Annotated in this window: 193 protein-coding genes, 7 tRNA genes, 1 other RNA gene and 3 pseudogenes (2 of these 204 running past the window's edge); 88 read left to right on the top strand and 116 right to left on the bottom strand. The window is 38.4% G+C overall.

Annotated features, from left to right (window positions below; genetic code table 11):
- Positions 1-1248 carry the 3' portion of an acyl-CoA dehydrogenase FadE gene (fadE, locus tag D172_RS06190; RefSeq protein ID WP_007378005.1) on the top strand. 1209 nt of this gene lie to the left of the window's left edge, so only the last 1248 of its 2457 coding nucleotides appear in the window; the start codon falls outside the window, past its left edge; its stop codon occupies positions 1246-1248.
- A gap of 121 nt (positions 1249-1369) precedes the next feature.
- Here the strand turns inward: fadE and D172_RS06185 are convergent, their stop codons facing one another.
- From D172_RS06185 to dnaQ, 13 genes are all read right to left on the bottom strand, one after another.
- On the bottom strand, positions 1370-2491 hold the full coding sequence (locus D172_RS06185) for a PepSY-associated TM helix domain-containing protein (protein WP_007378006.1): 1122 nt from the start codon (positions 2489-2491) through the stop codon (positions 1370-1372).
- 18 nt (positions 2492-2509) lie between these two features.
- The gene (locus D172_RS06180; protein ID WP_007378007.1) at positions 2510-4546 is read right to left on the bottom strand and encodes a TonB-dependent receptor; all 2037 of its coding nucleotides are present in this window, start codon (positions 4544-4546) and stop codon (positions 2510-2512) included.
- Positions 4547-4738: 192 nt separating this feature from the next.
- The gene (locus D172_RS06175; RefSeq protein ID WP_007378008.1) at positions 4739-6097 is read right to left on the bottom strand and encodes a histidine kinase sensor domain-containing protein; all 1359 of its coding nucleotides are present in this window, start codon (positions 6095-6097) and stop codon (positions 4739-4741) included.
- Positions 6094-6807: a response regulator transcription factor gene (locus tag D172_RS06170; RefSeq protein WP_007378009.1), complete on the bottom strand. Its 714-nt coding sequence runs from the start codon at positions 6805-6807 to the stop codon at positions 6094-6096. The genes D172_RS06175 and D172_RS06170 overlap by 4 nt, the downstream gene beginning before the upstream one ends.
- Positions 6808-7026: 219 nt before the next feature.
- Positions 7027-7102 (bottom strand) — tRNA-Asp (locus tag D172_RS06165).
- A gap of 54 nt (positions 7103-7156) precedes the next feature.
- Positions 7157-7233, bottom strand: a tRNA-Asp gene (locus D172_RS06160).
- A gap of 37 nt (positions 7234-7270) precedes the next feature.
- Positions 7271-7347, bottom strand: a tRNA-Asp gene (locus D172_RS06155).
- A gap of 38 nt (positions 7348-7385) precedes the next feature.
- A tRNA-Asp gene (locus D172_RS06150) sits at positions 7386-7462 on the bottom strand.
- A 31-nt stretch (positions 7463-7493) separates the two neighbouring features.
- A tRNA-Asp gene (locus D172_RS06145) sits at positions 7494-7570 on the bottom strand.
- A 41-nt stretch (positions 7571-7611) separates the two neighbouring features.
- Positions 7612-7688, bottom strand: a tRNA-Asp gene (locus D172_RS06140).
- Positions 7689-7714: 26 nt separating this feature from the next.
- A tRNA-Asp gene (locus tag D172_RS06135) sits at positions 7715-7791 on the bottom strand.
- Positions 7792-7888: 97 nt separating this feature from the next.
- Positions 7889-9259, bottom strand: coding sequence for a TIGR03503 family protein (locus D172_RS06130; RefSeq protein WP_007378212.1), 1371 nt, complete (start codon positions 9257-9259; stop codon positions 7889-7891).
- Positions 9260-9268: 9 nt separating this feature from the next.
- Positions 9269-9982: a DNA polymerase III subunit epsilon gene (gene dnaQ / locus D172_RS06125; protein WP_007378211.1), complete on the bottom strand. Its 714-nt coding sequence runs from the start codon at positions 9980-9982 to the stop codon at positions 9269-9271.
- Between the two features lie 68 nt (positions 9983-10050).
- Between dnaQ and rnhA the strand changes: the two genes are divergently transcribed.
- Positions 10051-10515 (top strand): ribonuclease HI, encoded by a 465-nt coding sequence (gene rnhA, locus D172_RS06120; RefSeq protein ID WP_007378210.1) that lies wholly within the window; start codon positions 10051-10053, stop codon positions 10513-10515.
- A gap of 164 nt (positions 10516-10679) precedes the next feature.
- On the opposite strand, the gene D172_RS06115 is transcribed toward rnhA, so the two are convergent.
- Entirely contained in the window at positions 10680-11465 is a 786-nt protein-coding gene (locus D172_RS06115) for a class I SAM-dependent methyltransferase (protein WP_007378209.1), read from the bottom strand.
- Between the two features lie 53 nt (positions 11466-11518).
- Between D172_RS06115 and gloB the strand changes: the two genes are divergently transcribed.
- Positions 11519-12292, top strand: a complete 774-nt coding sequence (gene gloB / locus D172_RS06110; protein ID WP_007378208.1) for a hydroxyacylglutathione hydrolase — start codon at positions 11519-11521, stop codon at positions 12290-12292.
- Between the two features lie 155 nt (positions 12293-12447).
- Positions 12448-14028 carry a LysM peptidoglycan-binding domain-containing protein gene (locus tag D172_RS06105; RefSeq protein WP_007378207.1) on the top strand — a complete coding sequence of 527 codons (1581 nt, stop codon included), beginning with the start codon at positions 12448-12450 and terminating at the stop codon, positions 14026-14028.
- A 77-nt stretch (positions 14029-14105) separates the two neighbouring features.
- Here the strand turns inward: D172_RS06105 and D172_RS06100 are convergent, their stop codons facing one another.
- From D172_RS06100 to D172_RS06090, 3 genes are read right to left on the bottom strand one after another with little or no spacing between them, the layout of a single operon-like run.
- Complete coding sequence (locus tag D172_RS06100) at positions 14106-14555, bottom strand: flavodoxin (protein WP_007378206.1); 450 nt, start codon at positions 14553-14555, stop codon at positions 14106-14108.
- The gene (truC, locus tag D172_RS06095) at positions 14555-15319 is read right to left on the bottom strand and encodes a tRNA pseudouridine(65) synthase TruC (RefSeq protein ID WP_007378205.1); all 765 of its coding nucleotides are present in this window, start codon (positions 15317-15319) and stop codon (positions 14555-14557) included. Before truC ends, D172_RS06100 begins: the two co-directional genes overlap by 1 nt.
- On the bottom strand, positions 15312-15632 hold the full coding sequence (locus tag D172_RS06090) for a YqcC family protein (protein ID WP_007378204.1): 321 nt from the start codon (positions 15630-15632) through the stop codon (positions 15312-15314). The genes truC and D172_RS06090 overlap by 8 nt, the downstream gene beginning before the upstream one ends.
- A gap of 104 nt (positions 15633-15736) precedes the next feature.
- Here D172_RS06090 and D172_RS06085 point away from each other — a divergent pair, with 104 nt between their 5' ends.
- Both D172_RS06085 and D172_RS06080 read left to right on the top strand, forming a co-directional pair.
- Positions 15737-16765: a DUF3549 family protein gene (locus D172_RS06085; protein ID WP_007378203.1), complete on the top strand. Its 1029-nt coding sequence runs from the start codon at positions 15737-15739 to the stop codon at positions 16763-16765.
- The gene (locus tag D172_RS06080; RefSeq protein WP_007378202.1) at positions 16766-17065 is read left to right on the top strand and encodes a DUF3301 domain-containing protein; all 300 of its coding nucleotides are present in this window, start codon (positions 16766-16768) and stop codon (positions 17063-17065) included. It begins immediately after the preceding gene.
- 726 nt (positions 17066-17791) lie between these two features.
- Here D172_RS06080 and D172_RS06075 read toward each other — a convergent pair.
- The gene (locus tag D172_RS06075; protein ID WP_007378201.1) at positions 17792-18445 is read right to left on the bottom strand and encodes a GNAT family N-acetyltransferase; all 654 of its coding nucleotides are present in this window, start codon (positions 18443-18445) and stop codon (positions 17792-17794) included.
- Positions 18446-18598: 153 nt separating this feature from the next.
- On the opposite strand from D172_RS06075, the gene D172_RS06070 reads away from it, so the two are divergent.
- From D172_RS06070 to D172_RS06060, 3 genes are all read left to right on the top strand, one after another.
- Positions 18599-18835, top strand: a complete 237-nt coding sequence (locus tag D172_RS06070; RefSeq protein WP_007378200.1) for a DUF2789 domain-containing protein — start codon at positions 18599-18601, stop codon at positions 18833-18835.
- A 92-nt stretch (positions 18836-18927) separates the two neighbouring features.
- Positions 18928-19194: a hypothetical protein gene (locus D172_RS06065; RefSeq protein ID WP_007378199.1), complete on the top strand. Its 267-nt coding sequence runs from the start codon at positions 18928-18930 to the stop codon at positions 19192-19194.
- 13 nt (positions 19195-19207) lie between these two features.
- Entirely contained in the window at positions 19208-19981 is a 774-nt protein-coding gene (locus D172_RS06060; RefSeq protein ID WP_007378198.1) for a Zn-ribbon-containing protein, read from the top strand.
- 63 nt (positions 19982-20044) lie between these two features.
- On the opposite strand, the gene syd is transcribed toward D172_RS06060, so the two are convergent.
- Positions 20045-20584, bottom strand: a complete 540-nt coding sequence (syd, locus tag D172_RS06055; protein WP_007378197.1) for a SecY-interacting protein — start codon at positions 20582-20584, stop codon at positions 20045-20047.
- A 59-nt stretch (positions 20585-20643) separates the two neighbouring features.
- On the opposite strand from syd, the gene queF reads away from it, so the two are divergent.
- Positions 20644-21489 carry an NADPH-dependent 7-cyano-7-deazaguanine reductase QueF gene (gene queF / locus D172_RS06050; RefSeq protein WP_007378196.1) on the top strand — a complete coding sequence of 282 codons (846 nt, stop codon included), beginning with the start codon at positions 20644-20646 and terminating at the stop codon, positions 21487-21489.
- A gap of 204 nt (positions 21490-21693) precedes the next feature.
- Here queF and D172_RS06045 read toward each other — a convergent pair whose 3' ends face one another.
- From D172_RS06045 to D172_RS06035, 3 genes are read right to left on the bottom strand one after another with little or no spacing between them, the layout of a single operon-like run.
- A complete protein-coding gene (locus D172_RS06045; protein ID WP_007378195.1) occupies positions 21694-22599 on the bottom strand; it encodes a peptidylprolyl isomerase in 906 nt (301 codons plus the stop codon).
- Positions 22600-22631: 32 nt separating this feature from the next.
- On the bottom strand, positions 22632-26321 hold the full coding sequence (locus tag D172_RS06040) for a translocation/assembly module TamB domain-containing protein (protein WP_007378194.1): 3690 nt from the start codon (positions 26319-26321) through the stop codon (positions 22632-22634).
- Positions 26321-28048: an autotransporter assembly complex protein TamA gene (locus D172_RS06035; protein ID WP_007378193.1), complete on the bottom strand. Its 1728-nt coding sequence runs from the start codon at positions 28046-28048 to the stop codon at positions 26321-26323. Before D172_RS06035 ends, D172_RS06040 begins: the two co-directional genes overlap by 1 nt.
- A 214-nt stretch (positions 28049-28262) precedes the next feature.
- On the opposite strand from D172_RS06035, the gene D172_RS06030 reads away from it, so the two are divergent.
- Positions 28263-28598, top strand: coding sequence for a ribonuclease E inhibitor RraB (locus D172_RS06030; protein ID WP_007378192.1), 336 nt, complete (start codon positions 28263-28265; stop codon positions 28596-28598).
- Between the two features lie 35 nt (positions 28599-28633).
- Here the strand turns inward: D172_RS06030 and D172_RS06025 are convergent, their stop codons facing one another.
- The 6 genes and pseudogenes from D172_RS06025 to D172_RS06000 form a co-directional block, all read right to left on the bottom strand.
- Positions 28634-30385, bottom strand: a complete 1752-nt coding sequence (locus tag D172_RS06025; RefSeq protein ID WP_007378191.1) for a DEAD/DEAH box helicase — start codon at positions 30383-30385, stop codon at positions 28634-28636.
- Positions 30386-30509: 124 nt separating this feature from the next.
- Positions 30510-30812, bottom strand: coding sequence for an H-NS family nucleoid-associated regulatory protein (locus D172_RS06020; protein ID WP_007378190.1), 303 nt, complete (start codon positions 30810-30812; stop codon positions 30510-30512).
- 193 nt (positions 30813-31005) lie between these two features.
- Positions 31006-32265, bottom strand: a pseudogene (locus D172_RS21890) (IS4 family transposase).
- 109 nt (positions 32266-32374) lie between these two features.
- Positions 32375-33070, bottom strand: coding sequence for a 2OG-Fe(II) oxygenase (locus D172_RS06010; RefSeq protein ID WP_033023796.1), 696 nt, complete (start codon positions 33068-33070; stop codon positions 32375-32377).
- A 66-nt stretch (positions 33071-33136) separates the two neighbouring features.
- On the bottom strand, positions 33137-35908 hold the full coding sequence (locus tag D172_RS06005) for a TonB-dependent receptor plug domain-containing protein (protein WP_007378186.1): 2772 nt from the start codon (positions 35906-35908) through the stop codon (positions 33137-33139).
- A gap of 405 nt (positions 35909-36313) precedes the next feature.
- Positions 36314-38668: a DNA polymerase II gene (locus D172_RS06000; protein ID WP_007378185.1), complete on the bottom strand. Its 2355-nt coding sequence runs from the start codon at positions 38666-38668 to the stop codon at positions 36314-36316.
- Between the two features lie 60 nt (positions 38669-38728).
- Between D172_RS06000 and dinG the strand changes: the two genes are divergently transcribed.
- From dinG to D172_RS05970, 7 genes are all read left to right on the top strand, one after another.
- Positions 38729-40804 (top strand): ATP-dependent DNA helicase DinG, encoded by a 2076-nt coding sequence (gene dinG / locus D172_RS05995; protein ID WP_007378184.1) that lies wholly within the window; start codon positions 38729-38731, stop codon positions 40802-40804.
- Entirely contained in the window at positions 40804-41580 is a 777-nt protein-coding gene (locus D172_RS05990; RefSeq protein ID WP_007378183.1) for a sulfite exporter TauE/SafE family protein, read from the top strand. Before dinG ends, D172_RS05990 begins: the two co-directional genes overlap by 1 nt.
- Position 41581: 1 nt before the next feature.
- Positions 41582-42190: a primosomal replication protein gene (locus D172_RS05985; protein ID WP_007378182.1), complete on the top strand. Its 609-nt coding sequence runs from the start codon at positions 41582-41584 to the stop codon at positions 42188-42190.
- Complete coding sequence (locus D172_RS05980) at positions 42190-43083, top strand: histone deacetylase (protein ID WP_007378181.1); 894 nt, start codon at positions 42190-42192, stop codon at positions 43081-43083. The genes D172_RS05985 and D172_RS05980 overlap by 1 nt, the downstream gene beginning before the upstream one ends.
- Positions 43084-43134: 51 nt before the next feature.
- Entirely contained in the window at positions 43135-43416 is a 282-nt protein-coding gene (locus D172_RS05975) for a late competence development ComFB family protein (protein WP_007378180.1), read from the top strand.
- Complete coding sequence (locus D172_RS21225; RefSeq protein ID WP_007378179.1) at positions 43400-43552, top strand: DUF2496 domain-containing protein; 153 nt, start codon at positions 43400-43402, stop codon at positions 43550-43552. The genes D172_RS05975 and D172_RS21225 overlap by 17 nt, the downstream gene beginning before the upstream one ends.
- 174 nt (positions 43553-43726) lie before the next feature.
- Positions 43727-44602: a DMT family transporter gene (locus tag D172_RS05970; protein WP_007378178.1), complete on the top strand. Its 876-nt coding sequence runs from the start codon at positions 43727-43729 to the stop codon at positions 44600-44602.
- Between the two features lie 53 nt (positions 44603-44655).
- Here D172_RS05970 and D172_RS05965 read toward each other — a convergent pair whose 3' ends face one another.
- Positions 44656-46854 (bottom strand): exonuclease domain-containing protein, encoded by a 2199-nt coding sequence (locus tag D172_RS05965; RefSeq protein ID WP_007378177.1) that lies wholly within the window; start codon positions 46852-46854, stop codon positions 44656-44658.
- A gap of 89 nt (positions 46855-46943) precedes the next feature.
- Here D172_RS05965 and D172_RS05960 point away from each other — a divergent pair, with 89 nt between their 5' ends.
- Positions 46944-47438 (top strand): dual specificity protein phosphatase family protein, encoded by a 495-nt coding sequence (locus tag D172_RS05960; RefSeq protein ID WP_007378176.1) that lies wholly within the window; start codon positions 46944-46946, stop codon positions 47436-47438.
- 106 nt (positions 47439-47544) lie between these two features.
- Here the strand turns inward: D172_RS05960 and D172_RS05955 are convergent, their stop codons facing one another.
- A complete protein-coding gene (locus D172_RS05955; RefSeq protein WP_058230542.1) occupies positions 47545-47946 on the bottom strand; it encodes a hypothetical protein in 402 nt (133 codons plus the stop codon).
- Positions 47947-48293: 347 nt separating this feature from the next.
- Between D172_RS05955 and D172_RS21680 the strand changes: the two genes are divergently transcribed.
- Both D172_RS21680 and D172_RS21675 read left to right on the top strand, forming a co-directional pair.
- Entirely contained in the window at positions 48294-48554 is a 261-nt protein-coding gene (locus D172_RS21680; RefSeq protein WP_058230541.1) for a hypothetical protein, read from the top strand.
- Complete coding sequence (locus tag D172_RS21675; protein WP_058230540.1) at positions 48551-48943, top strand: IS110 family transposase; 393 nt, start codon at positions 48551-48553, stop codon at positions 48941-48943. Before D172_RS21680 ends, D172_RS21675 begins: the two co-directional genes overlap by 4 nt.
- Here the strand turns inward: D172_RS21675 and D172_RS05940 are convergent.
- A protein-coding gene (locus tag D172_RS05940; RefSeq protein ID WP_150115556.1) for an IS3 family transposase occupies positions 48924-50038 on the bottom strand; the annotation gives its coding sequence in 2 pieces (ribosomal slippage) (positions 48924-49786 and positions 49786-50038; 1116 coding nt in all). The genes D172_RS21675 and D172_RS05940 overlap by 20 nt on opposite strands.
- An 11-nt stretch (positions 50039-50049) precedes the next feature.
- On the opposite strand from D172_RS05940, the gene D172_RS05930 reads away from it, so the two are divergent.
- The gene (locus tag D172_RS05930; RefSeq protein WP_007378963.1) at positions 50050-50766 is read left to right on the top strand and encodes an IS110 family transposase; all 717 of its coding nucleotides are present in this window, start codon (positions 50050-50052) and stop codon (positions 50764-50766) included.
- Between the two features lie 27 nt (positions 50767-50793).
- Here D172_RS05930 and D172_RS05925 read toward each other — a convergent pair whose 3' ends face one another.
- Positions 50794-51348, bottom strand: a complete 555-nt coding sequence (locus tag D172_RS05925) for a DUF2971 domain-containing protein (protein WP_150115555.1) — start codon at positions 51346-51348, stop codon at positions 50794-50796.
- Between the two features lie 662 nt (positions 51349-52010).
- On the opposite strand from D172_RS05925, the gene D172_RS05920 reads away from it, so the two are divergent.
- Positions 52011-53435 (top strand): sugar porter family MFS transporter, encoded by a 1425-nt coding sequence (locus tag D172_RS05920; RefSeq protein ID WP_007378965.1) that lies wholly within the window; start codon positions 52011-52013, stop codon positions 53433-53435.
- 54 nt (positions 53436-53489) lie between these two features.
- Here D172_RS05920 and D172_RS05915 read toward each other — a convergent pair whose 3' ends face one another.
- The gene (locus D172_RS05915) at positions 53490-54050 is read right to left on the bottom strand and encodes an outer membrane beta-barrel protein (RefSeq protein ID WP_237113693.1); all 561 of its coding nucleotides are present in this window, start codon (positions 54048-54050) and stop codon (positions 53490-53492) included.
- 199 nt (positions 54051-54249) lie between these two features.
- On the opposite strand from D172_RS05915, the gene D172_RS05910 reads away from it, so the two are divergent.
- Complete coding sequence (locus D172_RS05910) at positions 54250-55485, top strand: helix-turn-helix domain-containing protein (protein ID WP_007378967.1); 1236 nt, start codon at positions 54250-54252, stop codon at positions 55483-55485.
- Positions 55486-55581: 96 nt separating this feature from the next.
- Here D172_RS05910 and D172_RS05905 read toward each other — a convergent pair whose 3' ends face one another.
- The gene (locus tag D172_RS05905; protein ID WP_007378968.1) at positions 55582-56616 is read right to left on the bottom strand and encodes a response regulator; all 1035 of its coding nucleotides are present in this window, start codon (positions 56614-56616) and stop codon (positions 55582-55584) included.
- A gap of 264 nt (positions 56617-56880) precedes the next feature.
- Here D172_RS05905 and D172_RS05900 point away from each other — a divergent pair, with 264 nt between their 5' ends.
- The 3 genes from D172_RS05900 to D172_RS21670 all read left to right on the top strand — a co-directional run bounded on the left by D172_RS05900 (position 56881) and on the right by D172_RS21670 (position 59972).
- Entirely contained in the window at positions 56881-57144 is a 264-nt protein-coding gene (locus D172_RS05900) for a GrxA family glutaredoxin (RefSeq protein ID WP_007378969.1), read from the top strand.
- Between the two features lie 160 nt (positions 57145-57304).
- Complete coding sequence (locus tag D172_RS05895) at positions 57305-59149, top strand: DEAD/DEAH box helicase (RefSeq protein WP_007378970.1); 1845 nt, start codon at positions 57305-57307, stop codon at positions 59147-59149.
- A gap of 508 nt (positions 59150-59657) precedes the next feature.
- Positions 59658-59972, top strand: a complete 315-nt coding sequence (locus tag D172_RS21670) for a hypothetical protein (RefSeq protein WP_237113692.1) — start codon at positions 59658-59660, stop codon at positions 59970-59972.
- Between the two features lie 76 nt (positions 59973-60048).
- On the opposite strand, the gene D172_RS05885 is transcribed toward D172_RS21670, so the two are convergent.
- The 7 genes from D172_RS05885 to D172_RS05855 all read right to left on the bottom strand — a co-directional run bounded on the left by D172_RS05885 (position 60049) and on the right by D172_RS05855 (position 65499).
- The gene (locus D172_RS05885; RefSeq protein WP_007377755.1) at positions 60049-61602 is read right to left on the bottom strand and encodes an AbgT family transporter; all 1554 of its coding nucleotides are present in this window, start codon (positions 61600-61602) and stop codon (positions 60049-60051) included.
- A gap of 141 nt (positions 61603-61743) precedes the next feature.
- Entirely contained in the window at positions 61744-62019 is a 276-nt protein-coding gene (locus D172_RS05880; protein WP_007377754.1) for a YfcL family protein, read from the bottom strand.
- 11 nt (positions 62020-62030) lie between these two features.
- Positions 62031-63179 (bottom strand): ATP-NAD kinase family protein, encoded by a 1149-nt coding sequence (locus D172_RS05875; RefSeq protein WP_033028256.1) that lies wholly within the window; start codon positions 63177-63179, stop codon positions 62031-62033.
- Complete coding sequence (locus D172_RS05870; RefSeq protein ID WP_007377751.1) at positions 63169-63723, bottom strand: elongation factor P hydroxylase; 555 nt, start codon at positions 63721-63723, stop codon at positions 63169-63171. The genes D172_RS05875 and D172_RS05870 overlap by 11 nt, the downstream gene beginning before the upstream one ends.
- A 118-nt stretch (positions 63724-63841) precedes the next feature.
- The gene (locus tag D172_RS05865) at positions 63842-64303 is read right to left on the bottom strand and encodes a zinc-ribbon domain containing protein (RefSeq protein ID WP_033023758.1); all 462 of its coding nucleotides are present in this window, start codon (positions 64301-64303) and stop codon (positions 63842-63844) included.
- Between the two features lie 61 nt (positions 64304-64364).
- Complete coding sequence (locus D172_RS05860; RefSeq protein ID WP_007377749.1) at positions 64365-65012, bottom strand: glutathione S-transferase family protein; 648 nt, start codon at positions 65010-65012, stop codon at positions 64365-64367.
- Between the two features lie 106 nt (positions 65013-65118).
- Positions 65119-65499, bottom strand: coding sequence for a DUF4112 domain-containing protein (locus D172_RS05855; protein WP_007377748.1), 381 nt, complete (start codon positions 65497-65499; stop codon positions 65119-65121).
- Positions 65500-65827: 328 nt separating this feature from the next.
- Between D172_RS05855 and D172_RS05850 the strand changes: the two genes are divergently transcribed.
- Positions 65828-66472 (top strand): DUF6795 domain-containing protein, encoded by a 645-nt coding sequence (locus D172_RS05850; RefSeq protein ID WP_007377746.1) that lies wholly within the window; start codon positions 65828-65830, stop codon positions 66470-66472.
- Positions 66469-67614 (top strand): lipase family protein, encoded by a 1146-nt coding sequence (locus D172_RS05845; RefSeq protein ID WP_007377745.1) that lies wholly within the window; start codon positions 66469-66471, stop codon positions 67612-67614. The genes D172_RS05850 and D172_RS05845 overlap by 4 nt, the downstream gene beginning before the upstream one ends.
- A gap of 53 nt (positions 67615-67667) precedes the next feature.
- Here D172_RS05845 and aroC read toward each other — a convergent pair whose 3' ends face one another.
- Both aroC and prmB read right to left on the bottom strand, forming a co-directional pair.
- Positions 67668-68765, bottom strand: coding sequence for a chorismate synthase (gene aroC, locus D172_RS05840; protein WP_007377744.1), 1098 nt, complete (start codon positions 68763-68765; stop codon positions 67668-67670).
- Between the two features lie 64 nt (positions 68766-68829).
- The gene (prmB, locus tag D172_RS05835) at positions 68830-69765 is read right to left on the bottom strand and encodes a 50S ribosomal protein L3 N(5)-glutamine methyltransferase (RefSeq protein ID WP_007377743.1); all 936 of its coding nucleotides are present in this window, start codon (positions 69763-69765) and stop codon (positions 68830-68832) included.
- Positions 69766-69917: 152 nt separating this feature from the next.
- Between prmB and smrB the strand changes: the two genes are divergently transcribed.
- On the top strand, positions 69918-70475 hold the full coding sequence (gene smrB, locus D172_RS05830) for an endonuclease SmrB (RefSeq protein WP_007377742.1): 558 nt from the start codon (positions 69918-69920) through the stop codon (positions 70473-70475).
- Positions 70476-70502: 27 nt separating this feature from the next.
- Positions 70503-71432, top strand: coding sequence for an AEC family transporter (locus D172_RS05825; protein ID WP_007377741.1), 930 nt, complete (start codon positions 70503-70505; stop codon positions 71430-71432).
- Between the two features lies 1 nt (position 71433).
- Here the strand turns inward: D172_RS05825 and D172_RS05820 are convergent, their stop codons facing one another.
- The 3 genes from D172_RS05820 to sixA are packed head-to-tail and all read right to left on the bottom strand — an operon-like array spanning position 71434 to position 73030.
- The gene (locus D172_RS05820) at positions 71434-72171 is read right to left on the bottom strand and encodes an SDR family oxidoreductase (protein ID WP_007377740.1); all 738 of its coding nucleotides are present in this window, start codon (positions 72169-72171) and stop codon (positions 71434-71436) included.
- Positions 72172-72179: 8 nt separating this feature from the next.
- Positions 72180-72533 (bottom strand): RidA family protein, encoded by a 354-nt coding sequence (locus D172_RS05815; protein WP_024591642.1) that lies wholly within the window; start codon positions 72531-72533, stop codon positions 72180-72182.
- 26 nt (positions 72534-72559) lie between these two features.
- Positions 72560-73030, bottom strand: a complete 471-nt coding sequence (sixA, locus tag D172_RS05810; protein ID WP_007377738.1) for a phosphohistidine phosphatase SixA — start codon at positions 73028-73030, stop codon at positions 72560-72562.
- Between the two features lie 192 nt (positions 73031-73222).
- Between sixA and D172_RS05805 the strand changes: the two genes are divergently transcribed.
- Both D172_RS05805 and D172_RS05800 read left to right on the top strand, forming a co-directional pair.
- Positions 73223-75946: an insulinase family protein gene (locus D172_RS05805; RefSeq protein WP_033023757.1), complete on the top strand. Its 2724-nt coding sequence runs from the start codon at positions 73223-73225 to the stop codon at positions 75944-75946.
- 54 nt (positions 75947-76000) lie between these two features.
- Entirely contained in the window at positions 76001-78262 is a 2262-nt protein-coding gene (locus D172_RS05800; protein WP_007377736.1) for a sensor domain-containing protein, read from the top strand.
- A gap of 87 nt (positions 78263-78349) precedes the next feature.
- Here the strand turns inward: D172_RS05800 and D172_RS21665 are convergent, their stop codons facing one another.
- The 12 genes from D172_RS21665 to D172_RS05740 form a co-directional block, all read right to left on the bottom strand.
- Positions 78350-78544, bottom strand: coding sequence for a hypothetical protein (locus tag D172_RS21665; protein ID WP_033016303.1), 195 nt, complete (start codon positions 78542-78544; stop codon positions 78350-78352).
- Positions 78545-78865: 321 nt separating this feature from the next.
- Positions 78866-79438: an elongation factor P-like protein YeiP gene (yeiP, locus tag D172_RS05790; protein WP_007377734.1), complete on the bottom strand. Its 573-nt coding sequence runs from the start codon at positions 79436-79438 to the stop codon at positions 78866-78868.
- A 147-nt stretch (positions 79439-79585) separates the two neighbouring features.
- Entirely contained in the window at positions 79586-90793 is an 11208-nt protein-coding gene (locus D172_RS05785) for a tandem-95 repeat protein (RefSeq protein WP_007377733.1), read from the bottom strand.
- Between the two features lie 5 nt (positions 90794-90798).
- Positions 90799-91947 carry a TIGR03032 family protein gene (locus D172_RS05780; RefSeq protein WP_081824529.1) on the bottom strand — a complete coding sequence of 383 codons (1149 nt, stop codon included), beginning with the start codon at positions 91945-91947 and terminating at the stop codon, positions 90799-90801.
- A gap of 44 nt (positions 91948-91991) precedes the next feature.
- A complete protein-coding gene (locus D172_RS05775) occupies positions 91992-93185 on the bottom strand; it encodes a S8 family peptidase (protein ID WP_007377731.1) in 1194 nt (397 codons plus the stop codon).
- A gap of 122 nt (positions 93186-93307) precedes the next feature.
- Positions 93308-93844 carry a phage tail protein gene (locus D172_RS05770; RefSeq protein WP_007377730.1) on the bottom strand — a complete coding sequence of 179 codons (537 nt, stop codon included), beginning with the start codon at positions 93842-93844 and terminating at the stop codon, positions 93308-93310.
- 13 nt (positions 93845-93857) lie between these two features.
- A complete protein-coding gene (locus D172_RS05765; RefSeq protein ID WP_007377729.1) occupies positions 93858-94388 on the bottom strand; it encodes a phage tail protein in 531 nt (176 codons plus the stop codon).
- Positions 94389-94400: 12 nt separating this feature from the next.
- Positions 94401-94949: a phage tail protein gene (locus D172_RS05760; RefSeq protein ID WP_007377728.1), complete on the bottom strand. Its 549-nt coding sequence runs from the start codon at positions 94947-94949 to the stop codon at positions 94401-94403.
- Positions 94950-95013: 64 nt separating this feature from the next.
- Entirely contained in the window at positions 95014-95295 is a 282-nt protein-coding gene (locus D172_RS05755) for a DUF6916 family protein (protein ID WP_007377727.1), read from the bottom strand.
- Between the two features lie 29 nt (positions 95296-95324).
- Positions 95325-95837 (bottom strand): GNAT family N-acetyltransferase, encoded by a 513-nt coding sequence (locus D172_RS05750; RefSeq protein ID WP_007377726.1) that lies wholly within the window; start codon positions 95835-95837, stop codon positions 95325-95327.
- On the bottom strand, positions 95834-96514 hold the full coding sequence (locus D172_RS05745; RefSeq protein WP_007377725.1) for an aspartyl/asparaginyl beta-hydroxylase domain-containing protein: 681 nt from the start codon (positions 96512-96514) through the stop codon (positions 95834-95836). The genes D172_RS05750 and D172_RS05745 overlap by 4 nt, the downstream gene beginning before the upstream one ends.
- A gap of 497 nt (positions 96515-97011) precedes the next feature.
- The gene (locus D172_RS05740) at positions 97012-98079 is read right to left on the bottom strand and encodes a phytanoyl-CoA dioxygenase family protein (protein WP_007377724.1); all 1068 of its coding nucleotides are present in this window, start codon (positions 98077-98079) and stop codon (positions 97012-97014) included.
- 137 nt (positions 98080-98216) lie between these two features.
- Here D172_RS05740 and D172_RS05735 point away from each other — a divergent pair, with 137 nt between their 5' ends.
- The 4 genes from D172_RS05735 (at position 98217) to D172_RS05720 (ending at position 101559) form a co-directional block, all read left to right on the top strand.
- Positions 98217-99488 (top strand): class I SAM-dependent methyltransferase, encoded by a 1272-nt coding sequence (locus tag D172_RS05735; protein WP_007377723.1) that lies wholly within the window; start codon positions 98217-98219, stop codon positions 99486-99488.
- Complete coding sequence (locus D172_RS05730) at positions 99485-100021, top strand: hypothetical protein (protein WP_007377722.1); 537 nt, start codon at positions 99485-99487, stop codon at positions 100019-100021. Before D172_RS05735 ends, D172_RS05730 begins: the two co-directional genes overlap by 4 nt.
- Positions 100022-100048: 27 nt before the next feature.
- The gene (locus D172_RS05725; protein ID WP_007377721.1) at positions 100049-100846 is read left to right on the top strand and encodes a hypothetical protein; all 798 of its coding nucleotides are present in this window, start codon (positions 100049-100051) and stop codon (positions 100844-100846) included.
- Positions 100847-101172: 326 nt separating this feature from the next.
- Positions 101173-101559, top strand: coding sequence for an MmcQ/YjbR family DNA-binding protein (locus D172_RS05720; protein ID WP_007377720.1), 387 nt, complete (start codon positions 101173-101175; stop codon positions 101557-101559).
- Between the two features lie 189 nt (positions 101560-101748).
- Here the strand turns inward: D172_RS05720 and D172_RS05715 are convergent, their stop codons facing one another.
- Complete coding sequence (locus tag D172_RS05715; protein ID WP_008136347.1) at positions 101749-102258, bottom strand: GNAT family N-acetyltransferase; 510 nt, start codon at positions 102256-102258, stop codon at positions 101749-101751.
- Positions 102259-102388: 130 nt separating this feature from the next.
- The gene (fabB, locus tag D172_RS05710; protein ID WP_007377718.1) at positions 102389-103600 is read right to left on the bottom strand and encodes a beta-ketoacyl-ACP synthase I; all 1212 of its coding nucleotides are present in this window, start codon (positions 103598-103600) and stop codon (positions 102389-102391) included.
- 180 nt (positions 103601-103780) lie between these two features.
- Between fabB and mnmC the strand changes: the two genes are divergently transcribed.
- Both mnmC and D172_RS05700 read left to right on the top strand, forming a co-directional pair.
- Entirely contained in the window at positions 103781-105790 is a 2010-nt protein-coding gene (gene mnmC / locus D172_RS05705; protein ID WP_007377717.1) for a bifunctional tRNA (5-methylaminomethyl-2-thiouridine)(34)-methyltransferase MnmD/FAD-dependent 5-carboxymethylaminomethyl-2-thiouridine(34) oxidoreductase MnmC, read from the top strand.
- 533 nt (positions 105791-106323) lie between these two features.
- On the top strand, positions 106324-106959 hold the full coding sequence (locus D172_RS05700; protein ID WP_007377715.1) for an SDR family oxidoreductase: 636 nt from the start codon (positions 106324-106326) through the stop codon (positions 106957-106959).
- A gap of 205 nt (positions 106960-107164) precedes the next feature.
- On the opposite strand, the gene D172_RS05695 is transcribed toward D172_RS05700, so the two are convergent.
- Entirely contained in the window at positions 107165-107926 is a 762-nt protein-coding gene (locus D172_RS05695; protein ID WP_007377714.1) for a sulfite exporter TauE/SafE family protein, read from the bottom strand.
- 218 nt (positions 107927-108144) lie between these two features.
- On the opposite strand from D172_RS05695, the gene D172_RS05690 reads away from it, so the two are divergent.
- Together D172_RS05690 and D172_RS05685 are read left to right on the top strand one after the other, a co-directional pair.
- Entirely contained in the window at positions 108145-109110 is a 966-nt protein-coding gene (locus D172_RS05690; protein ID WP_007377713.1) for a YHYH protein, read from the top strand.
- 13 nt (positions 109111-109123) lie between these two features.
- Positions 109124-109438: a hypothetical protein gene (locus tag D172_RS05685; protein WP_007377712.1), complete on the top strand. Its 315-nt coding sequence runs from the start codon at positions 109124-109126 to the stop codon at positions 109436-109438.
- Between the two features lie 11 nt (positions 109439-109449).
- On the opposite strand, the gene D172_RS05680 is transcribed toward D172_RS05685, so the two are convergent.
- Positions 109450-110988 (bottom strand): DUF2235 domain-containing protein, encoded by a 1539-nt coding sequence (locus D172_RS05680; protein WP_007377711.1) that lies wholly within the window; start codon positions 110986-110988, stop codon positions 109450-109452.
- A gap of 665 nt (positions 110989-111653) precedes the next feature.
- Between D172_RS05680 and D172_RS05675 the strand changes: the two genes are divergently transcribed.
- Positions 111654-112631 (top strand): DUF6731 family protein, encoded by a 978-nt coding sequence (locus tag D172_RS05675; protein WP_007377710.1) that lies wholly within the window; start codon positions 111654-111656, stop codon positions 112629-112631.
- Positions 112632-112648: 17 nt separating this feature from the next.
- Positions 112649-113089: a hypothetical protein gene (locus D172_RS05670; protein WP_033023756.1), complete on the top strand. Its 441-nt coding sequence runs from the start codon at positions 112649-112651 to the stop codon at positions 113087-113089.
- 2 nt (positions 113090-113091) lie between these two features.
- Here the strand turns inward: D172_RS05670 and D172_RS21660 are convergent.
- Positions 113092-113282: pseudogene (locus D172_RS21660) on the bottom strand (tyrosine-type recombinase/integrase); the annotation flags it as partial.
- A gap of 622 nt (positions 113283-113904) precedes the next feature.
- Between D172_RS21660 and D172_RS05665 the strand changes: the two are divergent.
- Positions 113905-115044, top strand: a complete 1140-nt coding sequence (locus D172_RS05665) for an AAA family ATPase (RefSeq protein WP_007379099.1) — start codon at positions 113905-113907, stop codon at positions 115042-115044.
- Positions 115041-115526 carry a hypothetical protein gene (locus D172_RS05660; protein WP_033023932.1) on the top strand — a complete coding sequence of 162 codons (486 nt, stop codon included), beginning with the start codon at positions 115041-115043 and terminating at the stop codon, positions 115524-115526. Before D172_RS05665 ends, D172_RS05660 begins: the two co-directional genes overlap by 4 nt.
- A gap of 3 nt (positions 115527-115529) precedes the next feature.
- Here D172_RS05660 and D172_RS21210 read toward each other — a convergent pair.
- A pseudogene (locus tag D172_RS21210) lies at positions 115530-115730 on the bottom strand (tyrosine-type recombinase/integrase); the annotation flags it as partial.
- 337 nt (positions 115731-116067) lie between these two features.
- Positions 116068-116424, bottom strand: a transfer-messenger RNA (tmRNA) gene (gene ssrA, locus D172_RS21205).
- Positions 116425-116979: 555 nt separating this feature from the next.
- On the opposite strand from ssrA, the gene D172_RS05655 reads away from it, so the two are divergent.
- Complete coding sequence (locus tag D172_RS05655; RefSeq protein WP_007379024.1) at positions 116980-118605, top strand: DUF342 domain-containing protein; 1626 nt, start codon at positions 116980-116982, stop codon at positions 118603-118605.
- Here the strand turns inward: D172_RS05655 and rnt are convergent.
- Entirely contained in the window at positions 118589-119281 is a 693-nt protein-coding gene (rnt, locus tag D172_RS05650; protein WP_007379023.1) for a ribonuclease T, read from the bottom strand. The two genes, D172_RS05655 and rnt, sit on opposite strands and share 17 nt — an antisense overlap.
- Before the next feature lie 207 nt (positions 119282-119488).
- Between rnt and D172_RS05645 the strand changes: the two genes are divergently transcribed.
- Positions 119489-120367 carry a flagellar protein MotY gene (locus D172_RS05645; RefSeq protein WP_007379022.1) on the top strand — a complete coding sequence of 293 codons (879 nt, stop codon included), beginning with the start codon at positions 119489-119491 and terminating at the stop codon, positions 120365-120367.
- Positions 120368-120384: 17 nt separating this feature from the next.
- Here D172_RS05645 and D172_RS05640 read toward each other — a convergent pair whose 3' ends face one another.
- Positions 120385-121281, bottom strand: a complete 897-nt coding sequence (locus tag D172_RS05640) for a DMT family transporter (protein WP_033023894.1) — start codon at positions 121279-121281, stop codon at positions 120385-120387.
- Between the two features lie 215 nt (positions 121282-121496).
- Between D172_RS05640 and D172_RS05635 the strand changes: the two genes are divergently transcribed.
- Positions 121497-122726: an aromatic amino acid transport family protein gene (locus D172_RS05635; protein ID WP_007379019.1), complete on the top strand. Its 1230-nt coding sequence runs from the start codon at positions 121497-121499 to the stop codon at positions 122724-122726.
- A 49-nt stretch (positions 122727-122775) separates the two neighbouring features.
- On the opposite strand, the gene D172_RS05630 is transcribed toward D172_RS05635, so the two are convergent.
- From D172_RS05630 to D172_RS05615, 4 genes are all read right to left on the bottom strand, one after another.
- Complete coding sequence (locus D172_RS05630; RefSeq protein WP_007378347.1) at positions 122776-123966, bottom strand: amino acid aminotransferase; 1191 nt, start codon at positions 123964-123966, stop codon at positions 122776-122778.
- A gap of 80 nt (positions 123967-124046) precedes the next feature.
- Entirely contained in the window at positions 124047-124706 is a 660-nt protein-coding gene (locus D172_RS05625) for a GAF domain-containing protein (RefSeq protein WP_007378348.1), read from the bottom strand.
- 56 nt (positions 124707-124762) lie between these two features.
- Positions 124763-126412 carry a fused response regulator/phosphatase gene (locus D172_RS05620; RefSeq protein ID WP_007378349.1) on the bottom strand — a complete coding sequence of 550 codons (1650 nt, stop codon included), beginning with the start codon at positions 126410-126412 and terminating at the stop codon, positions 124763-124765.
- On the bottom strand, positions 126412-126717 hold the full coding sequence (locus tag D172_RS05615; RefSeq protein ID WP_007378350.1) for an STAS domain-containing protein: 306 nt from the start codon (positions 126715-126717) through the stop codon (positions 126412-126414). The genes D172_RS05620 and D172_RS05615 overlap by 1 nt, the downstream gene beginning before the upstream one ends.
- A 135-nt stretch (positions 126718-126852) precedes the next feature.
- On the opposite strand from D172_RS05615, the gene D172_RS05610 reads away from it, so the two are divergent.
- The gene (locus D172_RS05610; protein ID WP_007378351.1) at positions 126853-127182 is read left to right on the top strand and encodes a translation initiation factor; all 330 of its coding nucleotides are present in this window, start codon (positions 126853-126855) and stop codon (positions 127180-127182) included.
- Positions 127183-127194: 12 nt separating this feature from the next.
- On the opposite strand, the gene D172_RS05605 is transcribed toward D172_RS05610, so the two are convergent.
- Positions 127195-130215 (bottom strand): bifunctional diguanylate cyclase/phosphodiesterase, encoded by a 3021-nt coding sequence (locus D172_RS05605; protein ID WP_007378352.1) that lies wholly within the window; start codon positions 130213-130215, stop codon positions 127195-127197.
- Between the two features lie 361 nt (positions 130216-130576).
- Between D172_RS05605 and D172_RS05600 the strand changes: the two genes are divergently transcribed.
- A complete protein-coding gene (locus tag D172_RS05600) occupies positions 130577-131737 on the top strand; it encodes a chorismate mutase (protein WP_007378353.1) in 1161 nt (386 codons plus the stop codon).
- A gap of 139 nt (positions 131738-131876) precedes the next feature.
- Here D172_RS05600 and tyrA read toward each other — a convergent pair whose 3' ends face one another.
- The 6 genes from tyrA to ffh all read right to left on the bottom strand — a co-directional run bounded on the left by tyrA (position 131877) and on the right by ffh (position 136851).
- Positions 131877-133010 (bottom strand): bifunctional chorismate mutase/prephenate dehydrogenase, encoded by a 1134-nt coding sequence (tyrA, locus tag D172_RS05595; protein ID WP_007378354.1) that lies wholly within the window; start codon positions 133008-133010, stop codon positions 131877-131879.
- A gap of 242 nt (positions 133011-133252) precedes the next feature.
- Positions 133253-133612: a 50S ribosomal protein L19 gene (gene rplS / locus D172_RS05590; protein WP_007378355.1), complete on the bottom strand. Its 360-nt coding sequence runs from the start codon at positions 133610-133612 to the stop codon at positions 133253-133255.
- A 33-nt stretch (positions 133613-133645) separates the two neighbouring features.
- Positions 133646-134413, bottom strand: a complete 768-nt coding sequence (gene trmD, locus D172_RS05585; protein WP_007378356.1) for a tRNA (guanosine(37)-N1)-methyltransferase TrmD — start codon at positions 134411-134413, stop codon at positions 133646-133648.
- Complete coding sequence (gene rimM / locus D172_RS05580) at positions 134413-134949, bottom strand: ribosome maturation factor RimM (protein WP_007378357.1); 537 nt, start codon at positions 134947-134949, stop codon at positions 134413-134415. Before rimM ends, trmD begins: the two co-directional genes overlap by 1 nt.
- Positions 134950-134966: 17 nt before the next feature.
- A complete protein-coding gene (rpsP, locus tag D172_RS05575; RefSeq protein ID WP_002962192.1) occupies positions 134967-135215 on the bottom strand; it encodes a 30S ribosomal protein S16 in 249 nt (82 codons plus the stop codon).
- Between the two features lie 259 nt (positions 135216-135474).
- The gene (gene ffh, locus D172_RS05570) at positions 135475-136851 is read right to left on the bottom strand and encodes a signal recognition particle protein (protein ID WP_007378358.1); all 1377 of its coding nucleotides are present in this window, start codon (positions 136849-136851) and stop codon (positions 135475-135477) included.
- Positions 136852-137101: 250 nt separating this feature from the next.
- Between ffh and D172_RS05565 the strand changes: the two genes are divergently transcribed.
- Positions 137102-137908, top strand: coding sequence for a cytochrome C assembly family protein (locus D172_RS05565; protein WP_007378359.1), 807 nt, complete (start codon positions 137102-137104; stop codon positions 137906-137908).
- Between the two features lie 61 nt (positions 137909-137969).
- On the top strand, positions 137970-139238 hold the full coding sequence (locus D172_RS05560) for an HlyC/CorC family transporter (RefSeq protein WP_150115554.1): 1269 nt from the start codon (positions 137970-137972) through the stop codon (positions 139236-139238).
- A 147-nt stretch (positions 139239-139385) separates the two neighbouring features.
- Here the strand turns inward: D172_RS05560 and D172_RS05555 are convergent, their stop codons facing one another.
- Together D172_RS05555 and gshA are read right to left on the bottom strand one after the other, a co-directional pair.
- Positions 139386-139994, bottom strand: coding sequence for a transglycosylase SLT domain-containing protein (locus D172_RS05555; protein ID WP_007378361.1), 609 nt, complete (start codon positions 139992-139994; stop codon positions 139386-139388).
- Between the two features lie 143 nt (positions 139995-140137).
- The gene (gshA, locus tag D172_RS05550) at positions 140138-141715 is read right to left on the bottom strand and encodes a glutamate--cysteine ligase (protein WP_007378362.1); all 1578 of its coding nucleotides are present in this window, start codon (positions 141713-141715) and stop codon (positions 140138-140140) included.
- 523 nt (positions 141716-142238) lie between these two features.
- On the opposite strand from gshA, the gene D172_RS05545 reads away from it, so the two are divergent.
- Complete coding sequence (locus D172_RS05545) at positions 142239-143786, top strand: methyl-accepting chemotaxis protein (RefSeq protein ID WP_033023818.1); 1548 nt, start codon at positions 142239-142241, stop codon at positions 143784-143786.
- Positions 143787-143894: 108 nt separating this feature from the next.
- On the opposite strand, the gene clpB is transcribed toward D172_RS05545, so the two are convergent.
- The 3 genes from clpB to rluD form a co-directional block, all read right to left on the bottom strand.
- A complete protein-coding gene (gene clpB / locus D172_RS05540; RefSeq protein ID WP_007378364.1) occupies positions 143895-146471 on the bottom strand; it encodes an ATP-dependent chaperone ClpB in 2577 nt (858 codons plus the stop codon).
- Between the two features lie 98 nt (positions 146472-146569).
- Positions 146570-147301 (bottom strand): peptidoglycan editing factor PgeF, encoded by a 732-nt coding sequence (pgeF, locus tag D172_RS05535; RefSeq protein WP_007378365.1) that lies wholly within the window; start codon positions 147299-147301, stop codon positions 146570-146572.
- Positions 147301-148278 carry a 23S rRNA pseudouridine(1911/1915/1917) synthase RluD gene (rluD, locus tag D172_RS05530; RefSeq protein WP_007378366.1) on the bottom strand — a complete coding sequence of 326 codons (978 nt, stop codon included), beginning with the start codon at positions 148276-148278 and terminating at the stop codon, positions 147301-147303. The genes pgeF and rluD overlap by 1 nt, the downstream gene beginning before the upstream one ends.
- 141 nt (positions 148279-148419) lie before the next feature.
- On the opposite strand from rluD, the gene D172_RS05525 reads away from it, so the two are divergent.
- Positions 148420-149184, top strand: coding sequence for an outer membrane protein assembly factor BamD (locus tag D172_RS05525; protein WP_007378367.1), 765 nt, complete (start codon positions 148420-148422; stop codon positions 149182-149184).
- 49 nt (positions 149185-149233) lie between these two features.
- Here the strand turns inward: D172_RS05525 and glnB are convergent, their stop codons facing one another.
- Positions 149234-149572, bottom strand: coding sequence for a nitrogen regulatory protein P-II (glnB, locus tag D172_RS05520; protein WP_007378368.1), 339 nt, complete (start codon positions 149570-149572; stop codon positions 149234-149236).
- 160 nt (positions 149573-149732) lie between these two features.
- Here glnB and D172_RS05515 point away from each other — a divergent pair, with 160 nt between their 5' ends.
- Complete coding sequence (locus D172_RS05515; protein ID WP_007378369.1) at positions 149733-150281, top strand: GspH/FimT family pseudopilin; 549 nt, start codon at positions 149733-149735, stop codon at positions 150279-150281.
- Positions 150282-150362: 81 nt separating this feature from the next.
- Entirely contained in the window at positions 150363-150902 is a 540-nt protein-coding gene (locus D172_RS05510; RefSeq protein ID WP_007378370.1) for a GspH/FimT family pseudopilin, read from the top strand.
- A 201-nt stretch (positions 150903-151103) separates the two neighbouring features.
- On the opposite strand, the gene D172_RS05505 is transcribed toward D172_RS05510, so the two are convergent.
- From D172_RS05505 to murJ, 13 genes are all read right to left on the bottom strand, one after another.
- Positions 151104-151523 (bottom strand): type IV pilin protein, encoded by a 420-nt coding sequence (locus tag D172_RS05505; protein WP_007378371.1) that lies wholly within the window; start codon positions 151521-151523, stop codon positions 151104-151106.
- 10 nt (positions 151524-151533) lie between these two features.
- On the bottom strand, positions 151534-154800 hold the full coding sequence (locus D172_RS05500) for a pilus assembly protein (RefSeq protein ID WP_007378372.1): 3267 nt from the start codon (positions 154798-154800) through the stop codon (positions 151534-151536).
- Position 154801: 1 nt separating this feature from the next.
- On the bottom strand, positions 154802-155305 hold the full coding sequence (locus D172_RS05495) for a hypothetical protein (RefSeq protein ID WP_007378373.1): 504 nt from the start codon (positions 155303-155305) through the stop codon (positions 154802-154804).
- The gene (locus tag D172_RS05490) at positions 155293-156294 is read right to left on the bottom strand and encodes a PilW family protein (protein WP_007378374.1); all 1002 of its coding nucleotides are present in this window, start codon (positions 156292-156294) and stop codon (positions 155293-155295) included. Before D172_RS05490 ends, D172_RS05495 begins: the two co-directional genes overlap by 13 nt.
- 2 nt (positions 156295-156296) lie before the next feature.
- Entirely contained in the window at positions 156297-156857 is a 561-nt protein-coding gene (gene pilV, locus D172_RS05485) for a type IV pilus modification protein PilV (protein ID WP_007378375.1), read from the bottom strand.
- Between the two features lie 127 nt (positions 156858-156984).
- Positions 156985-157686 carry a LytR/AlgR family response regulator transcription factor gene (locus D172_RS05480; protein WP_033032062.1) on the bottom strand — a complete coding sequence of 234 codons (702 nt, stop codon included), beginning with the start codon at positions 157684-157686 and terminating at the stop codon, positions 156985-156987.
- Positions 157683-158717, bottom strand: coding sequence for a sensor histidine kinase (locus tag D172_RS05475; RefSeq protein ID WP_007376922.1), 1035 nt, complete (start codon positions 158715-158717; stop codon positions 157683-157685). Before D172_RS05475 ends, D172_RS05480 begins: the two co-directional genes overlap by 4 nt.
- A gap of 29 nt (positions 158718-158746) precedes the next feature.
- Positions 158747-159676, bottom strand: a complete 930-nt coding sequence (ispH, locus tag D172_RS05470; protein ID WP_007376921.1) for a 4-hydroxy-3-methylbut-2-enyl diphosphate reductase — start codon at positions 159674-159676, stop codon at positions 158747-158749.
- Positions 159676-160116, bottom strand: coding sequence for an FKBP-type peptidyl-prolyl cis-trans isomerase (gene fkpB / locus D172_RS05465; RefSeq protein ID WP_002958231.1), 441 nt, complete (start codon positions 160114-160116; stop codon positions 159676-159678). Before fkpB ends, ispH begins: the two co-directional genes overlap by 1 nt.
- On the bottom strand, positions 160113-160613 hold the full coding sequence (lspA, locus tag D172_RS05460; RefSeq protein ID WP_007376920.1) for a signal peptidase II: 501 nt from the start codon (positions 160611-160613) through the stop codon (positions 160113-160115). Before lspA ends, fkpB begins: the two co-directional genes overlap by 4 nt.
- Positions 160614-160625: 12 nt before the next feature.
- Complete coding sequence (gene ileS, locus D172_RS05455; RefSeq protein ID WP_007376919.1) at positions 160626-163454, bottom strand: isoleucine--tRNA ligase; 2829 nt, start codon at positions 163452-163454, stop codon at positions 160626-160628.
- Between the two features lie 5 nt (positions 163455-163459).
- A complete protein-coding gene (gene ribF / locus D172_RS05450; protein WP_007376918.1) occupies positions 163460-164410 on the bottom strand; it encodes a bifunctional riboflavin kinase/FAD synthetase in 951 nt (316 codons plus the stop codon).
- An 84-nt stretch (positions 164411-164494) separates the two neighbouring features.
- Positions 164495-166033 (bottom strand): murein biosynthesis integral membrane protein MurJ, encoded by a 1539-nt coding sequence (gene murJ / locus D172_RS05445; protein ID WP_033023584.1) that lies wholly within the window; start codon positions 166031-166033, stop codon positions 164495-164497.
- A gap of 295 nt (positions 166034-166328) precedes the next feature.
- On the opposite strand from murJ, the gene rpsT reads away from it, so the two are divergent.
- On the top strand, positions 166329-166589 hold the full coding sequence (rpsT, locus tag D172_RS05440) for a 30S ribosomal protein S20 (protein ID WP_002958225.1): 261 nt from the start codon (positions 166329-166331) through the stop codon (positions 166587-166589).
- 69 nt (positions 166590-166658) lie between these two features.
- Here the strand turns inward: rpsT and D172_RS05435 are convergent, their stop codons facing one another.
- Positions 166659-167042 (bottom strand): response regulator, encoded by a 384-nt coding sequence (locus D172_RS05435; protein ID WP_007376916.1) that lies wholly within the window; start codon positions 167040-167042, stop codon positions 166659-166661.
- Positions 167043-167146: 104 nt separating this feature from the next.
- Between D172_RS05435 and D172_RS05430 the strand changes: the two genes are divergently transcribed.
- Together D172_RS05430 and D172_RS05425 are read left to right on the top strand one after the other, a co-directional pair.
- Positions 167147-167596, top strand: a complete 450-nt coding sequence (locus D172_RS05430) for a hypothetical protein (protein WP_007376915.1) — start codon at positions 167147-167149, stop codon at positions 167594-167596.
- Positions 167597-167696: 100 nt separating this feature from the next.
- Complete coding sequence (locus tag D172_RS05425) at positions 167697-167942, top strand: hypothetical protein (protein WP_007376914.1); 246 nt, start codon at positions 167697-167699, stop codon at positions 167940-167942.
- A gap of 872 nt (positions 167943-168814) precedes the next feature.
- Here the strand turns inward: D172_RS05425 and D172_RS05420 are convergent.
- Positions 168815-169735 carry a 2-hydroxyacid dehydrogenase gene (locus D172_RS05420; protein WP_007376912.1) on the bottom strand — a complete coding sequence of 307 codons (921 nt, stop codon included), beginning with the start codon at positions 169733-169735 and terminating at the stop codon, positions 168815-168817.
- A 545-nt stretch (positions 169736-170280) separates the two neighbouring features.
- Between D172_RS05420 and D172_RS05415 the strand changes: the two genes are divergently transcribed.
- Positions 170281-171990: a GNAT family N-acyltransferase gene (locus tag D172_RS05415; protein WP_007376911.1), complete on the top strand. Its 1710-nt coding sequence runs from the start codon at positions 170281-170283 to the stop codon at positions 171988-171990.
- A gap of 196 nt (positions 171991-172186) precedes the next feature.
- Here the strand turns inward: D172_RS05415 and dapE are convergent, their stop codons facing one another.
- The gene (gene dapE, locus D172_RS05410; protein ID WP_007376910.1) at positions 172187-173371 is read right to left on the bottom strand and encodes a succinyl-diaminopimelate desuccinylase; all 1185 of its coding nucleotides are present in this window, start codon (positions 173369-173371) and stop codon (positions 172187-172189) included.
- A gap of 499 nt (positions 173372-173870) precedes the next feature.
- Here dapE and D172_RS05405 point away from each other — a divergent pair, with 499 nt between their 5' ends.
- Positions 173871-174524, top strand: coding sequence for an OmpW/AlkL family protein (locus D172_RS05405; protein WP_007376909.1), 654 nt, complete (start codon positions 173871-173873; stop codon positions 174522-174524).
- A 61-nt stretch (positions 174525-174585) separates the two neighbouring features.
- On the opposite strand, the gene D172_RS05400 is transcribed toward D172_RS05405, so the two are convergent.
- Entirely contained in the window at positions 174586-175122 is a 537-nt protein-coding gene (locus D172_RS05400) for a thioesterase family protein (RefSeq protein WP_007376908.1), read from the bottom strand.
- Positions 175123-175227: 105 nt separating this feature from the next.
- Between D172_RS05400 and D172_RS05395 the strand changes: the two genes are divergently transcribed.
- Entirely contained in the window at positions 175228-175722 is a 495-nt protein-coding gene (locus tag D172_RS05395) for a hypothetical protein (protein WP_033023580.1), read from the top strand.
- Between the two features lie 30 nt (positions 175723-175752).
- Here D172_RS05395 and tyrR read toward each other — a convergent pair whose 3' ends face one another.
- From tyrR to bcsE, 3 genes are all read right to left on the bottom strand, one after another.
- Positions 175753-177309: a transcriptional regulator TyrR gene (gene tyrR, locus D172_RS05390; RefSeq protein WP_007376906.1), complete on the bottom strand. Its 1557-nt coding sequence runs from the start codon at positions 177307-177309 to the stop codon at positions 175753-175755.
- Between the two features lie 201 nt (positions 177310-177510).
- The gene (gene bcsG, locus D172_RS05385) at positions 177511-179091 is read right to left on the bottom strand and encodes a cellulose biosynthesis protein BcsG (protein ID WP_007376905.1); all 1581 of its coding nucleotides are present in this window, start codon (positions 179089-179091) and stop codon (positions 177511-177513) included.
- Positions 179092-179259: 168 nt separating this feature from the next.
- The gene (gene bcsE / locus D172_RS05380; protein ID WP_007376903.1) at positions 179260-180879 is read right to left on the bottom strand and encodes a cellulose biosynthesis protein BcsE; all 1620 of its coding nucleotides are present in this window, start codon (positions 180877-180879) and stop codon (positions 179260-179262) included.
- Between the two features lie 112 nt (positions 180880-180991).
- Here bcsE and bcsR point away from each other — a divergent pair, with 112 nt between their 5' ends.
- From bcsR to D172_RS05320, 12 genes are all read left to right on the top strand, one after another.
- Positions 180992-181183: a BcsR/BcsP family cellulose biosynthesis protein gene (gene bcsR / locus D172_RS05375; protein ID WP_007376902.1), complete on the top strand. Its 192-nt coding sequence runs from the start codon at positions 180992-180994 to the stop codon at positions 181181-181183.
- A 21-nt stretch (positions 181184-181204) separates the two neighbouring features.
- Entirely contained in the window at positions 181205-181918 is a 714-nt protein-coding gene (gene bcsQ, locus D172_RS05370; protein ID WP_007376901.1) for a cellulose biosynthesis protein BcsQ, read from the top strand.
- Positions 181915-184587 carry a UDP-forming cellulose synthase catalytic subunit gene (bcsA, locus tag D172_RS05365; protein WP_033023578.1) on the top strand — a complete coding sequence of 891 codons (2673 nt, stop codon included), beginning with the start codon at positions 181915-181917 and terminating at the stop codon, positions 184585-184587. Before bcsQ ends, bcsA begins: the two co-directional genes overlap by 4 nt.
- Entirely contained in the window at positions 184580-186826 is a 2247-nt protein-coding gene (bcsB, locus tag D172_RS05360; protein WP_007376899.1) for a cellulose biosynthesis cyclic di-GMP-binding regulatory protein BcsB, read from the top strand. Before bcsA ends, bcsB begins: the two co-directional genes overlap by 8 nt.
- Positions 186826-187956 carry a cellulose synthase complex periplasmic endoglucanase BcsZ gene (gene bcsZ / locus D172_RS05355; protein ID WP_007376898.1) on the top strand — a complete coding sequence of 377 codons (1131 nt, stop codon included), beginning with the start codon at positions 186826-186828 and terminating at the stop codon, positions 187954-187956. The genes bcsB and bcsZ overlap by 1 nt, the downstream gene beginning before the upstream one ends.
- Positions 187947-191765, top strand: coding sequence for a cellulose synthase subunit BcsC-related outer membrane protein (locus tag D172_RS05350; RefSeq protein ID WP_007376897.1), 3819 nt, complete (start codon positions 187947-187949; stop codon positions 191763-191765). The genes bcsZ and D172_RS05350 overlap by 10 nt, the downstream gene beginning before the upstream one ends.
- Before the next feature lie 247 nt (positions 191766-192012).
- The gene (locus tag D172_RS05345) at positions 192013-193506 is read left to right on the top strand and encodes a peptide MFS transporter (protein ID WP_007376896.1); all 1494 of its coding nucleotides are present in this window, start codon (positions 192013-192015) and stop codon (positions 193504-193506) included.
- Between the two features lie 138 nt (positions 193507-193644).
- Entirely contained in the window at positions 193645-196392 is a 2748-nt protein-coding gene (locus tag D172_RS05340) for a metallophosphoesterase (protein WP_007376895.1), read from the top strand.
- Between the two features lie 303 nt (positions 196393-196695).
- Positions 196696-197742 carry a 4-hydroxyphenylpyruvate dioxygenase gene (hppD, locus tag D172_RS05335; protein WP_002958202.1) on the top strand — a complete coding sequence of 349 codons (1047 nt, stop codon included), beginning with the start codon at positions 196696-196698 and terminating at the stop codon, positions 197740-197742.
- Positions 197743-197878: 136 nt separating this feature from the next.
- Positions 197879-199192 (top strand): fumarylacetoacetase, encoded by a 1314-nt coding sequence (gene fahA / locus D172_RS05330; RefSeq protein ID WP_007376894.1) that lies wholly within the window; start codon positions 197879-197881, stop codon positions 199190-199192.
- Between the two features lie 135 nt (positions 199193-199327).
- Positions 199328-200491, top strand: a complete 1164-nt coding sequence (locus tag D172_RS05325; RefSeq protein ID WP_007376893.1) for a M23 family metallopeptidase — start codon at positions 199328-199330, stop codon at positions 200489-200491.
- Positions 200481-200963, top strand: a complete 483-nt coding sequence (locus D172_RS05320) for a bactofilin family protein (protein WP_007376892.1) — start codon at positions 200481-200483, stop codon at positions 200961-200963. The genes D172_RS05325 and D172_RS05320 overlap by 11 nt, the downstream gene beginning before the upstream one ends.
- 21 nt (positions 200964-200984) lie before the next feature.
- On the opposite strand, the gene D172_RS05315 is transcribed toward D172_RS05320, so the two are convergent.
- Entirely contained in the window at positions 200985-201458 is a 474-nt protein-coding gene (locus D172_RS05315) for a hotdog fold domain-containing protein (RefSeq protein ID WP_007376891.1), read from the bottom strand.
- A gap of 183 nt (positions 201459-201641) precedes the next feature.
- On the opposite strand from D172_RS05315, the gene D172_RS05310 reads away from it, so the two are divergent.
- The 3 genes from D172_RS05310 (at position 201642) to D172_RS05300 (ending at position 204013) form a co-directional block, all read left to right on the top strand.
- The gene (locus D172_RS05310) at positions 201642-202841 is read left to right on the top strand and encodes a multidrug effflux MFS transporter (RefSeq protein ID WP_007376890.1); all 1200 of its coding nucleotides are present in this window, start codon (positions 201642-201644) and stop codon (positions 202839-202841) included.
- Positions 202838-203482: a LysE family translocator gene (locus tag D172_RS05305; RefSeq protein ID WP_007376889.1), complete on the top strand. Its 645-nt coding sequence runs from the start codon at positions 202838-202840 to the stop codon at positions 203480-203482. The genes D172_RS05310 and D172_RS05305 overlap by 4 nt, the downstream gene beginning before the upstream one ends.
- 66 nt (positions 203483-203548) lie before the next feature.
- Complete coding sequence (locus D172_RS05300) at positions 203549-204013, top strand: methylglyoxal synthase (RefSeq protein ID WP_002958191.1); 465 nt, start codon at positions 203549-203551, stop codon at positions 204011-204013.
- A 19-nt stretch (positions 204014-204032) separates the two neighbouring features.
- Here the strand turns inward: D172_RS05300 and yegD are convergent, their stop codons facing one another.
- The 6 genes from yegD to D172_RS05270 form a co-directional block, all read right to left on the bottom strand.
- Positions 204033-205397 carry a molecular chaperone gene (gene yegD / locus D172_RS05295; protein WP_007376888.1) on the bottom strand — a complete coding sequence of 455 codons (1365 nt, stop codon included), beginning with the start codon at positions 205395-205397 and terminating at the stop codon, positions 204033-204035.
- A 62-nt stretch (positions 205398-205459) separates the two neighbouring features.
- A complete protein-coding gene (locus D172_RS05290) occupies positions 205460-206302 on the bottom strand; it encodes a DNA ligase (RefSeq protein ID WP_007376887.1) in 843 nt (280 codons plus the stop codon).
- Positions 206303-206335: 33 nt separating this feature from the next.
- Positions 206336-206992: an HAD family hydrolase gene (locus tag D172_RS05285; RefSeq protein WP_007376886.1), complete on the bottom strand. Its 657-nt coding sequence runs from the start codon at positions 206990-206992 to the stop codon at positions 206336-206338.
- A 238-nt stretch (positions 206993-207230) separates the two neighbouring features.
- Positions 207231-207530: a hypothetical protein gene (locus tag D172_RS05280; protein WP_007376885.1), complete on the bottom strand. Its 300-nt coding sequence runs from the start codon at positions 207528-207530 to the stop codon at positions 207231-207233.
- 105 nt (positions 207531-207635) lie between these two features.
- The gene (locus D172_RS05275; RefSeq protein WP_007376884.1) at positions 207636-209918 is read right to left on the bottom strand and encodes a TonB-dependent receptor; all 2283 of its coding nucleotides are present in this window, start codon (positions 209916-209918) and stop codon (positions 207636-207638) included.
- Between the two features lie 440 nt (positions 209919-210358).
- On the bottom strand, positions 210359-211222 hold the full coding sequence (locus tag D172_RS05270) for a mechanosensitive ion channel family protein (protein ID WP_007376883.1): 864 nt from the start codon (positions 211220-211222) through the stop codon (positions 210359-210361).
- 697 nt (positions 211223-211919) lie between these two features.
- On the opposite strand from D172_RS05270, the gene D172_RS05265 reads away from it, so the two are divergent.
- The 4 genes from D172_RS05265 (at position 211920) to D172_RS05250 (ending at position 217657) form a co-directional block, all read left to right on the top strand.
- On the top strand, positions 211920-214055 hold the full coding sequence (locus D172_RS05265) for a M3 family metallopeptidase (RefSeq protein ID WP_007376882.1): 2136 nt from the start codon (positions 211920-211922) through the stop codon (positions 214053-214055).
- Between the two features lie 115 nt (positions 214056-214170).
- Entirely contained in the window at positions 214171-215016 is an 846-nt protein-coding gene (locus tag D172_RS05260; protein ID WP_007376881.1) for a carboxylate/amino acid/amine transporter, read from the top strand.
- Positions 215017-215090: 74 nt separating this feature from the next.
- Positions 215091-216416 (top strand): glycerophosphodiester phosphodiesterase family protein, encoded by a 1326-nt coding sequence (locus D172_RS05255; RefSeq protein ID WP_007376880.1) that lies wholly within the window; start codon positions 215091-215093, stop codon positions 216414-216416.
- Between the two features lie 506 nt (positions 216417-216922).
- Complete coding sequence (locus D172_RS05250) at positions 216923-217657, top strand: dienelactone hydrolase family protein (RefSeq protein ID WP_007376879.1); 735 nt, start codon at positions 216923-216925, stop codon at positions 217655-217657.
- 32 nt (positions 217658-217689) lie between these two features.
- On the opposite strand, the gene D172_RS05245 is transcribed toward D172_RS05250, so the two are convergent.
- A complete protein-coding gene (locus tag D172_RS05245) occupies positions 217690-218613 on the bottom strand; it encodes a LysR family transcriptional regulator (RefSeq protein ID WP_007376878.1) in 924 nt (307 codons plus the stop codon).
- A 156-nt stretch (positions 218614-218769) separates the two neighbouring features.
- Between D172_RS05245 and D172_RS05240 the strand changes: the two genes are divergently transcribed.
- The 6 genes from D172_RS05240 to D172_RS05215 all read left to right on the top strand — a co-directional run bounded on the left by D172_RS05240 (position 218770) and on the right by D172_RS05215 (position 227317).
- Positions 218770-219453 carry a type 1 glutamine amidotransferase domain-containing protein gene (locus tag D172_RS05240; RefSeq protein ID WP_007376877.1) on the top strand — a complete coding sequence of 228 codons (684 nt, stop codon included), beginning with the start codon at positions 218770-218772 and terminating at the stop codon, positions 219451-219453.
- 116 nt (positions 219454-219569) lie between these two features.
- Entirely contained in the window at positions 219570-220151 is a 582-nt protein-coding gene (locus D172_RS05235) for a rhomboid family intramembrane serine protease (protein ID WP_007376876.1), read from the top strand.
- A gap of 90 nt (positions 220152-220241) precedes the next feature.
- Complete coding sequence (gene yghU, locus D172_RS05230; RefSeq protein WP_007376875.1) at positions 220242-221084, top strand: glutathione-dependent disulfide-bond oxidoreductase; 843 nt, start codon at positions 220242-220244, stop codon at positions 221082-221084.
- Between the two features lie 213 nt (positions 221085-221297).
- Positions 221298-222536, top strand: a complete 1239-nt coding sequence (locus tag D172_RS05225) for an ABC transporter substrate-binding protein (RefSeq protein ID WP_007376874.1) — start codon at positions 221298-221300, stop codon at positions 222534-222536.
- On the top strand, positions 222536-225832 hold the full coding sequence (locus tag D172_RS05220) for a PAS domain S-box protein (protein WP_007376873.1): 3297 nt from the start codon (positions 222536-222538) through the stop codon (positions 225830-225832). The genes D172_RS05225 and D172_RS05220 overlap by 1 nt, the downstream gene beginning before the upstream one ends.
- Before the next feature lie 111 nt (positions 225833-225943).
- Positions 225944-227317, top strand: coding sequence for an FG-GAP repeat domain-containing protein (locus D172_RS05215; RefSeq protein WP_007376872.1), 1374 nt, complete (start codon positions 225944-225946; stop codon positions 227315-227317).
- An 88-nt stretch (positions 227318-227405) separates the two neighbouring features.
- Here the strand turns inward: D172_RS05215 and D172_RS05210 are convergent, their stop codons facing one another.
- The gene (locus D172_RS05210; RefSeq protein WP_007376871.1) at positions 227406-227849 is read right to left on the bottom strand and encodes a hypothetical protein; all 444 of its coding nucleotides are present in this window, start codon (positions 227847-227849) and stop codon (positions 227406-227408) included.
- 12 nt (positions 227850-227861) lie between these two features.
- A complete protein-coding gene (locus tag D172_RS05205) occupies positions 227862-228137 on the bottom strand; it encodes an EF-hand domain-containing protein (RefSeq protein WP_007376870.1) in 276 nt (91 codons plus the stop codon).
- A gap of 298 nt (positions 228138-228435) precedes the next feature.
- Here D172_RS05205 and D172_RS05200 point away from each other — a divergent pair, with 298 nt between their 5' ends.
- The gene (locus D172_RS05200; RefSeq protein ID WP_007376869.1) at positions 228436-229293 is read left to right on the top strand and encodes a PA4780 family RIO1-like protein kinase; all 858 of its coding nucleotides are present in this window, start codon (positions 228436-228438) and stop codon (positions 229291-229293) included.
- Between the two features lie 28 nt (positions 229294-229321).
- On the opposite strand, the gene D172_RS05195 is transcribed toward D172_RS05200, so the two are convergent.
- Both D172_RS05195 and D172_RS05190 read right to left on the bottom strand, forming a co-directional pair.
- Positions 229322-229996 (bottom strand): response regulator, encoded by a 675-nt coding sequence (locus D172_RS05195; protein WP_033023590.1) that lies wholly within the window; start codon positions 229994-229996, stop codon positions 229322-229324.
- 39 nt (positions 229997-230035) lie between these two features.
- On the bottom strand, positions 230036-230686 hold the 3' end of the coding sequence (locus tag D172_RS05190; RefSeq protein WP_007376867.1) for an ATP-binding protein. The gene runs 795 nt beyond the window's last position; the window shows 651 of its 1446 coding nt (coding positions 796-1446); its start codon lies off the right edge, out of view; its stop codon occupies positions 230036-230038.

Here is a 230686-nt window from a genome sequence, read left to right as displayed (position 1 = left end):
CGTTTACCTATTGGTAAAATGGAAGGTGTTGAAGAGTCACTAGCAAAACTTGCTGGTTACGCTTACAGCTCTGATGCTGCGGTTAGTATGTCTACGGGGGCAGTTGATTTAGGCGAAAAGCCATCGGTTGTTTCTGCCATTATTAAATACCACCTGACAGAGCAAATGCGTGATGCAACTATTCATGCAATGGATGTACTTGGCGGTAAGGGCATTATGCTTGGGCCAAATAACTATTTAGGTCGTGGCTACCAAGGTGCACCTATTGCCATAACCGTTGAAGGTGCAAACATCTTGACCCGTAATATGATTATTTATGGTCAAGGTGCAATTCGCTGTCATCCATTTGTACTTACCGAGCTTGGTGCGTGCGAAATTGAAGACCGCGAAGAAGCGCTTAACGTATTTGATAAAGCGCTAATGGGTCACATTGGTTTTACTATGTCGAACCTTGTACGTACTAAGTGGCTTGCTCTTACCGGCGCTCGTTTTACAAGTGTGCCGTACAACGACGAAACTGCTGAATTTTACCGTATAGCATCACGCTTTAGTGCATCACTTGCTCTTATGTCAGACATTAGCATGGCAGTATTTGGTGGTTCACTAAAACGTAAAGAACGTATTTCAGCACGTTTAGGTGACTTACTTAGTTACTTATATTTAGTGTCTGCAACGCTTAAGCGTTACAACGACGAAGGCCGTAAAAAAGAAGATTTTGCTCTAGTAAAATGGAGTTGCCAAGATCACCTTTACCATTGCCAACGTGCACTTGCTGATTTAATTAATAACATGCCTTCGGCTCCACTGCGTGGTGTTTTAAAAGTATTGTTATTCCCGTTTGGTCGCCCGGTTCGTAAACCAACTGACCAACTTGAGCATAAACTTGCGCAACTACTACAAGTACCTAGTGAAACGCGTAACCGTTTAGCAAGCTACGTATACTTAAAAAATGAGCCGCTAAACCTTGTGGGTCGTCAAGAGCAAACGCTTAAAGACATCCTAGACGTTGAGCCATTATTTGAAAGAGTATGTAAAGAGAAAGGCCTTAAACTGCCATTCTTCCAGCTTGATAAAGTAGCGCAAATGGGACTTGAAGCAGGCATTTTAAGCCAAGCAGAGGCTGATAAACTAGCTGCCGTTGAGCAATCTCGTTTAGATGTTATTAACGTTGATGACTTTGACCCTGCTGATTTACTTGCAGGCAAAGCAGCACGAAATAGCGTTAAAAAAGAAGCTGATGCGGCTTAACTAAGTAAGCATTTGAATACTAAAAGCCAGCGCCTAATGCGCTGGCTTTTTTGTGTAAAATCAATTCTTATATATCAAATCGCACATTTCAAGCAATCAAATACTCGACGAAAAGTGTAAATTAGCGCTTAGTTATCAATCGCTTCCATGCTAAAACTATGCCTGTATACACTAAAAAACATGCGAGCAATGATGCCAAACCAGCTAATGTTTGCCCTAAAAAACCAAAGTATTCACCGGTATGTAAAAATCGAGATGTTCCCCATGCTTGATCGCCTCGCGTCCAATCCGATTTTTTTAGCGTTTTAGTTACATTCCCCGTGCGAGTATCTAAAAATAATGAATACGCATATTCTTGACGATTCCCGATACTGGTATCAATATAAAAACGTGCTTCGTGTTTTTTGTCACCTAATTCTAACCACATTGAATACCAATCAGCGGCTCCATTATTAATTGCATGTGTTTGAGCTTGTTGGAATAAAGCATCATAAGGTACTTTATCTGCCGATAAATCTAATACTGGTAGATGCTTTTCCCGCTCCGGTACACTTTGCCCAAATGCGCCGTACAGTGCCTTATTTGCCCAATCAAAATGAAACAAAGTAGCCGTTAATGACAAAACGAGTAAAACCGGTAAACACCAAATTCCAAAAACTAAATGCCACTGCCTATTTCGATGATGTGATGATTTGTAACTCTTTGCTAGTAATAAATATCCTTTCAACGCAGAGCGGTTAAATCGCTTTGGTAACCACAAATAAGCACCCGATAGTAATAAAAAGATAAAAAATAGATTAGCGTAACCATTTATATTTTTACCAATCACTTGCGAAGTGCCATGCAGTAATAAATAACGATGTATATCAGTTACAACATGAAAAAAATCAGCCGCTAGCCCCTCTCCTTCACGAATCACATCTCCCGTATAAGGGTGTAATAAGTAGCTATGCTTTCCCGCCCAAGCAGGAATAGCAGCCCCTTCTCGATTTACCCAACGAATATAAATATGTGATTGACTCGGATGCGATTTTTGCAAAATATCTACAACAGCATCAGTCGATAGCCGCTGTTGAGCATAGGTGCTTTTTACAGTAAATCGCATTTCATCTAGCTCAACAATCTGTCGCTCATAGGTTAATAAAAAACCCGTGAACGACATGCTGAAAATAAATAAACCGGCGATTAAACCTATAATTAAGTGAGCCCAAAAGACCCACTTTTTAAACAATTTTAAGAACATAAAATAAGTTACTTATTCTTAAAACTGATAAGAAATCGATAAGCGAATATCGCGCCCAGATTCGTATGGACCAACAACAGTGTCAAATACTTTACTGTAATCACCCACACTTGAATGATCGATATATAACTCATTAAATAAGTTAGTAACAGAAACATTAAATAATAATGCATTCGTCATATTCCACTGCCCATATAAATCAACAGTGGTATAGCTTGGTTTATTTAGGGTATATAAAGAATCAGTCCAACCAAGGTCAACAGCTTGATGAAGAGTATCAATATCGAGTGAATCGACTTTAGTTACACTAAAACCAACCTTTGCATCAGTGTTAATGTCGTAATCAACGCCAGCAACCCATGTATTGCCCCTGCTATTACCTAAACCGACAAACTCATAGCCATTAATATCAATTGCATCATAACTTACACTGTACAACCCATCACGTGGGTCAAGCTCTGTATCAGTAGCTGAAAATCCAATGAAGAAATCAAATGAATTTAAGCGATATGCTAGGTCAAACTCAAACCCTTTAGTCTCTAACGTGCCTATATTGTTATAAACCGAGTTACCTGCATACCCTTCAAATATCACATCATCTAAAGACGAATTATAAATACTGGCTTTAGCGGATAAATTTTCATTAATGTACGTTATAGATGCTTCAATATTAGCTACGGTCTCAGGTACTAAACTTTCATCCGCCACAGGAATATCTGAGCCATCATATAAATATCCATCAATGGTAAAGCCATCCCCTATTTGTTTACCACGCGCGGCTTCAGCATACCCAAGCCCTACTGTCCAAGCATCATTAATATCATATGCTAAACCTATATTAAAACTTACTTCACTATCGTCTAAACTCGATGCGCTTTCTGTAATTGCAGTGCCATAATATTCATCTAATAAGATGTCTTGTTTAAACTTATAACTATCAAAACGCACCCCATAGCTCAGTAAAAGTTGTGGGGTAATATCACTATAACCTTGCGCATAAATCCCAAGTACACTGCCTTGTTCTGCATTTTCTTTCGTACCTGCTGCAGATCCGCTCGACACTTCATCGTTTCTATAATCAACACCATAAATAAATTTATGCTCATCAATAATACTTGTATTGCGAATATCTAAGCCATATGTATCAATGTCAGCAAGCCAAGCAAAACGACCACCATTAAAAGATGATTCGGTTTTGTATGCTGTTGCCTCTAAGTACAATAAGTTATTGTGAGAAAATATATAATTAGCAACGTAAGTCTCTCGATCTGCTTCACTTGGGTACAGAGCATCACCTTCTTGTACCGCCCAGTTAGGGCGTGCTGAAAAATCCCCTTCTTCGTCACGTTTTTCAATACTTAACGATAAATGATGATTATCTGCTAACTCACCACTGGCTTTAATAAACATCATATCTTGATCAGCAGCTGTACCATAAATAGTATCGCCATCACCATCTTCCATGTTGTCGCGATCCACAGTACTGAAATATCCTAATAACCCCCATGTATCACTTAATTTACCGTATACACTGGTACTGAAACGCGTGCCGTCATTTGAAAAATAACTTGCTTTAACACGCCCACCAAATTGTTCACCTTGGTTAAGTAGGTCTTGTGCGTCTTTAGTTTTAAAGCGTATAGAGCCACCAATCGCACCAGGACCACTTGTTGCTTCACCGGCCCCCGCTTGTACATCTATTTGTTGCAGTAGGTCTGGATCTATTGTTACACGGCCAATATGATGAAATAACGTTGATGTTTGTTGTGCACCATCAACCGTTATATTTAATAAAGAATCTTCAACACCACGAATATAGATCTTTTGCGCAACGCCTACCGAGCCACCCACGCTAACAGAAGGTGAATGTCGAAAAATATCAGCCAGATCACTTGCTTGATATTGTTCTATTTCTTCAGCTGTAATACTCAAATTAGTTGCAGAGCCAACTACAGATATTTTTTCAACAGATGCTTTACTTTTAGCAAGTTCTTGCGCGGATATAGGTGAACTGAATGATGTACAAATGGCACTCACTAAGGCTAACTTTTTCAAGGGGAACGTTCCTTCTTAATGGCAAATAAGAAGGATTATCATTTTCTTTTAAATAAAAGCATAGCAACTTTACATTTGTTACATTTAGCGTGAATAAAACACAGAAATGAAACCTACTTAAGCTATAGGATTAATTAAGATGCTGATTTAATTATTCATTAATTGGATGTATTAACAATAATAAATATAATTTTATACACCTTTAGGTACTGTTACCGTCATGATTAAGCCACCGGCAATGCTATTTGTAGCAAATACTGTTGCTGCGATCGCGTTTAATTGTCGCTGTGCTAAAGCAAGCCCTAAACCAAAACTATCACTGTTGCACGAACGGGCTGAATCAATCCGAAAGAAAGGTCTAAAAATAGTATTTAAATGCTCTTTAGGCACTCCAGGGCCTTGATCTGAAATAATAATTTGATATTCATATTCATGATCAATGAGACTAACGCGCACTTGTTTATTAATGGGTGTGTAACGTAGTGCATTTCTAAGTATATTCTCAAGTGCTTGACCTAATGCCCTATGATTACTGTTTTCAATATGTGCTTGATTAGGTAAGTCAGCAGAAATCAGTTTATCAGGGTACTCAAAACGTCCATCTTCAATGAGGATTTCGAGTAAATCGACTAAGTCCAAAGATTCAATACGTAACTGAGGTGATTCATTATCTAACCAAGACAAAGTTAGCGTGTCATCGACTAACTTACGAATGTGCTGTGACTCTTTATGAATACGTTCTAATTTAATTTGTGTGTCCTCTACACCTCCCTCCCTGTGAGAGAGTAAGTTATCAGTTGCGATATCTAAGCGTGTTAAAGGTGTTCTCAACTCGTGGGAAAGATCCGTTAATAATACACGTTGGTGCATAATTTGCTCACTGATCCGCTCAGCCATTAAATCAAATGTTTCAGCTAATTGAGACAGTTCGTCGTTACGTGAGCCCAACTGCTCCCGAACCCTGACGCTAAAGTCTCCTTTACTAAATGCCCTACTTGCTAAGTCGAGCTCTTTAATTGGATGCATGATATGACGATATAACACAATAGATAAACATACCAATATAGACATTGGTAATAAAACTTGTAACGACAAGCGTGTTAAATTCCAAAGCGACCCCGGACGCATTCTTTGCGGCAACTGCACAACAAGGCTAGTTGTACCATCTTTAAAAGGTAACTGCATAGCCGGTGCACGGTCGAAGTACAGATGGATTTTCCAATCAATGCTACGCCCTAAATTATACCCGGTATACTCATAACGATGAGAGCGATTACCAGCTAACTCAACCACATTCGCTTTGGCAATTACAGCCCAAATATTTTCTTGTTGCTGCAAGTTATCGACCCAACGCTCAAGCTCGCTCATATCGCCTTGATCAAATATAATCTCAGCCTTTGTTTGCCAATCAGTTAATTCTGTTCGGCTTGAATCACTTAACATACTCATATCATTTTCAAAGTGATTAACCGCGACATTAATTAAATAGAACATCGCAACAACACCGGTACCAATAATTAAGCACAGCTTCCAAAATAGACGTCGTGTCATTTAATACAGTATCCTTGGCCATGCACTGTGTGTAAACGACTGCCATCCCAGCCAGCATTATTTAACTTTTTTCGAATACGACTCATATGCATATCTAAACTACGATCGTACTGGCTAAAACGTTTGTTTAGCACCACTTGATATAAGAAAGGTTTTAACAGTATTTGTGCTTGGTTTTTCATTAAAATTTGCAGTAAGCCAAACTCAATAGGCGTAAAAGTTAATAGCTCACAATGTAGAAAAACCTGTTGATGTAAGCTATCTATCTCAAGTCCATCAATATTAGCAATATAAGGAGTATTTGTGTCTTGTTTAAAAACACGTCTTAGTACTGAATCTACGCGTAATAATAATTCTTGGCTATTAAAGGGTTTCGCTAAATAATCATCCGCACCGGCTGATAGACCTAGAATGCGCTCTTCTTCAGCATGTTTTGCCGATACAATTATGACAGGGGTGCTATTACAACTACGTAAAATATTGAGCACTGCCAAGCCGTCTTTTCCCGGCAACATAACATCTAATAAAATAAGGCTAAAGCGCTGAGCAACTGCTAAATCAAGTGCATGATTACCATCAAAACACTGTGTAACAGAGTACCCTTGGTTAGCTAGTAATTCAGTAATTTGATCATTAAGTAATGTATCGTCTTCAACAACTAAAATATCAAAATCAAATTTGTTGCGTTGATAGGCCTGTGGTGCAGACATAGAAAGCCATAATTTTTATAGTATTAAAACAAATTAAAGCAAATGGTAATACAAATCAATATCAAAAATGGTGCATAGGAAAAAAGTAACTATTTGAGTGTTTTGAGTGTTTTGAGTGTTTTGAGTGTTTTGAGTGTTTTGAGTGTTTTGAGTGTTTTGAGTGTTTTGAGTGTTTTGAGTGTTTTTCAAACATAAACTTGTTATTGAGGAAATAACAAGTGGCGGAGTGGACGGGACTCGAACCCGCGACCCCGGCGTGACAGGCCGGTATTCTAACCAACTGAACTACCACTCCGCAGTGGTATGTGCATGGGGTAATGCACTTACTAATTTTAATCATGATATCAAATGGCGGAGTGGACGGGACTCGAACCCGCGACCCCCGGCGTGACAGGCCGGTATTCTAACCAACTGAACTACCACTCCGCAGAGATATCATTATACTTGTTATTACTTAATTTGTTGGCGGAGTGGACGGGACTCGAACCCGCGACCCCCGGCGTGACAGGCCGGTATTCTAACCAACTGAACTACCACTCCAGCATACAAACTTTGTAATATAACATTGTTTAAATAGTTGGCGGAGTGGACGGGACTCGAACCCGCGACCCCCGGCGTGACAGGCCGGTATTCTAACCAACTGAACTACCACTCCAGCGCATATTTAAACTGTTATTTTTTCTTATTGGCGGAGTGGACGGGACTCGAACCCGCGACCCCCGGCGTGACAGGCCGGTATTCTAACCAACTGAACTACCACTCCATAATAAGAATATGTTTTACAACCATACGTTGTGTAAGTGTTGGCGGAGTGGACGGGACTCGAACCCGCGACCCCCGGCGTGACAGGCCGGTATTCTAACCAACTGAACTACCACTCCAGCTTTTACTTACAATTTTTCGAAAATGGCGGAGTGGACGGGACTCGAACCCGCGACCCCCGGCGTGACAGGCCGGTATTCTAACCAACTGAACTACCACTCCATATTTTCGTTGCTGTTTAGGTCTCCCTGACAGCGGCGTGAATAATACGAACCAACCCCTATTTCGTCAAGGGCTTTTTTGTTTTTTTATAGGTTTTTTAGTCATCTGTCATCGAAAGGTTTAAAATTTCACCTGATTTGTCACTTTTTGAGCCATTTTTACCGACTTGATTTTTTTCTGAGTCAGTAACGTCATCTTCACTTGCTTTCTTTTTCTTTAAGAAAGGCAGCCTGACGTTAAATTTAATCGACTTTTTCTGAACAAATATACGAATTAACAGCCAACCAACCAATAATATGAATATATTACAGCCGACAATCAAACTAATTATTGTTGATGTGGTCATTTTTCCTTCATCAGGATCGCTTTTAATCATTTCATCAGGCGTAATAATCGTTGCAGGGTCAATTTCGGGCACCGCTTCTATGGGTCGTTCTATCTCAAATTTGTATGTGGGTAGCGTTGCCATAAATTCACGATCATTTATATTAGTGCCAAAAACAGACAGTTCAACACTATACCGACCCCAGTCATAATTTTTTATCGTAAGCTGGCGTGATACATTTGCCATTGCATCAATCGTAAACATTTGTTCTTCATTATTGGGATAATATATTTTGCCCTGAATTATCACGGTTTCAGGTTTAACAATGTTTGCATCAATAGTTATAGCTAAAATATGATCATCAAAATCCTCTTTAGCTAAAGCTATATCAAACTCAAAAGGCGGCTCATGAATAATAAGTGCTTTTTGGGTTATACGCCTTTGTAGCAAAGGAGTCGCAATGTAAAGTTCTGGTGTCCACTCTCCTGCAGGGAAATCTAATTTAAATTCACCGGTAAATACACCATCTTTTGGTCGTTCATCAAACCCACGACCATCATCTTTAAACTCAGCAACTTCTTGTATACCAGCACCGAAATTCGCAAAACTCTCGTTGTTAGTACTGACAAAATCGACATGTAAACTAACCACATCTTTAAATAAGTTAGCATTAATTGGTTCGCCATCATTTAATACTCTACCCGTAACCTTTACAGATTCGCCTCTAAATAACACCGATGGTAACGACTCTGCCTGCAACGACACCTCACCTAATACCACGATTCGACTATCTGGTAATATGCTGCCTATCACTTGCCAAGGCCCAGGCGTTGGCTTTTTAATTGTAACGAGATCGTAGTTAAGTTCATCAAACCATTCAATGTTAGGATCTTTAACTGAGTCGGGAGCAAAGTATTTACTGCCATCTGGCCTTACTAAAATAACAGCAGGTGTACCTGCCTTTCTAAAAAAAAGTAACGTTATTTCATCAATTTGACTATCTATACGAAAACGATTTTCTAATAAAGGTATTTCATTTTGTTGGCCATCGCGTTTAAGTACTTCCACTTGCTTAGCGCTATAAGCATTATTTGTAAAACAGCTAACCGCTATTAGCACAGTTACAAAACACATCGTTTTCATATTATGGCCTTATTCAGCGCGCCATAAACATTGGCCGCCTTCTTTATTTACAAGATCTAATCGGGCTTCGTGTGCGCTTTGCTCAGCATCGCTTGCTCGCAATACAACTAGTGGGGCTCTGTCACTATTTAAACGCTTTATACCCCCCTTTCGCTGCTCGCTGCCGTCATCTTTGTTTTGATTCAAATTTAGTTTTGTTTGACCGCCCGTCATGGCAAGGTAAACATCAGCTAAAATCTCAGAATCCAGTAACGCACCGTGAAGCGTTCGCTTGGCGTTATCTACATCGTAACGACGACATAAAGCATCAAGATTGTTCTTTTGACCTGGATGCAAGTCACGCGCCATTTTAAGCGTGTCAAGAACTTCACAAAACGTACTCGTTTTAGGATAACCTTGATTAAGCAACGCAAATTCGTTATCCATATGACCAACATCGAACGGCGCATTATGAATAACTAGTTCAGCCCCTTCAATATAGTCGAAAAACTCTTGCGCGATTTGATGAAACAGTGGTTTATCACGTAAAAATTCGTTAGTGATACCGTGAACGTCGATTGCTTCTTCTTCGCTTGGGCGTTGTGGGTTTATATAAACGTGAAAGTTATTGCCTGTTAAACGGCGATTTACTAACTCCACACACCCAATTTCTATAATACGGTGCCCTTGTTTAGGGTCGATGCCGGTGGTTTCTGTATCTAAAACTATTTGTCTACGTGCCATATCGAATTTAGCCTGATTCTGGTATCTTTCTATAATCACTTTATTGTACATAAGATCAAGGTAAAACAGTGCAAAAAACCGTAGAGATTTACACCGATGGCTCATGTTTAGGTAATCCAGGCCCCGGCGGTTATGGTATTTTTATGATTTATAACGGTCACGAAAAAGAAATGAGCCAAGGTTATAAACTCACAACGAATAACCGAATGGAAATGCTCGCGGCTATTGTAGCCCTAGAATCACTCACTCGAGAATGCGAAGTAAATCTAACAACCGATAGCCAATATGTTAAGCAAGGTATTGAATCGTGGATCACTAACTGGAAAAAACGTGGCTGGTTAACATCAGCTAAAAAGCCGGTTAAAAACGTCGATTTATGGAAACGCCTAGATAAAGCCTGTAGCGAGCACAATGTAACCTGGAAATGGGTTAAAGGGCATAGCGGCCATAAGTACAACGAAATAGTTGACGATTTAGCGCGCGATGCCGCAGGCAGTAAAGATTTACTAGAAGATGTAGGCTACCAGCCTTAAATTTATTCTAAGCTAGTTGTTATACCAATTTTATTAAAAACATGTTCATTCTATCGCATTAAATAACTCACTAACTGCGTTAAAAATTATTCATATAGAACAACTATATGTCACAATTTTCGCCTTGTTAATGTGCTATTTTTCTTAGCGCTATAATAGATCACTTATTTAATGCAATTGGTATTATTTTTTTGGTCGCACGATTTAAAGTGTTGCTTTGACGTTTGTCTAAGCCCTGCCCCTTTTACAGGTGCAAACTGCGGCCTTGCATGCCACTTAGGTTTTATCGGCGTAAGTGGCGCAACTCTTTTTCGTGCCACCAGCATATAAACACTGCCCATTGGTTTTAAATACTGTTTTGCAAAAGTCCGCCAAAACTCAAATCTTGATAACCTGTTACCTCTTGCCAGTGATGAATAAATAAAACGTTCGTCACTTACAATTTCAAAACCCAATAAATTTAGCCAATCTTTAACCCTCGCAGGGGTAAAAAAGCGCCCTGTCCATGGTAATTTCTGACCACTAAAAGGCAGCATTTGTGCAAGCCCGCACAAACTAAACGGATTAAAACCAGTCACGAGTATATAACCGCCTGGAATAAGCGTGCGATGTGCTTCTCGTAAAATATGATGCGGGTCTGAATGATACTCTAAGCAATGGCTTAGTATGCAAGCATCAATACTGTGCTCGTAAAATGGCAGTTCATCTATGTCAGCAACTACCCCGGTGTAAGGTCCTGGCTCTGCAACACACACTTGATGTTTAATCGTACTTATACTTGTGTTTAATTCGCCACTTAAATTACCCAACTTAAGCATATGATAGCCAAACATACGCGGCAGCCATTGCTCCATTTTGCGTTCAATATCTGCACGCAAATAATCCCCATGAGGAAACTGCTGCCACGACAGTGGTTTGGGTCCTTCTTGAAAACTAAGGGCTGGTTTCATTTTTTGAGCTCGTTATACTATGCGATAAGTGTCACTTTATAGAGCAATTTACCATGGTGCAAGTCAAAGCAATTAAAGCCTTTTCTGATAATTACATTTGGTGTTTAACTACCGATAACAGTAACCAAGCATGGGTCGTCGATCCAGGCCAAGCGCATCCCGTATTAACGTACTTAGCTGAGCATAAACTAACGCTTGGTGGCATTTTAATTACGCATCATCACTACGACCACACCGATGGCGTAGCTGAATTAGTTGACGCCTATCCAGATATATCGGTTTATGGCCCTGTAAATAGTCCATTTAAAGGCGTCACTCACGCACTCACTGATGGACAAAGCATCAGTGTGCTTAATATTAACTTTACTATTTTAGCAACTCCTGGGCACACGCTTGATCATATTTGTTACACAAATGATGAACTTGCTTTTACCGGCGATACATTGTTTAGCGGTGGATGTGGGCGCTTATTTGAAGGCACGCCAGAGCAAATGTGGGAGTCTTTTAATAAACTAAGAGAGCTGCCTGCAAGCTGCAGTGTGTATTGCACGCACGAATACACGCAAGCTAACCTTGCCTTTGCCAAAGCCGTTGAACCACGTAACCCAGAACTCCTTGCGTACAGTAAAAAAGTAGATGAATTACGCAGTAATAACCAAATCTCCCTACCCACTTCTATTGGACAGGAGCTAAAAATAAATCCATTTATGCGTAGCGATTTGCCAACCATTACAGAGTTAGTGCCAGAAGAGTTTACCTCGGTTACAAAAAACAATGAACCTTGGGGAAACTTTGCTAGTCTGAGGCAGTTCAAAGACAATTTTTAATGCACAGACTAATACTTTAACATTTATTTTATTAGAATCATTAACTTAAGATATAGTGATGATTCTATTTCTGCGTTTTAAAAAGTCATTCAGTGGCAATGTTAACTCATAACAGGTAGTATTCGCCGAGTTTTTTACCCGATGTATTGGTATTTATGAATAAATCTCCCCTATTAATAGCCTTGGCGTTAGCGCTAAGTGGTTGTCAAACTGTGACAACTTTAGACTCAGACTCTCAAGTCGCCACGCAAACAAACCAACAACTCGAAGGCGCAAGTCCTAACGACATTAACAATGCATTGATGGTAAACGCACAATATCAGCAAGTCGACCCTGATGAGCAAGAAGCTCCCGTGTTTGATGATGTGTGGGAGCGAATTCGCTACCAACTTTCTATCGAAATACCGCAAAACCGCCCTGTTGTTACTGAACGTAATTATTATGCTCGCCACCAAGCCTATTTAGATCGTATTTCTAAACGTGCAGAGCCTTACTTACACTTTATTGTTGAAGAAGTAGAAAAGCGCGAAATGCCAATCGAAATTGCACTACTGCCTATTGTAGAAAGTGCATTTGACCCGTTTGGTTATTCTAATCGCAGCGCATCGGGCATTTGGCAGTTTATGCCTGCAACCGGTGAGCGATTCGATTTAAAACAAAACTGGTGGTACGACGGTCGTCGCGACATAGTGCAGTCGACTCGCGCAGCACTTGATTACTTATCGTATTTACATAAAACACTTGAAGGCGATTGGCTAAATGCGATTGCTGCTTATAATTCAGGTGAAGGGCGTTTAATGCGCGCGATTAAAAAGAATCGTAAAAAGCATTTACCTACCGATTTTTGGTCTCTTGATTTACCAAGCGAAACAACAGCCTACGTACCAAAGTTATTAGCACTTGCCGATTTATTAAAACGCTCAGATGATTTTAACGTTACATGGCAACCAGTAATTAATGCACAAGTGGTTGAAGTGGTTGATGTTGGCTCGCAAATAGATTTAGCACTTGCTGCTGATATGGCTGATATGACGCTTACTGAGCTATACAGATTAAACCCCGGTTTTAATCGCTGGGCAACTGATCCCAATGGCCCACATTCTTTATTATTGCCTGTTGATAAAGCAGAGGAATTTAGCCAAAAACTAGCAAACACTGATGTTAAAAACAGATTACGCTGGCAGCGTTATATTGTGGCTCGAGGCGACAGCTTATCGGTAATTGCCAAAAAGTTTACAACAAGCTCAAGCGCAATCCGATCGCTTAATAAACTCAAATCAAATACGATTAAAGTAGGCCAAGAATTATTAGTCCCGCTTACTGATGGCGCTATAAATAGTGAGCATTTACCAAAGCAGATGCGTTTAGCTGCTAATAAAGCAACTCGCACAAAACTTTCGCACACAGTTAAAAGTGGCGACACGTTATGGGATATTAGCCGCGAATATGACGTAACTATGGATGAGTTGGCTAAATGGAATAAACTAAAGAAAAACTCTGTATTGCGCCTAAATCAAAAACTAACTGTGTATAAGTCAGCTAATAAACCACAAGCAACGGCAAGCACCAACCGTACTATTACATACAAAGTACGCCGAGGTGATTCACTTGCACGTATTGCGTCTAAGTTTAATCTAAGCGTTAACGAAATTATTAAGTGGAATAATTTAGCCGGTCAAAAATACCTACAACCTGGCCAAAAGCTAAAACTTAAAGTAGATGTCAGAAGTAGTTAATTTATAAATCTATATTAAAAGTAAAAAAGTAAAAAGGAGCGCATACGCTCCTTTTTTAATACTTTAAGGTTAAAGTATTAAACAGGTAGTTTTTCTAGCCATACTTTTAACCAAGGCTCGGTTACTGGCCATGGTTCAAAATCTTCACATGCATCTATTTCTAGGCGGTTGCCCACAGGCTTTGCTTGTAAATCGCGTAGTAACTCGTCAAAGCTACGCCCTGCGCCACAAAATGTATCGCCGTAGCATCTGTCACCCATTGCAATTACACCAAACGGTTTATCGGTAAGCATTGGGAAAGTGCTATTCATTGCAAAGTACAATCCTGCCAAATTACTCGGTACATCACCTTGGCCTGTTGTGGAGGTAACAATTAAAATATGCGATGCATTTTTTATATCATCAAGTGATGCTTCAGTAATTAGCGTTGCAGTATGACCCGCTTGCTCTATTGTGGTTGCAACTTCATCGCTTAAACGCTCTGCACCGCCATTAACGCTGCCTACAAAAATACTAATATGTGCCATTAATAATCCTTTTCTTGCTCTGGCCAACCTAGCTGCTTACATATTTCAAGCATGTCTTCACCTAGTGGCGCTTTAATTTTTATTGATTCATTACTATAAGGGTGCACAAAACTAAGCTCTGTTGCAAATAACATTAAGCGTCTTAGTTCAAAATGCTCTCTAAAAAATTGATTATGCTGATTATCACCGTGATTTACATCACCAATAATAGGCAGTGATAAGTGCTTTAAGTGTCTGCGAATTTGATGCTTGCGCCCGGTTTTTGGAAAACACTCAACTAACGAGTAACGCACTGTTGGATACTTACCTATAGGAATAGGCAATGCAGCTTGGTGCAAGCAATTAAACTGGGTTTGCGCTTCTTGCGGTGCTTTATCTTGATCTGCAAACTTATCGGCTATTTTATCAAGTTCTTCTTTAAGCGGTTTATCTAAAAATACTGACTCTGGCGCAAAACCGCGCACTAAGGCTAAATAGCGCTTAGCAATAGTACCTTCAATAAATAGCTGGTTCATATCGCGAGCTGCTTCCGAGCTCAATGCAAACAGTAATACGCCCGACGTAGGTCTATCGAGCCTATGTACTGGAAATACATGTTGCCCTAGCTGGTCGCGCAACATTTGCATAGCAAACTGGGTTTCGTGTTTATCTAAAAACGAGCGATGCACTAATAAACCTGAAGGCTTATTTATAGCCACATAGTTTTCATCTTGATACAAAATAGTCAGCTCGCCATATTCAATAGGCGCTGGACGCTCACTCATTTGGTTCTCCTAAAAAGGTATCAAGGGCTGTTAGTAATTCAATTATTTCATCGCTTCCGGCTTTATTCACAAGTGTCATTTGCGCCATAGGGGCAATAGCAAAGTTACGCGGCAGTGGTTGCCTATGTGTTATTAATTGCTGTATTTTTTCAATAAATACAAACTGTAACCACTGCTCAAATGCCATTGTATCGTGACAAAAAGGAGTCTTTGAAAGCAGTGCCTCAGCGTCTATTGGCCCACTTTGCCAAAGCGCGTGTTTTTGTAAAAGTGCCGTTAGCTGCACTAAATAAGTTTGGGTTTGCTGGTACATAACCACCCTCTTTTATATATGTAATGCAATTATACCCTGTTCCCTCATAGGCGGCTATGACGTATAATTAATGTAATTTTGCAGTAAAAACAGTTGAGAAAACAATGAGTGATCAAATAGCTACATTAGGTCAGCTTTTAGATGGTGCGGGTACTCAGTGGCGTGCTTTTGATATTGGCAGGCACATTACTAAGCTTGATAAAAAACAATTTTTAGCTATTGAACAAGCTCAAGTGCCTTACCCTTACCCACTTGCTGGTCATGCATGGCTCGCTATTCAATTTTGGGATACTAAAGCCAGTAAAGAACCTTATGTATGGTTTTTAAAGTTTCCACTTGATGAGCAAAGTATGCTGGTAAGTGCTAGTCGCGATCACTTTGCTGATATGGTTATTCAAGCGCTAGGCACTGAAATTACAGGCGAACAAGCCGATGGAAAACTTGATAATAATCCTTATGTTTTTACGCCAAACGCAAATAAATTAGCGGCATTTAACGCCCAAGTAAAAGTACTATTAAAACAGCCTGCGTCACAGTATTACGAGCATGCACAGCTGTACTTTAGCGGTAAAATTGGTTTTGATAATTGGCAAAGTGTTGCACTGCAGGGTATTGCCGATTTTGCACTACGCTTGGGCAGCGATACAAACTTAAGTAATCTGCAAAAAGCATGGGCGCATTTACCTATTGAAGTACTACAACCACTCAGTGCCATGCTTGAACACGTTGAAATACCAACATCAATGAGTGAGTTGCTTGTTGATTACACGCAGGCCGCAATTAGTAATAACGATACATTAGCTATAACCGCAGCACTAAGAGCTGTTTCAAAAGGTCAAGCTCAAGGGTTATGCGCTCAATTAGTTGATACTGTACTAAGCTCACCTGCAGGGCAGGATTCAGATGTGTTATTAACGATAGCTGGGCGTTGTTTTAAGCAATTAGAAAACCCTGAACGCTTGCATGTATTTATGGATAATTGCGCGCATCATCAAAAAATTGAGGAATTGTTTCCAAGTATTTTTGCTGATTTAGTTGCAATACCGACTATTCGCCCGCATTTATTAGGCTTATTACGTAAAGAAAATCGCAGCGAAACCCTCGCGCGTGCAATTGGAAGGTTATTCTCTTAAATGGCAAGTTTATGGACGTTCATACTTATTGGTAGTGTAATTTACTTATTTTGGCTTAACCGAAAGGTGGCAGAAGCTGCGAACGTTCATGCTAAACGCCAAAGTGAGCAACTGCAGGTGCAGTTGATGAGTGTTGCTTGCACAAAACGCCGCTTTGGTTTTTTAAAGAGCGGCAAGCCTGGCATCAAAAGTGAATTTATATTTGAATTTTCAAGCGATGGTGAAAATGCTTATCAAGGTGTGTTAATTATGGAAAATGAGTTTTTGAAAAGTGTGGTTGTTCCACCACATAAAATATAAATGGATTAAATTTAGGGCTAAATTAAATTTACTCAAACACAAAAAACTAAGGCGTAACTAAAGTTACGCCCCAATTGGACTGCATCCTGCTAGATATCCGTTATCTATTAATCCGTATTATCATCCCCTGAACGAGTAAACAGCCTTATTTACCCTCACATTGCATCCTGCAATATCCATAACCATCTTGGCAAATCCACGCAAACTAACGCTTAGCTACATCCTGTAGCATCATCCCTGGTAATCCTTTGAAGTAGCTCCTGCCACTTTTGCATCCTGCCATGTCCTCTCGCCACCTTGGCCTATGCGTAATCTAACGCTTGGCTATATCCTTTAGCATCATCCGTGGTAATCCTTTAAGTAGCTCCTGCTACTTTAGCGCACCTTGCACTTCCTATTCGTCCTTGCTTTCCTTGTTAACTTGTCCTTTTTGCTTCCTGCTAGCGTCCGCTACGTTGCCTATTCCATATCCTTGGCAGTAACTCAATCATTGAGCTATGTCTTCTTGACAAAGTAAAGTTTAAAGCAAACGAGTGTGAGTAATAGGACTTAACATTAAATAAATAAGCGTCACAAAAATGAAAAAACAAAATAAACATTTAATAACAGCAACTTAAATTTAAAAAAGCCACTTAATAGTAGCCTTAAACTGATTATGCTCACAACAATGTAAGAGATGTCTCACGGCCTTATGTCCGTTTGGGCGCATTGGCTTACATTATAATTTTAAATAGCTGGCTCAATTATTGATTTAAACAGTAATTCGCCCTCTACTTGGTTAAAAGTAAGGTGTTTAAATGCTTCAAACTTTTCAGTTTTAAAAAACTCAATGTGTTCTTTACGCGTTACAAATACAGCCATCCCTGTTGACTCAGCGTTACATTTAACTAAGTCATCCAGCCCACGTAGTAAGTAACGGCCAAATCCTTGCCCATGAAAATGCGGATCTACGGCAATAAAAGCTAAAAAATAGTAATTACCTTTCTGTTTAAGGGCGTCTCTAATTGTTTGTTCTTTATCTATTAATTGATTTGTTTGCAAGTAGCCCGCACTCAGCATTAATTTTAAACGCCAGTGCCAATAACGCTGCGCTTGTAATTGGCTATTAGATTCAAATACACACGCTATTGCTTTTAATTTATCGTTGCGGTATAGGCCTATTAGTGGCTGTTTTTCTTGCCAAAAACTACTGAGCTCTTCGCGAATTAATGATCGTAGTTTTTTTTCGTAAACTGATTTATTTTCGTCATTGTAGCTAAGCATGTTTAGTAATACAGGATCGTCATGATAAGCCTGATAAATTAGGCTCGCTGCAGTACTAATATCTTCTGCAGCTAAATACTGTACGCTGAACGTATCAGCTGGTGTGGTTACACTCATTGTATTTCCTTTATTATTTTAGCTATAGGCTGTTTAACTTTAAACCTAACTATATACCTAAAATTATTAACCGTAAATTCAGCGAGAGTTTAACTAGCAAGAGGTACAGTTAGGCACTAGTATGAGTTTTCATTCATTTAAAGGAGCAATATCATGGATACGACAAAACACGACATTAACACACTTTTTGCACAGCTTGGATTACCAAATAGTGATGAGCAAATAGATGCGTTTATTGCCTCACATGAATTAGAAGACACAACACTACTCCAAGAAGCTTATTTTTGGGATGAAGCACAACAACACTTTTTAGCTGAATCCCTTGCAGAAGATGGAGATTGGAGTGAAGTAATTGACGAGTTAGATGTACGCATTCGTCAAAGTAAGTAATTTTATTTAATGTACCCTTATTTATTGCTAACATAGCATTTGCGCAGCATTTATATGCTGCGTATTTATTTTATTAAAGAGTTATATATCTAATGAATTCAGTTGTATTTGATGCAATCAAAGCCCTTCTCGATGAAGGCAAAACCCCTACTGTAGCACTAACTAAAAGCCGTTTGGCGCAACCGGTTCCAATGCCGATGATTATTGCAGCAGTAAGCCAATATAAAAACAATCCTGATTCAATTAATAACTTCATGAGAAACCCACAGCAGTCAGATAATACTGAGCTTAAAACAAGTCAATTAGATAGAATTGAGCAAAAACTCGATAAACTTCTTGCGCTGCTAGAACAAAAATAATTTGAGACTATAAATGTTCGTTGTTGATTTAACTTTTGATTGCTACCAAGACACCACCCTAGAACAAGCCGAACACGCAATAAATCGCTTAGTAAATGCACTGCGTTTTAATGGTCAAATAATGGGGGAAGAATTTCCAACCGTTTTAAAAGATGGATTTTTTATTACCCGCGTAATGTGCCCTACTGAAGATGCAATGCACCCGCTAAATAACAGCCCGTTTGTTAAGCACAGTATCGAAAAGTTACATAGTGCTGGGCTACTTGCGCCAAAAGTAAAAGTAATTGGACAAGATATTCACTCCAACGGCGCTGATTGCTGCAAAGAACCATCAAGTTATATTTTATATACAACCTATGTGCATACGTGCAGCCCGCTTTATTGTGGTGATGACTTTTTGCCTGTGCCGCTATTTCGTATTCCGGCAATTGCTAATGGTGACTATAAAACGCTTATAAAATGGCAAGAAGATTGGCAAGCCTGCGATCAAATTCAAATTAATGGCGCAACCCGTTGTGAGTTTCCGGCACTTGAAGAAATATCGAGTGTCCAAAGCGACCTATATAGACGCGGAAAAGACATAACAAAGCGAATTAGTTTTTTAACTAAAAAGCCAACCTATTATTATTTATACCGTGTAGGCGGCGTAGATAAAGCGTCTGAACTTGAACGAAAATGCCCTAGTTGTAATGGCGACTGGAAATTACCTGAATCGTGGTTTGGGTTATTCGACTTTAGGTGTGAGCCATGTGGCTTAGTGTCTAATATATCGTGGGATTTTCAGTAACCACTTTAATGAGTGCTTAAAATCAGCTTAGTGATGACGCTAAGCTGATTTATTAAACACGTTTTAAACCTCTAATGCCTTTAAAAAAGCATTAATGTTAGGTGCAAGTACATGGTGTGTTTTTTTGCCTACGTGCTCTAAACATACTTCACCAGTGTGCACCAATACACTTACTAGTAAATCATCTTGATCAGTTAAACCAATAAATACTGTTTCTGGTTGCTTGAGCTTGCGTTTCATTAAAACATGGCCCGTTATATTTTGCTGTAGCAAATGAAAGTCTTCTTCGTTCCATGCTTGTAGTAATTCAACCTGATGCCCATCAATACTTGCTAAAATACTTCCACCGTACATATGCCCGTATAGCTCGCTAAGCGCTTTTGGAAACTCAAGTTCTAGTGCACTGGCTAAATCATTAAGCGAACCTGCAGGTTGCTGACGCGCGCCCTGCCATTGAATGTTTCCTTGCTCGTCAACCTCACCAACTTCACATGGGCTTGGCCATTGCTCGTCGTGCGCAATAAGTGGGTACTTTGTAGTGTTTTTAAGGGTATTTTCGCTAAATGTTTGATGAAGTTGTTCTATAAGCAATGCAACAGACATACTGTGAAACTCATTTAAATTAGATATAATGTCCCTATTGTAACTATTTAAGAGCAAACATGACAGATTACAGCAATTCTCCAGACCTTAAAGGTAGCGTATTAGGCCAATCTACTGAGTATGTAGATGTGTACACGCCAAGCTTGCTTTTCCCTATTGCGCGCAAACTAAATCGTGATGCTTTAAATATTGACGAAGCAGAGCTTCCATTTAAAGGCCAAGACATTTGGACAGGTTACGAGCTTTCATGGCTAAACAATAAAGGTAAACCGCAAGTTGCCGTGGCCTTATTTACCTTTGAATGCCAAAGCAGCCATATTATTGAGTCAAAGTCGTTTAAACTTTATTTAAATAGCTTTAACCAAACCCGATTTGAAAGCATTGATATAGTAAAACAGCATTTAATTGATGATTTATCAAACGCAGTTAACAGCCCTGTCAAAGTGACTTTATATAATCCTGATGATTACAATTGCTTACCGTGTACAGCGCTGCCAGGTGAATGTATTGATGATTTAGATATTGAGATTAATAATTACGATATTGATGCTAATTCACTTAAAGCAAAGAATGATAACGTAGTAACAGAAACGCTCTACAGCCATTTACTTAAATCAAACTGTTTAATTACCTCCCAGCCTGACTGGGCAAGTGTAATTATACGATACACAGGCGAGCAAATATGCCGCGAATCGTTACTGCGTTATTTAATTTCGTTCAGAACGCATAACGAATTTCATGAGCAGTGTGTTGAACGTATTTATAGCGATTTAACAACACAACTTAATATTAAAGAGTTAGAGGTTTACGCGCGTTACACTCGTCGCGGTGGGCTTGATATAAACCCGTATCGCTCTACGCATTATAACGATACGCCATTTGCAGTTAAAATTAATCGTCAGTAGGTTATTTTAAACTGGAATATGAGTATTAAAAAGGAGCCTAGGCTCCTTTTTTACATTCTTTAATTAATACCAATTCCATTAAGTATGTGATCTAAATTTTACGCCGAAAAAATAATTCAGTTCTAGGCGTAAATTGATGTAAATGGTTGTTCCCTTTGCGAAATTTACAACAAAGAAATGGGTTGTTTTAGCAAGTAAAATAGATCAGCTATTTATTGGAATTGGTATAACTTCGCGCTTAGTGGGTATGGCCATACCACACACATCAACGTAGTTATGTGCTTTAACAAACCATGGTTCAACACGGTTTTTACGAGCATTGATTAAGTTTTTAAACACCGATGAGTTTGTTTTCATCACTTTAAATATACTTTTATCGCTTTGTACATCGCCAAGCACTTGTATATTTGTAATTGGGTTAAATGCTTTCCCTTCAGTTGGTGTGCGCGCTAAACGGTTAAAATGCTCTATACCTTCAAGCACTCGACCAAACACCGTAATGTTTTTATCAAGGTAGCGCGGGCCTTGCCCTATCGTTACAAAAAACTCCGTGCTCGCACTATTTATATCGTTGTCGCGCGCCATTGCAAACACGCCACTACAATGCACTTGCCATGTTTGCGTATGTGCTGAGTTTTGAGCTACTGCAAAGCCGTTTAAAAAGCCGGTAACTGGTGCATACCCGTCGCCATTTAGCTCAGTAATTAAAAGTGGTTTGTTTGTTGTTAAATAAAACTCAGCAGGGACTGTTTTATCCGCAGTTTTAATTAACTTTTTACCCGAGCTGTCGCCACCTTGCGCTACAAAACCCTCAACAAACCGATAAACGCTGGTATTTTCATAAAACCCTTCTCGCGCTAACTTTTTAATGTTTTGAGCGTGCTTTGGGGCAAGCAGTTCATTAAGCTCAATATACGCATCGCCCGTTGGCAGTGTTATCTTTAAAACATTTTGAGCGTCCACTACTCGCCAGTCATTATCTGTTGCACTAGCAATTACCTCACTCGCGCTCAATAAAGGTAGCTCTTGATTAGCAACATCATCACCGAGTTGTTGAGCGCAACCGCTTAATAAAACACTAAGCAGAGCCGGCAATATAATTTTTTTCATCGCTCATATCCTTATAATTATTATAGTTTTGGTTATTCCCAATCAAACTTATATAGCACATCAACATTTTGATATAGGCCGCTTGTTATTTCTATGTATAACTGTGAAAGTAACTGATATCGCACAGCCACTTCACTGAGCGAATCAAATACACCCACGCTATATTTAACTTGTAAGCTGGGTGCTACATAACCTGATATTTCTACTTTGGTGCTATCACCACTACCTGATGAGCTTAAACTTACATCTGACAACCCAAAGGTTTCACCTACCTTAGAAACAACCCCTTCGCTGCGGCTAACCCCTTGAGAAAGTAATAACTGTGTGAGCATAGCATCGCTTGACGAACTTTCTCCATCGCCTAAAGGTTGGCCATTAAGTAAATATGCGAGTGCTTGAGCTTGATCCATCGCAGGCTCAGAAAATATTTTAAGCGTTGGTTGTTCAACATTCCCCGTGAGCGTAACCCCTGCAATGACACCATTTGCAGTCGTATCGGGGTTACGTATTGCTTTAATATTTAAAAATGGTTGTTCAATTGAACCGCTAAAACCGACTTGCCCGGTGCTGATTATTAAATCTTGCCCAAAGGCTAAGTAAGTACCTTCAATCAAGTTAAGCTCACCTGTGGCTATAATTGGTGCACCTTGACTCATTTTTATCGCTAAATCACCCGCAACTTTTGATTCCAAGCCAAACGACTCTACTTTTACATCGTTTTTAACAATCACTTTTAAATCTATGTCGAAATCAAACGGGACTGTTTCGGTGGCCTCAGTTTTTTGATCAACAATAATTTCATCATCGCTAACTTGCACCGCACCCTCAGGAAGCTCTTCAATCATTATACGACCGTAAGGCACAATTACCTCACCAGCAAGCTTGAGTGCATTATTAGCCAAGCCTATTTTTAAATCCGGCGATACTTTAAAAGTAACCCCTTGCTGCGCGCGTACATAAAACTGCTCGCCAACTACCGCAACATTTACAGCAGGTTGCGCACCTTGCCAATCAACGTCACCGGTGAGATTTATTTTACCGCCCTGATTGTCGTTTAAGTTGCCTTTTATTGTGGCTGTTGTTTTATCAAACAATACGTTTATATTTGATTTTTGCAGCGCTATAGGTAATTGCTCGCCCTCTAAACTAATATCGCTCACATTAAGCTCGCCATTTAATAAAGGATCTTTTAACGTACCAGCTAACGCCACTTTCCCGCTAATATCACCTTTTAACTGCTCAAGGGTTTCAAGAAAAGGTTGTAAGTCTGAAAGGAGTATTTTATCAATATTAATGGTGCCATTAAGCGCTTGCGTATTTTGTATATCATCGATATTAATGTGTGTATTAATTTTGCCTAATACACTTGATTCTAAATTAGCTTCAAGCTTGCCAATTTGAGAATCCGAAAACGCACTAATAGTTAGAATTTCGATTGGTAACTTAAAACGATCTTCTTCCGAGGTTAGCACTGCTTCTAAGTCGCTAGAATCGATATTTGCGCGTAATGTTTTAAGCGCACCGCTTTGCCAATTAAGTGCTACATCGCCAGCTATATTACCGCGAGTACGAATGCTATTAGGTAAAAAATGCTTAAGCTCCTCAAGTGCTAAGTTGCTTAGTTTAGCATTTAACTGACCGAGATTTTTTGACTGCGCTAAGGTGTCTATACATAATTCACTTTGATCAGATGCCCAACAATGTGCACTCACATCAAAGTCGCCACTTTGCGTATTAACCATAATGGCAATATTTTTAGTATTACTAAAACTAAGCTTTTTATCGCTGAGCGTTACATTACTAAGCTCGCCATTCCAAGTGGTATTATTAATTTTGCCATTAACTTCAAGCTCTACACTGCCTTGCTCGGCATCTACAGATGCCGTAAATTGATGATCTGTTTTGTCGCCGCTAATATCAATTTTAACGCTATTAATTTGCTGTTCGGCCACCAGCGCCGAACCAACACTTACCGAAACATCGGTTTGCCAATCGGCTGCGGTATCTAACTGCCCTTTTACTGATAATTTATTAATGTTTATTTCATCAAAAATAAAGCGATCGAGTATTAGTGCTAAATCAACAGAGGGCGTTAATCTTTCCCCTCTCACTTTTAAATTTGCGTTGCCGTCGGCAGTAAATGGAATATTAGCTTTTTCATCACTTTTTAGCGTTACTTTGCCATCAACTTGCCAAGTATCATCAACTTGCCCGCTTAGTGCTAATTTATTGGTGCCGCTACTTAAATAAAAGCTATCAATATTAGCTTTTAACGTGTTGTCTAGCTTAAAGTTTGAGGCAAATTCTAGTGGCACATCGTTAAGTAACCCGTTTAGCTTTGTATTATTCATTTGTAGCTGCCACTTGTCGTCAGCTGCATTAAACGAGCCTTTAAACTGTCCTGAAATATCACTGGTAGCGGCATCAGTTAAATACTGCGCTTTTAAGTTAGCAAGCGTGCCATTAAAGTTAGCCTGTATGCCCTTTTGCCAATCAACATTGGCTTTTATAGTTGCACTGCTTTCGTTCGCTTTAATGCTTAGCGCTTGTAAAGTTGCTTTGGTGAGACTGCCTTTTAATTGGGTATTTAAGTCAACAGCTGGGTACGCGCCTAATTGGCTATTCGCCTGCAGGCTAAGCTGATAATCGTCGGCATTACCTTGTGCGTTAAGGCTAACATTTCGCAATTTAAGCTCATTACTTTGTGCATCAATAAGCCACTTTTTAATTTTGCCATTTAACTCAAACGGATAGTTTTTCTGCTTTAAATTTGCCGTTGCCATTAAACTAAGTGGATATTGCCCCTGTGTTTCTAAATTTAAGTTTAGATTTGATAAGTCGCCATTCAACTGCAAATTGGCTTGGTGCTCGTCACTTTGTAAAACAACATCCCCTTTCACGGGCAAATTCCCTGCAAGCTCAGCGTTAAGATGCGTATTAAGCTGCCACTGTTCATACTTTGCTGAGAATGACTCTAAATTAATAACCGCATCTTCCACACTTAATTGCAGCGAGATGTTTTCAATAACATGTTGGGCTTCGTTTTGCTCAATCGTGATGTTAGCTATTTCAAAGTCTTCAACAACTAAATCAAGTGGTGAAGTAAATTCTATATTAGGCAATGCGGGTAGGTGCGTTAAAGGCGCTTGAGTATTTTGCGCCGTTTGTGTTTTCGCATCTTGTTCTTGCTCTTTTAAGGCAACAAGTATGGTGGGAATATTCAGGCTTTTAACCGTCAGCTTTGAACCCTCTGCTTTTGCTGAGAGTTTAAAGTTATTAACGCTTACGTTTGCACTTGGATGCTCTAGAGTAAATTTATTGATCGCAATGTTTTTTACAGCAATATTAAAAGGTAAGCTGATTTTTTCAAGCGGCTCTGCCGCGGCTGCTTCTTGTGACTCTGCAGTTTTTGGTAATGTTAAATTTATAGATTTAGCACTTAAGTTATCTATACAAATTCCATCGCACTGCCACCAAAACAAATCAATTTTCAATTGTTGTGCATTAAAGTCCAATCCGTTGCTAGCAAAGCGTACATTAAAGGCATCATTATAAATAAAACGGCCATCTTTAATTTCAATATGTAGTCCATCTACCGCTTTGTTTGCACTATAAGCAATAAATTGATTACCGGGTGCGGTAAATAACAAACAAAATAGTGCAACAACTAACGTGACAAAAATAGCACTTACGGCGGCTGTTATCTTTTTTAATACTGACATTAAATTTCTGGCCCTATGGTAATACTTAAACGTGTGCTTTTACTTTCTTTTGTTAATCCCCAAGCGTGGTCTATACGCACTGGGCCAACGGGTGTTAAATAGCGAAAACCAAAACCAGCACCTACTTCAAAATCATCAGAAAAATCATTAGTCGCAGTACCACCATCAACAAATAAAGCTGCTCGCCAATTTTTAGCAAACTGGTAGTTATATTCCATCGTGCCCGATAGTAAATACTTACCACCTATTAGCTCGCCGTCATCGTTCTCAGGCGAAATTGATTGGTACGCAAAACCACGAACGCTTTGATCGCCACCTGCGTAAAACCGAAGTGAAAATGGCACGTTGTTAATATCATCAACAAGCATTGCTCCCACATTCGCTTTTAAAAACACCAAGTGGCGGTCAAAATAAGTGCGTAGCCATGCATGTTGCATTTGCACCCTAATCAGATTCGTACTCGAAAGCACATCATCTAAGCCAAACTCAGCAGATATAAGCCACTGCTCTCCCCAATAAGGAGTCGTGCCGCCTTTTGATTTTTTGCGCGCGTAGCTAATGCCCGGCATTAACATTTCGGTACTTTCTTCGTCTTCATCACCAATACGGTAGGTTTCTTGGTCGCGGCGTAAAAATGCAGTACGCACCCATTTATTTTCGGTTAACCATTGGCGCTGAACTTGCCCTGTTAATATTTCACTGTAAGTGTCGTTTGTGAGTTCATCTTCTAATTTATAACCGACAGAGAATCGCCATAAATCATCATTAGGATCATCAACCGGTATTGTATAAGCCATGGAAATATCTTGCTGCTTTTGTGCCACATTTAAATTAGTTTCGAGGTAATGGCCGTCTTCTGTGATCCACGGTTTACTCCATTTAAAACGCACCTTGGGCCCTAGGTCAGTACTAAAACCACCGCCAATTTCATAGCTGTTAGCTGGCTTGGGTAATACTTCAACTTTAATCGGTACTTGGCTGTTTTTGCGCGCTGCAATGTCAGCATAAACACGTACACTGGCAAAATAAGGGGTACTTGATAAATCCAAGTTATAGTCAGCAATATGTGTTGATTTATAAGGTTGGCCCTGCGAGAAAGGCGCTATAGAGCGTATGTATTTTTCAGCGGGTGTACTACTGGCAATTTGTATATCGCCAAACTGATACCTAACTCCGGTATCAATTATGAAAGTAATAACAGCACTATTTTTTTTAAGCGATACTTCTAATTTGCGCGCTGGCCACTTAGCATCAAAATAACCTAGCTCTAGTAGCATAGATTCTATTTTTTTATGAGCAGAGTCATATTTACCATGATTTAAAACATCACCTTGCTTTAAGTGATTGCTTTTAATCAATGCCTGTAATTGGGTATCGCTTTGACCATCACCGTTTAGCGTAATATTAATTGCTTCTATGCGAGTTGCAGGCCCCCGTTCAACTTTAACAATTAGTTCGCTGTCGTCTTTATCATAAATAACCTCGACGGTCGGGCTATAATAGCCAAGTGCTTTGATGCTATTTTGTACTTGTTTTTGAGCATAACGGCGAAGTGTACGGGTTGGCTTCTCGCCAATTAACTGCTTGAGGTAAAGAGCTACGTTATTTTCTAAATCGCCACTTAACCCTTCAATTTCGTAATCTTCTATGACTTTTTCTGCCGCATAGCTATTTGTCGCAATTAAAGCGCTCACAACACACATGCAACGTAAAAACTTAATAAACAAGTAAATATCCTTACTTTTAATATCTTACAAAAAACTGGTTAATTACCCGCATATTAGCATAGCCATAATGAGCAACACATTAACTTAATAACAATCTAACGCGTAAATTTAACTTTGAATAAATATCAGCATAATTAAAATTAGTACGCGTTAAGACAATATTTTAGTTACAATAGTGCCTACGAATAAAAAATTAATTTTAAATGAGTTTTTAATGCAATTCCCTGATGATGATAACGGCCAACTTTTAGCCGAAATAGCCGCTGCTGGCATTGATTTAAATAAAATGCACCAAGTCGATTTTTTTATTTTATTTGAACAAGAAGCCGATGCTGAAAAATTTGCTAAAGAAATAGTCTCTGATGCATTAGTTCAAAATGCTGAGCTTGAAAAATGTAAAGACACTGGCGTTTGGGAAGTAATCACTCAAGTACAAATGGTGCCAGAGCACACCCTTCTAGGACAAGCAGAGCAATACATTGAAAGTATTGCTAATAGCTTTAATGGATACGGTGATGGCTGGGGATTAATGGACGGTGACGAGGCTTAATCGCCTTTTAGTTCAATGTACTCTATCAGTTAAGCTTAGCGGCTTAACTGATTTGCCTTTCTAAAACCCCCTTTATAGTCAAATAGCTTATCAGCCACTTTCCAACCATACTTTTTGCTTTTTCGTGCAATAACAAAATCCGGTGGTACTAATTCAAATTGTGCGTTTACTACTTGCTCTGCAGTTTTAAAATTAATAGGTGTTTGCCCAAGCCCTACTCGTAGACCAAATTGCTTATTAAATATAAATTGCCCGCCTTTATTTGCGAGGTTATATACTTCATCGCAACTTGCACCATCTTCATCAAAATACGTTATTTTAATAAGTTCATCTTTAATTTGAGTTACCGATAACCCACTACATCGAAGCACAAGTGCGTCTTTCAAGTTTAATGCATTACGTAACTTATCATCAGGGTCGGCCATTACCGCGCCGCAATCATGGCATTTACGTGCAGCAATATCATTTTGGGCACCGCACTGCTCACACTCTTTAAACCTAAAACGATAATCGCACTGCTCTTTATGCCCATCATCGTCTTCTAACAGCCCTTTACAGCGCCTGCCAAAGTGCTCTATTACTTTTCCTGCAGAATCAGTTTTACCCCAAAATATATTCGCAAAACCACAGCCAGGACAAAGTACCTGCACAGGTTCATTATCACTATCGCCTTTTTTATCGCCTACTTCTGGGTGAAATAAATTAAAACCATTGCCAGCATAATCTATTACTAAGCAATCCGTTTTTGATTCAGATAACCTGAGACCTCGCCCCACAATTTGTTGATATAAACTAACTGATTCTGTAGGTCTTAAAATAGCTATAAAGTCGACGTGTGGCGCATCAAAGCCGGTTGTTAGTACCGATATATTAACTAGATACTTTAATTGCTTAGCTTTAAATTGCTTAATGATTTTATCGCGCTCAGTGTTTGGCGTATCACCTGTTATAAGTGCACTTTGATGAGCTGGTAGGTAGCTTAATATTTCCTGAGCATGCATTACCGTGGCTGCAAAAACCATAACACCTTCACGCTCTTCACTGTATTGAATTACTTGCTGTAATATCGCTTTCGTTGCGCGCTCACTGTTTTTTAAAAGCGCATTCATATCATCAGTCGTATATTGCCCAAATGCATTGCTATCTAAAGACGAAAAATCATAATGGCTAATCGCTGCATCAACTTCGTTTGGCGGCGTTAAATAATTATGTTTGATCATATACCTGAGTGGTAATTCAAAAATACAACTTTTAAACGGGCTTTCATTAGTCCCTTTAACAAAGCCATGATAATGATGATGGTATATCCACCCCGTTCCTAGCCGATAAGGTGTTGCTGTTAAACCCAATACTTTTAACTGAGGGTTATATTCTTTTAAACTACTTATTACTTTTCCGTACTGGCTTTTTTTATCCCCATTTACCCTGTGGCATTCATCAATAATAAGTAACGAATAATGCTCATTTAATTTATTTAAATTACGAGAAAGTGATTGCACACTGGCAAAGGTTACTTGATGGTTTAATGACTTTTCTTTTAAACCTGCTGAAAATATACTCGCCTCTAAACCAAAACTTTTATATTTTTGCGAATTTTGCTCTACCAACTCTTTGACATGAGCAAGTACTAATATTTTTTGCTTAGCAATACGGGCAAGTTCAGCAATAACAAGGCTTTTACCTGCACCGGTCGGTAGCACAATAACGGCAGGATCATTACTCTTTCTAAAGTGTAAAACGGTGCGTTCTACGGCTTCTTGCTGGTAAGGTCTTAGTTTATAGCTCATGGGAAAACAAATAGGTTTGAGTGAAGAGATTTTAGCAAATAATAGCTGGGAGTTTTAAACTTTAATCATATTTTATTGAGGGGTAAACAAAAAAGAGAAGCCGGAGCTTCTCTTATATTTAGCTTTAGGCTAAAAACTTTTCAAGCTCAACACCTTCAAACGCTTTAGGACGACGGCCACGGCCAGTCCATTCAACAGTCTCACCATTAAGTTCCATGCGGTACTTAGGCTTAACTTTGGTGCGTTTGTCAGATGCTCCATCTTGTAAATCTTCTAGCGTAAGTCCTTTTTCTTTTAAAAGATCCAAAACTTCCTGTTTCGCTTTTTGCTGCTGGGTATATTTTGAAATTGCATCATTGATAAGCTGTTGAGCTTTTTCAAGATCCGTTAATGATGCTGTTTTAATAAAAGATCGGACTTCTTTCATTTATATCTCGCTAAATTTATTTGGTTAGATTTACTTAAATATTCCTACCTAGTATAAACCCAAGTATTTATTTTTACCATTACCTAATTAGAACCATTATTTAATAAAAACAATAATCTAAGCATTATATATGCATCCTTGAAAATTAACCTTCAGTTCAAAGCATTCCCAGCTTCCACTCATAGCTTAATTCTTAAGGAACACAGACCGTGTGACTTCCTATCTTAAAACGGCAAATATCATTGTTTTTCTCAATGCTTTGCCGCTTACAATTTACCGCTAGTAGCTCAAATACACGATGTATCTTATGGCTGCACCGTGTTTGTTCTATGCAATCCAGAATATCATCCAACCAAAGATAACTGCACTTACTCGCTCTAAATGTCGAGATCGCACACTTAAACATACCCGCTGCACTATGGCAGATAAAACGCTTGATAAGTGTTTGCAGTATGCTCAGCCAAACCAATGATTCGGCAATATGAGGATCTCGTGTGATGAACCCTTTAAGGTTATTCCATGACTTTAGTTCTTTGAAAAACAACTCAATTTGCCAACGAGTTGCATATATATCGAGTAGCTCGTCAAAGCTAAACTGTGCCTCTTTTAAATTAGTAACAAGGAGAACGGGGCGCTTTTCATTCGGTAAATAGATAAGCCTGTACTCGGGCCCATTTTTCTTCCAACGTACTGTTAACTCAAGTGGTTGGCTTGCGAATTTATCGAGTAACGTTTTGATTTTAATGTTCTTTTATTTAAGTTCTATACCCGCGCAATAAGCTGATGTAACGATTGGGTTAATGTTTTTATTTGCTCTGATCAAAAAACATCCGCCATCTTGAGCTACTTGCTCAAAGTAATCTAAGTCAAAATACCCAGCATCAGCAAGTAATAACGTACCTTCAAGTGTGTGGCTACCTGGTAAAAAGGCGCGCTCAGTTTCAACATCAGGACGAATATCTATTTCGCAGGGTTGTTCATTAAATAGGTCATAGGTAACGTGCAACTCAATTGCGGCAGGACTTACAGCAGTAAAACGACCAGCAAAAACCTGCGCTAATTCATCATGTAGAGCAAATGAAGAACCATTTTGCAATAACACTCGCTGTATTCCTCGCTGGGTAAAAAAGGTTTTATCCAGCGTGTTTACAGTCAATTTAGACATCGCTTGAATAACGAGCTCACGGACAAGCTCAGTCAAGGCTGGTTTTCGAATTTGATTATGAAAGGGTTTATAACTTATCGTGCAATCAGCCTGCGTTCGCAAGTTTTGATGGATATCTGACAAGTTAGCGTCTTGCAGGCAAGATAAGCTTTTAAATACGGCTTTGAGCAGAGAAACGATCGACAGGCAACGGTGTCGAACTTGAAATCCAGAGGTTTTTGCAAGCTCAATGAGGTGTTTTTCTGAGATAAGGGCTTTTAATTGGTTTGAAACTTGGTTAATCTGCATGTGAACTCTGTTTTTAGCCATGTTTTTATTGGCGTAACTATTTGATCATTAACAGAGTTCAACTTCAAGTTTTCTTAAGATCCAACCTATGAGCATCGCTTAAATAATATTATTTTAAGTTAAACCAGCCAGTAATTGAGTATCTTGCAGCACGAGCAAATGGAGTTACATAAGAAACAGAATGTGGTAATTGCACATCAAAAAGGGATAAAACATTACTTTTAGGCATAAACGTCTCTGTCAGCTTCCCATCCATTTCATAAAAATGTAACAGACCACCCCAGTCTGGGTGCCACTGTGGTGTAAAACCAAATACAAAAGCGATTGCTCTTTGCTTTGCAGGAAGTACATCATTATGTCGTGTCAAAAAATTTCCTGGCACATAACGTGTTAATTGCACACTTGCACTTTTTAAACCCTTTACACCTGTAACATCACTAATCAATTTTAAAACTTCTTGGCCATTAAGATAATTAAATAGCTCCTTTAGTAACTCATCTTTTTCATTCTGAGTTATTTCATATCGCCCATAAAAAAAGCCAACCCCTTTACTCGCATTTTCATAAATAGTCTGCTGAAGCGCTCTCATTTTATCGGGAGACATATTTTTTAATTCATCATCTGATGATTGAATGTATTGGCCATTTAAAGAATATGCATTCAAATAAGGGATATTGTGTTTTAATTTTTCTGTAATTTGAGATAACCCATCAAACTCTAAAACACTATCAACCATAATTCTCTTATTTTTAGAGTATTCCCTATTTAAATTAACTACATCAATATTTTTATTTAGTTGAATCATAAATATTCCAGAAATAAAAAAGCCACTAAAAAGTGGCTTTTAAATAAAGTTTAAGTTTCTAAGTTATTAGAACTTAATTGTAGCTCGTACATATACAAAGCGATCCATATTAACGTCATACTCTGTTACAGAGAAGTTGTTAGTTGAGATTGCAAAGTCATTGTTAGTGTATTCACGAGAAGGTTCTTTCGCGAATAAGTTCTCAATACCTACACTAAGTTTAGTGTTGTAAGCGTCTAGCGCATAACCTACAGATACGTCATGTACAAAGTAAGAACCAATGTAATCAGCCATACCTGGGTAGTTTTCTGCGCCATACAATACATCATAGTTGTTTTGCATACGGTCAACATAACGTGTTTGCCAATGCGCGTCAAAGTCGCCTTGAGACCAATCTAAAGCAAATGTACCTTTGTATTCTGGGTAACCTGCGTCACCGAATTGAATACCAACTTGGTCATCACCGTCAAACTCGTTTGTCATAACATAAGACAAATCAAAAGATGTTCTGAAGCTACCGTACTGAGTATCAAACTTGTATGCAGTATAGAAATCTATACCTTCTACGTTGTAAGTACCCGCATTTTGCAAAAAGTTACGTAAGTCGACGATATTACCGTTAGCATCACGGTCAATGTAATCACAAGAAGATGCATTACTTCCTGAAGTACACTCGTTCAATATACGGTTAGAACCGTAACGGCCAATTGAATTTTCAACTTCGATATCGTAGTAATCGATTGTGAATTCTAAACCATCAACATAGCTTGGGTTATAAACAATACCAAACGTTTTAGATTCAGACTCTTCTGGTAGTAAATCTGGAGAAGAAACACGAGTTTCACGGATCTGCGTATTAGCTTGCGTGTAACCATTTGGTACGCCAGCACAGCCAGGTAGGCTTGGAACAACACCTTCTACAGAGTTACACGGATCTGTTAATGTAGGGTATGCATCTGCATTACCTGCGTATAAGTCAGAAATTGAAGGAGCTCGGTAACCTTCAGCCCAAGTACCACGAAGAAGTAAATCATCCATTGGGCGGTATTCAACACCTACTTTAGCAGTAGAGTTGCTACCATATGCGCTGTGGTCAGAGAATCTAATTGCTGGTGCAATAGTTAAACCATCAAATACTGGAATTGAAAGCTCTATATATGCTTCATCTAAACGGAAACCACCTGAAGTTGCATCACGTTGGTTACCTGAAGTCTCACCACTTTGAGTTAGTGGATCAGGCGTATCGTAACCTGACTCTTCACGACGTTCAAAGCCAACAGCCATGCCTACAACACCTGCAGGTAACTCAAATGCATCACCAGAAAAGTTTACTGTGTAATCTTTAAGTTCTAAACCTTCACGAGAAACACTGTCAAACGTTACAAAATCAACCATATCTTGTGTAATTGAGCCAGCACCACCAAATAGGTTAAGAGGCACACAAGAAGTAGATGCATTACAGTTGTCACCTAATGCTTGGTTTATACGAGTAAGGTTAAGTAGACCTGTTGTTAAAACGTCTTGGCTATTCTTACCATAAATGTAAGAAGCATCCCAAACCCAAGATGTATCACCGATACCGCCTTCTAAACCAACCATTGCACGGTAAGTTGTATCATTTTGTTTGTAAATACGGTTACCCGCTTCTACAAAACGACGTTGACCAGCAAATGGGATATAACCTTCTACACCTGAGCGAGAAGCATCACCATAAAGTGTTTCACCAAATGGGTTGTAGATATTATTTTCGTGTATGTCTACTCGGCTAGCTGCTGAACCAAAAGATGCACCAATTGTTAATGGCATCGCGGCAAGTAACTGAGACGATTTACGGTTTGTCATCATGAAATCTGATACAAAACGAACGTCATCACTTAAGTCATAAAAAGCTTGAACATAAAAACTGTTACGCTCTTGTGGCGTTGCAAGGTAGTTTTCAGGCGCGTAGTTATAAACATCACCAGCTCGGTCACGGAATGAATCTAAACCTACAGCTGAACCTGCACCGTTAGGGACTAAATCAAAACCAGCGTTTGACTTACCAGCGTTGTTTTCAGTATAACCTTGAGCAAGTAAGCTATCACGAAGATCAGTGCTGATTGCACTTGAAGTAAGACGTAAACGGCCTTTTTCAGTTGTAGAACTGTTACCCATCGAAGAAATGTCGCGATCACCTGCCCAAATTTCTTGTTGAGTTACATGGCTAGCATTGAACATTAATCCACCGCGGTCTGAAGTAGTACCAACAGTGATGTCTGCAGAATACTGACGACCATCGTTATACTTTAAGTTTTCACCACCGTATACCGAAACCTCAACACCTTCAAAATCTTTACGAGTGATGATATTTACAACACCAGCAATAGCATCAGAACCGTATATAGCAGAAGCGCCGTCTTTAACAACTTCAACACGTTCAATCGCTGACGATGGAATTGTATTTAAATCAACTGTAGAACCTAAAGATGAAACCCAACGCTTACCATTTACTAATACAAGAAGACGTTGTGCGCCTAAGTTACGTAAATCCATGTTTGTTGCGCCAGTACCACCATTATTAAAGGCAGTATTAAGAGCGGCACCCGCAGCTGGAATTTGTTGAAGAATGTCACCGATGCTTAATTGACCACTAACATTTAAATCATCACGGCTAAGAACCAAAACCGGGCTAGCACTTTCTAAATCAGTACGTTTAATACGTGAGCCTGTAACTTGAATACGTTCTACTTTTTCTACGCCTTCTTCAGCAGCGATTGTACTTGCTGAAAATGCAGCTGTTGATGCTGCACCAAAAGCAATCGCTAAGCGAACAGCTTTTGTTACTTGATTATTTAACATTTGATTCTCCCAAGAATACATTTTATTAATTATAATTTTCAATCTAACGTGATGGCAAAGTGTTACCAAACGCTACAATTGTGTGATGAATGATAATACCAGTGAAACAACAACGTCAACAATCAATTAACCTTAAACCCTTTTAAATTACAAAAAAAACTTAGACACACAATTAAATATCAATCACTTAGAAAAACAAAAAGACATAACCAACTGTTTTAAAAGCAGAAAAAAATAAGTAAAAAGGTTCAATTTAAATTACATAAAATAGGGAATTATTAACAAAACAACATGAGGGAATCATAAATTTTAACAAAAAAAGAGAAAAACACTTCATCCCACATCAAAGTAGGTTAAATTTCATACAAAAAATATGACTATTTAAATACGAAAACTGTAAAGTAATTATAAAAATGAAAGTTGAGCCCCTTGACATTCAATTTCTTTTAAATTCAAGGCATCAAGTACCATTTGAGCGATAGGTGTTAGCTGTTTTTGTATGTAAACCGAATAATTTAAATTATTTGAACCATTGTATAATTGCGCCCCATCATCAGAATAAACATATTCAATAATTTGACCTCGTTTAATTTCAAAATCAGGATTACTAGCTTTATACTTTTTAATCGCTTGCACTTGGGGAGGAACATTTTTTACGTAATCATTTAGATTTTGTCCTAACTTTTTACGGTATATTAACTTTTCATCGAATTCACCTGCGAACAATCTTTTGGTGTAGTCACTTATAATCTCGTGAAGTTGTTTTATTTCAAATTTTTCATTAAATAAAGTTTTGAATAACTCTTTTTGAAACTCTTGTGCAAATTCGGTCCAATCGCTGCGTACGGTTTCCATTCCTTTAAATATAAGTTCAGGCATCCCATTTTTTATAATTTGTCCTACGTAACGTTTTTTTGAACCCGTTTTTTTACCTCTTATTGTTGGCATAAAAAATGGGCTATAGTGGGTTTCAAACTCTATTTCTAAATAACTAGTAAGCCCAAAACGGTCCTTAATATCGCAGCTCCATTTATTATTAATATAGAGCGTTAAATCCTTGCCTATTTGATTGCAACTCAGCGCACTTAGCTGATCGTCAGCTTTTACAAAAATAGAGTCTGTATCGCCATAAATTACTTCATAACCTAACGTTTCAATCCATTTACGGGTTGTTTGCATAATTTCATGCCCACGTAATGTTATTGAACTCGATAATCTTGGATCATAAAATCGACACCCCTTAGAGCCAAGCACGCCGTATAAGCTGTTCATTATTATTTTTATAGCTTGCGATAACATTGGCTGATTTGTGTCTTTTGCCCTTTGCCGTGTATGTGTTAAATGCTTAATTAACGACGGTAAATGGTGTTCATTTCGTGAAAAAACGGCTTCATTAAACCCTTCAATTGCATTTTCAGGTGAGTCTAACCCTTTAATAAGCCCAAGAGGGTCAATACAAAAAGTTCGCATAATTGAGGGATATAGGCTTTTAAAATCTAAAACAAGTATATTCTTATAAAGCCCAGGCATTGACTCCATTACATACCCACCGGGGCTTTCAAACGACAAACCGTGATCGCCTAAATTTGGCGCAACATACCCGCTGCGATGTAGTAATGGCAAATATAAGTTAGTAAATGCAGCAACCGAGCCGCCCATTCGCTCAAGCTCAAGACCGGTTAACTGAGTCCTCACTATAGCAAATTCAAAGAGTTGTAACTCTGCAAAAATCCTATTAACGAGTATACAATCTTGTCGGTTATAAGCTGCTAAGTTGAGCTTATCTTCATTAAATTGACGAACAATTTCACTTAAACGATTATCTGCCTGAATTAGTTTAGATTCACCAAGGACTTTATAAGAAATGTTCGCAAGCGAATAGTTATCAAAGTGATAAGTGGCATTTTTTAAGGTATCAATGCCATCTATAACGCTTCGCCCAGGTAAGGTGAGGCGAGTGTAATGCCCTGTTTTTATATTTAAAGGCTGCTGATCCCGGCCAAAATTAAGCGTTATCCCTAGCGCCTCTGCCCGAGAGTTTAACACTGTAAAATCAAATTCAATGACATTCCAACCCACAATAATGTCAGGATCATTATTATTGATATACTGCTGTAGCTTTTGTAGTAGATTAATCTCGTCAAAGCACCAATCAATATTAAATGGCTGATTATGCTGTTGAGGCTCACCAATCATTAATACAGTATCAAGGCCATTTCCTACCAGCCCAACCGAAAACAATACGCCCTCACCATTACACTCAATATCTAATGAAAGCGATTTCAGCGTGGGTGTATATTCAGGGCTCGCTTTTAATTTAGCATTGCTAATTAAAATAAAGCCATTTTTTTGAGATACTTCACCCGTAACCCATACCCCACCTTTAATAAAACGTTCCATTAAAAAACGATCGCTGTGGCGTATATCCGCTTCGTATATACTTATGTGCTTTTCAAGTAATGTGCGTGCTTTGTAAAGGTTACTTACATCATTAAAATAACAGCCTATGCACACAACACCACTAAAATGGCGCATTTCTACCGTTTTAAAATTAACACTTATATTTTCTTTATTTAATATGCTTTGTGCAAAATTGTGTTCATCTTGTGGGATAAAAAAAACAGCTTGCTGGTTTTCAATTAGTACTTTAATTGGGCCATTGTCAGATACGAGCCAGTAGCAAAGCGTGATCCCACGCTTACTCTTAGGCGAGTATTGTTGCCTTGATAAAATAAAGCCCTGATAGATTGCTTGTGTCAACGTACGATCCCACTTAATATATACACTGTAATTATATACATACTTTAGGTAAATCATCCCATGCTTTCTGACTCACTAAAAAAAACAATTAGGCAAGTACACCAGCATGTGGCTAATAACCTAACTGATTACCGCCCGCGAAGTAGCCAAAACTACCTTGTTGCCGAAATAGCAAAAACACTCGCAGGCGACTATCACAAAAAACAACGCATATGTGTTATTGAAGCAGGCACCGGTACAGGTAAGTCTCTTGCCTATTGTTTAGGTGCATTACCACTGGCCTTGGCACAAAAAAAGAAACTGGTTATTTCGACTGCTACCGTTGCACTGCAAGAACAATTAATAGCAAAAGAGCTCCCGTTTTTTAAAAAGCATTCAGGCCTCGACTTTAAATTTGATTTGGTAAAAGGTCGTCATCGTTATATTTGCGCTCACAAACTACACAATGCTGTTAATGGCGATAGCCAAACACAAATGGATTTTATGCCATCGCTTACTTCACCATTGAGCGCAATGGAAACCAAGTGTTTAAATGAGCTATATAACGCCTATGTGAATAAAAAGTGGCAAGGCGATAGAGACAGCTGGGCCGATACTGTACCCGATAGAGTGTGGAACTTAATAGCGTGCGATAAACATTCGTGTCAGCGCCAAATGAAGGCCCATCAAACGTGTCCGTTTCAGCTTGCTCGTAATCAATTGATGCAAATGGACGTACTGGTAATTAATCACTCATTACTACTTGCCGATTTAGACTTAGGCGGCGGTAAAATTTTACCAGAGCCCGACAACACCATTTACGTTATTGATGAAGCGCACCATTTAGCACATATAACACGCGATTTTTCATCTGCTGCTGCCACAATAAAAGGCACAATAGAATGGCTTGATAAGCTCACTAAGTTTAGCGGAAAAATGGCGAAGGTTTTAGTGGGGCAAAGAGCCATTGGGCAAAACTTTAAACTTTGCGACAGTATTAATGACGCAAATAAAGATTTAAAAGTAGTTCGCGATATTCTTGATAATGCCGACTTTGAATACTCAAAAGACGATACTTATCGCTTTGAACACGGTGAGATCCCAGAATCGCTGCACAGTAAAGCTAAAGACATAAGCGAAGCCACGCAAGATGCACTGCGCTGTTTAAACAAAATGCACGACACCCTTACCCAAGATGTAAGCGACGGCGATATAAAACCGTACGTTGCGGACCCAATACTAGGCGAAAGTGGCCAATACATAAACCGGTTAGAACAACTAAACAAACTTTGGTTTAGTTACGCAAAAAAGGGTGAAGGTACACCTCATGCACGGTGGATAAAACGCCTTGAATATAAAAGCCATCACGACCACTTATTAAGCGACTGCCCTATCGAGGTCGGTTACTACTTAAAAGATAAATTGTGGCGAGAATGCGCGGGCGCTGTTTTGTGCTCAGCTACATTAAGTGCACTGGGCTCGTTTGATCACTTTGCTTACGAAACAGGGCTTGCTAAAGAAGAAGGCGTTAAATTTATTAAAGTACCTTCTCCTTTTGATTACCCAAAACAAGCCACTTTACGTATTCCTGTATCTAAAGTAGAGCCAACCGATAAAGACTTTAGTGACCACTTAGCTAAAACATTGCCAGAGTACCTAAATGATAAAAAAGCGAACCTTGTATTATTCGCTTCTTACTGGCAAATGGACCACGTAACAAAGTTTCTTAGAACAAAAGGTTTTAACTTATTAGTACAAGGTGAAATGTCGCGAGAAGCGTTACTTAAATTACACACCAAAAATGTAGACGAAGGCAAAGGCAGTATTTTATTTGGAACACAAAGCCTTTCAGAAGGTCTTGATTTACCAGGTAAATATTTAGAGAACTTAATAATTACTAAAATTCCGTTTGCTGTACCTACTTCGCCGATAGAAGAAGCGCAAGCAGAATTTGTACAAAGCAAAGGTGGTAACCCGTTTTTAACGATTACCGTGCCAGACGCCGCAAAGAAATTGGTACAAAGCTGTGGTAGACTGCTGCGAAAAGAGAGTGATGAAGGCTGTATTACTATTCTCGATAGGCGCTTAGTTACTAAGCGATACGGTAAAGCCATGCTCGACACCCTACCACCTTTTAAAAGACAAATAGATTATTAATGTTTGAACTCGCACTCGATCCAACAACCTGGGCTGTTTTATGTGCTGTTGCACTTGCCGCAGGTTTTATAGACGCTATCGCCGGTGGCGGTGGCATGTTAACTGTACCCGCTTTATTAACTGCTGGTTTGCCTCCACATTTAACATTAGGCACCAATAAACTAGCAGCAAGTTTTGGCTCGTTAACGGCAAGCTATACATACTATAAAAAGAACTTATTTAGTCCTAAGTTTTGGGCTGCCTCTATTATTGCTACCGCAATAGGTGCATTGATAGGTACTGTTATTGTTGATCATTTAAGTATCGACTTTTTAAACAAACTACTTCCAATTATTATTATTTTAGTTGCTGGCTATAGTTTATTTGGTAATTTAAGTACCACCGAAGGTAATAAACTTCCTAAACTAAACAAAGCGATGAAAATAAAACAATGGCTACAAGGTTTAGCATTAGGCTTTTTTGATGGTTTAGCAGGCCCAGGTACGGGTACTTTTTGGACTGCTTCTAATGGCATGCTTTACAAAATGAACCTGCTACTCAATTGTGGCTTAGCGCGTTCAATGAACTTTGTGTCTAACTTTATATCGTTGATAACCTTTGTTGCACTCGGCCATGTAAACTTTTTACTTGGCATAACAATGGGCTTTTTTATTATGCTAGGCGCATGGTTTGGGGCGCATTCAGCAATACGTTTTGGTAGCAAATTTATTCGTCCAGTCTTTAATACTATGGTTATACTTTTAGCATTAAAACTAATTTACGAGGCTTACTTTTAATATGCATTCAATGGCTTTAGATAAACTACGCCAACAAGTTGCAACGCTAAAACAACAAGCTGAGCAATTTGATAAAGCTAAACTTTTTTCTAAAAATCGTTACATGCAAGCGCAACCTAGCTTGTTTGACCGCGCAGTTTTTAGCACAAAGAGCATGAACCTAGTCGATTACGTAATAGAAATAGAAGACGAAGTGTCAAGGTTACCGCCAAGCGAACATCGTCATGCATACACCTACGCACTTGAACGTATTGCAGCTCAAGTACAAGCCGTATTCAACGTTATTAAATCAACGCCTATTTGGGTTAAAGAAAATAAAAGCCATTATAAACCTCGCCCTAAGCAAACCGTTTACAAGCAAGCTGTGCAAAAAATAATGCAATCGTCGCATGAGCTTTACGACGAATTAAAACAAAACCATGAGTTTGAACGCCGTTTAGTGCTCATGATTGAAGAGCGAAAAATGCAAATGGATAAAGCCTCGCCTGCTAAAGCACAAAAGCTTAACCTTGAAATATTAAGCACACACGCTCGATTAGGCCGCTGCAGAAAAGCAATTTCTGCCACCGAAGATAAAATTCAACAAGTCGAAAAACAACAATTACGCTAATGCAGCTTTTTTACCACCCGCTATATTCTGCTTTAACGCTTCCTGAGCGCCATCGTTTTCCAATACAAAAATACCAAAAGCTTAAAGCAGAAATTGAAGGACTAGGCTTAACTCCCAATAATTTTACTTCACCTATAAAAGCAACGCCTGCTCAGCTTTCGCTTTGCCATAATCAAACTTATATAAATAACTTTTTAAACGGCACGCTTAGCAATAAAGCCATAAAAAAAATGGGCTTTCCTTATTCAAATGAATTGGTAGAGCGCACATTACTATCAGTTGGGGCAAGCATCCAAAGTAGTGAACACGCGCTAAAACATGGTTTTTCGGCTAATTTAAGTGGTGGCTATCATCATGCATACAGTGATTACGGTAGCGGTTTTTGTATTTTTAACGATCTAGCTATTGCAGCAGCACATTTAATAAATACAGAGCAAGCCGACACTGTTTTAATTTTTGATTGCGACGTACACCAAGGCGATGGCACAGCACAAATCACTCAAAATCATGACCAAATTATTACCTGCTCAATTCATTGTGAGCAAAATTTCCCTCGTAATAAACAGCAATCCACTTACGATTTTGCATTACCCGCTAAAACAACCGACGCTGAGTACCTCACTACATTAAAACAAGCACTCGATTTTTGCGTGCGTATTCATAACCCCGATATTATTTTATATAATGCTGGCGCAGATATTTACGAAAAAGATGAGTTAGGGTTATTAAATGTATCGCTCAATGGCGTATATAAACGTGACTTTTTTGTTCTCAATTTTTGTAAACAACAGAAAATACCACTCATGTGCAGCCTTGGCGGTGGTTATCAACGTAATTTAACCTCATTAGTTAATGTACATAAACAACTATTTAAAGCCGCTATCGATTTATAGTAAGCCTTGGTATAAACTCAATTAAATGGATTAACAAAGAGTGATAGGAATATGCGATTACATGACGATATACACAACTTTTACGAAAAAATTGTTCTAGAAGAAATAATTAAAAGAAAACTTGATAGACAATACAACGAAGATGTAATGGCTGACTTTTGCTGTACTGTACTAAACCAACTGCCACCAAGATATATTCGCTATGACGTAGACATGGCATTTTACTTACCACAAGCCGAACGTACACATATGGAAGAACGCGTACAAACTGCGATTGATGTGGCTATTAGTCAAATTTCTAAAAAGAAAAAGCACCATGACCAACCCACTTGATCAAGCTCCAACATACATTAAACTTGCAGTAGATTTAATTATGATATTAGAGCAACACGATGTTGCTCCAGAAGAAGTACTAAAAGCACTTGAAATAGTTAAAAGCGACTTTGAAAAGAAGCGAACCGAAAGTTAACTTTATTTAGCCTGCTCAATTGGATAGGTAGTTACAGTCTCTTCGTATTTCTCACAATTAACTTTTCTTTATTAACCTTGGTTTATTATTTTTATGTGTCAGTTCCGAATATGGCTTACACCATTTATAAACCCTGTTACTCTACAAGCTAACCAGTATAATTAAAGTACTATCATGACCTTAGCAAGCTTACTACGATTGTTTTTTTTGGCCGCTATTTGGGGCGCTTCTTTTTTATTTATGCGAATGGCAGCTAACAGCTTGGGGCCTGCAGTATTAATTGAGTTTAGAGTAGGCTTTGCTGCAGTTACTTTATTTATTGTTGCTTTATATTTAAAACGCCGTTTAGCGTTTATCCAGCATAAAAAACACTTTTTTATTATAGGCGCGTTTAATTCTGCTCTGCCGTTTTTATTTTTTGCTTACGCAGCCCAAACTATTAGTGCATCCACACTCTCTATTTTAAATTCTACAACACCAATATGGGGTGTTGTAGTTGGAATTTTATGGACAAAAACAAAGCCCACAAAAAGTATGGTGCTTGGTTTACTGCTTGGTTTGATAGGTGTTGCAATACTTGTTGGGCAAAATCATTTTGTATTAAATAGCCAATCAATTTTAGCCATAGTAGCAGCATTAAGCGCATCACTTTGCTATGCCATTGCATCGCATTACACTAAAAACGCGCCTAAATTGGCCCCATTCGATAACGCTCATGGCTCAATGTGGGCTTCAAGCTTTATGGTATTACCGCTTATCTTATTTATGCCAATACGAGAAATACCAAGCACCAACGTTATGCTAGGTGTACTCGTATTAGGAGTAGTGTGTACCGCACTTGCTTATATTTTATTTTTTAAATTAATCGACGATATAGGCCCTACATCGGCGTTAACAGTCACGTTTTTAATTCCACTATTTGGCATTTTTTGGGGACATTTAATTTTAGATGAGCAAATTGGGCCAAATACTTTACTCGGCGCATTATTTGTAATTATAGGTACGATGCTTGTAACTGGATTTTTACCACGAAAAAAAGCACTTAGCTAAAGTAAGCTAAGTGCTTAAAATTGCATACTACTTCTTGCGTCAAGATTTACTGCTTATTCACTAATTTGGGATTGCTGAATAAGTAACAACAACTCAGCAGTAGCGGTTGCATCGGCCAATGCGCGGTGATGGCTCGTTAAATTTAAATTAAAATGCGATGAGAGATTGCCAAGCGAATACGACTTTAAGCCTTTAAACGCTTTGCGCGATTCAACCACGGTGCACATTTTTGGCATTTTAAAAAAGTGCCCTGCAACCTCGCATTCTTTTTTAATAAAGCCGTAGTCAAAGTTCACGTTATGGGCTACAAAAATACTGCCTGCGAGTTTATCTAATAGCGGCTTAACTATATCGGCAAATACAGGCGCGTTGTAAACCATACTGTCGCTAATACCGGTTAATGACGTAATAAAGCCAGGTATATGGCGCTCGGGGTTAACTAAGCTCGTCCAATTATCAATTACTTTACCGTATTGCACTTTTACAAGGCCTATTTCGGTAATACGGTTACCGCCTTTTAAGCCGCCTGTGGTTTCTATATCAACGATGCTGTAAACACGGTTTGGATCTACAAACCATTTAACCGCAGCAATATGTACTGTAAAGCCCACATTTTTTAAATTATCAATAGTTGTAAGTTGGTTGCGCCTAAGCTTATCGCCAGGGGCTTTTACCTCTTCAAAATGTACTTGGCCATTATTAATGACCATTAAGTCGGGATAGCCGTCTTTCAGCTGTAAATAATGTTTGCTCATGGCTGTTAAGTGCGCAATTAGCGCCTTAATAGGGCTGTTTAAAATAAGCGCCTCTAGTGGCTCTAATAAATTGCTGCGCCATCTGAACAAACCGTTAGGTTGCTCAAAGTATTGCGCTGCATGTTTGCATACTAGATTAAGTAATGCTTGCGACGTTTGGCACTGCGCTAAGCGCTCATTTATCTGTGTTTGCTGCGCTTCATAAAAATTACCAAGCCTTAATACTTGCGGATAAATATCAAACTCATTACATGGCGGATAAGGCGACTCCACAAATAACTCGTGCCAAAATACTAAACCAAACAAACTTTGCCAAAGCGTGTTTTCGGTATTAAATACAGCCATACCTTGGCGAGTATAATAATCGTTTACGCCCTGCTCTACTTCACCTCGGTACAGTTCATCAATTTCTAGCACGCACTGAGTGTCGGCAAGCATGGCACTTAAACGCGAACGTGTTTTTTTATTAAACTTACGCATTAAAAAATCGTCAGCAAAATACAGTAAATCATCAGTAAGTGGGTTTTCGATAATGGCTTCTAATCGAGCTTTTACCCACTCTTTATTGCCAAGCCTGTATTGCTCTCTTATTTGAATTTCTTGTGCTTCGCTATCATCCACACACCCTTCAAGTAAACTAAAAGCAAGTTCGCTATCAACTGTTTTTAGCTGCCTATAAAGCCTAACTAATAATCTATTTTTTAATACAACGGCAATTGCACCATGTGCAGCTTGCACTAAAACCTGCGACGCTAAATCGACGTAATCGCTCTCATCTGTAATATTTTTAAATGCTAACCGGTAACGGTTTAATAAATAGTTTGATTGCGATTCGTCAAGTGTTTCAAAACGTGACAAACTCTCGCTGTGTCCTTCGCGCGTAGCGGTTAAGCCTAAGTCTCGCATTACAAAACGGTTTTGATGATTCACATCACCACTGCTTAGTTTGCCTGCAAATAAAAACTCAAAATACTCGTAGTAATCACTGCGGTTGTTAATTACATACTGGCTATAAAGTGGCGCGAGCTCTTTTGGGCATGCTTTAAAAAATTCACGCGCAATATCCACCAGCGCGCCTTTAGCGGCGCTTTTTTTAAAGCTTATTTGCTCACTATAACTACTTAGCAACTCAACCAAAGAAGGCTTAGTTAAGTGCGCTAAAAGCTGCTGGTAATGCTGCTCGTTTGGCTCAAATAAAATGCCGGCTTTTTTTAGCGTATAAATAGCCTGATGCGGCGAGGTTATTTCTTCATAATTAAGCGATTGCGCCTGCACCAAATAAGGCTTTCGCGAGTACACACGCGCCAACATGCATTGGCTTTGCTCATCTAGCTGGTTAATTTTACTAATAAATTCGCGGTGCTTGGGCTCAAGTAAATGCATACATTTACTTGTTACAAACTCAATAAGCTCTCTAAAATGCGCTAAATAGTATTTTGCTGGTAATTCTTTTTTCATAATATCGCCATAACTGTATATAAAAACAGTATCTAGCATTTGTGCTTATTATTCAATCTTAAACTTGTAACTAAAACACGCTATAGTGAGCGTATAAAAGCAAATTCATTAAAAATAAAGGACTTACCATGAGCGCGCACCCATACGATATTTTATCACTCAACAACGGCGCAAATATTATTTTTACGCCTTGCCCAGGCACAAAAACACAAAACCTAGCTGATTCAATCGCTACATTAAAAGCTGCTAAAACTCACATGCTGCTTTCACTTATGCCGCAAAAGGAGCTTGAAAAAAACAACGTAGAAACAATTAATAATGAGTGCAAAAAACACGATATAACCTGGTTTCATTTACCTATAAATGACGACGAAGCACCAAAACAGCCTTTTATATCAAGATGGAACACCCACAAAACCGACATATTACAGGCCATACAACACAAACAAACCATTGCCATACATTGCAAAGGCGGTACAGGCCGCACAGGGTTGGTCGCTGCGCTTATTTTAAATTCGGCAGGTTACACAAAAGAAGAAGTATACAGCCTAGTACAAGGCATTCGCCCTAAAGCGCTTACTATAGAATTGCAAAAAGAGTACTTTAATAACTCTGAAGCGTGAAGCAGGAACTGGGCAAGATTTAGCACTATAAATAGTGCTAAAAACACTTTAATGCTAGTAATGATTTAGTGTTGATAACGCTTAACCATTTGTTATGTTACCAACACTACAGGCACACCGTCGCTTCACCCATATGAATACAACGATATAGACTTTTTGTAGTATTATTTTTAAAGCTAGGGCTTTGGCAGACTTTATGTGGCTTACCTATTTTTGCCTTAATTTCATCTAAATGTTGCCATGTTTCCATCGCAACTCTGTCATGCACAGCTAAGAAGTAGTCTAGTTTTTCTTTCGTGTAATACTTAGCTAGCTCCTGCTTTGAAATATACATTTCCAGTGCTTTTGACGAGTTGATAATTTGCAAATTGTCCTCGCAGGCCAAGGCTGTTCCTATTAATGAGCCTGCATTTTTATACCTACGCTCAACTTCAGTTTCATTTGTTACATAAGAACATGCGGATAAAAGTAGTAATGTTAAAAGAAAAAAATTCTTAACCTTTGCCATCGTCTCTCCTTTTAATGCCCACTTAAGCGGACAAAAATTGTTGACTATAATGTGTAGCGGAGCGAAACGTAGCCAACTATTTTTATTCCGTTTAAAGTGCTTATAGTTACTCCGTTCCATTAATTAATGTATTTACCTATCTCATTAATACATGGAATATGCTTCTGTTGATCACGAATATTTGAGCGGAAACAATCAATGTTTGTAACAAGACTTTCGGATCAACAGGAGTTATTTGTTTCAATACGCATACTCAGGGATTGTCGTAATGCCGACTATCTATAAGACCTGCGAGAAACACTATTAGCCTCTATTTATTCTTTCACTTTACCTCTAGGAGGCCCAAAATGGAAGCCTTTAACGTCTCAGATTTTGCTGCCCTTATCGGGATCGATTGGGCTGACCGTAAACACGATATTTGTGAAATAAATCGTGACACAAATACACAACATTTAAGTGTGATTTCCTCTGAGCCTAAGTCAATTAATGCATGGGCGCTTGAGTTAAAACAACGCTACAACGGCAGATCTGTTGCTGTCGCGTGTGAGCTAAAAAAGGCCCACTTATATATGCACTCAGTAAATTTAAGCACATTGTATTATTTGTGATTAACCCATCAAGTGTTGCTAAATACCGTGCCGCATTTACGCACAGCGGGGCTAAAGATGATCCTACTGATGCAATTATTCAAGTTGAAATCTTACAACTTCATATGGATAAATTAACGGTTATTAGGTCGGATTCAGAGGACGTTAGGTGTCTTGCGCAGCTTGTCGAATACAGACGTAAACTAGTACAAGATCGTGTTAATTTAACCAATAAAATAGCCACAACGCTAAAAAATTATTATCCCCACGTGATTGATTGGTTTAAAGAAAAAGACACTCAAATATTCTGTGACTTCTTACTGCGCTGGCCCTCTCTTGCTCACGCTAAAAAAGCGAGGAAACAAACACTACTCGGTAATCCCCCCATTTTTAATGGAGGCTATCTGTAGAATTTTCGTTGTTTAACTTTTCCAGTTTTTGTATGGGTGTTATTCCACCTATGCCCATGTTAGGGCGTTCATTATTATAAGTCCATAACCAATCGGTTGCTTTATCTTGTAACTCACTAATATCACTGTAAATATAATGACTTAGCCAGTCATACCTAACCGTGCGATTAAACCGCTCTACATAAGCATTTTGTTGCGGGTTACCTGGTTGAATAAATCGTAATTCAATATTATTATTTAACGCCCACTCTGCTAATTTATGGCTAATATATTCAGGCCCATTGTCACACCTGATAGCTTTTGGCTTACCACGCCATTCTATAATTTGATTGAGTGAGCGGATAACACGCTCAGCGGGGAGTGATAAGTCAGCATCTATTGTGAGTCCTTCGCGATTGAAATCATCAATCACATTGAACAAGCGACACGCTCTGCCATCCGATAATTGGTCGTGCATAAAATCCATTGACCAACATTCGTTAATGGCCTCAGGGACAGCCAATGGTTCAGGCTTCTTCCTTGTTAGACGTTTTCTAGGCTTTATTCGCAGATTCAACTCAAGCTCACGGTAAATACGATAAACGCGCTTATGATTCCATGTGTAGCCTTTAACATTGCGTAAATATAAAAAACATAAACCGAATCCCCAATTACGCTGACATTGGCTTAAATCCAATAGCAACGCTGCAATTTTCTCATTTTCATCAGACAGTTTTGGCGTATAGCGATAGCATGTTTCACTTATCATGAAAGTACGACAGGCTAAGGCAATACTCATTTTATTTGTGCTAACGACTTCATGAGCCAAGACTTTGCGCTCAGAAGCCTTTACCACTTTTTTGCCATTGCCTCCTGAATGACCTCAGATTTTAGCCGCTCTTCAGCATACATTTTCTTTAAACGGCGATTTTCATCTTCAAGCTCTTTCATTCGTGTCATTAAAGACGCATCCATGCCGCCGTATTTAGCGCGCCATTTATAAAAGGTTGAGTTGCCCATACCATGTTCACGGCATAGCTCAGGAATAGGCACGCCGCTTTCTGCTTGTTTTAAAATGGCAAGGATCTGACTGTCTGTAAAATGTGCTTTTTTCATAATTTTCTCCTGTGTTTACAATAAGAGAAAATTCTACGTTTGGCATCTATTATTTTTCGGGGGGATTACCACTCGACTTCTTTAATCAACATAATTCCCGCTACCCACTCGTTAATGAAAAGCGGATAAAAGAAATAAAAGATGCAGAAATTCTCACCGAAGATATGGCGGTGATCACGCCAAACTTATTACTTATTGAATGCCTCATTCCGCAACTTAAACAGCTAATGTTGGCAATAACACGATTTGATGACGAAATTAAAACACTTTATAAGCAACATACAGATCGCGCTATTTTTGATAGTTTACCTGGGGCGGGGCCACAATTAGCACCTCGATTATTAGCCGCTATGGGGTCAAATCGTGACCGCTATAAGTGCGCCGCTGACATACAAAAATACGCAGGCATTGCTCCAGTAACCGAACGCAGTGGCAAAAAGGAATGGATACACTGGCGATACTCATGCACTAAATTTTTAAGGCAAACATTTGTGGAATGGGCTGGATTATCTGTGCGTTATTCATTTTGGGCTAAAGCATATTATCGGCAGCAAGAAGCCAAAGGAAAACCTCATAATACCATCATCAGATCATTGGCATTTAAGTGGATACGAATCCTATTTAGGTGCTGGAAAACACATACGCCCTACGATGAATCAACTTACTTAACCGCATTGAAAAGTAAGGGATCACCGCTGTTAAAATTTGCGGTGGAAAGTGAGCTTTAGCGCTTGCTGCCACCTCAGGGCGTGTTGTTATCCTAATGTTCGAAGATTAAGACTACATTTATCTGATGCAATAACTATCTCTTTGAATACCATATTTTTATTAACATTATCACGAATATATTCTCTTGTTTTCATAGGCATCCTATACCCAAATATAATAGATTTAATCCACTCAGGTTGGGATTTAACTAACGCAAAGTCCTTAAAGTCTTGCTTAATAAGGTGCTTAGAATCATTACTTAACTTTAAACGAAATTCGTTTTCATATTCCCATTCATTTAATTTCACCTTTAGAGCATCCCACGCTTGAATACCTAATTCATCTTTTGATCTCAAATCTAGTGTTGATTCTATTAATTCTAAAATATCAATATTTGCTAATGCTTTTTTGTATGTAACCTTATCTGGGGTTACATAACTCTTATCCCATTCAATACAAAAACCATTATGCGAATTAGCATAATGAGACCACATTAAATTATTAGTGGGATTATCCGTAATGCAGTAAAAAAGGTAACTATCCAATATTTCATTCATTTTTGTATGAAGTAATTCAAAATTGTGCTTTGATTCTTTACCCATGTAAAGTTGTTTGAATGTTAGCTTTGAACTCCCAGAGAGCTTTTTATAAGTATTCCTTACGCGCGTTCGAGACGGTGTTCTAAACTCGACTCTCGAATCAAAAAGATCATTAAAGTTATTTCTCCTTGAAAATGTTACTTGATTATTAAACAAGTTTGTCAGGGAGTATTCTTTATCTAATTCTTCATGAGAATTGATTGGGCAATACTTAAAATAATTGTTCAAATTCCACACACTCTGAATAGAATTGGCATAGCAACTTAATCGACGACATTTGTCGTTTTATAAACCGACAATGTTCCTATATTCAATGCATTTACCTTAACCACCAAATAATCACTTGTAAACAATTACCTAACTTCCAATCAATTTATGTAATTGCAAAAGCACACTTAAAGGTACAGATCAGTAATATTGTTCCAACAGGCACTTCCTATACAAAGCATATTATTTATTAAAATTCAGTCTGTGTTATTTAAAAGGCGCTACTTAATTTCAAAGTATTGAATCTAACGCCTTTAAGCTAATACCTTTAAATTAAAACCTTTAAAAATGGCTCAATTTATACTCGCCAAACCCTTTATACCCGCACAAGCATATTCAACCATAACGCTTTACGATATTATGCTCCTTTGAATTTAAATTAACTTTCAGGGCTTATAATGACAACGCACACACCGCCTTCCCACTCAGCCAACACAGCTGAAAACACTTCTCTTTTTTACGTAATATTTATATCGGCCGTGGCTGCTATTGGTGGCTTTTTATTTGGTTTTGACTCGGGCGTTATTAACGGCACGGTGTCGGCGCTAGGTAATGCATTTAATTCAAGCAGTGTGGCTACGGGCTTTAATGTAGCGTCTGTGTTATTAGGGTGCGCCCTAGGTGCACTTGCTGCGGGGCCGCTGGCTGATAAGTTTGGTCGCCGTGCAATTATGATCATCACTGCGATTATTTTTGCCATTAGTGCTTTTGGTTCGGGCATTAGCGAAAGCTCTGTGGAGTTTATTTTTTACCGTTTATTTGGTGGTTTAGGTATTGGTGCTGCATCGGTATTGGCGCCAGCTTACATTGCTGAAGTTGCGCCACCAGCACTACGTGGTCGTTTAGCTACATTACAACAACTCGCTATTGTATTGGGTTTATTTGCTGCTTTTTTAAGTAACTACTTAATTGCTGATGCAGCAGGCAGCGCGCAAAATATTTTAATGCTTGATATAGCCGCTTGGCGCTGGATGTTTTGGGCTGAGCTTGTGCCTGCTGTGTTGTTTTTAATCGGTGTTTTGTTTATTCCGGAGTCGCCTCGTTATTTAGTGGCGCAAGGTAAAGTGGATGATGCAAAAGCGGTATTTAGTAAAATTTCGAACGACAACCTTGATGCGCAAATAAGCGATGTTAAAGGCTCTTTGCATAGCGATACAAAGCCAAGCATTCGCGATTTATTTATTGATAACAGTAAAAAAGTACACCCAATTGTTTGGGTGGGTGTTGCGCTGAGTGTATTTCAGCAATTTGTGGGTATTAACGTGGTATTTTATTATGGCTCTGAGCTTTGGCAAGCCGCTGGGTTTGACGAGTCGCAATCGTTATTTATAAATGTACTCGCAGGCACTACTAATATTGTATCAACCTTTATTGCCATTGCCCTAGTTGACAAGATTGGCCGTAAACCACTGCTATTAGTAGGCAGTATTGGTATGTTTATCAGCTTAAGCGCGCTTACTTATATATTTGGCAGTGCAGGCCTTGATGAAGCAGGCAAACTTGCACTTAGCGATAACATGGGTACGTTTGCGCTTATTATGGCTAACTTATTTGTGGTATTTTTTGGCTTAAGTTGGGGCCCAATTGTGTGGGTATTATTAGGCGAAATGTTTAATAACCGTATTCGTGGGGCAGCGCTTGCTGTTGCGGCTAGTGCGCAGTGGATTGCTAACTTTGCCATTACCATGACCTTCCCTATTATGCTGGCCAATATTGGCCTTGCTGGCGCTTATGGCTTTTATGCGTTATCGGCATTTATAAGTATATTTTTTGTTGTTAAATACATAAAAGAAACACGCGGTAAAACGCTCGAATCTATGTAATATCAATCTACATAGTCAGTAATGGCGAGGCTACTCGCCATTTAGCTACGAGCTTTAAAACTCAAATAATACACCCAATTGAGTTGTTTCATTGCGGCCGAACTCAACTTCAGTACTCGCATACGAAAGTGAAAGTAAAACCAGATCACCCAGCGGTACTTCAAATCTTACTTTATAAGTAAAATCAGTTCCTGAAAATTCCTCTTTTGCCTCAGGACCTGGGTTTAAAAAAAACCCTTGTTTAGTGTCTAATTCCCAGCGCGATAACCCAACCATCGGCACAACCCTAAAGTGTGTTGCTAAATCAAATGAATACCCTATCATTGCCTTAAATTCATACGTTTCGTAACTATCAAAAGTACCAAATAATACATCACTTGATGTATAGGCTAAATTAGCCTCTGTGACTACATTGTTTTCAAACTTATAACCGAGTATATAACCAAGCGAAAACCCGTCGGTGTCAAAATCTTCTTTTAAAATTGCAAAATCTTTATCTACTTTTATTTTTCCTGTACCAAGCTCAACGCCCATTCTTACTTGAGCCTCATTGGCATGTGTAGTAAAACTACTCATTAACAATGTAAATGCACTAAGTGTGATTATTTTTTTCATTTTATTATCCAATATTGAGTTGACCTTAAAACGACACTTTGTTGCTCCAAGGGTGTGTTCAATATATGATATTAAGCGTACCCAAATTAATCCACGGACATAACCGGACATTTTATGTATTGCGTTAGGAAACCTTTTGTCAAAATTGAAATCCCTCCTAAGCCGTAAAATATTTAATACCGACTTACAAGAGTGAAAATTGAACAATTCAAAAACTGCCCTTCTAAATCGAGGGCAATTACAGCAATATATAATAGAGCAATCGATAAAACATTTATGGCTTGCCAATCAAATAGGTGTAAGCGAAAAAACCCTTACCCGATGGCTTAATGGCTCAGTTACAAGAATACGTCTGAGTAATTTAAATAAGCTTGCGAGTGCTTTAAATTGTGAAAAAGGAAGCTTGATTGCCCGTTCAGAAGTGGATATTTACCCGAGTGAAGAGAACCGAGATATTTTAGTAAATGAATTGCATAACGATGGGCTTTTGTATGAACTAATGATGAGCAGTAAAATTAAGCTCGCTATTTCTTTAATTAAATCAACATTTCACTCCGCATTACCAAGCGCTATTGTGGCCAACTTCTATATTAAACTTGGTTATGCCGCGCTTATTCATCGTCAATATGAAAAAGCACTACAATATTTTGATAAAGGCCTTAATAAAGCAATTAAAGTGAATGATCTTCCGTTAGTGTTTTCTGCTAATTTAGGCACTGCAATTACTTTACTATTCTCTTGTGAGTTTAAAAGATCACACCATTATTTAGTAATATGTAATGCCACATTACAACACGCGAACCAAGAAAAGGCTCACTATTACAGCACAAATGCACTTTTCTATTTATATTCTGGTGATATAAACGCTGCAATCCAATCAGCTAATTTATGCTTAAACGAATGTGATATAACAACCGATTCAATAGAAAAGAATCTATTTAAGAGTACCGCTTTACAGCTGCTCGGCGCGTGTTATTTGTTACAAGGCGATATTGAATTAGCGTATACACTTTGCGCTGAATCACTAAACGTAGCCAATCTATCTGGGTATAATCGCTGTGTTGCGGTATCAAAAGGATACTTAGCCGCTATTCATTGCACAAACGCAAACTATGTACTTGCAGAGCAACTTATAGCCCAGAGTATTGCCTTAGTAAGTGACGAAGATATTGCACTACCGAGCTTGTTGTGTATCTCATTATTTATTTACCGAAACACTGGGAACAGTTCAAAATTCGCGGTTTCTTTAAACGCACTAAACAAAATTTGTAACACCGCTACAGTCCCTAACACCTTTGCTATATATCAACTTTATTTAATAAATATAGAGCAAGGTGAGATGCACAAGGCATCTGAAAAATTAACTCATATCGAAAACACACTAACTCAGCTCTCACTCCCGCTTTGGCAGCCATGGTTAACTAAGCTAAGCTAGTATATTTTCAATATGATAGTAAATCTCTTAACCAGAGTTCAGGTTATGTAGTTTTATTGCACTCATTTGTAAAAACTCACTTATTAGCTAGCTAATTTAATTAAGCTGCCAAGGCTTAATAAATTTTTCCAGATCCGCTTTTGTGACTGGTTTTTGTAAATAATGCGTAATGCCTTTTTTAAATAATTTTGCTATTTGAACATCATCTGTGAGACCCGACAAGATAGCTTTTGGTGTATCAGTATTTAAAGTACTTTTGCTTACTAACTGCTGCGCTACATCACTACCAAATATTTCTGGCATACATTCATCTAAAAGCAGTAAATCAAATTGATTATTTAAAGCTAGCGTTAATGCACTAGCACCGTTATCTGCACATGTTACCGAACAACCGAGCATTTCAAGCATCACTTTAGTCGCTACTTGACTTGGTAAGCTATCGTCAGCAACTAATACAGACAAGCGTTTTTGGGCAAACAATGAAGTTCGAATAGCGACCAAGTCTGTATCAAAAAAGGGCCATCCAAGCACATTGCCTGATAATTCTATGTCTTTATTTAGTTCATCAACTTTACCAATAGCATAAAGTTTTATACTGTTTTTTAAAAAGTTAGTATCCAGCTTTCGCATTAGAGAATGACTATTTAAGTGTCGTAAGTCCTCGAGTTGTAGAAATTCATTACAAGTATTTTCGTATAATCTAAAATTAAAAGCATACAGCTCATGAGTGTGCGCTGACATTATTGAACAGCTTTTAAATAATGTTTCGCAATCAGTTAAAACACCAACATTTTGATTAAGCTTAAGTGCTAAATCAATAGGTTGTTTGGTAACTAACAGACCATGCACATCAAATGTATTTTCTTGGTTAGCATCATCTATCCAATAGCAAACATTAACTCCTAAGGTATTCGCTCTAACTTTTAGCACAAAATTATCATTTACTGACTTCAAAGCAGGAATAATAAATTTTTCGCATTGCGCTAAAACGTGTTCATAAGGCGCATGTAAACATACGTAATTGCATTGCAGCTCATTGATTAAAGTAATTGACATATACCGCTCTTGTGTTTCGCAGTATTTACCAATTACCCCTTGGATAATCTTTAAAATATGGCTTTGAGTATTCATATGTATCTTATGTAACTTTGTATACTCAGCTTAAGTCAAGTTACATGCCACATTTGCAAGCATTCTTTATTGTATATATTCAATAACTTAAAAATTAATATTAAAAACACTTTAGCCGCATTCGCATTTTAAAAATCATAATGCGAAGCATATTGGGGTGACTTCCTGTATTTATGCTTTATTAGAACAGTCCAATCGATTTTTTGCGCTTTAAAATATTTTTTAATCATTTAAACTGATATCAATCAAATAAAGGAGAGCATTATGCTAACAGTAATTTTTGGCCGTGAAGGCTGCCCATTTTGTGTACGCGCCAAAGACGTAGCAGAGCAATTAACAAATGAACGTGATGACTTTAAATTTCGTTACATCGATATAATTAAAGAAGGCATTAGTAAGGCCGATCTTGAAAAGTCAGCAGGCAAACCTTGCCCAACAGTGCCGCAAATTTTTGTGGATCAAAATCACATTGGTGGATTTACCGAATTTGAAGCTTACGCAAAAGAAAACCTAGGCTTGTATAAATAAGCTTTGTATTAAATATGTTAACCAGATCAATAAACCCAATATTGAGCTGGTTAAATTTCGACCAACATCAAACACATAGAAATTAGTTTCAATTTATACAAGCATTTGCCTCGCGAATCCTATATAATGCGCGCCTCTTTAAATTCGTTGAGGCGTATTAATGTCAGAACCAGTCACGTTTGAATCTCTAAATCTTTCTCCTGCAATTTTGAAGGCAGTTGAAGAGTTGGGTTACAAGACACCATCTGAAATCCAAGCTCAATGTATACCGTTATTGCTAGAAAGAAAGGACGTACTGGGACTAGCTCAAACGGGTACAGGTAAAACCGCAGCATTTGCACTGCCATTACTAAATAATATTGACCCGTCTGTGAAACAGCCACAGATCCTTGTACTCACACCAACACGTGAGCTTGCGATCCAAGTTGCTGAGGCATTCGAACAATATGCTAAACATGTTCGTGGTATTGAAGTATTGGCACTCTATGGTGGCCAAAGCTACAGTATCCAATTAAGCGCACTTCGTCGTGGCGCTCAGGTTATTGTTGCAACTCCAGGTCGTTTAATCGATCACATTAACCGTGGCACTATCAAGTTTGATGCTCTACAAGCACTTGTACTTGATGAAGCCGATGAAATGTTACGTATGGGCTTTATCGATGATGTAGAAAACATCATGGAAAAAACACCGCGCGAAAAGCAAACATGTCTTTTCTCTGCGACTATGCCTAAGCAAATTCAAAACATCAGCAGCAAATATATGAACAATCCTGAACAGGTTCATATTTCTGCGCGTAACTCGACAGTATCATCTGTTGAGCAAGTGTTTTGGAATGCAAGCGTACATAAAAATAAAGCAATTGTTCGCTTCTTAGAAGCTGAACAATATGAAGGTGCTATTGTTTTCGTTCGTACACGTAACGATACAGTACAACTTGCTGAGTTATTAGAGCGCGAAGGTTTCTCTGCTGCTCCACTTAACGGTGACATGAACCAGCAAGCACGTGAACGCACTGTAGATCGCTTAAAAAGTGGCATGCTAAACATTGTTATTGCAACAGATGTAGCAGCTCGTGGTCTAGATGTTGACCGTTTAAGCTTAGTTATCAACTACGATATCCCACAAGATTCTGAAGCCTACGTTCACCGTATCGGCCGTACAGGTCGTGCTGGTCGTACTGGTAAAGCAATCTTATTCGTGAAACATAACGAACGTTATTTACTTAAAAATATCATTCGTCATACGAAGTCTGAAATTGCTCAAGTTGAATTACCAACAGCAAAAATTGTTGAAGAAAAACGTATTGAAGCGTTACAAGCAAAATTAACTATTGCGCTTGAAAACAAAGACATCACGTTCTTCAATGAAGTAGCTACTAACATGGCTGAAAAACTTGACCTTCCTCTTGAAAGCTTAGCGGGTGCGTTACTGTGTTTAGCACAGCAACAGTCGCCAATTAAAGTTGAAGAAGTTAAGATTCAACCTCGTGAACGTAACGAGCGTAACGACCGTAATTCACGCAACGACCGTGGTGACCGTGGACGTCGTAACGAACGTGGCGGCGAACGTGGTGGTGAACGCGCTGAGCGTAAACCTCGCGAACGTAACAGCCGTGATGCAGGTCCTATGGATACTTACCGTATCGAAGTAGGTCGTGAACATGGTGTTCAGGTTAAAAACATTGTTGGCGCTATCGCTAACGAAGCTGACATCTCAAGCAAGTTTATTGGTGATATTCGTCTACACGACAATCACAGCACGGTTCAATTACCGCAAAACATGCCTAAAGATGTACTTGATCACTTCCAAAAAGTGTTTATTTGTAAACGCCCTATGGGCTTAACAATTACCACTGATCAAGGCCCTGCTGAACCACGTGGCGAACGCTCTGAGCGTCCAGCTGGTGATAAGAAACGCAGCTTTAATAAAGATGACGGCGCACGCGGTGATAAGCGCAGCGGTCCTCGTAAAGAACGTCGCCCAGTAAGCTTCACAGCTAAATAAGCAACGACTCTTTAATAAAAAAACCTTGCCACGAAAGTGACAAGGTTTTTTTGTTTTTAAGCTGCTACAGTGAAAAAAAGTAAACTTCCGCGTCAATCCAATAGCGGCTTGAGATAGTTTTTTTAGCCTGAGTTCGGGTTGCTTAATGCCTATAAATACATTTCTCTGATTTTTAAAATAACAAAAATTCTGTAAACTAGACAAAGGCTATAGTTCACGGACGAATTAAAAATTGAAAAAGATTTACGACAACTTGCTCCTTGTAGCAATAATACTCCCCATTTTATTATGCATCACTCTTCCTATTTTAATGGACTTTACAGATCCACCATTCATCTCAAATGAACTATACAACGTTGTTTTCTTTATAACCCTCCCTATTATCTGTTGTGCACTATTTATCTATTTAAATATACTTATATTCAATAAATATAAACGCTGCAGTAAATATAGAGAATCACTTAAATACAATTTCTCAGATACTAAAATAAAATTAGCATTCATTTTCATGTACCCATTATCCCCTTTATTAATCTATGGAATACTCTATGTTTTTATCTCTGATCCTATTAAATTATGGGCTTACTACACGCAAGGCGACTATTGGTATAAAGAATACATCCTGACCGATGTACAAGAGTGTGGCACTGAGTATGAAAATAGCTGTACTCGTTTATACTTCAAAGACCCTAAAACGAATAAGATTCATGATTTTAGGTGGTATGACGATAAGTCTACAATAATGAACAACAAAAATGATTATGTGTATATTGTTGGAGAGGCCAGCTTATTTGGCTATATAGTGAGAGATTTAGAAAGGTAACTTAGACTCATTTTTACATTACAGGACTTTTATTTAAAAACCTCACTCAAGTGAGTGAGGTTTTTAAAGGTTTAGGTTAAGGCAATGCTGGATAAATGTAGCTTGCATCTAAACCTAATGGAATACCAAGTGCCCAATAACCTAATAAAAAGATACTCCAGCCAATCATAAAGGCGATTGAGTACGGCAGCATAATAGCAATTAAAGTGCCTATACCGGTGCCTTTGACATACTTTTGACAGTACACAACCACCAATGGGAAGTATGGCATTAACGGTGTAATAATATTAGAGCTTGAGTCACCTACACGATAAGCGGCTTGAGTTAAGTCTGGCGAAATGCCAAGTTGCATTAACATTGGTACAAAAATGGGGCCAAGTAACGCCCATTTTGCTGAACTTGAACCAACAAACAAATTAACAAAGCCAGTTAAAAAGATAATGCCTACAACCGTTACTGCACTTGGCAATTCCATCGCCTTCAATAACTGCGCACCTTCGATTGCGAGTAATGCACCTAAATTTGATTTACTAAATGCAGCAATAAATAGCGAACAAAAAAACGCCATAACGATATAATACGCCATGCCGCTCATCGCTTTACTCATTGCATCAATCATATCTTTTGAAGTTTTAAAGGTACCTACCGTAAAACCATATACAGTGCCTGGAATCCAAAAAAGTAAAAATATTAATGGTACAATTGATTGCATTAAAGGAGAGCTAAAATTAGTAAGGGATCCGTCACTACTGCGCATTGCAGAATCGTCTGGAGCAGAAACAAATGCTAATAACGCAAGTCCTGCTATCATTACTGAACTGGCTATATAAAAGGCCCGTTTTTCATCACTACGTGCATCTTCAAATACAGGTAAATCCTCTTTAGCACCATCAACCGCTGTTTTTTGTAAACGTGGTTCAATAATTTTATCGGTAATGTACCAGCCTAATGCCACAATAAATAAGCTAGATGCTGAAGCAAATGCCCAGTTATTTAACGGGTTAATTGTCATTGCAGGATTAATTATTTGCGCCGCACTTTGGGTAAAGCTTTGTAGTAATGGGTCGATACCTGATGGAATAAAGTTAGCCCCAAAACCACCACTGACTCCTGCAAATGCAGCTGCAATACCCGCAAGCGGATGACGTCCTGCAGCATAAAATATAACACCTGCAAGTGGAATAACTAATACATAACCTGCGTCAGTAGCGGTATGGCTCATAATGGCCACTAAAATGATTGAAGGCGTTAATAGCTTTTTAGGAGTAACTTTAAGCATTAACTTAAGACCAGTATTAATAAAGCCCGAATGCTCTGCAACACCGACACCTAACATAGCTACTAAAACGACACCTAAGGGAGCGAAGCCAGTAAAGGTTTTTACCATAGAGGATAAAAAGGTAGCAAGCGAATCACTTGCCAGCATATTATTAATAATAATCGCTTCACCGGTACGTGGATCTATTGCATCAAAACTTACGCTTGAAAACCACCACGACAAAAACCAAATTAATAACATTGCAAATAGAAATATTACTGCTGGATCTGGAAGCTTATTTCCTACTCGCTCAACAAAATTTAAAAAACGCGCTACAACCCCTGAAGGTAAAGCATCTTGATTATTATTCATTTTTACCGCTCCTAAAATTTATTTCAGTAACAATACCCCACAAAAATGAAACAGTAAATTAACATTGGAATTTACTTTAAAAGTTTTGGGCACAAAAAAACACGATAGTGATAAACAAATCGTGTTTTTTGCCACTTAGGGTTAAGCGAGGGCTTTAACTTCATCCCACAAGCGTGCAACTAATGTTTTGTCTTCTTCGTTAAGCTCGCCGTTGCGATATGCTTTTACTAAGCTTTGCTCTACTGTTTCGTTTAGCTCATCGATACTAATTGTTAGCTTTTCTACTTCGGCATAGCCTACTGCAAGATCATAGTGGCCTCGTAAATAGCCGCCTGCAAATAACTCATCGTCAGTTGCTTTTATTACTAAATCATCGAAGTACTGCTGGGCTGCATCGATATAGTTCACTAAACTCATTTATTAATCTCCTAGTTTTGCAAAGCACCTGTATTTTCAATGTTGTGGTGCCCTACTGCATACATAATATGGTCGTTAAATCCGGTGGTTACTTTAATATAACCCGTTAATTCATCATCTAATTCGCCATCGCCTGTATCACAAATAAGGGGGCGGCCATTAAGCGCTTGTAGTTTTGTTTTTGTTGCTACTACAATAATATTTTCTTTGCCAATTGCGCGTATAAGCACAGGACTCAATTGCTGGTTACCACGGCCAAATATATGCCCTTGCCCGCCAATGAGCGTAATGACTAACTTAGTACTTTGATCATGTGTAAGCTCAAGCAATTGCTTAGCCGTTAAATCTTGGGCAACTAAGGTTTGATCTTTTATTAAATCAACGCCAAGTAACGTATTTTCAAGACCCATTTCTTCCATTATGGCTTCAACCGTTGAGCCGCTACCCATAATATAAAATGTGTCTTCATCCATTTGCGATACAACATGCGCTGCAATGTCGGCAAGTACGAGTTCGTCGGTTTCTTTACCGCCATTTTTAACCGCTTGCATATAGCGTACTTCGCTAGGTGTTTGCATTTCGCCGTAGCGTTTGGCTTTTACTGTGCCTTGCCTGAAAGCATCTTCATCTATATCCATTACATCTGCATCGGCTAAGGTAACTAACTCACCCTTAACCAACATTTCGACTACGCGCCCTGCAGCCTTTGGCGTAATAGCGTAAACACCAGAATGAATTTTACAACCTGCGGGGATACCAAGTACAGGAATGGTATCCTCTATTGCATGGCAAATGTTACGTGCTGTACCGTCGCCTCCGGCAAATAAGACTAAATCAACACCAGAGTTTTTAAGTATTTTTGCTGCTTGTTCTGTGTCATTTGCGGTTGTTATTGCTGCAGTGTTATATACAACCTCTACATTAAAGCCCAAAGCTTTTGCTGTTTGCTCACCCATGTCACCGTTAACAGTGTAAATAGTTAAGCGTTCTTTATAAGGTAATAGCACCTCAAGCGCTGCTTTTGTACGGCTATTTGCTTTTGGCTCTGCACCTAATTCAATTGCTTTAGCGGCTGTGTGCGCGCCATCACTGCCTTTTAAGGCAACTGTGCCGCCTAAACCTGCTACAGGGTTTACAATTAAGCCTAATTTAAACGCCATTACAAAGCTCCTTTGGATGTTGCCAATTAAATTGCTGCGCTGTTAAGGGCCACGTTGTATTGTAAAAATCACACAGTGCTTTTAAAAGTGACTCTGTACGAGAGTTAAAGCCATTTTCGATTAGCGATAATACCCGTGCATGTACTCGCTGCTGAAAATCAAACCGACACGTTTGCTCGCCGTTTAAGTTATCCACCGACACATTAAAATTAAACCCTGCTGCGGTGCTTAATAACCACTCTATAGCTTGAGGCTTTACTTCTACCTTTTCAAACTCAGCTTGTTTTTGTTTATCGCGCCCGTCTGGGCAGTACCAATAGCCGTAATCTTCTAATAACCGACGTGTATCACCGGCCACCAGCCAGTGTGCTATTTCATGTAATGCACTGGCGTAAAAACCATGCGCAAATACAACTTGGTGATATGGCACCTGCTCTGTTGCTGGTAAATACACAGGCTCACAATCGCCTTTTATCAATCGTGTATTGTGACTTTGATAAAAAGTGCGCTCAAAAATTGAAATTAGATCAGCTATTTGATGCATAAAAATTGATTAATTCGTCTCGGTTACAGCGCCATATTAGCGCACTAAAAACGAGACGAATTGTACGGGCTTTTACAACTAAAGTAAAAATAAGGCGTGATAGTAAAATATAAGCGGATTAATCTTTCACTTTATTGATATTTTTAATAATACCTAAACAGTAAAGCGTATTGGCAAGTTCTTTACGCTCTGTTTTTTCACTTGAGGTTTTATTGGCTAAGCTAGTTAACATATCGTACCGTTTACGTAGAGTTAGTATATATCTGGCATGCTTACGGCATTCAAAACAACGTGTACAGTGTGAATCGACCCAAAAATCAAGTACCTCAAACCAATATTGCTGCTCTTGAGCAAAAAAAATAAATGCCTTAGAGCAACTTTCGCACTTCTCTTCAATATCAACATAAAGTGCCCGAGGGTCAATGGCATAGTTTTGCTTTTTTATATCAGCCAATATTACCGTATTAGGGAAGTATTTAAGCCTCGAGTAACGCCAGTGCGCATTCTCTATCGCCTCTATTGTCACTGAGGTATTGGTAGTTATCGGTTTATTGCCATACCTTGGGTGATTTAGATACATGAGCTGCCTAGTTTAAACTTATGATTTTAAGGCACAGAACATGCCATATGAAAAATAATAATTATACAGGCGTTCCTGCTTCATCACACTCTACAATATCGGTTTCGGTTAATGCCTGAGTGATCCATACTTGCAATACTGGGCAGCGCATAACAAAGTCACAATATTGTTGCGCCTCTGGCGATAACGTAATTTGATACGTTTTTAAACGCAATACAATAGGGACGTACATGGCATCAGCAATACTAAAGTCACCAAAAAACCACTCATTTGGAAACACATCTTGTTGCTGTACAAATATCTCGTCTATACGGGCTATGTCTTTTAATGCTTCGCTCGATAGGTCTACTTTACGGGTAGCTCTTATATTCATTGGCATTTCGCTGCGCAGCGCCATAAAGCCTGAATGCATTTCAGCGCTTAGCGCACGCGCTTTAGCTCTTTGGGTAATATATTTTGGCCATGCAGCGCCCGATAAGTAAGCATCGTTAATATATTCACAAATTGCTAGTGAATCCCATACCTGTAAATCGCCATCGATTAACGCTGGAACTTTTTGCACAGCAAAGGTCTTTTTTAGCTCATTGTAAAAACCAGGAGTGTCGAGTACCAGCTGAGTTTCACTAAACTCAACATCAAATTTACTCATTAAATACCATGCGCGTAATGACCAGCTGGAGTAGTTTTTATTACCGATGAATAATTGCATATTGTAAATACCAAAGTGAATAGACGCTCCTACCTTACTAGGTGATTAAACAACCAACAACATTTTGTTTAAAGTCTCTTTGCTAACAGTTAATTAAAGCTATTAATTACTCACTTAACTGCTTGTTTAAATGCTTTTTTAATAGTTGTGTATTACGCGTGTTAGCTTTAAAAAACGCATCAAATATATCGCCAAAAAATGGTACTAAACCGCCCACAAAGTCAATGAGCATATTAATGATCATCTTAGTCTTTATACGTTTACTCACACCTAAACGCTGCGCTTCTATAAGCACATAGCTTGATAAAATTAGCCCTGCGGCATCACCTATAATAGGGACTAAGCCAATCACCGCCTCCAAACCTATATTAAATTTAGTAAAAGGAATACCAATGCTGCTATCTGTAAAATGACTAAACCTTTCCAAACGTTTCAGTGTTGATTCATATTCAGCGGATGTGAGCGTAGGTTGAATATTTTTACTCATAATAGCTACTTTTTATTTAATGTTGTTATATATAAACACTAGGGAGTATTAATACTAAATGAATTACAAAACTAATAAATTGGTACTTAAAGTTGGCTTTAAGATCAAAATCGTTAGCAAGCCCGCATGATAAGTACATGAAAATCGATCCAACAAATAAAACAACCTCGGGATCAATAATCAATACAAACTATGCATATAAATGGAAACTTTGAGAGAGATTACTTATTTGCAATAGCTATCAAAGCACTTTATAAAAACAAGTCCCCCTCGCTTTACATACATTTTTTCCTTAGTTAAAATCTAGGAAATTATGCAAGGATTGCCTATGAATAAATCTATTTATTTACCTCGATTCGCCATCTTGTTAATTCTTATTTGTGCTATTGTTTTTCCAGCCCTTAGTCAAGGAGAAGATATGTTTAGCTGGTTCAGAAAAAAGAAAGAAGTATTTTTAAGCCCTGATGTCAACGGCATCGTTACAGAAAATGGCATGCCAATTGCTGACTTAGAAATAATACGCTCATTAACATACATTGATGGCGTTGAACGACTTGATTCCGTAATAACAAGTGATGACGGACGCTTTCATTTACCACGAAAAACTATACTTTCTTCTATCCCTAATAAATTAATTTCCGAAGATCGCGTCCACCAGAAGATTTTTATTAGGAAAGGTAACAACTTAATTATTGGTTTGTGGGGGGCTACACAACCAGGCATTTCAGAGCTACCTGAATTCACCGAAAAGCTTAAGTTTTTAAAGTGTGAAATAACTAATCAATTAGTCAGATTTGAATTTAAAAATAATACCAACAAATTTCTCAATAGAACCGCGACAAGTATTTGCAGATGGGATGAAGATTACAACCCAACGTGGGTTATGGAAAACGGTGAAGAAAAGTACGAAGTCCATGATGGCGATTTGAATGATTTAACAGAACGTTTCACAGGGAAGAAGGTTGAGCTATGAATAAAACAATATCACCAAGTACGGCAGCTTCTGTCGCAAATAGAGTTTATGACATAAGAAAAAGCTATGACTTCAGCGGGGAGTTTCATAATGACTTTGTCAGAAACTTTAAAGTGACTAACAATCAAATTCAGGGCGTTAGTGGTGGGTTAATAAACCAACTTCTAAACCGTACGACAGGCTTCGCTCTGACTGCTGAAGGTGCTTCACAACAATTCAAAAATCACCATATTATTGCTATTCGTGGTACTGTTTTCTCATCTTGTGCAGATTGGCTAACCAACTTAAATGTTGCAACAACCCTTGGCCCTAAAAACTTGGAGGTACATTCAGGTTTTGAGAAAGCTTTCACTAGTATGGAGCCTATGTTTAATTCTTATATAAAAAAACATAAACCAAAATTTTTGCATATTGTGGGGCACAGTTTAGGTGGTGCTATTGCTCAGCTTACGGCTATCTGGGCTAGTAAAAAAGGTATACCTACGAATTTGTATACTTTTGGTGCGCCTAGAGTAGTATTAAATAATTCAATACACTCAGCAGCAACTAATATCGGTCAATATCGAGTTACTCATGGCGCAGATCCTGTACCTTGTGTACCAGCCTGGCCATTCAGCCATACCTCTAATGAATATCAAACAGCTATGAATGAAGGATCCTTTTTCAGTCTTGCCGCACACTCTATGGAAAAAAGTCAACCTGGTTACGTTAATACAGTTGCTGCATACAGTGATTATGCAAGTATGGAAAATTCTTTGAAGACCCTACATCATAATCATACTGTTTTAAAGTATTCATCTCGTTACAACGTAACCTTTTCACTCAAATGGCAACGAATAATTACAGACGGCCTAATAACTTTTTTAAAGAAAACAGGACAGTACGCTTTTATTTCAGTCCAAGCAGGATTAGGTCTCGGACTAACTTTCTATGACACCCTTGCCCGATGTTTATTTGATTCTGTAGTCAAATTTGTAGAATTAACTGAAGAATTAAAAGGCTTAATTGGTCATATGCTTGCGTTTGTGGGGAAAAAAACTTACGAAGTTAAGGAGCTAAGTAAGCAATTCATCAGATGGGTGCTCGGTTTGATGATCAAAAAGCTTTACATGGTTGCAAAACAAGCTATTGATCTTATTTAAATTAAAAGGAGCGCGGCCGCCTCATAAGGTTTAACCGCGCTCATAATAAACACTTACACTGAGCCGTTAATTGGCCCGTGTTCGTGGTTTACATGTGGATTTTGTCCGCGTTGACGCAGTAAATGATCCATTAAGGTAATAGCCATCATTGCCTCAGCAATCGGGATTGCACGAATACCCACACACGGATCGTGACGACCTTTAGTGATCATCTCTACCGCTTCGTTGCTTGTATTAATACTCTTACCAGGAATAGTAATGCTCGACGTTGGTTTTAGCGCAATAGAAGCAATAATATCTTGCCCTGTCGAAATACCCGCAAGTACGCCACCTGCATGATTTGATGTAAAACCTTCAGGGGTTAGCTCGTCGCGATGCTCAGAGCCTTTTTGCTCAACTACGTCAAAGCCATCACCAATCTCAACGCCTTTAACCGCGTTAATACTCATTAATGAATGTGCAAGTTCGGCGTCAAGACGGTCAAATACTGGCTCTCCAAGACCAACAGGTACATTGCTTGCCACTACTTTTACTTTAGCGCCAACTGAGTCACCTTGCTTTTTAAGGTCACGCATATATTCGTCAAGTGCTTCAAGCTTACTTGCATCAGGGAAGAAGAATAAGTTATTTTCCACTTCATCCCAGTCAAACGTTTCCGCCTTAATAGGGCCAAGCTGACTTAAACATGCTTTAACTTCAATCCCATGAAATTGCTTTAAGTATTTTTTAGCAATAGCACCTGCCGCTACACGTATCGCGGTTTCGCGTGCAGATGAACGACCGCCACCGCGATAATCGCGCAAGCCGTACTTATGCCAATACGTGTAATCGCCATGACCTGGGCGAAATACATCTTTAATTTTGCCGTAATCTTGCGAGCGTTGATCGGTATTTTCAATCAATAAACCAATGCTGGTACCTGTGGTTTTACCTTCAAAAACGCCTGCTAATATTTTTATTTGATCGCTTTCACGGCGCTGCGTTGTGTAACGGCTTTGGCCTGGTTTTCGGCGATCTAAATCAATTTGTAAGTCAGCCTCTGTGATTTCAAGACCTGCGGGAGTACCATCAACAACGCCGCCTAATGCAACGCCGTGGCTCTCACCAAAGGTGGACACTTTAAATAACTGCCCAATGCTATTACCTGCCATTAACTTTCCTCATTCCTAATGACTACCAATAGCCAAGCACAGGGCTTGGCTATTCATTTTTTACTTATTTTGCAAAATACTCGTCTAGCTGCTTTTTGCTAATTACAAATACACCTAAGCCGCCTTGTTCAAATTCAATCCATTCAAACGGCGCGCCCGGATACAGTGCATCCATATGTACCATAGAGTTACCAACTTCTACAAATAACAAACCGTTATCAGTTAGATGTTCACTCGCTTCGCTTAATATAGTACGGGTTACATCTAAACCATCGTGGCCTGATGCAAGCCCAAGCTCTGGCTCATGATGAAATTCGCGTGGTAAGTCAGCCATATCTTCTGCATCAACATACGGTGGGTTTGCTACTATTAGGTCGTATTTTTGACCTGGTACACCGCTAAATACATCAGACTGAATAGGTAACACACGATCACTCAACATGTAATCGTTAATGTTAATGTCTGTCACTTCAAGCGCTTCATACGATATATCTACCGCATCAACTTGTGCCTGCTCAAAAGCTTGCGCAAGTGCAATTGCGATACAACCCGAACCCGTACATAAATCTAATATACGGTTTACCGATTGTGGCTCTTCAAGCCACGGCGTAAAGCGGTTACTAATAAGCTCGGCAAATGGTGAGCGAGGTATAAGTACACGTTCATCCACATAAAACGGCATACCCGCAAACCATGCAATGTTTGTTAAGTAAGGTACTGGTGTGCAGTCGTTAATACGTTCTGCAATAAGACCCGCAAGTCGGTTTTTTTCTGTGCTTGTTAAACGCGCGTGCATTAATTCTTTTGGCGCATCAACAGGCAAGCTAAGCGCAGGCAGTAATAAGCTTACAGCTTCATCCCATGCGTTATCTGTACCGTGTCCAAAAAATATACTACTACTTGCAAATTGGCTTGTAGTCCAACGTAACCAGTCATGTAAAGTTGACAGTTCTGCAACGGCTTCTTCGAGTGTTGCTTCTTCTATTTGTAAATCGCTCATATATTTTTACCTGTATTAGCTTACTGACTGTTTTGAGTCTTTAAGACGATTGCATTGCCTATCTGCGCTGGGCAAATTACAATTGCCCCTCATTTAAGTATTGTACCGCCTTTTGCGCTGCGTTTTTACGTTTTTTTGTTTAGGTAATAGTTATGAAAAAAGACACTCCATCACATTCGTCCCTAAGCAATGACGACATAAGCTTATTTCGTCAAACGATCACAGGCGCCAAAGTATTTAAACAAGATACCCATCGTTTTGATACAAAGCCTAAGGTGTCACAAGCTAAGCAATTTGCCCAGCAAAAAAAGCAGGCTCAATCTGAATTTTTCTTCTCAGACGTTTATATTCCCGATATAGACACCCACGGTACGGTTAAATATGTAAAACCTGGCCAAGATACTTTCCTAGCTAAACAGCTTCGCCGTGGTGACTTTGCACCCGATTTGACGCTAGATTTACACGGCTTAAATAAAGAACTTGCTAAAGACGAACTCGCTGGGCTCATTCACGAATGTAAAAAGCAGCATTATTATTGTGCATGTGTAGTGCATGGTATTGGTGGCGGCGTACTAAAGCACAAAGTGCCTCAGTACTTAGTACAACACCCTGACGTAATAGCGATGCACCAAGCGCCTCTCGAATATGGTGGAAGAGGCGCTGTACTCATACTAATTAATTTACCGCAAAGTGATGAATTTAGACGCTAACTTTAGCTATTACCAGGATGTAACTACGTGCATATTTTTTCAATTATTTTTCCGCTCATTTTTATTGTTGCGCTTGGTTATAGCTGTTGCCGATTAAAATTTTTCGAAAAGCAGCATATCGCAGGCCTGAGTAAGTTTACTTTTTATATTAGTTTGCCTGCTTTTTTATTATTAAATATGTCGCAAATTAACTTACAGCAAAGCATTAGCCTTTTTGCATTTTTGAGCTTTTACATACCTGTTCTGAGTGTATTTGGGGTGGGTATTTTAATTGACCGCTTTTATTTAAGTAAAAAACATTTAAAAAATTACCAACAACACGGTGTCTTTGGACTTGCTTCTAGCTATTCAAATATGGTGTTAGTGGGTATTCCTATTGTTATTGCCTCGCTTGGCAAAGAGATGATAGCCATTGCATTTATGATCATTACTTTTCATAGCACATTGTTATTTGCACTTACTTTTTTAATAGGCGCTAAAGGTAGTAGCGATAAATTTTCGTGGTCGCACTTTGGAAAAAGTATGGTGTTAAACCCAATAGTACTAAGTATTGGGTGCGGGCTTATATTAAACATATTAGGAGTTACACTGTTTACCGACTTAGCAAATAGTTTGGAGCTATTAGCTAAACCAGCAATTGCCTGTGCGCTATTTGTACTTGGTGCTAATTTAGCTTTTTATAAAATAGCTGCAAATTGGCAACCGGCGTTAATAGCATCAGTTTTAAAAATATTTTTATTGCCTGCGCTAGTTTTATTGGTAGGCACCTATGTATTTAAGCTAGACACGCAAATACTTAATGTATTGGTACTTTTAAGCGCATCCCCTGTTGGCGTAAATGCTTATCTTATTGCGACTCAAATAAAGCAGCATGAAGCCACGCTTGCTGGGGCTGTCGTACTTTCTACTATCTTAAGTGTTATTAGCTTTACGTTTTGGCTAGCTTTATTACTTTAGCTTACAAACCGCCGGCTACATCAACAAAGCTACCCGTTGTAAAAGAAGCGTGCTCTGAAGCTAAAAAGTAAATTGCTGCAGCAACCTCTTCGGGTGTACCACCTCTGCCAAGGGGTAGTTTACTTTTAAGACGATCGACTCGATTTTCTTCACCGCCATCGCTATGCATATCAGTGTAAATAAGCCCAGGTCTAACCGAGTTAACTCGAATACCTTTACCTGCCACCTCTTTTGCCAAGCCAATAGTAAATGTGTCCATTGCACCTTTAGATGCTGCATAATCAATGTACTCATTAGGAGAGCCCGTTTTAGCAGCCCTCGATGAAACATTAACAATACTACCGCCATTTCTCATTCGCTTTATTGCCTCTCGGCTACATAAAAAAGCACTGGTAATATTTGTAGTCAAAACTACGTTTATGCGCTCAGCACTCATTTCTAACAAAGGCATTTGTGGTTTTAAAATACCAGCGTTATTTATTAGTACATCAAGCCGACCAAAGACTTTATCTATATGCATAAATAAAGCTAAAACGTCAGCCTCTAGTGATACGTCACCTTGAATTACTTCAGCCTCAACGCCTAATCGCTTTACTTTTTCTGCCACCAACATTGCACTAGCTAAATCAGCTTTATAATTAATGCAAACATTATAACCGTGCTTTGCAAAATATAGTGCGGTAGCTGCGCCAATACCTCGGCTAGAGCCTGTAATAAGTACAACGGGGGAGCGATTCATTAAAGCTACTATTCTTTTAAAGCTGCAACTACTGAAATTTCAACAAGCAGTGCATCACGTGCCATTTTAGCTTCAACGCAGGCACGTGCTGGTGCATAACCCTCGGTTACCCATGCATCCCATACTGCATTCATATCAGCAAAGTATTCCATGCTCTTTACATAAATAGTCGCGCTAAGCATATGTTCTTTTGAACTTCCCGCTTCATCAAGCAGCGCCTCTACTTTATCAAGCATAGTTTGAGTTTGTTCTTTGATATCTTTTTGCGCGTCAGCGCATACCTGCCCACATAAATACACAGTGCCGTTATGTTTTACAATACGGCTCATGCGCGCACCGGTTTGAAGGCGTTCAATAGTCATTTCTTCACTCATATTATTAATTAAATTTATACATTATCGGGAGCATTGATACTCATATACTGGCTGCGTTGAGTTCTTTCATCGTAACTTATTACAGCAATGGCACCCGTATTAAAAATAGGCATGTTACCAGGGCATAATTGATCAACTAAATAACTCACAATTGGCATATGTGCTACCACAAGCCAAGTGTTGCATTGGGGGTGTGCTGCTATAAGCGTTTCGAGATAATCCGCTGCTATTTGCGGTTTTCCTTCAGGCACAATATCACTGCATGTTTCGCTAAATTTAAACTCTGCATTTTTAGCAACGTTTTCTGCAGTTTGCTGAGCACGAATGTAAGGGCTAACTAACAAGGCATCAGGTGGGTAGTGTTTAGCAAGCCATAGGCCCATTTTCTCGGCTTCAGTATGACCCGTTTGAGTCAAATTTCTAGCAGCATCATCAGCCTGCATCGGTGTTGCTTCGCCGTGGCGCATTATTAGGATTGTTTTCATAAAAAATCAACCGATTAAAGAGTATAAAACAGTAGCCAATTTGCCCATTTGTCCGCTATATTAAAAACATAAACCTATTTTTTTCTAAAATAGTTCTTTCGTGATATTCAGGTAAACCTTTTAGTCGTATTCCACTTTCCTGAAGTTATCATCTGTTGTTAACAAGTAAACGTTTAATTTCAGGAGCATCATTTGAATATCAGTCGCAATGATAACAGAGCATATAAAGCTCTTACACTGGACAATGGTCTAAAAGTACTACTTGTGCAAGATAAAGATTCAACAAAAGCGGCTGCATCTATGGCAGTAAATGCTGGTCATTTTGACGATCCTCTTGATAGACAAGGCCTCGCACACTTTTTAGAACATATGCTTTTTTTAGGTACTGACCAATTTCCAGACTCTGGTAGTTTTAATAATTATGTATCTCAAGCCGGTGGAAACACTAATGCGTGGACTGGCACAGAGCATACCTGCTATTTTTTTGATATTAATAATCAAGAATTTAAAAATGCATTAGAGCAATTTAGCCGCTTTTTTATTGCGCCACTTTTAAACTCAGCCGAAACCGAAAAAGAACGCAACGCAATTGAAGCCGAATTTAAACTAAAAATTAAAGACGATGGCCGCCGTATTTATCAAGCACATAAAGAAACGGTAAATCCAGCCCACCCTTTTGCCAAGTTTTCAGTTGGTAATCTACAAACGTTGGCAGACAGGGAGCGCTGTATAAGTGACGAACTTCGGGATTTTTTTAATGCTTTTTATCAAGCCCAGTGGATGACGTTAGTTATTTGCGCCAATGAAGAGCTCGACACCTTACAAAGCTGGACTAATACATATTTTAACGAAATTAACGGTAATAAAAACCTTAAAAAACCAGAGATCAGTGAGCCACTTTACCGTAAACAAGATATAGGGAAAGTGCTGCATATTGAGCCGCACAAACATATGCAAAAACTGATTGTCAGTTTTGCGATGCCAAATATTGATGATTTTTATCGCCATAAAACGGTGAGTTTTATTGCTCATTTATTAGGTTATGAAGGTGCAGGTTCTCTTTACTCTATTTTAAAAGAACAAGGTTGGATAAATGCGCTCTCAGCTGGCGGCGGTATTAACGGCAGTAACTTTAAAGATTTTAATATAAGCATGGCGCTCACTGACGAAGGTATTGAATATTTTGAAGACATTATTGAAATGGTGTTTGAATATATTTGCTTAATTAATGCCAATACAGAGAAGTTACCTCGTCTTTATCAAGATAAAAAAAACCTATTACAAATTGCTTTCGATAATCAAGAAAAGTCACGTCTAATCGATTGGGTCAGTAATTTAAGTATAAATATGCAACATTACGATGAAGTCAATTATGTACAAGGCGACTACTTGATGGAGGGCTTTAAAAAAGCCACCCACGAAATCGCAATGCAATGGTTAACGCCGCATAATATGCGTATTGTTCTTATCCACCCTGATGTAGAAGCAGAACACAAAACTGCATGGTATAACACCCCTTATAAAGTTGAAAAAATATCACCCAGCTGGCTCGATGCTTTAAGTGATATAAATAAACCACTGAAAGATATGCTACTGCCAACGGCAAACCCTTACTTAACAAAAAATGTAGTGCTATATGATGTAGAAAAACCACAAATAAAACCTGAACTTTTAGTAAAAGAGCCCGGTTTTGACTTTTGGTTTAAGCAAGACAATACTTTTAGAGTAGCAAAAGGCCATTTTTATTTAGCCTTGGACTCTGACTTTGCAGTAAAAGACGTAAAACACATGGCACTGACTCGCTTATTTACTGATTTATTTATGGATAGCGTAGGTGAACAATTTTACCCAGCGGAGCTGGCAGGGCTAAGTTACCATTTAACATCTCACCAAGGCGGTTTAACACTGCATACAGCCGGATTATCGTCTAGCCAATTAGAATTAGTTGATGAGCTTCTTGACGCCCTCTTTAATGTCGACATTTGTGCAAAACGTTTTGCTGAATACAAAAAACAACTTGTCAGGCACTGGCGAAATAGCAACCAAAACAAACCAGTTAGTGAACTGTTTAGTATTTTAGGTGCTAAAGTAATGCCTTGGAATCCACAACCAGACCAACTTGCATCAGCATTAAAAAACACAAGTTTTCAGCAATTTAATGAATTCAGACAAGACTTTTTTAAAGCACTACATGTTGAATCATTTTTACATGGTAACTGGCAGCAAAGTGATGCAATAGCCTTTCAAAAAAAGGTCGCCGAACACTTAAAAAACGCAGCCATAATTGATGATTTAAGACGCCCGCTATTTGAAATTGAAAAAGTAACACGCTACGAACTAGAGCTGCCTTGCAGTGACCATGCAATGGTTGTGTATTATCAAGCAAAAACTGATTGTGTAATCGAAAAAGTTAAATTAATGGCACTTAATCACTTAATGAACCAAGACTACTTTAACGAGTTACGAACCACACAACAGCTAGGTTATTTAGTTGGGGCTGGTTATGCTCCTTTTAACACTCGTGCGGGTATTGCTTTTTATATACAATCGCCAAAGTTTATCGCAAAAACATTAATGCATAGACATAACAGCTTTGTTAATAAATATTTAACCAACATCGATGAGCTTAATGAAGAAAATTGGCAGCAACAGAAACATGGCTTAACGACCCATATTGCTGAAAAAGATAAAAACCTACGGTTACGCTCGCAACGTTTTTGGCTTTCAATAGGCAACAGAGATCATGAATTTAATATGCAGCAAAAGTTACTTAATGCATTAAACGCATTAACACTCAAAGATATAAAAGAGTATGCCGTCATCCTATTTGATGAAAATCGACCAAGATATGAGCTTTTAAGCTCAGCTAAAGACAATAAACCTCAAAATATGCCTGTTTATTCGCATTCTCTTTGACTCTTGGTTTAGCTTGTTTTAGATTATCATTTGTAAATTTGAAGTAATAAAAAAATGATAATCAAAATAATAACAAAATTAAGCTTGTCAGTTGTATTACTTGCTTACTCATTTAAGCTTTATGCTTTTGAGTCATCATTTAATTACAATTCAGATACCATCCTTATTTTAGCAAGCGCCATTATAGCGCTTGCTTTGCCTTATCTGTTGTTTGTAATCCACAAACTTAAGCGCTCACGTCGACAACTTCGTTTATCCGAAAGGCGCCTTAAAAGTACTGTTGAAGGCAGTGGTGATACTTTATGGGATTGGAACATAAAAACGGGGGAAGTTATTCGAATAAACGACAAATATATGATGAACTCAACTACGTTAATAGGTTTCCCTCCAAATAAAAGTCTCATTCACCCACTCGATATTACAAACGTTGAACACTTACTTAAAAAACACTTTGCAGAAAAAACCGTTTTTTTCGAAGCGACTTATCGTATTAAAGATACCTTTGGCCGTTGGCATTGGGTCCTTGATCGCGGCAAAATTATAGAAAAAGATACCAACCTATCACCACTAAGAATGACGGGTACTGTACGAGATATATCACAGTTAAAATCAACCGAAGAGCGTTTGAATCTCTTTGCAAAATGTGTTGAGTCGCTAACTGATGCGCTGGCTATTTACGACAAAAACTTTAAGTTAGTTGATATAAACCCTAGTTTTTTAACCCTCTTTGGCGGTGTGCGAGAACAATACCTTAAAAAAGACTTTACCTTACCGGGTTATGAACAAGGCTTCATTGATACAATTATCGAAATTGTACGTGAGAATGAACATATCCAACGAGAGGTAAAGCTACGTAATAGCGAACGCGTTTTACTACCATTTGAAATTTCAATTGATGAAATTAAAAATGATCAAAACCAAATTACAAATTACGTGATTGTTTACTCTGACTTAACTGAACGTAAAAAAGCAGAATCACAACTGCATAATTTATCAAATCGCGACCGTACAACAAGCCTGCCTAACCGAAATTTATTTTTTACCGATTTACATAAGTTAGTTAAACAAAATTCACACCATGCGCTGCTTGTATTCGATTTAGATAACTTTAAAAAGATAAACGACTCATTAGGACACCAGTTAGGCGATAGCCTGCTTGCAAAGCTCGCTATGCGCTTAAATAAACTAACCCGAGAGAACGATGTATTTTACCGTTTAGGGGGCGATGAGTTTGCTCTAGTAATGTCTGATACTAATGATATTCATGTGATCACCCGCACGGCTAAACAGTTTTTAGCCGCTATTGCTACACCTTTTAAAATGGCTGGTCATGAGCTCGCGATTACTTCAAGCGTTGGCATTGTACTCTTTCCTGAAGATGGTAATACACCAGAACTACTTTTGAAAAATGCAGATACGGCCATGTATCACGCTAAAAAGAAAGGTAATAGTTATCTGTTTTTTAACGACACGATGAACCGCCAAGCAGTTAAACGCCTGCAAATAGAAAACCTTATGCGTTTTGGCCTAAAAGAAGATCATTTTGAGGTTTACTATCAACCAAAAATGAATATTCGCACCGGAAAGTTAACAGGGATGGAGGCGTTGGTTCGCTTTATAACCCCTAAAAAAGGCATTATTAGCCCTGGTGTATTTATACCTATAGCTGAAGAAACAGGTCAAATAATTGAAATTGGTGAAGTGGTATTAAACAAAGCTTGCAGAGATGTTAAACAATGGCTTGATAGCGGTCTATTTAGTGGTCGAGTCGCCGTTAATTTATCAGCTAAACAATTCAGCCTACCCGATTTAACATCTCGCATTGACGTTATTTTACAAAAAAATGAACTACCTTCATATTTCTTAGAGCTTGAAATTACCGAAGGTACTGTAATGGATGATCCCAAAGAAGCCATTGCGATTATGCGCTCATTAAGTGCCCGAGGGATTCACTTAGCAATGGATGACTTTGGCACCGGTTACTCTTCCTTGGCGTACTTAAAACAATTTCCGCTTAACACGTTAAAAGTAGACAAGGCATTTATAGATGATATGAAAAATGAACGTGGTCGTAATATGGTCGACTCAATTGTGACGATTGCACATAACCTTGATTTACATGTCGTTGCCGAAGGGGTTGAACAGGCTGAACAAATTGAAATACTAAAAAAATTGAATTGTGAAACAGTACAAGGTTACTTTTATTCTAAGCCACTCTCTAAAGACGAGTTTACTGATTTTTTGAAACAACAACAAACTAAAGCTGCGCCTAGTCTAATTAGAACGGATACTGAAAATATGGCATCAATAAGCTAACCAGACTTCCAGTTAATACCAATCTGCTTAGGTATGGGGTGATTTAATTCATTAAATTGTCCCAACACTTATTCAGAACGGTATAAATTAAGGGCGCCATATACATGCTTTAATCCCTACATTTCGTACCAATGCGCGGCGATAATGTAAGTTAAACAAGCACCATGCTACCGGCCCAAGTAAACCAGCCAAAATAAGCCATCGCTTAATTGGCATGCCTTTTTTAATCGTTTCCAAATACATCACGGCTATAAACACACAACTTAGTAAAACAATAAACAAATCTACACCCTATACCAATTCGCTTAATTAAGTGATCTATTTTGAAGTAAGAAAATCGTGTCGATAACAAGGCAAAAATTTCGTTATTTAACTCCTGCATTACCCCGCATCCATGCAGTCATGTATCAGAATTTTTAACGCTGTTAACGTCAGATTTAATCACTCAAATTGATTAAGTATTATTACGGATTGGTATTAAATAGCCTAAAAATAAGGCGTGTATTCTAGCGTTATTTTGGTTGAATTTACAGCAATAAACCTCTTACATACAAAAAAGCCGAGCCATCTAAATTAAGGCTCGGCTTTTTTAAAGTTTATAACTTACTTTTCAGCACGGCCCATGAATTTATGTTCAACAGTATTTATACGAATACGGTCACCTGTTGAAATATGCTCAGGCACAGAAATATTTAAGCCTGTAGACATACGTGCAGGTTTTGAACGAGCGCTTGCAGAAGCCCCTTTAATTGAAGGATCGGTTTCTTCAACAACAAGCTCAACACTTGATGGTAAATCAAGGCCTACTGGTGCACCGTCAATGACAATAACGTGCACACCTTGGGTTTCTTCATTTACAAATTGAATCTCTTCGCTAATAGCATCTTTATTTAAGTTATATGGCGTGTAATCTTCGTTATCCATGAAAACATACTCGTCGCCATCAATATACGACAACATTGCTTCGCGACGTGTTAAATCAGCAAGCGTTAGCATATCGCTGTCTTTAAATGTTTCATCCACTTTGCTGCCAGTTACTACATCGTATAAACGCATTCGATATAAACTGCCACCAGCACGGCCTTGCGGCACAGAGCGCACAATATCTTTTACAACTAACACTCGGCCATTAAAATCAATAGCAGTACCTTTTTTAACATCACTCGCCTTTGGCATGTGTGAATTCCTATTATTTTTTTGATTGCGAGAAACATACCACGAACTCAGGATTCTTCAATAGAAACAAAACAACTTAGTGATACTTTTTGAATAATACTTAAAATCAGCGCCCCTTAATGGCGCGCTGATTTATTAAGAGTGACTTTAAAAGCGGACTTTAACGCCAGCAGATAGCTCACTTACATCGTTTTTTGACACTTTATAGTAGCTATACTTGAGTAGTAACTCGGTATTTTTATAAATCGAATACCCAACTGAACCACCCGCATAAAGCTTGGTCGTATGCTTTTTAGACTCTAGCGTTGCACCATTGGTTATATCACTTTGTATTTTATATTGATGGCGATAAGCCCCCAAAAACAACTTAGTACTAAATGATTCAGCAGGCATAAATAAATAACCGACTTCCGTGGCAACACCTTTTGGTAAGATTGGAGCATAACGCGCGTAGTCATTATGAAGGTCATTTGGTGTTGTTGTATCCGCTGTTAATTCAACACGTCCTTGCCCTAAATCAATATACCGTATTGCAACTTCCCAATTAGGAGCTAGCTCATAGTAAGCGCCCACAGACCAACTAGTATCTTTATCATCAACTGAAATGGTCTTAACATCACTGCCCGTTATTGCCAAAGAATGCTTAGCTTTAGCTTGACCTACAGTTCCCTCAAAAGACCATGCTTCAGCGAGTGCACTGCCACTTATTAAGCAACTTGTAGTAATTATCGCAAAACTTGGAAACAATGACTTTCGACGGCTAAATACCAACATTGAAATCAGCAACAACCCAACGCCTCCCATACTTCCTCCCGATGACTTATTACTAATAGAAACTGATTTTACTGCACTAACGGTAATTTCAACTTGTGCCGAAGATTTAGCTCCTTTACTGTCTTTAATAGTATAGTCGACAGTATCAACACCTTCAAAACCTACCTTTGGCATGTATTGTAAAGTGCCATTAATATTAATTGATACAGTGCCATAAGTTGCCGCTGCACTAATAATAAATAATTCATCCATATCAATATCAGTATCATTACCAAGTACATCAATTTCTATTGATACGCGATCGGTGGTACTAGCTGTATCAAATATTGCTGTTGGTGCATTATTTTCCACTAAGTTAACCTTAGCATTATTGTTAGATGTTCCTCCTTGTCCATCAGTAATGCTGTATTCAATGGTCGCAATACCGATAAATGATGTAGGCGGAGTATAAAGTATCTGATTATCAATAATACTCACTTGCCCAAAATCAACCGTCGCACCCGTCAGTGTTAATGCATCTCCATCTATGTCTGTGTCATTTTCTAGCACATCAATAGTAATAGATTCACCTGCACCTATCGTTACTTCATCTTGATTTGCTTGTGGTAATTGATTCGTTGTACGCACAACAGCAACACCGCCAGGATCTACAATAGAGCCATTTGCTTTTCCATCATCATCATTTGGACCACCGTCAACAATTTGTAGTTGCACACACCATGCGCCTTCCGCTAGGCCTTGCGTCCATTCACTACTTCTTGGTGGTGGGCAATAACCTGGTTCACCCGCAGCAGATAATATTTGGTCATGTGCTGTAGATACAAAATCAACCCATTGGCCTTCTTTAAACTTCCTATAAGTGGAATTTTGTGAGATTGGCTTTCTTTGTGGAAATACAATACTGTAGGTATCTCCAGGGTTTGGAAGCCCTGTCGCAATAAAGTCAAATACTCCACCAATATTTAATGCGTTAGCGTCGGCTGGTAATTCACTCTCTAATAATTGAACTCCTCCTGTCACATTTTGTACAACAGTCACGCCCTTTCTAACACAGACACCTGGCTCGCCTTCAACTAAAAACTTGTCACTGTCTTTGACTTGACCTTGTACCACATTACATTGACTAATAGCATCTAGGTAATCTGGTATGCCGTCATTATCAGTATCAGTAAAGCCTTCTTGATCATCCGGTATTAGATCGCCATCAGAATCACCCGAATCGAGGGTATCAAGAGACTGTACTACTTCAACATAGATTTCTTTTGTTGTTGATAAGTTTGGTTCACCGTCATCTTCAGCCGTCACTGACACTTTATAAATACCCGGAGCAAGTGATTGCGTTGAAAAAACAAATTCCCCCTCATTTGTACTGGTATTAGTTAACTGATCATCTTGTGATAGCCAATTTAGTGTTACGTTATCACTTGGGTTTATATCCTCTGCGACCCCAGTAATAGTGACTAACTCCTCGCCTATCGCGACAAGCGATCTAGCTTCCTCATTTTGCTTAATCGATGTAGAGATTGTAGGTGCTACATTATCTTCAACAATCGTAATATTAACCGTTGATCTCGCACCCAGATTTAACGTATTCGCTAATGAAACAATAATTGTTTCGTTGCCTTCAATTTCTGAGTCAGCAAAAACAGTAAAGCTTACTTGCCCCTGGACGCCGCTTTCAATAACTAATTCACTTGATGTTAAATCGTGATCAGCACTGTTGGCTGTACCTGAAACAGTATAAGGGATTGTTACAGGATAGGTCGGTGACTCACCATTTAAAAATACATTAAAGTGATATGTTTGATCCTCTGCTACTTGGCTATCTTTACTTAAAGAAATAAGCGGATTAACATTAATGCTCTGTGTAGCAATTGCTTCAAGCCCATTACTGTCAAAAGCCTGCCAATACACCAAATGACTTCCAGGAGTAAACAGTGACGTTGAATCAACGAGTGATACTGCTAATCGGTTACCTTGATTGTCAGTAGCAAGCGGTACACCTAAATCCACCTTAGTGAACAATCCTTTAGCATTAATATCCAAATCAACCGGTGTTTCAATCGTTGGCACATCATCTGTTTGTTTATTCAACGTTAATTTAGCAGTCGTTCTACTTCTTGCTTTATCTGGATCTTCAATCAGGTAACTAATCTGAATAATCCCTTGTGTACTCGCTTGCGATTTATATGCAATCACACCATTTTCAATTGTTACACTCCCCACGCTCGCGCTTGCACCGATAATACTCAATGGTTGTTCATCAGCATCGGTATCATTGGCTAATACATCCAATAAATACGTGTTTTCCTCATTTATATCTAATGAGAATACATCAGGATTTGCAACCGGTCTGTCATTCACTGAAATAACATTCAAGCTTACAGTAGCGATTGCAGATTGTTCTGTACCATCGCTTACAATGTACGTAAAACTGTCAATACCAAAGTAATTCGCATTTGGTGAGTACGTAAACACATTGCCTTGCTTACTTAAAGTACCAAATTGAGGCTGCGATATGGCTGTTAGCGTAAGTATATCGTCATCAAGATCTGAGACATCTGGAGCAAAAGTAATGGAAGCGTCTTCAAGAACATCTAACATCATACTTTGCGACACTGGGGCTTTATTTGTGTTATTTACTGTTACTGTAAATGCAGGTAAGCGTGCTTCAAGTTGTCCGTCAGTTACTGCAATAACAATATTAGTAAATTGACCTGCATTTTCTCTTACTGGTGTGCCACTAAGTTGCCCTGTTGCGCTATTAAAGCTAGCCCAACTTGGCTTATTACTGATACTGAAGGTTAATGCATCCCCATCCATATCTTGTGCACTTGGTGTAAAGCTGTACGACTCTTCTTCATTAACCTGTGCTGTCGGCGTACCCGTGATTGTTGGTGCGTCATTAGTATTAATAACCGTAATATTAAATGGCGCTAAACTTTGAGTCACTGTTGCATCATTAACACTTATAACGATGTTACTGTAGCTACCTACCTGCGCATTTAGTGGCGTACCACTTAATTTTCCGGTTTCGCTATTAAAGCTCGCCCAACTAGGTTTATTACTAATACTAAATGTCAGCGTATCATTATCCGTATCGCTTGCTATCGGGATAAATAAATACTCACTGTCTTCGTTCACTGATGCCGCAGGTATCCCACTTATCAACGGTGCATCATTAACATTGTCGACCGTAATCGAAATACGTGCAAACTCTGAATCAAGCTCACCATCATTAGCCACAATGCTCACAGAGTCACTGCCATTAAAGTTACTGTTTGGTGTATAAATAAGTATGTTACCGGTTAAGGTCGTACTGCCATTAGCAGGCTCAGTTACCACTCGATAGCTTAGAGACTGCTCTTCAATATCATTACCCGATAGAGTAACCGTTAGCGCTGTATCTTCATTTGTTGAAAGTACTTGCCCAGCGACCGTAGGTGCATCATTAATTGCATTGATAATTAACGATACAGTGACTTCATCAGAATCAATTTCACCATCGTTGGCCACAAACGTAAAGCTGTCTGTACCATTAATGTTTTCATTCGTCGTATAAAGCCAACTATCGTTACTTTGCTGTACCAAAGTTCCTTTGCTTGGCGCATTGACTATCCGGTAACTTAACGTGTCTTGATCTATATCTGTTGCAACTAACGTCAGTAGTATTGAGCCATCTTCATCCAGTGATTGCGATTGCGCAACGGCAATTGGTTTATCATTCACGGGAGCGACACTCATAGTCACTGTCGCTATATTTGATACAGCTGCGTTGCTATCTTCAACCGTATAGGTAAAGCTATCATCGCCAAAAAAGTTCGCTTGAGGCGTGTAAACAATTGCACCAGTTACTGATACGCTCACGGATCCATTTGCAGGGTTAGTAACAATCGTTACAGAGCTCGCGTTAAGGCTATCACCAATATCAACATCACTATCATTACCCAGAACATTGACCTCAAACTGCCCTTCTTCTTGTAACTGTGCAGTGTTATCAACGGCAACTGGGGCATCATTTATCGCCGTAATACTCAGTGTAACTGTGGCTGGTAGCGAAGTAAGTCCTTCACTGTCAGTAACGGTGTAAGTAAAACTGTGAACCCCATTTATATTTGCTTTAGGGGTAATTGCTAAACTACCATCAAGGTTCACGCTTACGCTGGCAAAATCATATTCACCTGCACCATCGCCTTTATTTTCTAACAGCACATTTGCGCCATTAAAACCTTGGTCTTCTACATCTGAATCATTCGCTAAAATAGCCACACTGGTTGCAGTATCTTCATCGGTCGTCACTGCATCATTAACGACAACCGGACGGTCATTCACCGCACCTATATTTACCGTGACAGAGGCTGTATTTGATGCCAAACCATTGCTGTCGGCTATCGTATAAGTAAATGTATCGCTTCCGTTTTCATTGCCTGTAGGTGTATAAATTAAAGTACCGTCATTTTGATCAACACTCACTGACCCTTTGGATGGTTGTGCTACAACACTAATATCACCCGTTGGAATAGTATCTTCTATATCGGTAGCGTTGCTTCTAATTGAAAGTGCAGAAGTTGGTGTATCTTCATCGACCATCTCATTAAAGTTAATAGCAATCGGCGCATCATTCACTGGGGTTATAGTAATCGATGCAGTCGCTTTTTCAGATATTAAACCCGTGCTGTCTTTTACTGTATATGTAAATGAATCTGTACCAGATACATTACTCAATGGTGTATAAGTTACGATTCCATTTGCAATACTAGCTTGCCCTTTAGTCGGTGCGTCCACTATCGCAGCAGAAGATACAACCATATTATCTTCAGCGTCACTGTCATTACTAACAACACTAAAAGTAACAGGAGTATCTTCATCAGTTGTTATAGAGTCGGCAACCACAATAGGCGCATCTTCTACTGGCGTAACGGTAAAGCTTACCGTTTGAACGGCTGACTTGTCTCCTGCGGCATCTTCTACCTGGTAGGTGAAACTATCAGACGTGCTTTCACTGCCATCATGTTGATAACTAAAGCTACCGTCGCTATTAAGCGTAACCGTACCCGATGACGGGTTTGTCACTTTCACTGCAGTGAAAGTATCACCGCTATCAAGGTCATCATCAGTGGCATTGCTTAATACACCATTAACAGGGATGGCTGCAAATAATGCCCCTTCATCTAAACTAAATGCAAAGTTTTGACCTACAGGCGCATCATTGGTATTTTTTACTTCAATATCAAATATCATCGCTGCGCTATCTTCAGTACCATCGGATACCTTTATATTGACATTCGCTGAGGTACCTACATCTTGATCGGTGGGTGTTCCTGACAGTAAACCTGTGGCCGTATCAAATGTTGCCCAACTTGGCTTATTAGTAATACTAAACGTATGTATGTCGCTTGTATCCGGATCCGTGAGCGTTGCGGTAAAGCTGTATTGAGAATCTTCATCTATTGTCGCCAATGGCGTACCTGATAGTACCGGTTTAATGTTGTAGCTTTTAACAATTGTTGCCGTTACATCGCTGGCTTCATTCCCAGCGGTATCTGATACTGTCACCGAAAGTGTAAGTGTACCTTCATTTAAAGTGGTTACATTAACACCCGTAACCTGAGCTGAAGCTCCCGTTATTGCTCTAGAATTACCTATAATTTCATTAGAGCCATCAGTCACTTTGTAAGTAAATGAACCGCTGCTTTCAAGCCCATTTAGAGTAAAACCTAACGCGGCTTCATTATCTCGAGTAATCGTATCTTGAGTTATTAAAACGCTGTGCCCTGTCGGTGCAATATTATCAGTCACCGTTACTGTGAATGATTTTTTAAACGATGACGAAGCATCATCCGCTTGCACACATACTATGTAGGTGCCTGCTGAAATGGCGGCTTGAGTTTCTAGCACGCTCCCATTAATTTGAAAGCTACTGTTACCACTATTTGATGAACACGAACCACTGGCTGATGAACTAGGAGCTACCAATGTATAAGTATGCGTACTATCATCAAGATCCGTTGTACTTAAAGTCCCAACATCAGCGCCCAAAGACACTAAAGATTGATTAATGTTTGTTGCCGATAAAGTAATGTCTGTTGGATCATCATTTACACCCACTACTTTAACCGTAGAAGAACCAAAACTACCTGTAGATCTATCAACACCACCATTAGATGTACCACCGCTATCTTTTATAGACGTTAGCGTTACAACTCTATCTCCTTCTGTCGGTGATTCACTCGTATTTTTATAAGCTAAGAAAGGAACATAGTTCTGCCATACGGCCGCAGTGTCTGAGGCGACAATCGTTACCGTTGCCTTTGAACCGCTAAGAGTGACAACATAACTAAAATTAACTGACCCCGAATATGTACCGGATGCATTATTTTCTAGCCTAATAACATCAGTGCCAAATTGAAGGAACTCATTGCCAATATCTTTTACATTACTTACCGTCAGTAATATTTGCTCAATATTTTGTCCGCTTTCAATAGCATTAATAGAGGCTGAAGAGAAAATACCAACTTGTGAGCCATTTTCTGTAAATGTTGGATTAGCCCCGACTGCTGATACAGTAGGCGCATCGTTAACCGAGGTAATTGTAACTGATGCCTGATTAGTACCTGTACTATCTACGACACCATCATTAAAGGTATAGTCAAGCACAGTTGCATTTAGAGGAATATCTGAGTTATTGGCGTAGGTAATTGCTTGCGCAACAGAGTCTACAATTGCAGAAGTAGCATTGCTATTAAATGTTAGCGTTAAAGTACCTGCCGAGTTTGTGGTAACAGTCCCTACATTATTACCGTTATAACTAAATGTATTACCTTCAGTTAACGTCCCTAATAGCCCCGAATGACCAAATCGATCTTCGGCACTCGCACCGCCACGTCGGCGAATAGTTAAGCTAGCATTGTTGTAATCCCCTGCGTTGCTGTTAAGTGCATCAAGTTCAGCATCTGCAATTGTCATATCGCTATCAATGCTCACAGCACTTAAACCTTCGATAAACGTAGCACCGCCATTAAGCGAGCTAAATGTAGGCGCAGAATTTGCTGAAACAAATGTAATAACGGAATCTGATCCGCTATCAGCAACCGTAAAAGCTAAATCATTGCCTGGCGCATTAGTAAGAGAAAGAGTAAGTTCAGAAATATTAAAATCAGTGGCGTTGGTATCTACTTCTAATGTACTTGTGCCATTAAAACGCACGTTACTGGCTGAAAGCCCTGTGATACCAGTAATTGTAATGCGATCACCTACGGCTAAATCGGTAATTGTGTCCCCTGATAATTGTGATGAGCTACCTACAAAATTATCATTACCTGCATTGCCTGTTAGCGTATCTATACCAGCACCTGGGCGCAAAGTATCGGCGCCAGAGCCACCTTTAAGTACATCATCACCATTAAAATCTGATGAGGTCATGGTTAAAATGTCGGCGCTAAATGCACTTGCATCCAGGGTCACTGCGGCTGTAATTGCACTGCCACTAACATTAGAAAAAGACACAACGCCAGCATCAGTATTAAAATTATCGGTTAAGGTGATAGTCGTGTTGTTATTAGTGCCGATTGCCAGGTTTTCAATACCCGATACCGTGGTGCTGGAAAAATTAAAAATACCACCATCCATCAGTTTTAGTGTATCAGCGCCAGCAGAGCCTGTAATTGCAGTATTAAAATCATTAATATTATTAACATCAATTGCTACTGTTGCTGCAGAGGCTAAGCTTAATGTACCAATATTAAAGAATGAGCCAGAAGTCACGTCAGCACCGTCAGTAACACTCACCTTATCTGCAGCATTTAGCTCTGAGGTTAATGAGCCACTAAACCCAGCGCCACCAAGTGCAAAGGTCATTGCTGTATTACTAGATCTATCTATTATACTTTGAGTCGCTGAGACTATCGTAATTGTTCTACTGTTTGAAGAATCATCAAATACGTTGTAAGTTTCAACATCACTGAAAGTAGAAAAATCACCATCGCCATAAACATCAATTGTTTCAGAACCTATTGCAGATATAGTGCCTGTAAAACCGGCGTGTTGCGAACGCGTCATTGAAACCCGTGCACCACTGCTAAGTGTTAGGTTTTCAATATTGGAAACTGTTGCTCCAGTAATATCCCCCGTATTACTGATAGATAGCGTATCATTAACGCTTGCTTCACCTGTTATTGTTCCAGTAAACGTTAATCCACTGACATCAAACGTATTTGCATCGGTTGTTGATGCGCTTGTCACATTGACAGACGAAGAACCTAACGTAATTGTTCGTGTATTTGTTGAATCATCACCAACGTTAAACGTTTCAATATTGCTAAGTGTTGTAAAGTTACCATCACCCGAAACCGTAATCGTCTCAGCGCCAGACGCTGTAATAGTGCCTGTAAATGTACTCACTTGCGCTGCAGATAAAGCCACCGATGAGTTTGTTGCAAGGGTTAAGTTTTCAAAACTAGACACTGTAGCACTTGTGGTGTCGGCACCTGTTGCCATGCTTAATGTATCGGTACCACCATTTGCATTGAGTGTACCTGTAACCGTTAAACCTGCAATATTTACCGTATCATTGCCCGTGCTGCCTGTTATATTTTGTGAGCCATTTGATAAGGTAATTGTGTTTGCACTACCGAGCACATACGTTTCAATATCATTCGCAGCAATTAAACCATTAGTTGCGTCTGAAATGGTAATTTGATCTGTACCTGCGCCTGAAATTGTAGAAAACGCATCATGCTGCGCTTCTTTCATCGTGACAGATACGCCGCCGCTCAAATTAAGTGTTTCAAAGTTCGAAATCGTTGCCGCCGCTAAACTCGCGCCATTAGCTAGCGTAAGTGTATCTGTGCCATCCCCACCATCGAGAGTTCCTCGGTACGAAAAGTTGGAAATATCGACTGAATCAGCTAAATTACTGCCTGTAACAGACTGGTCTCTGTCTACAAGCGTTAATGAAACTGGTGTATTTAAAACGTATGTTGCGATGGTGCTATTTGCCGTTAAATTTGCATCGCCCCCACTGCCTGCTGTAATCGTAAAGACAGGAGCCCCGCTCCCCGAAATCGTTGTAAATTGCTCATGCTGCGCTTCACTTAACGTTAAAGTGACGCTGCTAGGCACTGATAATGTTTCAAAGCCTGTTAATGTAGTAAAAGCCGTTAAATCGGATCCAGTCGGAACGTGAATGGTATCTGTACCAGTACCACCGTCAGCCACTGAACCTGTAATATGTGATGGATTACTTATCGTTAATGTTTCGTTATCACTACTAAACGTAATTGCCGGATTTAAATTTGTACCATCTAAGGTACTAAAACCCGCCGCTGTAGAACTAGCCGCTGTAAGGTTAGCCACTGAAGTTGTCGCTGTACGGCTAATACTGTTTTCAGTGCCATCATTGATAACAACTGACACTGTACGCGAAGTTGTGTTGGGTGTTGCACTGGTATTATTATACGTTATTGCTTGTAAAAAGGTCGTCACTTCAGCAACGGTTGCAGATGCACCCGTTATCGAAATTGTATCTTGCAGAGTAATGTCTGAGGCACCTGATATACCACCAAGTGCATTTTGCGCAGCCGCTGAAGCATTAAGCCCTTCTGAGGTGCCATCTTGATCGTTTGTTAATGCAACGGTTATTGTTGTTATTGTATCGCCATCACTATCAGCGGCACTAGCATCGGGCGCAATATTTACAGCACCACTGCCTTCAGAAAACGCCGAAAAACTCCCTGTACCTGGAGTCATTGTGCCATTTAAATCAACAACAGGCGCTGAGTTTGTAGAAGTACCTGTGGCACTCAAAGACACATTATACATACTCTCATTTGCATCAGTGTTGCTAATTCTTAAATTACCTGATATCCCACCAACCGTTGTCGTTTGTACAGTAACAAGTATCGTACATTGCATACCTGAGCTTAATGTTTGACCATTCGTAGCACATGTACCGCCTGTAATTGAAAAGTCGCTACTACCACTTGTTATAGAAACAGCCGTAGTCGTTAAATTACCAGTGCCTTCATTTTTTACCGTAAAGGTTTTTGTTGTAGTTGCTACTCCATCTGCTGCTACACTGCCAAAATCTTCACTTACAGTTGTCGCTCCACTTTCTTCAACATCTATTTCTGGAGATGACCCACAAGCACCAACACTGCCACCTCTCAAGGTACAGCTAGAAGAACTTACAGTGGTACATGCTCCGCCAGGTAGTGTACAGTTTGCACTTGCAAACACCTTTCTTATTAGTAAGTCACTTTTTACCTGTGTATTATCGCCCGTAACAATACTTACTTTTTGTTCATTAGTTTCGAGTAACCCCTGCTCTTTTAAAAAGTTTAATGTATTATTTATATCTGAGTTTACTAAGTGTGATTGTGCTTTTTCCCCTCGACTAAATGCCGAAAAGGGATTTTTTGACTCTACATCAACAACTATTTCACCCTCTGTTTCTAATGCTGATTTTTTTGAAAATTGTTTTAAATCTACAGCTTCAGTTACTGTTTCTGCATAAGCTCCGCTAGCAATTACGGCAGAGATTGCAACGCCTAAAAAAGTTTTATTTAAGCTCAAATGTTTCATAATACTTACCCTCGACAAAATTCAAAAATATGGCTAGACAACGCGTCTGAGCTTTGAAATAGCTCTGGCTTTATGCTATTCGGTACAACCGCAATATCGTAAATTTGCTTTACTTCACCCGAAAAAGTTAAATTACCAATCACCTCACCTGTATTTACATTCACTAACCATATTGCGCACACACTTTTCCCATCCAATAATCTTGGGTTTGCTTTAAAGCGAATATGCTCTTCTGACTTACGTAATGTACTCGTACCGACAAGCATCAAGTCACCAAAAAACGTCATCCCTCTTGTAAAGCCTTGCAACTCACATAAAACTCGACTAGTACCTAATTTTGGATCGTAGACATGAATATCGCCATCTCCAGATGCACAATAATACACTTTACCTGCGTGGCACCTTGGCGAATGCGGCATTGAGATACCTGATTTGATGACCTTATTTTCAACGACATCAATAAGTACCCCTTTCTCTCCTAGTTCTTCACGCCAGCCCTCCGCTGTATCGGATTCACTAAAGGCCGTAGCATAACGAGGCACACCATCTAACAACGCCATACCATTTAAATGGCATCTATTTTCTGGTTTCAGATCTGAAATAAACGACGGCACCCAAGCAGCGATAAAACTATGGTCAGGGCTTAACTTACTTAAACAAGAGAACATCGAGTTAACTACCCACAAGCCATCATTACCCCAACAAATATCATGGATGTTAATCATACCGGTTGATAACGTCGCTCTTTCAATAAACAAACTGTCGGCTGCCTTTACACTTTGGACTTGTTCATCCCACTCTTCACGAAATTTGGCTATATCTCGCAGTTCATTATCTTGTAATTTTTTTGGTAACTCTTCATAACTATCAAGGTCGCCATTAATGACATCTGCATAACCATTTGGTGTTCTTTGAAAGTCGATTACTTGATTTAGTGTTCCAAGCGTGATCCTATTTTCGTCAGCATAAAGCCCCATAGGTCTTGGAAATGCTTTTAATTTTGTTTCTAGATTGCCATTATTAGAGCGCACTAAAATGACACGTTGTGATTGATAACTTGTCACAATCAACGATATCCCCAACTGAGCCAATATTTTGGGGAAATTGTCACTATGCGTGCTGCTAAAATCTAACTGTTCCGTTTCAGAACTCATTAATCTCACTACCTTCTAATCTAGCCAAAATTACACTCTTTATATTATTTTTTCTTAATTTTATGAGCTGCATAAATATTTTCAACCATTGTTAATTTTGTTAACGGGTGTTCAACTCCGCATGCTTTTAGCTGTGCCACGATACCTGAAACAATAGCGGCAGATGACGAGGTCCCGCCGAAATTTGCATACCCGTTCCGTGACGTTGATGCAACTGAAGAAGGAGCATAATAATCAACACATTGTCCATAATTAGAAAACGGTGCAATCCCTCCATTTTTATTTATTGACCCTACCACAACCACTGAACCTAATGCAGACAACTGATTAATTTCACAGGCTTCTTTACCAGAATTTCCCGCAGAAACAACAATAATAGGTACATTTGATGCTGAAGCTACATCCTCAATAACCAGTGACGTAATACTAGATAAAAACGGTAAAACCCAACTACAATTGATAACATCCGCTTTCATCAACTTAGCGACCTGAAATGCCAATATTAAAGAAGATGACCATGTCGAAACCTGCCTTATAGCAATTATTTCACTGGTCGGTGCAAAGCCGTCAACCCCTACATTATCTTGCTTTGCCGCGATAACTCCAACAACGCGTGTACCATGGTAATCAATTGGATTTTTAGCACTGGCTGCTAATGTTTGTTTATCAGGGTCATATTCGAACAATACTGTTAAATCATCAAACTCTGGGTGAGTAAAGTCAAAGCCATCATCAATAATTGCAACCCGAACGGTATTCTTTGGTTTATCGCACAAAGGGGCATTTTGTGGTGTAAGTGTATTGCTAGTCGGTACTCTTGTACCTGAAGTGATTAACTTTGTAACAGGTGCGATATCAGGTTCGATTTCTAACACATCTTGATGTTTGCTTAACGCTAAATAAACATCAAAAAAATATTCGGTTCTAGGTGTTACCCAATAAACCAATCTATTTCCTATACTAGCGATTACTTGAACTTGTTTTATTTCATCATGTAGCTGTGAAATTTCATCTACTGATAGCAAAGAGAGTATTATTATTTTTTTGTTAAATGCGTACTTTATACCTCTATCATCAATCAAAAAATCACTGTCATACTTGGCAAATACAACACTACCTTTAGAGCTTTTAAATTGCAGCTTGTCTAAATTCGCCTGAGCAGATACATCTTTTGCAAATAAGCACACAGCTATAATTAAACAACTGAAAACAATATGCCAATTAAGGTATTTCAACATAAGTAAATTACAACCAACAGAGCTCTTTCAAACAACATATAACTTATTCCCTGCACAAACATAATCGTTTTTTCATCATATGTAGAATACAGATTGCAAACTAAAACCTGTATTCTCATACATCAATTTCTTGGTGGATAAATCCCGTCCAGCGCAATACAAAAGTTTAGCGCTAAGCTAGGTTGCATATTCTCATGTGGCTGCCCAGCACCAGCGGTAGCAAAACTTGAGTCATCCATTAAGCCTATATCACTATCAAGGGGTGCGGTATATCTCAGTGTGCCGCCTGTTGCCCCAGTGTCAATTGACAGCTTATTGTTAGTTGGCTCTGCGGTGTCACCTGACTGACGTACTCCTGAAATACTGTGTGTGTGCTCAGGTAGCTGAGATGCGACCAATGTCTCTTGAGTTGACCCGCCAAAATAAGAGAATGGACGCAAAGATAGGCCAGGGGCTTGCCCTGCATGCATAGGTGCACGGCCTGCTAAATCGGGAAGGCCAAATGTTGCTCTACCATCACCTCCAAAATTAGTCCCTAATAAACTAAAGACTGCTGACATCTGTCCAATGCTTACAATTTGGCCATTACAAATTGACCAATATCGAGGACTGAACGTTGTGCCAAAAATACGAATTTCTCCAATAAATGAGTCTGCCATCTCTTATTCTCCTCTAGTTTCTTGATGGAAAAATGCCTTGGAGGCAAATAACAAAGTGAATGGCCAGATAAGGCATCATATTATTATGCGACGCATTACCTCCGGCAGTTCTAACAGCTGACTCGCTCATTTTTTGTACTTCACCTGTTACTGCTCCATTTAAGTACGCCAATTCACTTTGAGGGCTTTTTGCAAGCACATTACTAATCGCAGTAGATGCGTTTGCACTGTTCTTGCTTGCCTGTAAGCTATGAGTATGCGAAGGGATTTGACTCGTTTGTAAGGTAACGTCCTCTACACCCACTTTAGCTGTGAGTGGATAGTTTTGTAAGCCCGGCCCTTGACCAAAATGAACGGGGATACGCCCTCTCATATCAGGTAGCGCAAACGATGAGCGTCCATCTCCCCCGTATTGCGCACCTATAAGCGCAAACAAAGGCTGGTTTTGATTTACCGCCATAATGGTGCCATTACACATTGCCCATTTCCGCGGTGCAAAGGTCGTGGCCATCATTTTTATTTCACCAATAAATGATTCAGACATGCTTTCTCCTTATTAATTTCTTGCTGGGAAAATACCGTCAAGCGCAATACAAAAATTCAGTGCTAACAAAGGCTGAATATTAGTGTGCGACTGACCACCACCCGCGCTAGAAACAACGTCTTGCGCCAGCCCAGTCAGATTTACCGCTGAGTTATACGTAAATGGTTCAGTAGCAGTACCTTTGAGATCTTTAGAACTTGCAAACACTCTATCTGTAAAAGCTGGGATACTTACTGCCTCGGTACTGGTCGCTTGCACACTGTGAGAATGGCCAGCCATTTCAGCGACACTGATCGTGACATTTTCCACGCCATACTGATCACCTGCCGTGAATAGTCTACTTGGCTCACTTTTCATAATTCCTTGCCCGATTGGCGTTCGCCCTCGTAGGTCCGGTAATTTAAAATTACTCACCCCATTACCACCAAACTGGGTGCCTAGTAATGCAAATAAAGCGGCATTTTGGGTAGCCTGTATCTCTTGCCCATTGCAAAATGCCCAATTTTCAGGCGCAAAATTAAACGCAAAAGGCCGTATTTCTGACGTAAACGGATCAGCCATATAAATCTCCTTACTCACTTTTTTAAACGGATAATTTACTTAATTAATTGACTTAACACGCCAACTATCTCTTTTGAGCAATGTGTATCTCATACTCAGTTTCACTATTTGGCGATAAAAACAATTCAGCTTCACCAAAGGCCTCATTCTCGAGCTTATAGGTACCTTGGCTTAGAGGCTCATTGGCCTTGCCGTTTAACAACACACTAAATGCATTCCATTCGTCACCATCAAGTTTTGATTTTGTAACCGATGAAACTTCTAACTCTACTTCACCATTTTGGCCTACAACTTTGACAACTGACCCTTGTGCACTTTCAACATTTTCAAACGTAAATTTTTCCATATTAAACCCCTATGCTTACTTTTACTTAGTTACACACCGCTCATTAATTTCACTGGGTGCGGGTACCACGCCATAAACTCATATGGCGGGCTAATTGATTCAACTTGAAACCCTAAACGCGCATACAACTGCTTAGCAGCAAAATTACGCTGCTCAACGGTCAATGTTAAAGGTGCACCAGATTGAAGTGCAGCACTTTGAAACGATTGGATTATCGCTGAGCCAAAACCATGCCCTCTCGCACTTGGTAAAAAGCCAATATCGACGATTCGAATTTCATTTGGGCCAAAATCAATTGTTGCTTTACCTATCGCCTCATGATGCTTTTCTATAATGAAGTACATTGCATTGGGGAACTTATCTCCATACCCTTGGGTTTGTGCTTTAAACTGCATTTCTACAATTGACTCTACAAAATCTTTCTCACCGTCAATTAACTGTAAATCTTGTCGCATTGAACTATGCAGTTTTTCTAAAAATGGTTTATCTGCTGCATTTGACGGTCTTATGTTTAGGCCTTTTGGGATATTAAGCTTCATCATCTATTTATCTCCTTAGCTTGATTTGTACAGCAATATTCTTTGTTTTTAGATTCTATGATTAAACTCAATAGCCACTCATTGACATTGCAATCTATTACAAGGTTGATTCTTGGTGTATCGCCGTTATTTACTACAGAATGTTCTGCATCGGCATTTATATACCAACAGCTGTTCTGACTCATTGGAACTTCTAAACAATCTACTAAAAACTCAACATGTTCGGATGCCTCTAGAGAAATGTGAATACGTGCTTGAGCAGATAGGTCAATACTCAATCCAAGGTCTCGATGGGGTTTAATCAAAGAGTTAGGGGAAAGACGCATAAGCCGTGCAGATAAAATATCACATTTAAATTGTGACAATAATTCACGAACATAAGGTAAATATTGAAGGTGGTCGCCATCGATAAAATCTGAGCTAGGTTCAATTGCGAAAGATTGCAGAATCACATGTTTATCAGCGTGCTCTACAGGGACTCTTAAAGGCAATACATCCCAACTGCCCTGATAACATTGAGTGTTAACATGTTCAACCCATTCCAATTTTTTTGCTACAACTAAATCGTCTGCCATATTTTTTATATTATAAAATATATCAAGCTGGGCAAACAAAATGACTGGAGAGGTTATATTTTCATCGGCATTAACAACTTCAGAAATAAATATGTCATCATTCATTATTTATTTCTTCCCAAACAAAGAGAATGAACAAGTATTTAATCTTAAAAAAAGTGTGTACAGGGTGGGTATGAAATCGATTTCTGTATTTATATTGTTGCCGTATGTTGATCTATTTTCACTTGCTATAACGGCTCTAGCACATGACTCTAATTGCATTTTAAATAAAGGCTTTAAATGATTGATTTTTGGTTTTGTACGCCGTGAGCACGGCGTAAGCTGTAGACTATGTTTTTTCATACTTAAACATTCCTTTGAGCTTTTATTACAATATAAAATTATGTCATTAATTAACACTAGATTCAGACAACATAATAGTCCATAAGGTATAGAACGCAACTTTTATGGCTATATTTCTTTAAAAATCAATGTCTTGTGGTAAAAGCCTAAAGCCAATCAATTTATTTTTAACAAACTACCTATAAGTTTGGCACAAGTTAAAGATAAAAAATATTACACTCTATTACACTGCATTATTTATTACTCATAGCGAGTCTTTAGCTACTTATTTTTAATGGCGTCATGTTTATATATTGTACAATACGAGGCCTACTTCCCTTATTTGGACAGCTACCGTGAGGTAATGTATTTCGCCAAACAATTAAGCTACCTGCTTTTGCCGCTAATGGAGTGCTGTTGCATTTATCGAAATTAAAAGAGTGTGGATTAGTATTTTTAGGTAGGTTAGCTAGCCAGTCATCTATTTTTTTATGAAAGCCAGGTACACAACTAAACGCACCTTGCTCAGCGGCAACGTCAGTAAGGTACAGTAACCCTTGCGTTGCAAAGGTGAGTGGTTTATTAAAGTCTATATCCCAGTGAAGATTTGGCCCAGGAAACTGCCAACTTTCTGTCTGCGGTGGATTAAAACTAACCCTATCAGTGCTTACTATTAAGTTTTTTCTCCCCCAAAGTTGCTCAAAAACATCTCGAACTTGAGGAAGAGAACGTATAACTTGCATGGTTATATCATTAAATATTTGTACCATAACCCCCTGTTTAAGCGCATGACAGCTATACCATGAAGCGGGGTTGTTTTTATCCATTTTCAAACGTTCATAAAGCATATTACAAACGTCTTCACATAATTTTTTTGACACCAACTCTGGAATAATAACATAACCATTATCATCCCAGCTTTGCCAATGCACTGGCGTTAAAATATAGTGACGAGGCGTCTCTACTAATACTGTTTCATTTTTTATGTCTGTTTTCTCAAAAAATGAAACAATGTTTTTATTAAGCTGATTTATTTTTGCGTTTGAAATAGCTCTACCATGCGTTTTTTTTACCCAACTTTCAAATTCGAAAAAACTATCACTCGCAAAAATAGACTCTATAGTCGGTGTGAGCCCTAAGCCTAAAGTGTCCATAATCATGACATCAAGCGACCATTCATCTTCTATTATTTTTTTATCCGCACAGCCTTTTTTTTGTAACTGTACTTTGTGCCACATTCGCTTTAATTGAAATAGACCTAAGCGCCCAGTTTCTTTATAACAAGGAAGTGTACTCTGCGTTATTGTGTGCGGAGGTGGCACTTTTACTATCAACTCATTTTGCATAATAACTCCTTTTCCTTACCTGATTTTAGGCAAGTAAAACTCCTTAAATTGATTTATTAACACAATCTAAACTTTATTAGAATAGAGTGCTATATTATTGCGAGCAACGATTTTTTTAGCTAAATACAGGGAGCGATATGGATACTGAGTTACTGAACAGATACCGTAATGCGGTTACACATTTGCTAAATGAGCCAGCCGATGCGGGGTTGATGAAGCCTTTTATCAACGATTTAAAAAATTACTTAGGGAATATTACGTCTATTTCAACTGACTTAGATATGAATGACTGGAATGATGAAAATACGTCCCAAGGCGTTGCAATTTCTCCTGTACAAGCAGCTAAATGCACTGAAGAGACTCTTCGCACACAAATATTTATGCAAGGTATTAAGCTCGCCATTGAAGAACGTTTAAAGGCAAAGACTGATGATATTCATATTCTTTATGCTGGTACGGGGCCTTATGGCACGTTACTTATTCCTTACTTAAGTCTTGCCACAAACTCACGTATAAAAGTCACACTCATTGACATTCACCCAGAAAACATCAGTGCAATTAAAAAGCTAGTAAAGCACTTTTCAATCACCCAAAACATTGTTGCAATTACATGTGATGACGCAACTTGTTGGCAAGCGCCCCCCTCTCAGCAATTTGACATCATTATTTCAGAAACTATGACAGCGCTATTAAAGCGAGAGCCTCAAGTGTTCATTTTCTCTCATTTATGCCAATACTTGCATAATACTGGCACCTTAATCCCACAAAATGTTTCTTTAAAGGCATGGCTAACACCTTTTAAATCTTTAATGTCTATAGAAGGGAGTATTACCACTAACATACTCCTAAAAGAGTTTTATTGCTTAAACATCGACGAAGCAAGGCGTTTAAATGCAGGGGATACATCCACCTTTAAAGGCAGTATGCTGATCCCAAATGGCGTTGATACTAATTACAGACTCAAGCTAACAACCGACATTCAAGTATACAAACACCATAAACTAACGGAAAATCAATGTAGTTTAAATATACCGCTTATTTTTTTACCTCATGATGCGCAGCTTCGTGGTGGTGAAGCTATTCATTATGAATACATAACACCTAACAGTGCAGACTTTATATTTACATTCCCAATAAAAAGTATCATTAAGACGGTAACTGAATTGGCAAGATTTACAGATCTCAATAACTTGGGATTGCCTGGTGTAAAGCGTATGTTTGAGCGTGCACAAGCAACTAAATCCGGTCACTCATTTAGTATTACCGACGATGAATGGGCATTATGGACAGAGCTATTAGATTCATTAACGCTGCCATACCATGAAACAACTGCAGCACTTTATCAAAGCCAAAGTATTGAAGAATTTGAACATTGGCTAGTCACTAACAGTAATCTCAAATCATTATGACTATTAGCACTGAACACAATACAGATAAGCAGTTAACTGAGGTTGAAAATATTTTAGCCTTTCTTACTGATATAGGTATAAACCACCGGTATGAAACGTTACACGAAAAGACTTTTTTACCCGGCCTTAAAATAGAACAAGGCACTTTATTACTTGATTTAGAAAAACTGTTATACCCAGGTGATATTCTTCATGAAGCAGGTCATATTGCAGTTACTTCAGAAGCGACAAGAACTTGTTTAACAGGGGATATGAAAAACCATGATCATCAAGCGGCCGAAGAAATGACTGCAATAGCTTGGTCGTGGGCAGCAGCTTGCTATTTAAATATCGCCCCGGATATTTTATTTCATGAACAGGGTTATAAAGGGGCATCTGATAACTTAATCGAGGCCTTTACCAACAGCACTGGTTTTGGTTACCCTCTTTTATATTCATGGTTTATGTGTGAACAGCCCAATCACCCAAACGGTTATCCAAACATGTTAAGGTGGCTAAGAAATGACGCTTATACACAAGCTCAGCTAAAATAGTCGCAGTAGATTTTATAAGGAATATGAGTGCTTAATAACAGCCTTACGCCAAAGCAGCTAACTATGTTGTGCAACGATTTAGCACAACTTAGATTAATTGCCGATTTAACACTTGCGCCTAAAATGCCTTATTTTGCCAATAAACCCTACCCAATAGGGCGTTGTAGAGAAATTCGCGATGAAGTGTTTTCATTATTGCAAACACAACTACCACAAACAGATAAACCGGGTCTGTGCTTATTAAAAAAGCGTATTAACCAAGGTACCGATTTAAAAAAAGCATGGGGGTCATTACGAGATGAATACTTTCAAAACGCACTCATATTCGGGCCATGGTATATCGATGTTGCCAATGACACCGTTAATGCAAATAAGCCAAGAGTCGAAATTTTACCTTTGGCAACATCCAAATTTACAACAATTGAAAGTTTTACTCAGTTTATAAAAATAGCCCGTCCATACTGGCAAGTCGAAATATACAAAAATGATGTGTGCCCAGCTCTAGCACCTTATATGCCATTGCTTTGCGTAGGTAATAATGGATCTAGTTGGTTGGCGGCTGCTAACGATGACATGCTGAATGTTGCAATTAATAGTAATTTTGAAGAATCGAAACTCATTTTAAATTCTTTACCAAGCGCCCCCGATTCAATTACAAAGCGTTGGAAAGAAGTTCTATTACAATTCACTCATGAATATTACTTAACAGCCAAAGGGGATCCCACAGAGTTTTGCCTTCTTTATAGTAAAAATACAACTAAACCAGATCTCGCTCAACGTGATGCCGCTGTCATTGCCTATTCGTCTTTACCAAAGTCAGTTTAGCCTATTAACTGGTTTACTTTAGGTAAGCAAGCCTTGTTGGTAACAAGGTAAAAATTCATTATTTAGTTGCTCTTTGTCAGAAGTTTTTAACGCCGTTAACGCCAGATTTAATACCACACATTGATTAAGTATTATTGCGGGTTGGTATAATATCTCATAGGCTGATTTTTGTATTTAGAAGGTTTATCTCTGTATCAATATAAATAACTTCCAATACTTCAGTGTATTAATGCTAAAAAAAATGAAGACAATCGATATTTCGTATCACAAAACTAATAAAATAATGCTATGGTATGTGTACCGAGTATGACTTCAAGGAATGGATCATGGACCAAATAAGAGTGCATGAGTATTTAATTAAAAAGCCACTTGTTCAAGTTACAAAACCGTTTGCTCAAGAGGTTGATGTTTATAAAGTGAATCATAAAATGTTTGCTACTCTTGCCGTTGGCAATGATGGTGAAACAAATGACGATGGAGAAATTATTTGGTGGCTTAATTTAAAGTGCGATCCCGATGAAGCACTTTCGTTACGCGACATTTTCCCTGCAGTGATCCCAGGCTATCATATGAATAAACGGTTATGGAATACTGTTATTTTAGATGGTTCGATTCCACAAGGCGAAATAGAACGAATGATCGATAATTCATTTAATTTAGTCGTGGAAAACATGCCAGAAAAAGATCGCAAAACAATAGAGCAGCATTTGTAAACGTCTACTTCTATTAGGGGCTAGCTTTCTAGCCCAATAAACCCACCTAACGTTGTTAACCTTTCAAGATTAGAATCTTCCAGTCTTGGGCTGTTTAATAGCCTTGATAAATTTATAACTTAGAATGTTTAACGCTGTTAGCGCCAGATTTAATCCCTCAAATTGATTATGTATTATTGCGCATTGGTATTAGACTTTGAGTGTGTAAATTAAATCATCATAACGCGTACCAGCAATAATATGTGATTGAGGTATAGCATCTGTCTGTGTTAATCCGCATTTGCTCAATACATTTTCTGAGCTTGTATTACCCCGTGTCACCACAGCTTTAAACTGTTTGATACCACATTCTTGCCACGCCCATTCGATTACGGTTCTTAACGACTCAGTTGCGTACCCTTTAGAGAAGTGTTTTGGTAAAAATAAATACCCTAGTTCGGCAGTTATTCCATCATAAGTAAAACCAGTAACACCTATAACCTCCTGTGTTTCATTGTTTATAACAGCAAAGCATAATGGATGGCGAGAGTCCGGATCCCAAATAGGTAAGCGCTGCTCAAACCGCTGTCTCACAAATACTTCTTTTGGCATGTCAAAGCAATATTCAAGCACGTCGGGTTCACGATGGAGCTGCAAAAAAACAGACCAATCAGCATCACTCAACTGCCGCATTTTTAATCGTTCTGTAAATAACTGCATAGGCCCTCTACAAATGATTATTAATAAAAAGCACGAAAAACAATCGCAATAACTTATAAATTCTTAAGTAAAAAGCCGCTCACTTATAAAGTGAGCGGCTATAAATTATATAAAAACTAAGTAGAACCAATTAGCCTTTATATTTGCTCATTACTAAAGTCGCGTTTGTGCCACCAAAGCCAAAGCTATTTGACATAACCGTATTGAGTTCAACATCACGACGTTCAGTAATAATATCTAAACCAGCCGCTTGCTCATCTAGGTCATCAATATTAATTGAAGGCGCTACAAAGCTGTGCTCTAGCATTAATAATGAAAAGATTGCTTCGTGAACACCCGCAGCACCTAGAGCATGGCCTGTCATAGCTTTAGTGGCACTGATCATTGGTGACTTACCGCCAAACACTTCTTGAATTGCACCAAGCTCTTTAACGTCGCCTACAGGTGTAGATGTACCGTGAGTATTTAAGTAATCAATACTGTCTACATCTTGCATAGCTTGGCGCATACAACGTGCCGCACCTTCGCCAGATGGCGCAACCATGTCGTAGCCATCTGATGTTGCACCGTAGCCAACAATTTCAGCGTAAATGTGTGCGCCACGCGCAAGGGCATGTTCAAGTTCTTCAACTACAACAATACCGCCACCGCCAGAAATAACAAAACCATCACGGTTTGCATCATATGTACGAGATGCTTTTTCAGGTGTTTCGTTGTATTTAGTAGAAAGTGCGCCCATAGCGTCAAATTCCATTGCTAATGTCCAGTGTAATTCTTCACCGCCACCAGCAAATACAACGTCTTGTTTACCAAGTTGAATTTGTTCTACCGCGTTGCCAATACAGTGCGCAGATGTTGCACATGCTGAGCTAATTGAATAGTTAACACCTTTAATTTTAAAAGGGGTTGCTAAACAAGCAGAAGTTGTACTTGCCATAGTACGTGGCACCATATAAGGCCCCACACGTTTTACGCCTTTTTCACGTAAAATATCAGCGGCTTCTACTTGCCATTTAGACGAACCGCCACCAGAGCCAACAATAATACCCGTGCGCTCATTAGATACTTGTTCGTCAGACAAACCTGAGTCTTCGATTGCTTGTGTCATCGAAATATAAGAATAAGCAGCAGCATCACCCATAAAGCGCATTGCTTTGCGATCAACATGGGCTTTAACATCAATATCAATTTTACCCGATACATTACTACGTAACTTATAATCAGCAAATTCTTGGTTAAAAGCGATACCGCTCTTACCTGTTTTTAGCGATTCTAATACTTCTTCTTTGTTGTTACCGATACTTGATACAACACCGATACCTGTAATTACAGCTCTTCTCATGGGTAATTCCCTTAGCTTAATACTCAATTGTGTTCTATTTTACGCGAATTTAATCACCTAAGTGGTCAGCTTTCTAGCGTACACTTGTACTCTGAACTGCTAGCTTATAAATAACGCCAGACTATTACAAAGAAAACACGTAAAATAATTAAAAATATTATTTGTAAACCTTAATAAGTCATGATCAAAAACGCGCAAATACACTTTAATCACTCAGGTACTCCTGTTGCCAGCGACTTCGATGATATTTATTTTTCTGATGGCAATGGCTTGGCCGAATCCCATTATGTGTTTTATGATCAAAACAATATAGATACACGATTACAAAATCATGACCAGCCACATTTTGTTATTGCCGAAACCGCTTTTGGTACCGGCCTTAACTTTTTAAATGCATGGCAGTGCTTTAATGACCACATTGCACGCCAACAAGTTCAAAATCAATTAGATATAGGTGTTAAACGGCTGCATTTTATTTCCTTTGAAAAGCACCCATTAAAATTAGCTAACTTAAGCCAACTTTTACAAGCATGGCCTTCTTTTCAGCCATTAAGTGAAGAGTTACTAGCCCAGTACCCTATAAATTTAGAAGGATGTCATCGACTCGAATTTAATAATGGCCGTGTTATCCTCGATTTGTACTTAGGTGATGTACTCAATTCAATAAGTACAATGAGCTACCCACAATCTGGAATTGTTGATGCTTGGTTTTTAGATGGTTTTGATCCAAATAAAAACCCTGATATATACCAAACAAGCCTATTTAATGCATTGGTCGACATCTCAAAAACTAACGCGACGCTTACCACTCATACCGATGCAGAATCAGTACGTAAAGGCTTAATTGACGCAGGCTTTAGCATGCAAAAAACAAAAGGCTTTAGCAAAAAACAAAACATACTGTTCGCAAAGCTCAAACAAGCTAATAGTTCACAATCGGCTCCAGCTTATTTTAACCAAGATAAAAGCACACTTAAAAATGTGGCTGTAATTGGCGGCGGTATAGCCAGTAGCTGCATTTTATATAGTTTGGCTAAACGAGGCATAGCAAGCCAATTATTCTGCCAAGATGAAAAGCCCGCAATGGGCGCTTCGCATAATGTACAAGGTGCTATTTACCCTCACCTACAAGCAAAAAATTCACCGCACAGTGAATTGTTCGCACATAGCTTTTTATACGCTAAACGCCTATATAACAACTTACTTAGCAGTGGTTTTAATTTTGATTACGATTGGTGCGGCGTATTACAACACGCAGTAAAAAAACCTCTGGCCGATAAACATGAAAACTTAGCACAAAAACAACTGTGGCCAACCCAGCTAATGCACAACGTAACCGCAGAGCAAGGCGACGAAATAGCCGGCGTAAAAACAGGTTATTCGGGCGTATTTTTTGAACAAGGCGGCTGGGTTAACCCTCCGCAATTAGTAAACGCCATGTTAAGCGCTGCAAATAGCATAAATCCATTTAAAAGCGTATTTAACTGCAATATAAAACAGCTTAAAAAAACTGATAGCGGTTGGTTTTTATTAACGAATGATGAACAGTTAGGTCCTTTTAGTGATGTAATTATATGTGCGGGTGAACACAGTGATTCATTTGAGCAAACAAAAGCGCTACCAATAGTAGGCGTACGCGGGCAAGTTTCGCATGTTCAGGCAAGTGAGCAATCACGCAAACTTAAAACAGTGCTATGCCATAAAGGGTATTTTACCCCAGCCTATTTAGATCATCACTGTATGGGTGCAACGTTTGAAAAAAATACTAAAAGCCGTCAAGTTACCGCGCTCGACAACCAATTAAACCAAGAGCAACTACTTAGCTTTTATCAGCAAAGTGAATTTGCCTCAACCCTTGGCAATATTACCTCGGCAAAAGCGGCTGTTCGCTGCACATTTATAGATCACCTACCAATGGCAGGGCAATGGTGTGAACAAAGTGATTACATTACAGCCTTTGCTAACTTGCGCCTAGGTAAGCGCTATCAGTACCAGCAACTAACTAAATCACAGCAAGGTCTGCATATTTTTACCGGTTTTGGCGCACGTGCTTTGTGTAGTGCCCCACTCAGTGCAGAGCACCTTATTAGCTGTTTAAACAATGAGCCTCGCCCGTTAAGCGAGCGTGTTAGCCAAGCTATTCATCCTGCCCGCTTTATAGTTCGTGATTTAATACGTAATAAAATATAAAGGCATTTATGAAAGTATTATCACTGAGTATATTATTTTTAATTTTTGCAATATTTAGCAGCCCTAGCCAAAGCGCCATTACATAATAAAGGAAACAATACCCATCGAACCCTTTTCTATAACTACCAAAAACACAGTGTAAGAATAAGTTTGTACCAACGTGATTATGTGACAAAAATCAGTATTATTATTGAAAAATAAACGTAAAATAGTCATTTTTATCATGCTCTGTTAAGTATCCAATTTAAACCACGTTATTTTATTTAATATTACTAATTAAACTCAAATTTACCCTTTAAAAATAAACGCCTACCCCAAGGTCTGTTTACACAGCACATTACTTTTCAATTTATTTATACCAACAGCATTAAATTAGTGATTTATTATAACGATGAAAAATAGCTTAATAACAAAGTAAAAATTATGACATAGAGTGATCTGTATAAATAATTTTAACAACGTTAGTAAGTTACTATCTTCGCCAGAATATTCACTTTTTAATAAAATTGGTACTAGTTAAGAAGGAATTAATTATGAGCAAGACCTTAATTATTGGCGCAAGCGGTAAAATTGGTAAAATGACCACTGAGTTATTATTAAAAAATGAACAAAATGTGGTTGCCCTAGTGCGTGATAAAAACAAGCTAAGTGATTTAAAAAGCCCTTTTTTAAGTATTGTAGAGCAAGATCTCGAAGGCGACTTTTGCAACGCGCTAAAAGGCTGCGATCAAGTTATATTTGCTGCAGGTTCGGGCGGTAGTACTGGCGACGACAAAACCGTTTTAATTGATTTATGGGCAGCAACTAAAGCTGCAAACTACGCCCGTGAACATTCAACAAAACACTTCATCATGGTTAGCTCTATTGGTGCAGACGATCCCGACTCAATAGATGGCGACTTAAAACCATACCTTGTAGCTAAGCATATGGCTGATGAGCATTTAATTAACAGTGGCTTAAATTACACAATTATTCGCCCTGCTACATTAACCGACGAAAAAGCATCGTTAGCAGTAACAACCGAACGCCCTAAAGATAGTGACAAAGCTAAAATCAGCCGAGAAAATGTTGCTAATGCATTACTTCATATTGCAACTAACAGCCCAAATAGCAACCGTATTTTTGAACTGTTCGATGGTGACAAACCTATCAAATCCGCTGTTAAATAAACGCCAACAAAACCACAAAATTAGTACAATGTAATACCAATCCCTTAACCAGAACTCTGGTTAAGGGATTTACTAACATATTGAACCATAATAATATTTAAATTTATTTATCTCTAACCAGAGCTTTCAGTGAGAACAAAGTAAATTCAACGCAGTTAGCGCTTAAAATAACTACTTGAGATAGATTTATTGCCCAGAGTTCAAGTTAATTAAATATTACCTCAAGGCCCTGCCAAGCTAGCTGTAATGCCAGTAATGTTAATATGCATTTAAAAATACACTTAAATTTTTCTGTCGGTATACGATGCAGTAATCGAACACCCAACCATGTACCTAATGCACCACTTAAAATCATTGCTCCAACCAAAGGCAGCCATTGCCAAAAGCTAAAAGCAACCGCTGCATATACACCCGCTTTAAATAAATGTTGAACCGACATAATGCCAGAAAACGTCGCCGTAAATCGCAGCTTGCTGTAATTGCTCATGTGCAAGCAACTTCCAACGAGTGGCCCACTTGCCCCAACAAACATAGAAATAAACGTGGTAACAAAGCCGGAAAAAAAACGCCACACGACCGAACTGCTTTGTAACGCAGTGGGGATTTTTCCCCACAATAAATAAATTACAAAAAGCCCCGCTATTAATTTCATAGCATCAAGTTGAATATCGACAATAACAAAACTCGATAATATAGCCCCTGCACTCCCTCCAAGCGTAAAATAAATAAACATTTTTTTGTCTATATGCTTAAAAGTGAGTAATAACCGATTTGTGTTCGAACCTAATTGCACAAGCCCATGTACAGGCACAACCAACGTCATTGGCATAAATGATGCCATTACAACAAGCAACATCAACCCGCCGCCAGCACCGAATGCTGCTGAAAAAAATGAAGTGAAGCCCGCTAACACAATAAAAACGCTCGCCAACAGAGGCGAAATAAGATCGGTGGTAAATAAATCCATCTGTAAACCATGCTTTTAATAGAGCCATAATAATGGCGATTAAATATACCAAGGTCTACTGCTATTTTTCATCAGCCTGAACAGCCATTTTACCTGCGTGTAATGTTACTTAATTTTTGCGCTTTATTTGCACATTTAACAAATACCCTATACCCCACTTCATTATTTGGATTAATCACGTGATAAAACTAAAATCAGAGTTTTTAAAGCTTGTTTTCATGAGTGTAACAGCCATTGGGTTATCAGCATGTGGTAGCAATAACGACAAAGACACAACTGAAACAGAAGCGATTATTATTGATAATACTTCACCCAACACAACAACGACTACAGTAATAGAAGTAGACCCTTTTAATTTCGAAGGTGGTGCATTGGTATCAGCTATAACAACTCAATTGTGTACATTAAGTAATGGCGATGAAACGTCATGCTATAAAATTGAGATTGCAGGTGCACCTGCAAATCATGAAATAGGTATTTTTTGCCCAAACACGATTACCTCAAATGCTGATGAAGCGGGTATTTGGTTTGATGGTAATGGCAAGGTATATGACATTACCGGTGATTTTATTTTAAATTTACCCGCATTATATAATGATAGCCACTGGCAACTTTATGACGAAAGCACAGGACAAGTAAATATCACAAATACGTATGCATCATGCGATGGTGCAGCAAGGCCCAATGTAGAAGAACAATACCAAAACCACTGCGTAGAATGTTCAATAGAGTATGTAAATGGTGGTATCTCGCAATCATTTTTAATACCTATAACCCCCGTAACCGCAAACCAAGCAAATAGTGTTGGTAGATCAAATATAGGCATCGCGCTTAATGGAGTTGTGTTAGCTGCTCCAGCCCCTGTAGATGCCATTTTAAGTGCCTATACCATAGCCGCATTTGATGATTGTGCAGGCCACATAAACCTTAATGAAGGCTACCACTATCATGGCGAAGCAGGTTGTAGCCAAACGCAAGCTCAATCAGACGGACATGCTGCAATGGTAGGTTATGCATTTGATGGTTTTGGGATCTTTGCCATGCTAGGGAGCAATAATACAGAACCAACTGATTTAGATGAATGCAGAGGACATTACGACGACACACGCGGCTATCATTACCATGCAGCAAGCGTCTCAGAAAATATGTTTATTGGTTGTTACAAAGGCGAAACCGCACAATAAAAAGGACAACAAAATGAAAATGTTAACTATATCAAAAATGGTTATTGTGACTTTTACATTAGGCAACTCATTTTATGCGTTTAGCCACGCAGGCCATGGTAATACCGCACCTTGGCATGCATGTGAAAACAAAAACCTTAACCAAACGTGCACCTATACAACACATAATCAAAAAGCAACCGGTACTTGCCAAGCAATGAATAATGTACTTGTGTGTGTACGTACTCAACCTCTCGAAAACATAATAGAAAAAGCCACTAAAAGGACGAAAAATGAAGTGACTCCTCAAAGCTCTGCTTATAAGTTAAGTAAACAGGCTACACATTAATATTTTAGCCACTATGACTTTCGAGTTACCCTGAGTTGAATGCAGCCTTGATTATTATGGTACAAAGACCACACATCATTTGGGAAAGCATAAAAATAGCCCGAGGAGCTAATCTGTAACGTCTTCGAGTTTTTTTGATAATGTGAGAGAGCTTCATATTGATGAGGGTGCGGACTACCATCGTTTGTAACCGCCTGCGCTTTACCAGAATCGTTTGCGATACACCCAACAGCAATAAACCATCGCATATGCTCTACCCGTTTAGTTCCCCAAAAATCGGTAGAGCGATTCTGCGTTGCTTGTTTAAATTTACGTTCAGTCATTCCCAAAATAGATGATGCAAATCGAATAATGTCGCCCGCCGTTAATTTTCCATCCTCTGTACCAAGCCAATCACATTCATCTTTACTATCTTGCCACTCGCCTTCAGAGTCAAAAATATACCGTTCACCCTTATTCATGTAAATATACGTTGGAGTCCAATGTTGCTTAGCAAATACATTAACAACCGTCGATTCCCCAACCTCTAATTTTATTGTTGGCCAATATTCAGGATGTTCAATAGGCGATATTTCTTGACGCTTAAATACACTCTCGTGGAAATTTTCATTATTTGCTGTAATCACACAATCCACATTGCGCGGACGAGATCTAAACTTAGCAAATATTCCTTTAAATGAATTATGAAGTACGCCACAAGGATTTGGATTAAGCTGATTTAAAATGTTATCCCGAAAAAATAAACCGCTCTCCTGCGCTTCCTTTATCATCCACTCAAGTGCAATATCTGATAAATCTGTATCATAATACCCGCCACCGACATCGGAATGTACGCCCGGAAACCACATTTCTTTAACGTCTCGATCAACTAAATTCTCACTCCAGCGAGTAACACAAAAACTACTTCGCTTCTCATCCATTGCCATTGCGTGCCTAGCAATACTTATATGTTTTCCCAAACTAGTATCGTGAAAACGCCATGACGCAGGGTTATCCAACAAGTTAAATAGCTCCATGTCATTTGGTATACCCAATGCCCCCACCGTTTCCCATACGCCTATAAAATGAATAGGTAAGCTTTTTTTATTGTTAATATATAAACTCTTAGGGATCCTCTCTAGTTTTGACTTATAGTTTTCAAAATGTCCGTGGGTCTTTTCCCACCGCGCTTTGTTATTTTCAAGCTTATTAAAATCAAGTAGCCCTAGCCCTAACAGCCCACCTAAACTCCTCGCCGTAAATGCTCCTCGGCTAAACCCAAAAATAAATACTTTGTCGCCTTCGTTGTAGTTACTCGCTAACCAATGATAAGCACTACAAATATGCCTTTTTATACTTTTACCTAAAGCTCCATCAATTATAGAATCTTTTAGCCCCGTTTCTTCGCCCCCAAGACCTGGGTGGTAGTACAACTTTTGTATGACCTCTGAATTATCTTTTTTCGCTAGCGCGTGGTAGAGCTTGACGACATTGGTTGGTGCGGGAGCACCATTGTCTTCTTGTTGAGGATTATTCCATGTGCCGTCACAGCAAATTACTAAGTTAGCCATAATTAACTTCCTTGCATCAATTAATGTTTATTATATCAATTCGCTTAATTAAGAGATTATTTTGAGCTAAGAAAATCGTATCGATAATAAGGCAAAAATTTCGTTATTTAGTTGTTATCACTCATTGCTCTGCATCCAGCATTCAGATGTAGTCGTATATCAGAAATTTTTAACGCAGTTAACGTCAGATTTAATCCCTCAAATTGATTAAGTATTATTGCGGATTGGTATTACTTATTGTTACTTGAGTTCAAGTATTAAGTGACAAACGTTAATTAGTCAAAAATAAAATCCTAAAAACGAAGATCTGTAGTTCAAAAACACATTGTTAATGATGCTCTAAAATTGGCAGGTATTTTGAAATATTACAGACAATAAAAAGCAGCTGATTTTTATAATTTGCGGGTTTCTTATGGTTTTCGAATAACGAGTTCAAAAACCTTTGTTGGCTGGGGGGATTTGACCCAGTCCGAAAGCCTCAATTGTTATAGCTAACCAACAAAAACAACAATTTATTTCAAAATCAGAGTGTTACTATCTTATATTAGTCTATCTGGCTCTTATGTTATTTTTTGATTATGGACAGTAGATGGACATATTTATTTGACCGGAAGTAAAATTCTTGAAACTATAAGCATGGGATAAATACACTCTAGGGAATTAAATTGACAAAATCCGCCATTACCGCCATACAAAAAAAGAAAAATTTAACTGCTTCTTTTTATATTTCAGGTCAAGATAATAAATCACAATCCATAACCACAGCGGAGCATTTCAAAGAAGCTTATTCCCGTCATTGCAAACTTGATTGTATAACTAAGCGAGAACCCATCAGTAGACCAATATTAGGCAATACCAATCGAGACATGAACTTTAGAATCGATAGTTATGATTCGACAACAAAAAGTTATTTTGGTTATATTGCTGTAGCAAGGGATACTTTCTTACCATCAATGTACAATAAGACATTACAAACCGAAACTGACTTTGTACTTGAGGACGATCAGTTTGTATATGAAAGAAGCTATTTCCTATATTATGAAGATGCTGACATATTAGTTTTTAATAATAACCGTCTTGGGCCAAGGCCAGACGACTTATCATATGCATTAACACACGATGTTGCAGGCACGACTATTGATTTCGAATCCATTTGGAACCAAAAAGAGCTTCAAGATGTCTTAAGAAAAGGTCAAAGTGTAAAAAAATGTTCTGTAACCGTAGCACTACCTCGTAATTTTAAAGAATCTCAACTAGATTTACAGAAGTCTTTCAGTAAAACTATTGTACAAATGATGTCAGCTAATGGCATGAGCCGTCTTAAATTGGATTTTTGGGGCAGAGCTAGCAATAACAAAAGTACACTTGGTTATCTTTCTCATGATGTTGCAGAAGGGTTAATGGAGTTTATAGATAAATTTGGCAACAAGCAGAAAGCAACTGATCCGGAAATTAAAAAAGCCGAATTGCAACCTGTAGGTGAAGGTCAAAAATCAGAAAATCTGTTATCTCAAGAATTGAAATATAAAACAACAGTCGATGTAGAAAAAGGTTATCCAAAGTTTCATGATGTGAAATGGGCTTTAATGAAAGCGTATAATTCAAATATAGATACTTTGAAACAATATTCAGCTGATATTTAACTTAATAGAGTAGCCAAATGAAATTTATAATCATATATATCATTGGTTTTGCACTAGCTTGTGTTAGTTACTCTTTTTATATACCTAAAGATCACAACACCATCTTAGCTATTGCTAGTCCTTTGTCTACTGTTGCTGCGATGCTATTTGGCTTTATCATCGCTGCTCAGACTTTCTATTCTGGAGCTGCGTCCAACACTCTAATTGCAAACTTGAAAACACAAAAAGCAATGTTTAACCATATCTTAGATGAAATAAAGTTTACTGGTTTTTCTTTAATCTCAAGTTGTCTTAGCTTAATTTTGAGTATGTTTTTACCTCATAAAGATATGTTTGAAGGTTTTGACTTAAAATTAGATGTTTTCTTCTTGAATACTGGTTTTGGCTTTTTAGTCTCTGCTCTGATCCTATTCTCATTTTCATGGAAGAAATTCACTCTTATTATAAAAGAGTCATGAGATTATTGTTTTGGTCCAAATTTAATCGCATCCTCTAAATGACTTGGTGCAAAGTGCGCGTAAACCATTGTTTGCTCAATCTTTGCATGACACCAAGTATTTGCTGCAATACTAAAATATTACCTCCGTTCATCATAAAATGACTTGCGAAAGTATGCCTTAAAACATGGCTACATTGCCCCTTTGGCAAGTTAATATTGGTTTTACTTACTGCACTGTACAACGCTGAAATAGCAGCTAAGGCTTATACCAACCTACATAAATCTTTGTTCAATTTAACGAATTAAATTGCACTATAACGTCGTTAAAATTTTTTATTTAGAACAACTAGATACAAAAATCTTTGTCTAGTTCTAGCGTAATTTTCTTAATGTTAAATAGACCCCATATATAAGCAGATTGGTCTTAGTTATTACAAACTACAAACGTTAAACAATCATTAAATTATAAGCATAAAAAACCCGCAAATTTGGATTAACAAATTTGCGGGTTTTTTATGGTTTTCGAATAACGAGTTCAAAAACCTTTATTGGTGGAGCTGGGGGGATTTGAACCCCCGTCCGAAAAGCCTCAATTTTTATAGGTAACTAATAGAAACAATGAGTTACCTTAGTATCAAGCAGTTAACCTCTAATGTTATCTTATATAATCTAATGCAAACTATTATTTGTGGTCACTGACTGGTCAATAAAACTTACAGCCTAAACACGTGAATTTGACGTTTTTCGTCAAAAAAACCTATTTAGCTTGTTAATTTAGGTAAACCTCTCTATCATCCATATTGTTTCAATTCGTAGATATGAGGTTATCACCAAATGATTTTAGAATATGGCTTAAAGAACTTTTTTGGGTTCAAGGAAGGTTGTATTGTTAACTTTAGAGTTCCAAAAAAAGTATCTAAAAAAGGTGTCGCTGATTTTCTGTGCGTAAAAGGCAAAAATGCCTCCGGTAAGACAAATTTGTTGAAGGCTTTATCATTCATCAGTGACTTTTGTACTGACTCTTTTCAAGATTACAAACCTAAAGATTATATAAGAGTAGAGCCTTTTTTTAGAAATCAAAATCCTATTGAGTTCTACATTGAATTTATATGGAACAATTGTGAATACAGCTACGAACTATCTTTAACTGATACCGAAGTTTTCAGTGAAGTTCTTTATAGGAAAAATAATAGAAAAGTAAAAATAATAGAACGACAAAAAAATGAATTTACTCATCTTATTTCGGAGTTTTCTGAACTCGCGTCAATGAAATTACGAACTAACGCTTCTTTTATCAGTTCTTTTAAACAATATGATTTAGATTTGATGGACTCGTTATCAGATGTTTACTGTTTTTTTGACTCTATCACCTATAACGTTAGTTACGGTGGCCTAGTAGAGCATCTCCCTGATATAAACCAAATATCTAAAGTTTTGTATCACAATGAAGAAATGTTTAATTTTACAAAAGATATCATTGTTGCAAGTGATACCGGTGTTAGTGATATTGTAATACGACAAAAAGATGATCAAGAAACTGGGAGAGTTATTTATACCCCTCTTTTCATACATGAAGTGAGTGGTGAATTACATCCATTACCAATATTTGCAGTATCAAGTGGTACAAAATCGCTATTCACTCAATTAGGTAAGTATCAAAATGCTTTGAAATTTGGTGGGGTTTTATGTATCGATGAATTTGATATTAATCTTCATCCTCATATTTTACCTAAATTAATAGGTCTTTTTGATTGCCCAGAAAATAATCCAAAGAATGCCCAACTAATTTTCACAACTCACAATTCTGAAATTATGGAATATATGGGGAAATATAGAACTTACCTTGTTGAAAAAGAAAACAATGAATGTTTTGCATACCGATTAGATGAAATACCGAGTGATATATTACGAAATGATCGCGCAATTTTACCAGCATATAATAGCGGTAAATTGGGTGGAGTTCCTGTTCTATGAACTTCAAAAATCACAGAAAACAAAGTTTCCTAGATCGATTCCCTACAGCTAGCCTTGATAGCCCTGAAGATAAAATAGCTAGTTTGTGCAAATTTAACTTTTCATATTTTACTCACGACCAACCTGCTGGCCAAAACTTTTCCGATTGGACTGAAGTACAGTTACAAAAGCTACTTGATAAGTTAGTTAATTATTCAAAAAAGCCCTTAGTACAATGGGAGAAAGAAAAAATAGGACAAGGAAAAAACCACGTCTTAGAGGTTTATGGTTCTTTTCCAAAAAAATCTGACTTTACTCAACCCAAGCATATTCCTCACCAAGCTAAGTGGGCTAGATTTAGGTTAGAAGGTTCTGTTAGGTTAATAGGATTTGTTATTCCAGATGATTTTAACAAAAAGGAGCAAAACAAATCCTCCTATAATTTCTGTTCGAACACTTTTTATATTGTTTTTCTAGATAAGGACCATAATTTTTACAAATAATCGCTAGTTTATTTTTGGACCTAATCTAATAGCATCTTCTAAATGACTTGGTGCAAAGTGCGCGTAAACCATGGTTTGCTCAATCTTTGCATAACCAAGTATTTGTTGTAACAGTAAAATATTCCCTCCGTTCATCATAAAATGACTTGCGAAAGTATGCCTTAAAACATGGCTACATTGCCCCTTTGGCAAGTTAATATTGGTTTTACTTACTGCGCTGTACAACGCTGAAACAGCAGCTAAGGCTTATACCAACCTACATAAATCTTTGATCAATTTAACGAATTAAATTGCACTATAACGTCGTTAAAAAATTTTTATTTAGAACAACTAGATACAAAAATTTTTGTCTGGTTCTAGCGTAATTTTCTTAATGTTAAATAGACCCCATATATAAGCAGATTGGTCTTAGTTATTACAAACTACAAACGTTAAACAATCATTAATAATTAAATTATAAGCATAAAAAAACCCGCAAATTTGGATTAACAAATTTGCGGGTTTTTTATGGTTTTTGAATAACGAGTTCAAAAACCTTTATTGGTGGAGCTGGGGGGATTTGAACCCCCGTCCGAAAAGCCTCAACCGTCGGTACTACATGTTTAGTATCGTCATTTAATTAACCTTTAAATCTCGGACGAACACGATAGATAAAGGCGAGGCCGCTTAGTTTTAACGCTTCAACCCCGGCCAGGGTTTCCGTCGCGATCAGGTGTTAGGGTGACACTCCAAAATCCAGTCCACAAGAATACATGGAAGGAGCGCTAGCTAGCCTAAGCTGCTAGAGAGTAGTTATCGTCGTTTGCGATTACTTTAGGTTGCGGCTGTTTAACGAGGCAAACCGCACCTCGACATGCACCTTGGGCGTCTTGAATTCCGTCGAATCCTAATCAGCCCCTGAATCAGTAAACTCATTCAGAGCGTGCGAGCAGTATAACTGAGTAAGGCGCTGATACTCAAGAACTAACTCGCTTTTATTTTATCTGTTAGGACTCGCTGACCTTTTAGGTTAAAATTTATTCTATATAGAGGTGATTTAATTGCGGCGCGAAGTTTGTAGCCTAGTAGTAGGTAGTAGGCTAAGTAAAAATCGAGCAACAATGAGTGAATAGCCCTTGGAACGAACCCAAAGGGCAGCGTGTGTTTGGCATTTATGCTACGTTATCGCCTATCTATGGGGAACAACCGCACAGCATAGGCTTTGCCTTGCATAAAAACCAAATACACTTCGGCAAATTTAACTTCAAAAAATAAGCAGGCCCTCATACTAACTGCCTATTAAATAATCATATTTTTATAAATAGCTGCATAGTTAAACAACATTTACTTAACACGAGACTCTAGTTGTGCTCCAATAGAGTGCTGGCTTTTTTGATCGGATTAAAAATGCACCTTAAAGCAATAAAAAATATAACAATTATAATAACAGGCACATTAAGTAGGGAATAAATAAATGTCGGTTTTTTCATTTAATGAAGAAACGGGGTACTTATCTTTAATAGCACACCCTGTTGATAGTGGTTTTCCAATAACTGCAACGCAGTTAATTGAACTGCTAGAACAATCTGACTACTGTGATTTTGACGTTATTTCGGCCAACATTGGTAAACTTTTTTCTCAAAGCAAAGATTATAAAGAAGAGTCGTTAATTATTGCTCAGGCTGTAAATGCAACTGTTGTTATTAATATCGATGAAAAAGGCATGGTAGCAGAAGCAACCATTACCACTACAAAAGGTGGTTTATTATTATCGATGGAAGGTGCGCAAAAAGCACTGGCTGATGCCGGTGTTAAAAAAGGAATAAGCCCTCGCGCGCTTGATTCCTTTTTAGGTCAACAGTTTGAACAACCAGCAGGAAGCTCTTACAGTGCAATAATTGCTCACGGGCGTAACCCTAAAGATGGCAAAGATGCTAGATTTGTTCGTTTATGCTCAACAGCCCAAGATCGTGTGCTTAGCCCTCAAGCAACTCAAGGCGGTAAGGTTGATATGAAAAACCTTGGCGCAATCATCACGGTAAAACCAGGTACACCTCTTATGCAGCGCATACCCGCCACTCGCGGTGAAGATGGCTACACTATATTTGGTGAAATTATTCCTGCAACACCAGGAAAAGAGCACCAATTACAACCTTTCGAAGGGACTAAAATAGACCCCAACAACCCAGATATACTTATTGCAGATTGTAAAGGTGTACCCGTTGCTTTGCCTCGCGGTATGCGTGTAGATGATGTTTTATGCTTTGATAACATTGATGTAAGTACTGGCCATGTCGATTTTGACGGTAGCGTAATAATCAGCGGTGATATAAAAGACGGTATGCATGTTAAAGCAAACGGCGATATTACCGTTATAGGGTTTGTAGAATCAGGTATTGTTGAGAGCAAAAGTGCAGTAACAATTATGCAGGGGGCTATTGGTCGAAAACGCGAAAACAATGAAGCATTTACATGTCATATTACAGCTTTGCGTACTATTTCAATTGGCTACGCTCAATATTGTAATATAAAAACAGAACAAGATTTATTTATTGAACGCCAAGCACTGCATTGTGATATGAGTGCAAGGCGGTTAATACGCGTTGGTAAAGCAGATAAACCTCGCGGTAAAATTATTGGTGGCAATATTTTAGACGCTATGCGTATTGAAACCGGCGAACTCGGTGCACCAGCGGGAACAAAAACTCGTGTGCTTTTAGCACAAAACTGGTTTGAACTTCGTGACAAGCAGATCCAGATTGCTGATTTTGAAAAAGTGCTTGCAACTAAAGTAACTGCTTTAAAACAAGCTCGTAAAAAAGCGGGACAAGTTGCAGAGCCCACTCAGCGTCAGCAGTTATTGAATAAAATAACCGAAAATGAACAACATATAAAAGCACGTACAGAGCATGTTAATCGTCAAAAATTGTTGATTAAGCGAAAAATCACGCAATTGCTTTCAAGTTGCCGCTTAAAAGTGAATGAGTTAATGCACCCAGGGGTAGAACTTAAAATAGCAAAAGATTCAAAACAGTTTTCGCGTATTTATCCACCCCATTTATTAAAACTAAATGAAGGAAAAATTACTCAGTCCTTTTAGTTTCTGTGCCATCTTGTGTATCCACTTCGGCGTCACTATCATCTAGTGGCGCTAACGGCCAACCACCTAGTTGCTGCCAACGGTTTACAATTAAACAATACAGCTCAGCGGTACGCTCGGTATCATAAAGTGCTGAATGTGCTTGGCTGTTATCAAATTCAATACCGGCAGCGCGGCATGCTTTAGCCAATACAGTTTGCCCTAACGCAAGTCCTGCAAGAGTGGTTGTATCAAAACTTACAAAGGGATGAAATGGTGTTCGTTTTATATTATTACGCTCTATAGCTGCATTTAAAAAGCCATGATCAAACGCTGCGTTGTGCGCCACAATAACAGAGCGTTGACACCCTGCTGCTTTTTGAGCTTTGCGTACCACTTTGCAAACTTCTTTAATAACGTCTTCTTCTGGCACTGCGCCGCGTAATGGCGAAAAGGGATCGATACCATTAAACTCAATTGCAGCTTGCTCTATGTTTGCGCCTTCAAATGGCTCTACATGAAAGTGCACGGTATGATCTATGCTGAGCAACCCTTCGTCATCCATTTTTAAAACTGAAACGGCAATTTCTAGTAAAGCGTCTGTATTTTTATTGAAGCCCGCTGTTTCAACATCAATTACAACCGGAAAAAAGCCACGAAAGCGTTTTGCGAAAAGTGTTTGCTCAGTATTTGCCATAGTATTCTTGGTTTATAGGTATAAGCCCACTATTATGTCAAAAGTGAGTACCTTTCGGCTAGTGCATTGCTAGATTAATTGCGCCTTAAATTGTAGGCATGTAATTTGCTTTAAAGTTTAAGCTAGCTAGGTGTTATTGACCTTGAAATATAATTACTCTGTATTTTGCCAAATTATTGGCATGAAAGATGTGTTGGAGCATGCCCCATGAAGTTTAAGTTGCTATTAATTAGCCTGAGTATCACCAGCGCACTATGCCACAGTAGTGCCTATGCTGCTATGCGCCAATATACAGCTAATCAAGATAACTCTAACTGGGAAGTGGTTAAAACAACAAGGCTACAATGCCAATTAAATCATGAAGTTCCTTACTATGGAGAGGCTATTTTTAAAGCTTCAGCAAGTAAAAACAAAAATCTCAGCTTTCATTTAGATATGGTTGTCAGGCCTGAAAATTATGACATAGCGGGTTTAAAAGCAGTCCCCCCTACTTGGCGTGCGGGCTTACCTACGCGCGATATTGCCAATATGAAGCTACTCAAAAAGTTTGACGGTGAGCTAGACAATAAAACATCATGGGAGATGCTAACCGAACTTGAAAAGGGCTTTTACCCTACCTTTTACTATCAAGACTGGCAAAACAGTGCCGATAAAATTGCCGTTGGTATTTCAAGTGTTAATTTTAAACAGGCGTATTGGGCATTTTTACAGTGTCGAGATGAATTACTCCCTTATAGCTTTGAAGACATTTCATTTACCATTATGAATTATCAATCAAATAGCAGTAAGTTAACTAAATCTTCGCAGCAGCGTTTAGATAAGATTGCCGAGTATTTAAAAAACGATCCGAGTATTGAATCCATTAGCATTGATTCGTATACCGATAGCTATGGTGGACGTTGGAATAACCTTGACCTTTCACGCAAACGTGCAAAATCAATTAAAGATTACATGGTTAGTTTAGGTGTTGATGAAGCCAAAGTGCAAACAACTGGTTTAGGTGAAAAACGCTTTGTGGATACAAACGAAAATATTTTAGGGCGTAATAAAAACCGTCGTTTAGTTATCCAAATAGCTAAAATGTGATCACACTGAGGACGCTTTTAGTCTTGGGTTTTTAATTTGGTCGATTTCAAAAATTTGTCTCCAAATTGAAAAAAACCTAAACTAATCAAAATAATAACAGCGCCTATCAGCAACTCTCGACTAAGCATTTCATTATTTAGCCATGCACCTAACCCTAAAGCAAAACTGGGGGTAATTAAGGTAGTAAGTGCTACTGTACTTGCATTTAAGTTTTGTAAAACATGAAAGTAGGCAAGCGCACCGATCAGTGATCCAAACACGCCTAAATACCCAATAGCCCAAAGTGATTTTGCGCTCCAATTTGCAGTATTCAACTCTCCATCGAGTAACCACCACGCTATAAAAAATAGTGGCGTTACAAAAACTAAAGCACCAAAGGTGGTCGCCATTGGGTGAATTGCTATTTGTACTCGCTTTATCATTACCCCACTTAAGCTAAAAAAACACACAGCCATAAACACATAAAGTAGGCCTATACCTTGGGTTTGTGAGTGCTGCACTTGATTGTAACTAACAAAATATAAACCGATTAATGCACATGCCAGTGCCGTTAACTTAATTGGGCTAAATTTGGGTTCGTTTAGTAGTTGCTGAGCGAGTAATCCCGACAAAATCGGCGCTAGACCAAACATGAGTGAGATAATTCCTGAGGGAACCGTTTTAGCTGCCATATAGCTAAGTAACATGCCACCAAAAATACCAATGCTCGAATAAAAATAAAGTAAGCACGCATTTTTACTCCAAGGTACTCTAATATTCGTAATAGCAACTATTAAGCCGCCTATAAACAATCCCACAAGCATACGCATGAGGACTGCAAGTGTTGGCGATACGCTTTCGCTGCTCCACACTATCCCTAGCGGCGTTGTAGACCATATGAGAACCATTAAAAAATACGAAGCTTTAACAGGCACGTGCCATCCCTATGCTTTTTATAAATGAATATATTAAAGAATAAATTATACGCTCACTACTGTATTTTAGTACTTTTTAAACACTAAATGCCTTAATAAATACAGCTGTAAATTGTAAGTTACATTTTAATTGCAGCGTTTTATTATAAAACTATTTAAGTTTTAGGTAACTAGTTATATCGTGCATGTATATTAATAATAATTAAGGTAATTAAGTGCTTAAAAATAAAACAATAGGGAGCATGTTAATTGTTGCAGGAACCACTATTGGTGCCGGAATGCTAGCATTACCGATTGCTTCTGCCGGTCTTGGTTTTAATACCGCATTAGTGCTAATAGTCGCGAGCTGGATGTTAATGACTTACACAGCGTTGCTTATGTTAGAGCTTCATCAGTACGCACCACGTGATGCTACCTTAAATACTTTAGCTAAACTTTGGCTTGGAAAACGCGGGCAGTATGTGGCTAATTTTTCAATGGTTTTCTTATTTTATGCACTTTGTGCCGCTTATATTGCAGGTGGCGGAGCACAGCTCCAAGAGCGTATAAATATAGGTTTAAGTGTGAATATAGCACCACAACTTGGTTCAATTGTATTGGCGGTCATAATTGCGAGCGTTGTAACACTAGGCACCAGTAAAGTAGATAAATTAAACAGGGTGTTATTTACAATAAAAATTATTGTACTTGCTAGCTTGTTCTATATGTTAACGCCCTACGTTCAAGGTAAGCACTTATTAGAGATGCCAGTAGAGCAAGGCTTAATATTGTCAGCGATCCCCGTTATATTTACCTCATTTGGCTTTCATGGCTCTATTCCTTCTATTGTTAAATACGTAGGCCTTGAAATAAAAGTACTGCGCAAAGTAATGATCGCGGGTGCTGCTCTGCCCTTAGTGATTTATATTTTTTGGCAATTACTGAGCCAAGGTATTATGAGCCAAACTGATTTACTCAACAGCCAAGGCCTTAATGGGTTTGTATCTAGCGTGGCAGGTATTGCGCATAATCCAAGCGTAGCGACCGCCGTTAAGTTATTTGCTGATTTAGCCCTTGCAACATCATTTTTAGGGGTGAGTTTAGGTTTATTCGACTTTTTTGCCGATGCATTTAAAAAAGGTGACAATAAAACAGACCGAATTAAAACAGCCTTAATTACGTTTATGCCGCCACTTGGCTTTGCATTATTCTATCCTCAAGGCTTTATTATGGCTTTAGGTTATGCGGCAATTGCACTTGTTGTTCTTGCTGTATTTTTACCCGTGGCAATGGTTTATAAACAACGCCGCTCTTCTTCAGTCAAAGCGGGTTATAAAGTCCGTAGCGGAAATGTAGGACTTGGAATTGCAGCAGTGTGCGGAGTTACTATTATTACTGCGCAGTTTATGCAAATGGCGGGGCTTATTCCTGCTATCGGTTACTGCTTTTTGTTTAAATTTAGATAATAAAAAACCGCACATCATTATGATGTGCGGTTTTTTATATTAACTGCGTTTATTTACAAACGTCAGCTACAGCATTTGAAAAGTATTCAATATTTGAATGACTAATACCCGCAACATTTACGCGGCTTGAACCAACAATGTAAATACCGTATTCTTTTTGTAGGCGAGCAATTTGCTCTTTATTAATACCTAAGAAAGAAAACATACCGTTTTGACGTTCAATAAATGAGAAGTCTTGCGCAATATCTTTAGTTGCTAAGCTTTGTTTAATTAAGCTACGTAAACCGTTTATGCGGCTACGCATTTCATCAAGCTCAGAGTGCCATAATTGTGTAAGCTCTGTACTGCTTAAAATAGTATTAACAATATCAGCACCATGCGCTGGCGGCATTGAGTAAATACTACGTACAACGCTTAGCATTACAGAGTTTGAAATATCTGCTGTTGCGCTGTCTTTTGCAATTAGTGAACATGCACCAATACGCTCGCGGTATAAGCCAAAGTTTTTAGAACATGAAGAACAAATAATTAGCTCTTCTACTGCATCAGCTAAAATACGTAAGCCACGTGCATCTTCTTCAAGTGAAGCACCAAAGCCTTGGTATGCAATATCAACAAGTGGTGTAAAGCCAACTTCTTTTGCAAGTTCAGCAACTGTGTTCCACTGTGTTTCGTTTAAGTCCATACCGCTTGGGTTATGACAACATGCATGCACTAAAACCACATCACCTTTAGGCACTTGTTTAAGTGTGTTGATCATTTCATCAAACAGTAAGTCTTTGTTTTCGTAATCGTAATACGGGTATTCTTTTACTGTTAAGCCTGCCGCTTCAAACAAGCTAATATGGTTAGCCCATGTTGGATTAGTTACCCAAACAGTCGCGTTAGTATTACAACGCTTAATAAATTCAGCTGCAACGCGAAGTGCACCTGTACCACCAGGAGCTTGCGCGGTACGCACGCGATTTGCTAGCAATGCTTGATGTTCGCCTAGTAGTAACTGCTCCATCTTTTGGCAGTAATCTAAGTTACCCGCTAAACCAATGTAAGATTTGCTCATTTCGTTTTCAAGACGAAACGCTTCAGCTTTTTTAACCGCTTTGAGTACCGGTGTATTGCCTTGCTCATCTTTGTAGACACCTACCCCTAAATCAATTTTATTAGGGTTTGTATCTTGTTTATAGGCCGCCATAAGGCCAAGAATAGGATCTGTTGGTAATGGTTTTAATACTGAGAACATTGGCTATCTCTTATCGTTATTTAGGGGTTAGCTGTTAGCCTAAGCTTAACATAAAAGCACATCACATTGACTAGTGTTATTTACACTAGAAAGTGAGGAATTTTAATACAACACGCAATTAAAACGGCAAGTGTCTTGTCATCAAAAAAGTCATTTTTAAAGGCTTCTGCATCTATAATACCAACGCATTCATTTTGCGCGTTAAATAGAGGTAAGCAGGTTTCTGATTTAACTTTAGGATCGCATGTGTAGTATTCACCACCTTGTGATAAATACGCCTCGACGTTATTGATAATACGACCATGGTGAGATAACGCTACCTGTACATTGTTGCTACCAGCAGCAAAAGCTTCTGTTAATGGGAACAACGGACGACTTGGCCCCCCATGATAAGCCAATTTGAGTAATTGCTTACCTTCACTGGTATTGGTTGATTGATAAATACCATACCAGTCGACACCTGTTTGCTGCTCAATATAGCTTACAATACTTTGTAGACTAGCTAGCTTAAACTGTGTTTGCTCATCACTTTTAAGGTAGTCAGTTAATTTGAATGGCTCATCTTGTAGGTAACCAAATAAACTACACGCACCGCCCTCGCCAAGCTCAGGTATTTGATACTCCCAACGCACATCAGGCAAAATTGTGTTTGTAAGATGCAACTCAAGCTTTTCAAGCTCTGTTGAAATCAAAGTAGGATTTGCACTTAGTTGTGCTTGTTTTAGGTAAGAAGAAATCATTTAGCCATCCATACATCTAAAGTTTTCAGAATAATAGCATGGATATTTTTACAGAGCTAGCTCAACTTGTAACACATTTCTACCTGATTACCACTGGCATTGTAAGTTACTTTCTCGGCTATCTCTTTAAGTAATGACAAACCTCGGCCAAATTCACTATTCGTCGCAGAAAGTGCACTTTCACCACGATTAAAACCTCGACCCGAGTCGCAAATAATAAAATATAAACTTAATGTATCTGGGCAATAACGCATATCTATAATAATCATCGCATCTGACAACGCTGCGAGGGCTTTTTCTCTCATCTCATAGTATTTAAAAAAACCATCTTCTTGTAGTTTAATGTTTGAGTCTAAACCCAATACGCCATGGTCAAGTGAATTATTATAAGCTTCAGAAAGTAATAAAAATATATTTGAACGATGATCTTTTAATCCGCCTACCCCGCTTAAAATATTAACTAAATCGTATACGGGATCGGTTTGCTTTATTTGCTTAGCATTTAAACTTAGCGACAAATTAAATGCTAACGTTGAAAACGTCTCTCTAACCTGCTCTTGCGAAGCAAGAGGCAAACAATTAAGTAAAACAATACTGACATCATCTTGTTGCTCGCTCCCATCCGCAAACTCACTCACATATCCAACTATGTTTTCACAGCTAACCATGGGTTTGCTTTTTAACGTTTCTAAAAAGCGTTCTTCACCAAAAAAAACATCATTTTTATTAGTTGTTTCTATAATCCCATCTGTTGCAAATGCTAAACGAGTTTCATGATCTGTTTCAAAATGAATAACTTCGTGCTCAAACTCATCTTCATCTAAAATACCTAATGCCATATGTTGAGATTCAAGAACTTGCTTAACATCACCATTTTGATCAATTAAATACGCATCTGGTAATCCGCCTAACCATGCCGATATGCTTTTCCCAGAAGAACTAAGCTCTATAATTGTTGCCGCACAAAACATATGACCAGGTAGTAAGTTATAAAGTAACGTATTAATTTCAGAGGCGACGTCGTTCACAGCCATACCTTTACTTACCATTCTATAAAAGGCACGCGAGGCAGGTAATGCACCAATAGCAGCAGCTAAACCATGCCCCGTAAAATCGCCAAGCATACAGTAAAGGTTACCAATGGGGCTTTGTGCAACTAAAAACATGTCTCCATTAAACATAGATGCAGGTGATAGGTTGAAATCGAGGTGGTCTTTAAATTTATCTTGATTTTCGAGTGAGTTATTAAAAATATGTTCAATAATCTCATGCTCTCTTTCGTTTTGGTTGTGATGATATTGAAGAAGTTCTTTTTGTTGATTGGCTTTTTTACTCAGTTGGCGAGTGCGGCTGTGCGCTTTAATTTTTGCATGCAAAATAACTTTTTCAAAAGGCTTTTGAATAAAGTCATCTCCGCCAACTTCTAAACAGCGCTCAAAACTACCTTGATCATCCAAAGAAGTAATAAAAATAATCGGTAGGTAAACTTCATCAAAGCGTTGTTTTATTTTTTGAGCTGCTTCAAAGCCATCCATTACAGGCATTATTACATCAAGTAAAATAATATCTATATCTTGTGTTTCAAGCACTTTTAATGCTTCAAGACCGTTATACGCCATCGATATTTTGTAGCCGTCCTCCTCAAGCATCTTACTTAATAAGATTCGGTTAAGCGCCTGATCATCAACAATAAGCACATGGATCATCAGCAAATATCAAACTTTTTATCAAAGCGCGAAATTTGTAATATTTTTCGTAACTGTGGCTGACAATTACTTATCTCAATTGTACCTACTTGGCTTTCTATTGTTTTTTTCATATTAAGTAACATGCCTAATGCCGAGCTATCCATGTACTCTGTTTCTCTTAAATCAACAATTACTTTTACTATATTTGCATTTATTTGAGCGTAAGCTTGTCGAAAAGATTGCACTAAATTAAAGTCAAACTTACCCTTAATTTGTATTGTTAAGGTCGTTCCATCTGCTGATGTGCTCTTAGTTAAGTTCATATATGGGTTCCAATAATATTTCCTTTAAACTAAATATAACCTGTTAAAACTAATTAGCAAAAAGAAAAACACACTAGCGCAAATTTGTTATCATTTGAGCCATTGTTTAATTCATTTTATCTATGTAGGTTAGGTATGAGTGATAATCACTTAGTATATTCGACGGATTCTGGGCGCATTAGTCAGCCTAAACCAGAAAAAGAAAGTACCGGAAAAATTTTTAAAGATGGTTTTTTGCGTATTGAACGTCAAACAAAAGGACGTAAAGGCAAAGGAGTTATGCTGGTTGTTGGAATAGATGCAAAAGATCATGATTTAAAAAAGCTGGCCAAAACAATTAAAAGCAAAATGGGCCAAGGTGGGGCAGTTAAAGATGGCACTATTGAAGTTCAAGGTGATGATCGAGACAAGCTAAAAGCGATTCTCGAAGGCTTAAAATTTAAAGTGAAAATTGCGGGTGGCTAAACCCGCATTTTACTACTCACTTTGTAACGCTTCAAAGTCAGGTATATCCTTTAACCTATCAAACAATTTTGGTAACTCAGCCTCAGTAATTGGTGGGCTAAAATAATACCCTTGCACTATAAAACAATTATTATTTTGCAAAAATTGTATTTGTTCTATCGTCTCGACACCTTCAGCAACCACATTAAGTTTTAACTTTTGCGCCATTGCAATAATTGCAGCCGTGATTTCCATATCATTGCTATCCTCTGGAATGTCTTTTACGAATGAACGATCAATTTTTAATATGTCGACCGGGAATCGTTTTAAATAACTTAAAGACGAGTAACCTGTACCAAAATCATCTATAGAAATCGAAACACCTAATGCCTTAAGCTCATGCAACTGCGTTATTGCTGCTTCGACATTTCCCATTAGCATGCTTTCGGTTAATTCTAAATGCAGATGCTTAGCAGACACCCCTGATTTAATAATCATTTTACTAAGCATTGGTACTAAGCTAGCATCTTTAAATTGACGAGCAGATAAGTTAATCGAAATATTATTACTTCGGCCTTTCTCTTGTAATCTAACTGCAAAATCGCATGCTTCTTGAAGTACCCAAGCACCCAACTCAACAATTAAACCTGTTGCCTCGGCAATTGGTATAAACTTGGTAGGAGGAATAAGCCCCTCTGTTGGGTGAAACCACCTAAGCAAAGCTTCATAGCCAACAACATGCTGATTTCGGCTATCGACTTGTGGTTGATAGTAAACAGCAAATTGTTTTTCTTTCAATGCTTGTCGTAGTTCGTTTTCTATAAATAATCGCTCATTTGCCGCAGAGTCCAATTCTTGGCTATAAAAGTGAAATGTATTACGCCCTTTTGCTTTGGCTTCATACATGGCCAAGTCGGCATGTTTTAACAACTGATCTTCTTCAAGGCTGTCGTAAGGGGCCATTGTAATACCTATACTGGCACTAATAATAACTTCATTACTGCCAAGTTTTATAGGCACATTTAACGTTTTTTGAATCGTATTCGCAACATCGGTAGCATGCTCTTGATGCTCAATACCACTGAGTAAAACCGCAAACTCATCTCCGCCTAATCGAGCAATGGTATCTTCTGCTCTTAAACGTTTTTTGAGCCTATTTGCCACCTCTATTAACAACTGATCCCCAGCATCGTGCCCTAGTGTGTCGTTAATACGTTTAAACTCATCTAAATCGAAGTAAAATAGTGCAAAGGCATAATGCCCTCTTTCTGCAAGTGCCATCGATTTGCGTAACTGCATTCTAAAAAACGTTCTATTTGCTAAGCCAGTCAACGTGTCAAAATAAGCTAACTGCTCCATTTTACGCTGACTTTCTTTTACAAATGAAATATCTTGCGCAGACGCAACATAACTTGTTATTTTTCCACCGTCCTCGCGAATTGGAGAAACACTTAGCGAAACCCAAATGGGTTGTTTATCTAAAGCTTGAATAAGTGTATCACCACGCCAATAGTTACGACTTCTCAGATCAATGTCTATGTCTTCAACCAAAATGGCCATTTCGGAGGCAATAATACTTAACAATGGCGCTCTACTAAAGTGGCTTTCTTGATACCCTGTCATCTCAAGCATTTTAGGGTTTACATATTCTATAAAGAAGTTTTCATCGGTGATCACAACACCAGTCCCAGAAAATGCAACCGCTTTGGATAAACGATTAGCTGCTTTTTCTGCTATTTCTTTTTCTGTAATACGCATATTGAGGCCATCAATGAGTTTGCGTATTTCTACTGCCATATCTCTAAATGAGCCGTTCAATGTGCCAATTTCATCTTTATTTTCTTCAGGAAATTCAGTTGTTAACTTCCCTTGGCCAAAGTTTGTCACTGCATAAACTAAAGTATGAAGGCGACGAAGAACAAGCTGATAAAGTGCTTGATGTAGCAATAAAGCAACTAAAATCGCATATAGAATGAATAACCCAAAAAACTTAAGCTTCAGTTCTTGAAGAGCTGAGAGCGTCGATGAACGTTTTTTATAGACACCAATATACCAATCTAAACCTTCTACTTTACGGATATTAATAATATGCGCTTCACCATTTTGCTTAAATGAATTCGCGTATTCAGGTAACTTCCTTTTAGTTGCATCACTAATAATCGATTGTAGTTCTTGGTTAACAAAGTCGTAGGTTTTAAGTACTTTACCTTTACTCCCGTAACTGGCTAATAAGCTCGAACTTACTTCTGGGTGCGCTAACAACTGCCCTTTGCTATCAAATACTAATAAATGTTTTTCTTTGTCGCCCACAGGCAACTGAAATATAAGCGTATCAAGCGCAATATCATTGCCTGTTACACCTAAAAACTCATTATCGACATAAATCGGAACTAATAAACTAATAACCCATTTATGCCAAACTTTATCGTAGTAAACATTTGACCACGTTGGTTCACGGCTTGGGTTAGTTTTTCCTTGAACATAATTAAATGTAGGCCCTTTAGTGAACTTAAATCCGGCGGGTGCATTTAGTGCCCAATTAGGCGGAGATATCCGTATAAAGTTATCTTTAGTAATTAAGTAAAAATTAAAAAAATCATTAATAATTGTTGGGGAGATAATTCGCCATAATGATTCTGAGTCGTTAATTAATTGCTTATAAAAAGGTGAGTAACTCTCTTGCGGTAAATAAGCTGCTGATAAACCATCAGCAGACGCACTTCGGATTGTACCATCACTGTTAAACTGTAACTGAGACCTGTTTTTAAGATCAATTGAAACTTGTGTAGAGAACAGCTGCTCTGCAACAACTTTATTGGCCTGCTCTGCGGTATTAACTTTGCTTTTAATCAATCCATCAAATTGCTTAACAAGTAACTCTGTTGAACCTTTAAGTACTTCGTGCTCTTCAAAAACAAGTTGCTTTTCTTCTGACTTGAGCATTAAGGCAGCCGCACACACGCCCGCAATTAAACAAATTGCAGATATTAGCAATGATAATTTTACACTTAGTGAGTTAACACCAAAACGCGATGGAGGGCGTCGATACACCACAGGTCAACCTTATTAGTAATTGTTATTATTTTTAACCAGTAGCCGAAATATACCAGATCCGCTTCGTAATTATAAATTTTTTATAGTTTATCTCTAAAAAAATAGAACGATAAATATTAAATTTATAGTTAACTCATTATTTCGCATAACTGTCTGTTGACATTAATGGTAACTCTCCATACATTGTAATGATGAATATTATTTGTTCTCACACTACCTTTTCGTTTTTTAGCTTCTTTATATAAAAGAGGCTGACCTGTTTGTGAGATAAAATCAATCGAATAGTAAAGCCTCCCAACCGGGAGGCTTTTTTATTTCTGCTGCATAATAACAGCTTGTTTTTTGGAATGAGGAAACCAAAATGACCAATGATGTATTAAATACATTAAGACACGACATAAATGAAATAGATTCAGATTTACTTGTGTTGCTCGCCAAGCGCCGCCGCATTAGCCATGGTGTGGTTGAATACAAAATTGCTAATAATAAACCAATTCGCGATGAAGCACGTGAACTCGCACTTTTAGAGAAACTGATTGGTTATGGTAAATCACTAGGTTTAGATGCTTATTACGTAAATAATGTTTTTCAAACTATTTTGGAAGATTCTGTTTTACACCAACAAGCTATGCTACAAAAAAACCTTAATCCAGATGCCCTTAGTGAAACACATCGTGTAACTTACTTAGGTGGTCAGGGTTCTTATAGCCAGCTAGCATGTCATAAATACTTTAGCCGCCGCCCTGGTAAATTAGTTGAAATTGGTTGTACATCGTTTGACGAAATAACAGGTAAAGTAGAAAACGGCCAAGCTGATTTTGGTTTATTACCTATTGAAAATACCAGTTCGGGTAGTATAAATGAGGTGTTTGATTTACTCCAACACGCACAAGTATCTATTGTTGGTGAAGTAACACACAGCGTTGAACATTGTTTATTAGCGACACCTAATACAGAACTAAGCCAATTAACAAAAATATTCGCCCACCCTCAACCATTTGCGCAGTGCAGTCGTTTTTTACAGGGCTTAGGTGAGTTACAACACGAAACCTGTGACTCAACGTCAAGCGCGCTGCAGTCGGCACTAAATACGCCAATGAGTGCTGCAATTGGTTCAGCGCAAGCAGGGAAAAACGTAGGGTTAGAAGTTATTAAAACTAATCTTGCTAATCAAAGTGAAAACCATAGCCGCTTTATTGTCGTTGCTCGCAAACCACTGCAAGTTTCAAATCAAATTCCAACTAAGACCAGTTTGATCATGTCTACAAAACAACAAGCGGGGTCGCTTGCTGACGCGTTAATGATTTTTAAACAGCATAAGATTAATTTAGTTAAACTGGAGTCTCGCCCAATGCCTGGTAACCCATGGGAAGAGGTGTTTTATGTCGATTTAGAAGCAAATTTAGCGGATAGCCAAGTAAAAGAAGCGCTAGAAGAACTTAAAGAGCACACCCAATATGTACGTATTTTAGGATGCTACCAAAGCGAGTCATTGCAGGCAGTAAGCGTGAATACTCAATAAGCAATTTTATAAATCAAAAAGGGCCGATATAGGCCCTTTTAGTTAACCAGTGCTAATCTGTATAATACCAACCCGTAATAATACTTAATCAATTTGAGGGATTCCCCCCCCCATATCTAAGCAAACGGTATAACAAATATTAATCTAGCACTTTTGAATCATTCGCTTTATTTAATAAGCTTCTGCTTTGCGTTAAAAAGTGTTCTGTCGAGTCAGAAAAGTAAACTTTAGCCTGCGCAAAAGAATCAATAAGTGCTGCTTTATCTCCCGCCTTTAATTTTGCTAATGTGTTAGCAAAGGTATCTTGATACTGCGCGAGTAAAGTCTCTACATCATCAAACTGCGCTAACATAATATCAGAGTAAAGCTCAGGTGATTGAGCAAATAAACGCCCTACCATCATTAATTCAAGTTGATAAATAGGTGATGAACAACTACGTAGTTCCTCAAGTGTATGGCTTTGTTTTGCTAAAAACTGTCCGTAGACAAAGGTTGTTAAATGACGCATTACTTGAATAATTTGCATTGCTTCATCGTGTTTTTTTGCGTCAAGCTCAACAAGCTGACAACCCCAAACCTGTAATTGCTCTAATAATCCTTTTGCGGCTTGGTGATCTCGCCCTTCACATACAACGACTGTTTGTTTTACCCAGTGTGATATGTCAGGGCCAAACATAGGATGCAAACCAACTACAGGGCCACTGTGCGCGGCTTTTAGTGCTTTAATAGGTGATTGCTTTACCGATGTAATATCAACGAGTAAGCAATCATCATCTAGTTTAGGTAACTTAGCAACTACTGCGTCCAATGCGTTAATTGGCACACTGATCATTACTAGCTTGGCACCCTTTAAAATATCTTGCGCTTCGTTTTGCTGATCTTTATCTAAAATTTTAACGTTGTAACCTGAGCGAATAAACTGCTGAGCAAATAACTGACCCATGGCACCTTGGCCGCCCACAATAACAATAGGTGAAAGCTCTGGCGCAGCACATGCAAGTTTTGCTTGTTGGTTTTGATAGGCTTCTCGCATCATGCGTCTTAGTATATCTTCAACGAGATCTGGGCTTACATTTTGATTGATTGCTTCTTGTCGTCTTGCTGCTAATAGCTCTGCTTCACGTTCAGGTGCATGTAAAGGCGCGCCTGTTTGTTGTTTTATCTCACCAATCTTTTGCGTAATACCGTTACGTTTAGCAAGTAAGGCAACAAGTTGTGCATCGCATTCATCTATACCTTCTCTTAGCTGTGCTAAATCATTTATGTCAGCCACGTCCATACCACCTTAAAAAACAAATAACGTAAATATAAATTTACATAAAAGTAAACTAATCAATACGATAAATACTAACAGGATCGATGAACTGAGAAAAGATTAATCCCAAAATTTTACGGATAATGAAAGCTAGGTGAAGAGTTGAGAGTTGAGAGTTGAGGAAATAATATCACAAAAACCAAAACGGGTTGCAACCCGAAGGATGCAACCCGTTTTTTTGCGTTGATAAACAGCGCGTATTAGTTAAGTTTTTCTCTAATACGTGCAGATTTACCAGAACGCTCACGTAGATAGTAAAGCTTAGCACGGCGAACTGCACCGCGACGCTTAACTGTTACGCTATCAATAAGAGGGCTGTGCGTTTGGAATACACGCTCAACACCTTCACCGTTCGAAATCTTACGAACTGTAAATGCTGAGTGAAGACCACGATTACGCTTAGCGATTACAACACCTTCAAAGGCCTGTAGACGCTCTTTAGCACCTTCTTTTACTTTTACCTGTACAACCACTGTATCACCAGGGCCGAATGTAGGTACGTCTGTTTTAAGCTGCTCATCTTCAAGCGCTTTAATAATATTTTGGTTTACTTTTGCCATTATGTTTCTCACTTTCCTAGGTGTAACTGTCTTCTAGCCACAAGCTTTTTGGTACTCTTGCTGAAATTTCGCGAGTAATACCGCTTGCTCCTCAGTCAGAGCTAGGTTATGCAACAAGTCAGGACGTCGTAACCAAGTTCTGCCTAATGACTGCATAAGCCGCCATTTTGCTATCTCTTGGTGGTTGCCACTGAGTAATACAGTAGGAACCTGTTTGTCGTCCAATGTTTCTGGTCGTGTATAGTGTGGACAATCTAACAAGCCATCCGAAAATGAATCTTGTTCCGCTGACTGGTTATGACCTAACACGCCTGGCACTAATCGCGCTACTGCGTCAATTAATGTCATGGCAGGTAGTTCACCACCACTCAAAATAAAATCACCAATTGACCATTCTTCGTCAACATATGATTCTATTATTCTCTCATCTATACCTTCATAGCGACCGGCAATCAAAATCAGTTTTTTAGAGCTTGCGAGTTCGCTTGCTCCTTGCTGATCAAGTTTGCGCCCTTGTGGGGACATATAAATTACTTTAGCACCATCACCTGCCGCTTTTTTAGCGTCAAGAATGGCTTTCTTTAATGGTTCAACCATCATTAACATGCCAGGTCCGCCCCCGTAAGGGCGATCATCCACTGTTCTATGCTTATCTAAAGCGTAGTCCCGTGGATTCCAACAATTAAAATCAATTAAACCACTTTTTACTGCGCGACCGGTAACCCCTTGCTGGGTAATTGCATCAAACATGTCTGGAAAAAGGCTTATCACCCCTACCCATAATGAACTAGTTTGCGTCATTAAAACCCAGGATCCCAGTCTACGGTAATTTCTCTTGCATCGTATTTAACGTCTTTAATAACTGAATCAGTTAAAAAAGGAATTAAACGCTCAGCTTGACCAAATGCGTCTTTACTGTTTGCTTTCACAACTAGTACGTCATTTGATCCTGTCTCCATTAGGTCATCAACAATGCCTAAGTCATAACCTTTATCGGTTACAACGGACATGCCAATGAGATCTCGCCAATAAAACTCACCTTGCGGGAGTTCTGGTAATTGCGCTGAATCCATTGAGATTTCGGCATGGGTATAAGCCATTGCTTCGTCTCGGTCGTTTACCTGCGCAAATTTAGCGATAAAGCCTTTGTTGTGGCGACGCCAGTCGACCACTTCTAAGGACTGCCATTTACCTTGCTGCCCTATCAACCACGGGCTGAAATCGAAGATCCCTATGGGATCATCAGTAAATGAATGTACCTTAAGCCAGCCCTTTATACCATATGGGGCACCGAGCTTTCCTACGACAATTATTGATGAGGTGTTCTCTTGACTCATGGTTACACTTACGCCTATTAAGCCGCTTTACGAGCGTCTTTTACTAACTTAGCTACGCGATCTGAAAGAGATGCGCCCTGACCTACCCAGTGTTCAACACGTGGTAAATCTAAACGAATTTTTTCTTCTTGACCTGAAGCAATTGGGTTAAAAAAGCCTACTTTCTCGATGAAGCGACCGTCACGCGAGAAACGGCTATCCGCAACCACAATTTGATAGAAAGGGCGTTTTTTAGCGCCACCACGTTGCAAACGAATAGTTACCATACCGTCCTCTATAAAGATTGACTGTTTTCATTAATAAGATTTACTCCCCAGAATGGGGAGCTGGGGAATTGTACGAGTTTTTGGCAATAACGCAAGTAAGAAGTGCAGCAAAAAGGCAGTTTAGTAGGTTAAACCGTGATCTCAACTGAAAATTAGAGCTTATGAGGTATCACGCGCATAATTTATTCAATAAAAAAGGAGCTATTTGCTCCTTTTTTGTCGTTTATTTATTCTTTCAAAAATAGTTAAAGGCTAATATTTAAAATTTAGGGCCGCCGCCCATCATTCCGGGAGGTAACATGCCTTTCATACCGCGCATCATTTTGGTCATGCCGCCTTTGCCTTTCATTTTTTTCATCATTTTTTGCATTTGCGTAAATTGCTTAAGCAACTTATTAATTTCTTGTACCTGTGTACCTGAGCCAGCTGCAATACGTTTTTTACGCGAACCTTTAATAATTTCTGGGCGTGCACGCTCTTTTTTAGTCATCGAGCTAATAATAGCTTCCATTTGGATAAATGTTTTATCACCCATTTGACCTTTAACTGCATCTGGTAAGTTAGACATACCAGGGAGCTTATCGAGCATCGACATCATGCCCCCCATATTTTTCATTTGCTTTAGTTGATCCGCAAAATCATCAAGGGTAAAGCCTGCGCCTTTAAATACTTTTTCAGCAACTCTGGCAGCTTGCTCTTTATCTACTTTCATCTCGACTTCTTCGATTAATGAAAGTACATCACCCATGCCTAAAATACGTGACGCTATACGGTCAGGATGAAAAGGTTCAAGTGCGTCAGTGCGCTCACCAACACCCATAAACTTAATAGGCTTACCTGTGATATGACGAATAGATAAAGCCGCACCACCACGTGCATCACCATCAGTCTTTGTTAATATAACACCGGTAAGTGGTAATGCCTCGTCAAATGCTTTAGCTGTATTTGCCGCATCTTGACCTGTCATTGCATCAACAACAAATAATGTTTCAATTGGGTTGATTGCTTTATGAAGGTCTTTAATTTCGTCCATCATGTCACTATCGACATGTAAACGCCCTGCGGTATCAACAAGTACTACATCGATGAATTTCTTTTTTGCATGAGAAATAGCTGCTGTTGCAATATCTACAGGTTTTTGCGAGATATCACTTGGGAAAAAATCAACATCAACTTCAGCAGCAAGCGTTTCTAACTGCTTAATTGCCGCAGGACGGTATACGTCGGCACTCACTACTAGTACAGATTTTTTCTTACGCTCTTTTAAAAATTTTGCAAGCTTTGCGACACTGGTTGTTTTACCTGCACCTTGAAGACCAGCCATCATTACAACCGCAGGCGGTTGCGCGTTTAAGCTTAGCTCTTCGTTTGCTTCACCCATCGCTTTTTCAAGCTCTTCGCGTACTATTTTTACAAATACTTGGCCTGGGCTTAAGCTTTTTGTAACTTCAACACCGACTGCACGTTCCTTTACTTGCTTTACAAAGTCACGAACAACTGGCAACGCCACATCGGCTTCTAAAAAAGCCATACGCACTTCACGAAGAGTGTCTTTAATGTTGTCTTCAGTTAGGCGGCCACGACCACTGATATTTTTTAAGGTTTTACCTAATCGTTCTTGGAGGTTCTCAAACATGTATCGGTTCCGATAAGACGTTATATCAATCTAATTACACAGCTTTTTTATTTAGCCATCCAATTAAGGATATTGATATTATTAAATTTGAATTAAAAACAGTATACCGTAAATGGTGCCGGACAATACAGTGTTCAAGTGCCGCTAGTTGAGTTTCTTTTTTTAAGGTCTATCCATTTGCTTTGCTATAAAATACAATGCCAATATAACAACAAGGATTTTTTGACTCAAATTAAGTGGCCCAAGCACAATGCTGATTATTAGTTTAACTATTATTGCCAGTTTATTTTATGTGTTAGCAACGTCTCACGTGCTATCACGACTGTTTCATCAACAAGGCCCTAGCCAGAAAGTAACTGTAATATTAAGTACGGTTGCTATATTGGCGCACATGCTGCTGTTAGTGAATTCAGTGTTTCGATCCGATGGTCAAGATTTAAGTATCGTTAATGTCTCTTTACTTACCTGTTGGGTTATTGTTGTATCTGTCACAGCCGTGTCATTAAAGTTTCCGGCGACCCTATTACTTCCGGTTGTTTACGGTTTCGCAGCACTTCTAACTATCGCTAGTTTATTTATACCGCACCATCTTTTGTTGCAAAGTATAAATGTTGAAATAGGTTTAGTGACACATATCTCTATTTCTTTACTCGCATACTGTATTTTGATTATTGCTACCCTATATGGCGTACAGTTTTACTTTATCGATAAGCGATTAAAACGAAAAGATTTAGCAATTGTACACAGTCATTTACCCCCTCTGATGGTTGTTGAGCGCCAGCTCTACCAACTTTTAAACTTAGGGACAATCCTTCTTACTTTTGCATTGCTGTCAGGGTTTTTATTTCTTGATGGGATGTTTGCTAAAGAGTTTATCCATAAAACGATACTGTCGTTAATCGCGTGGGTAATTTTTGCTGTTGTTGCATTAGGTCATATGAAAAAAGGTTGGCGAGGAAAACCGGTCGTTATTACAATTATGATTGCTGCATTTATCCTCACACTTGCTTATTTTGGCAGCCGTTTCATACAAGAAGTAATACTAAATAAGTTTTAACTTGACTCTGCTTGCTCACTCTAGCTTAATACGCATTGATTTATAAGAAAAGGATCCATCGTTGGACGACATATCGACAAGTACCCTATTTATCATTTTAGGTTTTTTGGTGCTTTTTTCTGCTTACTTTTCCGGCTCAGAAACCGGAATTATGTCAATCAATCGTATACGCTTGCGACACCTCGCTAAAGAGGATCATCGTGCAGCTAAACGAGTCAGTAAATTACTTAGCCGTCCAGATAGGCTCATCGGTTTAATCTTAATCGGTAACAATCTTGTTAATATAGCAGCAGCCCAAGTGGCTACGATTATAGGCATTCGCCTTTACGGTGACCTTGGTATTGCTATAGCAACGGGTGTGTTAACTTTAGTCGTGCTTATATTTGCCGAAGTAACTCCGAAAACCCTTGCTGCCCTCTATCCTGAAAAAGTGGCCTTTCCAAGCTCAATAATACTTAAAGGGTTACTAAAAATTCTATTCCCTTTTGTCGTTGTTATTAACTGGATGACCAACGGAATACTGCGATTATTTGGTATTAGCGCCGCTCAAATAGACGAACACAGTATGAGTAAAGAAGAATTAAAAACCGTACTCAATGAGTCAGGCGCACTTATTCCTGCACGCCACCAAAGCATGCTCACCTCAATTTTAGACTTAGAACAAGTAACCGTTGAAGATATCATGATCCCACGTAACGAAATTGTGGCGATAGATATAAATGATGATTGGAAACTAATTAGCCGCCAGTTAACTCATGCACAACATACCCGTGTGTTGTTATACAGAGATAACATAGATGATGCCGTCGGTTTTATTCACTCACGCGATGCGCTTAGGCTTCTTACAAAAGAGCAGTTTGATAAACCTTCGCTGCTACGTGCTGTACGTGAAATTTACTTTATTCCTGAAGGTACGTCCCTTAATACTCAACTTTTAAAATTCCAATTATCTAAAGAACGTATTGGCCTCGTCGTTGATGAGTACGGTGATATTCAAGGCCTAGTAACCCTTGAAGATATTTTAGAAGAAGTGGTTGGCGATTTTACAACAACACAAACACGCACTCCGAGCGAAGAAGTAACAACCCAAACTGATGGTTCTTGTATTGTGGATGGCGGTGCTAACGTACGCGATTTAAATAAAGAAATGGGTTGGGATTTCCCACTTGACGGTCCTAAAACATTGAGTGGTTTAATTGTTGAATATTTAGAAGATATTCCTGATGCAAATATTAGTTTACGTATTGCGGGATACCCTGTTGAAGTACTTGAAGTAAAAGAGAACATGATTAAACAGGTAAAAATACATCCCAATAAACGAACTAGTTAAAGTAAAAAGGAGCCAAATTGGCTCCTTTTTTAGTAATGAAAATAATTAACCTAAACTCTGGTTAAGGGATTTTCAGTAAATTCAATGCAGTTAGCGCAGAAAGTAGTAGCTACTCGAGATAGATTTATTATCCAGAATTCAGGTTAATTAGCTAAATAATCGCTCTAACCACCCTTTATCAAGCTCTTCTTCACAACGCTTTAATTGTGCGCCATAGCGACTAGCTCGGTGTTTAACTTTATTTGCGACGCCCATTAGCCATTTTTTCTTTTTATAAGTACCACGCTTATATCCGCCCCAGCCTTCGTGATAATTAAGATATTGCGCATAAGCATCCCATTTAGAAATACCATTCACTTTATGCGTTTTATAAACAAACCATGCCATAAAATCTATTGCATCATCAAAGTCATCTCTATCAGCACCATTATTACCTGTTTCGCGAATATAATCTGCCCATGTAGGAGTCTTAGCTTGCGAGTAACCATAAGCGTCACTGGCACGCCCAGTTGGAATTATCCACAAAAAGTATTCCATTGGTGGCGCTGCATCGTGTTTAAATGAGCTTTCTTGATACATCATGCTCATTAATACATGCTTAGGTGAACCCCACTTTTCTTGAGCGTCTCTTGCATCGAAATACCAATCGGATTTTTCCTTAAAAATTTTACAAATATCATTCGGTTGCTTTGGTGGGGCTGTAGCGCACCCCGCAAGAGTAATAGCTAGAGATAACATTAGTGCATTTTTTTTCATGTTTTTAGATCTCACTGAACTTTTATAAAAAGTGTGGGTCTGATTTTATAATGCAGCAGTACAGCATTGTTTCATCCCTGAAAAGTATTTACGCAGCCAACTTGGGCTGCGTTTTTTTTGTTTAAAAATAGTGGGCATTAAACTTACTTACTGGCAAAATATGCATCTAAGAATGCTTTGAACGATTGCGTATCCGCTTGCTCAATTGCCACTTGTGCCTCATTAGACTCTATAACTTGTTGTTCCAGCCAAGGCTTTAAAAACTCACTGTAGTCAGTTTCAGCATGACTTTTTTTATACTTATTAGCTAATGCTAATGCGAAGTGCCCGTTATCTAAACCAGATTCTTTTAGTTGTGAAACGTAACGTCCCGAGTAAGTCAGTGCGGGGTTATCAATCCACGTTGCCATACGCTTTATAGTATCTGAGTAATAATTAACACCGTAAGCATTATCCATCCATCTAGCAACATCCGTTAGCTGGGTAAATATTTCGCCCCCCCACGACTGCAGGCTTCGTTCTTCGTTATTAAAGTTAAGCATTAGTCCTTCTTCTCGACCTTGATTGACTACTGTGTCGAGGTTTTCTGTACTACGTGCTTGTTCTTTCCAATCCATTGGAGCTGAATCTTTTAATAAACAATATGTTAAAAATACATCTAAAAAGTGAATTTGCTCTATATCAATACCCACTTCGCTAAAAGGGTTGACGTCTAATGCGCGAATTTCTACATACTCAATGCCAGCTCTAAGCAGCGAGTCTGTCGGCGTTTCACCATTTTTAGCATTTCGTTTAGGGCGAATTGGTGAGTAAAATTCATTTTCTATTTGCAAAATATTTTTATTAAGCTGCTTAGGAGCTTCACTCGTATAATCGTCAATATCGCTATAGATTTCAGATGGGGTATTGATCGCTTTTTTCAAACCCGCTACATATTCATCTAGTGAATTATACATTACGCGCAATGATGACTGTGCGCTATTTGTATACCCCAGATTACCTAAACGAAGTGCAGTACCGACTTCTAAATAAAGTGTACCTTTCCCTAATTTTTTAAATGGCAAGTCGGTTTTGCGACCTTGTAAAAATGAATTACATAGCGCCGGAGATGCACCGAACATATAACTTATCAACCACAGCTCGCGTTTAAAATTACGGATCAGTGCTAAATAACCATCAGAGATAAAATCTTGTAAACTGGCGTTACTTTGTTTTAGTGAATGAAGTGATTGCCAAAGTGTGTCAGGAAAAGAAATATTAAAATGTACGCCTGCAATTGCTTGCATCATACTACCGTAACGATTTTTTAACCCTTCACGGTATAATGTTTTCATTTGACCAGTATTTGAGCTGCCAAATTGTGCTAATACAATATCATCTTGATGTTCAATAAAGCACGGCATGCTAATAGGCCACAGCAATTCATCGCCCATTTTTTCTAAAGTGAATTTTTGCAAATCTTTTAATTGCTTAAGTGTCTGTATAGACGATTCGCTAACAGGGGTAATGAACTCAAGCAAAGACTCAGAAAAATCAGTGGTGATATGCCCATTAGTTAATGCACTTCCAACCCCTTTAGGATGCCCTTGAGCTGATATAACACCATCGTTTTTTATTCTTAACGACTCTCGCTCAATACCACGCTTAATGCCTTTAACTGCGTGTTTATGCTCATTTACTGATAACGCGTTTAGCGTATTTGTTAAATCATGTGTTGTCAAAAATGCTTCCTCGGGCCACGTGGCTTAATCATAGGGTTATGGGGGCTAATTACCTAGACTCAAGATTAAATTGCTAAGAACAAAACAATTTCTCAAAATTAATTATCATTTATCCAATTTGGATATGCGTTTGATATGGCAGGCATCATACAGTAAACCCTAATATTGCCACCGCTCTTAGTATTATACAATTTTTTTGCATGGGTATTTAACCTAAAAAACGTGAAGACTCACGCGACTCAAAATCTCTCATTGCAGTACTTACGGTGTTGAATCCACTTGCAGTCGATTCATTTTATTCTGAGTTCAAAGTAAAGATTAAATTTCATCAATAAATAGACCGGCACTTACACGACATTGGCTCACCTAACTTTCAATAATCAGCTTAACAATTCAATTACTTGATGTAGATCATAAAAATATGAAATTTAAATTATAAGTACTAAAGAAATACTTTGTTTTTTTGCTTTGTAGTTAACAAGCAATATAATGACGCCAACGATAAAGGATGATAAAAAATACAATGCGCAATAATAAAAGCTTAAAAAATGAAGAAGTCCATTTTGATGAGTCACAAGAACTTGTTTCTACGACTGACCTAAGGGGAGTAATAACTTATGCTAATCAAGAATTTTGTATCATCGCTGGATACACCTCAGAAGAACTCATAGGAAAAAATCATAATATAGTCCGTCATCCTGATATGCCTAAAGCAGCATTTAAAGAAATGTGGGAGATCTTAAAACAAGGCCATTCTTGGCGAGGTATGGTAAAAAATCGCTGTAAAGATGGCCGCTACTATTGGGTTGATGCATTTGTAACGCCTATTTTTGAACATGGTCAGCTTATAGGCTATCAATCTGTAAGAACAAAACCAAGCCAACAACTAAAACAACAAGCACAAGACTTATATAATAAAATAAATGCGGGTAAGTCACTATTTAGCCTCAAAGAACAAACAACAATAAGACAAAGCATCAGCTTTGTATGCGTATTACTATGGCTAATTTATGTTGCTCTATTTGGTTCGCTAAGCATTGCCTTAATAAACTTATTTATTTGCTGTTTAGTTATTGCTCTTAATTATGAAGAGCTAATTGTGACACCTAAAATATTACGTGATCAAAAAGCTAAGTCTGATTCGGTATCTCGTTATATTTATAGCGGATATAACCCGCATGGTATAAGTGATTACAGAGAACAAATGATCAGTGCAAAATTACGTACTGTATTGGGTCGTATGAAAGATTCAACATTAAGCTTTAATAACATTGCGACCGACTTAGATAAACAATCCGCGATGACTGAAAAAGGTATTGCGGCACAAGGCGAGCGTTTAGAACAAATAGCATCAGCTATGGCACAAATGAGCTCAACAATTGGTGAAATATCAAATAGCACCACAGAAACAGCAGATAAAGTAAACCTCACTCACCAAAGCTGCTCTGATATTAAAAATCATATTGCCGAAAACAGTATCATGGTGTCTGATTTAGCAACACAGGTGGAACAAGCCGCGACAACCGCAAGCAGCTTAGCTTCTGAGGCTGATAAAATAGGTCAAGTGATGAGTGAAATTGAAGGGATTGCGGATCAAACAAACTTGCTGGCATTAAATGCAGCAATAGAAGCAGCAAGAGCAGGCGAACATGGTCGAGGCTTTGCCGTTGTAGCAGATGAAGTAAGAACTCTGTCGTCAAGGACTCAAAATGCAACAACACAAATCCATAGCTCAATTAAAGAAATACAAGATACCTTATTTAGCTGGTCTAAAGTAATGCAGAGCACTAAAACTCAAGCCGATACTTGCGTAGATACAACCGCTAAAACTCAGATCGAACTTGATGGTATTTTTGTTCAAATAAGTGAGATTTCTCAACTAGCAATTCAAATATCGACTGCAGCAGAAGAGCAACAGGTAGTTAGTAATGATATTGGTAATAATGTATCGCAGATTAAGGGGTTTGGTGACGAAAATCTCAATTTAAGTTTTAATGTCGCAAAAGGTGCAGCAGAGCTGGTTGAAGGTTCTCGTAAAGTAAATGACCTTTTACTGACGTTTAAAGTTTAAATTAGCACCTATAAAAAAGCCGCTGATTGAAGTGGCCCACAATAATTGGAATGTCCAACTATTGGGTGTCACTTTAGGTAGCGGCTTTATATATTTAACTTCTATTGATTAGCGATTTGTAAATACTAGACCTTCATCGGTTGCATCAATAATGATAACACTGCCAGGTAGATAATCACCACTGAGTAACTTTTGCGCGAGTGGATTTTCAATGGTTTGTTGAATCGCACGTTTAAGTGGACGCGCGCCATAAACGGGATCAAAGCCACTTGCTGCAATGCGTTCAAGCGCAGTGTCCGTTATTTCCAGTAAGTAACCCATTTCAGTTAAACGCTCACGTAATTTCATTAACTGAATATCAGCAATCTCTTTGATATGTTCGTTAGCTAATGGATGAAATACCACCGTCTCGTCTATACGGTTTATAAATTCAGGTCTAAATTCATTTATTAATACATCCATCACTTTAGCTTTAAGTGTTGTGTAATCATTATTTCCAGCCTGCTCTTGAATAATATCTGAGCCTAGGTTTGAAGTCATAATAATAACGGTATTTTTAAAATCAACGGTTCTACCTTGTCCGTCGGTTAGACGACCATCATCTAATACTTGCAGTAAGATATTAAATACATCAGGGTGTGCTTTTTCGATTTCATCAAGCAGTATTACCGAATAAGGTTTACGGCGTACAGCCTCGGTTAAATAACCGCCCTCTTCGTAACCCACGTAACCAGGAGGTGCTCCAACTAAACGCGCAACTGAATGTTTTTCCATAAATTCAGACATATCGATACGCACCATGGCATCTTCGGTATCAAACATAAAACCAGCCAGTGCTTTAGTTAGCTCTGTTTTACCCACACCTGTTGGGCCTAAAAATAAAAATGAGCCAATCGGACGGTTAGGATCAGCAAGTCCGGCACGTGAGCGTCGTATTGCGTTAGAAACAGCAACAACAGCCTCATCTTGGCCTATTACCTTACTGTGTAACTTATCTTCCATTTGCAGTAGCTTTTCACGCTCACCTTGTAGCATTCTCGATACCGGTATACCGGTCCAGCGAGAGAGTATTTCTGCTATTTCATCCTCACCGACTTGGTTTTTAAGCAGAGTCATTTCTTGCATTTCGGCTTGTGAGGCTAAATCAAGTTTTCGTTCAAGTTCAGGGATACGCCCGTATTGCAGCTCTGACATACGCTGTAAGTCACTTGCCCTTCGCGCTACATCTAAATCTAATCTTGCTTGTTCAAGCTCAGCTTTAATTACTTGCGTGCCTTGAAGTGATGCTTTTTCAGCATTCCATATCTCGTCTAGCTCACGATATTGCCCATCAAGGTCGGTGATCAACTCTTGCATTTCAGCTCGGCGTTTTTGGCTTGCTTCGTCTTTTTCTTTCGCTAGTGCATTATCTTCTAACTTTAGTTGGATAATACGACGTTCGAGTTTATCTAATGACTCTGGTTTTGAATCAATTTGCAAACGAATTGAAGAACCCGCTTCATCAATCAAGTCAATCGCTTTATCCGGTAGCTGGCGATCACTAATATAGCGGTGAGATAACTGCGCCGCAGCAACAATAGCGGGATCTGTAATTTCTACTGAATGATGTAACTCATATCGCTCTTTCAAGCCGCGTAATATAGCAATGGTATCCTCGACTGAAGGCTCTTCAATGAGTACTTTTTGGAAGCGACGTTCAAGCGCTGCGTCTTTCTCTATGTATTTACGGTATTCATCAAGCGTGGTTGCGCCAACACAGTGTAATTCACCGCGCGCTAATGCTGGTTTTAGCATATTGCCCGCATCCATTGCGCCGTCACTTTTACCTGCCCCCACAATGGTGTGTATTTCATCAATAAATAAAATGACTTGGCCTTCTTCTTTAGCCAATTCGTTTAATACTGATTTTAAACGTTCTTCAAATTCGCCACGGTATTTAGCACCCGCAACTAACGCGCCTAAATCAAGTGATAGTACGCGTTTATTTTTTAATCCTTCTGGTACTTCACCATTAATAATACGCTGCGCTAAGCCCTCAGCGATTGCTGTTTTACCAACGCCAGGCTCACCTATTAGTACAGGGTTGTTTTTAGTCCTGCGCTGCAGAACCTGAATCGTACGGCGAATCTCATCATCACGGCCTATAACAGGGTCAAGCTTACCCTGCTCAGCGCGTTCAGTTAAATCAATGGTGAACTTTTCTAATGCTTGGCGTGTTTCTTCTGCATTTGGATCATCAACTTTTTGACCTCCACGAATCGCCTTAATCGCACTCTCAACTTTGGTGGCAGTTATATTTAACGCTTTAAAAATAGTCCCAAGCGGGCCTTTATCATCACATGCAACAAGTACAAATAATTCACTAGAGATGTATTTATCTTTACGCTTTTGCGCATATTTATCGCATAAGTTGATAAGCGACACCATGTTATTGGACAGTTGAACATCACCGCCGACCCCTTCTACTTTAAATAGCTTTTCTATTTCTTGGGAGAGCTTGGTATTGAGTTCGTCTGCACTTATGCCTATTTGGGCAAATAGCGCTCGAACACTTGACCCGCTTTGCTGAAGCAATGAGTACATTAAGTGTACAGGTTCAATAAATTGATGATCGCGGCCAAGTGCCAGCGATTGCGCATCAGAAAGCGCAGATTGAAATTTACTTGTAAATCGATCTAAACGCATAAGGGTTTACCTATCAAATAATCTAATTGCTTAATTAATGGGTATGTTTAGGCGTTTGTTCAAGGTGTAGCAGAAAATATAATCACAACAATGATAAATTACTTGCGCCAGATCAAACTTGCCATGCGTCCAGTTTGGCCATCACGACGATAAGAAAAAAACAGGTCTTTGCGAGAAACAGTGCAGTACTCTCCCCCTGTAATTTTTTTTATACCTGATTGATTTAGTAATATACGAGCAATATTATAAATATCGGCAAGGTATTTGTGGTTAGTTTGTAGTTTAAACGCTTCAACAAAAAGAGATGATTGTGCTTGAAATAGCTCAAAAACGTCTGAGCCAACTTCGAATTTATTTGGACCAATAGCAGGACCTAACCATGCATTGATATCCTCATGCTTTGCATCAAAACAATCAAGAGTACTTTTAATTATACCCTGCTCTAACCCTCGCCACCCTCCGTGAATGGCCGCAACTTCATTGCCATCATTACTACTTAATAATATGGGAAGGCAATCAGCGGTCATAATAGCAAGTGGTTGATCAATTAGTTGTGTATAAAGAGCATCAGCATTATGTAACTCAGTGAAGTCAAAATGCTCATCAACAATAACAACATTGTTACTGTGAACTTGATTTAGCCATACCGCTGGTTTTGGAATATGCGTATTTAACAATGCGCGATTTTTTAATACGTACTCTTTATTATCACCAACATGAAGTCCAAGGTTTAAACTTTTAAATGGGACTTGAGAAACACCACCTTCACATGTAGTACTTAACGTACCTACATTATGAAGGTTTTGCCATGTCGCTGATAATAAATGCACTATCTATCTATATCAGGATTAGCTTTGGTGTCTTCGCGTAGTGCTAGCGTCATAGCAACCATATCATCAGGTATAGGCGCTTGCCATGTCATCATTTCACCCGTAATAGGATGAGCAATGCTTAATTTAACCGCGTGGAGAGCTTGGCGTCTAAAACTACGAAGTAGCTCAAATAACTCAGGAGTTGCACCTTTTGGTGGACGCGGACGGCCGCCATAAGACTGATCACCAATTAATGGGTGATTTAAGTAAGCCATATGAACACGAATTTGGTGTGTACGACCGGTTTCTAAGCGCAAACGCAAGCGAGTATGTGCGCGAAACTTTTCAGCCACACGGTAATGCGTAATAGCAGGTTTGCCCATTTCATGAACAGCCATGTGTGTACGCTGTGTCGCATGGCGACCAATAGGCTTTTCAATCATGCCACCAGCGGTCATCGTTCCATTACAAAGCGCTTCATATTCACGGGTGAAGTTTTCACGTTTTTGTAGTGCTGTCACTAAATGCGTTTGTGCAGGGATCGTCTTAGCTACAACCATTAATCCTGTCGTATCCTTATCTAACCTGTGCACAATACCAGCTCGCGGAACATTGATAATTTCCGGGTAGTGATGTAATAGCGCATTTAATACTGTGCCATCTGGATTACCTGCCCCAGGGTGGACCACAAGTCCCATTGGTTTATTGATGACCAAAATATGATCGTCTTCATAAACTATGTTCAAATCGATGTTTTGTGCAAGGTATTCTCGCGGTGCTTCAATAGTTGTTTCAACATTAAGAAGTTCACCACCTAATAACTTAGTACGTGGTGTGTTTAATATTTCGCCATCAACAGTAATTTTATCATCCAAAATCCATGTTTTTATACGTGAACGTGAATAATCAGGGAACAATTGCGCTAATACTTGGTCTAGACGTTTACCACCTAAGTCGGTTGGAACCTCGGCTTGAAGAGAAATTTGCTCTGTCATTAGTAACTTTACCCAATTTACCAGTGCAAGCTTTGCTCGACTGGGTTAGAATCGCTTTTAATAAAAGCATAATATAATACGTATAGTTTACTCGGTTTTACCGACTTGGCCTAGCCGAAGACATCGAAGGTAACAAATAAAATGATAAATAAAATAGGGAAACGTGCATTTGCCATTGTTTTTTCAGTTTCTGTACTTAGTTTAGGCGCTTGTTCGTCTGCGCCTGACCAAGAAGATATTCAACGTGTACCAAACAGATCAGCACAAGCTTTGTATGAAGATGCAAAAGAAACACTAGATTCTGGTTTATATGCACGTGCAATTGAACTTCTAAGTGCAATAGATTCTCGTTATCCATTTGGCCCGTTTTCTAAGCAAGTACAAATGGATTTAGTGTATGCGCATTATCAATCGGGTAATACAGAGCAAGCATTAGCAACAGTCGATCGCTTTATACGCCTCAACCCAAATCATAAAGATTTAGATTACATGTATTACATGCGTGGTTTGGTAAACATCAAAGCAGACAAAAATGCATTTCAAGAATACTTTGGTGTAGATAGAGCTGACCGTGATGCAAACCGAACACGTGTTGCATTTACCGATTTATCAACATTGGTTAAACGTTTTCCAGATAGTGATTATGCACCAGAAGCTAAACGTCGTTTGGTGTGGCTGTTAAACCGCATGGCACGTTACGAATTAAAAGTAGCGACTTACTATTACGAACGTGAAGCTTATTTAGCAGCAGCTAATCGTGGTAAATTTGTTGTTGAGCATTATTCACAAAGCAGCTATTTAGACCCTGCACTTGAAATGATGGAAAAAAGTTACGACAAACTAGGGTTAACTGAACTTAGCAAACATGCAAAGCAAACGCGAAAACTGAATAATAGAACTAAATAAATAAAAAAGGCGCTTACTAAGCGCCTTTTTACTACATAGAAAAACAAGCTTAAATCGCTTCTTCATCTTCCTCTGCAGTACGAATACGTATTACACGCTCAACATCTGTGACAAATATTTTACCATCACCGATTTTTCCTGTTTGTGCCGTTTTTACAATAACTTCAATTGCACGGTCTACATCTTCATCAGTCAATACAATATCAAGTTTTACTTTAGGTAAAAAATCAACCATGTACTCTGCGCCACGATATAACTCAGTGTGACCTTTTTGACGTCCAAAGCCTTTAACTTCACTTACGGTCATTCCATTGATACCTACTTCAGACAATGCTTCACGTACATCATCGAGTTTAAAAGGCTTAATAATTGCTTCTATTTTTTTCATGTTAACTACTTTTTTAAAGCTTCAGATGCTTCGATTTTAGACAATCATAGAGTTCATAGCAAACAAAGCAATTGAATGACGGTGATAAAACAATCAACCATGGTATAATTTACCAAATAAAAATAGCTATACTTAAACAACTCGCAGTAATGAGATTAATATGAACAATAAACAAAACGGATTCACCCTTCTAGAATTAATGGTCACTGTTTCTATTGTGGGTATTATTGCTTCTATTGCCTTTTGGAACAGTAGCGACATGCTTGAAGAAAATAGGGCTGAAAATTTTTTGTTAGAGTTGAAAAGAAATATTAGCTATGCACGTTCTCAAGCAGCAAGTACTGATGAAATAATGGTGCTATGCCCTGGACCATTAAATAAGATAAGCGAAAATAAATTCTTTAATTGTCAAAACACATGGCAAGGCGATTCGGTAATAGCATTATTTGTTGATAAAAATAACAATGGTAAATTTAATAGAAAAACAGACACTATTTTTAGAGCAATGGAAAAAATTAGTTCTACAGATAAATTAAAATACACTGGAAATGAAAAAATGCTGCGCTTTAATACCAGCGGTCGTATCACGACTAATCCAGGCGACTTTATCTTTTGTCCCAATAACGGTACTGAAAACAATAAAGCGCTCAGAGTTTCTCAATCAGGAACAGCCTTTTATCTAGGAGATACCACAGAAAAATGTGATTAAAAAACACACTAATTAAATTTGTCATATTCTGATTATTTACTAGACTAAATTAATCATTTAGATTGATTTAAGGCTTCAGGGATGAGGTTTAAAACACGTTCAAACAAAATATTAGGGATAATTCTCATAGAGTTAATGGTGGCTTTATCAATCATTGCTATCATCAGTCAGCTTTCAATATGGTTCTTTTCAGATTTTTTAGCCTTAAATCGTGCCGACAATCAAGTTAACCTATTACATCGTAATATTAACTACGCACGGCTGTATGCAATCGAAAATAGCACCTACGTTACGCTATGTACGTTAAAAGAAAAGGAATGTGTGAAAGATGATTGGGACGGTCGAATCTCCTTATTTATCGATAATGATAAATCCACTACACTAAATAACGATGAACTACTTTTGAGTACATTTGAACATACTCATGATGCAGATAGCTTAAAATACCCTCGTGATGCAATAACTTTTAGGCCTGACGGTTCACTAAATGGCTTTCAAAATGGCACTTTTATCTATTGTCCAAATAGCGACAAGGCAAATCTTGAAGGGCTTGCCTTGTCAGTAAGTCAAACGGGTCGAATACGAATTAAATCAACCGATATATGTCAAAAAAGTAACTAACCTGAACTCTGGTTAAGAGATTTACTAACATATTTAATCATGGTGACGTTTAAATTTATTTTCTCTAGCCAGAGATTTTCAGTGAAAACAAGGCTAATTTACTTGCAATAGCTGGCCTATTGCAAGTAAATTCAACGCAGTCAATACTGAAAATAGCTGCTTGAGATAGATTTATTATCCAAAGTTCAGGTTAACTAATAATTACCGACCCCAACAATAGTCAACGTCAGTAGCTCCTTTAGTACCTTTTGCACCCTTTAAGCCAATATCAGTAATAGATAGTTCAGTACAATCACCATCACCTTTCACTGCGCCACCTATGGGCTTTGCTTTAATGGTAAACGTATTCGTTTGTTTCACTTCGATACTGAGTTCAAAATGTTTACTTTCTGTTTTATTATTAATACCAAGGTTATCAAACGATTCTGTGTATTCCCTATTATCAACAAAAAACTGCTCTTCTTTATTTGCCGCATCCAATAATGCCGCAGCGGCTTCAGCACGCGAAGTGCGCTTAACATACTCAGTGTAATTAGGTAATGCTATTGAAGCTAATATACCAACGATAGCAACAGCTATCATTAGCTCAATTAACGTAAATCCACCTTGTTTATTGCTCATCTATTTTTCCTTAATTTTTGATTTCGTCATTTTCTTCACGCTTATAAATATAAGTTTGCTGCGTTTTGAAGCCAAAGCCGATAGGTTGAACATCATTAACTAACTTAATCTTACCATCAACAACATTTAACCCAGGCCCTACAATCTCGACTGGTTTCATTGGATTTTCAGCATTTTCGCCTTTGATGCCAGGGCCAATTAAATAGAACTGACTTTCCATTTTAACATCTATGTCTGTATCAATGATATCTGGTGGTGTAGGGTCATTTTCATCCAGAATAGGCTCTGCATCACATTTACCATTGTTATTTGCATCCACACAAGATTCTCCTTCGCCAAAATAAAGCTGTGCTGTATCGGGTACATCATAACTCGTGGAAAATTTTAATTCGTCATACACTTTCGTCCCGTAGTGTAAATGGAATGCATATAAAGAACCTCCTCCCCCACTAAGCGAGCATTGGTTTTCAGTTGACGTATCTGAAGCTGGCTTAAATGATGAAAAATAAGCAACACCACCTACAACGGCAGCTGCAGCTAATGACTTTTCACCTGTGCCTAATTCATAGTGCCAGCCCTTGAATCCAGCTAAATCTACTTCTAAGTCGACAAATTTATCAACATCATTTAATGCATTACCAAAAGGGTCTAAATTCATCGGCATTAAATCAGCTAGTTTAATCGCATCTGGTGTATTTGTTGTAAACGTTCGTGTTACCGTATTTTCATCTCGAATCATTAACAATTGATCTTTTTCATTGGTATCATTCGGTTTCGAACGATTACCGCTCCCCAATACCACAGCATCAAAGGGTGTATCTAGCCGAGTTATAACTTTTTTACCATTTACAGTCACTTCAGAAACTTTGCTAAACATCGTTCTTACTATTAATGGGTTATAAAAAAAGCGTCTATCTTCTGTTGCTTGACTACTCCCCAATTCAGCAAACTTAAAGTGACTAAATTTATTTACATCGTCTCCTGGCATATCAATACGCCATATATCTCCTCCAGTATCAGATGCGTAAATTCTATCAATGTATCCATCGTAATCAGAATCAAGTAAAGAAACATTAGCAGCAATACTGTGTTCGCCCTCAAATCCATTAATATCAGGGGTGAGCGCCCATACTCTTTTTCCTGTTTCAGCTTCAACAATATAAATACCTCTACCTATATTATCTTTACTTCGAATAGCCGCATCCTTATTCGTATCATACCCTGCACCAAACACAAGTAACGGCTTATCACCAAATGCTTTTATGTAAGCAATCTGTGGCTTTGACCACGTTTGAGCTAATTCTTTAAAATCACCTTTACCACCTTCGATCGGCTGTGCCCACAACTTTTTTGGCTCACTGGGGTCTGAAATATCAAGTGCATAATAGTTTTTACCACCACGTCGCATACCTGCTACAGCCCAGACTTGATCACCTTGACTTGCATCAATAACACCATCATTTAAGCCATTATCATTTAGGTTTTTATTATTAAAATAAACACTAATCGGCCCATCCATACCATACAGTTTACCGGTTTCATTATTGCGAAGAGGTTTAATAATGTCATATAGATCAGAAGGTATAAATGCCCAACTTTCGCTCACTTCATTATTAACATCATCATCTTTGAACATATGCAGAAATCCAGCATTAGTGCCTATTAGAATACGAATATCATCATTGCCGTAATCTATCGCTATCGGTTTAGAATGCAGGGGGTCACCAAAAATATTACCTCTTTGATCTGTTCTATCGCCATCACCGTTTTCATCATCAACATCAATGCCCATAGACCATTTAATATCAGAGCTACTTAAAGTAATCGGATTGTCATCTAATGAATCAAGTATCTCGCTTACAATCGTGGTGTTAAATTCAACAATACTTCCTTGCTTATTTGTATAAAGATTCCGCCTTTTTAAAGCATCACTGCCAGTGAGTGAACTTAAGTGATAATTTACACCACCTTCTGCAACCAAACTTCCATCAGCTGACTGATCACTTGGTAACCAATAGGTTTTTGCATCATCATCAATCAAACCATCCGAATCAAGCGCCGCTTTATTCGTTGAATCAATAATACGGCTACCAGAAACTTTTAATTTTTTTAAGTTTCCTTTCCACCTAGTACCTATTTCAGGATAAAACATAGCGAAATAAATAGCATTTCGACTACGAGTTTGATCGACGTTATTACTCGCTACAGATGGCGATGAAAAGCTATCATTTACTTCTCGAATTTTAGAAATTGCTTTATTTAGTGACTTAGATAATTCATCTGGGGTACTGGCTGGAAAGTTTTCGCCACCACCTAATGACGAAGCTTTAACTAAAAGCTCTTGCCCCTTAGCACTCATTCCAGAACCAAAACCTATTGTGTATAGACGCCCTGTCTCGTGAATATCAGGAGTCGCTGGATACAAATCTACTTTTACATTACTCGTACCATGAATAACTTTAGCCAACTGATGTAAATAGCTACTGTAATAACTATCAGTACTCCAATTTAGGCCTTGCCCAAAGTACTTCTTATGCTCATCACTAATTACGCTATCACTATCATTATCTCCTGACGGATCACCATCAGTCATATAAATAATATTTACTGAGTTATCACAACGCTTCGCTTCCTCTACGCTGTCATTAAATGGAGAAACATACGTATAAGTAGTTTGTGTATCATAATAGTTATAACAAACCTCTCTGCGATTTCGCCCCCAACCAGTCCAATAGCAATGCTCTTTTTCTATCTGAGTCGTTACAATATCTTCAACACTGGTATCTCTTTCAACTTCGCTTGCTCCCAAACCATAGCTCACACTTTGCCCTGTAATATATAAATAGGCTTCCCAGAGTGTCTCTGTTAGCGGCGTTCCACCATCCGCTGGTAAATTTGCGATTGACGATTTAACCACAGAGGGGTCTTTCCCCAAGCCATTTATAATATAACCGCCATCAGTCTCTTTAAAACGCATTAAACCAAAGTCAATATTATCGTTATCTTCTATAACTTTATTCATCGCATATTGTGCCGCACCTAGGCGACTATCCGAGCATAATATATAGCGTCTTAGATTATTACTGTACCCACAATCATTACCCGAACTTGATGAAAACGCCATACTTCCCGATGTATCAAATATAAGCAGCACACGTGGTTTTTCATCCACGTTAATATTATGATTCACGTAGAGCTCTATATCCTCAGCGGTAGCCGGTACACTCATTGTTAACCCTAGAGATGCAGCAAATAATTTATTTAATTTAAGTCTCATTTTAAATTCCTTTGCCTGTACTAGCCATTTGTTGAGCAATACCGGTAACAATGGTTAACTGATGTTTGCTTTTAGAGCCATACTCTATTGTTGTTGATACTTGCATCATATTGCAAGCAACCCCTTTTGTGCAGCTATAGCACCTGGGACACTCCAGATTAAGTGCGCCTTTATTTAAGTTAATCATTTTACTTGGCATACCATTATGTTCAGCAATAAGCATTCCATCGGTGCTTTCGTCAGCTATTTTAGTGACTTCCTCGGGTGACAAGAAGAACTGATTAGCCGCACCTTTATTTGCTTCCTCAGCAATCACGCGAAGTACTTCGCCTATCAATTCATTTTCAGCTACTTCGCGCTCTTGTGCTGCATTCGTAATTTTAATATCAATACTGCTACTGCTCATTAATGTTACCGCAATACCCGTGACAGCAATTACCATTATCAAAGCAGTAATCAGTACAACACCTTGTTGCTTGATTTGTGATTTCATTAAATGCGCCATAAATTTTCCCCAACGTTATTTAATCGAATAGTCGTTGTAAAAACAGTTCGCCTAAAATTATCTGTAAATTGTAATTCTCTATTATCTGCATCTTCGCCTAACGTGTATGTTTGATTTTTAATGCTAAGGTCTGCATCAGGTTGCAGGGCCCGTATCAATAAAAATACTTGCACAGTTAAAATTCCTTTGCGATTTTCCCAATCGGCTGGAGCCATATTATCAATGCTCTTATACATATCTATTCGACTATCATTTGTTGTGTCTAAGCCAAAAACAAAACGCATGTTTTCGACCCCTTCCATTATTGTTTCGGTTTTCATAGCATCGTCAACCAAACGTTTACGCATTAATGCAGGAACCGTTAACTTATTATTATTTACCGTATAGGTTTGATTAGAAATATAATAAACATGGTGACTATACGGCCACACTGTCGCATTAACATTTAGCGTCGCTGGATCAACAATATTTCGCACAAATTGTGCACGCTCTTGCTCTGCTATAAAGTAATTTTCTTTATTTTGTGTTTCATTACTGCCCGCTTTAACTGTAATTGGATCACCCTGTAAAAACTTAAGCTGCAGGATATCCGTTCCACCTATTGGATTAGTTACGCAATTAAGCTCTTTTACGGCTCCCGCTGTTTTGGCATAAATAGTGCGAAAGTTAGTGGTACTGGAAAGATCTGGGAAACTGCCGTTATTTAAGCCTTCAAGGCAATCGTTTGCTGCATTAGGTGTTGCTAATGTCGTCGTGTTCGCTGACGAAAATGAATCATCATAAAATGTTCCCCAAAACCCAATTTGCTCAATATCTCGTTGCATTATATTTATAGCTAAGCGACCTGACTCTTGCAGCTCGCCTATTGTCATAGTATCTCGAGTTGTTACTTTCATACCTATGTAGGTAAACATGACACCACCAAGTACAAGACCACCAATAAAAAGAGAGATCATGACTTCTATAAGTGTAAACCCTTTTTGTTTCATGCTTAGCTCCTAAGATAAATATAGCTGGTCAAAACAACTAGACGGCGTCGTTTATCTGCTGTCCCGCATTTAATATCGCCCGTCGCTTTATTAGCGGTAAATTCTTGCCTGCCTTGCCACGAGACAACAACCTCTAAGTTAAATGCTTTACCGCCTGAGCCACCAATAGCTGAAGGGTTTATACATACTGTGGCCCCATCCAGCGTTCCTGTATTTTCGCGAGCGCGTATAGCTCGTTTCCACTGTTCAATATCCAACAGCGCAATTTGTGCTGAACTGCATGAATTACTAAAACAAGTAGTTGTCGATTTCATAGCGGTTTGGCTATTAAACGTTTGTTTATAGAGTGTGCCTAATTGAGATGTATCATTAGCACGAATACGTTGAATAATATCGTTGCCAAGCGCTACAGCCGCAGCGCGCTGCATTGAATCAAAACTTGCTTGCTTTGCTTTAGCTTGTAGTGCGATAGCACCTAACAAACCAAAGCTGAGAATAATAAATGCAATAAGCACTTCTATCAGTGTGAAACCTTTTTTGGAAGAAGGAGAGTAAGATTGCATAAAAAAACCAAATGAAAATTATCTAATTATTAGTTTATCTGCTAAATGGTAATGTTCAATCAATACTACGATAGGCGGTTAAATTTGTTGATAAGCGGTTAACAGAATATATTTAAGAGGTATAAAATCAAAGCGCGCTTTTGACAGCCTTGAGCTCACGACGACTAACAGGCAGTAACTCGCGACTCCCTTTAAGTTCAATCATGTGATGACTACTCCCTTGAGAATGCAAAGCAATAACCCTTTTTTTATTAACTAATGTATTACGATGAATTCGTAAAACATACGCTGGATAGAGTAATTCTAACTGCTTTAAACTTTGTTCTAGTAAAGCTTCTCCAGTTAAAAATACCATTTTGGTGTATTTTTCTTCTGCACTAAAGTACAAAACATCTTTTATATCAACGCTACGTAGAGTACCAGCTAGCTGATAAGAAATTTTTACATTTTGCTGTTTTTGAATATGCACTTTGTTTAAACGCCCGACTTGCTTAAGCACCTTTTGCAATGATTGCTCTGAAATAGGTTTAACTAAATAACCCGCTGCGCTTAATTGTAAAGCATCGAAGGCATGCTCAGGGTGAGCAGTTATAAAAACAATTGCTGGAGGTAGAATTAAACTATTGAGCTCATTAGCAACTTGTAAACCATTCATTCCAGGCATATCAACATCTAAAAAAATTAAATCTGGCGTTTGCTTTTTAGCAAGTATTAGGGCTTCATTACCATTACTTGCCTCACCTTGTACAACTATACTTTTGTCGTGTGCTAACAAACGAATTAAGCGCGATCTCGCAAGAGGTTCATCATCAACAATGAGTACATTCATACACTGCCCTCAATTAGCTTAGGGATCACAACCTTGACCCTAAACACATCATTTTTACTAGTAATTGTTAGCTGCGCTTTATTTTTATAATAAATATTTAATCGCTGGCGAATATTTTCAAGCGCCATGCCGTTATTAGGCCTAGTTTGAGCATTAGAAATTATTATGGGGTTAGATACAATCATGGTTATATAGCCGGTAGTAATATGCAGCTCTACTTTTATTTCTGCACCATGCTCACTTGTTTCAACGCCGTGGCATACCGCATTTTCAATTAATGGCTGCAGGGTTAAACAAGGAATACTCAATGCAGGTAGTTCATTGGGTATTTGCCAATCAACTCTTAAGCGGTTACCAAAACGCCATGTTTCAAGTGCTATATATTGCTTACTCAGTGTTATTTCATCGTCAAGAGATACATTTTTTCCTGAGTGCATTGCAGCCTGCGATAAGGCGGCTAATGCTAAAATGGCTTGCTCTGCCGCATCGGCATCATGATGGGTAAGCTCTGCAGCAGTGTTTAAACTATTATATAAAAAATGAGGACGTATTCTAGCTTGTAAGGCATCAAGCTCAGCACGAGAGAGCGCCTTAGTTTGTTGCGCTTTTTCAAAATGAATTAATAAAAATTGGACGAATAAAGCCGCCAGCAAAGCCACTATAATGCAATTGCGAAGTGTAAAATAAATTAGGTTCTTTGTATCATCTATATCAAAAGCAAAATGGGAAAATAAAATACTAAAAATGCATGTAGATAATAAAAAAGAGGCAAAAAATAGACTTAACTGAAAAGCTTGAGTACGGTTCTGTAAAAAAAAACGACAAAAATATAAAGAAGAAGTGCCGACTAAAACAATTAAATGTAAAAATAAACTAATGATCCCAAGTCGAAGCCAAATATCACCTTCTACATTGGGTGCAAAGGCTAAAACAATTGCAATAACTTGAGAAACAATAAGCGAAGCTAATACGCCTCGCTCATTAAAAAGAGCCGAAAAAAGCAAACCATCATTTTGAAGTGACTTGCTCATAACGACTCTCCTTTAATCTAAATTTTAAATTAACGTAGCTCTACAGGAACAGCAAATACTATATTCTCTTCTTCGCCTGGGTTTTCAACAACCTGTGTGCCACCTAGCTCTTTTAATCGGCTTATAACTTGTTGTACAAGTACTTCTGGCGCAGAGGCTCCCGCAGTAACACCCACTGATTTAGAACCCGAAACCCACTGTTCTTGCACATCAGTTGCATCATCAATTAAATAAGCAACCGTGCCCATTTTATCTGCCAGCTCACGCAAGCGATTAGAATTAGAGCTATTTTTAGCGCCAACGACTAATAGCACGTCAACTTTGTCAGCTAAGTCACGCACAGCGTCTTGACGATTTTGCGTTGCATAACAAATGTCATCTTTACGCGGTCCGTCAATTGATGGAAACTTATTGCGAAGTGCATCAATAACATCAGCGGTATCATCAACAGAAAGCGTCGTTTGGCTGCAATAAAAAAGGTTTTCAGCATTTTTTACATCAAGCGCAATTACATCGTCAACAGTTTCAACAAGGTAAATGCCACCGGCTGAGTTATCATATTGTCCCATTGTTCCCTCTACTTCAGGGTGACCATGGTGTCCAATTAAAATACACTCAATACCTTTTCGACTCGCACGTGTAACTTCCATATGTACTTTAGTTACAAGCGGACACGTTGCATCAAATACTTTTAAGTCACGGCGTTTAGCCTCGCTGCGAACAGCTTGCGATACGCCATGTGCGCTAAAAATAACAATGCTGTCGTCAGGTACTTGATCAAGCTCTTCAACAAAAACCGCACCACGGCTTTTTAATCCATCAACTACATAGCGGTTATGAACTACTTCGTGGCGAACATAAATTGGCTTTTCAAAAATATCCAAAGCGCGCTCAACAATACTAATAGCACGGTCAACACCAGCGCAAAAGCCGCGTGGATTAGCTAATAATATTTCCATTAACCTTCTACCTCAATAATATCAACTTCAAACGTTAAACGCTGACCAGATAAAGGGTGATTAAAATCAATCGTTACCGACTCGCCTTGCACTTCACGTACTAAACCTGGAAGTTCAGTCCCATCAGGTTGAGTAAACGCAATAATTGCACCTACCTTAGCTGGTGTTTCTGGACCAAACTTACTGCGATCAACGTAGTAAATATTATCTGGGTTTGGCTGGCCAAACGCATCTTCAGGTTCTAATTCAAACGTTTTACTTTCGCCTGCAGTTAGGCCTAATAAACACTTTTCGAAGTTTGCCGTTAAGCTGCCATCGCCCATTGTTAATTTAGCAGGTTTATTGTGCACCTTGGTAGAGTCGGCGGCAGAACCATCTTCTAATTTAATAGAAAAATGGAAAATAACTTGTGAGTTTTCACCAATTACAGCTTGGCTCATGCTTTATGCTCCTTCGGACTCTCACCGGTAAAGGCGTCAAATAACAATAGTGCTGCGCCAATACAAATAGCGCAATCAGCAATATTGAATACAGGAAAATGTGAGTCTTTATAAAATACGTGAATAAAGTCGATTACATAACCATACGCAATACGATCGTATAAATTACCAATAGCGCCTGCAAGTACCAACGCATAGGCACCGCATAGTACTTTGTTTGTTGCAGGTAAACGTTTTAGCCACCACACAAGCAAAGCACTAATAGCAATGGCAATTGCACTTAAAAACCAACGCTGCCAACCACCCGCTTCACTTAAAAAGCTATAAGCCGCACCATAATTATGCACATAAGTAATACTAAAAACAGGGAGTAAATTTATCGACTCTTGATAAGCCATTGTCCCTACAACAAGTGTTTTACTGGCAAAGTCTATTACTAAAAGTAATAGACTCAACCAAAGCCACACTAAACCACTTTTTTGGGCTAGTTTGCTCACTAAGAATAACTCCTAAGCGAATTGACGCTTTTCACCTTCGCCATCAACATTACTTACACAGCGACCACAAATTTCAGGATGAGCAGGCTCAACACCTACATCTTCACTGTAATGCCAACAACGCTCACATTTAGCAGCATCTGTTGCAGCAACACTAATGAACAAACCTTCAATTTCGGTAGCTTGTGTATCAGCAGGCTGGCTATCAACTTCAGTAACATTTACCGCTGATGTTAACAATACAAAACGCAGTTCATCACCAAGCGCATTTAACTTAGCGGCAAGCTCTTTACTCGTAAATAAATTAACCGTTGCTTGAAGTGTTGCACCAATGACTTCTTCTTTACGTGCAGCTTCTAATAAGCGGTTTACTTCGTCACGTACAGTTAAAATCTCTAACCAATCATCGTTACTAAATTGGCTATTTGTTGGCGCTTGTAAGCCATCGTACCAAACTGATGTAAATACGTAGTCACTACGCTCACCCGGTAACGCTTCCCAAATTTCTTGTGCGGTAAAGCTCATAATAGGTGCCATCCAACGCGTCATTGCTTCTGCAATATGATAAAGCGCTGTTTGACAAGAGCGACGTGCATGGCTGTCGCTCTTAGCTGTGTATTGACGATCTTTAATAACATCTAAATAGAACGAACCAAGTTCACCCGTACAGAAGTTCATTAGCTTTTGCGTTACTAATAGCATTTGGTAGCTGTCGTACGCGGCTAAAATCTCGTCTTGTAACTGAGCAGCACGGCCAACAATCCACTTATCAAGCTCAACCATATCATCAACAGCTACTTGATCAGTTTTTGGATCAAAACCATTTAGGTTAGCAAGCAAGTAACGGCTGGTGTTACGAATACGACGGTAACGATCGGCTGAACGTTTAAATATTTCATCCGACACAGTCATTTCTGCCGTGTAATCGGTAGAGGCAACCCATAAACGTAGAATGTCGGCACCTAGTTTATTCATCACATTTTGTGGTGAAATAACATTACCTAGTGACTTAGACATTTTTCGGCCGTTTTCATCAACCGTAAAACCATGAGTCAATACTTGGCGGTATGGCGCATGACCATTAATAGCCACTGATGTCATCATCGATGACATAAACCAACCACGGTGTTGATCAGACCCTTCAAGGTATAAATCAGCTGGCCCCACTAAGTCTTCACGGGCGTCTACAACACAAGCGTGCGATACACCTGAGTCAAACCATACATCTAGCGTATCTTGTACTTTCATGTATTGCTTGGCGTCTTCTTCACCAAGTAAAGTAGCTGGTTCTAAATCGTACCATGCTTGTATACCAGACTTTTCAACAAGCGCTGCTGCTTGAGCAATTAGCTCTTGTGTATTTGGGTGAAGTGCACCGGTGTCTTTGTCAACGAACAACGCGATTGGCACGCCCCAAGTACGCTGGCGTGATATACACCAATCTGGGCGGCTTTCAACCATGTTAGAAATACGGCTTTCGCCCCACTCTGGTAACCATTGCGTGTTTTTAATCTCAGCAAGAGAATCTTGACGTAAGTTAGCCTGATCCATGCTTACAAACCATTGTGGTGTAGCACGGAAAATGATTGGTGTTTTATGGCGCCAACAATGCGGGTAACTGTGCGTAAGCGCATGATGATGCATAAGCGCACCGTGCTCTTTTAATACTTCAATTACGCTCGCATTCGCCTTAAATACGTGCTGACCTGCAAAAAGTTCGGTATCTGGTAAATAAACACCATTTGCACCAACAGGGTTAGCTACTTCAAGGTTGTAATTTAAACCAGCCACGAAATCTTCTTGACCATGCCCAGGTGCGGTATGTACAACACCAGTACCTGAATCAGTCGTTACGTGTTCAGCAACAATCACTGGTACATTAAAATCATAAAAAGGATGGGCTACTTGCAAGTTTTCAAGCGCTGCACCTTTTACATACCCTAGTATGTGAAAGTGATTAAAACCAAAACGGTCCATAGCATCTTTAACAAGCTCAGAACCTAAAATTAGACGTTGTTGTACGCCTTCATCTTCAACCTGTACTAACGCATACTCTAAATCGGCATGCACAGCCACAGCGCGGTTTGCAGGAAGCGTCCACGGTGTTGTTGTCCAAATAACAGTACCAACACTGCCTTCACCTTTATGACCATCAGCCAAATCAAATGCACTCACAACAGCATCTTGATCAACAAATGTAAAACGCACATCAATCGCTGGAGATTGCTTATCTTGGTATTCAACTTCTGCTTCTGCTAATGCAGAACCACAATCTGTACACCAATGCACAGGCTTAGCACCTTTATGCAAATGACCTTTTTCAATAATACGACCAAGTACACGAATTGCATTCGCTTCAAAGTCAAAGTTCATTGTTAAGTAAGGCTTATCCCAATCTGCAAATACGCCTAAACGTTTAAAATCAACTTTTTGACCTTCAACTTGTTTTTTAGCGTATGCACGGCATTTTTCACGAAACTCGCTCGCGGTTACTTTTACGCCCGGCTTGCCTACTTTTTTCTCAACCATTAACTCGATTGGTAAACCATGACAATCCCAACCAGGAACTAATGGTGAATCAAAGTCAGATAATGTTTTAGACTTAACAATAATGTCTTTTAATATTTTATTAACTGAGTGGCCTAAATGGATGTCGCCATTTGCATACGGAGGGCCGTCATGCAAAATAAAGGTCTTTTTACCTTTCTTAGCGCTGCGAATTTGACCGTATAGGTCGTCTTCATACCATGCTTTAAGCATTTTTGGTTCACGTTGTGCCAAATTGCCACGCATTGGAAACGGTGTTTCCGGTAAGTTCAAAGTATGTTTATAGTCGCTCATTTATCCTACATTCCGTCTCTATCGGCTACCTGATTTAAACCAAAACACTGCTTAGCGGCAGCAACATCAGTTGCTATTTGCGCCGTTAATTGTGTTAATGTCTCGAATTTTTTCTCATCGCGAAGTTTTTTTATTAACTCCACATGCATAAATTGTCCGTAAATATCCTGTGCAAAATCAAAAAGATGAACTTCTAATAATGCACGAGTTCCATTAAATGTCGGCTTATTACCTACATTTGCAACTCCAAAAATCTGTTTTCCTGCAATCGTTGCTTGCACTGCAAACACCCCGTTGACAGGACACACTTGGCGTTTTAGGGCAATATTTGCCGTTCTAAAACCGAGTTCACGTCCTCTTTTCCAGCCATGTATAACACGCCCAGAAATAGCATAATCGTGACCAAGCATTATTTTAGCACTCGCTAAGTCACCAGATGCTAAAGCATCTCGTATTAAAGTGCTGCTCACTCTAGCATTTAATTGACGAAAGCTCGCGGTGCTTTTTACATCCATGCCGGCTTGCGTTCCTATGCTAGCAAGCAAAGCAAAGTTACCTTGGCGCTGTTTACCAAACTTAAAATCATCACCAACAGTAAGTGCTTTAACACCTAACTTTTTAATCAAAATCTCATTAACGAATTGCTCAGCATGCATGTTTGCAAATTGCTGATTAAAGCTAATGCAAATAACTCGCTCAATACCTAAATCACTTAGCAAACGTAGCTTATCTCGCAAGCGCGTTAGCCGTGCTGGGGCATTATTTTTAGCAAAAAACTCTTGTGGCTGAGGCTCAAACAGCATTACAGTGCTTGGCAAACTATGTGCTTTAGCATCAATAAGTAAACCTTTTAATACTTCTGCGTGGCCTAAATGAACACCGTCAAAATTACCAATAGTTAACACACAACCAAAATGGTGCGGGCGAATATTGTGTATACCTCTAATTAACTCCATGCCACCTAATGCCTTGTTTAGCGAGTTATTAATTACGACTAAAAATTAATTAAAGTCGCAGAGTTGCCGATTATAATCTTTTTTTTAATTTGATTCAGTAATTGCTACACTTTTTATCGTATTTAGTCTAACGCCCATCAAAAATAGCATTGCAAAGTAACTAATACCTGCCAAAGCCACTAATGCTATTAATAACATTACCTGATGTGTAAAGCTCCATGTAGCCCAATAATAGTAACTGCTCACAAACCATGTAACAGCTCCCATAAACGCACTTGCAACAACACACTTAAGTGTAAAGCGCATGCTCGTTGATGAAAACTGGTATACATTTTCTTTTTTAAGCTGCCTGTATAATAAAAATGCATTGCAGCTAGCCGATAACGAAGTAGCAAGTGCTAACCCTAAATAACCAATGAAAGGAGCCAGCATAATGTTAAACACCATATTAAGTACTAAGGTGATAATACCAATACGCACCGGCGTTTTAGTGTCTTGGCGAGCGTAAAAGCCAGGAGCCAGTACTTTAATTAGCATAAAACTTACAAGCCCTACTGAATATGCGACTACGCCTAGGCTTACTGCTTTGACATGATCAATACTGTCTTCTTTAAATGCACCGTGGTCGAACAATACGGTAATAATAAGTGGACTGATGATCATTAAACCTATCATTGCTGGTAGGCCTAAAAAGATAACAAAACGCACTCCCCAATCGAGAGTCTGCTGAAAGTCGCTACTTTTTTTACTGCTATGCAGTTTAGAAAGCGCCGGTAAAATAACTGTCGCAATACCAATACCAAATAAACCCAGCGGAAATTCAATTAAGCGGTCTGAATAATAAAGCCATGCAATTGAGCCCGTCATCAGTAATGACGCAATCATGGTATCTAGCAACAGATTAATTTGACTAATAGAGACACCAAACAAAGCCGGTAGCATAAGTTTTCGTACTTTTTTTACGTTTTCGTCTTGCCATGCCCAACGCGGACGCGCCAACATTTTTGCACGGTATAAAAATGGAAGTTGAAACAAAAGCTGTACAACGCCACCAATAAATACGCCAATTGCGAGAGAATAAGCCCCGACGCTAAATTTATCATGTAAAAAAATTGCACACGTAATGATAGAAACATTGAGTAGAACAGGTGTAAATGCAGCAACAGCAAAACGGTTATACACATTCATGACTGCACCACTAAGCGCCACTAAACTTACAAAAAATAAATAAGGGAATGTAAATTTAAGTAATGAACTTGCAAGTTCAAATTTTTCGGCATTAGGCCCGCCCTGCCACCAATCTATAAACCAACCTGTACCAAATAATGCTGCAATAACGGGTGAGGCAACAACACCAATAATAGTGACAATCAATAAAATGGTTCCTAATGTACCTGCTGCTTGTGCAACAAAAAGTCTGACCTTGTCGTCGCCTTGCTGTTCTTTAATTTCACTCAGCACGGGTACAAATGCTTGTGCGAAGGCACCTTCTGCAAATAAACGACGTAAAAAATTAGGAATACGGTTAGCAAATAAAAAAACATCAGCCGCTGCACTTGCGCCTAATAAATTGGCAACGACTGCGTCTCGAACGAGCCCTAAAATACGCGATATCATAGTCATACAACTAACAATCATACCGGAGCGAAATAAACCTTTTGACACCTTAAACCTACTCAAAAATCCTCAAGATAGGCGATTATGCCACAGTCTTTTTTATAAATCGCTTTAAAGCACTAGGCTGGGGGTCTGTGCTTTGTTACAATGTCGGTATTAACTGCTAAAGCGGCAAATTGATGCTCGTTATATGGTGCAGTTTTTCTTGGATTGTTAAATTTAAATTGACATCCATGATAGAAACAGGCATATTCCACGGCCTTTAATTTAAGCTTTATTTTAAGATTGTTAGGAGCAAACCTTGGCTAACATCAAGTCTGCAAAAAAACGCGCTATCACAAGCGAAAAAAACCGTCAGCACAACGCAAGCCGTCGTTCAATGATGCGCACTTACTTCAAAAAAGTAATTGTTGCTATTGAAGCGGGCGATAAAGAAGCTGCACAGCAAGCTTTTTCTGTTGCTACACCTATCCTAGACCGTTACGCAACTAAGGGTCTAATTCACAAAAACAAAGCAGCTCGTCATAAGAGCCGTATAGCAGCTAAGATTAAAGCTCTATAATTTGTTTTTGATAGAATATAAAAAACCGGCTTTTGCCGGTTTTTTTTTATTTAAAATTTAATTATATAATTACACGTTTTCTAAATCTGGATAGAACTTCTTAAGCATTGCCGCTATTTTTTTAGGAGTGAATGGCTTAACCACAAAACCTTTAGCGCCTTTATCTATCGCATCTTTTACATTCTCTATACCCGAATGAGCCGATACCATAACAACATTAGTTTCAGGGCTTAATTCATTTATTTGTGCAATTAATTCTTTGCCATCACCATCAGGTAATTCAATATCTAAAAAGATGATATTATATTTTGCAGCGCGGCACTCGCTAATACACTGTGAGGCGGTAGATGCTTCCTTTACGTTATCTATCCCTAAATGCATCAGCGTTTGACTTAAAAAGCTGCGTACAGTGCTAACGTCATCTACAATTAAAATTGATAGCTGCGTATTCATCTTCATTCCTCATAGGCTACAAGCCAAGTTTACGTTATTATATTGGTATATAAATTTATTCATTTAATTATAGAGACCTACACCAAAAAGGCCAGATCTGCTTTATGTCAAAAACACAAAAAAAACAAACACTACTTGGAAAAACGCCTGCCAAAAAAAAGCAAGTACAACAACGTAGGCCTCGTACAGCATCGCAAGGCGCAATAAGTGAAACTCAAGGTCCGACTATTTCTAGCCAAGGTGGCAAAGAAACTAAGTCAAAAAAAGGTTTAATAATAACTTTAAGCATTGCTCTATTAATAATAATAACGTTTCCAAAGCCGACATTACTCACCTATAAAAAATTAGGGATGGTAAGCGAAAGCATTTATTGGCCTGGTGTATTTGGCTACGGAGCTACCATTATAGATTCAAACTTGCACCCACAATTAGATTCTAGACGAAAATCCCTTTATTTATGTACTAATCCAGAAAGTTTAAATAACTGTCAAAAGTATCAAGTCATAGCAGATCATGGTTTATTTGCAGCGATTGGAAGTTATTTTAAGCATTAAAAAAACTAATCTGAAAATTTAAAATTACTTGGTTGAAAGGTGCGCAAAATATCAACATAATGGCGCTCCTTTTTTCTACAACTGAACTATTGAAACGACCATGCTAAACGAGCTAGATTGGCTTTTAAACACGATACTACTTGCACTAGGTTTAGGTGCATTCTTTATTAACCAGATAACACTGCTACGCGTTGCCGCGATTAGTGCATGTGGTTTGTTATTTTTATCTTTTAGCTTAGATCTTATGTCGTCGAGTGTTATTTCAAATATGAGTTTGGTGCTGATAAATACTTTTTACTTGTTCAAAGTTTATACATTTGGACAGTTCAATGTAACTCAAAGTTAACAACTTTCCCTTAGATTATTTTATAGCCCAGCATTGCTGGGCTTTTTATTGCAAAAATAGAAAGGTTCTCGGAAACATCATAAATTTAGAAAAATTATTGTCATTAGCGAAATTTTGGGTGAGTAAGGCCGTGTTTACTCTTTTAAGGCTGAATTTGTATATTGGATTGCTTGCTCGCCCACATCCAACGCTCGATCCAAAAATTAGACGATAAATTTTTTATTCTTATACCTATTAGCTTAATTAAGTGATCTATTTTGAGGTAAGAAAATCGTGCCAATGACAAGGCAATAATTTCGTTACTTAGTTGTTATCACTAATTGCTCCTGCATCCGTGCAGTCGTATATCAGAAATATTTAACGCAGTTAGCGTCAGATTTTATCCCTAAAATTGATTAAGTATTATTGCGGATTGGTACTACCTAGATGTGAGTGGGTAATTCTAAGGAAATAACGTGACCTAAATAACTTGGCTCTGGATAATAAATCGATCTCAGGCAGCTATTTTCAGCGCTAACTGCATTGGATTTACTTGCAATAGGCCCGAAGGTTTCAGTCGGTTAAGTAATCTCTTAACCAAAGTTTAGGTTAAATAGTATTTATGGAAACGATAAAAAAGCAAAAATTTAGAAATAACCACAGCAAGATTAAATAATTTACTGTGGCATTGTGTAATTACAGAACAGTCGGTTGATTAAACCAAGCAGATACACCCAATACAATAATCGAAATAACTATTAAACTTAACTTCACACCACCTTGATTCGTCTTCATAACACCCTCTTTATTGTTTTTATTAATGAGAATACCTAACAACAATAATAAAAATTACAAGTGTTAACAAGTAGTTTGTTAAATTATTTAACTATCCATTAATAACCTTTCGTTCTATCTATTAGATTATTAAGTTTACTACCTTGCCTTAAACATTCAATATTTTCTGCTATTTGCTCAATAACACTTCTTAAATCAGATAATGCGGCACAGTGAGGCGTCAGTGTTATTTTTGGGTGCTGCCAATATGGGTGGTCGATTGCGAGTGGCTCTTGCTCAAAAACATCTAAAGTAGCTACTCGTAAGCTATCTGTATTTAAAGCATCTAATAAATCTTGCTCAATAACATGCTCCCCACGGGCAACATTAATGAGTCCTGCATGGACTGGAAGCTTTGATAATAATGTGCGATCAATTATACCGGTAGTTTCTTGTGTAAGTGGCAATAAACAAATTAGATAATCTATATTAGGAAGCATTTTATTAAGGCCTTGTTTAGCATAAAACATTTCAACATTAACTGCCTTTTTCTCTCTTTGCGCCCATGCACTTACAAGAAAGCCATTACTAACAAGCTTTTTTGCACACGCCTTGCCCAACTCACCAAACCCTAAAATACCAACATTTTTATAGCTATAAGCACGCTTTGGCTGCCAACTTTGCTGGTTTTGTTTAATAAAATACTCTTTAAAACGTAACTTTTGCGCTAAAACATGAGCAAGTACATATTCAGCCATATCCTCTGCCAACTGAGTATCAACAATGCGCACAACCTCAACGTTCCTAGGTAATAATGCTAAATCGATACTGTCAACTCCAGCACCAAAAGACGAGACAACTTTTAAATTAGGAAGTTGTGACCACATTGTTTGCGGGGCTTTCCAAGCAAGTACAAAGTCGACTTTATCCAAACTCTGGCAATCTGGCCACTCTTCTATGCATACATTAGGTAACCGTATTTTTAATTGCGCCATTAATTTTTTGTTATCTCGCCCTGTGATAGCAACTAATACAGACATCTTTATTTCCAAATAAGTTCGAGTTTAACTAATTATACTAATCAAGATATCTTTGCCTAGGGCCTACTGACCTTTTAGATTGAAATTCGTTCAATCTAGGGGCGATTAAATCGCGGCGCGAGGTTTGTAACCTAGCGGGCTCGGTAACTGCTCCTGCGTTACCCTAGTGGCTTACATCCATGTAAGAATAAGTAATACCAACCTGCATAAATCTTTGATCAATTTAACGAATTAAATTGCACTATAACGTCGTTAATAATTTTTTATTTAGAACAACTAGATACAAAAATTTTTGCCTAGTCCTAGCGTAATTTTCTTAACGTTAAATAGACCCCATATATAAGCTGATTGGTATAAAAACCGAGCAACAAAGAGTAAATTGCCCCTAGGCAGAGTCCTACGGGCTGCGCATGTTTAACCTCAAAAGATAAACATGCCCTGGCTCAATTCGCACTTTAAAAAGTCACACAACTGCAAAGTAACTGTCACACCCTTTTTTTATTCTAAGTAAATGGTAAACATGCCAATGCGTGAAAGAGGTTTATATGATTAGTATTGATAAAGTGATTGCAGCAAATTTACCACAATTAGAAAAATCACCAAAAGTAAAAGGCCTTGTAAAAAAAGGGCTAGGGTATCTGTTACATGAACAGGAGTTTGTTGCCTTTGGTGATGCTTACCCTCACTTGCAAGGTTTAGAGTTTGTTGAACAGGTATTAGATGAGCTTGATTTTGATACACGCTACAAACCTAAACAAATTGAACATATCCCCAATGAAGGTAAGCTGGTTATTGTTGCAAACCACCCTATCGGCTCTTTGGATGCACTTGCACTTATTAAAGTACTCTCAACTGTTAGACAAGATTTAAAGGTTGTAGCTAACCGTATGCTGATGTCGGTTACCCCCATGCATGAACTGTTACTACCCGTTGATAACTTATCTGGAACAAGTAAAAAACAAGAACTCAATAATATCCACCAACACTTAAAAAACGAAGGTGCACTGCTTATATTCCCAGCCGGTGAAGTCTCTCGTTTGAGCCCCACAGGCATAAAAGATTGCAAGTGGAATAGCGGTTTTTTACGTATGGCAAAAAAAGCCAACAGCCCCATTTTACCTGTTTTTATAAAAGCTAAAAACAGCCCTTTATTTTATGGCACATCAATGATTTATAAGCCTCTAGCGAGTTTGCTACTGGTCAAAGAAATGTTTAAGCAACGTCAAAAGTCATTGGAGTTTGAAATTGGAGCTTCAATTCCGCCTGAGTCTTATTTGATAGAAAATCTAAAAGATAAAGAAGTTGTAAACCTTATTCGTAAGCAGCTTTATAGGCTAACGTCTAAAAAGCCGTTACCACTAAAAACACAAATGCCTCTTGCTATACCTGAATGCAGAAAAGAGCTAAAAAAAGCGATTGATCAATGCCAGTTGCTGGGTAAAACAATCGACGATATGCATATTCACCTTTATCAATATACCGGTAGCTCTGCGGTGTTTAGAGAGCTAGGTCGATTAAGGGAAATTGCATTTAGAGCCGTGGGAGAAGGCAGCGGTAAGCGTCGAGATATAGATAAATATGATATGGATTATCAACATCTTGTATTATGGGATCCTACTCAATTAGAACTCGTTGGTGCATACCGATTAGCTTGTGCGCAAGATATAATAAAAAAACACGGACGAAAAGGGCTCTACACCGATAGCTTATTTTCCTATACAGAGGCCATGACCCCCTACTTACACCAAGGTATTGAGCTTGGTCGCAGCTTTGTACAACCAAAGTATTGGGGACGTAAAAGCTTAGACTATCTTTGGTATGGTATCGGCGCCTTTATTAAAAACTACCCACAATACCGTTACTTATTTGGCGCTGTAACCGTACCTAATACCCTACCAGAGCAGGCAAAAGCCATGCTTGTTTATTATTATCAACATTACTACAAAAACAATGTGCAACTAGCAATGCCTAACAATGAATTTAGACTAAGCGATCAACAACTAACACAATGCCAAACAGTGTTCAGTGGCAACAATGTGAAAGAAGATTTTGTAGAGCTTAAGCACGTACTAGCCAATATGGGAGCGCAAGTCCCCACATTATTTAAGCAATACACTGAGCTCTGTATGCCCGGTGGCGTACAGTTTTTAAGTTTTAGTATTGATCCCGACTTTAACAATTGTATAGACGGCTTGGTTTTAGTCGACCTGGAAAGCGTAAAAGAGAACAAAGCAAAACGTTACTTAAAAAAATAATAACTAGTGCAAAAACTAGAAAAATTTATTACAGCATGTGTTTGGCATTCATGTTATCTCATTGCCTATTTATGCACAGTAACGGCATTGCATAGACGTGGCCGATTAAATAACCTGAACTCTGGATAAATCTATCTCAAGTAGAGTTCAGGTTAAACACACTATTACAAATACAACCTCAAAAGGTCAACACGCCCTAGCAATTTAAAAAAACCTGCTCGAGCAAAGAGCTATAAATTGCTTCTATTTTTACTAAATCACTTATAGGTACATGTTCGTTTACTTGATGTATCGTATTATTACGCACACCGCACTCTATAACTTGAGTGTGGTTATTTGCAAAAAAACGCCCATCGGATGTTCCACCGCTGGTACTGAGCAGTGGATAACAGCCTGTTTGCTTGTAAATAGCCTGCTCAACATGAGAAAGTAAACTCCAGTCATGAGTGTCTGCTGTATAATATGGCTCACACGGACGCTCCCACTCTATTGTAAAGTAATGGGCAAACTCACTAAGCGATTGTGTCAATAACGCTTTAATCGCCTCGCTGCGATATGCATGACTATAACGCACGTTAAAAGTAACCTCACAATAAGCTGGCACAAGATTATCAATAACGTTATCAATATTAATACCCGTTACTTGCAATGTGGTTTTTGAGCTTTGTTCATCAAGTTGCCACGTTTGTTCACTCAAGTAATTAACTATTTTAGCAGCTATAAAAGCTGCATTGATCGTATTATCAGGATAAGCCACGTGCCCAGCCTTACCTGTTACCTTAATGCGTGCAGAGAGTGCACCTCTTCGCCCATTCTTGATAGTGTCACCTACGCACATATGGCTGGTTGGCTCTCCAACAATACAGCCATCAAGTACAACACCTTGCTCGGCCAGTTTATTAACGATTACTTGAGAGCCAAATTCAGCCTCGCCCTCTTCATCAGATGTAATAAGCCAATACAATGTTCCTTGCTTATTCTCGCTATTATTAATCAGATTATTTGTTGCGCTAAGCATTGCAGCCACACCACCTTTCATATCTGCAGCGCCTCGACCATACACTGAATCACATACAATATTCCCTGCAAAAGGTGGACTTAACCATTGCCCTGTTGCTGCTGGTACTACATCTATATGCCCTGAAAAGGCGACGCATGGTCCGGTTCCAAAACTAATTGAAGCGATTAAATTACTCACGCCGTTTACATTAAAATGCTCACACTGTAATCCCAAGTCACTCAATTCTCTAATAAGCCAATCAATTGCTCCAGCCTGATTAGGTGTAACAGATTCAAATCGAATAAGCGTTTGTAAATATGCAACAACGTCGCGTTGGAATTCTCTTTCACTGATTGCTTTATCAAAAATAGCGATAGCCATATCAAACGCCCTTTATTGCTTAGCCCTAACTTTAGTTAAGAGACTCACGAAAATATTGAGTTATTATTAAAGCCTGAATTTATGACTAAGCGATGTCAGTATTAATACACAGCTGTGACTATTTTTTATATTTTATTATTATAAGGTGTTTAACTTTTGAGGTTAAATTTACAGCAAAATGTGTGGCAATCAGGTAAGGCAGAGCCTAATCATGAAAAAAGAGACGTTGTTTTCTCGATTCTGGTTAAGGGGGATTTATAACTTTTGCTACCTAAAAACCTGAACTTGCACGCACTAAACACATTCAGAACAGCGCTTTTAGTTATTTAAGAAATCAAGAGTCAAGTATCTCTGTCGCTAATCAACATCAAAATTAATCTAAATCAATAAAACACTTCACAACGTTCAAACATTTTTGAAACTTTGATCTAGAACAGGTTTTGAACATTTTAAAACTGCAATAATAGCGTCAATCAAAAAGTAGTTCTTGGAGAACAACATGAAAACCACTATTAGTATTGCATTACTGACTTCTTTATTAGCACTTTCTCCTGCTGCACACGCCAATTTTAGCGTAAATGTGGGTGCTATTAACATTAACCCTGATAACAGCAGCTCAAAAATTAACGAAGCACCGACTTTAGGTCTAAAAGGTGATTCTGATACGCAACTAGGTATTACGCTTGACTACGCATTTAACGACCAATGGGTGCTAGAGCTTATTGCAGCAACGCCATTTTCGCATGATGTTAATGGTACTGGTGGGCTAGCGGGTAATAAAATCGCGAATATAAAACAACTCCCCCCTTCACTTATTGCTCAGTATCACTTTTTAGATACAAGTTATGCATTAAGACCATTTGTGGGTATTGGAGTTAATTATACAACATTCTTTGATGAGCAACCGTCGCAAGCGCTTAAAACAACGCTTGGTACAAATGATGTAGAAGTAAAGTTAGACGACTCATTTGGATTTGTAGCACAAGTAGGTGCTAATTATAAAATTGATGAAAAATGGGGTTTACATGCAATGGTATCAATTATGGATATTGATACTGATGCCACAGTGTATGCTAATGGCGCAAAAGCTCTCACTTCAACCGTTGAACTGGACCCAGTAGTCGCCATGTTTGGGGTTAGGTATAATTTTTAAAAATGCTTTAATGCATGTGTGTGCAAAAGGCCGAAAGGCCTTTTTTATTTTAATTAACTAATCATTTGGGTAAGTTATTTGCTTTTTTCTGTTCAAGCATTTCTTTCCAATGCATAACTTCACTCGGTAGTATCGGTGTTTTACCTTTAAAACTAGCGACTTCAAGCATTTCTTCGATACTTACAATGCCTTTTTTACTTTTAAACACACCGCGTACATAAGCAATAGCATGTAAGCCTCGTGCTGAATGAAATTTTTGTTCTATATAAAAATACTTATGATCCCAACCAACTAGTTTTGTACTAATAGTGTAGCGTTGCATTGGTTTAATATCACGGATATACGTGATGGCGGTAGCATTAACAATAGGAAACCAACGGCGTTTCAAAATTTGCTTAAGCAAACCCACTCGTTCCGTCATCCATGTACGTGACAAATCCATCATGGCTAAATAACGTGAGTTTGTTAAATGCAGATTTATATCGCAATCAGTTGGTAGTGCTTTGTAATCAATATCTACTGTATCAAGTAAGTCTTGATATTGATGATTACGCTTAATTTTAAAAAATAATAAAAGAAGTCGAATATATAAGTTCACAGCAAAGGTCTTACCAGTTCAATTTACCTGAGTGTAACACAGGCACTTGCTAAGACGAATATTCTGCTTTAATCTGAAGTTATAAATACAACTAAAAATTTACTTATGAATTCAAAATTAAACATCCTTATTGCTAGTATATTCTTAACAGTGAGCCACCACGCGTTAGCCGATTTTAATTTCCCCGGTAATGGCTCTATTACTTACTCTACAGGGGTAGAAAAATCGTTTGAATTTGGTTTTGCTTGGCAACAAAAATTTAAGAAGTTTACTATTGGCTCAAAGAGTTATGAAATGGATCAAATTCCTAGTTCCTACTCAGTCGCCATCACGCTTGCAAAAGACGGCAGCCAAGTATGGGTTCAAGAATTTAATAATGGATTTATAGAAGCGTTTGATTGGACAATAGGCAAGCACACCATCACTCTAAAAAAACAACAGTTTAGTGTTCAAGTGAAAGGGAATTATGTTATTGAGTTAGATGGCCGAAGTTACTTTTTTGCTCGTAATAATGCCAGTATTGTTATGAAATTTGATGAAGATGGTATAAAGACGATTGCCATTGATGGTGTCAAAAAAAATATGGGCACTAAAAATTAATTAGCGCCCTATTTTAAATATTGCCGTATTTTAAACTTTAACTGTTTTACGGTTAATACCGTAATCTCGTAGTTTATTTGCAACTGCTGTATGGCTAAGACCTAAACGTTTAGCGAGCTGTCGTGAGCTTGGATAAGCTGGATAAAGTTTGCGTAATAATGTTGCTTCAAAACGTTTTACCGCTTGATCCAGTGAACCTTCAAAATCAGATTCTAAATACCCTAAGTCATGCGTAAACGTAGGTAACTGTAAATGCTCTACTCGTAACTCACTATCATCTAATAAAGATACCGCACGATAAATTGCATTTTCTAATTGGCGTACATTTCCAGGCCAAGGATACTGTTGTAAAAAGCTTAAGCATTCTTGAGATAACAGTGGCACTGCGTGACCATTTTGCTGTGCATATTTTTGAATAAAATGCTCTGCGAGTGGCCCAACATCGGCTTTGCGATCTCTAAGTGGTGCAATATCTAATGTTAATACGTTGATTCGATAGTATAAATCCTCTCTGAACACGCCCTCTTGCACCATAGCAGGTAAGTCTTTTTGAGTAGCTGCGACTATACGAACATTAACTTTAACTTCGTTCTCATCACCCACTTTCCTAAATGTGCCATCTTGTAAGAAGCGCAATAACTTAGTTTGCAGTTGAGTCGACATTTCGCCCACTTCATCTAAAAACACAGTCCCACCATCGGCTTGCTCAAGTACGCCGCGTTTAGGTGCTGCATTTTCTTCATAGCCTGCGTAGCCAAATAACTCAGATTCAGCAACATCGTCTGGTAACGATGCACACGATAAAGCAATAAAAGGCTTCACTGAGCGATTAGATGCGTAATGACACGCCCGTGCTAATAGCTCTTTACCGGTTCCTGTTTCACCCGTAATTAGTATTGGTGCTTCTAACTGAGACATTTTACGCGCTTCGCGAACAACACGACGCATAGCAGTACTAAAGTTATGAATAGTTGCAAAGCTTTCTTGTCCGTAACGTCTAAATGCACTAACTTGTTGACCTAATCGGCTTTGTGATTTTATATTAATAACAGCACCGGCAAGTACATCACCTTCACCACCTTGCGGCACAGCAATAGGTAAAATATCGGCTATAAAGTCTTCACCAGCGACTTCCACTCTGGTGGTTTGCCCTAATACTTCTTTACTTTCTAACCAGCGAGTAAAATTAAAGCCTTTCAACAAATTATTGATATTTGCACCAATAACCTCTTTTTCGCTCAATTGTAAGTCTTTACAAGCCGCATCGTTACATAAGCGTACCCAACCCTTGGCATCAATAGAAATAACACCATCGGGCAATGCTCGAAGCAATGTGTTTAGCTCATTATGCTCACGCTCAGAGGGTAAAAAAGCGGTTGTACGTACATCATGAACACCATCAATTAAACGAATTGATGGCATTATTTTCTGGAACTGTTCAAACTCAATTTCAGGGAAACTTACATACATACGACAATTAACTGAATCAACCTCTATTCCTTTTAGATCAACACTGTAATTAACTAAAATATTGAGAATTTCTTGGGCGATACCGATTCTGTCAGCACAATGAATATCTAAACGCATACATCCTCTAAGGAAGGAAAACTATATTAATTGAATAATACGCTAAGTGGCTATGAGAAGGTAGTTTATTGTAAACATTTTTGGACAATACTAGTGTTTATAATAAATGAGTAGATACATGGATTTATTCACGCAATAACAGCAATAACATATTTACTCCATGAAATATGCCACTACTGCTATTGCAGTTCTTAATAAAAATTAATCACCTTGTGGGTATTCAGACCAATCACCGCCATCTAATTGTATGTATGGTCGTTGATTAACATACATCATTATAGTATCTGCATTTTCAGCAACTTTTGGAGCTTTCGGTAAATTATCTAACAAATTTGCTATACTATTTTTCCCACCAAAAACATTAGTTTTCAATGTTTTACTCACTAATTCTGACAATGAAAAATAACTGATTGAATCATCAATTACAATTTGGGAATAGTTTTGCACATCAGGGCCAATAAATTTAATTGCAACTGGAACTGATACAATAGCTGGGCTTGGTATTTCTCGCAAACCAGCAAATTGTACTTTGTCTCCTTTTAGTGCAGCACCATGCTCAGGTACTACCATCAGCATTACATTTCTACCACGTTTTTCTAGGTTTTTAATAAAGCCATTAATATCAGAAAATAAGTTTGCATGCCTAAGAGGATAACTTTGCTGGCTATTCATGCGGGCTCTATTAGCAAGTTGATTACCATCGTGTAAACTCGTGGTATTGTAGTACATTGCACAAGGCTTACAGTCTTTAGCTTGTTGGTCAAGCCAGCCGTTTAGAACCGCACCATCTGAATAAATAGGGCTATTATCAAACCCATACTGAGCAATAGGCATAGAATCAATATTAAATGGCTTGCTGTCTAAGCCACCATATCTATTTATTAGGCCTTTAAATTCATCAAAATGCCCATCGTGATTCATCACTACGTTGTTTTGATAGCCTAGTTTTTCTAAGTTCTTAAATAAATAACACTGTTCTGGCGCATCCTTGAACAAAGACGCTTGGTTTGTTTGTCCACAGCTTGCTCTTAATAATCGAATGGCTGCTGGACCACTATATGATGTGGCTGAGTTGAAATCAGGAAACACCACATCAAAATCTTTATACATGTCTGTAACGCTAATACCTAAAAAATTTAAGTCAGCAACTGCCATAGAACAAATATTTAAAATAATAACGTCAAACAACTCGCCATTGTATTCCTTTGGAAAGTGACTTGTTAATAAGCTTTGTTGTTGATAAAAATCACTAAGCTTTTGGTCGGGCGATTGGTATTGGGTTGTTACAACAGGCGCCTTACTTTGAGTTGCAATACTACTGTTATTAACCACTGTAGGGCTTTCATTAATATCTAATGAGTTACTTTGACCTTGCCAGCCAATAAACGCCAAGCCAATAATAGTCACTGTAGTAAACCGAATCCATTGAGAGCTGTACCAAAATAAAACAACAATAATGAATAAGCCAAGTAGCATATCGACATTAACTACCCGCCCAACTAGTTCGATAAAATAATCAAAGCTAAAATCTTGAACGTTACCAGCCTGTTTAATTAAACGATTAATGGGAGGTAACCACGAATCTTTATACAGTAAAATCACAGCTATAATCAGTGCGATAATGTGTTTAACCTTCTCAACTCGCGCATTTTTAAATTGTATTACTAACAAAGCGGCCAACGCAGCATTGCTCAAAAAACTAAAATCGATTACGCCGTAATAATACAGGGCAAATTTAACTAAAAAATAGAGATTCCAAACCCCTAGACCAGACAATTTCACTTACGTTCCTTATTTTTAGGTGTATAGGGTTCTAGCACTTCGTGCTTAAATGTCATTTTGTAATAATACTTTTTTAATTTAGATACTATGTAAGAGCCAATTAGGCACAATAAAACACCAAATAACCCCGAGATTAATGCTGTAATTAAAAGTTGATTAATACTCATATCACAGCTCTTTAACTTTCATTGTAAAAGCTTTTGCATCAGGGCGTTCCTGAGTGAAAAATTCAGGCGTAGCAATATCAATACTGGGATTTTTTGCTAAAGCAGGATCGAACTTGTAACTGTCATTTTCTTTTAGTTGATTTGTAAAATCACTCACATCTTTATCTCTATAATATCGGCGTAATTGTTTACATTCTTGCTGAATATAGAAGTGGTCCGAAATAATGCTCTGTTGAGCAAAAAAATCACTGGTTTCTAATTTGAATAAATGTTTAATCGCATTCATTACATCATTTTCTCTACAAGCATGTAGATACAAGTAAACTTTGTTTTCAGCAACACTAAATACATCACCTTCACGTTTTATGTGAAATAGATGAAGTGGGTGAATAGGATCTATTCTTGGTAATAACTCAAGTACAACCAGTACCCCGCTGACCCCTAAATTAACCGCCGAGTCACTGTGCACTTCAACTTGGCGAGTAAAATCAATAAATGGTAAGTAACCTTTTGAAAACGTGTTTTCAGTATATCGTAATACATGCTCAACAGATGGAGGCAATGGTCGAGAAAATTGAAAGCCTTGGATCGACTGAATTTGCGATAACAACCGAGAAGGTTCGGAAAAGCTATACAAAATAAGATTAACACCCAGCGTTAAAAATAAGCACTCGTCTTGGTGCCTGATAATCCCATCTACATTTTGAATCACGAGTTTTAACCAACGACCACAATTTTTTCTCAATTCAAAACATTGTTTACCCAACTCAGATAAGTCGGTATAGCGTGTAACCGAAAATACTAATGTTGCGGCTTCTAGCTGAGGACCTTTTTCAAATAAATCGCTGTTACTTTTTACAACATGATAATTTGCAGGCAGCTTTGTGCCATCTGGTACTGAGTTTTGTACTAACCACACAACATCTTCATCATTAAAATGTTTATTGCTAAGTGTTTGGGTTTCTATTTTCCCTTCTTCTACAACTAACCGATCATTTTGCAAAATTAACTGATAGTGAGTATTTGATAATATCCCTGTGCTGTGTCTCCAATAGTCGTACTCAAGTACTCGTGCAGCCGAATCATTATCGACAAACACAACGCCGCTAAAGAGTTGATTTAAGCGCCTTACTAAAAATCGATAATTAGCAACTTCAGGACCTGAGATTAAAAATAGAAGACTAGTATTTGTATCAATTAAAAATGATTTATATTGCTCAATAAGCGTTTCAAATTGCTGTTCAGTGGTATCACGTAATTGCTGAGTACTAAAATGAACAACGATTAGAGCATTTTTTATATTTTCATACGCACTTAACTCTTTAATAATCCCTTTATTTATGCGTTTTGCATTCCACTCACTAATTTCTTTTGTAAATGAAAAAGAATGTACTCGGCCTTGCTCACTCGCATCAAGTAGTAAATTCGAACAAGAAGATTCAAAGAATGACTCTATCTGAGAAGAGACTATAAAAATATTTTCTTTCACATCATTGGGGCTTATTGAATGCAATATAAACTCAATAGAAAAATTGTCTAAAGGCGCTAAAACAGCATAAATTGCAGCAGGTTTTATTTCTTCAGCTGCGGGGTCTAATCCCAAAATGTTAAACTTATGCACACAAAACACCTTTCAAAAAAATACTTTTTTACTAGTTTTAGCCGCTATTCTATATATAATAGTCAAATAATGTCCATATATTATAAAATAAAACATACTGATACAGGTAGTAATGCAAAACTTAATTTCAAAAAATCCTCAAACACTCACATCTAACGATATAGCAAACTTAGCTCATCGCTTTGGCGGTAAAAGTGAAGATTACATTGAAATAGTGAATACGCAAAAAAACATGCAAACTATAAATAAATATGCGTTATTAAAAGAAATTGATAACGAACTTGCGTCTATTACTAGCCGTTGAAACTATAGGTAACCCCATCACGTGCAAAGAATTTTTTTAAAAGGTATAAAAGGTGGTACAGGTTGTACCGCAATTGTGGCTAATCTTGCCTGCGTGCTGAAAAAATCCGATGTACACGTAATTGCGGTTGATTTAGACCCAAAAAGTGATTTAGGGCTGCATTTTGGTTTGCCTTGGAAAAATACACAAGGCTGGAGCGACGCTGAAAATTTCAACGATATCCTGACATGTTTTTACCAAGATAGTGACGGCATCATTTTTTTACCCCATGGCGAAAAAACACCTTCTAATACCGCATTAAACGAACTGATTGATAATTGCAATAAACTGGACAACATTCAAAACGCTTGGGTACTCTTCGATTGTCCAAGTCATATAGATATCAGTAACTACACCTTACATAAAGACGATATTGTCATTGAGTTAGTCAATTGCGATGCGGTATGCCACAGTCTTATTTATAGACGTTTGCAAAAACTAAAAAAGACTGAAAATTCGTGGCATCACTTTTTTTTAGTTAACCGATACAATTCATCCTCTGAATTAGAATTCGATTTATTCTCACTTTGGCAGTCAACACTCCCACTTATGGCACCTTTTTTTATAAATAGTGACGAAGTGATTAAAGAGTCAACGGCTTATCGTAATGTGGCACTAAACTGTGCACCTTATAGCATTGCTAACGACGATTTCGAAACGCTGGCTGGCTGGTTGGTAAGTAAAACAGCATTATGATCTCATTTAAGGCACTTCATAAACACCCTTTTCAAAACACCTTTCGACTGGTGCTGAGTTTATTGTTTAGCGAAAAATTAGTCCGTTTGATTCTGTTTAAGTTTCACGGCTACTTCAATCAACACAGAATGAATGCGATTGAAGCATTGCTGATGCCATTTCTGATTATAGTAAGTTCTCTATTTGTAAAAATTAGCGTTCATAAGCGTAATATTCGTGAATCGATAAGCGTGAATTATCCGCATTTAAGACAACCGTATAGAAACCATCCTTATTCAAATTCAATACGCTTTATTTTACAAAGCGTTTTTTTGACGTTCGTTAAAAAAACGACAAAAAAAAGGGCGACGAAAGAAAAAATATCACACCATTTCTATGACTCAGTGAATCGTCTCTTTAGGCAGTTTAGGTGGTTTGATTTAAAATTAGGTAAGTTACTAAGGCGTATACTGTCAAAAAGCAAAAAAAACCCTAAACAAAGTGCTTTTTACTCTATTGCCGATGCGCGTGTTTGGCAAAATAAATATGTAAAATACATTGTGATTGCATTCATATTGTTTTTATTAACGATTTTTATCACTATTCCTTTTAGTCTAGAAGCGCAAGCCATTTTTATAAGCTTCATTTTATTAGTCGCCTATTCACTTAAGCGAATAAAAGGCCAGATGGCAACGATTGTAATGATCACTTTATCGGTAACAACGTCCTCACGTTACTTGTGGTGGCGTTACACTGAAACGCTAAATTGGGATGATCCTCTTGCTTTAGCCTTAGGAGCTGGACTACTACTTGCTGAAACATATGCTTGGCTTGTTTTAATACTTGGTTTTTTCCAAACTATTAACCCACTCGAACGCAAGCCCATACCATTACCTAGAAACACTGAATTATGGCCTACGGTTGATGTGTATATCCCAACTTACAATGAACCATTGAGTGTTGTAAAACCAACTACATTAGCAGCGCTAAGTATCGATTGGCCTGAGGACAAGTTAAATGTGTATATTCTCGATGATGGTAAACGTCCTGAATTTGCTGATTTTGCAAAAGAAGTTGGCGTAGGGTATTTAACGCGTCCGGATAACAATCATGCCAAAGCTGGCAATATGAACAGCGCTATGCGCTATACCCACGGTGAGTACATTGCTATATTTGACTGTGACCATGTTCCTGCGCGTTCTTTTTTGCAAACAACCATGGGCCAATTTTTAAAAGACAGTAAAGTCTGTTTAGTGCAAACACCACATCATTTTTTCTCTGCTGATCCATTTGAAAGAAACCTTAACAATCACAGCCAAATCCCAAATGAAAACATGTTATTTTACGGGCTTATTCAAGACGGTAACGACATGTGGGATGCGACTTTCTTTTGTGGTTCTTGTGCGGTATTAAAACGAGAAGCGCTGGATAATATTGGTGGTTTTGCATTTGAAACTGTAACCGAAGATGCTCACACAGCACTGCGCATGCAACGCGCAGGCTATAAAACAGCTTATATCAACATTCCACAAGCCGCAGGACTCGCTACGGATAGTTTATCGGCGCATATTGGGCAACGAATTCGTTGGGCACGCGGTATGGCGCAAATTTTCAGACTTGATAACCCTTTAATAGGCAAAGGGTTAAGTATTCCTCAACGCTTGTGCTATATAAACGCAATGTTACATTTTTTATCGGGAATACCTCGTATTGTATTTTTAACAGCCCCTTTAGCACTGATCTACTTTAATGCCTATATTATCTATGCGCCTTTTTTAGCTATTTTTATTTATGTAGTACCTACACTTATTCAAATTAAAGCGACTAATTCACGTATTCAAGGTAAATACAGGTACTCATTTTGGGGCGAAGTGTATGAGTCGGTGTTGGCTTGGTACATATTGAAACCAACCACTGTTGCCTTATTTAATCCTAATAAAGGTAAGTTTAATGTAACAGAAAAAGGTGGGCTAAATGATGAAGAGCATTACGACTGGGGAATTTCGAAACCCTATCTCATACTATTAGCAATTAACCTTCTGGGCATCGTGTTTGGGGTACTGCGTTTGATCTTTGGTGACCCTTCTCAAATAGGTGTGTTAGTGATTAGTATGGGCTGGGCGCTCTACAACATGATTATTCTAGGAGCCGCTGTTGCTGTTGCAGCAGAAGCGCGTCAAGTAAGGCACTCACACCGAATAAAAGCCAACTTTCCAGCGGGTATTCGCTTAGCGAATGGGCACACATTAAAAGTTAGAATCACTGATTACTCAGATAATGGTGTCGGTATTGAGACAGAGCATGCCCACCTATGTAGAGTAAACGATAAAATTGAGTTGTTAATGAGTCGAGGAGACAAACAATTTTCGTTTACAACTCATGTGTGTAATACCCGTAATAAACAGATAGGTCTGACACTTAAAGATTTGTCGCTCGAAAAACAACGTGCATTTATACAGTGTACTTTTTCTAGAGCAGATGCTTGGCTTGATTGGCAAAATAACTTTAGGCATGATCGCCCGTCATACAGCTTCAAAGAAGTACAAAAGACTAGTTTAAGAGGCTTTAGTAATTTACTATTTCATGCGCCTAGGCCATTACAACCGACTATTAAACTGTTAACTCGTTTAGTTATGTATATAAACTCATTCATTCCAAAAAAACCTATAGTGCAAAATAATTATGATTAATAAGCTACTTAGTACACTCGTTATATTTTTACTCATGAACATTGCTTGGCAAGCTAATGCTATTGAGCCCATGAGTGATAAGACCATATTCAACAATGGCTACCCTGAGAGTGCTCAAGTTACTAGCTTACGTCTTGATTTTGAAGCTCTCGGTTTTAATAATTATAAGCTAAACGCTATAAATAACGATTCAAATGTCGACTTCACTAATCGCATTGATAAGTTGAGTAAAAATTTGATGTTGAATTTCTCATACACAAACTCCCCTTCATTAATTGCCAACGTATCGCATTTAAAAGTGTATTTTAATGAAAATTTGGTGACAGTTTTACCTATAAATGAACCTTCAAATATTATTAAAAATACCGCTGAACATAATATAGCGCTCAACGCAAAATACATTCAAGACTTCAATCAAATTCGCTTTGAGCTTGTTGGTTATTATAGTACGTCATGTCAAGACTATTTTAGCCGTGCTATTTGGGTAGAAATAAACAAATCAAGTAATATAACTCTCGACCAAACTTCACTGGCTATTGATAGTAAAATTGAGTATTTACCTGAACCATTTTTTGATAGCAAAGATTACAGTAAACTAACTCTTCCGTTTATTTTTTCCGGCACACCAAATAAAGAAGCAATAGAAGCCGCTGCAACACTTTCGAGCTGGTTTGGTGCTCAAGCTGATTGGCGTGGCGCTAACTTCCCTGTTGTACTTAATCAATCACCTAATCAACACAGTGTTGTATTTATTACAAACGCATCTAAACCTGCTTTTTTAGCCGACTACCCTGATGTAGAAAAACCAACAATCGAGATTATTTCCAATCCAATACACCGTTATAAAAAAATACTCCTTATATTAGGACGTGATGAAAAAGATTTAAAAACCGCAGTAAACGGTTTAGTGTTTGGCCATAAAGTAATGACTGGCCGAAGTGTAAGTATTGAAGGCATGAATAAGATTCCACTTCGCAAAGCTTACGATGCACCTCGATGGCTGAGAAGCGATCGCCCTGTACATTTTGATGAGTTAATTGACTACCCAACTCAGTTACAAACTACAGGGCTCAATAGCGGTCCTGTTAAGTTGAATATTCGCTTTGCACCTGATTTATTTACGTGGCGTGAAAAAGGGATCCCGATAACGTTGCAATATCGTAATACGCCAGAAGATGACACACTAAGTTCTAGGCTGAATATGCTGATAAACCAAGAGTTTATTAGTGGCTTTTTATTAGAAAAAAATGACTCTACTGTAAGTACAACAAAAACACTGTTACCGTTAATTGCTAATACAGATTCAACTCAAAGTACTGAAAACTTTTCGCTTAATGGTATTAGCTTGGCTAAACGTAATGAGCTTAATTTTGATTTTCGATTTGACGTACTAAAAAATGCAACATGTACTGGAGCTCCTCTTGGCGGCGAATATGGTGTTATAGACGGTAACTCTCATATTGATGTAAGTAATTTTAATCACTATATCGCACTACCAGATTTAAATGTATTTGCTAATAGTGGATTCCCGTTTACAAAATACGCCGATTTACAACAAACATTAGTTATTTTGAATGAAAACCCAACACCTAAAGCACTTTCAATGCTCTTTAATTTAACCGGTCATTTTGGCGCTATAACAGGCTACCCTGGTCACCGTTTAACAGTAAAATATTTAAGTGATGATATAAACTACAACGATAAAGACATACTGTTTATAACCAAACCAAGTACGCGCAGTGACAAGCTAAAAGAAGATGAACCAAAAAACATTTTGCTTAACAACAATCAACGTGCAATTAAACTCGCTATTTATAACGGTGCTTATGACGATAATAAAGCTGAAAAAATACAAATAAACGTAAAGAGTAGCGGCAATATGGCGGTGATTACAGGCTATCAGTCCCCCTTTAGCTCGCAACGTTCTATAGTATCGTTAACGGCAACAACAAATGAAGCGTTTGGCCTATTAGATAACGCACTGATGAACTCGCAAAGTCGAGAACAAATTAAGGGCAGTGCAACAATAATTACAACACAAGGGATCGAAACAATTAAAACAGATAAACAGTATTTTGTTGGTCAGATCCCTGTTCATACCTTAATTTGGTTTCACCTATCAGATCACCCATTTATATTAGCGTTATTATCTATTTTAACGCTACTGATGATCTCATTTATTCTATGGCGATTATTACAAGCACTTACATACAAGCGTTTAGCTGAAGGAGATAAATAATGAAGTCACTTATAAAGGTAATCTGCATTGCTGTGGCATTATTTGCTTTTAATACGAAAGCACAGATAGAACAGTGTCAACCGTGGCAAGCATGGCAAGTATTTAAAAGCCACTTTATAAGCCCAGATGGTCGTGTTATTGATTTAGGTAGTAAGCAGAGTATTACAACATCTGAAGGTCAGTCTTACGCGTTATTTTTTGCTGTAATAGCAAACGATAAAGCAATGTTTGATTTAGTACTTGATTGGACCGAAAATCATTTATCCGAAGGTGATTTAAGTACGCGTTTACCAGCATGGCAATGGGGTATAAATGAAAAAAATGCAGGAGCAATTTTAGATTCAAACCCTGCCTCTGACTCTGATTTATGGATAGCTTATAGCTTATCACAAGCTGCTATTCTCTGGGATGACCGTCGTTATAGTATATTAGCGGCCGTGCTAGCTCAGCGTATAATACGAGAAGAAACAGCCTATATTTCCGGTCTTGGTTTGTCATTACTACCGGCCCCATCTGGCTTTGACTTTAAAGACGAACAATATAAATTAAACCCTAGTTACTCACCTTTATTTATATATCAACAATTTAAAAAACTATATCCTCATTCTCCTTGGGAACAACTACATGAAAGCTCAGCAAAGTTAATTCTAGATACGGCCAAACAAGGTGTTAGCCCTGACTGGGTAATGTACGACACTAATAATGGTTTTTATTACGATAAAAAAACAAGTGACGTAGGAAGCTACAACGCTATTAGGGTTTATTTATGGGCCAGTATGATGGCAAACGATGCGCCTTATAAAAAAGAATTGTTAGCACAATTTAATCCATTTTTAAAAACAATTAATGACCGTGGTTATGTGCCATTAAATACGTTTTCGAAATCAGGTAAATCAGAAAAAAGAGGCCCATTAGGCTTTAATGCAGCTTTACTACCTTTACTTGCAATACAAGACGATGATTCCTTAGCGATGACAATTCAGCAAAAATTAATGGTTGATAAGTCATTCACTCAAACTCGTTACTACGACAGTGTATTAAATTTATTTGGTACAAGTACTTTAAATAAACGTTTTGCAATTACAGCGGATGGAACATTACAACCTAAATGGAGTACTGAATGCAGCTAAAGGTTGCCCTACTCTGCGTATTAATACTGAGCCCAATGCTAAACGCAAAAACAGTAAATGATATTGATACGCGATCTGTTGAGTGGTTACTAAGCCAAATAAATATTGGTGAAGCACAAAAAAATAAAAGGCTTATTGAAGATAGCTTGAAAAAGCTGGTCGCGATTGCTCCAACCCGCATAGAAACACGGTGTGCTCAAGCGCATTACAACTTTGTTAACGGTGATTTAGATAGAGCAAATCAACTATTAAGCAAGTTAGATAACGGACTTATTAAGCAACCCCCTTGCATTGAAAAACTCAAAGTCATGTCTCGAATTGAAGGCAAAGATAAATCGGCTATTCAAGAAGCTAAATTACTAGCTCGCGCAGGTCGGTTCGAACCTGCACGTCAAATTTATAATAAAATATTTAATAATGTATACCCAACACTCAATTATGAACTAGAACATTTAAGCTGGTACGCACAAGACAGCTCTCAATGGCAAAGTGTTAAAAATGGTTACGAAACATTATTGCAAAGTTACTCTAATATAGGCCAAGTTGAGATTGCTTACGCGAGGCATTTACTCAGACGTAACCCAAGTGACAAGCACGCTATTCGTATTCTAAGTAAATACGGCTCAACTTCTAGCTTTAGTAATGAAGTAGAAGAGATTTGGCTCGGTTCGCTAGCAAACATGCCAATTAGTGGTGCCACTGATAAAGAGTTTCAAACCTACTTTATGCTTTACCCGTTTAGTACTAAAGGTGAGTTACAGTATCAGGATTTCAAAAAAGATTTAACAGCACGTCAAACCTTAATTGCAGATCCAGCCTATCAGCTCTGGGTTAGAGGCGATAAACTCCTTGAAAAAAACAAATTAAAAGCGGCTGAACCGTTACTGTTAAAAGCGATAAGTGGGCGACCTCAAGACGGTGCAATAATGCGAAGTCTGGGTATTCTTTATTTACGCTTAGGTGACAATCAAAAATCCTATGAGTACTTTACACGAGCGCAACAGCACACCGCCGATTTTGCACAAAGAGAAACCTTAAAAGGATTAGCTAAAACAGCAAAGTTTTGGCTTTATATACGCCAAGCCAAAGATGCAATTAATAAGAACGAATTTAAAATAGCAAAGCTAAAATTAGACTTAGCTGATGCATTGGAGCAAAACCCTAATGCAGTTTTATATAACAGAGGCTTGTTACAATTTTCTCAAGGGCAATACTCTCAAGCAGCACGAACCTATCAAATTGTTTTAAAGAATGACCCTCTCAATAACAGCGCCTTATTAGGTTTGCTTGAAATAGCTGAACTTGAACAAAGTGAACAAGCTTTAACGTCTTTTTATAACCGTTTAACATTTGCTCAAAAGGAGCAAATTAAGCAATCCTATTCAATATCGCTTAGTAGCCAATATCGAGCAAAAGCAAATACCCTAGCGCAAGCAGGTGATTTAGAGCAGGCTGAAAAAGTGTTGCGTGAGGCAATAGATATTGCACCAGAGCAATCTTGGCTATATTACGACTTAGCTTTCATATACCAACAAAAAGGGCTTACTGATAAAGCTCGTACGTTGTTTAATAACGTATTGTGGCAGTTCCCTTTAAACCCTCAGCTGCGCTATAGCCACGCGCTTTTTCTACGATCTATTGATGACTACCAAGGCGCTATTGCAACCTTGCAATATATTCCCTTTAGAGCCAGAAATGCAGATATTGTTACGCTAGAACAACAGCTACAACTTAACGAATCTTTAACTCAAAGCGAGCGCCATCTTGATGCTAAAAATAAAGCAACGGCCATCTATCATTTAAGCGCCTTAGAAGCACAAAACTTAACTCCCGTAATGCAAGCCGAATTAGCACGTAATTGGTATCGAATTAATGAAAAGCTATACGCTGTTAAAATTATAAATAAAGCATTAACGGCACAACCTACACTTTCTGCTTATTGGCATATGCTTTATGGCGAATGGCTATTAGAACAAGGAAATGAGCAACAAACTAAACAATGGTTCACCAGTTATGCTCTTTCAGAAAATGCATCTGAAAATGATGTTAATCAATATGTACAGTTACAAAACAACTATATTAACCAGTATTACAGCGGCAGCGATTTAATTGCGAAACTAAATCAACTAGACCAAAAATATAAAAATAACGCAGCAATAACCACAGCATTAATTAACGCAAATTTAGCGCTTGAACAACGCCAAGCAGCGATTATCTTATATCAGCAAAAAGTACAAAATAAGCAAATTATTGAGCCACAAGCTTTACTAGCGATTGCTAAAGCGTACAGAGAGCAAGGTGATGATTTTCAAGCCAAAGAAGTAACACAACAAGCTATAACGCAAACTTCATCACAGGAAAGCTATTTACAACGTCAAATTATGGCATCTCTTAATGATTTTAACTACTCAGGTGACGCACTTGGTTTAGCTACAGAACTCATTACTAAATCGCCAAATGATACAGAGTTACGTTATTTGGGCGCCCAAGTGGCCAGCAATTTCAATGAAACAGAACAAGCTCAACTTTGGTACACACAAACACTCTCGCCTAACCGCACATTAACTGATAAAGAGCTTTATAACTCGCTTTCACTAATAAATGAAAGCGATGAGTGGTATATAAACGGCGCAAAGCGTGAGCTTATTAATGAACAAAACAAAAACCAAGCTTACATCGCTATTGGTGTTAACTTTAGTGGCCAGACAAGCACTGAAAGTGAAGCAACCCTTGGGGCTGGTTTAGTGCCTATTGAAGCCTATTTCCCACTTTGGCAAGGTCAAGGCTTTGTAAAAATAGACCCGACAACAATTAGTGCGCAAACAACACGTTTTGATGAGCAGTTTGCGGGAAGCCGTTATGGCCAAGGTGCTTTATGTATATTTACGTGTTCTCTTGATGAAGTAAGCCCAAAAGAAAGCGGCGTAGATATTGGATTAGGCTGGCAGAATGAAAACTGGCGTTTAGATATAGGTACAACCCCTTTAGGGTTTTTAATTGAGGATATTGTCTGGGGCGTAAATTACGCCGATGATATTGGCGACTTTGGATACAGCCTTGAATTAGAGAAGCGTCCTGTTACCAGCTCAGTACTTTCTTATGCGGGTCTTGAAGATATAAACACCGGTAAAATATGGGGCGGCGTACGTTCTACAGGCCTTACTGCAAATATATCACACGATTTAGGTGGTAATTGGGGATTTTGGTCTAGTGCTGACTTTACCTCATATAAGGGCCAAAATGTAAAAGACAATCAGCGATATCGTATTATGGGTGGCAGTTATTATCGCGTAATTAGCAATCAAGAACGCGAATTCACTGTAGGAGCAAGCTTATTACATTGGGCATACCAATATAATTTAAGTGAAGAAACTTGGGGGCATGGTGGTTACTATAGTCCACAAAATTATGTTGGTTTATCAGTACCGCTTAGTTATGACGCACGTTGGGGCAATGATTTTGTTTATCGTTTGAAAACGGGCGTTTCATATTCACAAACTAAAACCCAAGCAATTGACTTTTTCCCTAACGATCCAGACTTACAAGCAGAAGCGTTTATTCGTCAGCTTGAAACAGGAGCAAATCCAGCGTTTGAGGGCGACACAAGTTCAAGTATCTCTTATAACCTAGAGGGCAGCTTTGAATATAGAATAACGCCACACTGGTTTTTTGGTGGTTACCTGGCAATAGATCGTTCAGACTTTTACGAGCCTAACTTTGGCCAATTGTATATGCGATACTACTTCAACCCTGTATATGGCACTCTTGAATTTCCTGGCACTCCAATTGTACCTTATGCCGAGTTCTAACTCGGCATAAGGTGATACACCGCGCAATACTTCCCCTAGCACTAAGGTATATGTATACTTGTGCCCAATTGTAACTAGGATAAGGGTGTGCCTCTTACCTTGTGGTGTTATTACCCTATAGCAAATCATTATCTTAGCTACAAATACTATACTGATGGTCGAGCATTCTAGTAAATACAAATACTAAAATAGCTAAAGCAAAAAATTATAAGGCCATTACAACAATTCTTAAAGTTAGGAAGTAAATATGAGTTCAGCTCCAGATAGTGGCTGGTTTGGCCACCCTAAAGGACTTTCAACATTGTTCTTCACTGAAATGTGGGAACGAATGAGTTATTACGGTATGCGAGCTATGCTCGTATTGTTTATGACGGCAAGCTTACAACAAGAAGGCCTTGGCTTTACCGTTGCATCAGCTGCTGCAATATATGGTTTATACACAGGCGCAGTATACTTTTTAGGTTTACCTGGCGGTTGGCTAGCCGATAGACTATTCGGTGGTCAAAAAGCGGTTTGGTATGGCGGTATTATTATTATGTGTGGCCATATTATTTTGGCAGTTCCACATGATTATTCATTTTTTATTGGCTTAATATTTGTAGCGACGGGTACTGGTTTATTAAAACCAAATATCAGCGCAATGGTTGGCCAGTTATACAGTGATGCCGACGAACGTCGTGATGGTGGTTACGCTATTTACTACATGGGTATTAACCTAGGTTCTTTGATTGGTTACTACGTTTGTGGTTACTTTATGGAAAACGTAGGCTGGCACTGGGCGTTTGGCGCAGCAGCTGTTGGTATGGCTATTGGTTTAGTGCAATATAAGCGCTCACTTAATAACTTGCCAGAGCATAGCGCTTTACCAGCCAACCCATTAGGCCCTAAAGGTACTTCCCGCGCATGGGGTGGTATTGCTGCGTTTGTAATTATAGCTGCAGCAGTGACTACAGCGGCAATGACCGGCGCAATTGTAATCAATCCAACAGTGGTTGCAGGATACGTAGCTGTTGTATTCACTATTATCTTTTTTGTTTATTTTGGTGTTATTTACTTTACAGGTAAATTAACTGATGCTGAAAAACAAAGAATGTGGGCGCTATTTTTAGTATGTATTGCATCAGCATGTTTTTGGTCTGGTTTTGAACAAGCAGGTTCATCATTAAACTTATTTGCACGCGATTATACTGACCGCCTTATTGGTACTTTTGAAATCCCTACAACGTGGTTTCAATCTTTAAACTCGCTGTTTATTATTGCCCTATCACCATTTTTTGCAGCGCTTTGGATTAATTTATCTAAAAGTCTAGTATCACCTAGCTACAGCGTTAAGTGTGCGCTTGGTTTAATTATCATGGCGTCAGGCTTTTTAGTTATGTTTATGGCGGCTCATTACGCTGCTGAAGGCTTAAAAGTAGCGCCTTACTGGCTTGTTACTACCTATTTTTTACATACAGTAGGTGAGCTTTGTTTAAGCCCTGTAGCATTAAGTGCGGTAAGTAAACTATCGCCTAAACGTTACACTGGTCAAATGATGGGTGTATTTGTATTAACTTACTCAATCGGTAACATCATCGCAGGTTTACTTGCTGGTAATTTCGATCCGAATAATGTTGAAGAAATCCCTAACCTATACCTACAAATTGCATTATTTAGCATTGGTGTTGGTGTTGTTTTAGTACTCATGACATTTAAAGCTAAAGTATGGGAAAAACAAGGGTTAGAAGAAAAAGCTTCTTAATTGTTTTTTAAATAATATAGCTAAAAACCAATCCCTCATAACCGCTATGAGGGATTTTTTTATTCAACTTTGCCGCACCACTGTTAACTGATATTATAGCCTGATTGATTAGAGAATAGACTCAGGGAACAGCTGTATATGCAATCGTTAACGATATTACATGCCACAATTTTAGCATTTTTAATTATGCTTTTATCAGCTTGTGGCGGCTCCAGTGACGAGGTTACACTCAATCCAAACAACCCAGTTGAACCAGAGCCAAGTACACTCACATTATCAAGCTCGACTGGTTTAGACACGACATTAGATGAAGGTAATTTTATACTAACCGCTCCTGCTGGTGCGACTTCTAGTAATACAGAGCTTACTTACGAGAAAACACTATTAGATGAAGCAAATGAGCAACAAAATATAGTTTCAGATTTACATAGTCTTACACCAAACTCGCTGACTTTAATTACCCCCATCACTATTACAATAAAAATCCCTGTGGACTATGCATTAGGCGGGCAACTCTTTATAGCAAAACTATCAACCAATACATGGGACATAATCGAAAACTCAACCGTGTTAGATGGCTTCGTTAGCGCGCAAGTGAACACATTAGGCACCTACGCAATACAAATGCAGCGTAATGAAACTTTTGCCAATATAGGCCCAACTTGTGATGCGAATGCCACTAAACAATCAGTGAGGTTTGTGCATGTTGCCGATTTACATGCTCGCTTTGGCTACCAAGAGCAATATTTCAGCCGTATTAAAGCCTACTACAACCAAGTAGCAAGCCAAACTCCTCATACCTTATTTACAAATGGTGGTGACGACTATGAAAAAGGCACCGTCGCAGAGCAACTATCACAAGGTACTGCAACAGAAGAAGCAATTAAAGCGATGCAATTTGATGTTCGTGTTGTTGGAAACCATGATTACGCATGGGGCCCAGAAAAACTATTAAGTTATTCACAAGACGAGAATGCCATCGTACTGGCGAGTAATACACGGTATGAAGGTGAGCAACTACAAGATTTTGCAGGCGTTGGATTTGCAAAAGTACAAGTAGGGTGTGTCACTTTAGGTTTGTTTGGTATGACTTCTGTGCCATGGAATGAACTTGATGAACCAATTGAAGATGAACCAATCCCTGATTTCATAAAACAATTTAAAATGAGCTGGCAATGGCAACAAGTGGCGCAAAGCATTGTTAGTCAATATCGTGACGACGTAGATTATATGATCATGCTGAGCCATTTAGGTGTCGGTCTTGATACTGATATGGCAACTAACGTCGCAGGCATTGATTTAGTGCTTGGCGGCCACACGCATGGTGGTGAAAGTTTCGAGACACTAGACAACGGCGCGATTGTTATTCAGCCAGATTTTTATGCTAAAGGGATTACTGATTTAACGCTTGATTTTGATTTAGCGGATAAATCATCTCCGGTTGTTGATTACAAAACAATTGAAACCGACTCTATTAATGAACGAGATGAAACGACTAAACAAGCTATTGATGAAATTATGGGTCGTTATGCTCCTGACGCTGAAACAGAAATAACTATTTCAGAAAATTATCCAACTACTTTACAATTAGCTGAAATAACTGCCTTAGCCGCAAAACATTCAAGCACAATTAGCGCAGCATTACTTAACCCTGAACTAGTACAAAAGCGCTGGACACCCGGCACACTGACTCAAGAAGACTTCCATAAAGCTTTTTATGTAGAAAGGCAGCCATCAAATACGCCTGGGTTTAATTCTATCTATAAAGTAACAGTATCGGGAAGAGACTTAGCAGCGATGTTTGCCAGTCAACCTGATTGGTTTTTACTTAAACCTGAAGATATACAACCCACAAATAATTACGAAGTTGCGCTATTTAAAGGCGCGGCTTTAAATCCTGATTTATTTTTTAATAGTGTGACATTCTCAAACATAGAGCCAATAGCCGAAGCTTGGTGGCTACTTGATAAATATGCTCGATTTAGAACAAGCCAATGCCTACATTTGGATACCGACACTGAGCTTTACTCGTGCAGTAACGTAGCAAATGTAACTATATGGAATTTTGAGGATGCTAACAATCCGTTAGCGGCTGATTTTGGGCCTTCAGTACTTAACTATTTCGATCCAAATGAAACCAATTGGGGCACTGATGAAACCCAATATAACACCACCACTCAGTTAAATATTGATGATTTAACTGACGGCCCTTCGGGTGTAATGGCATTTTCGCGCCACTCCCCGACAGAAGGCTTATTAATTGAATTAAACACCCCTGCAAATGGTGATTTTGCAAACGAAGGAATGGTATCTGACTACACACTTGTTATGGATTTATATTGGCCTTCAGAAGGCAAAGATATTTATCGTGCAATAATGCAAGCAGAAACAAACAGTTATCTGGATGACGATGCTGACATATTTATAGACCCAAGTGGTGGTTATGGTAAATCAACAAGCGACAGTGGCTACTTTGGTAATACTCAGGCAGAAGCATGGCACCGTGTCGCATTTGTTTTCTACACAGCACCTACAAATGGGGTATTTGAAGTATACATTGATGGTGAATTAGCTGGCGTTAAAGAAGACGGCGAAATTGACCGCCAATGGGCACTCAATAAAACGGTGCTTTTATTTACCGATAATAATTTTGAAACCGTAGCGGGTTACTTGAATGCATTGCTTTATGCTGGCCGTGCTATGACCCAAGATGAAATTAAGCGTATGGGCGCTGCACAACAAAAATTAACATTTGAGCAATCTACACGTACTTTAAACCAAACAATTGAACGTCACTACAAAGCAGCTCCAGCAATAAAAACTAACCCATGGCTAGAGCAGCGAAACAAGTTTTTTGGCAACGCCTCTCAAAGTGTAAACAATTAAGTACGAAAAAGCTTTTACTTATTAATTATAAAAGGGGGTTTAACGCAGGTTAAACCTCCTTTTTAGTATTTAAATACAATAACTTAAAAACAAGCACTCCCACTTGAATTTATACCATATAACTTCATTTTACTTAACTGTATTACAAACACGTAACTTTATAATAACCGTCCTATAAAATTTACACATGCACTAGACACTAAATAGCGCCCTCCTCTTCCCCAAATTAAAAATCTGGTTGATTATCTACTGCAATATGACAACAACACATAATCGCAGTGCTTAATTGCGGGAGTAATAATAATGAGTGAAGTAAATAACTATTTAGGTTTAGTCGGTATTGAATTTACCGAGTACGCAACACCTGATGCTGATTATATGGATAAAGTATTTACTGATTTTGGCTTCTCTAAGCTTAAAAAATTCAAAGGTAAAGACATTGTTTATTACAACCAAAACGATATTCACTTTTTACTGAATAACGAGCGTGAAGGTTTTTCTGCAGAATTTGCTAAAAGCCATGGTCCTGCTATTTGTTCAATGGGTTGGCGTGTTGAGAATGCGCAAAAAGCATTTGAAACAGCAGTAGAGCGTGGTGCAAAACCAGCGACCGACTCAACGCATAAAAATATGCCTTATCCTGCAATCTATGGTATTGGCGACAGCCTAATTTACTTTATTGAACAATTTGGCGACAAAGGCACTATTTACGAAAGTGATTTTGAAGACTTAGAAACGCAAAATGTTGTAGAAGATAAAGGCTTTATCCGAATCGATCATTTAACCAATAACGTTTATAAAGGCACCATGGAAAAATGGGCTAACTTTTATAAAGACGTATTTGGTTTTACTGAAGTACGCTACTTTGACATTAAAGGTCAAAAAACAGCGCTTATTTCGTATGCACTTAAATCGCCATGCGGCACCTTCTCTATTCCAATAAACGAAGGTAAAGGTAACGATAACAACCAAATTGATGAATACCTTGGTGAGTACAACGGCCCAGGCGTTCAACATTTAGCGTTTTTAACAGATGACTTAGTAAGCTCTCTTGATAAGCTTGATAAATCAACAATTGCCACTTTAGATATTATCCCAGAGTACTACGATACTATTTTTGACCGTGTACCTTGGGTTGCTGAAGATAAAGAAAAAATTCGTGAGCATCAGATACTCGTAGATAGCCAAAGTGAAAATTGTTATTTATTACAAATTTTCTCTAAAAACTTATTTGGTCCAATCTTTATAGAAATGATCCAACGCGTTGATGATGGTGGCTTTGGTGAAGGTAACTTCCAAGCATTATTTGAATCAATCGAACGTGACCAAGAGCGTCGCGGCGTTTTATAAAATATTTGAGTAAATTAAAAGCAGCGAACTTCGCTGCTTTTTGTCGTTTTAATATTTAAAAAGTATGGCGCCAAGTACAAGTATGATTAAATAAACTATACCTTGTCGCCATACAGTAAAATCCAAAGGAAATGTAATGAGCCTAATTAACGAAACCCACGATATTAATTTAACCAGCTGGGTAGAATCAGCTAATGTTGATAATTGCGACTTCCCGATTCAAAACTTACCGTTTGCAGAATTTCGTCGTAAAGGGTCTGATGAGGCCTTTCGTGGTGGTGTTGCAATTGGTGACCAAGTAATCGATTTAGCAAAACTAAATAAATTAAACGTTTTAACAGGTGACGCTAAAACAGCCGCAGATGCAGCAAGTGAAGCAACCTTAAATACATTTATGGGTTTAGGGTTGCAGTATTGGTCAGCTCTTCGTTTAGCGCTTTCAAAAGCACTAAGAGCAGGCTCTGAGCACCAACAAGCGCTTAGCGATACATTGGTTGCACAGTCTGATATAGAGTTTTCTTTGCCTTGTCGTATCGGTGATTACACCGACTTTTACACTTCTATTTATCATGCTACTGCTGTGGGTAGTTTATTTCGCCCTGATAACCCATTACTACCTAACTATAAATGGGTACCTATTGGTTATCATGGTCGCTCTTCATCTATTGACGTATCGGGTCAAACATTTCATCGCCCTAAAGGCCAAACTAAAGCTCCTGATGCAGAAGTGCCATCATTCGGTCCTTGTAAACGCCTTGATTACGAACTAGAGCTGGGTATTTACTTAGGTAAAGGCAATGCACTGGGCGATGCAATCGCTATCGAAAATGCTGAAAACCATGTATTTGGCTTTTGTGTATTTAACGATTGGTCAGCACGTGACTTGCAAGCGTGGGAATACCAACCGCTTGGTCCATTTTTAGCTAAGAACTTTGCCTCAACGGTATCGCCTTGGATTGTAACAACCGAAGCATTAGCACCTTATAGAACAAGTTGGACACGTGATGAAAACGATCCACAGCCTATGGACTATTTAGAATCAAAAGCGAATCGCGACCAAGGTGCTTTTGATATTCAAATGGATGTTAAAATTCAAACGCAAAAAATGCGTAGCGAAGGCCATAACCCAACGCGCGTATCAACATCTAGCTTTAAGCACTCTTACTGGACTGTGGCACAAATGGTTACTCATCACACAGTAAATGGCTGTAACTTTATGCCAGGTGACATGCTAGGTTCGGGCACTCAGTCAGGTCCAACGCACGAAGAAGCAGGTTCATTACTTGAGCTTTCTCGTGGTGGCAAAGAAAAAATTACGCTAAGTAATGGCGAACAACGCAGCTTTTTAGAAGATGGCGATAACGTTATTATGCGTGGCTGGTGTGAAAAAGAAGGCTATGCACGTATAGGTTTTGGCTCTGTAGAGAGTACAGTTCTGCCTACAAAATAATACGAGTATTAAATAAAAGGGCTGCTTACTAAAAGCAGCCCTTTTTTATTAATTTTTGAACAGTTACAATTTTTCTCTGGCTTTTTTAACTCAAATTGCTATCTTAATTCGGTTAATAGCCAATGTTTATATGCCATGTCAGTATTTATAAAGTCTTTTTATCAAAAAACATTTCCAGCCCGTCAGTTACTTATTCGCCAAAATGGTGAAGTTAAGCATGTTGTTTTGGCGTCTTGGGTTCAGCTTACTGTTGCAGTACTTGTTTTTGCTACTTTAGCTTGGATCAGTATTTCTACATTACGTGTTTATTCACAAACGAACAAAATTTCCAACATCCAGCAAAACCAATTGAATAAACAACTACTTTGGCAGAAAAAAGTCAGCGAACAAAATGCACTTTATACAAATCAGTTAGAACAGCTGGCTATTCTTGAACAAAAACAGGCTTTATTGCAAAGCATGATAGAGTCATTACCAGCCTCGATTAGCAAAGATTCAATACAGCTTGATAGTAATCTCGAGTCACCAATTAGTGAACGAAAAGAAGAATTTCATGCTCCACTACTTGATGAAGAGCCAAACAATAAGCAAGTGAACTTAGTTACCCCGCTTACTTTTTCAGCAAGATACCAACATTTAGCACAAGCTTATCAAAAAAACTTTGCATTACTTGATAGCCAAATAAATAAACGACACGACGATATTTTAGCAATGCTTAAAGGCGCAGGGCTTGAATCGGCACTTAAACAACATTTGGCACTAAGCGAACAAAAAACAGCACAAGGTGGCCCACTTGATGTTTTTGATGAAACAAAAATTCCGACCCAATTTTTACTTATTGCCGATAAACTACTCTTATTAAATAACCTTGAAAGCTTTTTAACAGAGCTTCCGAATTCTTTACCTTTGCCTGCTGCAAAATATTACATTTCAAGTAGTTTTGGTCTTCGTAAAGATCCGATGAATAATCGTCGAGCCTTTCATAAAGGAGTCGATTTAGCTGGTTGGCATAAAACCGAAATTTTTGCCCCTGCTGACGCTATAGTTCTCAGAGCCGGCCGCAACGGTGGTTACGGTAACTTTATTGAGCTTGAACATAAAAATGGCCTTGTGACTCGTTTTGGCCACTTAAATAAGATTAAAGTGAAGAAAGGTCAACTAATTACTAAAAATGATGTAATAGGTTTAATGGGGAGCACCGGTAGAAGTACCAGTACTCACTTGCATTATGAAGTATTACTTGATGGCAAACATGTTAATCCTCTAAAAATAACAAAGGCGCTTTCTCATGTTCGGTAGAAAGAAACAAAAACCAGGAAGCTCTAGTTTAAAAAGAGTAAATAACACTCCCTCTATTATTTCACAAGATGTTCGTCTCACAGGCACCTTAGTTAGCCAAGGTGAAGTACAATTAGATGGTCGTATTGATGGTGATATTAAAGTAAAACATTTAGTTATTGGCTCAACAGGTATTATTGAAGGCATGGTTGAAGCACAAAATGTAATTGTAAAAGGCAAAGTTATTGGCTCAATAAACGCCAGTGAAGTAAATGTTAAAAGCCGCGCACATGTTCATGGCGATGTATTCCACGATACCTTAAGCATAGATGCCGGTGCGATTATTGAAGGTAGTTTAAAGCAACGTTTTGAAAAAGATGCAATTGAGCTTATTAGTGAAGAATTAAAACCAGTCAGTGAAGTTAAAATGTTGTTAGAGGAAGACGACAGCGGCTTGTCGTTTGTAAATAAACAAGCCACAGATAAAAACTAAATCAACTCAGTTGACTGTCCATTATTTTTTTTCAGTGATATACATAGTAATATCAGCGGTGAATACGAGTTCATCGCGGGTATTATAAAGTTTAACCGGTACTACTAGGTCCTCTTTATCAGTCCACTTATGTGGTAAATCAATTTCAGCGACAGCTCGTACATCTGTGTCTACTTTAGCTAAATACTGCACTGTCATTCCTTTTGGGATCCAACGATGCGTTTTAACTGGCACTGTTGCATCAACCATTACACCTGCACACAGTTCAGCTAAATTACACTGCGCAATAGCATGAATAGTTCCAATATGATTATGAACGCTGCGACGATTTTTAACCACCGCACTACAATGGCCCTCTCTCAAATCGAGTACGTAAGGTTTCATCGAACCAAAATATGGCGCTTTAAAGCAAACAGCTTTAGTAAAAAGCCAATTCCCAAAAGGTAGGCGCTTAAATTTATGCCATATTTGTACAAGTGCAGATTTATTACTCATTATTATTTTCCATCAACAGTTACTTTTTTAAAATTAACACATCAGACCAGTTTTAAAAAGTGCATTTATGCTGGCTTTTTAGCTTAATCCAATCAAAAAGTAAGAATGACAGCCTATGCAGGGGTCATAAGCCCTTTCTTTTTTATGAGTGCCCACCTAAAATACTCGACAAAAGGAGACTCAATGCAAACACAGCCCGCTAAACCTAATATGACCTTGTTACTTATCTTAGCGTTACTCGTTATATTTTGCCCTATGGCAATCGATATTTACCTACCTGCTTTTCCAACTATTGCAGAACAATTTGCAGTTACTGAACAACAAGTACAGCAAACCGTTGCTATTTTTATGCTAACAGTAGGTCTAGGCCAATTAATTGCGGGCCCTTTGGCTGATAGATTTGGCCGAAAACCAGTGGCAGTAGTGGGTATTAGTTTGTATGCAAGCTCTGCATTACTCGCATACTACTCGCCTTCTTTTGAGATATTGCTGATAGCACGTGCTTTTCAGGGAATTGGAGCCTGTGCCACGTTTGTTGTCGCATTTGCGATAGTGCGTGATAAATATGGTAGTGAACGAAGCGGTCAGATGATCACCTACCTTAACGGGATTGTGTGTTTCATTCCGGCAATGGCACCTATTTTAGGGGCTTGGCTTACCGTACAGTTTGGCTGGCGTATGAACTTTATGTTTTTAACCGCGTTTGCCATTTTGGGCCTTATTGTTACGCTATTCTTTTTTAGAGAAACTCGCCCTGCTGATAGTCATTATCAAGGGCATATTTTAGATTTACGTCGCTTTACACCGATTATTAAAACACCGGTATTTTTGTTTAATAGCCTAATTTGTATGGTCTCAATGTCGGCCATATTAGTGTATGTAACGCTCGCTCCAGGCTGGCTTATTACACATTTAGGCGGCACCGTAGCCGACTTTACTTTTTGGTTTACGTTAAATGCCGTAATAAGTATTGTCGCAAGTTTTATTTTACCAACCTACATTAAACGAAATAGCCAACGTGCTTTGCGTGTCGGTGTGAGTGTACTGGTTTTTTCAGGCATTTTAATGTTAGCCCTTAGCGGTATAGAAACAGCATTTGCGCTTATGTTACCTATCTTAATTGCTGCATTAGGGTTTGCTTTAAGTTTAGGCTCTGCAGCAGGAATGTCTCTGTCTAGCTTTCCTAAACAAGCAGGCACAGCCTCTGCATTACTCGGTGCTATGCAAATGAGTGGCGCTAGCATATTGGTAGTATTGACCCAGTATTTAGGGCTAAGCACACCATGGCTAATTGCTTTTCACTTATTATTACTAGCTCCGCTTTGGTTTATTTTAATGAGCAAAAAAGCCCATACTTTACACCCAGCTAAAAGTACTCAATGATCAATCCTGACTTTCTAATCTCATTTTTATTAGCCAGCTTTTTAATGGCAGTAGCGCCAGGGCCATCAAATGCATTTTTGATGGCGCAAACATTTGCTAATGGTCGAGGCGCTGGTATGCAAAGTGCATTTGGTTTTGCATTAGGTGGAGTTATTCATACGCTATTTGCTGTTGTAGGCCTAAGCGCAGTACTAAAAGCCTCTCCTAGTGCTTATGCCGCAGTGCAATACGCAGGCGCAGCATACTTATGCTATTTAGGGTTTATGATGATTAAAGGCACGCTAAAGCAGCCAGAGCAGACACCTGAGGGCAAGCAAACCGATAAACCGCATATAAGTACCAGTAAAAAAAGTAATGTCATGTTTCAGGCCATGATGACTGAAGTACTAAACCCTAAAGTAGCATTATTCTTTATTGCATTTATTCCGCAATTTGTAGATCCAACGCTTTCATCGGCTACTTTTCAGCTCGCTTTTTTTGGCTTACTTTACCCTCTTTTTGCTTTTCCAATTGACTGCACGTATATTTATTTTGGCGACAAAATTGCACAGTTTTTTAGACGTAACCCAAATAGCCAACTTTGGATTGATAGGATCACTGGCATTGTATTTATTGCCCTTGCTATCAATCTATTATTTTAACTAACCTGCACTTTGGTTAAGAGGTTCATTCTTCCGAGTTTAGGTTCATCAATAAAAAGAATTAGCATGGAACAAAAAACACAATCTCTTCCCGCACAAAAAAATATTGCTTTAGTGGCGCACGACGGTAAAAAAGCAGCATTAAAATTATGGTGTGAAAAACACAAAGAAATACTAAGTAAGCACACTTTATATGGCACAGGTACTACGGGGCATTTAATTCAAAAAACGACGGGGCTTGATGTAGTTCAGCTTTTAAGTGGTCCTATGGGCGGCGATCAACAACTTGGCGCTAAAATAGCAGAACATGAGATACATGTTTTAATATTTTTTTGGGACCCATTAGCATCACAGCCTCATGACCCTGATGTTAAAGCACTACTGCGTTTAGCAGCTGTTTGGAATATTCCGGTGGCGTGTAATGAAGTGAGTGCAGATATGTTATTAAGCTCACCGCTTATGGACGTAGAGCTTGAACGTACATTGCCAGATTACGAAAAATACCTCGCAACCCGACAAATAGATCTTTAAACCTCAATTGTAATCTAGGTTATTTATAAAGCATGCTGGCCCATTTAGTCAGGCCAGCGGTTACACTACCAAAGTGATCCCCGTTAACCATTTTTATATCGCCTAAGTGCTCACTTAAAGCCGCTTTAATCAATGGTGATTGTGCACTACCGCCTGTTAAGTAAATAATGTCTGGCGTGGTCGCAGCGTCGCTGATTGCTTGTTTTGCTAAAGTAACTATTTGGCTAATACTACTCTCAACGGCAACAGCTAAATCGCTTACAGATACATTTTTATTCAGTCCACTATCTAAAAAGCTTAAATCACAATCAAACGCACTAGCTGATGAAAGTGCTATTTTAGCCGCTTCACCTTGTTGCACTAATTGATGGCCTTGCTTGTTTTGCTGTAAATGTATTAAACGCTTATAAAGCTCAGGCGCACTTACATCACGTAATTGTGCATTTAGCTCTCGGGTATGGCTTTCACTATAAAATTGGCTTTGTAAGTTTACATCGTTAATTTTACACGCTTGCCAAAACGCTTGATTAGGCAAAGGCAAACCCGATTTAAACGTACTGCCTAAACCCAATAACGGCATTAAACCATGAAAGCTCAAAGCAATATCTAAATCATTTCCGCCAACACGTTTACCACTGTGAGATAAAAAATCGCTATCGCGCTGGCTATTTCCTCTAAAGCTTGGGCCCATTTGTACAAATGAGCAGTCACTTGTACCACCACCAATATCAATAACGAGTACTTTTTGATCCTGAGTTAAATCACTCTCGTAATCGATACCCGCAGCAAGTGGCTCATATAAAAACTCTACGTCTTTAAAACCAGCACGTTTAGCAGCACGCTCTAAAATACCGACCGCTTGTTGATTTGATTGATCGCCACCCACAGCTTGGAAGTTTACTGGGCGACCAATCACTGTTTGTGTAAGTGTTTTACCTAAAGAGCGCTCAGCGCGTTGCTTAATTTTTAAGATCATCGCGGTTGCGATATCTTCAAAAAAGTTAATTTGACCTTGCTTTAAACCTGTTGCACCAAAAAATGATTTAGGGGACTTAACAAAATAGCCTTCTTCAGGAAACTGCACGTACTCGCTAATCGCTTCACGACCAATAAATAGGGTTTCATCTGAAGGTTGTAAATCAAGGTCTGACTTAATACGAGGTAAGGTATTTAATAATGCTTGGCGCTGCGTTAAAAAGTCATGCTCATGGGCTGTGCCATGTAAATGCTTAGCAACAAAATCAACAACCAACGCACTGTGATGAGTGTAAAGTGTAGACGGTAAGTAATGTTTTCCTTGCTCTAGCGGTACTAATTGAACATTACCCTCGCTCATTACACCCATAGCACAATTAGAACTACCGTAATCAAAACCTACAAACATACTTCACCACACATTACCAAAAAGGCCGCGCAATTTAGCACACTTTGTAAAATTTATAAATGTTATAAACTATCTCTGACCCGTAAAAAACTAGCAAAACGCGGTAACCCATTTTTTGTTAAGCCATGAAATCGGTACGTTACAGTACTACCAATTTCCGGTGGAATGGAGCGCTGTGCATCATTAAACCCAGTACCAATAGAAAATACCTGCCCCTGCGCTGTTTTTACCCTTAATGCCCCTAACATTCCTTGATATTTACCTTTGCCTGGTAAGTGTGCAATTACAACCGCTTCTGCATCTAAATAAGGTTTTAATTTTAGTAATGCATTACTTCTTCCATTGCTGTGCTTAGCGCTGGCCAAATGAAGCATTACACCCTCGCCGCCCTGCTTAGTTATGTTCTCAAAATACTCTGTAAGCTGCTCATTATTTGTAAAGCTATATTGACCTACTGCACTAATGTGCGGCAAGTTTAGGCTAGTAATTAGCTCATTATAGTTTTTATAGCGAGTGCTAAAAGGCAGATTTTTATCTGGCATATCAAATACTTTATAAGTAATAGTTTGCCAATCATGATTATTAGGTTTTTTAGTTCTGACTATGCCACTCAGCGCAGAAAAGTGCTCACGTTTAGTCCACAGCTCACCATCAAGCCATACATTTGGCAATGGCGCTGTAAACCAACTTGGCGCATTGATAATATTACCCTTACGAGTTAAAAACTCCGTGCCGGTCCAGATAGCTCTTACGCCATCATATTTTTCACTGACTAAATACTTACTTACATCATAATGCTTAGTTTTGTCATATACTTTAGCCAGTAAAACAGACGGCTGTGCTGCACTTATGCATTGCGTAAAAAGTACAATAACAATTAAAAGCAGGTGTTTAATAGTAAACATTGGCGCATCCAAGCATGTAAAAGTTGGCTTAAACTATAGTTGAGATTGCGCCCATTGCCAAAACTCATCTAAGTTGCTCATTTGATAGGTAGCTTGGCTAAAATCGTGATCTTTAGTATGGCTATTGGCAATGGCTACCACACGTAACAAAGCATTGTTGGCCGCCGTAACGCCGGTAAATGTATCCTCAACAGCAATTGCATTGCCTGCCTGTATATTTATCTGCTCAAGTGCCAGTAAATATGGGTCCCCAGCAGGTTTAGGATTACTTACGTCATCTTTTGTAACCACCGTATCAAACAGCTCATAAAACCCTAAACCTTTAAGTATTGGCATAGCTTCACTTTTAGCACTGCCTGTTACTAGCGCCATTTTTAAGCCACTCTCTTTTACAGCTTTCAACGTTTGCTCTGTAAATGGCATCAGTGGCGGTAAATGTGTTACTACATATTCACCAAATAAACGGTATTTTTCATCTGCTAAAAATTGTGCACTTACCGATAAGTTATGCTCTTGCTTAATTTCGATTGCGGCTTCTAAAGTGGGCCGTCCCGAAAAGCGCTGACAAAAATCATTTTCTAAATAACTAACACCGTAAGGCTTAAGTAGTTTACTCCAGCATACAAAGTGCATACTTTCTGAATCAACTAATGTGCCATCCATATCAAATAATATTGCTTGTAAAGTCATCCTCATTCCTTATACCAACCTGCATAGATCTTTGATCAATTTAACGAATTAAATTGCACTATAACGTCGTTAAAAATTTTTTATTTAGAACAACTAGATACAAAAATTTTTGCCTAGTTCTAGCGTAATTTTCTTAACGTTAAATAGAACCCATATATAAGCAGATTGGTATTATTTAACCTAAGCTAAATTTTGACAATAAAAAAAGGCGCCTTAAGCACCTTTTATATAAATACAGTTATTGCGTTAAGCCTGCTGGCGGCTCACCCGTTGCTTCCTCACCCGTATCAACATCAACAAGCTCATAGCCACGCGTTTTGCGCATAACTTTAAGTACAGGTTTTTCAAATGCTGTTTTTAAACGCTCTGAGTCATCTTTTAATTCATCTAATGTTGTACCAAAAGGGGCTGCGCCTGTTTCTGACCAGTTAGTTACTTTGCCGTTCAAGTTATATTCCACTTCGTGTATTTGATATTGCGCTGCTTCGTCTTTCGTTGCTTCACAAAAAATTACACGGTAATTCCAAAATCCAGCCATCTTTTTATCTCTTTAAATTAATTAACGCTACTTTACCAGCTTTATAAAAACATAAAAGCCTGCACAAGGCAGGCTTTTAAAAATTAATATAATTTAAGGTTATCTTTAGAAGAAGTTAACTTTAAACTCAGCGCCAACATAGCGTTCTTCATTAACCATTGCTGTGTTGTTATTAAAGTCGATTGCACCAATAGCAACTTGCTCATCAAATAAGTTACGAGCAAAAACAGCTACTTCGTATTCATTATCATCCTGAGCCCAAGTATAACCGGCGCGCACACCTACTTCTGTTAACGGTTTACCTTCAAACTCAACCGCTTCATATAAGAAGAAGTTAACTTTACTGCGGTACGATACATCGGTGTAAGCGTAAAAGTTACCATCGGCTAGTTCTTTTGAATAACGAAGTGTTATGTTAGAAATAAACTCAGGTGCATTAGGTAAGCTATTACCATCAATGATTGCTCTGCCATTCACTGTCGTATCAGTAATATGCAATGTGTCACGATCTGGTACAGGAATGGTAATGCTGTTATCTTTTAACTCTGTTTTGTTATAACTAAAGTTAAACGTGGCATTAAGCTCATCAGTTAATACCCACTCGGTATCAAGTTCAAAACCATAACCTGTTGTCTTATCTGCATTGAGCAAACTTGTGGTATTTGCAGTCCCACCTACAGCAGTTAATTGCTGATCATCCATAGTAAAATAATAAATACTCGCATTTACACGCCCGCGACCATCAAGTACGTCTGATTTGAAACCTGTCTCATATGAAGTAACAGTTTCAGAGTCAGCTGTAGTAACCTCGTCAGAGAACGTGATACGACCTTGAATACTAGGAGCGCGGAATGTATTTGCAACTCGTGCATATAAATTAACATCATCATTTAATTTATAAGACGCTGAAATATCCCAACTTACATGATCATCACTTACATCAGTTGTACGGGTGATATCGTTTGTACATTGTATCAAGTTATTTAGGCAGTCATCGCTAACTATTTTACGTACTGCTTCAAAGTCTTTTTCATCGTCTGAGTAACGAAGGCCAGCCGTTAGTTTTAAATCATCAGAAACAGTGTAATCTACAGAACCAAATACAGCCCAAGCTTTAGTATCTTGCTGTTGATTAACGTAACCGTTTAACGCGCCCCCAGCTAGAGTGTTATAGCCGAAGTTTTCAATCGTTACTGATTCATCAAAATAAAATAAACCGGTTTGAAAATTAACATCGCCGTCAAAGTTACTCGCTAAACGTAATTCTTGCGTGTATTGGTCGTGTTCTGGTAAACCACTTTCACTTTCTGATGGGAATGGAATTGAACCTGGACCATGAAACTCACCTAAAAAGTCAGCACCATAACCACCATCAATATCGCCACGCGAGTTTACTTCTGCGCTTTCCCAACCTGAAATTGAAGTAATTGTATAATCATTAAAATCATATTCTAGCTTTAAGCTTAAACCTTGTGCATCAACAGTTTGCTTTTCACGTGCTGCTGCATCGTGGTAAACAACTTTATAATCAAAGTCATCAACTAGATCGTTAGTGCCACTTTTAATTGCATTCGCACGAAATGGAATAGGTGTGCCATCCATATTACGTACGTGATAATTAAGTAAGGCTGAAAAATCATCTTTTTCATATAAGAATTGAACACGTGCAGCTCTATCAGTGTAACCACCTAATACATCGTCTTGTTCAAAACCTGGTGCACGGTTATCAATAAAATTATCTTTATCTTGCCATAAAACAGAAACACGTGCAGAAAGGTTATCCGTTAAGCCACCGCCTACAGCACCTCTAAAATCAACGGCACTGTCTGTGCCATATGATACTGAGCTAAAACCTTCAAATTCTTGGCTTGGCTTAACTGAATCAAACTTAACAAGGCCAGCCGGCGTATTACGACCAAACAATGTACCTTGCGGACCACGTAAAACCTCTACGCGCTCAACATCAAATACAGGGAAACCTTTTAGAATCGCATTTTCTTGAACGATATCGTCAACAACCAGTGACACAGGTTGTGATGCATTTAAATCAAAGTCGGTATTGCCTAAACCACGAACATAAAAACGTGGAAATGTACGGCCATAAGAAGACTCAATCGCTAAACTTGGAATTTTCGCATTCATAAAGCGAATATCCATACCAGCAGAGCTATACACATCAAGGTTATCACCTTGTAATGCAGATACTGCCACGGGTACTTCTTGAGCGTTTTCGACACGTTTACGAGCGGTTACTTGAATAACTTCTAATTGGTTGCTTTTTTTAGCTGTTTCTTGCGCAGCTAAAGAAGAAAATGAAGTACCTGCTACTGCAGAGAACAACGTTGCGTTAATTAGGGTTGCTAACGTAGATCGTTTCATTGCTTTCATGTTGGGTTTAACCTTTTGTGTGCACTCTTATTCAACGGTTTATGTGTTGCGCAATTTATACCATGGAGGTAGATTGCGGGTTCGACCAATTTTTCGCGTCTTGCTATAGGCTGCGCGGACCTTATTATCGAGAGTACAAAAACGATGTTATAAGGCTGAACGAACGATCGATATTATACCACCACGTAATAATTTTACTGCAAAAAGATGAGCAAAAAAGTAAACTCTTTTGCAACATTTAACTACACGTTATGCCATTTTTATACATTTAAAGGCATAAAACACAACAAATAAGGACATATGTCCTTATAAAAAAACACCAAACAAAGTAGCCATTTGCACTTTTTAAACAAAAATGAAAAAACACGAACATAGTTTGAAAATAAAAAAGCTGCACACGGCAGCTTTATTTTTTATGGACTCAGATAACTGAATGTTTTTTATTTGATACGCTTAAGTGCAATTTCACCATCTATATGAATATCACGCTGCGGGAAAGCAATCACTACATCATGCTCTTCAAATACAGCGTAAATACTAAAGCGAATATCACTGCGTACTTTTCTAAGCATAGTCTCCGACTCTGCGCACACCCAAAAAATAGCGTTAAATACAAGTGAGCTATCTGCAAAGTCATCAAATAGTACTGACGACTTTGGATTAGCCAATATAGCTTCATGGTCATCAAGTACTTGCTGAATTAGCTTTTTAACCAGCAGTACGTCCGATCCGTATGCAACACCAACGCTCACCGCTGAACGCGCATTACCATCAATTAGTGTCCAGTTAGTTACTGTATTTTCTAATAGCTGGCTATTGGGTATCAGCATATGCACACCATCGTTTCGGCGTATACGTGTTGAACGTGTATTTATTGTTTCTACCACACCTTTTGCATTACCTACTTCTAAAAAGTCACCAATACGAATTGGTCGCTCCCACATAAGTATCCAACCACTTATAAAGTTGTTGATAATATTTTGTGCACCAAAACCAACGCCAATAGCAATAGCGCCCGATACGAATGCAAATGCAGTAACGGGGATACTAAGCACTTCTAAGGACGTAAAAACTAAAATAGCAATGCTTATAATAAAGTAGATACGAGTGAATAAATGCACCGCGTCTTGGCTTAACTTTTTTGCTAGTAAGGTTTTTTTTATCAACTTACCAATACGCGTAACAACAAACCAAATAGCGAAAAGTATTAAAGGTACTTTAATGATTTTTGCAACGGTAATATGTACATCGCTGTAACTAAATACAACAAAGGCAAGAATTTGGTTTATGTGTTCTAACGTCATTTATTTTCCAATACAAGCAAGGAGCGCTTTAAAGTTAAATCGCTATAGAGTGAAAGTGATTCAGTGTTGGGTGAGTTTAGCACGTCATAATATAACTTAAACACACTGTTAATAAGTTCAATATGCACTGATTTAACTCCTACTGCAGCAAGTCCCCTCTAGTTATTAAAAAGTGGCGCGAGGTTTGTAACCTAGTGGGCTCAGTAAAAACCGAGCAAAGCTTCCGCATCCTGCTCACGCCCCTTATCTACATCCTGTAAGCAACAAAGAGTTAATCGTCCTTAGAAATAACCCGACGGGCAGCGCATGCTTGGTCTTTGTGCTACGTTATCGCCTATTTATGGGGAATAACCGCACTTCATAGGCTCTGCCTTGCCTAAAAACCAAACATACTGATGCAAGTTCAACCACCAAAGTTCACACGCCCTAACCTACATTTTAGAGCATCGCAATAAAATAGGGTGTCTACTTGCATAGCAAGAGTAAATGTATAAACAGCGCCTCTTTGATACTCACTGTAGTTAAAACGATGTTTTAGAGCTGTATTTACCTACCTAAATGCCTGTTATTAGCTAATTTGCGTTCAAATCCCGCTTAATATCGATAAACTTTATTGTATATAAATCAGAATTTGGTAAGTTAACTGGGTTTTTAAACTCATAAAGCCTATTCCGGCTAATCTTTCTATGGAGTTATTATGCGTAAGACACTGATCGCCACTACTATTGCTAGTGCCCTAATACTATCGGCCTGTTCATCAGATGAAACAACAAAAACGGCAGAAGAAGGCGCAGCACAAGTGCAAGACATGAACGCAAACAATGTTTTATTTAAACCAAGCCCATTGCAATATATGGCGCCAGAATTTGATAAATTTGGCACAAAAGACTACGAAGCAGCGTTTGATGCTGGTATTGCACAGCACACAGCGCAAATTGAAGCTATTGCTAATAACCCAAAACCTGCAACATTTGAAAATACATTAGTTAAAATGGAGCTATCAGGCGAGTTATTGAACCGCGTATCGGCTGCTTTTTACAACTTATCGGGTTTAATTTCAGATGACGAATACCAGCGCATTGATGAAAAAATGGCGCCGGTATTATCAGCTCACTCAGACGACATTTACTTAAACGGTGCATTATTTAAGCGCGTACAAACAATTTATGACAATCAAGATAAATTAAATGCTGAAGATCAACGTCTAGTTGACTTTTACTATAAGCAGTTTGTAAAAGCAGGTGCTAAGTTAAATGACGCTGAAAAAGCTAAAATGCGTGAAATTAACTCAGAGCTAGCTCAACTGTCGACCGCGTTTTCACAAAACATTTTAAAATCATATAAAGAAGACGTCATTGTCGTTACTGATAAAAGCAAATTAGCCGGTCTTTCTGAAGGTGAAATTGCAGGTCTTGCAGCTTCTGCTAAAAAGGCGGGTAAAGACGGTTACATGATCACGTTAGTAAATACAACGCAACAGCCTATTTTAAGCAGCCTTGAAAACCGCGACCTGCGTGAGCAAATTTTTAAAGCTTCTGCAAATCGTGCTGCAAAAACTAACGGCCCTATCATAATTAAAGAAACCAACCTACGCGCTCAAAAAGCAGAGCTTTTAGGTTATAAGGATTGGGCTTCTTATGTAATGACATCGCGTATGGCGCAAACAACTGACAATGTATATGGCATTCTAGACGACCTTGCGCCAAAAGCAGTTGAAAAAGCCAAAATAGAAGCAGCCGCTATTCAAAAAGTGATTAACGATTCAGGCGAAAGCTTTGAGCTTAAACCATGGGATTGGACTTTTTATGCTGAAAAAGTACGTGCAGAAAAATACAACTTAGACCCAGCACTTGTTAAGCCATACTTTGAAATGCAGTCGGTAATTCACGACGGTTTATTCTTCGCGATGAATAAACTATATGGCATTACGTTTAAAGAACGTAAAGATCTTCCCGTTTATCATGAAGATGTAACTGTATACGAAGTATTTAACGCTGATAACAGTGCTATCGGCTTATTTTACTTAGACCCATATGCACGTGAAGGTAAACGTGGCGGTGCATGGATGAGTGCATACGTAAGCGAAAGTGGCTTAAAAGGTACTAAACCAGTTATTTACAATGCGCAGAACATTCCAAAACCTGCTGCAGGTGAACCTACGCTAATGACGTTTGACGAAGTGTCTACTATGTTCCATGAATTTGGTCATGCTGCACACGGTTTATTCTCAGATGTTAAATACCCAAGCTTAGCGGGTACTGCAACGGCGCGTGACTTTGTTGAATTTCCGTCGCAAGCAAATGAAGATTGGATGATTGAACCAACGGTACTTGCTAACTACGCTAAGCATTACAAAACAGGTGAGCCAATTCCACAAGCTTTACTTGATAAAGTACTTGAATCGCAAAAATTCAACCAAGGTTACGGCACTACTGAATATTTAGCCGCTGCACTACTTGATATGGAATGGCATTCATTTGGTTCTGATGAAAAAATTACTGATGTTCAAAAGTTTGAACAAGACGCGCTAGAAAAACACGGTATTGCTTACTACCCTGTTCCACCGCGTTACAAATCAAACTTCTTTAGCCACACATTTGCAGGTGGTTATTCAGCAGGTTACTACGCGTACCTATGGACTGAAGTGTTTGCAGCAGATGCCTTTGCACATATGGAAAACAACGGCGGCTTAACACGTAAAAATGGTGACAAGTTCCGTAAAGAAATCCTATCAAAAGGTAACAGCCGCGACTTAATGCAAAGCTACATTGAGTTTAGAGGTCAAAAACCAACTACCGACGCATTACTTAAGCGCCGTGGTTTAGTTGAGTAAATAACTTAATTTATTAAGCTCACCTTTTATAAAAGCCCGCTTGCGGGCTTTTATTGTTTATACCCTCACATATAACAGATAAACTTAGCTCAATATTTATTAAAAGATGATGGTTATGCAGTACTTATTTACAGTCACTTTGCTATGGGCGTTTTCGTTTAGTTTAATTGGTGTGTACTTAGCAGGACAAGTTGACGCTTGGTTTAGCGTATTAATACGCATAGCACTGGCAACACTGATTTTTTTACCTTTTTTAAAGCTCAAACAAACGCCTAAACCTTTAGCCTTAAAGCTTATGCTGATTGGCGCTATACAACTTGGTGTTATGTATAGCTTTTACTACCACTCATTTTTATTTTTAACCGTTCCTGAAGTACTGCTATTTACTGTAATGACTCCTTTGTACATTACCTTGCTAAATGATGCATTGAATAGACGCTTTAACCCACGTTTTTTTATAGTCGCGCTTATTGCTGTAATCGGCGCAATTACTATTCGTTACGAAAACCTAAATAACAATTTCATAATCGGTTTACTATTAGTTCAAGGTGCTAATATAAGTTTTGCTGTAGGCCAAGTCACCTATAAACGCTTAATGAATAAAAATCAACTTGATGATAAAACCGTGTTCGGATGGTTTTTTATAGGCGCACTTATTATTGCCATAATTTGTTATGCATTATTTGGCAATTCAAACAAATTACCAACCACTTCTACTCAGTGGGGCATACTGATTTATTTAGGGGTTGTTGCATCAGGCCTTGGTTACTTTATGTGGAATAAAGGCGCAACCCTTGTCAACGTTGGAGCTCTAGCAGTCATGAATAACTTACTTATCCCAGCAGGGATTATTGTTAACGTGCTTATTTGGAACAGAGACGCTGACATAGTTAGGTTAAGTATTGGAGCAGCTATAATGTTAGGTGCATTATTGGTCAATCAAATGCTTAATAAAAAGTGAATTAATAAGTTTGTAGCTAAATTGTCATTAATAATCATTAAGGTAGTACAAATTTTACTTTTTAAGGATAAACAATGAAACGTATTACCTTACTTACAAGCTGTATATTGTTAGCCGCACTTGCAGGCTGTGATGACGATGTAGAAATAGTAGAAAAAGAAGTGGTTGTTACCAACACCGAAGTGGAAATTGTTGAAGTACCTACGCCCATTGTTGTAGAGGTTGCTGAAGGCGCAAATATTCAGCTAGGCACTCGCCCCGACTATTTAATTGATGATATGGCGCAAAGCACACTAAAAACAAAATTAGAGTCATGCAGCGAAGGGCCATTTTATCGTACTGATTTTTCCATTGGTCATCGCGGTGCGCCAATGCAATACCCTGAGCATACTAAAGAAGCCTACATTGCTGCAGCCAGAATGGGCGCAGGCATTGTTGAATGCGATGTTACATTTACAAACGACAAAGAGCTTGTTTGTCGCCACTCTCAATGCGATTTGCATACCACAACTAATATTTTAGCCATTCCTGAACTTGCAGCGAAATGCAGTGTGCCATTTACACCAGCCGATCCTGCTAATGGTATTGCTGCATCAGCTAAATGTTGTACCAGCGACATAAGCTTAGCGGAGTTTTTAACCCTTGAAGGTAAAATGGATGGTGCAAACACTAATGCAACTACCGTTGCCGATTACATGGATGGTACACCAAGTTGGCGCACTGATTTATATGCCACCAACGGCACATTGATGACCCATAAACAAAGCATTGCACTGTTTAATGAGCTGGGTGTAAAAATGACCCCAGAACTAAAATCGCCACAAGTAAGTATGCCATTTGATGGAATGACACAAGAGCAATATGCGCAAAAAATGCTAGACGAGTACACACAACTGGATGTGCCAGCCTCAAAAGTTTACCCGCAATCATTTAACCTTGATGACGTAAAATACTGGATTAACAACAACCCTGACTTTGCAGACAAAAGCGTATACCTAGATGGTCGCGACAGTGAAGCCGGTTTTGATCCAAGTAACCCGCAAACATGGCAACCGAGCATGGATGAACTTGTTGCCGATGGCGTTAAAATTTTAGCCCCTCCTATTTGGATGATGCTAACAATAGATAGCGAAAACAATATCGTCCCCTCGCAATATGCAATTGACGCTAAAGCGGCAGGTTTAGCGCTTATTGCATGGAGCCTTGAGCGATCAGGCCCGCTAAATGAAGGCGGCGGTTATTACTATCAATCAATTGCTGATGTTATAGATAACGATGGCGATATGATGACGGTTGTTGATGTACTTGCAAAAGACGTGGGGGTTATGGCTATATTTTCAGATTGGCCTGCTACGGTAAGTTATTACGCTAGTTGTAATAAAATGCCTGCAAGTATTTAATACCAATCTGCTTATATATGGGGTCTATTTAACGTTAAGAAAATTACGCTAGGGCCTGTTTATCTTTCGAGGTTAAATTTGCATCAGACTGTTTGGTATTTAGGCAAGGCAGAGCCTATGTAGTGTGGTTATTCCCCATAAATAGGCGATAACGTAGCATAAATGCCAAACAGGCGCTGCCCAAAGGGTTCTGCCTAGGGGCTATTTACTCTTTGTTACTCGGTTTTTACTTAGCCCACTAGGTTACAAACCTCGCGCCGCGATTAAATGCCCCCTAGATTGAACAAATTTTAATCCTGAAAGGTCAACAGGCCCTAGAACTAGGCAAAAATTTTTTATCTAGTTGTTCTAAATAAAAAAATTTAACGACGTTATAGTGAAATTTAATTCGTTAAATTGATCAAAGATTTATGCAGGTTGGTATAAATACTCAACAACAAGAGTCGTTTATTTTATCGCGCTCAGTTACCATATCATTATATAATTTTATTTAACTGAGCGCTTTTATGATAATCCAACAACATAATGCTGACTTGCCAACACCTACAGGTTTAATGCGAACAACTGTATATCGCCCTCAGGCGCAAGGGCAATTCCCTGCTATTATTTTTTATTCTGAAATATTTCAGCAAACCGCCCCGATTGCACGCAGCGCAGCTATTTTAGCAAGCCATGGCTTTGTGGTGTTAGTCCCGGAAGTATTTCACGAGTTAAACCCTATAGGCACTGTGCTTGCTTACGACGATGCAGGTAAAGACAAAGGCAATGCCGACAAATGGGCAAAACCACTTGAGCATCATGATAGCGACACGCAAGCCATTATCGACTTTATAAAGCAACAAACTTACTGCACAAGCACCGTAGGCGCAATGGGCGTATGCATTGGCGGACATTTAGCTTATAGAGCAGCACTTAACCCTGAAATTAAAGCGGCTTTTTGTTTATACGCTACTGATATTCACAGCAATACATTACCGGCAAAACTAGGCAACAACTCATTCGAGCGTATGGCTGATATACAAGGTGAAATTCACTTTATATGGGGAAAACAAGACCCGCATGTACCAAAGGAAGGCCGCGCTAAAATATACCAACAATGTGTAAGCACAAACATCAATTACCAGTGGCAAGAAGTTAATGCACAACATGCCTTTATGCGTGATGAAGGTGAGCGATACGATGCAGCCCTTGCTATTAATATGTATCAACAAGCGGTTGCATTATTTAGCCGTACTTTATAAGTGCTTTATAAATATTTTAAAAGCGAAAATAATTAAACGCCTTTCAGCATACCTAAAGCGGTATGCTGTTTTACAAAGTAGGCTTTTAAGTAATCAATAAATAATCGTAGTTTTTTAGATCCCGCAGCCCCTGGCGGAAATACTCCGTACAGTTCAATATCTTTGCTTTTATAATCATCTAATATTATTTCAAGCAACCCAGCTTGTACTTTTGGCCACGCATCGTAAAGCGGAATACGGCCAATGCCATGCCCCGCTTCTACAAAGGCAGTACGTGCGGCTGCGTTATTAGTACTTAGCCCGCCTTGCATTGTAATATCGTGTTTTTTGCCATCTTTTTGAAGTGTTAATGTTTTACTCCCGAGCTGGTAAACGACCCATTGGTGCTCTGCTAGCTCTAAGGGCGTTTTAGGTTTTCCAAAATGTGCAAAGTATTCCGGCGCGCCACAAATACAGGTGCTCATTGTAGTCAGCTTGGTTGCCTGCAAGTTGGAGTCACTAAGCGCCACACCCCTAATTGCAAAATCAAACCCATTTTTAATAATATCGATAACGTCATCCGTAAGTTGTAAATCAATTTTAATTTTAGGGTATTGCCGTTTAAAGGTATTTATTGCAGGTACAATTAATTGCATTCCTACATTTACGGGGCAACTAATTTTAAGCAAACCTTGTGGCTCACTTTTTATATTTTCTATTTGTTGATTAGCGGCATTGGCTTGTTCGGTAATTATTCTACAACGCTCATAATAAGCAATGCCGGCTTCAGTGAGCGCCATGGTGCGGGTTGAACGATTTAGTAAAGTGATTTCAAGTTGGGTTTCTAATTTTTTTAAATGATAACTTGCCACGGCTCGCGTAAGCCCTAGCTGTTTAGCAGCAGCGGTTAAGCTACCCTGCTCTACAATTTGTGCAAATACCACCATACTTTTTAACTGCTCAAACGACACTTTCATAAACGCTCCACAATATGTTTCAAATTCAACCTTTCAATTGTATCAATTATTAAATCAATAAAGTTAAATTTATCATCGTTGTTTAAAGGAGTGTTAGTGCATATAGTAATCGGTAAGCAAGATTACTAATTTAAATCATCAGAAGGAATATATTCAATGTCTAAAAAAATACTTATGGTTCTTACATCTCACGCAGAACTTGGTAACACTGGCGAAAAAACAGGTTTTTGGGTAGAAGAATTTGCAGCCCCTTATTACGCCTTTGTTGACGCAGGCGTTGAAGTAACGTTAGCGTCTCCAGCTGGTGGCCAACCACCCATTGATCCGACAAGTACACTTGCTGATTTTCAAACAGATGCAACAAAACGTTATGACGCAGATAGCGCAGCACAAACATTAATGGCAAACACTAAAGTGTTGAGTGAAGTGAATTCAAGCGATTTTGACGCTGTATTTTACCCAGGTGGCCACGGCCCATTATGGGACTTGGTTGACAACACAGATTCAATTTCACTTATCGAAAGCTTTGTAAAAGAGCAAAAACCGGTTGCTGCGGTATGTCATGCAAGCGCGGCATTTTTAAATGTTAAAGGTGCTGATGGCAATGCATTAGTAGCGGGTAAAAAAGTAACTGGTTTTACTAACTCAGAAGAAGCTGCAGTACAACTTACCGATATCGTGCCATTTTTAGTTGAAGACGAGCTAATTAAAAAAGGCGGCGATTATCAAAAAACTGACGACTGGGGCGTATTAGCACTAGTAGATGGTTTAGTAATTACCGGTCAAAATCCAGCAAGCTCTGAACTAGCTGCTAAAAAGCTACTAACTAAGTTAGGTTAATAGCGAGTAATAATTAAAATTAAGCACAGTATTTTATGCTGTGCTTTTTTAATTGCTTTTCATTAGCAAATACAATTCCTATACTGGCAACTCTTAAAGTCAATTAGGGCAATTATATGGCAACCAAGCCAACCACACTGTCATTACTAACCACTACCCGTTTCGCAATTTTTAGTATTGTTGTTATTTGCTTTGTACTACAAGTAATTAATAGCCTCCCTGGTATAAGCTTAAATGGTTTAGGAATATACCCACGCAGTATCCAAGGCTTAATTGGCATACTATGCGCGCCTTTTTTACATGGTAGCTGGTGGCATTTTGCCAGTAACATGATCCCATTTGTAGTATTAAGTTGGCTAATTTGCCAATACAGCGTTAAGCGTTTTTATAATGTATTTATTTTTACCGCTTTAGTTGGTGGACTGTTAGTTTGGGCATTTGGGCGCAGTAACATACATGTTGGTTTAAGCGGTGTTATATATGGTTTGTGGGGATTTATACTTTGCTATGGCGTGGTCAGGCGTTCGTTAAAATCCATTATCATTGCTATTGCTGTTGCCATACTTTATAGCGGTTTTATATGGGGTGTTTTACCTCAGCGCTACCATGTATCGTTTGAAAGCCATCTATTTGGAGCGCTAAGCGGGTTGTTTTTAGGTTATAGATTAGCAAAAAACGATAAGCTAAAAGGTCGATGAGTTAAATATTAAACGAAACCTTTAATTAATTTTTTATGTCCCCATTTATGAGTAAGTATTAAACAATTCTATTTAACATTGAGGTTATTTATGAGTGATGAAAACGAGTATACACCACCAAAAGTATGGACGTGGGAAAGTGAAAGTGGCGGTAAGTTTGCTAGTATTAATCGCCCCGTTGCCGGCGCGACTCATGACAAAACTCTACCTATTGGTGAGCACGCATTTCAGCTTTATTCTCTTGCGACACCTAATGGTCAAAAAGCCACTATTATGTTTGAAGAGCTTTTAGAGCTTGGCTTAACTGGTGCAGACTACGACGCATATTTAATAAATATAGGTGATGGCGATCAGTTCGGTTCTGACTTTGTTGATATTAATCCAAATTCGAAAATCCCAGCACTAATGGATCATTCAACCACGCCACCGACTCGTATTTTTGAATCAGGTTCTATTTTACAGTATTTGGCTGAAAAATTTGATGTACTCATCCCTAAAGACTTAAAAGCTAAAACGCAGTGTCGTAACTGGCTGTTTTGGCAAATGGGTTCAGCGCCATACTTAGGTGGCGGATTTGGTCACTTTTATAGCTATGCGCCAAGTAAAATGCAATACCCTATTGACCGTTTTACAATGGAAACTAAACGCCAACTTGATGTGTTAAACCGTCATTTAAGCGAAAACGAATACATGGCGGGTGATGAATATTCAATTGCAGATATCGCCATTTGGCCGTGGTACGGCTCGCTAGTTCTAGGTGCTTTGTATGATGCAGCTGAGTTTTTAGATGTTGCTTCATACACTCACGTTGTACGCTGGGCTACACAGGTTTCAGAGCGCCCAGCTGTAAAACGCGGTCGTCGTGTTAATCGCACATGGGGCCCTGAAGAAGAGCAAATGGCAGAGCGCCATAAAGGCAGTGATTTTAAATAAAATAGCCACGCGTCTTTGTATAAAAGCCAGTAATATTTGCTGGCTTTTATACCTCAAAAGACACGCCATTTATTGCCAATAAATTAATTAAAGCAACAGCTTAATACAAATTAACTATTTAAATCATTTATTATAAAGTTATTTTCTTTTAAAATATGAAAACGCTCCAAAATAAGCTAACTTTAATATAAATTATTAAAACTAAGTGTTTTTATGCGTATAACTATTTATCTCATCATCATAAGCCTCTTTTATACTGCCTCTTTTTCCTTTAGTACCTACGCTGAAAATATTAAAACACTGACTATTTATCACGATTCTGACTACTCTAATCATAACGAATCCGCCTATGCAATGAAAATGGGAGCACTTACAGCACTCGCCGAAATTAATAATAATGTACAAGGTTACCAAATAAATTTTATTGAAAAAGATAATAGAGGAAACTCTAATCGCAGCTTGCTGCATATGCAGCAGTTTTTAAAAGATTCAAACGCGTTAGTTTTTTTGGGGGGTCTACACTCTCCTCCCTATATTAAAAATAGAGATTTTATAAATAAAAATAAACTATTACTTTTAGTTCCTTGGGCTGCTGGTGGGCCAATTACCCGCTACCCTGACGAGAAAAACTGGGTATTTAGACTCTCTGTAGACGATACAAAAGCAGGCCATAGAATGGCCCAATTTGCAACGCAGACTCTTGGTTGTCAAAAACCCCAACTGTTATTAGAAAATACCCCTTGGGGTAAGTCTAACAATATTGCGATGAGCAAAGCATTGGGGAATATTAAAACTAAAGTAAATTGGTTTAATTGGAACATAAAAGCGAATAGTGCAAAAATAATTCTACGTGAAATCATAAGCGACCAAGCCGATTGTATTTTGTTTGTGGGTAACGCACTTGAAGGAGCTGAAATAATTAACGCTATGGCAAGCTTTGTAGAGAATAAGCGAGTACCTATAATTAGTCACTGGGGGATCACTGGGGGGGATTTTTTCACAAATGTTGAGCACGCAATAAAATCAAACCTCAGCCTGCATTTCATACAAAGCTGTTTTTCTTTTTTAACTAAACCCCAAACAAAGCTTACCAAAAACGTGGTAAATCAAGCGCTATCGCTTTCCCCCCCTTCTATAGCACCAGAAAAGCTGGATTCTCCGGCTGGGTTTATCCATGCATATGATCTTACTAAAATCCTATTACAAGCCATTTCGCAAACAACATTAACCGACGATATACAAAAAAACAGGGCGAATATTAGGCTCGCACTAGAGAATTTAAATCAACCAATCGATGGATTAATTAAACAATATAAGCAGCCTTTTACTCAGTGGTCTAGTGATGATGCAGATGCACATGAAGCACTTGGGTTAGATGATTTATGCATGGCAAATTATAAACCTGATGGGAGTATTCATATATTAAATAATTTAGAAGGCAGTCCAGAATAATGCCAAACTCACTGAGTAATAAATTTAAACTGACAACAAACAATGCATTTTATACTTTTTTAGCATTGAGTTTAATACTTTCAGTAACAATAAGCCTTTTACTTGTTGGGAGCAGAGCTAATGATGCTATTTATGATTTACAGAGTAAAAGTATAGAAATTGAATCGGAGTTAACCACTAGCTACTTAATGCTTTTTATAGAAACCCGAGAACAGATCCTCAAAGATATTGCTCGCCAGCCAATTTTGTCAAATGCAATCATGGGCTCAGAGACATCTAAAGCTGCGCTATTAGATTACCTTGATGAATATAAAATTTTAGGAAAAACCGAAAAGCTTGTTATTACAAATATTCTCCAAGAAGTTGTGTATAGCAGTGACTCATCATTAGCTGAGGTAATTGCGACAGAACCTACTTGGCTAAATAGTATAATTAACAATCAAATAGAAAGCGCTGTTATTTTACGGTCATCACAATCGCAATATTTTTTTACCATTGCAGTACCTATAAAATATAACAACCTCAGTGAAGGGGTGCTAACAGTACAATTTAGCACACCGCTTAGGGAGTTATTACCTGCAAAATTTGTATTAAATAATCACAACATCATACTCAGTGGCCCTTGGGTCTCTTTTTCAAATTTAGATGAAACACAGCAGTATATTTCAATCAGTAAAAAACCGGTTGGCTCCACAGGCATTGAGTTAAATTATTTAATAAAAAACAGCTTGTTAGCTGAAAAAGTAACCGCCTTTATGCTAGATATAGCAGTAGCTCTTATTTTAAGCCTACTCCTTTCATCTGTTGTGTTATTAATTTTTGGTAGGCATTTACTATTAAACCCATTTAAGCAGCTTGAGATTTCAAAAAAAGCGATCAAATTAAGTGAAGCCCGTTATGAGTTAGCAGTTGAAGGCAGCAATGATGGTATTTGGGATTGGGATATCCTCTCTAATACAATATATTTTTCCCCACGGATTAGAGTATTACTTGGATACAATGAAAACGATATAGAGTTTTTACCTAATACAATTGAAACATTTAATAACCTAATTCATATTGATGATATAGATGAAAACCAAAAACAATTAAAAGCGCATTTAACGCAAAATAAACCATATAATATTGAATACCGCTTAAAGAATAAATCAGGTGTATACCGTCACTTTAGAGCGAAAGGCATGGCATTACGAGACAGCAATAATATTGCCATCAGAATGGCGGGCTCAATTACTGACATCACTGAACAAAAAAAATCACAAGAGGCATTAAAAAAAGCCAAAGAACAAAATGATCTATTAGCCCATGCTATAGAGTCTTGTAATGTAGGAATATCGATCGCAGATGCTAAGGTCCCTGGTCTACCTTTAGTATTTTTAAATAGCGAGTTTGAAAAAATAACCGGTTACAAAAAAGAAGATATGATCGGTAAAAATTGCCGTGTTTTACAAGGCCCTAACACAGATAAAAAATCAATATCGGTCATTAAAAATGCAATAAAAACATTAAAAACTCAGCGTATAGAAATAGTAAACTACAAAAAGGATGGCACCGCATTTTGGAATAGTTTACAAATCTCCCCTGTTTTTGACGAACACTCTAAACTCACCGCCTTTGTAGGAATTCAGCAAGATATCACTAAACAGATTGCTGCCAATCATTCATTAATTGAAGCAAAAGCATTAGCAGAACAAGCGAATATAGCAAAAAGTGAGTTTTTAGCCTCAATGAGTCATGAAATACGTACGCCTATGAATGGAGTACTCGGTATGCTTAACTTTATTTTAGATAGCCCTCTAAACGAAAAGCAGCAATATCAAACACGTATTGCACTTAACAGTGCAAACTCTTTACTCAATATAATTAATGATATTTTAGATTTTTCAAAAGTAGATGCAGGTAAGCTTGAGCTAGAAGAGTTAGAGTTTAACTTGCATGCCATGCTAGGAGATTTTTTAGAAACAGTCGCAGCTCAAGCATATAGTAAAGGTATTGAACTTATTTTAGATATTACAGATATCAAATACCCTTTCGTTATTGGAGATCCTGGACGACTCAGACAAATATTAACAAATCTTGTTAATAACGCTCTTAAATTTACCCATGTAGGAGAAGTGCAAATTATTGCTAAATTAATCCCCACTAATGGGAATGAAATACGCTTTAACTGCCAAGTGAAGGATACCGGAATAGGCATTCCAGTAGAGCAACAAGCCAAGTTATTTAAATCATTTTCACAAGTAGATTCTTCAACAACACGGAAATACGGCGGGACAGGATTAGGGTTAGCCATCGTTAAAAAACTCTGCAATTTGATGCAAGGTGAAGTAGAGGTAAAGTCGGACGAAAATAAAGGGAGTAACTTTATTTTTGATATCACTTTAAAGAAAGGTAAAAAAACAGAAAAAGTAATGCCTCCTATAGATATTACTGGAATTAACATACAAATAGCGTGCAGTAACAAAAGCCAAGCTAACGTACTTCAAAAGCAGCTTACACAATGGGGAGCAATCGTAACAATAAGCTCATCAGCAAAAATTGCGCTAAATACTTACGAGCAATTTTATACCCAACATGCTCATCCTTTCGACATTGTAATTATTGATACAAAACTTAGCGACAGTAACGGATTAACACTCGGTAAAACGATTAATGATCTAAATCTTCTCAGTACAGCAAACCTTGTATTGATGACCACAATAGATCAGTTTGAAACTAATGAACACTATAAACAAAATGGTTTTACTGCTTACTTTCCAAAACCGATGACAACTAAAGATATTTTTAACCTTCTTACAAAATGCTTACCCGAGAGAAACACTTTACATAGTGAAAATACCCAAACTTGTACCATAACCGAAAAACCACTTGGGCCGAATGATATTGTATGGCGTGAAGATATACGTATTTTATTAGCTGAAGATAATCAAATTAATCAGATTGTCGCCGCAACAACATTGAAAAAGATGGGAATTAGTGTTGTAGATATTGCGACCAATGGTAAAGAGGTACTTGATTACTTAGATCAAAAAAATACTATTGAGCCATACTCTCTTATTTTAATGGATTGCCAGATGCCTGTTATGGACGGATATCAGGCAACAACTTTAATTAGAAATAATGAAGCAAGAGATAAAGCAAACGCCATTACAATCATAGCAATGACAGCGAATGCTATGACGGGTGATAAAACTAAATGTTTAGATTCCGGAATGGATGACTATATATCAAAACCAATTGCCCAAGATATTTTATTTGAAAAACTTTTAAAGTGGCTTCCTCACTCTGTAAAATAGACATTCAGCCACATTTTCTTACATATATTTAGTTGTTCTAAAATTAGTCGTTGGTACTATAAATTAATCTTGAGCAATACTATATTGCTCGTTAATTTAAAGGATTAACGAATGAATAAAATAATAATAACGCTATGTGCTTTAGCTCCTTGCCTTGTATCAGCACAAAAACTAGCAATACAAACAACACAAGCATTAATTACAACCGACTCCGCAACTGTATTTGCATATAACAAGACCCTAAAGCAGCTTGAGAGCATCAATTTACTAAGCGCAAAAAGCATTCAACTTACCCTACCCAATAATGCGATTGGTTTTGATGTAGCAACACTTGCCAATGCCGATACCAAACAAGCACTAATTTTAGCAAACGACGGGGTTTATAAAACCAATAGCGATAAAACAACATTATTGTTTACTTATGAATCAGTGCTTAATACATTAAAAGTAGATGAGTTTGAGAAAATTGATTTTGTTTTTGATGCCAATAACGATGGCTTAAGTGATATTTTTATCCCTAATTTAACAAGCAGCACCTTATATGTTCAAAACAAAGACGGCAGCTTTAAGCCCAACCAATTTATGCAAACACCTTTGTATGAAGGTCGTTTTTCAAGTAAAGGACTTTCGCTGGAAGTTAATATTAGCAATAAACCCGTCGTTATTGATTTTAACCACGACGGCTTAAACGACCTAGTATTTTCAAACGACTTTGGAGCAGATGTACTCCTTGCTAATTCAGAGGGCTTTGAGCAAAAGCTTACCTCAATTGACTTTGACATCGAGTTAGGCGAACTAAGTAATGGTGAAACTCGAAAAATAAAGCAAATTATTGATATTAATAACGACGGATTTCTTGATTTTACAACCAGGCAGTTTAAGCCTACGCAAGGTATGGATTCGTTAGATATAAAAATAGCACATACTTTATACCTAGGGAGCGCTAAAGGTTTTACTAATACGCCCATTACCTTATTTGAAACACAGGGCCCTAGTGAACTATTGCTCAAAACTGATTTTAATAATGATGGCTTAATTGATTTACAAAAAATGGACTTAGATATTGGCTTAGGTACTATCGCGTCTATGGCATTGGGCGGTGGCAGTACTGATGTAGATGTAGAAATGAATCTTTATAAACAGCAATCCGACGGCTCATTTGCCAATAAATCGAGTATCGAACTTGATTTAGAAATGGAAGTGGGAATGAACGGCAATGATTCCAAACCAGCGCTCTATTTAGGCGATATTAACGGCGACAGCTATATTGATGCGGTATACAAATACAGTAAAAAAACACTGTATATTTATTACGGAGAGCAAGATTCACTGCTAAATAAAAAACGTAAGAAATTAAAATTAACGCTGCCTAAAAATAACAAAGATATTCTGTTAGTTGATATAAACCAAGATGGTAAAAAAGATTTTGTATTTAAATTTACCGAAGAAGATGGCACCAGCAAAATAGAAACACGGTTAAATTAAGCCAATAAAAAAGCCCAACAGAATTAACCGTTGGGCTTTGGACTTAAGACTTTCGAGTAACAGTCAGCTTTACTCTAAGTAATAATACCTAAGCAGTTACATTTAGCAGCGAATCGCCTTCACTTAAACCAAATTTCTCTTGCACTGATGCAAGAATTGATTCTTTATCTTCATCAGACAACTGGTTTGAATACTCAGTTAAGAGCTCATCTAAATAGCTGACTACTTCGTCTGTATCGACTGATTCTAATGAGTTTTGCGGACGCTGGCCTTCTGCCCGTCCTGCATCACCAATACTTTTAGCATCAAATTCAAGTTCGCCCATTAAATCAGCAAGCTCTTTAGTGGGTGCAATACCTTGCTCTTTAAACGCCGCTTGAATACTTTGCGCATCGTCGCTAGTTAAGTTTTCGGCATCAAACTGTGCAAGCGTTTCTTTAATAAAATCACTTTGCTCTGTTGTTAATTTTTCAGCTTGATTACTTTGTTGCGGCACAAAACTCGCAGAGCTGCTGCCAATATTATTAATCATTTTAGTATCCTTTCAACGTTCACGACGAGGTGGTTTATGATCGCTAAGCTCTTGTTCACTGATTTCGCCATTACCATCGGCATCTATAGAATCAAAAATTGTTTGTGCATCGCCGTGCGGTGGTTTTTTAGCACTAAACTCTTCAAAGCTAATTACACCATCACCATCAGTATCAATAGTTGAAAAATCAGGTCTTTCAGGAGGATTGTCACCGCCTCGTGCAGCTACATTAGCTGAAAAAGCAATAGATAATATTGCCACAGTGGCAAGTGTTGAAAAATGCTTCATAGTAATAACCTCGTATTTAAGAATTAAATTAAGATTACGCTTTAAAAACGCAAACAATGTGCAAACAATAGGGAAGTAGTAAATTATTTTGATAAAAAAATTAATTTAAAAAGTTATGGTTGATTGCATTGCAATCAATATATAAGCTAATAAAATAATACGATTAATAACTGACGAGCAGTTGCGTTACTGCCCTTAATTCTCAAAGCTGATATACTGCTTGAGCCAATTAAACAAACAAATACAGAGCACTTTCATAAATAATGATTAATAACCAACCCTACTTAGCAGGCAATCTGTGAAAATACCTAAACGCCTACAACCTCTTGTTGATGATGGCCTTATTGACGAAGTTATAAGCCGACTAATGAGCGGCAAAGAAGCCGATGTATTTATTGTGCGTTGTGGTGAACACATACGCTGTGCAAAAGTGTATAAAGATGCCGTTAAACGTAGCTTTAAAAAAGCGGCACAATACCAAGAAGGCCGAAAAGTACGTGGTGGACGCCAAGCCCGTGCTATGGGCAAACGCTCTAGCTATGGCCGTCAATTAGAAGAAGAGATTTGGCAAAATGCCGAAGTGGATGCGCTATCTCGTTTAGCCGGTGTGGGTGTACGTGTACCTGATACTTACTTTTGTATTGATGGCGTGCTGCTTATGGAGCTCGTGTCGGACGAGGATGGTAACGTAGCTCCTCAACTTGGACATGTCGTTTTTAGTGAAGAGCAAGCGATTGAGCAGCATAAACTCATGATGCATTATATTAAGCTTATGCTTTGCGCAGGTATAATACACGGCGATTTATCTGAATTTAATGTACTTGTAGATAACAACGGCCCTGTAATTATAGATTTACCGCAAGCAGTTAACGCTTCAGCAAATAACAGTGCACAAGCTATGTTTGCACGCGATGTCAATAACATACGCCGCTACTATGGTGAATTTGCGCCAAGCATACTAAAAACTCAATACGCTAAAGAAATGTGGGCATTATTTGAAGAGGCCAATTTAACGCCTAATTCAACGCTTACAGGTGAATTTGAAGACAGCGACGAACTTGCCGATGTAGATTCTATTCTTGATGAAATCCAAGCGGCAGAATATGAAGAGTTTGACCGTTTAGAGCGAATTAAAAATGCTGACGATGATGAGTAGCTCATCGTCATAGCTCACTAATCCCCCCTTACTGCGGGTGCACAAATCGGTAGCCAACCCCATAAACAGACTGAATAACACTTTCAGTTTGTGTCACTTCATCTAGTTTTTTACGCAACTTTTTAATATGGCTATCAATAGTACGGTGGCTCACAATACGCTGATCGGCGTACATAGTGTCCATTAAACTATCGCGCGAATAAATACGATTTGGGTTGTTAAACAAAGGTTTAAATAGCTGAAATTCAAAGTTCGTTAGCTCTATGCTGCTTGATTTGTATTTTACGTTGTAGGTGCTCTCATCAAGCTTCATTGTTGACTCTGTAACATCACTTGCGTTATTTAATCGCCTTAATATAGCTTTTACGCGTGCCACCAGCTCAGCATAACTAAACGGCTTACAAATATAATCATCAGCACCTAACTCTAGTCCAAGTAATCTATCTATTTCTTCTACTCTTGCCGATACCATAATAATAGGCACGTTTGAAAAGCGCCTGATTGCTTTACACAATTCAATGCCACTTTGGCCAGGTAACATTATGTCGAGTAAGATTACACTCGGGCTGTTAATTTCAAGCCAAGGTAATACTTCATTCCCGTGATGTATTTGATGAGTGATAAAGTGGTGGCTGCTTAAAAAGTCACTCATTAAGTTAGCTAGCTTTACTTCATCTTCCACAATCAGAATTTGTTCACTCATAGGCATCTCTGTAAGTAACCTCAACTTTATTTTTATAAACTAAATAGTAGGCAATCTAATAATAATGGCAAGACCACCTAAACTGGCTTTTTTAGCAGCTATTTCACCATTATGGCCTTTAACTATATGCTGGCAAATAGATAAGCCTAAACCAGAACCCCCCTCTTGGCGATTACGCGAACTATCTACTCGATATAAATACTCAAACAAATGCGATAAATGCGACTGCTCTACACCTACGCCATTATCTTCAATTATAAGCTCTAAGTAGGTTTGCCCTTTAATACTTATATTGCTAGCCGTTAATGAAATAGTTGAGCATTGTGCATAGTGTACTGCGTTCATTAAAATATTATCGAGTAGCTGCAAAAGGCGTGTTTTATCTGCTTGTACAGTTATGTGTTTAGCGCTATTTAGTAAATGAATTTTTATATTATTTTGTTCAAGCACAACCTGATATTTTTGCTCAATAGTATTTAATAATAACGCCATATCAGTAGGTTGCATAGTGTAGTGCATACCACCTAACTCTGCGCTATTGAGCATATGCAAGTCGTGTATTAAGCGTTTTAAATGCAAAGCTTCATCGTTAGCCGAACTTATATTTTTTGTGTTCGGTTCTCGTATACCAAGTAGCATAGCTTCAAGTTCACCGAGTAAAATGCTCATTGGCGTCCTAAGCTCATGAGA

It is taken from the genome of Pseudoalteromonas sp. Bsw20308 (assembly GCF_000310105.2).
Lineage (GTDB): Bacteria > Pseudomonadota > Gammaproteobacteria > Enterobacterales > Alteromonadaceae > Pseudoalteromonas > Pseudoalteromonas fuliginea.
This window is presented reverse-complemented; position numbering and strand designations above follow the sequence as displayed.

Coding starts and splice junctions, on each gene's coding strand:
- D172_RS06185 (WP_007378006.1), bottom strand. CDS start 2,491: ATGTTCTTAAAATTGTTTAAAAAGTGGGTCTTTTGGGCTCACTTAATT.
- D172_RS06175 (WP_007378008.1), bottom strand. CDS start 6,097: ATGACACGACGTCTATTTTGGAAGCTGTGCTTAATTATTGGTACCGGT.
- D172_RS06170 (WP_007378009.1), bottom strand. CDS start 6,807: ATGTCTGCACCACAGGCCTATCAACGCAACAAATTTGATTTTGATATT.
- D172_RS06130 (WP_007378212.1), bottom strand. CDS start 9,259: ATGAAAACGATGTGTTTTGTAACTGTGCTAATAGCGGTTAGCTGTTTT.
- dnaQ (WP_007378211.1), bottom strand. CDS start 9,982: ATGGCACGTAGACAAATAGTTTTAGATACAGAAACCACCGGCATCGAC.
- D172_RS06115 (WP_007378209.1), bottom strand. CDS start 11,465: ATGAAACCAGCCCTTAGTTTTCAAGAAGGACCCAAACCACTGTCGTGG.
- gloB (WP_007378208.1), top strand. CDS start 11,519: ATGGTGCAAGTCAAAGCAATTAAAGCCTTTTCTGATAATTACATTTGG.
- D172_RS06105 (WP_007378207.1), top strand. CDS start 12,448: ATGAATAAATCTCCCCTATTAATAGCCTTGGCGTTAGCGCTAAGTGGT.
- D172_RS06100 (WP_007378206.1), bottom strand. CDS start 14,555: ATGGCACATATTAGTATTTTTGTAGGCAGCGTTAATGGCGGTGCAGAG.
- truC (WP_007378205.1), bottom strand. CDS start 15,319: ATGAGTGAGCGTCCAGCGCCTATTGAATATGGCGAGCTGACTATTTTG.
- D172_RS06090 (WP_007378204.1), bottom strand. CDS start 15,632: ATGTACCAGCAAACCCAAACTTATTTAGTGCAGCTAACGGCACTTTTA.
- D172_RS06085 (WP_007378203.1), top strand. CDS start 15,737: ATGAGTGATCAAATAGCTACATTAGGTCAGCTTTTAGATGGTGCGGGT.
- D172_RS06080 (WP_007378202.1), top strand. CDS start 16,766: ATGGCAAGTTTATGGACGTTCATACTTATTGGTAGTGTAATTTACTTA.
- D172_RS06075 (WP_007378201.1), bottom strand. CDS start 18,445: ATGAGTGTAACCACACCAGCTGATACGTTCAGCGTACAGTATTTAGCT.
- D172_RS06070 (WP_007378200.1), top strand. CDS start 18,599: ATGGATACGACAAAACACGACATTAACACACTTTTTGCACAGCTTGGA.
- D172_RS06065 (WP_007378199.1), top strand. CDS start 18,928: ATGAATTCAGTTGTATTTGATGCAATCAAAGCCCTTCTCGATGAAGGC.
- D172_RS06060 (WP_007378198.1), top strand. CDS start 19,208: ATGTTCGTTGTTGATTTAACTTTTGATTGCTACCAAGACACCACCCTA.
- syd (WP_007378197.1), bottom strand. CDS start 20,584: ATGTCTGTTGCATTGCTTATAGAACAACTTCATCAAACATTTAGCGAA.
- queF (WP_007378196.1), top strand. CDS start 20,644: ATGACAGATTACAGCAATTCTCCAGACCTTAAAGGTAGCGTATTAGGC.
- D172_RS06045 (WP_007378195.1), bottom strand. CDS start 22,599: ATGAAAAAAATTATATTGCCGGCTCTGCTTAGTGTTTTATTAAGCGGT.
- D172_RS06040 (WP_007378194.1), bottom strand. CDS start 26,321: ATGTCAGTATTAAAAAAGATAACAGCCGCCGTAAGTGCTATTTTTGTC.
- D172_RS06030 (WP_007378192.1), top strand. CDS start 28,263: ATGCAATTCCCTGATGATGATAACGGCCAACTTTTAGCCGAAATAGCC.
- D172_RS06025 (WP_007378191.1), bottom strand. CDS start 30,385: ATGAGCTATAAACTAAGACCTTACCAGCAAGAAGCCGTAGAACGCACC.
- D172_RS06020 (WP_007378190.1), bottom strand. CDS start 30,812: ATGAAAGAAGTCCGATCTTTTATTAAAACAGCATCATTAACGGATCTT.
- D172_RS06010 (WP_033023796.1), bottom strand. CDS start 33,070: ATGATTCAACTAAATAAAAATATTGATGTAGTTAATTTAAATAGGGAA.
- D172_RS06005 (WP_007378186.1), bottom strand. CDS start 35,908: ATGTTAAATAATCAAGTAACAAAAGCTGTTCGCTTAGCGATTGCTTTT.
- dinG (WP_007378184.1), top strand. CDS start 38,729: ATGCTTTCTGACTCACTAAAAAAAACAATTAGGCAAGTACACCAGCAT.
- D172_RS05990 (WP_007378183.1), top strand. CDS start 40,804: ATGTTTGAACTCGCACTCGATCCAACAACCTGGGCTGTTTTATGTGCT.
- D172_RS05985 (WP_007378182.1), top strand. CDS start 41,582: ATGCATTCAATGGCTTTAGATAAACTACGCCAACAAGTTGCAACGCTA.
- D172_RS05980 (WP_007378181.1), top strand. CDS start 42,190: ATGCAGCTTTTTTACCACCCGCTATATTCTGCTTTAACGCTTCCTGAG.
- D172_RS05975 (WP_007378180.1), top strand. CDS start 43,135: ATGCGATTACATGACGATATACACAACTTTTACGAAAAAATTGTTCTA.
- D172_RS21225 (WP_007378179.1), top strand. CDS start 43,400: ATGACCAACCCACTTGATCAAGCTCCAACATACATTAAACTTGCAGTA.
- D172_RS05970 (WP_007378178.1), top strand. CDS start 43,727: ATGACCTTAGCAAGCTTACTACGATTGTTTTTTTTGGCCGCTATTTGG.
- D172_RS05965 (WP_007378177.1), bottom strand. CDS start 46,854: ATGCTAGATACTGTTTTTATATACAGTTATGGCGATATTATGAAAAAA.
- D172_RS05960 (WP_007378176.1), top strand. CDS start 46,944: ATGAGCGCGCACCCATACGATATTTTATCACTCAACAACGGCGCAAAT.
- D172_RS05955 (WP_058230542.1), bottom strand. CDS start 47,946: ATGGCAAAGGTTAAGAATTTTTTTCTTTTAACATTACTACTTTTATCC.
- D172_RS21680 (WP_058230541.1), top strand. CDS start 48,294: ATGGAAGCCTTTAACGTCTCAGATTTTGCTGCCCTTATCGGGATCGAT.
- D172_RS05925 (WP_150115555.1), bottom strand. CDS start 51,348: ATGGGTAAAGAATCAAAGCACAATTTTGAATTACTTCATACAAAAATG.
- D172_RS05920 (WP_007378965.1), top strand. CDS start 52,011: ATGACAACGCACACACCGCCTTCCCACTCAGCCAACACAGCTGAAAAC.
- D172_RS05915 (WP_237113693.1), bottom strand. CDS start 54,050: ATGAAAAAAATAATCACACTTAGTGCATTTACATTGTTAATGAGTAGT.
- D172_RS05905 (WP_007378968.1), bottom strand. CDS start 56,616: ATGAATACTCAAAGCCATATTTTAAAGATTATCCAAGGGGTAATTGGT.
- D172_RS05900 (WP_007378969.1), top strand. CDS start 56,881: ATGCTAACAGTAATTTTTGGCCGTGAAGGCTGCCCATTTTGTGTACGC.
- D172_RS05895 (WP_007378970.1), top strand. CDS start 57,305: ATGTCAGAACCAGTCACGTTTGAATCTCTAAATCTTTCTCCTGCAATT.
- D172_RS21670 (WP_237113692.1), top strand. CDS start 59,658: ATGTACCCATTATCCCCTTTATTAATCTATGGAATACTCTATGTTTTT.
- D172_RS05885 (WP_007377755.1), bottom strand. CDS start 61,602: ATGAATAATAATCAAGATGCTTTACCTTCAGGGGTTGTAGCGCGTTTT.
- D172_RS05880 (WP_007377754.1), bottom strand. CDS start 62,019: ATGAGTTTAGTGAACTATATCGATGCAGCCCAGCAGTACTTCGATGAT.
- D172_RS05875 (WP_033028256.1), bottom strand. CDS start 63,179: ATGGCGTTTAAATTAGGCTTAATTGTAAACCCTGTAGCAGGTTTAGGC.
- D172_RS05870 (WP_007377751.1), bottom strand. CDS start 63,723: ATGCATCAAATAGCTGATCTAATTTCAATTTTTGAGCGCACTTTTTAT.
- D172_RS05865 (WP_033023758.1), bottom strand. CDS start 64,303: ATGTATCTAAATCACCCAAGGTATGGCAATAAACCGATAACTACCAAT.
- D172_RS05860 (WP_007377749.1), bottom strand. CDS start 65,012: ATGCAATTATTCATCGGTAATAAAAACTACTCCAGCTGGTCATTACGC.
- D172_RS05855 (WP_007377748.1), bottom strand. CDS start 65,499: ATGAGTAAAAATATTCAACCTACGCTCACATCCGCTGAATATGAATCA.
- D172_RS05850 (WP_007377746.1), top strand. CDS start 65,828: ATGAATAAATCTATTTATTTACCTCGATTCGCCATCTTGTTAATTCTT.
- D172_RS05845 (WP_007377745.1), top strand. CDS start 66,469: ATGAATAAAACAATATCACCAAGTACGGCAGCTTCTGTCGCAAATAGA.
- aroC (WP_007377744.1), bottom strand. CDS start 68,765: ATGGCAGGTAATAGCATTGGGCAGTTATTTAAAGTGTCCACCTTTGGT.
- prmB (WP_007377743.1), bottom strand. CDS start 69,765: ATGAGCGATTTACAAATAGAAGAAGCAACACTCGAAGAAGCCGTTGCA.
- smrB (WP_007377742.1), top strand. CDS start 69,918: ATGAAAAAAGACACTCCATCACATTCGTCCCTAAGCAATGACGACATA.
- D172_RS05820 (WP_007377740.1), bottom strand. CDS start 72,171: ATGAATCGCTCCCCCGTTGTACTTATTACAGGCTCTAGCCGAGGTATT.
- D172_RS05815 (WP_024591642.1), bottom strand. CDS start 72,533: ATGACTATTGAACGCCTTCAAACCGGTGCGCGCATGAGCCGTATTGTA.
- sixA (WP_007377738.1), bottom strand. CDS start 73,030: ATGAAAACAATCCTAATAATGCGCCACGGCGAAGCAACACCGATGCAG.
- D172_RS05800 (WP_007377736.1), top strand. CDS start 76,001: ATGATAATCAAAATAATAACAAAATTAAGCTTGTCAGTTGTATTACTT.
- yeiP (WP_007377734.1), bottom strand. CDS start 79,438: ATGCCAAAGGCGAGTGATGTTAAAAAAGGTACTGCTATTGATTTTAAT.
- D172_RS05785 (WP_007377733.1), bottom strand. CDS start 90,793: ATGAAACATTTGAGCTTAAATAAAACTTTTTTAGGCGTTGCAATCTCT.
- D172_RS05780 (WP_081824529.1), bottom strand. CDS start 91,947: ATGAGTTCTGAAACGGAACAGTTAGATTTTAGCAGCACGCATAGTGAC.
- D172_RS05775 (WP_007377731.1), bottom strand. CDS start 93,185: ATGTTGAAATACCTTAATTGGCATATTGTTTTCAGTTGTTTAATTATA.
- D172_RS05770 (WP_007377730.1), bottom strand. CDS start 93,844: ATGGCAGACTCATTTATTGGAGAAATTCGTATTTTTGGCACAACGTTC.
- D172_RS05765 (WP_007377729.1), bottom strand. CDS start 94,388: ATGTCTGAATCATTTATTGGTGAAATAAAAATGATGGCCACGACCTTT.
- D172_RS05760 (WP_007377728.1), bottom strand. CDS start 94,949: ATGGCTGATCCGTTTACGTCAGAAATACGGCCTTTTGCGTTTAATTTT.
- D172_RS05755 (WP_007377727.1), bottom strand. CDS start 95,295: ATGGAAAAATTTACGTTTGAAAATGTTGAAAGTGCACAAGGGTCAGTT.
- D172_RS05750 (WP_007377726.1), bottom strand. CDS start 95,837: ATGATGAAGCTTAATATCCCAAAAGGCCTAAACATAAGACCGTCAAAT.
- D172_RS05745 (WP_007377725.1), bottom strand. CDS start 96,514: ATGAATGATGACATATTTATTTCTGAAGTTGTTAATGCCGATGAAAAT.
- D172_RS05740 (WP_007377724.1), bottom strand. CDS start 98,079: ATGCAAAATGAGTTGATAGTAAAAGTGCCACCTCCGCACACAATAACG.
- D172_RS05735 (WP_007377723.1), top strand. CDS start 98,217: ATGGATACTGAGTTACTGAACAGATACCGTAATGCGGTTACACATTTG.
- D172_RS05730 (WP_007377722.1), top strand. CDS start 99,485: ATGACTATTAGCACTGAACACAATACAGATAAGCAGTTAACTGAGGTT.
- D172_RS05720 (WP_007377720.1), top strand. CDS start 101,173: ATGGACCAAATAAGAGTGCATGAGTATTTAATTAAAAAGCCACTTGTT.
- D172_RS05715 (WP_008136347.1), bottom strand. CDS start 102,258: ATGCAGTTATTTACAGAACGATTAAAAATGCGGCAGTTGAGTGATGCT.
- fabB (WP_007377718.1), bottom strand. CDS start 103,600: ATGAGAAGAGCTGTAATTACAGGTATCGGTGTTGTATCAAGTATCGGT.
- mnmC (WP_007377717.1), top strand. CDS start 103,781: ATGATCAAAAACGCGCAAATACACTTTAATCACTCAGGTACTCCTGTT.
- D172_RS05700 (WP_007377715.1), top strand. CDS start 106,324: ATGAGCAAGACCTTAATTATTGGCGCAAGCGGTAAAATTGGTAAAATG.
- D172_RS05695 (WP_007377714.1), bottom strand. CDS start 107,926: ATGGATTTATTTACCACCGATCTTATTTCGCCTCTGTTGGCGAGCGTT.
- D172_RS05690 (WP_007377713.1), top strand. CDS start 108,145: ATGAGTGTAACAGCCATTGGGTTATCAGCATGTGGTAGCAATAACGAC.
- D172_RS05685 (WP_007377712.1), top strand. CDS start 109,124: ATGAAAATGTTAACTATATCAAAAATGGTTATTGTGACTTTTACATTA.
- D172_RS05680 (WP_007377711.1), bottom strand. CDS start 110,988: ATGGCTAACTTAGTAATTTGCTGTGACGGCACATGGAATAATCCTCAA.
- D172_RS05670 (WP_033023756.1), top strand. CDS start 112,649: ATGAAATTTATAATCATATATATCATTGGTTTTGCACTAGCTTGTGTT.
- D172_RS05665 (WP_007379099.1), top strand. CDS start 113,905: ATGATTTTAGAATATGGCTTAAAGAACTTTTTTGGGTTCAAGGAAGGT.
- D172_RS05660 (WP_033023932.1), top strand. CDS start 115,041: ATGAACTTCAAAAATCACAGAAAACAAAGTTTCCTAGATCGATTCCCT.
- D172_RS05655 (WP_007379024.1), top strand. CDS start 116,980: ATGTCGGTTTTTTCATTTAATGAAGAAACGGGGTACTTATCTTTAATA.
- rnt (WP_007379023.1), bottom strand. CDS start 119,281: ATGGCAAATACTGAGCAAACACTTTTCGCAAAACGCTTTCGTGGCTTT.
- D172_RS05645 (WP_007379022.1), top strand. CDS start 119,489: ATGAAGTTTAAGTTGCTATTAATTAGCCTGAGTATCACCAGCGCACTA.
- D172_RS05630 (WP_007378347.1), bottom strand. CDS start 123,966: ATGTTCTCAGTATTAAAACCATTACCAACAGATCCTATTCTTGGCCTT.
- D172_RS05625 (WP_007378348.1), bottom strand. CDS start 124,706: ATGATTTCTTCTTACCTAAAACAAGCACAACTAAGTGCAAATCCTACT.
- D172_RS05620 (WP_007378349.1), bottom strand. CDS start 126,412: ATGATCCATGTGCTTATTGTTGATGATCAGGCGCTTAACCGAATCTTA.
- D172_RS05615 (WP_007378350.1), bottom strand. CDS start 126,717: ATGAACTTAACTAAGAGCACATCAGCAGATGGAACGACCTTAACAATA.
- D172_RS05610 (WP_007378351.1), top strand. CDS start 126,853: ATGAGTGATAATCACTTAGTATATTCGACGGATTCTGGGCGCATTAGT.
- D172_RS05600 (WP_007378353.1), top strand. CDS start 130,577: ATGACCAATGATGTATTAAATACATTAAGACACGACATAAATGAAATA.
- rplS (WP_007378355.1), bottom strand. CDS start 133,612: ATGGCAAAAGTAAACCAAAATATTATTAAAGCGCTTGAAGATGAGCAG.
- trmD (WP_007378356.1), bottom strand. CDS start 134,413: ATGACGCAAACTAGTTCATTATGGGTAGGGGTGATAAGCCTTTTTCCA.
- rimM (WP_007378357.1), bottom strand. CDS start 134,949: ATGAGTCAAGAGAACACCTCATCAATAATTGTCGTAGGAAAGCTCGGT.
- rpsP (WP_002962192.1), bottom strand. CDS start 135,215: ATGGTAACTATTCGTTTGCAACGTGGTGGCGCTAAAAAACGCCCTTTC.
- ffh (WP_007378358.1), bottom strand. CDS start 136,851: ATGTTTGAGAACCTCCAAGAACGATTAGGTAAAACCTTAAAAAATATC.
- D172_RS05565 (WP_007378359.1), top strand. CDS start 137,102: ATGCTGATTATTAGTTTAACTATTATTGCCAGTTTATTTTATGTGTTA.
- D172_RS05555 (WP_007378361.1), bottom strand. CDS start 139,994: ATGAAAAAAAATGCACTAATGTTATCTCTAGCTATTACTCTTGCGGGG.
- D172_RS05545 (WP_033023818.1), top strand. CDS start 142,239: ATGCGCAATAATAAAAGCTTAAAAAATGAAGAAGTCCATTTTGATGAG.
- clpB (WP_007378364.1), bottom strand. CDS start 146,471: ATGCGTTTAGATCGATTTACAAGTAAATTTCAATCTGCGCTTTCTGAT.
- rluD (WP_007378366.1), bottom strand. CDS start 148,278: ATGACAGAGCAAATTTCTCTTCAAGCCGAGGTTCCAACCGACTTAGGT.
- D172_RS05525 (WP_007378367.1), top strand. CDS start 148,420: ATGATAAATAAAATAGGGAAACGTGCATTTGCCATTGTTTTTTCAGTT.
- glnB (WP_007378368.1), bottom strand. CDS start 149,572: ATGAAAAAAATAGAAGCAATTATTAAGCCTTTTAAACTCGATGATGTA.
- D172_RS05515 (WP_007378369.1), top strand. CDS start 149,733: ATGAACAATAAACAAAACGGATTCACCCTTCTAGAATTAATGGTCACT.
- D172_RS05510 (WP_007378370.1), top strand. CDS start 150,363: ATGAGGTTTAAAACACGTTCAAACAAAATATTAGGGATAATTCTCATA.
- D172_RS05505 (WP_007378371.1), bottom strand. CDS start 151,523: ATGAGCAATAAACAAGGTGGATTTACGTTAATTGAGCTAATGATAGCT.
- D172_RS05500 (WP_007378372.1), bottom strand. CDS start 154,800: ATGAGACTTAAATTAAATAAATTATTTGCTGCATCTCTAGGGTTAACA.
- D172_RS05495 (WP_007378373.1), bottom strand. CDS start 155,305: ATGGCGCATTTAATGAAATCACAAATCAAGCAACAAGGTGTTGTACTG.
- D172_RS05490 (WP_007378374.1), bottom strand. CDS start 156,294: ATGAAACAAAAAGGGTTTACACTTATAGAAGTCATGATCTCTCTTTTT.
- pilV (WP_007378375.1), bottom strand. CDS start 156,857: ATGCAATCTTACTCTCCTTCTTCCAAAAAAGGTTTCACACTGATAGAA.
- D172_RS05480 (WP_033032062.1), bottom strand. CDS start 157,686: ATGAATGTACTCATTGTTGATGATGAACCTCTTGCGAGATCGCGCTTA.
- D172_RS05475 (WP_007376922.1), bottom strand. CDS start 158,717: ATGAGCAAGTCACTTCAAAATGATGGTTTGCTTTTTTCGGCTCTTTTT.
- ispH (WP_007376921.1), bottom strand. CDS start 159,676: ATGGAAATATTATTAGCTAATCCACGCGGCTTTTGCGCTGGTGTTGAC.
- fkpB (WP_002958231.1), bottom strand. CDS start 160,116: ATGAGCCAAGCTGTAATTGGTGAAAACTCACAAGTTATTTTCCATTTT.
- ileS (WP_007376919.1), bottom strand. CDS start 163,454: ATGAGCGACTATAAACATACTTTGAACTTACCGGAAACACCGTTTCCA.
- ribF (WP_007376918.1), bottom strand. CDS start 164,410: ATGGAGTTAATTAGAGGTATACACAATATTCGCCCGCACCATTTTGGT.
- murJ (WP_033023584.1), bottom strand. CDS start 166,033: ATGACTATGATATCGCGTATTTTAGGGCTCGTTCGAGACGCAGTCGTT.
- D172_RS05435 (WP_007376916.1), bottom strand. CDS start 167,042: ATGAATACGCAGCTATCAATTTTAATTGTAGATGACGTTAGCACTGTA.
- D172_RS05430 (WP_007376915.1), top strand. CDS start 167,147: ATGTCAAAAACACAAAAAAAACAAACACTACTTGGAAAAACGCCTGCC.
- D172_RS05425 (WP_007376914.1), top strand. CDS start 167,697: ATGCTAAACGAGCTAGATTGGCTTTTAAACACGATACTACTTGCACTA.
- D172_RS05420 (WP_007376912.1), bottom strand. CDS start 169,735: ATGTCTGTATTAGTTGCTATCACAGGGCGAGATAACAAAAAATTAATG.
- D172_RS05415 (WP_007376911.1), top strand. CDS start 170,281: ATGATTAGTATTGATAAAGTGATTGCAGCAAATTTACCACAATTAGAA.
- dapE (WP_007376910.1), bottom strand. CDS start 173,371: ATGGCTATCGCTATTTTTGATAAAGCAATCAGTGAAAGAGAATTCCAA.
- D172_RS05405 (WP_007376909.1), top strand. CDS start 173,871: ATGAAAACCACTATTAGTATTGCATTACTGACTTCTTTATTAGCACTT.
- D172_RS05395 (WP_033023580.1), top strand. CDS start 175,228: ATGAATTCAAAATTAAACATCCTTATTGCTAGTATATTCTTAACAGTG.
- tyrR (WP_007376906.1), bottom strand. CDS start 177,309: ATGCGTTTAGATATTCATTGTGCTGACAGAATCGGTATCGCCCAAGAA.
- bcsR (WP_007376902.1), top strand. CDS start 180,992: ATGCAAAACTTAATTTCAAAAAATCCTCAAACACTCACATCTAACGAT.
- bcsA (WP_033023578.1), top strand. CDS start 181,915: ATGATCTCATTTAAGGCACTTCATAAACACCCTTTTCAAAACACCTTT.
- bcsB (WP_007376899.1), top strand. CDS start 184,580: ATGATTAATAAGCTACTTAGTACACTCGTTATATTTTTACTCATGAAC.
- bcsZ (WP_007376898.1), top strand. CDS start 186,826: ATGAAGTCACTTATAAAGGTAATCTGCATTGCTGTGGCATTATTTGCT.
- D172_RS05350 (WP_007376897.1), top strand. CDS start 187,947: ATGCAGCTAAAGGTTGCCCTACTCTGCGTATTAATACTGAGCCCAATG.
- D172_RS05345 (WP_007376896.1), top strand. CDS start 192,013: ATGAGTTCAGCTCCAGATAGTGGCTGGTTTGGCCACCCTAAAGGACTT.
- D172_RS05340 (WP_007376895.1), top strand. CDS start 193,645: ATGCAATCGTTAACGATATTACATGCCACAATTTTAGCATTTTTAATT.
- hppD (WP_002958202.1), top strand. CDS start 196,696: ATGAGTGAAGTAAATAACTATTTAGGTTTAGTCGGTATTGAATTTACC.
- fahA (WP_007376894.1), top strand. CDS start 197,879: ATGAGCCTAATTAACGAAACCCACGATATTAATTTAACCAGCTGGGTA.
- D172_RS05325 (WP_007376893.1), top strand. CDS start 199,328: ATGTCAGTATTTATAAAGTCTTTTTATCAAAAAACATTTCCAGCCCGT.
- D172_RS05320 (WP_007376892.1), top strand. CDS start 200,481: ATGTTCGGTAGAAAGAAACAAAAACCAGGAAGCTCTAGTTTAAAAAGA.
- D172_RS05315 (WP_007376891.1), bottom strand. CDS start 201,458: ATGAGTAATAAATCTGCACTTGTACAAATATGGCATAAATTTAAGCGC.
- D172_RS05310 (WP_007376890.1), top strand. CDS start 201,642: ATGCAAACACAGCCCGCTAAACCTAATATGACCTTGTTACTTATCTTA.
- D172_RS05305 (WP_007376889.1), top strand. CDS start 202,838: ATGATCAATCCTGACTTTCTAATCTCATTTTTATTAGCCAGCTTTTTA.
- D172_RS05300 (WP_002958191.1), top strand. CDS start 203,549: ATGGAACAAAAAACACAATCTCTTCCCGCACAAAAAAATATTGCTTTA.
- yegD (WP_007376888.1), bottom strand. CDS start 205,397: ATGTTTGTAGGTTTTGATTACGGTAGTTCTAATTGTGCTATGGGTGTA.
- D172_RS05290 (WP_007376887.1), bottom strand. CDS start 206,302: ATGTTTACTATTAAACACCTGCTTTTAATTGTTATTGTACTTTTTACG.
- D172_RS05285 (WP_007376886.1), bottom strand. CDS start 206,992: ATGACTTTACAAGCAATATTATTTGATATGGATGGCACATTAGTTGAT.
- D172_RS05280 (WP_007376885.1), bottom strand. CDS start 207,530: ATGGCTGGATTTTGGAATTACCGTGTAATTTTTTGTGAAGCAACGAAA.
- D172_RS05275 (WP_007376884.1), bottom strand. CDS start 209,918: ATGAAAGCAATGAAACGATCTACGTTAGCAACCCTAATTAACGCAACG.
- D172_RS05270 (WP_007376883.1), bottom strand. CDS start 211,222: ATGACGTTAGAACACATAAACCAAATTCTTGCCTTTGTTGTATTTAGT.
- D172_RS05265 (WP_007376882.1), top strand. CDS start 211,920: ATGCGTAAGACACTGATCGCCACTACTATTGCTAGTGCCCTAATACTA.
- D172_RS05260 (WP_007376881.1), top strand. CDS start 214,171: ATGCAGTACTTATTTACAGTCACTTTGCTATGGGCGTTTTCGTTTAGT.
- D172_RS05255 (WP_007376880.1), top strand. CDS start 215,091: ATGAAACGTATTACCTTACTTACAAGCTGTATATTGTTAGCCGCACTT.
- D172_RS05250 (WP_007376879.1), top strand. CDS start 216,923: ATGATAATCCAACAACATAATGCTGACTTGCCAACACCTACAGGTTTA.
- D172_RS05245 (WP_007376878.1), bottom strand. CDS start 218,613: ATGAAAGTGTCGTTTGAGCAGTTAAAAAGTATGGTGGTATTTGCACAA.
- D172_RS05240 (WP_007376877.1), top strand. CDS start 218,770: ATGTCTAAAAAAATACTTATGGTTCTTACATCTCACGCAGAACTTGGT.
- D172_RS05235 (WP_007376876.1), top strand. CDS start 219,570: ATGGCAACCAAGCCAACCACACTGTCATTACTAACCACTACCCGTTTC.
- yghU (WP_007376875.1), top strand. CDS start 220,242: ATGAGTGATGAAAACGAGTATACACCACCAAAAGTATGGACGTGGGAA.
- D172_RS05225 (WP_007376874.1), top strand. CDS start 221,298: ATGCGTATAACTATTTATCTCATCATCATAAGCCTCTTTTATACTGCC.
- D172_RS05220 (WP_007376873.1), top strand. CDS start 222,536: ATGCCAAACTCACTGAGTAATAAATTTAAACTGACAACAAACAATGCA.
- D172_RS05215 (WP_007376872.1), top strand. CDS start 225,944: ATGAATAAAATAATAATAACGCTATGTGCTTTAGCTCCTTGCCTTGTA.
- D172_RS05210 (WP_007376871.1), bottom strand. CDS start 227,849: ATGATTAATAATATTGGCAGCAGCTCTGCGAGTTTTGTGCCGCAACAA.
- D172_RS05205 (WP_007376870.1), bottom strand. CDS start 228,137: ATGAAGCATTTTTCAACACTTGCCACTGTGGCAATATTATCTATTGCT.
- D172_RS05195 (WP_033023590.1), bottom strand. CDS start 229,996: ATGAGTGAACAAATTCTGATTGTGGAAGATGAAGTAAAGCTAGCTAAC.